Here is a 226,095-nt window from a genome sequence, read left to right on the forward strand (position 1 = left end):
TCGAGGCGGGCAGGCCGATGCGGCGGGCGACGGCCTCGACCCGGCGATGGACCCGGGCCTCGCGCTCGGGGTCCGCCAATGGACGCCCGGCGCGGACCTTGCAGCGCCCCGCGCGCACGGCCAGGCGCGCGCGCGCGCCGAGCAGCAGCACCAGCGCGTGGTCGATCCCGCCGATCGCCAGGCGCATGCGCGCCAGCGAACCGTCCGCCATCGTGTCCAAGCCGTCCCGAAGCTCCCTGGAGTCCGCCGCCAGCAGACCATCCGCGGCCCGGCGCGTCGCTGACCTGGATCAACTCGCCGTCAGCTTGACCGGCGTCAGGGCGCCGACCCGGCCCGGGGGTGAGGCTGTCGCCCTCGATCAGGATCCGGGGGATTCCGCGTGGCCTTCCATGACCTGCGCTCGTTCCTGTCGCGACTGGAGCGCGACGGCCAGCTGCGGCGCGTCGCCGCGCCCGTCGATCCGGTGCTGGAGTCGACCGCGCTCTGCCTGCGCGCCCTTCGCGAAGGAGGCCCGGCGCTGCTGATGGAGCAGCCGGTGGGCGCCGGGCACGCCCTGCTGGGCAACCTGTTCGGCCACCGCACGCGCATCGAGGCCGCGCTGGCCGGGCGACCGCTGGCCTCGCTGCGCGAACTGGGCGAGCTGCTGGCCGCGATCAAGGAGCCGCGCTGGCCGTCGAGCCTGAAGCAGGCACTGTCGACCTGGCCGGAGCTGGCGCAGCTGGCCCTGGTCGCGCCACAGACCGTGCGCGAAGCGGAGTTCGACGACGAGGTGCTCGAAGGCGAGGACATCGACCTCTCGCGCCTGCCGATCCAGCACTGCTGGCCGGGCGACGCCGCACGTCTCATCACCCTGGGCCTGGTGGTCACCCGCGGCACCCGCAAGCCGCGCCAGAACATCGGCATCTACCGCATGCAGGTGATCGGCCGCGACCGCGTGATCATGCGCTGGCTGCCGCATCGCGGCGGCGCGCTGGACTTCGCCGACTGGTGCGCCGACCGCCCGGGAGAACCCTTCCCGGTGGTGGTGGCGATCGGGGTCGATCCCGCGACCACGCTGGCGGCGGTGGCGCCGGTGCCGGACACGCTGTCGGAGTACGAGTTCGCGGGCCTGCTGCGCGGCCAGCGCACGCGCATCTGGCGCAGCGAGCGCACCGGCCTGGACGCCCCGGCCGGCAGCGAGATCCTGATCGAAGGCGTGATCCATCCCGGCGAGACCGCGCTCGAGGGCCCCTTCGGCGACCACACCGGCTACTACAACGCTGCAGCGCAGTTCCCGGTGCTCCGGATCGAACGCATGCGCCTGCGCCGCGACGCGATCTACCAGGGCAGCTACATGGGCCGCGCGCCCTTCGACGAACCCTCGGTGCTGGCGATGGCGCTCAACGACATCTTCGTGCCGATCCTGCGCAAGGTGTTCCCCGAGATCGTCGACTTCCACCTGCCGCCGGAGGCCTGCTCCTACCGCATCGCCGTGGTCTCGATCCGCAAGCAGTACCCCGGGCATGCGCGCCGGATCATGATGGCGGTCTGGTCCTACCTGCGGCAGTTCACCTACACCAAGTTCGTGATCGTCACCGACGACGACATCGACGTGCGCGACTGGTCGCAGGTGGTCTGGGCGGTGTCCACGCGCGTGGACCCGGCGCGCGACACCATGCTGGTGGAGAACACGCCCATCGACTACCTGGACTTCGCCAGCCCGGTGGCGGGCGTGGGCTCGAAGCTCGGCATCGACGCCACCAACAAGCTGCCCGGCGAGACCAGCCGCGAGTGGAGCCGTCCGATCGTGCCGGATCCGGACGTGGAGCGGCGCGTGGATGCGCTGTGGGCCGGCGTGCTGGACACGGCGCGCCGAGCCTGACGCCGGTCAGCCTGGACCGGGAGCCCTGGGCAGGCGCAGCACCACGCGCGCACCTCCCGGCGCCGAGCGCCCGACCGCGAGCGAACCGCCGTGCAGGGCGGCGATGGCGTGGACGATGGACAGGCCCAGCCCGCTGCCACTGCCGCCGCTGCGCAGGAAGCGTTCGCCCAGCCGGCCGCCATGCTCCTCCGGGAAGCCGGGGCCCTCGTCCTCGACGCTGAATTCGGCGCGGTCCCCGAGCTCGCGCACCGCGACCTCCACGCGCCCGGGGGAACGGCCGTGGCCGATGGCGTTGTCCACCAGGTTGTGCAGCGCGATGCCGAGCAGGCCGGCGCTGCCGCGCACGCGGACCTCGCCCTCGGCCAGGAACGACAGTTCCACGCCGCGCGGGATCGCGCGTTCGCTGGCATCCGCGACCACGGAGCGGGCCAGCTGCCCGAGCGACAGCACCTCGGCGTCGCGCACCGCGTCCAGCGACTCCACCCGCGCCAGCGTCAGCAACTGCTCGACCAGGCGCTCCATGCGCCGCAGGCCACCGCGCGCCCGGTCCAGATGCTGCATGCGCAGGGCGGCGTCCGTCGCGCCGGTGGCCAGGTCGAGTTCCAGCTGCAGCACGGACAGGGGATGCCGGAGTTCGTGCGCAGCATCGGCGGTGAAGCGGCGCTCGCGCGCGAGGGCGGCATCCAGCGTACCGACCAGCGCATCGACGGCACGGGTCAGCTGCAGCAGCTCCCCCGGCACGTCATCGCGCGTGAGGGTCGGTGTGCGCGCCGGCTGGGTCGCGATCGCGCGCGACACCGCGCGCAGCGGCGCCAGGCCGCCGCGCAGGCCGAACCATGTGGCAGCGGGCAGCAGGAGCAGCAGCGCCAGCAGCGGCAGCACCATCGCCCGCGCCAGGCCGCCGATCAACTCGTCGCGGTCGTGGAGCGGCGCCGCCACCTGGATCCAGTGCCGCTGCGCCGAATCCCAGCGCTGGTAGACGCGCCAGGTCTCGCCGTCGTGCTGCAGGGTGTGGAAATGCGCCTCGCGGTGATCGACCTCGAGCACCGGCAGGCTGGAAGCATCCAGCAGCACCCCGCCGCGCCGGTCGCGCACCACGATCTCCGGCCGTGCGCCCTCGTCGTCCGCGTCCTCGATGGCGTCGATGGTGTCCAGGACGTCGCGCTGCACCAGCGCCGCGTCGGGCATCGACGCGAGGACTGCCAGCACGCTCGCCGCCGTGCGCTCCAGTTCGCGGTCGAACATTTCCGCCGTCTCGTGGCGAGCCACCTGTGCCAGCCACAGCCCGGCGCCCAGCCACAGTGCGACCACCGGCAGGCCGACCGACCACAGCAGGCGGCGCTGCAGCGAGGGGCGCGTCATGCCGGCGGCCTTTCGCCATCCGCCGTCGCCCGCGCGGCGACGGGCGGGTACAGCGCGTAGCCCACGCCGCGCAGGGTGCGCACCCAGCCCTGCCCCAGCTTCCGGCGCAGGTGGTGGACGTGGACTTCGATCGCGTTGCTGGCCACTTCCTCGCCCCAGCCGTACACCGCCTCCTCCAGCTGCGCCCGCGACAGCGCACGCCCCGGATGCGCGGCCAGCGCTTCGAGCAGGGCGTACTCGCGCGGGGACAGCTCCAGCGGTGCGCCGTCCAGCCGGGCGCTGCGCGCGGACGGGTCCAGCTCCAGCGCACCCAGGCGCTGGACTGGCGCCGGATCGCCGCCGGAGCGTCGCAGCAGCGCGCGCACCCGGGCGGCCAGCTCATCCAGGTGCACGGGCTTGACCACGTAGTCGTCGGCGCCGCAGTCGAGCCCGGCGATGCGGTCGTCGATCGCATCGCGCGCGGTCAGCAGCAGCACCGGCGTACGGTCTCCGCGGCGGCGCAGGGCGGTGACGACGTCGACGCCGCTCATCCGCGGCAGGTTCCAGTCGAGCACCGCCGCGGCATAGGGCACCGAATCGAACGCATGCAGGGCGTGGCGGCCGTCGTCCACCCAGTCCACGGCATGGCCGAGGTGGCGCAGCCCGTCGGCGAGGGCGCGGCCCAGGGCCTGGTCGTCTTCGGCGAGCAGGATGCGCATGCGTGCACCCTACCCCTGCCGGCCGCATCCGTCGCGGGGGGCCGGCAGGGGCGTGCGCCCTTCCCTCAGGGACCCTCGTCCTCCAGCGCCCGCTTGCGGCCGTGGATCATCGCGGCGACCAGGTTCTCGCGGTAGTGCAGGCTTTCGGTGATGGCTGCCAGCACGTGGACGCCGACCAGGGCGAGCAGCCCGTAGGCAAGCGCCTCGTGCAGCTCCTCGAGCCATTCAAGATCGTGGTAGGCGTCCAGGGTCTGCATCCATCCGGTCAGGCCCACGGCCGCGACGCCGGCCATCAGGACCAGGATCATCACCGCCGCGGCGGGGTTGTGGCCGAGCTGGCGCCTGGATCGACCTGCCAGCCGTTCCCGCAGGTAGGTGCCGACGGCGCGCGGGCCGCGGACCCAGCTGCTGAAGCGCGCCTGCCGCGGACCGGCCAGCCCCCACAGCACGCGGAAGGCGATCAGACCGAGCGCGGTGTAGCCGAGCAGCCGGTGCGCCATGTCGCCCTCCTCGACGAGGAACGCGCCCAGGACGCAGGCCGCCAGCGACCAGTGGAACAGGCGCAGCAGCGGGTCCCAGACCTTGACCGTCGACGTCCGGGTGCCGGCATCGCGGCCGGCGGCAACGGCAGGCAGGGGAAACGGGGCGTTCATGGAATTCTCCTTCGAGCGGGCACCTGCCCGCGTCCGCATTGCACGCCTGCAGGCTTATGGCCGGCTTAAGCGCGTCCCGCAGTCGAGGCCGGTCCGGCGGTTGATCCAGGTCAAGGACGCCGGCGCCGCGCGGCGGCGAGGATGCCCGTTCATCCCCGCGTGGAGCCTTGCATGCAACTGGTCTGTCCCGCCGGCAATCTTCCGGCCCTGCAGGCGGCGGTCGACGCCGGCGCCGACGCGGTCTACGCCGGCCTGCGCGACCAGACCAACGCCCGCGCCTTCCCCGGGCTCAATTTCAGCGACGACGAGCTGCGCGCCGGCATCCGCTACGCGCATGCGAAGGGCGCGAAGGTCTACCTCGCGCTCAACACCTATCCGGACAGCGCGCGCGTGGCGCAGTGGCACGCTGCGGTCGATACCGCCGCCGGCCTGGGTTGCGACGCGATCATCGCCGCCGAGATGTCGGTTCTCGACTACGCGGCGCGCACGCATCCCGGCATGCCGCGGCACCTCTCGGTGCAGGGCTCGGCGACCACCGCGCCCGCGCTGCAGTACGCCTTCGAGCGCTTCGGCATCAGCCGCGCGGTGCTGCCGCGGGTGCTCTCGATCCAGCAGGTCGAGCGTCTGTGCGAGCGCGCGCCGGTGGCGATCGAGGTCTTCGCCTTCGGCAGCCTGTGCATCATGGTCGAGGGCCGCTGCCAGCTGTCGAGCTATGTCACCGGCGCCTCGCCCAACCGCCACGGCGTGTGCTCGCCGGCGAAGTTCGTGCGCTGGGACGAGTTCGACGACGGAAGCCGCACCGCGCGCCTGAACACCGTCCTGATCGACCGCTTCCAGCCGGCCGAACCCGCCGGCTATCCCACCGTGTGCAAGGGCCGCTTCGAAGTCGGCGGCGAGATCTTCCACGCGCTCGAGGAGCCGACCAGCCTCAACACGCTGGAGCTGCTGCCGCGGCTGGCGCAGGCCGGCGTGACCGCCCTGAAGATCGAGGGCCGGCAGCGCGGCGCGGCCTACGTGGCCTCGGTCACCCGCACCTGGCGCGCGGCGATCGACCGCCATCGCGCCGACCCGGGCGCCTGGACGCTGCAGCAGCGCTGGCAGTCCGAGCTGTCAGCGCATGCCGAAGGCCACCAGACCACGCTCGGCCCCTACCACCGCGCCTGGCATTGAGTCGCCGGGCATCGAAAGGAACCTTCGCATGAAGCTGAGCCTCGGCCCGCTGCAGTATTTCTGGCCGCGCCAACGCACCCTGGACTTCTACCGCGACGTGGCCGCCTGGCCGGTGGATGTCGTCTACCTGGGCGAGACCGTGTGCAGCAAGCGCCGTGAACTGCGCACCATCGACTGGCTGAACCTGGCGGAAGAGATGGCAGCCGCCGGCAAGGAGGTGGTGCTGTCGAGCCTGGCCCTGATCGAGGCCGAGTCCGAGCTCGGCGTGCTGCAGCGCCAGGTCGAGCACGGCGGCTTCTGGCTCGAAGCCAACGACCTGTCGGCGGTCCAGCTGTGCCGCCTCGCCGGCGTGCCTTTCGTCGCGGGTCCGACGCTGAACGTCTACAACCACCGCGCGCTGTCGATGCTGGTCGAGGACGGCCTGCGGCGCTGGGTGCCCGGCGTCGAGCAGGGTCGCCAGTTGATCGAGGAGCTGCGCGACGGAATGCACGCCGACGGCCACGCGATGCCGGAGCTGGAGGTGATCGCCTGGGGCCGGCTTCCGCTCTCGTTCTCGGCGCGCTGCTTCACCGCGCGCGCGCTCGACCTGCCCAAGGACCAGTGCGGCTTCCGCTGCATCGACTATCCCGACGGCATGCCCCTGGCCACCCGCGAGGGGCGCCCCTTCCTGCGCATCAACGGCATCCAGGTGCAGGGCGAGGAAACCACCGACCTCGGCCCGGAGCTGCCGGCACTGGCGGCGCTGGGCGTCGATCTGCTGCGGATCTATCCGCAGGCCGAGGGCACGCGCGAGATCGTCGAGCGCTTCGACGCCGCACGGGCTGCCGACGCGCCGCTGGCGCCGATGGGTGCGCGCAATGGCTACTGGCAGGGCGAGGCGGGGATGACGCTGACGGGGCACGGCGCCGGCGGCTGACGACCGCGCGCCAAGAAAAAGCGGAACGCACCGGGAGAGTCCGCGCCGCCCGCCGCGGACGCAGGGGGGATGCCCAGCCGGATTCTTCGCGTCCTGCTCCCAGATCCGGCCGCCGGCCATCCATGGCCGGCTCTGGGCATCCCCCTGCGTCCACGGCGAGCCCGAACCTTCGTGGCGGTCGGGAGCGAAGGCAAAAGCGCGACCGCTCATGCTCTTCGTCCCGAAGCCGGGAAACGCCCGGGCCAGTCCCGTGCACAGGGGGTGTGCGGACAGCCGGCCATGGATGGCCGGCGGCCGGCAGTGGTAGCAGGACGCGGAGACTGCCGGGGGAGCACACCCCCTGTGTACGGGACCGGCGGCGCGGACCACAGCGGAGCGGGCCGGAAGCTCCGGCCCGCGCGCGCATGCATCACATCAACCGGCAGCCGATCCCTCCGCCGGCGCCGGCCCGTCCAGCCGCTCGCCCAGCACCCGGCGCACGGTGACGAAGAACACCGGGATCAGCAGCAGGCCGAGGAAGGTCGCGAACAGCATGCCGCCGATCACGCCCGTGCCCAGCGCGTGACGTGCGTTGGCACCGGCGCCGGTGGACAGCGCCATCGGCGTGACACCCATGATGAAGGCGAACGAGGTCATCAGGATCGGACGGAAGCGCAGGCGCGCGGCCTCGACCACCGCCTCGCGCAGCGGCTTGCCCTGGGCGCGCTCCAGCACCGCGAACTCGATGATCAGGATCGCGTTCTTCGCCGCCAGGCCGATCACCGTGATCATGCCGATCTTGAAGAAGATGTCGTTCGACAGCCCCGGACGCAGGGTGGTGAACACCACCGCGCCGAGGATGCCCAGAGGCACGATCAGCAGCACCGCCACCGGGATCGACCAGCTCTCGTACAGCGCGGCCAGTGCGAGGAACACCACCACCACCGACAGCACCAGCAGCAGGGTCGCGGTGTTGCCGGCGATGATCTCCTGGTAGGACATGCCCGCCCAGTCGTAGCCGAAGCCGGCCGGAAGCTCCTCGTCGACGATCCGCTCCATCGCGCCCATGGCCTCGCCCGAGCTGTGCCCCGGCGCCTGCGAGCCGACGATGTTCACCGCCGAATAGCCGTTGTAGCGGGTCAGCGAGGGCGTATTCATCACCCACTGCGACGAGACCACGTTCGACAGCGGGATCATGCTGCGCTCGCCCTCGGCGTTCGCCGGGCCGGGCGTATGGAAGCGCGCCAGCGAACCGGGGTCGGTGCGGTAGGGCGCGTCGGCGCGCATGTTGACGCGCTTCACGCGGCCGTCGGCGAAGTAGTCGTTGACGTAGACCGGCGCCAGCATCAGCTGGATGGTGCTGTAGATGTCCGCGACCGACAGTCCCATGGCCTGGGCCTGCACGCGGTCGACGGTGAGCTTGAGCTGGGGCGCGTTCTCGAGCGTGTTCGGGCGGACCGCGGTCAGCGCCGGGTCCTGCGCCGCCGCGCCCAGCAGCTGGTTGCGCGCCCCGGTCAGCGCCTCGCGCCCCAGGCCGGCGCGGTCCTGCAGGTACATGTCGAAGCCGCCGAACTGGCCCAGACCCTGCACCGTCGGCAGGTTGACCACGAAGATCTGCGCGTCGCGGATGCCGTACAGCGCGCCGTTCGCCGCCTGGATGAAGTCCTGCACGGTGCCGTCCCGCTCGCTCCAGTCCTTGAGCTTGATGAAGGCCATGCCGACGTTCTCGCCCTGGCCGATGAAGCTGAAGCCGGCGACCTGCATCATGCCTTCGTAGCCGTCCACCTGTTCGAGCGTCCTGCGCACGTCCTCGAAGACGGCCTGGGTGCGCTGCAGGGTCGAACCCGGGGGCAGCTGCACGATGGCCATGGCATAGCCCTGGTCCTCCTCGGGCAGGAAGCTGCCGGGCAGCCGCGTGAACAGCAGCCCGGTGACCACCACCAGGGCCGCGAACACCAGCATCCAGCGCGGCGCATGGCTGATCGCGCTGCCGACGTGGCGCACGTAGGTGGCGGCGATCCGGTCGTAGTACCGGTTGAAGGTGCGGTAGACCATGTTCCGGCGCCGGCCGCCCCCGCCTTCGCCGTGGTGCGCGTCCTCCTTGCGCAGGAAGCTGGCGCACAGCGCGGGCGTGAAGCCCAGCGCCAGGAAGGCGGAGAAGGCCATCGCCACCGCGATCGTGATCGCGAACTGCTTGTAGATCTCGCCCGAGGCGCCGCCCTGCAGCGCGCTGGGGATGAACACCGCCGCCAGCACCACGGTGATCGCGACCACCGCGCCGGTGATCTGTTCCATGGCCTTGATCGTGGCCTCGCGCGGTGCCAGGCCTTCCTCGCTCATGATGCGCTCGACGTTCTCGATCACCACGATCGCGTCGTCGACCACGATGCCGATCGCCAGCACCATCGCGAACAGGGTCAGCTGGTTCACGGTGAAGCCGAGCATGCTCAGGCCGAGGAAGGTGCCGAGCAGCGCTACCGGGATCACCAGGGTCGGGATGATGGTCGCGCGCAGGTTCTGCAGGAAGACCAGCATCACCAGGAACACCAGCACCACCGCCTCGAGCAGGGTCTTGACCACTTCCTTGATCGAAATGGTCACGAAGGTGGTGCTGTCGAAGGGCGAGAACCACTCCACGCCCTGCGGGAAGCTGCCCTGGAGTTCGTCCATGCGCGAGGTCACCGCCTCGGCCACGGTCAGCGCGTTCGCGCCCGGCAGCAGCTGCACCGCGAAGGCGCCGGTGGGCTGGCCATTGAACTTGCTGTCGAAACCGTAGCCCTGGGCGCCGATCGTGATACGCGCCACGTCCTTCAGCCGCACCGTGCTGCCGTCGCCGTCCGCGCGCAGGATGATGTCGCCGAACTGCTCGGGCGTGCTGAAGCGGCCCTCGGCCGAGACCGTGGCGGTGAAACCCTGGCCCTCGGGCGCCGGATCGGAGCCGATCGAGCCGGCCGCGAACTGCACGTTCTGGCCGCGCACGGCCTGCAGCACCTGGCTGGCCGACAGGCCGTAGCCCTGCATCCGGTCCGGGTTGAGCCAGATGTTCATGGCGTACTCGGAGCCGAACTGCTGGGTGCTGCCGACGCCGGGCACGCGCGAGATCTGTTCCAGCACGCTGGCGCCGATGAGGTTGTTGAGCGCGTTGCGGTCGAAGGCCGGGTTCGACGAGCGCAGCGCCACCACCATCAGGAAGCCGGCGTTGGCCTTGGCCACCACGACGCCCTGCTGGGTGACCTCGGTCGGCAGGCGCGGCGTGGCCAGCGCGACCTTGTTCTGCACCTGCACCTGGGCGATGTCGGGATCGGTGCCGGTCTGGAAGGTCAGCGTGATGCTGGCGCGACCCGAGGAGCTGGAGCTCGAGCTGAAGTACAGCAGGTTGTCGATGCCGGTGAGCTGCTGCTCGATCACCTGGGTGACCGCGCGCTCGGTGGTGGCGGCGTCGGCGCCGGGGTAGGTGGCGCCCACGGTGACCTGCGGCGGAGCCACGTTCGGGTAGGACTCCACGCCCATGTTGAGCAGGGCGATCACGCCGGAGAGCGCGATCAGGATCGAGATGACCCAGGCGAAGACCGGATGATCGATGAAGAAACGGGGCATCGTCGTCAGTCCTGCGCGGACGCGTCGTCGCCGGCATCACCGCTCGTCGCGGGCTGCCAGGGGGTCGCCGTCGCCGGCTCGCCCACGCGCGCGCGCTGCAGGCCCGAGACCACGACGCGGTCGCCCGCGGCCAGGCCGGCGGTGACGATCCAGTCGCCGCCTTCGGAGCGGTCGATGGTCACGTCCTTGCGCGCGACGGTGTCGTCGGCGCCCACCACCAGTACGTAGGGGCCGGTGGCATCGCGCTGCACCGCGGCGTGCGGCACGGGGAACACGCCGTGCTGCACGCCCAGCGTCGCCACCAGGGTCACGTAGGTGCCCGGCAGCAGGCGGCGGTCGGGGTTGGGCAGGATCGCGCGCAGCGAGACCGCGCCGGTGTCCGGGTCCACGGTGTCGCCGGAGAAATCGAGCTGGCCGGCATGCGCGTAGGGGCTTCCATCGGGCAGTTGCACCTGCACCTGCACCGCGCCTTCGCGGTCGAGCTGCATCGCGCGCACCTGGTCGAGCTCGGCCGCACCCATGGTGAAGTTCACGTACAGCGGATCGATCTGGTCGACGGTGGTCAACAGGGTCGCCGAGCCCTCCCCCACCAGCGCGCCCTCGGTCACCTGCTGCTTGCCGGCGCGGCCGGAGATCGGTGCGCGCACGGTGGCGTAGCCGAGGTTGATGCCGGCGCTCTCCACCGCCGCCTGCGCGGCCTGGACCGCGGCACTGGCACTGCGTTCGGCGGCGAGCGCGTTGTCGAGATCGGACTGCGAGATGAACTTCTGCGGCGCGAGGCTGCGCGCGCGGTCGGCGGCAGCGCGGGCGTTGGCCTGGTTGGCACGGGCCTGGGCCAGCGCGGCCTGGGTCTCGCTCGCGGCCGCGCGCAGGGGCGCCGGGTCGATCTCGAACAGCACCTGACCTTCGCGGACGTCACTGCCTTCCTGGTAGGCGCGGCGCTGCAGCACGCCCGCGACGCGGGCACGCACGTCGGCACTGCGGTAGGCCGCGAGGCGGCCGACGAGGTCGCGCTTCAGCAGGGCGTCGCCCGGCTGCACCACGACCACGCCGAGCTCCGGCGGCGGCGGCGCCGCGGGCGGGACGTCGCCACCGCAGGCGGCCAGCGCCAGGAGCGGAAACAGGAGCGTGATGGCGGCACGGCGCATGGTCTTCCCCGGGGGCGGATTTTTGAACCCGCGGAGTATGGCAGCGTCACCGTGGAGCGATCGTGCCTGAAGTCAGGGTGGCCACGGCATCCGCGGCGGCCATGAGGCAGCCGGCCAGCATGCGGGGCTCGGGCGCCGCGGCATGCGGCAGCACCCCCAGACAGGGCGCCGGCAGCGCATCGCGCAGCAGGCCGAGGTAGTCGTCGCGACGCTCGAATCCGGGATCCACCGCGCTGCCGATCCAGCCCAGCAGGCGGCAGCCGTCGCCGGTGACCGCACGCGCGGTCAGCCGCGCGTGGCTCAGGCAGCCCAGGCGCAGGCCCACCACCAGGATCACCGGCAGGTCCAGCGCGTGCGCGAGATCGGCGTGCTCGATGCCGTCGGCCAGCGGCGACAGCCAGCCGCCGGCGCCCTCGACCACCACGACGTCGGCGGTGGCCGCGAGCCGCGCATGGGCCTCCAGCAGCGGCGGCATCGACACCGTGATCCCGGCGGAGCGCGCCGCCAGCTGCGGCGCCGTCGGCTCCGTCAGCGCCCACGGATTGACGTCGGCGTACGCCGGGGACGGCATGCTGGCGGCCTGCAGGGCGAGCGCATCCTCGTTGCGCAGGCCCCCGGGCGTCGGCTCGCAGCCGGCGGCGACCGGCTTCATGCCGACCGCGCGCAGCCCGCGCCCGCGCAGCGCATGCAGAAGCGCCACACTGGCCAGGCTCTTGCCGACGCCGGTGTCGGTTCCGGTCACCAGCACGCCAGGCGCTAGACTGGGGGGCATGTTCACATCGCAAAGTCTAAGCGGCGACAAGCCGCAGCAGTACGCCCAGCTGGCCGCCCAGGCGCGCGCCCTGCTCGCCGGCGAGCGCGACCGCATCGCCAACGCCGCCAACCTGTCGGCGCTGGTCTACCACGCTCTCCCGGATCTCAACTGGGTCGGCTTCTACTTCTTCGACGGCACCGAACTGGTGGTCGGCCCCTTCCAGGGCCAGCCCGCCTGCGTGCGCATCCCGCTCGACCGCGGCGTCTGCGGCGCGGCGGCCAGCAGCGGCCTCACCCAGCGCGTCGAGGACGTCGAGGCCTTTCCCGGGCACATCGCCTGCGACGCGGCCTCGCGCTCGGAGCTGGTGGTGCCGCTGTTCCACGACGGCGCCCTGGTGGGCGTGTTCGATCTCGACAGTCCGGTTCCCGGCCGGTTCGACGTTGTCGACCAGCAGGGGCTCGAGGAGATCGCAGGCGTGTATCTGGAATCACTGGGGGCATGAGCACCCCGCCGCTGAAAATGCGCAACATCGGACCGAAATCCGCCGCCTGGCTGCGCCAGGTGGGATTGAGGACGCCCGAGGCCCTCGCCGAGGCGGGACCGCTGGAAGCCTTCATGCGCATCAAGCGCGCCGGCTTCAAGCCGAGCCTCAACCTGCTCTACGCGCTGGAAGGCGCACTGTGCGACTGCCACTGGCAGGAGGTCCCTGATGCCCGGCGCGTGGAGCTGGTGGCGGCCGCCGAGGAGGCGATCGCCGAGCTGCCGCCGCCGCGCAACCGTCCGCCGGCGGGCCCGGTGACCACCACGATCATGCAGCAGGTCGACGAGGATGCGGAAGGTCTGGGCAGCCGGCCGCCAAGGCCTTAGACTGCGCACACTTTCTGGTGACCCGAGGGGATTCCCCCGAGGGTTGAAACGGGAAGCCGGTGACCTTCCGCCCGCGCCATGCGGAGGAAGCATTCCGGCGCTGCCCCCGCAACGGTAAGCGAGGTAACACCCCGGCAAACCGCCACTGTGCATCCGCACGGGAAGGCGCCGGGGCTGGACGTGATGGTCGGAAAGCCGGCCTGCATCCGCCCGCGAGCCCGGAGACCGGCCAGGAAGCCCACTGGTTGCGATGCGGAGGGCGTCGCGGCGGCAGTCGCCCCGCGTGCGTGCGTGGCCTTCCGTCGGATCTCCCTTTCTGTCGCGACCGACCCACACCGGTCGCGCGGGCGTGCGCGACGCATGGAGATCCCGATCGATGAAACCGCAACACCAGACCCTGTTCCTCGCCGTGGCGCTTGCCCTGTCCCCGGTCGCCATCGCCGGCGGCGCGATCCAGGCCACGGACCTCGACACCATCGTGGTCACCGCCACCCGCACCGCGATCAAGGCCGAGGACAGCAACGTCCCGGTGCAGGTGATCGACCGAGCGGTGATCGAACGCAGCCAGGCCGCCTCGCTGGTCGACCTGCTTCGCGGCCGCGCCGGCATCAACCTTGCCAACCAGGGCGGCCCGGGCAAGCTGACCTCGATGTTCCTGCGCGGCACCGAGTCCGACCACGTGCTGGTGCTGGTGGACGGCGTCCGCATCGGCTCGGCGACCGCGGGCATGGTGATGTTCCAGGACCTGCCGCTGGAGCAGATCGAGCGCATCGAGATCGTGCGCGGACCGCGTTCGAGTCTGTACGGCTCCGAAGCCATCGGCGGCGTGATCCAGATCTTCACGCGCCGTGCCGGCGACGGCGAAGGCCTGCGGTCGAACTTCAGCCTGGGCGTCGGCAGCAACGCGCTGCGCCAGGCCAGCGCGGGCATCGGCGGCGGCGGCGAGCGCGGCTGGTTCCAGGCCCAGGGGGCGTGGCAGCGCACCGACGGCATCGACTCGTGCCGGGGCACCGCCGCGGGCTGGGGCGCCGGCTGCTACGCCGACGAACCCGACCGCGACGGCTACCGCAACGCATCGGTGAGCCTGCGCGGCGGCGGCAAGCTCGGCGAAACCGTCGAGCTGGAGGGTCACGCCATGGTGGCCGACGCCTTCAACGAGTACGACGGCACGGTGTTCGGCGGCAACGAGGCGGACAACCGGCAGCAGGTCTTCGGCGGCCGGCTCGGCTGGCGGCCGCGCGAGGGTGCCGACGTCAACGTTCGCATCGGCCGCGCCGACGACAAGGCCGAGAGCCACTTCTTCGACCACGCCACCGGCACGCGCAGCTTCGCCAGCACCATCGACACCCGCCGCGACACCGCTTCGGCGCAGGGCGATTTCGCCGTCGGCGGCACGCAACTGCTCAGCGCCGGCATCGACTGGATGCGCGACCGGGTCACCGGCAGCACGGACTTCACGGTCGACCGCCGGGACAACACCGGCGTGTTCCTGGCGTACCAGGGCGGTTTCGGCGCGCACAGCCTGGAAGCCAGCCTGCGCCATGACGACAACGAGCAGTTCGGCGGCCACTCGACCGGCAGCCTCGGCTATGGCCTGAAGTTCGGCGACGGCTTCCGCTTCACCGCCAGCGCCGGCACCGGCTTCAAGGTGCCGACCTTCAACGACCTCTACTACCCGGGCGGCTGGGGCAACCCGGACCTGGAGCCCGAAGAGTCGCGGACGCTGAACCTCGGCATCGCGCAGTACGGTGATGGCTGGAACTGGAGCTTCAACGCGTTCCAGACCGACGTCGACGAGCTGATCGGCTATGACGCGGGTTTCGCGCTGGTGAACGTCGACGAAGCCCGCATCCGCGGCGCAGAGCTGACCGGCTTTTTCTCGCTGGCGGGCTGGGACCTCAACGCCGAACTCAGCCACATCGACCCCCGCAACCGCAGTGCCGGCCCGAACCTGGACAACTGGCTGCCGCGGCGCTCGCGCAATACCGCGCGCGTCGACGTGGACCGCGCGTTCGGTGCCTTCCGCGCGGGCGTCAGCGCCTTCGGCAGCGGCGAACGCTTCGACGACGCCGCCAACTCCGTGCGGCTGCCGGGCTACGGCACGCTGGACCTGCGCGTCGAGTACGCGATCAACGCCGACTGGACCCTGCAGGCCCGCGTCAGCAACGTGTTCGACCGCGAGTACGAAACCATCGCCTGGTACAACCAGCCCGGCCGCGAGTACGGGCTGACCCTGCGCTACAGCCCCGCCAATTGACCCATGACCCTGTGGGGGCGGCTGTGGGAGCGGCTACAGCCGCGATGGCCCGCGCTCCCGGCAAGGGTCTTCGCGGCCATGGCCGCTCCTACAGGGTGACGATCGGGGGTTTCGTGAGGGCGGGCAGCCCGGCCAGGTCGTCGAGCACCGCCACCGCGCCCGCGCGATCGAGGTCGAAGTCGCGTGGGTACCCGTGGCGCAGCAGCACCAGGTCCATGCCGGCCGCCCTCGCGGCGCCGGCATCGGCCTCGGAGTCCCCCACCATCAGCGTGTCGTGCACCGGCATGCGGTGCAGCGCCGCGAGATGCAGCAGCGGCATCGCGTTCGGCTTGCGCTCGGCCAGGGTGTCGCCGCCGACGATGTGCGCGAAGTATCCGTCGATGCCCATCGCATCGACCAGCACGCGCGCCATGCGCTCGGGCTTGTTGGTCGCCATCGAGATCGCCACGCCGGCACCGGCCAGCGCGGCGAGCGTTTCGACCGTATCGGGGTACAGCTTCGCGTTGAGCAGCAGGCAGGCTTCGTAGTGCGCCATGAACCGCGGCAGGGTCTCGTCCACGCCGGCGCGGCTGCCGGCATGGCGCAGCGCGCTGTCGAGCAGCACCCGCGCCCCCAGGCCGATCCAGGAGCGCACCATGGCCTCGTCCTCGCGGCCGTGGCCGAGTTCGTCGAGCGTGCGGTTGACCGCTTCGGCAATGTCGGCCGCCGAATCCACCAGCGTGCCGTCGAGGTCGAACAGCACCAGCTTCCAGGGAAACACCATCTCTTCTCCGCGCCGCGCAGGATGCCGGGCAACCCGGGAGCCTACCTCGCGCCGCGTGCCGGCGGGTTGCGGGCGACCCGCGCGCTGCCGAAATCCAGCCGTGCCCGGGTGCCGCACCCCGGCTGCGACTCGATCTCCAGCACCCATCCCAGGTGCCGGCACAGGCGCGTGATCAGGTCCAGGCCGATGCCGCCGCCGTCGCGCACGCCGCCGCGCGCGGCGCGTGCGTAGATCGCACTGATCTCCTCGGGGCTCATGCCCTGCCCCGGGTCCTCGATCTCGACCAGCGCGTCGTCGCGCAGGCGCACGTGGATCACGCCGCTGTCACTGTTCTCGATCGCGTTGCGCAGCAGGTTGGCGATCGCCGCCTGCACCACCGGCATCGGAGCGAGCAGTTCGCAGTATGGCAGCGGCGCCAGCGCGATCTCCAGGCCCTTCGCCGCGGCCATCGGAAGGTGATCGTCGACGATCTCCGGAAGCAGTTCGCCCAGGAGGATGCGGTCGTTGGCCTGTGCCAGCCGCGCCGGATCCTTGGCCAGCACCAGCAGCAGCGACAGCAGGCGCTCCATGTCGCGGGTGGTGCGGTGGATGCGGGCAAGCTTGGCGCGCGCCTCGGGCGGCATTGCCGTCATGGCCAGCGCCAGCTCGGCCGAACCGGCGATCACCGAGATCGGCGTGCGCAGCTCGTGGCTGGCACTGTCGATGAACGCGCGCTCGCGCTCGACGAACTCGGCGTTGCGATCGATGTAGCCGTTCACGGCCTGGGCGATGACCTCGAGCTCCACCCCCGCCGAGGCCGGGACCTCGACCCGGGTGGCGGATTCCCCGGGGACCAGGCGCGAGATCTGCCGCGCGAGGTCGGTCAGCGGCCGCACCAGGCGCTGCGCGCCCAGCATGGCGAACAGGCCCAGCAGGACCGCCACCAGCAGCGTCGATCCCAGCAGGGTGGCGGCGATCTCGCGCTCGCTGCGCTCGAAGTCGGCGATGTCGATCGCCAGCGCCAGCATGTCGCCGCCGACCTCGCGCGACATCAGCACGTACTCGCCGTCCCCGATCCGGACCTCGTCGTGCAGGCCCGGGCCGAGCGCGACGACTTCCGGCGGCAGCGGGCGCGCGTCGCCGAACAGCACGAGGGTGTCGGTGTCGTGCCACTGGTAGCCGGGCTCTTCGCTCCGGCGCTCCAGCAGGTGCTCGAACTCGGCCGTGAGCAGGGACTCCCAGACCAGGGCCTCGGCGCGTTCGTTGAGCGTGTAGCCATGCACCAGCACCACCAGCGACAGCAGCGCGACGTAGGCGGTCAGCGCCTGCATCAGGCGTCGACGGAGGCTCCTGCGCGTCCTCATCCGTCCGCACCCTCCTCCGTGGGCATCGCCATGCGGTAGCCGACGCGCGGCAGGGTGTGGATCAGCTTCACCGCGAACGGCCCGTCGACGCTGCGCCTGAGCTCGTAGACGTGCGAGCGGAGCATGTCGCCGTCCGGCGGTTCGTCGCCCCAGAGGGCATGCTCGAGACGCTCGCGGGTCACCGCCGCGGGGCTGGCGCGCATCAGCACCTCCAGCAGCTTGCGGCAGGCCGGGTAGAGGTGCAGCACGCGGCCGCCGCGGGTGGCTTCGAGGGTCGCGAGGTCGAGCCTCAGGTCGGCGACCTCCAGCACCCGCCGGCGGCCGTGGCCGGTGGCGCGGTGGACCAGCGCCTCGAGCCGCACCTCGAGTTCGGGCAGGGCGAAGGGCTTGGTCAGGTAGTCGTCGGCGCCGGCGCGGAAGCCTGCGATCTTGTCGGGCAGCTCGTCGCGCGCGGTCAGCATCAGCACCGGTACGTCGTTGCCCGCGTCGCGCAGCCGGCGCAGCACTTCCGGGCCGTCCAGCCGCGGCAGCATCCAGTCGAGAACGATCGCGTCGTAGGCCTGTGCGCCGGCCAGGTGCAGGCCGTTGGGCCCGTCCGGCGCGGCGTCGAGCAGGTGCCCGCGCGCCTCGAAGTATTCGAAGATGTTGGCGACCAGGTTGCGGTTGTCTTCGATGACCAGCAGGCGCATGTGGACTTCCCGTTTGGCGTGCAATGATCGCCGGTGGGCCGTCGGAACGGCGTCGGAGCACATCGTGGCACGCCGGTTCCGACGTCTCTTCCACCTTGCATCGGGATCATGCGCCAGACCTGCCACCCTGCGCCGCCGATGACGACCCCTCCTCCAGCCGCCGCCGGTCACCGATGGAACAGCGGCCTCGCACTGCTGCTTCTGCTGGCCGCACTGGTTTTCGGGGCCGCGCTCGGCCAGCGCGCGCCGGCGCCGGCGGACGAGCCGCGCTTCGTGCTGGCGGCGAAGCACATGGTCGAATCCGGCGACTGGCTGGTACCGATGCGCGGCAGCGAACGCTATGCCGAGAAGCCGCCGGTGTTCATGTGGCTGGTCGCCGCGTCCGCGGTGGCGGTGCGCGACTTGAACCTGGCCTTCCTGCTGCCGTCGCTGTTGGGCGCGCTGGCGACGCTGTGGCTCACCGGCGACCTGGCGCGGCGGCTGTGGCGCCCCGGGCTCGCGCCCTGGGCGGCGGGCGCGCTGTTCGCGAGCCTGCAGTTCGGCCTGCAGGCCGGCCGCGCGCAGATCGACATGGTGCTGGTGGCCTTGACCACGCTCTCGCTGTGGGGCTTGCTCCGGCACCTGCTGCGCGGGCCGGACTGGCGCGCGGCGTGGCTGGGCGCCTTCGCCGCCGGCGTCGGCACGGTGACCAAGGGCGTCGGCTTCCTGCCGCTGCTGGTGTTGCTGCCGTGGCTCGCTGCGCGCTGGCGGCTGCCGGCGATGGGCTGGCGCGCGGCCCCCGGCGACGGTTGGCGCTGGGCCGCGCTGCTGCCGGCCTTCCTCGCCGGAACCGCGGTCTGGCTGGGCCCGCTTGGCCTCGAACTCCTGCGTGATCCCTCGCCGGACCTGCGCGCCTATGCCGCGGAGCTGCTGCTGCGCCAGACCGGCGAGCGCTATGCGAACGCCTGGCACCACGTGCAACCGCCCTGGTACTACCTGCAGTCGATGGCCACGATGTGGCTGCCCGGCGTGCTGCTGGCTCCCTGGCTGCTGCCCGCGTGGCGGCGGCGCCTGCGCCGCGGCGATGCGCGCCTGTGGCTGCTGCTGGGCTGGGCGCTGCTGGTGCTGCTGTTCTTCAGCGCCAGTCCCGGCAAGCGCGAGGTCTACATCTTTCCGGTCCTGCCGGCGCTGTGCGTGGCGGCGGCGCCCCTGTTGCCCGCGCTGCTGCGGCGGCACGGCCCGGCGCGGGTGCTGCGCGCCTGGCTGTGGCTGCTGGCCGCACTGCTGGTGCTCGCCGGCGCGAGCGGCCTGGCCGCGACCGGTGCCCTCGACGGGACGGCGGGGACGGGCGTGATAGAGCGCCTCGCTGGCGCTGGGCGCTGGGCCCTGCGCCTGGCCGCGGAGCGCGCGCTCGCACCCGGCGAGGTCCGGCAGGCCCTGGCCACGCTGCTGGCGCTCGGCCTCGGCCTGCTGGCGGTGGCGGCGTGGAGCCGGCGCGGCCGCCTGCACCTCGCGCTGCCGACGGCGACCGCGCTGGTGTGGCTGGCGATGGGCCTCGGCATCGGTCCGGCGCTGGACCGGAGCAGTTCGGGCCGCGGGCTGATGGAGGACGCCGCCGCGCGAGTCGGCGCCGACGGCGAGCTGGCCCTGGTGGCGTGGCGCGAACAGTTCCTGCTGCAGGCGCTGGGACCGCTGGTCGAGTTCGGCTTCAAGCGGCCGGTCGAGGCACAGTGGCGCGATGCCGCGGAATGGCTGGCCGCCGCCCCGTCGACCCGATGGGTGCTGGTGCCGGCGCCGGCGCTCGACGGATGCGTGGACCGCGCGCAGGCCCTGCCCCTGGGCCGCGCCAGCCGGCTGGACTGGTGGCTGGTGCCGGCGAGCGCGATGCGCCCCGGCTGCGAACCCGGGACCGGCGCAGGCTGACAGGCAGCCCCGCAACGAAATTTCGACAAAGTTCCCACAGCCTTCTGACGAATGCGGCCGGAGACTGGACGCCAATTCACCTACGCGGCCCACGCCATGTCGCAGGCCCAACCTGCCCCCACAAACCCCGTTCCGATCCGGCGGGTGGCCACGGACGCCATGCCGCGGGCCACCCTGCCGGATGCTTCCCTGACTCTGGCAGCGCCTTCGGCCGACCCCTCGCCGCACCCGGCCCTTCCGCTGCCGCTGTCGGTCGTGATCCCCGCCTTCAACGAAGCGGGCAACCTTCCGGGCCTGCTGCGCGAGGTGGCGGCGGCGCTGCGCGGCCACATCGCGTTCGAGGTCATCTGCGTCGACGACGCCTCCGACGACGGCACCGCCGCCGCGCTGCGGGCGATGCGCGAGGAGCTGCCGGAGCTGCGCGTGCTGCGCCACGCCGCGCGCAGCGGGCAGAGCGCCGCGCTTCGCAACGGTGTACGCGCCGCGCGCGGAGCCTGGATCGCCACGCTCGACGGCGACGGCCAGAACGACCCGGCCGACATCCCGCGCCTGCTCGCCTGCCGCGACGAGTCCGATCCCGCGGTGCGGCTGTTCGCCGGATGGCGCGTCACCCGTCGCGACGGCGCCGGCAAGCGCTGGGCCTCGCGCATCGCCAACGCCATCCGCGCGCGCCTGCTGCGCGACGCCACGCCGGACACCGGCTGCGGCCTGAAGCTGTTCGAGCGCGCCACCTTCCTCGACCTGCCCTGGTTCGACCACATGCACCGCTACCTGCCGGCGCTGGTGCAGCGCGCGGGCTGGCGCACGCTCAGCGTGCCGGTCGGACACCGTCCGCGGACCTCGGGCGTTTCGAAGTACGACAACCTCGGCCGTGCCCTGGTGGGCATCGCCGACCTGCGCGGCGTGGCCTGGCTGATCCGGCGCGCGCCGGTCGCCGCCGTGACCGAAGACGAGGGCTGAACATGGACATGGACGCACCGATCGCATGGCTGGCATGGACCGGCATGCACATGACGGCGTGGAAGATCATCGGCCTCACCGGCACGCTGATGTTCGCCGCGCGCTGGGGCGTGCAGGTGGTGGCCTCGCACATGGCGGGGCGTCCGGTGATCCCGCGCGCGTTCTGGGTGATGAGCCTCGTGGGCAGCCTGATGGCGCTGTCGTACTTCGTGTTCTCGGCCAAGCAGGACGCGGTCGGCGTGGTGCAGAACCTGTTCCCGGCGCTCACCGCGGGCTACAGCCTGTGGCTGGACCTGCGCCAGGGGCGCCGGCTCAGGCGAACAGCGCCGGCTGCAGCAGCCCCTCATCGCGATCGCGGAAGCCCGACAGCCCCACTCCGGCCAACCGGTAGCGCGTCGACTCCGGCAGCCTGACCCGCTCGCGCAGCGCCAGCGCGATCGCGATCACCTCCTCCTCCGAGGCCGGCGGCGCGTCTGGGGTGAAGCTGCGGGTCAGGATCCGGAACTGCGCGGTCTTGAGCTTGAGCACCACGGTGCGGCCGACCCGGTCGGTCTTCCGGGTCGCCGCCCAGGCCTTGGCCGCCAGCGCCCTGATCGCCGGCTCCAGTTCGGCCAGGGGCAGGTCGGTGGCGAAGGTGTCCTCGGTCGAAATGGACTGGACCGGCTGGTCCGGTTCCACCGGGCGCTCATCGATGCCGCGCGCGCGCCGGTACAGACTGGCGCCGAAGCTGCCGAAGCGCGCCTGCAACTCATCCAGTGCGAAGCCGCGCAGGTCGCCGACGGTGGCGATGCCGAGGTCGGCGAGCTTCCTCTCCATCACCTTGCCGACGCCGGGGATCTTCGCCACCGGCAGCGGCGTCAGGAAGGCCTCGACCTGCGACGGCCTGACCACGTACTGGCCGTCGGGCTTGTTCCAGTCCGAGGCGATCTTGGCCAGGAACTTGTTCGGCGCGATGCCGGCCGAGGCGGTGAGCGCGGTCGTCTCGCGGATCTCGGCGCGGATCCGGCGCGCGGTGTCCGTGGCGCTGGGCGAGGCGATCTTCGGCGCGGTGACGTCCAGGTAGGCCTCGTCCAGCGACAGCGGCTGCACAAGGTCGGTGTGGGCGAGGAAGATCCCGCGCACCTGCCTGGACACCGCCTTGTAGCGGACGAAGTCCGGCGGCACGAACACCGCGTCGGGGCATAGGCGCTCGGCGCGCGCCGCGGGCATCGCCGAGCGCACGCCGTAGACCCGCGCCTCGTACGAGGCCGCGCAGACCACCGAGCGCGCACCGCGCCAGGCCACCACCACGGGCCGACCGCGCAGCGAGGGATCGTCGCGCTGCTCCACCGACGCATAGAAAGCGTCCATGTCGATGTGCAGGATCTTGCGCATGCCGCGGCCATTATCCCGCAGCCCTGACCTGTGGGAGCGGCGATAGCCGCGAAAGCCGCTCCGTTCCTCCGGCACTCCCCGATCGCGGCTGTAGCCGCTCCTACAGATGGCTTTCCGGGACCGGGAGGCTGACCAGCATCAGCGTGGAATCGTCGGGGTCCGGGACCACCCGGAATCCGAGCTGGCGGCACATCGACAGCATGGTGCTGTTCTCGCGCAGCACCTGGCCCTCGATCGTCGCCAGGCCCATCCAGCGCGCGACGCCGATCATCTCCTGCATCAGCCGCCAGCCCAGGCCCGCGCCCTTGAGGTCGGAGCGCACCATGATCCCGTACTCGCCGCGTTCGAAGTCGGGATCGGCGAGCAGGCGCACGGCGCCCAGCATCTCGCCGCTTTCGACGTCGATCGCCACCAGCGCCATCGAACGCGCGTAGTCGAGCTGCACCAGGCGTGCGATGAAGTCGTGGCTGAAGTCGCGCACCGCGCGGAAGAAGCGCATGCGCAGGTCCTCGGCGCTGACCTTCGCGAAAAAGCGCCGGAACATGGCGTCGTCTTCCGGCCGCACGGGGCGCACGAAGGCCTCCCGGCCGTTGGAAAGCACCAGCCTGCGCTCCAGCTCGGTCGGATACGGGAACACCGCGAATCGCGGATGGCCGCGGCCGCGATGCAGGCGCTTCGGCGGTGCCAGCGCCACCCGCGCATCGACCGCCACCGCGCCGCTGGCGTCGGCGAGCAGCGGGTTGATGTCGACCTCGCGCACCTCGGGGAAGTCCGCGGCCAGCTGCGCCAGCTTCACCAGCACCAGCGCCAGCGCGCGCTCGTCGGCGCCCGCCACGTCCCGGTAGCCGCGCAGGATGCGCGAGACCCGGGTGCGCCCGATCAGCTCGTGTGCCAGGCGCAGGTCCAGCGGCGGCAGCGCGAGCGACTTGTCGTCGATCACCTCGACCGCGGTGCCGCCGCGGCCGAACACCACCACCGGCCCGAACACCGGGTCGTCGGCGATGCCGGCGATGACCTCGCGCGCCTTCGGGCGCAGAACCATCGGGTGCACGCTGACGCCGTCGATGCGCGCATGCGGGCGCAGCCGGCGCGCACGGTCGAGTATCTCGCCGGCGGCCTCGCGCACGGCGTCGGCGCTGGCCAGGTGCAGGCGCACGCCGTCGACGTCGGACTTGTGCGCGATGTCGGGCGACAGCACCTTGACCGCCACCGAGCGGCCGGCCTCGAGCAGCGGCTGCGCGGCGCGTACGGCTGCGGCGGCGTCGGCGGCCGGCACCGGCGTGGCGATGTCGATGCCATAGGCGGCCAGCAGCGTGGTCGTGGCGACCGGGTCCAGCCATTCGCGGCCCTGGGCCATCGCCGCGCCGATGACCGCGCGCGCGGCCTCGCGGTCGACGGCGAAGTCCTCCGGCAGGCTCGGCGGCGTCTCCATCAGCGCCGTCTGCGCCTCGCGGTGGCGCACCAGGTACATGAAGCCGCGCACGGCCTCGGCCTCGCTGGCATAGGTCGGCGAGCCGGCCTCGCCCAGCAGCTTCGCGCCGCCGCGATCATCGCCCAGCCACAGCGCGAGCACCGGCTTGCGCGGTCCGCCGCCCCTGCGCGCGCCCAGCACGCCGGCCACGGCGCCGGCGGTCTCGAGCGGGTCGGACAGCACCGTGGGGACGTTGACCACGAGCACGGCGTCGTTGCCGGGATCGTCGAGCAGGGCTTCGAGGCCGGCGGCATACCGTGGCCCGTTGGCATCGCCGATCAGGTCGACCGGGTTGGTCCCCGACCAGCGGCGCTCGAGCGTTTCGTCCAGCCGCAGCACGGTGTCCTCCGACAGCACCGCAGGCGTGCCGCCCAGGTCCTGCAGGCGGTCGAGCGCGAGCATGCCGGTGCCGGCACCGTTGGTCAGCACCGCCAGCCTGCGACCGGGCACGCTGCCGAGGTGCGACAGCGTTTCCGCGGCTGCGAACAGCTCGTCCAGCGCGTGCACCCGCAGCAGGCCGGCGCGGCGGAACGCGGCTTCGTAGACGTCGTCCGGCGTCGCCAGCGCGGCAGCGTGGCTGGCCGGCGGCGACGCCGGGCGCGCATGCCGCCCGGGCCTCACCACCACCACCGGCTTGCCGCGCGCCGCGGCACGCGCGGCCGAAAGGAACTTGCGCGCATCGCCCACGTGCTCCAGGTAGAGCAGGATCGCGCGCGTGTGCCGATCGGTCGCGAACCAGTCGAGCATGTCGGCGAAGTCGACGTCCACGGCATTGCCCAGCGACACCACGCCGGAAAAACCGACGCCGCGTGGACGCGCCCACTCGATCATCGCCGCGGCCACCGAGCCCGACTGCGACACCAGCGCCAGGTCGCCGGGCGGCGGCCGGTGCGCCGCGAAGCTGGCATGCAGCTTCGCGTGCGGCGAGATCACGCCCAGGCAATTGGGCCCGAGCACGCGCAGCCCGCGCGCGCGCGCCGTCGCCTGCAGCGCTTCGCTGTGCGAGCCCGGCCCCGCGCCCAGGCCGCGGGTCAGCACGACCACCGCGCGCGCGCCGGCATCCGCGGCCGAAGCCGCCGCGCGCGCCACCGCCGCCGGCGGCGTGGAGATGATCACCAGTTCCGGCGCGAAGTCCAGTCCGGCCAGCCGCGGCGCGGTGGCCACGCCCTCGATCTGCGGATAGCGCCGGTTGACGACGCCGATCCGCCCCGGGAAACCGCCGTCGATGATCTGCCTCAGCACCAGCCGGCCGAGCGAGCGCTCGCGCGGACTGGATCCCACCAGCGCCACCGAGGCGGGCGCGAACACGGAGCCGAGTGCGTAGGTACCCATCGTCGAGAGCGGCGCGGCGGAAGACGGAGACCATAGCATCGCGCCCTGTCGCGGCAGCGCGCCGGCGGGGGCCATACACGCGGCCTGTACCGCGGATATCCAAGTATCGACAGCCTGACACCTGGAGGATCCGACCATGGTCGCAACCGTCCCGCGCCGGCTTGCAGCGTCACATCCCGTCCACGCCCTGCTGCTCGGGGGCACCCTGGCGCTCTTCCTCGGCGCGCTGCTGAGCGACATCGCCTATGCGCGCAGCTACGAGATCCAGTGGAACAACTTCGCCTCCTGGCTGATCGTCGGCGGCCTGGTCGTCGGCGCCGCCGCCCTGGCCAGCGCCCTGCCCGTCGTGCTTCCTGCCAGCCGGACCCGCGCCGCGGTGGTGCACACGCTGGCGCTGCTCGCGGCCTGGATCGCGGGCTTCTTCAACGCGCTCATGCATGCCCGCGACGCCTGGGCCGGCATGCCCGGCGGCCTGGTGCTGTCGGTGATCGCCTTCGCCCTCGCTCTCCTGGCGGCATGGTTCGCGACGGTCACGGGGCGCGCCGGAGGTGTGCCATGAACCGCCCCCTCCGGCTTGCCGCCGCCGTCGCCGCCACGCTGGTGCTGGCCGCCTGCAACCCCGACCCGGGACCGCTGCAGTACGGCGCCAATCCGGAGCTGCCCGAGCCCAAACGCGGCCTGCTGCCGCAGATGGTGATCGCCGAGCCGGCGCCATGGGGCGACCGCATGCCGGTCGTGCCCGAGGGCTTCGAGGTCCGCGCCATCGCCACCGGCCTGCTGATCCCGCGCCAGACCCTCGTGCTGCCCAACGGCGACATCCTGGTGGCCGAGGGCCGCGGCGGCCACGCGCCGAAGCTCAAGCCCAAGGACGTGATCGCCGGCCCGATCAAGGCCGCGGGCACGACCCGGGTGAAGAGCGGCAACCGGCTGACCCTGCTGCGCGACGCCGACGGCAACGGCGAGTACGAGCTGCAGACGGTGTTCGCCGAGGGGCTCGACGCGCCCTATGGCCTGGCGCTGGTCGGCAGCGACCTCTACGTCGCCAACCAGGGTGCGGTGGTGCGCTTCGACTACCAGCCGGGCATGACCCAGGCCCCGGCCGGCGAGCCCGAGGTGCTGACGCTCCTGCCCTCGGACATCAACCACCACTGGACCAAGGCGATGGCGGCCAGCCCCGACGGGCGCTTCCTGTACGTCGGCATCGGCTCGAACAGCAACATCACCGAGCGCGGCATGAACGCCGAGCAGGACCGCGCCGTGGTCTGGGAGATCGACGTCGCCACCGGCATGCACCGCCCCTACGCCACCGGCCTGCGCAACCCCACCGCGTTGGCGATCCAGCCCGGCAGCGGCCAGCTGTGGGCGGTGGTGAACGAACGCGACGAGATCGGGCCGGACCTGGTGCCCGACTACCTGACCTCGGTGCGCGAGGGCGGCTTCTACGGCTGGCCCTGGGCGTACTGGGGCAAGCACGTGGACACCCGCGTGAAGCCGGAGAACCCGGAGAAGGTCGCGGCCTCGATCACGCCCGACTACAGCCTGGGCGCGCACGTCGCGGCGCTGGGCGTGGACTTCTCCAGCGCGGCGATGGGCCCGGAGTTCGCCGACGGCGCCTTCGTCGGCATGCACGGCAGCTGGAACCGTCCCGACCCGGTCGGCTACAAGGTGGTGTTCGTGCCCTTCCGCAACGGCCGGCCCGCGGGCGATCCGATCGACTTCGCCACCGGCTTCCGCGACGAGGACGGCACCACGCGCGGACGGCCCGTTGGCGTGACCGTGGATCCGCGCGGTGCGCTGCTCGTGGCCGACGACCTGGCGAACATCGTCTGGCGGGTTGCGCGGACCGGTGCGCGCACTGGCCCGATGCCGCCGGCGCCGGGCGTCCCGCCCGAGGCCCAGGATGCCGGCGAGGCGGCGGAAGCGGCGCCGGAGGACGCGCCGCCGCAGCCCTGACCGCCGCGGGTGCCGGCGCGCGGAGCCGCGCCTACTCCACCGTCACGCTCTTCGCCAGGTTCCTCGGCTTGTCCACGTCCGTCCCCCGCGCCAGCGCGACGTGGTAGGCCAGCAGCTGCACCGGGATGGTGTGCACGATCGGGCTCAGCACGCCGACGTGGCGTTCGGTGCGGATCACGTGCACGCCCTCGCTCTCGCCGAAGTTGCTGTCGGCGTCGGTGAACACGAACAGTTCGCCGCCGCGCGCGCGCACTTCCTGCATGTTCGACTTCACCTTCTCCAGCAGGCTGTCGTTGGGCGCGATCACCACCACCGGCATCCGGTCGTCGACCAGCGCCAGCGGACCATGCTTGAGCTCGCCGGCGGGATAGGCCTCGGCGTGGATGTACGAGATCTCCTTGAGCTTGAGCGCGCCTTCGAGCGCGATCGGGTAGTGCACCCCGCGGCCGAGGAACAGGGCGTGCTGCCTGGGCGTGAACTGCTCCGCCCACATCGCGATCTGCGGCTCCAGGTTCAGCGCGTGCTGCACGCTTCCGGGCAGGTGGCGCAGGGCTTCGACGTAGGCCGCTTCCTTCTCTTCCGGCAGGCGGCCATTGAGCTTGGCCAGGGTCGCCGCCAGCGCGAACAGGGCGACCAGCTGGGTGGTGAAGGCCTTGGTGGAGGCGACGCCGATCTCGGCGCCGGCGCGGGTGTAGAACACCAGCCGGCTGGCGCGCGGGATCGCGCTTTCCGGCACGTTGCAGATGGACAGCGTGAAGTGCTGGCCGAGCGACCTGGCGTACTTCAGCGCCTCCATCGTGTCGAGCGTTTCTCCCGACTGCGAGATCGTCACCACCAGCTGCTTCGGGTTGGCCACCGCGGTGCGGTAGCGGTACTCGCTGGCGATCTCGACGCTGCACGGCAGGCCGCTGATCGCTTCGATCCAGTAGCGGGCGACGGAGCCCGCGTAGAAACTGGTGCCGCAGGCGAGGATCAGCACGCCCTCGACCTGGCCGAGGACGTCGGCGGCCTCCTTGCCGAACAGCTCGGGCCCGAAGCCGCCGGCATCGATGATGGCTTCCATCGTGTCGCCGAGCGCGCGCGGCTGTTCGTGGATCTCCTTCTGCATGAAGTGCCGGTACGGCCCGAGCTCGAGCGACGACAGCGAGACATCGGACAGGTGCTCCTCGCGCAGCGCCGGCCGGTCGTCGGCGCCGTACACCTGCACGCCTTCGCGCGTGATCTCGGCGGTGTCGCCTTCCTCCAGGAAGATCACGCGGCGGGTGGCCTGCAGGATCGCCGAGACGTCCGAGGCCACGAAGTTCTCGCCCTCGCCCAGACCGACCAGCAGCGGGCAGCCCATGCGCGCGACCACCATGCGCCCGGGCTCCCGGCGGCTGACCACGGCCAGCGCATAGGCACCGTGCAGCTCCTTGACCGCGCGCTGCAGCGCGGCCAGCAGGTCGTCGCCGGACTGCAGGTAATGGTGGATCAGGTGGGCGATGACCTCGGTGTCGGTCTGCGATTCGAACTCGTAGCCCAGACCGAGCAGGCGCTCGCGCTGCTGTTCGTGGTTCTCGATGATGCCGTTGTGCACCAGGGCCACGCCGTGGCTGACGTGCGGGTGCGCATTGGACTCGGTCACGCCGCCGTGCGTGGCCCAGCGGGTGTGGCCGATGCCGAGCGTGGCCGAGAAGCCCTCGTTGCCGGCCGCCGCCTCCATCTCCGACACGCGGCCGGTGCGGCGCACCCGCCGGACCTCGGTGCCGTCCACCACCGCGATGCCCGCGGAATCGTAGCCGCGGTATTCCAGGCGCTTGAGCCCTTCGATCAGGACCGGGACCACATCGCGATCAGCGATCGCACCGACGATGCCGCACATGGACTGCTCCTGGGTTGGCCGGACATTGTAGGGCACCGCCCGGTTCGCCCGGTTCGCACGCAGGCTGGCTCCCGGGCGCTGTCCAGGCCGAGCGCGGCGCGCCTAGAATCGGGGGATCGACGTCCCGGAGGGTCCCTCGTGAGTGAACGTCTCCAGGCACTGATCGCGGCCGCCGGCAGCGCCGCGAACGCACGCCGCTGGCAGGAAGCCGAACGCCTGTGGTCGCAGGTGCGCGCGCTCGATCCCGGCAACGTGCAGGCGCTTTTCAGCCTCGGGGTGCATGCCCACCAGCGCGGCGACGCCCGCGGCGCGCTGGAACTGCTGGAGGCCGCGCGCGCGATCGCCCCGGCCGATCCGATGCTGGCGCTGACCCTGGGGGTGGTCCACCGCGACCTCGGCGACGGCGCGGCCGAGTGGAATGCGATCCATGCGGCCCTGGGGCTCGACCCCTATTTCCTGCCCGCGCTGCTGGCCAAGGGGGAGTTCCTCGAGCATGCCGGTCGCGTGCCGGCCGCGGCAGCCGTGTTCCGCGACGCGCTGAAGGTCGCTCCGCCGCGCCCGCACTGGCCGCCGGCGCTGCAGCGGCGCCTGGAGCATGCGAGCGGGGTCGTGGCCCGCGACGGCGAGGCGCTGGCCGCATTCCTGGAGCAGGCACTGGCCGCGCCCAGGCAGGCCGTGGCGCCCGCGGTGGCGGGGCGCTGGGACGAGGCGGTGTCGATCCTTGCCGGCCGCTCCCGCCCCTACCACTCCGAGTGCAACCAGCTGCACGTGCCGCGGCTGCCGGCCCAGCCCTTCCATGATCCGACTCTGTTCCCCTGGATTCCCGGCCTGGAGGCGCGGACCCCCGAGATCCTCGCCGAACTCGAGGCCCTGGTCGCCGAGCGCTTCGACCGCTTCCAGCCCTACATCGCCTACCGCCCGGACCAGCCGGTCAACCAGTGGGAGGCGCTGAACCATTCCCGCGCCTGGAGCTCGTTCCACCTCTGGGCGCACGGGGACCCGGTGCCCGGCAACATCGCCCAGTGCCCGGCCACCGCGGACGCACTCGCAGCGGTGGACACGGTCGACATCGCCGGCCTGTGCCCGAACGCGATGTTCTCCGCACTGGCGCCGCACACCCACATCCCGCCGCACACCGGCGAGACCAATGCGCGCCTGGTCGCGCACCTTCCGCTGGTGGTGCCGCCGGACTGCAGCTTCCGCGTCGGCCATGACCGCCGCGGCTGGGAACCGGGCAAGGTGTTCGTGTTCGACGACACCATCGAGCACGAGGCGCGCAACGACAGCGACCGGCTGCGGGTGGTGCTGATCTTCGACGTGTGGAATCCGCTGCTGTCGCTGGAGGAGCGGGCGATGGTCCAGGCACTGGCCAGGGCGATGCGCGACTACAGGGCTGCGACCGGCGCCTGATCCGAGGCCGCGGGCAGGTCCACGCCCGCCGCCAGCAGCATCTGCTCGAGCGGCCGCAGCGCGCCCCCGTAGCGCCGCCAGCGGCCGGAGGCATCGCCGTACAGCGGCCTGCGCACCTGCCAGGCGCTGGCGGTCTTGACCGTGTTGCCGAGTTCGTGGAAGCGCAGGCATGCGGGATCCCACGACAGGCCGAGGGCATCGAGCAGACAGCGCAGCGGGGCTTCCGGCGCGGCGACGAAGGCGTCGTAGTCGAAGGCCATCACGTCGTCGGGATACAACGCCTGCCAGTGCGCCGCCAGCCTGCGCTGGAGCAGGAAGTGATGGCCGATGCCGTCGAGGGTCGCCGCCCAGGGGAAGACGCGCGGATTCAGGTGCTGCATCAGGATCGACAGCGCGACGTCGCGCGGGTCGCGCAGCGTGACCACCACCTTCGCCCGCGGGAACAGCCTCTTCGCCAGCCCCACGAGCAGCAGGTTGTCCGGGCGCTTGTCGGTGAAGAAGCGCACGCCCGCGGCGGGAGGCAGGCGCGCGACCGCCGCCCGGTGGTACGCCTGCGCGAGCGCCCTCAGCCGCGGCGCGTCCAGCGTGGCCATGGACGCAGGGAACGGAGCCAGGGCTCCGGCCACCATCCGCGGCAGCAGGTCGAGTTCGCCCCCGGCCGCCACCGCGGGGTGCGCGGCGAGCACCTGTTCGAGCAGGGTCGAGCCGGAGCGGAACATGCCGCAGATCCACAGCGGCGCGGGCTCCATCGCCGGCGCCGTGCCGGCAGCACCGGTGGGGGTGATGTCCGGCGCCGGCAGCGGGAACGCATCCAGCACCGCCTGCACGCGCGCTTCGGCGGCGGCGGGGTCGTAGGCGGCCTGGTCCGCATGGGCGATCGACTTGCCGCGGACGAGCGCGTCGAAGGCCTCCGCGGACGCACCCAGCGCGTCCAGAGCACGCCCTCGCGCCAGCCACAGGTTCGCGCGCGTGGCCGGCGCCAGCGACGGCGACCCGGCGACGCGCTGCAGGCGCTCGAGCAGCGGATCGTCCACGGCGGCTGGCGGCTGCAGCTGGGCCAGCCGGGCCAGTGCCTCCGCGGCGGCCGGATCACCGTCACCCCGCTGGAGCAGCGCCCGGTAGGCCTCGACGGCCTGCGGACGGCGACCCCGCTCCTCGTGCAGGTTGCCCAGGTTGAGCAGCGCGCCCGGATGCTCCGGCACCAGCGCCAGCGCGCGCCCCAGCTCCGCTTCGGCGGCCTCGTCGCGGCGCAGATGGTCGGCGAGGATCGCGGCGCGATTCAGGTGCGCGATCGCCGGATCGGCCACGCCGCGGCGCAGGGCCTCGGCATAGGCGTCCAGCGCCTCCTCGAAGGCCCCGGCATGCCGCAGCGCGTAGCCGAGGTTGAACCAGGCGTCGGCGTCCTGCGGCGCCTGCGCGAGGAGCGCGCGCAGGTCGGCGATCGCCGCCGCCCAGGCGCGCCGCGCCAGCTGTCCGCCGGCCCGGCGCCGCAGCCGCGCGATGTCGCTGCCAGCGTCCTGCATCTGCGCCCTCCCGCGCGTGGACGCATACTCTAGTCCAGCGCCCGCCCGCGGGCCGAACCCGGAGATCGCGATGCCCCGTCCGCACCTCCCGCTGCTGTGGCTGCTGCTCGTCTTCGCGATGCCGGCCGGCGTCCTCGCACAGCCGGCCGCAGCCCATCCCTGCGCGGCCACGCCCCAGCCCGCCGAGCGCCTGGCCTGCTACGACCGCGCCTTCCCGCCGCCGGACACGGTGCGCGAGGCCGCGGCCGCGCGCGCAGTGGAGGAATTCGGCCTCCCGCATCGCAGCCGGGCCCCGGTGCTGCGAAACCCCGGCCAACCCGGTCACGAGGTCGAACCCGACCGCATCGAGGCCCGCGTGGACCGCATCGACACCGCCGGCGGCCAGCGCTGGCTCACCCTCGACAACGGCCAGCGCTGGACCGTGCCCGCCGGCACCGCCGGCCCGCTCGCCCCGGGAGATCCGGTCCGCATCTCCAAGGGCGCGCTGGGCAGCCACATGCTGCGCACGCCGGGCGGCGTCTCCCTGCGCGCCCGGCGCGTCCACTAGGCGTGCCGGCCGCGCGCCCGCTCGATCCTGCGCAGGCGCAGCGCTTCCTCGCCGCGCAGGCCCGGCTGCAGGAAGGCGACGGCGCCGCCGCGCTGCGGCTTGCACGGGCGCTGGTGACCGAGGCGCCGCAGGCGGCCGACCGCGCAGCTGCTGCTGGCGATGTGCCTGGCCGATGCCGGTGACGCGGCCGGCGCGCACGTGGCCTTCGGTCGCGCGGCCGCGCTGGCCCCCGGGAACGAGGTGATCGCGCTCAACCATGCCACGTGGCTGGGCCGGAGCGGCCGGCCCGAGGAGGCGCTTCGGGTGCTTCGTGGCTGCTCCGCCACCGTCCGAACCGCACTCCACGCGGGCAGCCTGCACCTGCGTCTGGGCCGGCCTCGCGAGGCCCGCGTCGAGTTCGAACGCGCGCTCGCGCTGGGCCCTGCCACGGCCCAGGCCTGGCATGGCCTGGGCAGCGCCCTGCAGGCGCTGGACGAGCTCGAGGCCGCCGAAGAGGCGCTGCAGCGGGCGACCAGCCTCGCGCCGGACGAAGCGCCGGCCTGGGTCAACCGCGGCGCGGTGCTGCGGCGGCTGGGACGGCTGCAGGCCGCGCGCGACTGCCTGCTGCGTGCGCAGGCACTCGGCCGCGACACACCCGAGGTGCGCAACGCGCTGCTCGGCCTGCTCCAGGACCAGGGCCGGCCGGCGCAGGCGCTGGCCGCCGCGCGCGCGCTGGTGGCGCAGTATCCCGGCTTCGTCGGCGGACACGAGTCGCTGGCGCACCTGCTCTGGGAGCATGGCGATGCGCTGGCCCCGGGCGAGGATCCGCTGGCGCCGCTGTGCGCAGCGGCCGGTGTCCAGCGCGCCAACCTTCCGCTCCAGCTGGCTTGCGTGCGTGCGCTTCTGGAGGCCGGCCGCAGCGCCGAAGCGCTGGAGTGGCTCCAGCCGCTGCGCAAGGCCTCGCCGGGCCAGCCAGCGCTGGACTGGCTGGCCGCCGACGCGCTCGACCGCCTCGACCGCGACGGCGAAGCCGGCGTGCTGTACGCCCGCGTCGCCGCGCAGCTGGGCGATCTCCGCGTGGACTTCCTCAACGCCCATGCGCGCCACGCCTTCCGCGCCGGCAAGCCCGACCTCGCCCGCGCCTGCGCCGAGCGCGCCACGCGGCGCGACCCGGGCAACCAGGAGGCCTGGAGCCTGCTCGGCACCGCCTGGCGGCTGGCCGGCGACCCCCGCGAGGACTGGCTGTTCGGCTACGACCGGCTGGTGGGCGAGATCGCGGTCGAGCCCCCGCCCGGCCACGACGACCTGCCCGGCTTCCTGCAGGCGCTGGACGCGACCCTCGCCGGCCTGCACCTGGCGTCGCGCGAGCCGCGCGCACAGAGCGTGCGCGGCGGCACCCAGACGCCGGGCCGGCTGTTCGGCCGCGACGACCCGGTGGTCAGCGCCGCGGCCGGAGCGCTGCGGGCGGCGGTCGAAGCCTGGCTGGCCGGCCTGCCCGCGGATCCAGGACACCCCTTCCTCGCCCGCCGGCAGCGCGGAGTCCGCTTCGTCGGCTCATGGTCGGTGCGCCTGCGCAGCGCGGGCCACCACGCCGACCACATCCACGACGAAGGCTGGCTGAGCTCGGCGTTCTACGTGGCCCTGCCACGCTCGGTCCAGCGCTCCGCCGATGACGCCGCCGGCGGACCCGGCTGGCTGCGGCTCGGGCAGCCAATGGCATCGCTGGGCCTGGACCTCGGTCCCCGCCGCCTGGTGCAGCCGCGGCCAGGCACCCTGGTCGTGTTCCCGTCCTACCTCTGGCACGGCACCCTGCCCTTCGACGATCCCGAACCGCGGGTCACCGTGGCCTTCGACATGCAGCCCGCGCCCTGAAGGACGCTCAGTCCACGGCGATTCCGGCTTCGGCGAGCCTGCGCGCGACGGGTTCCAGCCGCGCCCGGTGCCGCCGCGCGCCCCCGACCGAGCGCGCATGCACCGGCTCGCGCACCTGGGCCGCGCTGGCGGTGGTGAAGGCGACCCTCGCGGGTGCCTCGCCATAGCGGGTCTCCGGGTCCCAGGGCAGCCCGCACCACTCGAGGATGCGCCGGGCCTGCCCGTCCGGATCCCGCACCAGGTCCTCGTAGCGCACGTCCAGGATCGCGCCCGGCATCACCTCGTGCCAGTGCGCCATGGTCTGGCGGTAGGCGACGTAGTAGCGGGCGAGTTCGTCAAGGTCGTACGAGAAGTGCCAGGCGCTGAAGAACAGTGTCTTGTATACCGCGTGGCAGCTGTCGAGCGGATCGCGCTGCAGATGGATGATGCGCGCATCCGGCAGCGCCTTCCGGATCAGCCCGCAGTACATGTAGTTGGCCGGCATCTTGTCGATGAAGCGTTCCGCACCCGCCGCCTCGGCCACGCCACGCACGTATTCGCGCCCCAGCGCCTCGAAGTCGATGTGCAGCGATGCTTCGGCCGCGGTCAGGCCCGGGTGCGCCTTCAGCGCCTCGCGCGCATGGGCCCCGATGAGGTTGCCCAGGTCCAGCGGTTCGCCCGCCGACTTCACGCTCCCCCCTTGCACCAGCATGCGTTCGACCAGGGTGGTGCCGGTGCGCGGCATGCCGACGATGAAGATCGGACCCTCGCCGACATGGCCCCGCGCGGGCGCGGCCATCGCCTCTCGGCCGTAGGCGGCGCGGATCTGCGCCTGGGCCTCGCACTCGGCCCGGATGTCGCAGTCCAGGGACTGCCTGCGCAGGCGGGCTCCGGCGTCGACAGCGTCGAAGGCCGCCGCGTGATCGCCCAGGTCCTCCAGCTCCTTGGCCAGCGCGTACCACGCCGCGGCGTCCCAGTCGGGGCGCCCGAGTCCGGCGGCGATCCGCTGCTTCAGCTCGTCGACGTGGTTGCGCGCGGGCGTCTGCCGGCGCAGCGTGCTGCGCAGATACAGCGCATGGCCGGCCTGCGGCGCGGTCGCCAGCATCCGGTCGAGATTGGATTCGGCCGCTTCGAATTCGCCGGTGAAGAACTGCGCGACGGCCAGGTCGTACAGCAGGCCTGGCTGCGGCCCCATCATCTCGAGCGCCTGCCGGTACAGCGGCACGGCCTCCCCGGCCGGTTGCAGTTGGTGACGATGCTGGCCGCCTGCCACAGCGCGCGGCCGTCGCCGCGGGTCCGCGCGGTCCCGGCCACGGCCAGGGCCAGCTCGAACGCCTCGCGCCGGCGGCGCAGGTGCAGCAGCAGGCTCGCCTGCTTGAGCCGCAGACCGTCGTTGCCACCGCTGGCGTCGATCGCGCGCTGCATGTAGCCGACCGCGGCATCGGGCGTGCCGCCGGCCACCGCGGCCTCGCCCGCCAGCACCAGCGCGTCGACGTCGTCCGGCCGCGCCTGCAGCAGGCCGAAGACGTGGTCCGTGGCCTGTTGCACCAGGCCTTCGCGCAACAGTGCGTATCCCTGCGCCACCCCGTCCGGGGCGTCTCCGCTCACTGCCATCCACTGCCTCCGCCCGGTTGCTGGTCCGAGTCTAGTCGCATGGAAAGGAAAAGAATGGCGGCGGGACATGCCCGCCGCCAAGTACCGCTGTCTGGAGATGAGAGTCGACTCGACCCCCGAAGGGTCAGAAGTCGAAGGTGAGGCTGGTGAACGCGTAGCGGCCGGCCTGGTCGTAGCCTCCCAGCGCGTTGGCGTTGGCCGGGCTCAGGTTGCCACCGATCATCGGCGGCTCCTTGTCCGCGATGTTGTTCACACCCACCGTCCAGGTGATGTTGTCCCCCAGCCGCACCGAACCGGACAGGTCGATGTAGTTGAAGGCCTTCTGCTTGCCCGGGCCGCTGAGGAACCGGTCGTTGGCCGGCGTCGACCCGTCGACGTTGCGGTAGTCCATCTCACCGATGTAGCGCCAGCGCAGGCCGACCGTATAGCGGTCGAAGGCGTAGCGGACGTTGGCGATATGGCGCCACTCGGGGGTCGAACACTGGCTGTTGATCAGGCCTTCGCAGCTGTAGTCCGCCGAGCTGTCGCCGGGAACCGGCTGGAAGGAACGCTCGAGGATGTAGCTGCCGACGAACGACGTCGTGAGCCGGCCGGGGCCGACCTGGAAGCCGTAGCCGCCGGTGAGGTCGATGCCGCGGAAACGGCGGGTGCCGAAGTTGCCGTTGGTGTTGACCACCAGGCCCGAGGTGTCGGGATCGCTGCCGCGGAAGAGATCGCCGGTGACCGCGTTGCGGCGGATCAGCGCGCACATGGCGTCCTGCCCGTTGGCGCAGAGGTTGATGATGGTGCGCGCACCGATGGTGCCGATCACGTTCTCGAGCTCGATGTCGTAGTAGTCGATGCTCAGCTCGAGGTTGTCGATCGGGCTGGCCGCGAAGCCCACGGTCCAGGTGTTGGCGATTTCCGGCTGGAGGTTCGGGTTGCCGCCGGTGAACTGGTTGTTCTGGCCAGCGGGATTGGCGGCGACGTTCCCGTACTGCGCCGCGCTGACGCCGGTGCGGGCGCACTGGGCGGCGGTGAACTCGGGCGTCGGCCCGGCGCAGGGATCGTCGCCGGCCCAGAGCGCGATCTGCTGGTCCGCGAACAGCTCGCCGATGTTGGCGCCGCGGATCGCCCGGTTGAAGCCGGCGCGGAAGCGGTAACGGTTGTCGGCGAAGCCGGCGCCCAGGCCCACCTTCCAGGTGTCGACCGTGCCGGACGTGCTGTAGTCGGTGTAACGGTATCCGAGCTGCAGGTCGACGCTGTCGAAGCCCGCGGCGTCGGCGACCAGCGGCACGTTGGCCTCCAGGAAGACTTCCTCGACGTCGTAGCCGCCGGACAGGTTCGTGGTCGGACCGCCGAGGCCGGTGAAGTTGCCGGTCTGCATGTTGGTGTCGGCGACGCGCTTGAAGCGTTCGTTGCGCTTCTCGAAGCCGGCCACGGCGCTGATCGGCCTGTCGGCGACGATGCCGAAGCCGAGGTCGCCGGTCGCGTAGGCGTTGAACACCTTCATGTCCGTGGCGTAGTTCACGATGCCGACGCCCTGCAGCGCCTGTGCCTGCTCCGGCGTGACGCTGTCCGACCACACCTCGTAGGGGATGCAGCCGTCGAACGAGCCCGTCGGACAACCCAGCAGCGCGTCGCGCACCCGGGTGGTCACGAAGTCGTTGTGGTTCTCCGACATCGCCGTCGTGCGCGCGTACTGGAGCGAGGCGTCCCAGGTCCAGCCGGAGTCGAACAGCGCGCCGGTGGCGCCCGCGACGATGCTGTAGTTGGTCGATTCGTCATTCGAGAGCCGCGGCCCGCCTTCCACGTTGCGCTTCGCGACATAGACGACGAACTCGTCGTCGGTGATGCCGATGTCCGAGCACATGGTGCCGATGACGGCGGTGCCGCAGTTCACCACGAGGTCGGTGAAGAACGCGCCCGACGGCGCGATCTGGGTGCCGCTGCGACGGTTCACGAACATGGTTTCCAGGTACGGCTGGAAATATTCGTTGACGTCGTAGGTGACGCTGGCGCCGGCGGTGAAGCGCGTGTCCGGGCGCTGGAAGTAGTTGATCGGCGCGTAGTTGTACACGTTCGGACCGTCCGGGATGACCCAGCCCGACGTCGAAGGCGCGACGTAGGTGTACAGGCCCGAGCCGGGCGCCACGATGTAGAAGTTGGCGGGGTCGGCGGTGGGAGAGCCGCCGCAGGCGGTACCTGCACCGTTCAGCGCGCACGACGAGTAGTCGCGCTGGCCCTGCAGCAGCGCGCGGCCCTTGCGCCAGGTCGCCCATGCCATGGCGTGGCCGCCCTCGCCGAACGCGCCGCCGATGGCCAGGTCGATGTTGCGCGTGGTCCCGTCCAGCCCCGAGTCTCCGGTCGGATAGTCGAAGCCGCGCTGGTCCATCAGCCCCTGGATGTAGCCGTTGTCATTGTCGTGCTGGTAGCCCGAATAGCCGAGGTTGACGCTGACGCCCTCGAACCTGTTGTCGAGGATGAAGTTGACCACGCCGGCAATCGCGTCCGAGCCGTAGACGGCCGAGGCGCCACCCGTGAGCACGTCGACGCGCTGCAGCAGCGCCGCGGGCACGATGCTGATGTCGGGCGTTTCGCCCAGCCCCTTGGGAATGCGGCGGCCGTTGACGAGCGCGAGGGTCCGGCTGGGACCCATGGCGCGCAGGTCCACGGTCGCATAGCCGGTGGAACCGTTGTTGAGGAAGTTGTCGAAATCCAGCGCCAGCTGCGGGTACTGGTTGACCAGGTCCTCCACCGTGGTGGCGCCTGAGTACTTGAACTCTTCCTGGGAAATCTCGGTGACCGGGCTGGACGCGGTCATCGTCTGGCTGCGGATGCGGGTGCCGGTGACCCGGATCGTGTCCAGGGTGGTGGCGCTCGCGAGTGTCTCCGTGGCGCCCTGGTCCTGTGCGAAAGCGGTGCTGGTTCCTGCGATGCCGACTGCGCTGACGGCGAGCGCGACCGCAATCGCCTCCCGCAGCTTGCTGCGTTTCGGGTTCATCTCTCTCTCCGGAATAGGAATCAAAGACCTGCCGCGACTGCCGTGAGGCTCCCCTTCTCGTCGCCACTGGACCCCACCTGAACGATGGAGCGACCCGATACTAATCTCACTTGAACCTGAAATACACATATGTTTAACAATCTGACCGGAAGGGCGCGCGGGGAGATGCCCCCTCCTGCGTCCGGTGGCGGACACCGGCGGACGTCCGGGACGCTCGCTCCGGACACTGCGGCCCCGGCCTGAAACCCTTCCGGATCAGAGACTTGGCGTTTGGCACGGAGCCTGCGTATCCCAGGGTGAACACCACCCCGGAACGCTCCATGTCCCCTCTCCGCCCCATCCGTGATACGTCCGGCCAGGACGCCCCCCGCGAGCCCCTCGCCACTGGACGACGCCTGCGGCGCTGGACCTGGCCCGCGCTGGCGGGTGTCCTCCTGCTGGCCGCGGCCGCGTGGACGGTGGCGTCCTGGGCCTCCGGCGGCCGCTCGCTCGATGCTTCGCGCCTGCGCATCGCCGAAGTGGTGCGCGGCGACCTGGTCCGCGACCTCTCGGCCGACGGGCGCGTGATTGCCGCCAACAGCCCCACGCTGTACGCGATCGCCGGCGGCACCGTGACGCTCCGGGTGGTGGCCGGCGATACCGTGGAGAAGGGCCAGGAGCTGGCGGTGATCGACAGTCCCGAACTGCGCAGCCGGCTGGTGCAGGAAGAGTCCACGCTCGCCAGCCTGCAGGGCGAAGCCAACCGCGCCATGCTCGACGCGCGGCTGACCCGCTCCGATGCGCAGAAGCTGCTCGACCAGGCGCTGATCGACCACGTCGCCGCCCAGCGCGACGTCGAACGCTACCAGCGCGCCTGGGAAGGCGGCGCGGTGTCGAAGAACGAGTACGACCGCGCGCTCGACGGCCTGAAGAAGGCCGAGATCGGCGTGGCCGCGGCCCGGCAGGACTTCGCGCTGCAGGGCCAGGGCGCCGGCATCGACGCCAGCAACAAGCGCCTGCTGGCCGAGCGCCAGGAAGCCGTGGTGGCGGAACTGCGCCGCCAGGTGGAGGCGCTCACGCTGCGCGCGCCGTTCGACGGCCAGGTCGGCCAGGTGCAGATCGCCCAGGGCACCAACGTGGCCGCCAACGCGCCGATCCTGGGCGTGGTGGACCTGTCGCAGTTCGAGGTCGAGATCAAGGTCCCGGAGAGCTTCGCCCGCGACCTCGGCATCGGCATGCCGGCCGAGGTCAGCAGCGTCGGCAGGCAGTGGCCGGCCGAGATCTCGGCGGTGTCGCCGGAAGTCGTCAACGGCGAGGTAAATGCGCGCCTGCGCTTCGCCGATGGCAAGCAGCCGCCCGGACTGCGGCAGAACCAGAGGCTGTCGGCGCGCATCGTAATGGATACACGCAACGACGTGCTGATGGTCGAACGCGGCCCCTTCCTCGAACAGCATGGCGGCAGCTTCGCCTACGTCGTGGAAGGCGGCAGCGCCACGCGGCGTCCGATCCAGGCCGGGGCTTCCAGCCTCTCCGCCGTCGAGATCGTTTCAGGGCTGCAGGCCGGCGAACGCATCGTCGTGTCGGGCAGCGATCAGTTCCAGCAAGCGGACCGCGTCCGCATTTCCGGAGAATGACCATGAACGCAAGCATCAATTCCCCCCCCGGCCGCACTGGAGTTCGGCCGAGCTGGCCGACGCCGTCCCCCGGCGCCTGAGCGGGCTGTCGCACTTCGATGTGCACCCCGACGCCCCGTTCGCTGAATCCGCGAACGGCGAACCCCACCGTGCGCTCCAGCTGTCACACCACTACGTGCCGGACTCGGTCCTCCCCGGCATGTTCCGCGCGCACTGATGCCCTCTTCCGCCACCTAACAAGGATCCACCGCCATGCTGGACATGCGCCAGGTCACCAAGGTCTACCGCACCGAGCTGGTCGAGACGCACGCGCTGCGCTCGCTCGACCTCAGCGTGAAGGAAGGCGAGTTCGTCGCCGTCACCGGCCCGTCCGGCTCGGGCAAGACCACCTTCCTCAACATCGCCGGTCTGCTCGAGACCTTCACCGGCGGCGAATACCACCTCGACGGCGTCGACGTGAGGGGGCTCGGCGACAACGCGCGCTCGCGCCTGCGCAACGAGAAGATCGGCTTCATCTTCCAGGGATTCAACCTGATCCCGGACCTGAACCTGTTCGACAACGTCGACGTGCCGCTGCGCTACCGCGGCATGCCCGCCAACGAGCGCAAGCTGCGCATCGAGGACGCGCTGGGCATGGTCGGCCTGGGTTCGCGCATGAAGCACTTCCCGGCGGAACTCTCCGGCGGCCAGCAGCAGCGCGCGGCGATCGCTCGCGCGCTCGCCGGCAGCCCGCGCCTGCTGCTGGCGGACGAACCCACCGGCAACCTGGACACGCAGATGGCGCGCAGCGTGCTCGAGCTGCTGGAGGACATCAACCAGCAGGGCACCACCATCGTCATGGTCACCCACGACCCGGAGCTGGCCGCGCGCGCGCACCGCAACGTGCACATCGTCGACGGCATGGCAACCGACCTCACGGTGGAGCCCGGCCTGACCCGTGCCGCCCGGGCGGGCCGCATCGAGGCCGAGGCCGTGGCCAACGCCAACGCCGCCGCCGACGCCGACGCCTGAGGACGCAGCCATGTTCGCCTATTACTTCAGGCTCGCCCTGCGCAGCTTCCGCCGCAACAAGGCGCTGACCGCGCTGATGGTGCTGGCGATCGCGCTGGGCATCGGCGCCAGCATGACCACGCTGACGGTGTTCAAGGTGCTCTCCGGAGACCCGATCCCCGGCAAGAGCGACCGTCTGTTCCTGGTGCAGCTGGATCCCGAACCCGTCGCCACCCAGGTTCCCGGCGAAGAGCCGATGGAACTGCTCACCCGCTACGACGCCGAGGAACTGCTGCGCCAGGCGCGCGGCGTGCGCCAGGCGATGATGGTCGGCGGCCGCACGATCATCGAGCCCGGCTCGTCGACGCTCAAGCCCTTCATCGACCAGGCGCGCTATGCCACCGCCGACTTCTTCCCGATGTTCGAGGCACCCTTCCTCCACGGCCAGGGCTGGAGCCGGAGCGACGACGACGCCCGCGCCCGCGTGGTGGTGATCTCGAAGACGCTGAACGACAAGCTGTTCGGCGGCGCCGACAGCACCGGCCGCGAACTGCGTCTCGACGGCAGCGCGCTGCGCATCGTCGGCGTGCTCGACGACTGGTCGCCCAGCCCCAAGTTCTACGACCTCAACACCGGTGCCTACGGCCGCGACGAGCAGGTCTTCATCCCCTTCTCCACCGCCATGGACCTGGATCTGACGACCACCGGCATGACCAACTGCTTCGGCAACAGCCCGGTCAGCGACAGCCGCGACATCGCCGCGGCCTGCGCCTGGATCCAGTACTGGGTCGAGCTCGAGAGCCCGGCGCAGGCGGGCGACTACAAGGCCTGGCTCGACAACTACTCCGCCCAGCAGAAGACCGCCGGCCGCTTCCAGCGCGAACCGAACGTGCGCCTGCGCGACGTCATGTCCTGGCTGGACTTCCGCCAGGTGGTGCCGGGCGACGTGCGCCTGCAGATGTGGCTGGCGCTGGGCTTCCTGCTGGTCTGCCTGCTCAACACCGTCGGCCTGCTGCTGGCCAAGTTCCTGCGCCGGGGCGGCGAGATCGGAGTGCGCCGGGCGCTGGGCGCGTCGCGGCGGGACATCTTCGCGCAGTGCCTGGTGGAGGCGGGCACGGTCGGCCTCGCTGGCGGCGTGCTCGGCCTCGGGCTGGCGCTGCTGGGCCTCTGGGCGGTGCGTCAGCGTCCGACCGGCTATGCCGCCCTCGCCCACCTCGACGGCTCGATGCTGCTCGCCACCTTCGGGCTCGCACTGGTCGCGAGCCTGCTCGCCGGCCTCCTGCCGGCGTGGCGCGCGATGCAGATCACGCCCGCGGTACAGCTGAAATCGCAGTAGGCCCGACCCGGCCCTTCCCGTTCGAGGAACCACACATGGACATCCGACCCATCCTTTCCACCCTGCTGCGGCACAGGACGGCCGCGGCGCTGATCGTGCTGGAGATCGCGCTGAGCTGTGCGATCGTCTGCAACGCGCTGTTCCTGATCGCCGAGCGCATCGACGCCGTCTCCCGGCCCAGCGGCATCGCCGACCGGGAACTGCTGCAGATCCGGCTCAGCGGCATCGGCCCCACCGAGAATGCAGACGCCCGCACCCGCGAGGACATGGCGGCGCTGCGCGCCGTGCCCGGCGTGGCCGGGGTCACCATGGTCAACCAGTTCCCGTTCTCCAGCAGCGCCTCCAACTCCGGCCTGACCCTGAGCCCGGAGCAGGAGCGTGCGTCGCTGGTCGCTGCGACATACCAGGGCGACGAGGCCATGGTCCGCACCCTGGGCATCCGGCTGGCCGCCGGCCGCGACTTCCGGCCGGACGAGTTCATGGACGCCACCGCCCTGGAACAGGTCACCGACTACAGCACCCTGTCCAGCCCCACCATCGTCAGTGCATCGGTCGCGGAGAAGCTGTTCCCGGGCGCGAACGCCCTGGGCAGGACCGTCTACCTGGGCCCGGTGCCGCTGACCATCATCGGCGTGGCGGAAACCCTCACCCGGCCCAACGAAGCCGGCAGCGGCAACATGACGGATTCCCTGATCCTGCCGGTCCGGAACAACTACACCAACGGCGGCTCCTACATGGTCCGCGTCACCGACCCCGCGCGCCGCGACGAGGTGCTGGCCGCGTCGGTCGCCGCGCTGGAGAAGGTCGACCCCAACCGCCTGGTGATCGACCAGCAGACCTACAGCGCGATCCGCGACCGCTTCTTCCGCGCCGACCGCGACATGATCGTGCTGCTCAGCGTGGTCTGCCTCGCCCTGCTGGTGGTCACCGCGCTGGGCATCGTCGGCCTGGCAAGCTTCTGGGTCCAGCAGCGCAGCAAGCAGATCGGCATCCGCCGGGCGCTGGGCGCCACCCGGGGCCAGATCCTGCGCTACTTCCAGACCGAGAACTTCATCCTCGCCACCATCGGCATCACCCTCGGCATGCTGCTGGCCTTCGGCATCAACCAGCTGCTGATGGGCCGCTACGAGCTGCCGCGGCTGCCGCTGGCCTACCTGCCGGTGGGCGCGGTCACGCTGTGGCTGCTCGGGCAGATCGCCGTCTACGGCCCGGCACGCCGCGCGGCCTCCGTGCCTCCGGCCGTGGCCACGCGCAGCGTATGATCCGGGTCCGATGCCGACCATCCTGATCATCGACGACAATCCCGCCGTCGCCACAGCGCTGGAGGTGCTGTTCTCGCTGCACGACATCGACAGCGTGTCCGCGCGGTCCCCCGACGAGGGGCTGGCGCGGCTGCGCGAGGGCGGCGTCGACCTGGTGGTGCAGGACATGAACTTCCATGCCGACACCACCTCGGGCGAGGAAGGCATCGCGCTGTTCCACGCGATCCGCGGCCGGGAACCCGACCTGCCGGTCATCCTGCTCACGGCCTGGACGCACCTCGAGTCGGCGGTCGACCTGGTCAAGGCCGGCGCCGCCGACTACCTGGCCAAGCCATGGGACGACCGCAGGCTGCTGGCGACGGTCAACAACCTGCTGGAGCTGTCCGAGGCGCGGCGTGAACTCGCCCGCCATCGCGGCGCCGAGCGCCGCCGTCGCGACGCGCTGGCGCAGGGCCACGACCTGTGCGGCGTGGTCTACGCCGACCCCGCCAGCGAACGGCTGCTGGCGCTGGCCTGCCAGGTGGCGCGCTCGGAGCTTCCGGTGCTGATCACCGGGCCCAACGGCGCCGGCAAGGAGAAGATCGCCGAGATCGTGCACGCGAACTCGATGGTCAAGGACGGCCCGTTCGTCGCGCTCAACTGCGGCGCGCTGCCGGGCGAGCTGATCGAGGCCGAACTGTTCGGCGCCGAGGCCGGGGCCTACACCGGGGCCGGCAAGGCGCGCGAGGGCAAGTTCGAGGCCGCCGACGGCGGCACCCTGTTCCTGGACGAGATCGGCAACCTGCCGCCCGCCGGCCAGATGAAGCTGCTGCGCGTGCTCGAGACCGGACGCTTCGCGCGCCTGGGCAGCAATCGCGAACGCCAGGTCAGGGTGCGCGTGGTCAGCGCCACCAACGCCGACCTGCCGGCGATGATCCGCGACGGCCGCTTCCGGGAGGATCTCTACTACCGGCTCAACGCCGTCGAGCTGCGGCTGCCGCCGCTGGCCGAGCGGCCCGACGACATCCTGCCGCTTGCACTGCACTTCCTGCCGCCGGGCAAGCGCCTGCGCGCCGACGCCGAGCGCGCCCTGCTGCGCCACGCCTGGCCGGGCAACGTCCGCGAACTGCGCAACGTAGTGCAGCGCGCGGCGCTGCTGTCGGCCGGCGAGGCGGTCGCCGGGGACGCGCTGGGACTGCCCGCGGCCAGCGGCTCCACGCACGGGGCGCACGTCGCCGAGGAACCCGATCGCGCCGCCATCGAATCCGCCCTGGCCCGCAGCCGCGGCGTGCTGGCGCAGGCGGCCAGCGAACTCGGGCTGTCGCGGCAGGCGCTGTACCGCCGCCTCGACCGCCTCGGCATCCGACGCGACTGATGCGCCGGCCCTGGCGCCCGCCGCTGGGCCTGGCCTTCGTCGCGCTCGCGCTCGTCTGCATGGCGTTTGCGGTGGGGCTGGCGCTGTGGCTCGAGACCTGGATCCGGCCGCGCTGGCTGGCGCTGCCGGTGGCGGTGCTGCTGCCGCTGCCGCTGCTGCTCTACCACGTGCGCCGCCTTCTGCGTCCGGCGCGTTCGCTGTTCCGCGCGCTCGCCGGCAGCGTGGCCAGCTACCGCGACGGCGACTACAGCTTCGGGGTGTCCTGGGACGGCCGCGGCGAGCTGGCCGAACTCGTGGACGCGCATCGTGCGCTGGGCGACACGCTCCGCGACCAGCGCCAGCGCCTGGTGCAGCGCGAGCTGCTGCTCGACACCATGGTCCAGAACACGCCGGTGGCGATGCTGCTGGTGGATCCGTCCGGCCACGTCGTGCTCGGCAACCTCGCGGCACGCAAGCTGCTGGGCGATGGGCACCGGCTCGAGGGTGTGGCCTTCGACGAACTGCTCGCGCGCGCGCCCGAAGCGCTGCGCGACGCCTTCGCCCGCGGCGGCGACGGCATGTTCACCGTCGGCAGCGAGGACGACGAGGACATCTACCACCTGAGCCGCCGCCTGTTCCGCCTCAACGGACGCCGCCATGAACTGGTGCTGCTGCGCCAGCTCACCGCCGAGCTGCGTCGTCAGGAGGTGCAGACCTGGAAGAAGGTGATCCGGGTGATCAGCCACGAGCTCAACAATTCGCTGGCACCGATCGCGTCGCTGGCCCACTCGGGCGCGGAGCTGCTGAAGCGCGGCCAGTACGAGCGCCTGCCGGCGGCGCTGGCCACGATCGAGGAGCGCGCGCGCCACCTCGAGGGTTTCCTGCGCGACTACGCGCGCTTCGCCAAGCTGCCCGCGCCGCGGCTGGAAGCGATCGAGTGGCAGGCCTTCCTGGAGCGACTGCGCAGCCAGGTGGAATTCGGCATCGAGGGCCACGTCGAGGGCAGCGTTCGCGCCGACGCCGCCCAGCTCGGGCAAGCGATGCTCAACCTGTTGAAGAACGCGCACGAATCCGGCTCGGAGCCCGGAGGCGTGCGCGTTTCGCTGCGCCGCCTGCCCGAAGGCTGGCGCATCGACGTGCTCGACCGCGGCAGCGGCATGAACGAAACGGTGCTGTCGAACGCGCTGCTGCCGTTCTATTCCACCAAGCGCCACGGCACCGGCCTGGGCCTGGCGCTGGCGCGTGAAATCGCCGAAGCCCACGGCGGCCGCCTCGCCCTGCTCAACCGCGAGGGCGGCGGCCTGTGCGTGAGCATGGTGCTGCCCGACTGAACCCCTACGGGGAGGAGGAGGCCGGGGGTTCCGGTTTCCGGGTCGGACGATGCCAGGCGTCGATGGTCTGCTGGCGACCGCGGGCGAGGGTCAGCTTGCCCTCGGGCGCGTTGCCGGTGATCACCGAACCGGCGCCGATCGTGGCCTGGCGGCCGATGGTCACCGGCGCCACCAGCGACGAATTCGAGCCGATGAACGCACCGTCCCCGATCGTGGTGGTGGACTTGTTCACGCCGTCGTAGTTGCAGGTGATGGTGCCGGCCCCGACGTTGACGCCGGCGCCGATGTCGGCGTCGCCCAGGTAGCTGAGGTGGCTGGCCTTGCTGCCCACGCCGAGCACCGCGTTCTTGGTCTCGACGAAGTTGCCGATGTGCACGCCGTCGGCAAGCACGGTGCCGGGGCGCAGGCGCGCGAACGGGCCGATGCGCACCGCGCCCTCGGTGCGCGCACCCTCGATGTCGCAGTGCGCGCGCACCTCGGTGCCCGGGCCGAGTTCGGCGTCGCGGATGCGGCAGAACGGCCCGATGCGCACGCCGTCGCCCAGCACCACGCGGCCCTCGAACACCACGTCGGCATCGATCTCGACGTCGCGCCCGGCCGTGACTTCTCCGCGGATGTCGACCCGCGCCGGATCGGCGAAACGCACGCCCTCGCCGCACAGCGCGCGCACCAGGCGCCGCTGCATGGCGCGCTCCAGCTGCGCCAGCTGCCAGGGATCATTCGCGCCCTCGGTCTCGACCGGATCGTCGACGAACACCATCTCCGCGGCGCTGTACTCCGCCGCCGCCATGGCGAAGACGTCGGTCAGGTAGTACTCGCCCTGGGCGTTGTCGCTCGACAGCCGGCCCAGCCAGTTCTTGAGCGCGGTCGCCTCGGCGGCCAGCACGCCGGTGTTGATGGTGCTGATGCGGCGCTGCGCGGCGTCGGCGTCCTTCTCCTCGACGATCGCCCCCACGTTGCCTTCGGGATCGCGGACGATGCGGCCGTAGCCGCGGGGATCGTCGACCTCGGCCACCAGCACGGCAAGGCGGTCGCCGGCGGCGAGCAGGCGTCGCAGCGTGGCGGTCGTGATCAGCGGCACGTCGCCGTAGAGCACCAGCACCTGGGCGCCGTCGGGCACGCCGGGCATCGCCTCGCGCACGGCATGGCCGGTGCCGAGCCGGCTCGCCTGCTCCACCCACTCCAGGTCGGCCTGGCCCGAGAAGGCTTCACGCACCTGGTCGCCGCCGTGGCCATGGACGACGTGGATGGCGGCGGGCCCAAGCGCGCGCGCGGCATCGATCACATGCGCGAGCATCGGCCGGCCGGCGATCTTCTGCAGCACCTTCGGCAGGTCCGACCGCATGCGCTTTCCCTCGCCGGCGGCGAGGATCACGACGTGGAGTTCGGTCATCGGACTGTGCTCGTCGGGCATGGTGCGTCCTGTCGCGGTTGCCGGCAGGCCATTCTAGCGAGGGGTGCTGCTAGCATGCGCGCAATGCCGCCGACCGCGCCGAATGTCATGCCCGGGTTCCGGATCCACGGGTCCGGGGAGCGCCCGCGATGAGCCTGGTCCGGCAGGGCCCGAGCTATCTGGCGATCGGCGGCATCCAGTGGCTGCTGGACTGGGCAGTGATGGTGCTGCTCAGCCACCTCGGCCTGCGGATCGGCCTGGCCAACATCGTCGGCCGGGTCTGCGGGGCGCTGCTGGGCTTCTGGCTCAACGGCAAGTTCACCTTCACCGGCGAGGGGCACGCCCTGGGTCGCAGGCAGCTGCTGCGCTTCGTGGCCATGTGGCTGGTGATGACCCTGCTCAGCACGGTCGCGATCGAGGCGATCGATGATCTGCTGGGGCGCCAGTGGGCGTGGCTGGCCAAACCGCTGGTCGAGGCGGGGCTGGGCGTCCTCGGATTCGTCGTGTCGCGGCACTGGATCTACCGCCTCTGAACCACGAAAAAGCCCCGCGCGTGGCGGGGCTCTTTCTTCGCGGACGGCTGCCGTCCTCAGTGCTTGAGGTTCCTGCGCAGCCGCTCCAGCGCCTGCAGCTGGGCCGCGACCTCGGCCATCTTCTTCTGGGCCTCGACCAGGTCCATGGCCTCGCCGCGGCCGGCCAGCACGCGTTCGGCCTCTTCCTTCGCCTTGCGCACCTTCTCCTCGTCGATCTCGTCGGCGCGGATGGCGGTGTCGGCGAGGATGGTCACCACCTGCGGCTGCACCTCGAGGATGCCGCCGCTGATGGCGAAGTCCAGCTTCTGGCCGTCGGCCTGGGTCACCACCACTTTGCCCGGCTTCAGGCGGGTGATCAGCGGCGCGTGGCGCGGCGCGATGCCGAGCTCGCCGACTTCACCGGTGACGACCACCAGGGTGGCCTCGCCGCGGAAGATCTCGGCCTCGGCGCTGACGATGTCGCAACGGATGGTGGTCATGGGTCCCTACCTGCCTCAGGCCTTCTCGGCCATCTTCGCGGCCTTCTCGACCGCCTCGTCGATGCTGCCGACCATGTAGAACGCCTGCTCCGGCAGGTGGTCGTACTCGCCGTCGACGATGCCCTTGAAGCCGCGGATGGTCTCCTTCAGCGGCACGTACTTGCCCGGCGAACCGGTGAACACTTCGGCCACGTGGAACGGCTGCGAGAAGAAGCGCTCGATCTTGCGCGCGCGCGACACGGCCTGCTTGTCCTCTTCCGACAGCTCGTCCATGCCCAGGATCGCGATGATGTCCTTGAGCTCCTTGTACTTCTGGAGCGTGGCCTGGACCTTGCGCGCGGTCTCGTAGTGCTCGGCGCCGATCACGTTCGGATCGAGCTGGCGGCTGGTCGAGTCCAGCGGGTCCACCGCCGGGTAGATGCCCAGCGACGCGATCTGGCGGCTCAGCACGACGGTGGCGTCGAGGTGGGCGAAGGTGGTCGCCGGCGACGGGTCGGTCAGGTCGTCCGCGGGCACGTACACGGCCTGGATCGAGGTGATCGAACCGGTCCTGGTGGAGGTGATGCGCTCCTGCAGCACGCCCATCTCCTCGGCCAGGGTCGGCTGGTAGCCCACCGCCGACGGCATGCGGCCCAGCAGCGCCGACACTTCGGTACCGGCCAGGGTGTAGCGGTAGATGTTGTCGACGAACAGCAGCACGTCCTTGCCCTTGCCCGACTCGTCCTTCTCGTCGCGGAAGTACTCGGCCATGGTCAGGCCGGTCAGCGCGACGCGCAGGCGGTTGCCCGGCGGCTCGTTCATCTGGCCGTAGACCATCGCCACCTTGTCGAGGACGTTGGAGTCCTTCATCTCGTGGTAGAAGTCGTTGCCCTCGCGGGTACGCTCGCCCACGCCGGCGAACACCGACAGGCCCGAGTGCGCCTTCGCGATGTTGTTGATGAGCTCCATCATGTTCACGGTCTTGCCGACGCCGGCGCCGCCGAACAGGCCGACCTTGCCGCCCTTGGCGAACGGACACATCAGGTCGATGACCTTGATGCCGGTTTCCAGAAGCTCGGTGGACGAGGACTGGTCCTCGTAGGACGGGGCGGCGCGGTGGATCTCCCAGTGCGCCGAGGCCTCGACCGGGCCGGCCTCGTCGATCGGGCGCCCGAGCACGTCCATGATGCGGCCCAGCGTGCCGGCGCCGACCGGGACCGAAATCGCGCTGCCGGTGTTGGTGGCCACGAGGTTGCGCTTCAGTCCGTCGGTGGAGCCGAGCGCGATCGTGCGCACGACGCCGTCGCCCAGCTGCTGCTGCACCTCAAGCGTGATCTCGGTGCCGTCGACCTTCAGCGCGTCGTACACCTTCGGCACGTCGCTGCGCGGGAACTCGACGTCGACGACGGCGCCGATGATCTGGACGATCTTGCCCTGGTTGCTCATCACTTAAGTCCTCTGGAACCTGCTGTTTTCTCGTTTGCGGGAGCGGCCATGGCCGCCGTTGCTCGGGACCGGGCCCTGCGGCCCCTCCCACATGCTGTTTGGATCAGACCGCCGCCGCGCCGCCCACGATCTCGGAGATTTCCTGGGTGATCGCCGCCTGCCGGGCCTTGTTGTAGACCAGGTTCAGCGTGTCGATCAGCTTGGTCGCGTTGTCGCTCGCGGCCTTCATCGCGACCATGCGCGCGGCGTGCTCGGAGGCGATGTTCTCCATCACCGCCTGGTACACCAGCGACTCGATGTAGCGGGTCAGCACGTGCTCGAGCACGGACTCGGCGTCGGGCTCGTACAGGTAGTCCCAGTCATGGGTCATCAGCTGCTCGTCCGAGGGCGGCAGCGGCAGCAGCTGGTCGAAGGCCGCACGCTGGGTCATGGTGTTGACGAAGTCGTTGTAGACCACGAACACGCGGTCGTGCCGGCCCTCGACGAAGCCGTCGATCATGACCTTGACGATGCCGATCAGCTGCTCGACCTCGGGGTTGTCGCCGAGGTGGCTGACGCTGGCCAGCATGCCGACCTTGAGGCGGCGGAAGAACACCGTCGCCTTCTGGCCGATGGTGACGACGTCGACCTCCACGCCCTTCTCGCGCCACTCGCGCATCTCGCCGAGCAGCTTGCGGAACAGGTTGTTGTTCAGCCCGCCGGCCAGGCCACGGTCGGACGACACGATGATGTAGCCGACGCGCTTCACTTCCGGCCGCTCCACCAGGAACGGGTGCCGGTAGTCGGTGTTGGCCTGCGCGAGGTGCCCGATCAGCTGCTTCATCGCGCGCGCATACGGGCGCGAGGCCTTCATCCGCTCCTGCGCCTTGCGGATCTTCGAGGCCGAGACCATTTCCAGCGCGCGCGTCACCTTGCGGGTGTTCTGCACGCTCTTGATCTTGGTTTTGATTTCTCTGCCGCCGGCCATGTGATCGCTCGCTAGATGTGGTCTGGAATTCCTGGTCCCGGGTCCGGGGCCGCCTCAGGCGCCGCGGCCGGAAGCCGCCGCGCCCGTGGGCCCCGCCCTGCTTACCAGGAGCCCGTCGCCTTGAAGTCCTCGATGCCCTTGCGGAACGCCGCTTCGATCTCGTCGTTCCAGGCGCCGCTGGCGTTGATCTTCGAGACCAGCTCGCCGGCGGTGTTGTCGAAGTGGGCGTGCAGGCCCGCTTCGAAGGCGCCGATCTTGTTGACCGCGACGTCGTCGAGGTAGCCCTCGTTGACGGCGTAGATCGACAGCGCCTGGTGGGCGATCGACATCGGCTGGTACTGCTTCTGCTTCATCAGCTCCGTGACGCGCTGGCCGCGCTCGAGCTGCCTGCGGGTGGCGTCGTCGAGGTCGGAGGCGAACTGAGCGAACGCCGCCAGCTCGCGGTACTGCGCCAGCGAGATGCGGATGCCGCCCGACAGCTTCTTGATGATCTTGGTCTGCGCCGCGCCACCCACGCGCGACACCGAGATGCCGGCGTTCACGGCCGGGCGGATGCCGGCGTTGAAGAGGTCGGTCTCGAGGAAGATCTGGCCGTCGGTGATCGAGATCACGTTGGTCGGTACGAACGCGGAGACGTCGCCGGCCTGGGTCTCGATGATCGGCAGCGCGGTCAGCGAGCCGGTCTGGCCCTTCACTTCACCCTTGGTGAACTGCTCCACGTATTCCTCGGACACGCGCGCGGCGCGCTCGAGCAGGCGGGAGTGCAGGTAGAACACGTCGCCCGGATAGGCTTCGCGGCCCGGCGGGCGGCGCAGCAGCAGCGAGATCTGGCGGTAGGCCACGGCCTGCTTGGACAGGTCGTCATAGACGATCAGCGCATCCTGGCCGCGGTCCATGAAGTACTCGCCCATGGTGCAGCCGGAGTAGGCGCTGATGTACTGCATCGCTGCCGATTCCGACGCGGTGGCGGCGACCACGATGGTGTGCTCGAGGGCGCCGTTCTCTTCCAGCTTGCGGACGATGTTCGCGACCGTCGAAGCCTTCTGGCCGATGGCGACGTACACGCACTTGATGCCGGTGCCCTTCTGGTTGATCACGGCGTCGATGGCCATTGCGGTCTTGCCGGTCTGGCGGTCGCCGATGATCAGCTCGCGCTGGCCGCGGCCGATCGGGATCATGGCGTCGACCGACTTGTAGCCGGTCTGCACCGGCTGGTCGACCGACTTGCGCCAGATCACGCCCGGGGCGACGCGCTCGACCGGCGCCGACATCTTCGCGGCGATCGGGCCCTTGCCGTCGATCGGCTCGCCCAGCGCGTTGACCACGCGGCCCAGCAGCTCCGGGCCCACCGGCACTTCGAGGATGCGGCCGGTGGTCTTGGCCACGTCGCCCTCGCGCAGGTGCTCGTAGTCGCCGAGCACGACGGCGCCGACCGAGTCGCGCTCGAGGTTCAGGGCGAGCGCGAACGTGTCGTTCGGCAGCTCGATCATTTCGCCCTGCATCACGTCGGCCAGGCCGTAGATGCGCACGATGCCGTCGGACACGGAGGTGACCGTGCCCTCGTTGCGCGCCTCGGCGGCCAGCTTGACCTTCTCGATGCGGCTCCTGATCAGTTCGCTGATTTCAGAGGGGTTGAGCTGGGTGCTTGCCATTTCCGGTTCCTCGGTGCGCGCCAGCGGCTGGTGCGCGGTAAGTGGATCTTGTGGTGGTCATCGGGTCCGGCGGGGCCGGGGGCGCGATGGCCTGGGTACTTGATCGAGCTGTCGCAATCGCAGCTGTAGCTGCTCCTACGCGCCCAGGGCCGACTGCAGGCGCGCGAGCTTGCCGCGCAGGGAGCCGTCGATGACGACGTCGCCGGCGCTGATCACCGCGCCCCCGATGAGGGCGGGATCGACCGCGCGCTCGACCTCGACCGCGCTGCCGAAGCGGCGCTCGAGCGCGGCGCGGATGGTGGCCAGCTCGCCCTCCGACAGCTCGGCCGCCGAGGTCACCGTGGCGCGCACGACGTTCTCCGCCGCGGCGCGCAGGTCCTCGTAGAGGCCGGCGATCTCGGGCAGCAGCGGCAGGCGGCCGTTCGCTGCCAGCAGCGCGAGGAAATCGCGCTGTCCGGCCGTCGCCGCGCCGGGCGCCAGCAGCTCCACGGCCTCGGCGTCGGCGAGCGACGGGTGGCCCAGCAGCGGCGCGACGCGCGGGTCGGCCGCGACGCGGGCGGAGAGCGCCAGCGCCTGCGACCAGCCCGCCAGTTCGCCGCGGTCGCGCGCGATCGCGAAGGCCGCGCGGGCGTAGGGACGGGCGAGGGTGATCTCCTGGCTCATCGGGCTCAGATCTCCGCGGCGAGTTCGTCGAGCAGCGCCTTGTGGGCGTTGGCGTCGATCTCACGCTTGAGCAGTTTCTCCGCGCCGGTCACGGCGAGCGCGGACACCTGGCGGCGCAGCTCTTCGCGGGCACGGTTGGCGGAAGCCTCGATCTCGGCGTCGGACAGCGCCTTCTGCCGGATCGATTCGGTCTGCGCCTCCACGCGCGCGGCCTCGACGATCTGGTTCGCGCGCTGGTGCGCCTGGTCGATGATCTCGTTGGCCTTGGTGCGCGCGGCCTTGAGCTCCTCGTTCGCCTTGTCCTGCGCCTGCGCGAGCGCGCGCTGGCTGTTGTCGGCGGCGGCGAGGCCCTCGGCGATCTTCTGCTGGCGCTCCTCGATGGCCTTGAGCAGCGGCGGCCAGACGAAGGTGGCGATCAGCCAGATCAGCCCGGCGAATGCGAGCGCCTGTGCGATCAGGGTGAGATTGATGTTCATGGCGGTGCCTGTCGTGGTGGTCGGGGCATGCGGTCAGGGTGCATGCCGGCCCTGCTGCGGGATGCGGGCGACGTTGGCCGCCCGCACCGTGCGCGCCGGGATCAGCCGGCCAGCTGCGCCAGCTGCGCGGTCCACGGACCGATGAACGGGCTGGCGAAGGCGAACAGCAGGCCGACGGCGACCGTGATGATGAACGCGGCGTCGATCAGGCCGGCGGTGATGAACATGCGGACCTGGAGCACCGGGATCAGCTCGGGCTGGCGCGCGGCCGACTCGAGGAACTTGCCCGACATGATGGCCAGGCCGATGCCGGCGCCGAGCGCGGCGAGGCCGACCATGATGCCGATACCGAGGGCGGTGAAGGCCTGGACCTGGGCAAGCGTGGTGAGGATGGTTTCCATGGTTATCTCCGGGCGTATTGCTTGAGTTGGTTGGACGAAAGGGTGGAGGGTGGAACTGGAGGAGCTGGAACGCTTAGTGGCTGTCTTCCGACAGGCTCAGGTAGACGATCGAAAGCATCATGAAGATGAAGGCCTGCAGCGGGATCACCAGGATATGGAAGATCATCCAGCCCAGGCCGAACACCGCGCCGCCGAGCATGCCGATGAGGCCGGCGCCGCCGAGCACCCAGATCAGCAGGAACACGATCTCGCCGCCGAACATGTTGCCGAACAGTCGCATCGCCAGCGAGATCGGCTTCGACAGCCACTCGACGATATTGAGGATGAGGTTGAACGGCATCATCCACTTGCCGAAGGGCGCGGTCAGGAATTCCTTCGTGAAGCCGCCGAGGCCCTTCGAACGCAGGGCGAAGAACAGCATCAGGAAGAAGACGCTGATGGACATGCCGAGGGTGGCGTTGACGTCCGCGGTCGGCACCGGCTTCCAGTACTCGACGCCCACCCACGACAGCGGAATGGCGAAGAAGTCGGCCGGGATGAACTTCAGCATGTTCATCATCAGGATCCAGAAGAACAGGGTGATCGCGATCGGCGTCACCAGCTTGCTGGAACCGTGGTAGGTGTCGCGCGCCTGGCGGTCGACGAACTCGAGCAGGATCTCGACGAAGGCCTGCCACTTGCCGGGCACGCCGGAAGTGGCGCGACGGGTGCCGGCCCAGAACAGGAAGGTGATGAACAAGCCCATCGCCACCGAGCTGACCAGGGTATCGACGTGGAGGGTCATGAAGCCCCCCCTCGCCGACCGACGCGGTCAGGTTCTGCAGGTGGTGCTGGATGTAGCTGGTGGGGGTGAGTTCCGCCGCAGCCGCCATTTCAAGGATTCCCGTTTCGATGTCCGCCGGCCATGGCCAGCACCTGTGCCACCAGGGCGACGACCACGCCCCCGATGACCGCGAGGGGTGGCAGCTTCGCCACTGCGATCGCGAAGAACAGCGCCGCGATCACCACGACCCACTTGCCCGTCAGTCCCAGCACCAGCCGCGACAGCGCGCCAGCCGCCGGTGTGATGCCCCCACCGAGCGCGAGCGCGCCATACAGCGCACCGCCCACGATGATGGCCACGCCCCCCGCCGCCGCCCCCAGGGCCCATGCGGACCCCTTCGCGAGCAGCGCAAGCGCCAGCGCGGCGACCGCGATCCCCTGCCGGGTGATCGTGCGCCGCACCAGCCGCGGACCTGCGGCGAGGGGATCAAACACGTGGTGTCCTGTGGCCGTGGTGCGGGGGCCGTGACAAACGGGCCCCGTCGAGCCCCGGAAGTATAGCAGTCACTCCGCGCGCGCGGCCAATGCCATCCGGGGGAAACAGCTGAACGCGCGCCTGTCCCGCGGAAGCCGGCGGATTGTCCGCGTGCGGGAACCCTTCGCCGCCGGCGCGGTCTCCAACAGGGCACGGCCTGCCCGGTCTCCTCGTCGATCCGGGCCCGGCCGCGCAGGAAGCCCCGGCACCCGCCGGGGCTTCGGTTTTCTCGACGATCCCGCTGGCCCGTCCTGAGGCGCGGGCGCCTGCCCGTACTCGCGGGCCCGTGCAGCACAGGCGCGTTCGCGCCCCGGCCGGAAGCGCGGCTCAGCCGCGCTTCTTCTTCGGCATGTAGAGGTCGGTGATGGTCCCCTCGTACGCTTCGGCGGCCATCGCGACCGACTCCGACAGCGTCGGGTGCGGATGGATGGTGTGGCCGATGTCGGCCGCCTCCGCGCCCATCTCGATCGCCAGCGCCACTTCCGAGATCAGGTCGCCGGCGTGCGGGCCGACGATGGCGCCGCCGATGATGCGGTTGCTGCCCTCGTCGAACAGCAGCTTCGTGAAGCCCTCGCCGCGGCCGATACCGACCGCGCGCGCGCTGGCGGCCCACGGGAACTTCGCCACGCCGGCCTGGATGCCGCTGGCCTTCGCCTCCGCCTCGGTCACGCCCACCCAGGCGATCTCGGGATCGGTATAGGCCACCGACGGGATCACGCGCGCGATCCATTCGCGCTTCTCGCCGGCGGCCACCTCGGCCGCGAGCTTGCCTTCATGCGACGCCTTGTGCGCCAGCATCGGCTGGCCGACGATGTCGCCGATCGCGAAGATGTGGCGGACGTTGGTGCGCATCTGCGCATCCACGGCGATGAAACCGCGCCCGTCCACGGCCACGCCGGCCTTTTCCGCGCCGATGCGCCTGCCGTTGGGCACCCGGCCCACGGCCACGAGCACGCGGTCGAACAGCTTGCCGTCGGGAATGCTCTCGCCCTCGAAGCCGCAGGCGATGCCGTTCTTCTGCGCCCTGGCCTCGACCACCTTCGTCTTCAGGTGGATGGCCACGCCCTGCTTCTTCAGGCGGTCGGCCAAGGGCTTGACCAGGTCCCTGTCGGCACCCGGCATGAGCTGGTCCGCCAGTTCGACCACGGTGATCTCGCTGCCCAGCGCGCGGTACACCGTCGCCATCTCGAGGCCGATGATGCCTCCACCGACGACCAGCAGCCTCCTCGGGACATCGGCCAGCTCCAGCGCACCGGTGGAATCCATGACGCGCGGATCGTCCCAGGGAAAGCCCGGCAGCTCCAGCGGCTGGGAACCGGCGGCGATGATGCACTGGCCGAAGCGAAGCAACTGCACCTGGCCGTCGGCGCCGGTGATCTCGAGCTCGTGGGCCGAGGCGAAGCTGCCGGTGCCCTGGACCACGCGCACCTTGCGCTGCTTCGCCATCCCGGTCAGGCCTTTGTTGAACTGGCCGACCACGCGCTCCTTGTGTCCGCGCAGGGCGGCGAGGTCGATCTCCGGCTTGCCGAACGTGACGCCGAAGTCCGCGGCATGCGCAGCCTCGTCGATCACCGCGGCCGCGTGCAGCAGCGCCTTGGACGGAATGCAGCCGACGTTGAGGCAGACGCCGCCGAGCGCCTCGTAGCGCTCGACCAGGACCACGTCCATGCCGAGGTCGGCGGCGCGGAAGGCTGCGGTGTAGCCGCCGGGACCCGCGCCCAGCACCACCAGGGCACATTCGATGTCGGCCTTGCGTCCGCTGGGCGCGACCGGCGCGGGCACCTCGGGTTCGGCGGGCGCGCGGTGCGAGCGCGCGACCGGCGGCTTGCCGGGACCGGCATCGGCGGACGGCGCCGGCGCGGCCGCGCGGGCCCTGTCGTCGGCCTTGCCACCGGCGCCCCCGGCCTCCAGCAACACCACCACGCTGCCCTCGGACACGGTGTCGCCGACCTTGACCTTCACCTCGCGCACCACGCCGGCGGCGGACGACGGCACTTCCATCGTCGCCTTGTCCGACTCCAGCGTCGCCAGCCCCTGATCGACGGCGACGGTGTCGCCCACCGCCACCAGCACTTCGATCACCGGCACGCCGTCGAGGCCGCCGATGTCGGGAACCTTCACTTCGATCGTGTTCGCCATGTCCGCGCCCTCAGAGCATGGCCCGGCGCATGTCGCCGAGCAGCTGTGCGAGGTAGGCGGTGAAGCGCGCCGCCGCGGCACCGTCGATCACGCGGTGGTCGTAGCTCAGCGACAGCGGCAGCATCAGCCGTGGCGCGAATGCCTCGCCATTCCAGACCGGCTGCATGGCCGCCTTCGAGACGCCGAGGATCGCCACTTCCGGCGCGTTGATGATCGGCGTGAACGCGGTTCCGCCGATGCCGCCCAGCGAGCTGATCGAGAAACAGCCGCCGGACATCTCCGCCGGCCCGAGCTTGCCCTCGCGCGCCTTCTTCGCCAGCGCCGCGGTCTCCTGCGCGATCTCGTTGATGCCCTTGCGGTCGCAGTCGCGGACCACCGGCACCACCAGGCCGTTGGGCGTGTCGGCGGCGAAGCCGATGTGGAAGTACTTCTTCAGCACCAGGGTCTCGCCGCTGGCGTCCAGCGAAGCGTTGAACTCCGGGAACTTCTGCAGGGCGGCGACGCTGGCCTTCATGATGAAGGCGAGCATCGTCAGCTTGACGCCCTCGCCCTTCGCGGCGGCGCGCTCGCCCTCCCTGTTGAGCGCGACGCGCAGGGATTCCAGGTCGGTGACGTCGGCGGCATCGTGCTGGGTGACGTGCGGGATCATCGCCCAGTTGCGGGCGAGGTTGGCGCCGCTGATCTTCCTGATGCGCGACAGCGGCTGCTCCTCCACCTCGCCGAACTTGCCGAAGTCCACCTTCGGCCAGGGCAGCAGCGAGAGCCCGGCGCCGGCTGCCGCCGCGCCGCCCGCCGTCGTGCCGCCCTGCAGCGCGCCCTTGACGAACTGCTGGACGTCTTCCCGGGTGATCCGCCCGCCGCGCGCACTGCCCTTCACCTGCGAGAGGTCGACGCCGAGCTCGCGGGCGAAGAGCCGCACCGCGGGGCTGGCATAGGGCACCTTGCCCGGCAGCACGGCGTCGGCGTCGAAGCGGCGCGGTGGCGCCGCATCCTCGGCCGTGGCGACGCCGGCCTGGTGATCGATCGATGCCCGGGCGATGTTGTCGGCGGCCTCGGGCACCACCACCGGCGGCACCTGGATGCCGGTCTCCGCGGCGGGCGTGGCCTTCGAGGGCGCGTCGGGCTGGGCGCGTTCCGCGCCGCCTGACGGTCCGGATGCGGCGGGCGCGGGGGCACCGTCGGCCTCGGCAGGCTCGATCAGCGCGACCAGGCCGCCCTCCGACAGGGTATCGCCCACCTTGACCTTGACCTCGCGCACCGTGCCGGTGAACGGCGCCGGCACCTCGATCGTGGCCTTGTCGGACTCGAGGGTGATCAGGCCCTGGTCCTTTTCGACCTTGTCGCCCGGCGCGACCAGCACCTCGATCACCGGCACATCGTCGAAACCACCGATATCCGGTACGCGTGCTTCCTGGGGGCTGGCCATCGGGATCTCCACATCTGTTCGCTCGGGCGGACCGCTATTGTGGCCCCGCCCCGCAGCACGCGCCAACCTTGACGCCGCAGCCGGCGCCGGACCGCATGTCCGCGCCACCTCCGATGCTGTCCGGCAGCGCCCTTTCTTGGTTCTTCTACAGACTCCGGGACGAGAGTGATGCACCCTGGCGAGCTGTTGCGCCTCGGAAGCTCTGCTGGCCATTCCTTCGCCTCCTCTCCGCGTGGACGCGCTGTGTGCACGATGAACCCGGCGTGTGGAAGTTCCCCTCGCCGCGCGGCCGCGACAAGAGCGATTCATGCGCGCCCCGATAGCTTGGCGGCGCCCCACTCCCGGGGCCGATACGTTCGTAACGAGGAGACTTGCCATGTCCCCCATGAAGATGCTGATTCCCGCCGCCCTGGCCATTGCCATCACCCCGATCGCCTTCGCCCAGGACAGCGCCGCGGACAAGCGCGTGTCCGTCGTCGCCGGCTATTCGATGGTCGAGCCAACCCGCAATCCCGGGATCGCCGGCACCCGCACGCAGTTCGACGGCGAAGGCACGCCGACGCTCGGCGTCACCTGGCACATCAGCGACAACTGGGGCATCGAAGCCTGGGCCGCGGACAGCTACGGCCAGCGGGTCAACGCCGACGGCGGCAAGGTCGGCAGCGTCGATGCGCAGCCCTACTCGCTGAGCGGCCAGTACCGCTTCGGTACGCCCGAGAGCATGCTGCGCCCGTTCGTCGGCCTCGGCTACCACGAGACCAACTACGACAAGGAGACGGCCACCGCCGCGGGCGAACGCGTCGGCGTCGAGACCGCCAAGGGCGCAGTGGCGACGGTGGGCCTCGACATGAACATCACGCCGACCTGGTTCGCCCGCGCCGATGCGCGCTGGTTCCAGGCCGATTCCGACCTGAGGATCGATGGCGTGAAGGCCGGCGATGCCCGGCTCGACCCGGTGATGCTGGGCGTGGGCGTCGGCGCGCGCTTCTGACCACTGCATTTCGCGTCAGTACCCCGAGCGGGCCCCGTCGCGGGCCCGCTTCCTTTCATGCGGAGCGTGTCGCCCGGCGTGGAGCACGTTCCCCGGCGCGATCGCCGCTCACCCTTCGTCCGCCACCGCCGGTCGCGCGCGCACCACGCGCTCGCGCCGCATCAGATAGAGCCCGCTCGCCACGATGATCGCGGCGCCCAGCCAGGTCATGCCGTCGGGCAGGACCTGCCACAGCACCAGGTCGAGGAGCACCACCCAGAGCAGCGCCGTGTACTCCAGCGGCGCGATCAGCGAGGCTTCGCCCAGGCGGAACGCGTGGGTCAGCGCGACCTGGCCCAGGGTCCCGGACACGGCGATGCCGGCCAGCAACCAGCCGTCCTCCATGCGCAGCGGCACCCACTGCGGCCACGCCAGCAGTCCCGCGCCGGCCGCGACCATGGCCAGGAACCAGAACACCAGCGACTGCGCGCTGTCGCGCTGCGCCAGCATGCGCACGATCACCACCGAAGCCGCGTAGCAGGCCGTGCCCGCCAGCACGAGGAGGCCGGCGCGCGTGAGCACGCCCTCGCCGCCCGGCCGCAGCACCACCAGCACGCCGACGATGCCGACCACGATCGCCGTCCAGCGCCGCGGCCCCACGTGCTCGCGCAGCAGCGGAACGGCCATCGCCGTGACCAGCAGCGGGCCCACGAAGCTGATCGCGTAGGCCGTGGACATGGGCAGGTCGCGCAGACCGGCGATGAAGCAGGACAGGAAAACCACGCCCAGTCCTCCGCGCAGCAGGTGCAGCGGCCAGTGCACGCGGAACAGCGGGCGCAGTCCGGTGGTGGCCCCGGCCCAGACCAGCACCAGCGGCAGCCCGACCAGGCCGCGCAGCGCCGCCACCTGCATGGGCGGGTAGGTGCCGGCCAGCTGTTTCATGCACGCGTCCATCAGGCACAGCACCGCGACCGCCAGCAGCATCGCGACGATGGCACGGCGGCGGTCGCGCGCGGCCACGTCCTCGCTGGCGACGGGGTCCATCGGGTGCATGGCGGGGTCCGGACGAGGGCGTGGAAAGGTGGACGCCCATGATGCCCGAGGCCGGCGGCGGCGGCGTTGCGGTACCCTGACGCCCTGTTCCATCGACCGGAAGTCGCCGCCATGCCGTCCTTCGACATCGTCTCCGAAGTCGACACCCACGAACTCACCAACGCCGTCGACCAGGCCAACCGCGAGCTGACCACGCGCTTCGACTTCAAGGGCGTCGACGCGGCCTTCGAGCGCGAGGAAGCGGTGATCACCCAGCGCGCGCCCAGCGAGTTCCAGCTGCAGCAGATGACCGACATCCTGCGCGCGCGGCTGGCCGCGCGGAAGATCGACACCCGTTGCCTGGAGTTCGGCGACGTCGACAGCAACGTCGCCGGCGCGCGCCAGAAGATCACGGTCAAGCAGGGCATCGAGCGCGAGCTGGCGAAGAAGATCCAGGGCGAGATCAAGGCCTCGAAGCTCAAGGTCGACACCCAGGTGAACGGCGACAAGCTGCGGGTGACCGGCAAGAAGCGCGACGACCTGCAGGCGGTGATGGCCCTGCTGCGCGGCAAGGAGTTCGAGCTGCCGCTGCAGTTCGACAACTTCCGCGACTGACGCAAGCCGCAAGGCTCCCCGAAGGAGGGACATGATGGATGCGATCGGGGACACGCGGCGCTGGATGGAGCGGGCGGTCATCGGCCTCAACCTCTGTCCTTTCGCGAAGGCCGTGGTCAACAAGGGCCAGGTGCGGATGGTGCTGAGCGAGGCGCGCGACGAAGTGGCGCTGCTGGCGCAGCTCGGCGAAGAGCTGCTGCATCTGCGCGACACGCCGGCGACGGACACCGACACCACCCTGATCGTGCATCCGCACGTGCTGCAGGACTTCCTCGATTACAACGACTTCCTCGACGTGACCGACGGGCTGGTCGAGGAACTCGGGCTCGAGGGCGTGCTGCAGGTCGCGAGCTTCCATCCGCAATACCGGTTCGCGGGCAGCGATCCGGACGACATCGCCAACTTCACCAACCGTTCGCCTTGGCCGACGCTGCACCTGCTGCGCGAGGACAGCGTCTCCCGCGCGGTCGAGGCGTTCCCCGATCCCGACGGGATCGTCGAGCGCAACATCGAGACCCTGCGGAAGCTGGGCCATTCCGGGTGGCAGGAGCTGTTCCAGGATCCCCAGGAGTCACAGGGCTGAGTTCTGGACTTCGGGCTCGGGCCGGACGATGGCGTGCAGTTGTTGGCGCGTTGCCGCTGCTTGAAGCCCAGCTTCGTTGTGGTCCGCGCGGCCCGTCCCGCGCACAGGGGGTGTGCTCCCCCGGCAGTCTCCGCGTCCTGCTACCACTGCCGGCCGCCGACCATCCATGGCCGGCTGTCCGCACACCCCCTGTACGCGGGACGGGCTCCGGCGTTCTTCGGCTTCGGGAAGGAATAAAAAGCGGACTGCCCGGACTTCACTTGAGCGTCCAGGGATAAGAACCAGTCAATCGGCCGTGCCATGAAGGTGGTGCGGGAGCCGGATGGCGGGGGGAGTGCGGAAAGTGGGCCATGGATGGCCCACGGCCCTGTTTCCAGCCATGGATGGCTGGACGCAGGGTGGAGCATTCCCCCGCCAGCCGGCTCCCGCGGCGCGCACCCCCACCACTTTTCCCTAAGCGGACGCAGTGAAGATCCGGTCGCGATCCGCGGCGTCGAGGATGCGCCACTGCCCCTCGGGAAGATCGCCCAGCGACAGTCCGCCCACCTGGCTGCGATGCAGGGCCAGCACGTGGTTGCCCACCGCCGCGAACATGCGCCGCACCTGGTGGTAGCGGCCCTCGTGCAGCGTCAGCCGCGCCAGGGTGGGCGACACGACATCGAGTTCCGCCGGCAGCAGCGGCGTGGTTTCCGAATCGAGCATCAGCGTGCCGCTGGCGAAGATCGCGGCCTCGTCGCCGCGCAGCGGTCCGGCCAGCGTCGCCTCGTACACCTTCGGCAGCTTCGACTTCGGCGAGATGATCCGGTGCAGCAGCTGTCCGTCGTCGGTCATCAGCAGCAGACCGCTGGTCTCGCGGTCCAGGCGGCCGACCGTCGACAGGACCGGCGAGCGGAGCGCGAAGCGCGGGGGCAACAGGTCGTACACAAGCCGCCCGCGGTCCTTCGTCGAACAGGTGTGTCCGACGGGCTTGTGCAGCATCAGCACCAGGCCCGGCGGCGGATCGAGCGGTTCGCCGTCGACGCGCACGTCCTCCCAGGCCGGCTGGTCGTCGGCGTACAGCACTTCGCCGGCGGCGTCGGTGACGCGGCCCTCGCGGAACATCAGCGCCACCTGCCTGCGGCTGCCGTGACCGAGGTTCGCCAGCGCCTTGATCAGCTTCATCGACGCGAAGCCCCACGCACTCCGGCACCGCCCGCCTTCACCGCCTCCACCACCTTGAAGCCCCCCTCCTGCGCCACCATCCGCGCCTCGCCGAAGCCGCCGCCCAGCGCCTGCTCGTAGGGAAGGTGCCGGTTGGCGACCAGCCACAGCCGGCCGCCGGGACGCAGCGCGGCCGCGGCGGCGGCGATGAAGGCACGGCCGATATCGGGGCGCTCGCGCCCGTCCGGTGCGTGGAAAGGCGGGTTGGTCACCACCACGTCATAGCTGCCTGGCAGGCCCGTGGCCACGTCGTGCCAGTGGAAGCCCAGCGCCACCCGCGGCGTGAAACCGGCGAGGTTGTGCCTTGCCATCGCCAGCGCGCGCGCATCGGCCTCGAAGGCGTCGAGAGCGGCGATGCCCGGGTTGCGCTCCAGCAGTTCGGCGGACAGGTAGCCATAGCCGGCGCCGAGGTCGGCGGCGCGGCCGCGAAGGTCGGTCGGCAGGTGGCGCGCGAGCAGGGCGGAGGCGGCGTCGATGCGGTCCCAGGCGAAGACCCCGGGCCGGCTCAGGAAGCGGCCGCCGGCGACCAGCCGCGGCGCGTCGAGGGCGCGCCACTGCGCGGCCAGCGCGGGATCACCCCCTGCCTGCCCCGCGCGCGCCCAGAACACGCGGCATTTGTGCTTGCTGCGGCTGGCCACCGGCCCGGCGATGCGCGCGAAGTCGGCCTCCGCGGACTTCGCGCCGGCGTCGTTGGCGACGCTGGCGACCACCGGCGCGCCCGGCGCGGCGCGCGCCAGGGCCTCGGCGAACAGCGCCCGGGCCTCGTCGCGCTGGCGCGGCGGCAACAGCAGGACCAGCGGCCAGCGGCCTTCGACGGCATCGCCCGCACCCGCCTCGCCGGCCCCTCCTCCACGGGCAGCAGCGGTTTCGTCGGCATCTCCGGCCTGCAGCTCGAACCCGGCCCGCCGCAGCGACTCCGCGTCGGGCCTGAACGGGTTCTCCCAGACCAGTCCGGGCCAGTCGCTCGGCGACAGCGCGGCACCGCCACGCGCCCGCAGGAACAGCGCACCCGGCGCGCGCGGCAGCGTCCCGTCGGCGAAGGGAAGCATCAGCGCGTCGAGCGCGGGATCGCCGTGGCTGGACATCGTGGCCTGCATCGGATGGCTTGGAGGCAGGCGATTGTAGTGCCGCGGGGCACGCGGATGCGCCGCCGGTGCCGGCTTCATCACCCGCGAATGCGCGCTTTGCCAGCATCGGTGCCCAGGCCCACCGCAAGCAGAGGATCCCCGCATGCGCGCCCTTTTCGTCGGCGGCCCCGTCGACAACAGCGAACTCGACATCGATGCCGCCGTCCCACCCACGCACTACCCGCCCGATACAGGCAGCGGCCAGTCGCGCTACCGCCTGCACCAGGTCGGGCGCCGCAATGGCGAAGTGGTCTACGCCGTCTACGGCGCGCCGGACAGCGCCGGGGACGACGTGGCCGCGATCGCGGTGGAGCGCGGCTACGCGCGGCGCTTCGACGCCGAACCCGGTCCCGTCGAGGGCTGAGCCCCGCCCCGTCCTCAGCCTTGCAGTTCGCGCAGCGTCACCGCGGGTGGCGCGTCGAGCACGCGTCGCGTGGCCCACAGGCCGGCGAGCAGGGCGGCGCCCATGCCGGCGAGCCCGCCGATCGCGGCCATCACGGGGTCCGGCGTCCACGGCAGGTCGAAGACACGAGTGGCGACCACCCCGGCCAGCACCGAGGCCGCGACGGCCGCCACCAGGCCCGACAGCAGGCCGATGGCCGCGAACTCCGACGCCTGCGCCAGCCGCAGCTGGCGTCGGCTGGCGCCGAGCACGCGCATCACCCCGCCCTCGAGCAGGCGCTCGTCCTGGCTGGCGCTGATCGCGGCCAGCAGCACCAGCAGGCCCGCCGCCAGCGCGAACCAGAACACCACCTCGACCACGGTCGAGACCTGGTCGGCGGTGCCACGCACCTGTGCCAGCACGGCGTCGACGTCGATCACCGAGACGTTGGGATAGCGCTGCACCAGCGCGCGGGTGAAGGCGGTGTCGCCCTGGGGCACGCTGACCGCCGTGATCCAGCTCGCCGGGTAGCGGTCGAGCGCGCCGGGCGAGAACAGCACGAAGAAGTTCGGCCGGAAGCTCTCCCAGTCGACTTCGCGCAGGCTGGTGATTCGACCCTCGATGCGGCGGCCGGCGATGTCGAAGGCGACGCGGTCGCCCAGCGCCCAGCCCAGCGACTCCGCGAAGCCGGACTCGACGGAAATCTCGACCCCGTCGGCACCTTCCGGGCCCCAGAACTCGCCCGCGGTGACCCGGTTGTCGTCACGCAGCGCGGCGGCGGTGGACAGGTTGAACTCGCGGTCGGCACGGCGGCGCGCGCGACGCGCTTCTCCGTCGCCGGAGTCCGCATCGTAATCGGCACCATTCACCGCGCGGCCGTTGTGCGTGGCCAGGCGCCCGCGGACCATGGGATAGAGCACCGGTTCGGCCAGCCCCCCCGCCGCCGCGACCTCGGCCACGCCGGCCACCTGGTCCTGCTGCACGTTGATGATGAAGCGGTTCGGCGCCTCTTCGGCCAAGGACAGCTGCCAGCGCGCGATCAGGTCGGTGCGCACGAAGGTCAGCAGCAGCAGCGCCATCAACCCCAGGCCCAGCGCCGACACCTGGGCGATGCTGGTGCCCGCGCGCCGGCTGACGTTGGCCAGGCCGTAGCGCGCGGCGCCGCGCAGGCGCGCGCGCAGCCGGCGCACGACCAGGATCATCAGCCAGGCCAGCAGGGCGAGCACGCCCAGGGTGGCCGAGATGCCCAGCAGCATCGCCAACCCCAGCGCCGCCGAGCCCGCCTGCCACCACAGCAGCGCGGCGATGCCGCCGATGCCCGCGGCCAGCACGATGAGCGCCGAAGGCTCGGCGGGATCGAGGTCGCGGCGCAGCACGCTCAGCGCCGGCACGCGGCGCAGCGCCAGCACTGGAGGCGCGGCGAACGCCAGCAGCACCACCAGGCCGACCGCACAGCCGCCCAGCGCCGGCGCCAGGCCCGCCGGCGGGATATCGATCCCGAGCATTCCGGCCAGCCAGTTGCCGATGAACCACTGCAGTCCCCAGGCGATGACCACGCCCGCGGTGCAGGCCACCAGGCCGAGCAGCAGCAGTTCGCCCACGTGGATCCCGGCCAGCGTCGCCTGGCTGGCGCCGAGGCAGCGCATCACCGCCGCACCCTGCAGATGGCGCGCGCTGTGCCGACGCGCAGCCATGGCCACGGCCACCGCTGCCAGCACCACCGACACCAGGGCGGCGAGGCCCAGAAAACGGCTCGCGCGGTCGAGCGCCGAGCGCACCTCCGGCCGCGCGTCGGCCGCGGTCTCCAGGCGCTGGCCGCGCGCGAGGCCGGCACGCGCCGCCGCGGTGAACCGCTCGACCGCGCCGGCGTCACCGGCCACCACCAGCCGGTAGCGGATGCGGCTGCCTTCCTGAACGAGGCCGGTGGCTGCGAGGTCGTCCGGATGGATGAAGACCTTGGGCGCGACATTGAAATAGTCCAGCGCGGCGTCGGGCTCCTGCACCACCAGCGCCGCCAGGCGCAGTTCGAGCGTGCCGACGCCGACGCGGTCGCCGATGCGCGCGCCGAGCGTGTCGGCGCCGCCGCGGCTCATCCACAGCGTGCCCGGCGCAGGCACGCCCTGCGCCGCGCGCTCGACCCCGTCGGCGCCGGCGACGCGGTATTCGCCGCGCAACGGGAAGCCTTCGCCGATCGCGCGCAGTTCGCCCAGCTTCAGCTGCGCCGCGACGCCTTCGCCCACACGCACCATGGTGTCGAGCTCGATGGTGTCGGCATGGCGCAGGCCGGCGGCCATGGCCGCCTCGCGCACAGGCCCGGTGATCGGTGCGTCGCTGCGCAGCACCGCGTCGCCGCCAAGCAGGCGGTTGGCCTCGATCGCCAGCGCGCGCCCCGCGCGGTCGGTGACGAAGCCCACCGCGGTCACCGCCACCACCGCCAGCACCAGCGCGGCCAGCAGGATGCGCACGTCGCCCGACGCGAGGTCGCGGCGCAGCTGTCGCCAGGCGAGTCCGGCGACCTTCATGTCGCCGGCCGGGTGTCGGCCACCAGCCGCCCGCCCTCGATGCGCAGCGTGCGTCGGCATCGGCCGGCCAGGTGCTCGTCGTGCGTCACCAGGACCAGGGTGGTGCCGGCGTCCTGGTTGAGCGCGAACAGCAGTTCGATGATCGCCTGCCCGGTGGCGGTGTCGAGGTTGCCGGTGGGCTCGTCGGCGAACAGCAGCGAGGGCCCGGTGACGAAGGCACGGGCCACGGCCACGCGCTGCTGCTCGCCGCCCGACAGCTGGCGCGGATAGTGGCCAAGGCGCTCGCCGAGACCCACGCGGGCGAGGATCGCTCGCGCCGGACCCTCGGCATCGGCGTCGCCGCGCAGCTCCAGCGGCAGCATCACGTTCTCCAGCGCGGTCAGCGAGGGCAGCAGCTGGAAGTTCTGGAACACGAAGCCGACCCGCGCCGCGCGCACGCGGGCGCGGCCATCCTCGTCGAGCGTCGACAGCGGCGCACCGTCGATGGTCACCGCGCCGGAGCTCGGAACGTCCAGGCCGGCAAGCAGCGACAGCAGGGTGCTCTTGCCCGAGCCCGACGGCCCGACCACGGCCACGCTCTCGCCGCGCTCCACGCTGAAATCCACGCCGTCCAGGATCACCAGCTCGCCGTCAGGCAGCTTCACCCGCTTGCCGAGCGAGCGCGCCGCGAGGGCGGTGGCGATGGCGATGGCGGGTGCAGCGGAATCGGTGGGGTGCTGCTCGGTCATGGACGTCCCTTCGGAGGCGGGAGCGGCAAGGATATCGGTCGGCAGCCCGGCGCAGGCGTGCCATCGGTTGGCACGGCCGCGACGCGCCGCCCGTGCACAGGCTCCGGCGCACCGGTGGGCGGCGGGCCGGGCGTCGCGCTCAGGCATCATGGCCACCATGAGCGCCTCTCCACCGCGATGCACCAACATGGAGCCCTGCATGCCGCGACCCCTCCGTCCTGCCCGGCGCATGCTGCTGCGCGCCTGCGGCCTGCTGCTGGCGGTCCTTGTCCTCGCGCCCGCGATGGCCGCGCCGCAAAGCGCGGACGGCGGAGGCGATACACGGCGCACGGTGCTGGTGATGGGCGACTCGCTGTCGGCCGGCTACGGACTGTCCGCGGACCAGGGCTGGGTGGCGCTGCTCGAACTGCGCATGGCGCGCGACTTCCCCGGATGCCGCGTGGTCAATGCCAGCATCAGCGGCGAAACCAGCGCCGGCGGCTCCGCGCGCGTGGTCGGCGAGGTGCTGCATCACCGCCCTGCGGTGGTGGTGATCGCGCTCGGCGCCAACGACGCCCTGCGCGGCCTGCCGCTGCCCGAGCTGCACCGCAACCTGGCGCGCATGATCGGGGCCTCGCAGCACGTCGGGGCCGAGGTCCTGCTGGTCGGCATGCGCATGCCACCGAACCTCGGCCCGGACTACACGCGCGGCTTCGAGCGGACCTTCCGCCAGCTGGCGGATTTCTTCGACGTCCCGCTGCTGCCGTTCCTGCTCGAACCCGTCGCCGCCGAGCGCGCCAAGTTCCAGGAGGACAACCTGCACCCGACCGCGGCCGCGCAGCCGGCGATCGCCGCGCACGTCTGGACCGCGCTGGCACCACTGCTGGACACGGCGTGTCCGCGCGGAGCAGGCTGAATGGCGGTGTACGTGGACGATGCCGTGACCTCCTGGCGCGGGCGACGCTGGGCGCATCTGATGGCCGACACACTCGACGAGCTGCACGCATTCGCCGCCGCCCTGGGGATGCCGCGGCACGCGTTCCAGGACCGTGCCAGCGGTGCGCACTACGATGTCCCCGCCGAGCTGCGCGAGCGCGCGATCGCGCTCGGCGCGACGCCGATCTCGCGGCACCGCGACCGCGCGCAGATGCGCGCGGTGATCGCCAACGCCCGCCGCCAGGGCCGCCGCGCGGCGACCCGGGGCGATAATGGGCGCGACTTCCCGCAGCAGGAGCCGCACATGGCCGCCTTCGACCTGTCCCCGCCCGACGACGCGCAGCGCCGCGCGCTGATCGAAGCGCTCGCCGATGACGCCCGCCGCGTACTGCTCGCGCACGGCACGGAGGCACCGTTCTGCGGCGCCTTCCTCGACAACAAACGGGACGGCGTCTACACCTGCGGCCTCTGCGGCCTGCCGCTGTTCCGCTCCAGTGCCAAGTTCGATTCGGGCACCGGCTGGCCGAGCTTCACCACCCCCTTCGACCCCGCACACATCCGCTACGTGCGCGACCTCGGCCACGGCATGGTCCGCGTGGAAGAGGTCTGCGCCCGCTGCGGCAGCCACCTCGGCCACGTGTTCCCCGACGGCCCGCCGCCCACCGGAGAACGCCATTGCCTGAATTCAGTGGCCCTGGGGTTCACCGCCGCGGGCGAGCCGCTGCCCGACCTGCTCGGCCGGGGTGCGCCGGAAGGCCGGCCCGCGGCCTAGCTGCAGCGCGCGCCGCCGCCACGTATCCTCCTGCGCCGCGCCTGTCCGGCGCGACGCCCACAGCAATGGAACCGAGATGAGCCAGACTCCCCCGACCGCCTCAGCAACGACCCGCGCAGCCCGCACTACGACGAGGCCGTCATGGCCCGCGGCGTGGGCATCCGCTTCCAACGGCGCGGAGCGCACCAACGTCGAGGAATACTGCGTGAGCGAAGGCTGGATCCGGGTCGCGGTCGGACGCGCGCTCGATCGCCGCGGCAATCCCATGACCATGAAGATGAACGGCAGGGTCGAACCCTACTTCCGCGACATCGCCTGAGTCGGACGTCCGCGTCGCGCGGAAGCGCGCCGCCCCCTGGACGCCGCGGGCGCGCTCCATGCGCCCGCCGGCGGCGACCCGCTCAGCGATCCTTGCCGACCACGCGCCCGGTATCGGGATCCAGGGTCAGCCCGACCTTGCGTCCACCGGGGTCCTCGGCTTCCGCGGTCCACATGCCGTCCTCGAACTCCACGTCGTGCACCTTGGTATAGCCCTCGGCGGCGAGCCTTGCGCGGACGTCGGCCTCGCTCAGCTCCGCGACCGCGTCTTCCGGCCAGGCCTTGCCGGTGGCGGGATCGACGCGCAGCTCCACGCGCTGGCCGTCGGCGCTGCGCGCATCGGCCTTCCAGACACCGTCCTCGAACTCGAGGTCGTTGATCTTCGTATAGCCCTGTGCTTCGAGCGCGGCACGGATCTGCGGTGAGGTCATGGCGTCGTAGGTACCGGGGGGAGCCTGCGCGACGGCGTTCCCCGCGACGCAGAGCGCGAACGACAGGCCGAGTGCGAGGGTGCCCGCATGTTGTCTCATGGGATGCTCCTTGGGTCCTGTGGGGGTTCGCGACAGTGTTCGCGGCGCCACGCGAAACGGCGATGAAGAGGCCGGACGTTCATCGTCCGTTGCACCCGATCACGCGACGTGGATACCGCCCTGCCGAGAATCGCAGCCTCCCCCGCAGAAGAGAGCGACTCCCAATGAACAACCGCTTCCAGCACACCGGCCTCGCCGCGGCCGCCCTGGCCCTGTTCATCACCGGCGGCAACGTCATGGCGAACGACCAGGATCCGCCGACCGAGCGCATGGACCAGCACGATTCCGAGCAGCCCGTCGGCGACACCTGGATCACCACCAAGGTCAAGAGCAGCCTGCTCGCGGACGAGGATGTCGCCGGCCTGAAGATCCACGTCGAGACCGTCAACGGCGTGGTGACCCTGAAGGGCGACGTCGCCAGCGAGGCGCAGATCGAGAAAGCCCGCCGCATCGCGAGCGACATCGAAGGGGTGGTCGACGTCGACACCCGGGGGCTGATGGTCAAGCCGACCAAGTGACGCACGCGACCGCAGCCGAGGGCTGTGACCACGGAAGGACAGCAAGACACCGGCCCCGCGCCGGTGTCTTTTTTGGTTCATCTCCCAACTCCGGGGAACGCTGCCCGGATCTTGAGTAGGCGTTGTCGCGCTTCTAGCGCACCGCCGCGCCTTGAAGTCGCCTCGTTGAGGTCCGCGCAGCCCGTCCCGCGCACAGGGGGTGTGCTCCCCCGGCCGTCTCCGCGTCCTGCTCCCATCGGCCGGCCGCCGGCCATCCATGGCCGGCTGTCCGCACACCCCCTGTGCACGGGACGGGCTCCGGCGTTCTGCGGCTTCGGGAGGGAAGGTCAGGAGCGGCGGAGCCGGGCTGCTCCCGGTCATGACGATCTCCGTTTCGACGTCGACGTCGCTCTTGGAAAATCTTCCAGACCGCGACCAAAGGTCGTGCCCGCCGCGGACTTCACCGGAGCGCCCCCTCGATCGGGAGAAGAACCTTTCTTTTTTCCTTCCATGCAGTTGTTAGCGCTGCCTGCGCGCACCGTGCACGTCCTCGCAACTTCGAGCAGGCAATAGTCGGCCTCCCCCGACAAGCCAGGAACACGCACATGAACAGCAGGGACACCACCCCGGACGCCAATCGCGATCCCATCAGCGGCGCCCCGGGCTCGCATCCGGTCGGCGTGGCCGCCGGAGGCACCGCGGGCGCACTCGCGGGTGCGGCGTTGGGCAGCCTGTTCGGACCGATCGGCACCCTGGTCGGCGGCGGCATGGGCGCGGTGGGCGGCGCGATCGGTGGCAAGGCGCTCGCGGAACGCGTCGACCCCACCGCCGAAGTCGAATACTGGCGCCAGGACGCCACCCGCCGCGACTACTACCAGCGCGACCGCGATTTCGACCGCGACTACGCTCCCGCCTACCGCATGGGCACCGAGTACCGGAACGAGGCCGGCAGCCGCGACTGGAACGAGATCGAACCGCAGCTCCGGCAGCGCTGGGAGAGCGGCCGCGGCGACTCCGGTCTCGACTGGGAGGCCGCCCGCCCCGCGGTGCAGGACGCGTACGCACGCACCGACCGGACCTACAACGCCTACGAGGACACCGATCGGCACTTCTCGCAGACCTACGACAAGGCTGACTACTACAGCGACGGCTACAGCTACGACGATTACCGGGCGGCCTATCGCTACGGCACCCGGGAGCGCAGCGCCCGCCCCGATGCGTCCTGGTCGCCGGCCACCGAATCCGAGCTCGAACGCGGCTGGGAGCGGGCCAAGGGTGAATCGCGCCTCGGCTGGCAGGATGCCAGGGCCGCAGTGCGGGACGCCTGGCATCGCGTCGAGGAACGCCTGCCGGGCGATGCGGACCGGGATGGCCGCTGAGTCCCGAGCACCCCCTTCTGCAACGATGCATCCTCCTTTCGCGCCGCGGTGGCGCGGGTCGGCCGATAAAATGGACGTCCGACCCGTCCAGGAGCATCCGTCGTGCAAGAGCGCATCCGTCATCCCCTGTTCCGGGACCGCGTGGTCTCGGCGGACGAGGCGGCGAAGGCGATCCGCCCGGGCATGACGGTGGCGATGAGCGGCTTCACCGGCGCCGGCTACCCCAAGGCCGTGCCGCAGGCGCTGGCCGCTCGCGTGGAACAGGCGAATGCCGCCGGCGAGCGCTTCCGCATCAAGGTCCTGACCGGCGCCTCCACGGCGCCCGAGCTCGACGGCGCACTGGCCAAGGTCGAGGGCATGGAGCTGCGCCTCCCCTACCAGTCCGATCCCGCCGTGCGCGAGCGGATCAACGCGGGCACGCTGGATTACATCGACATCCACCTCAGCCACGTCGCCCAGCACACCTGGTTCGGCTTCTTCGGCAAGATCGACATCGCGGTGGTCGAAGTGGCCGGGATCCGCGATGACGGCAGCCTCGTTCCCTCGTCCTCGGTGGGCAACAACAAGACCTGGCTGGAGCAGGCCGACAAGGTGATCCTCGAGGTCAACCGCTGGCAGCCCGAGGCGCTGGACGGCATGCACGACATCTACTACGGCACCGCGCTGCCGCCCAACCGCAGGCCGATCCCGCTGGTCCAGCCCGACGACCGCATCGGCGAGCCCTCGCTGCGCGTGGACCCGGACAAGGTCATCGCCGTGGTCGAGACCGACGCGCCGGACCGCAATTCGGCCTTCAGCCCGCCGGACGAGGCTTCGAAGCGGATCGCCGGCCATCTGCTCGATTTCCTGGCGCACGAGGTGAAGCGCGGACGCCTGACCGACACCCTGCTGCCCCTGCAGTCGGGCGTGGGCAACATCGCCAACGCCGTGCTCGCTGGCCTGGCCGACGGCGGCTACCGCGGCCTGACCGCGTACACCGAAGTGATCCAGGACGGGATGCTGAAGCTCATCCGGGATGGCGTGCTGCGCATGGCCTCGGCGACCTCGTTCTCGCTCAGCCCCGACGGCATCGCCGAGTTCAACGCCAACGTCGACTTCTACAGCAAGCGCATCCTGCTTCGACCGCAGGAGATCTCGAACCATCCCGAGGTCATCCGCCGCCTGGGCTGCATCGCCATGAACGGCATGATCGAGGCCGACATCTACGGCAACGTCAACTCGACGCACATCGCCGGCAGCCGGATCATGAACGGCATCGGCGGCTCCGGCGACTTCGCGCGCAACGGCTACCTGTCGGTGTTCATGTCGCCCAGCACGGCCAAGGGCGGCAAGGTCTCCTCCATCGTGCCCATGGTCAGCCACGTCGACCACACCGAACACGACACCATGGTGCTGGTGACCGACCAGGGCCTGGCCGACCTGCGCGGACTCTCGCCCACGCAGCGCGCGAAGCAGGTGGTCGCCCACTGCGCGCACCCCGACTTCCGGCCGCTGCTGCAGGACTACTTCGACCGCGCTTGCCGCGACGGCTACGGACGACACACGCCGCACCTGCTGGGCGAGGCGCTGTCGTGGCACCAGCGGATGATCGAGACCGGCGACATGCGCCCCGCGGGCGGAGGCTGAGCCCGCACCAGGGCTACGGCGCCTCGGGCTCCTCCGACCCTTCCAGCCCCTCCGGCTCCGCCATCCGCGCGTCGCTGCGTCCCGGGGCGCGGAGGTCGAAACAGTGGCGGCCCGCCGCGTGGCTCCATTCGTCGCTTTCCCAGCGCTGCGCCCGCCGCTGCGCGCTGTCGGTGGCGAACACCGCGCACAGGCGGTAGGCGCGCTCCGCGAGCGACTCGTATCCGTAGGGCGTGCCCGAGGCCGGATCGGATGGCAACTCCAGGCCCGGCCGCGCCAGCGCCGCAAGGTCGACCGGCAGCACGCCCGTGCGCTCGAAGTGGGCATCGACCAGCCGCTCGATGCGGCGCAGGTCCTCCAGCCGCCGCGCGTCGAGCCGCTCTTCGCGCTGCGCCGAGGGTGGGCCCATCACGGCGATCGAGGCCAGCAGGGTCGCCACCACCACGACCGCCGCTGCGACCAGCACCCGGCGCCCCGCGGACCCCCCGCTCACGCCGCTCACGCCTCGCGCTCCTCGCGCCGCAGGTCGTGCAGGTACCAGCCGAAGATGGTGCCGGCGATCACCGCCACCACCAGGACCTTCAGCAGGAAGCGGATCGAGAGCTCGCCGCCCAGCAGGCTGTGGACCAGGGCGATCATGTCGCCGATCAGCACCGTGGCCGCGATGAACAGCGTGAGGTACGTCAGCCAGCGGCGCACCGCGGACAGGCGCTTGGCCGGGCTGCGGGCGAGTTCCAGCGACAGGTGGCGGGAGAGGAACACGAACACCGGGAACGCGATCACCACTGACGCGACCGACCAGCGCATCGCCGGACCGAGCCGGGCGACCGCGTACGCGGAATCGGCCGGATCCGGGAAGGCGCGCTCGATCAGGTTGAACAGCAGGCTGCCGATGTGCCAGGCGCTGAGATAGAGCGTCGCGAACAACAGCAGGTAGAAGAAGGCCTCGCGCGCCGACAGGTATGGGCGCGGACGCGGCACCGGAAGCGGGAAGACGACATCCGCGTACGCGTCGAGCGCGCTCCGCACCTGCGCCTCTTCCCATCCGGCCGCCGCCAGCACGGCGGCGACCTCCGGCTTCGACGCGCCCTTCGCGAGCGCCTCCCGGACGAACAGTTCGAGCTCCTGCGTTGCCGCCGCCATTCCGTGCCCCCCGGGTGCTGGATTCCGATCGGAATCTAGCAGGCCCCGGGGCCCGGCAGCAGCCCCGCGGTCACGCCAGCAGCGGGTTCGGGCGGTCGGTGTCGATCCTGTAGAGCTTCAGCGCGCGCGCCGCGTCCTTCGCGGTCATGCCGCCGTCCTTCGCCAGCGCGTCGATCGCCGCGTGGGCGATGTGGAAGCGGTCGACCTCGAAGTGGCGGCGCAGGTTGGCGCGGGTGTCCGAGCGGCCGAAGCCGTCGGTGCCCAGCACCGTGTAGTGCATCGGCACGAAGGCACGGATCTGGTCGGGGAACGCGCGCACGTAGTCGGTCGCGGCGATCGCCGGGCCCTGGCGGCCTTCGAGCAGCTGCGTGACATAGGCCTTGCGCGGCGTCTTCGCCTCGGGGTTGTGCCGGTTCCAGCGCTCCACGTCGAAGCCGTCGCGGCGCAGCTCGGTGAAGCTGGGGCAGGACCAGATGTCGGCGGTCACGCCGAAGTCCTTGTCCAGCAGCTCCGCCGCCGCGATCACCTCGCGCAGGATCGTGCCCGAGCCCATCAGCTGCACGCGCAGCTCGCCCTTCTTCGGCTTGCCGGCATCCTTCAGCAGGTACATGCCGCGGATCACGCCCTCGGCCGCGCCCTCGGGCAGCGCCGGGTGGGCGTAGTTCTCGTTCATCAGCGTCAGGTACCAGTATTCGTCCTGCTGCTGGTCGAGCATGCGCTCCATGCCGTGCTGCACGATCACCGCCACCTCGGCGGCGAAGGTCGGGTCGTAGGCGCGGCAGTTGGGAATGGCGCCGGCCAGCAGGTGGCTGTGGCCGTCCTCGTGCTGCAGGCCCTCGCCGTTGAGCGTGGTGCGGCCGGCGGTGGCGCCGAGCAGGAAGCCGCGCGCGCGCATGTCGGCCGCCTGCCAGGCGGCATCGCCGATGCGCTGGAAGCCGAACATCGAGTAGTAGATGTAGAAGGGCAGCATCGGCAGGTCGTTGGTGCTGTAGCTGGTCGCCGACGCCAGCCACGAGGCGAACGCGCCAGCCTCGGAGATGCCTTCCTGCAGCACCTGGCCGGCCTCGTCCTCGCGGTAGTACATCAGCTGGTCGCGGTCGACCGGTTTGTATTTCTGGCCGTGGGGCGCGTAGATGCCGATCTGGCGGAACAGGCCTTCCATGCCGAAGGTGCGCGCCTCGTCGCAGACGATCGGCACCACGCGCGGGCCGACCTGCTTGTCGCGCAGGATGAGGCCCAGCGACTGCACGAAGGCCATGGTGGTGCTGATCTCGCGCTCGCCGGTGTCCTTCATCAGGCGCTCGAACACCTCGAGCTTCGGCGCGGCGAGCGTCTGCGTGCTCTTGCGGCGGCGCTGCGGCAGGAAGCCGCCGAGCGCGGCGCGGCGCTCCTTCATGTACTCCACTTCCTCGGACTTCTCGCCGGGGTGGTAGAACGGCACCGCGCCATCCTTGAGCTGCTCGTCGTCGAGCGGGATCCGGAAGCGGTCGCGGAACGCGCGCACGGCCTCGTCGTCGAGCTTCTTGGTCTGGTGGGTGGGGTTGAGCGCCTCGCCCGCCGAGCCCATGCCGTAGCCCTTGACCGTCTTGGCCAGGATCACGGTCGGCTGGCCCTTGGTCTCGACGGCGTTCATGTAGGCGGCGTAGACCTTGTGCGGGTCGTGGCCGCCGCGGTTGAGGCGCCAGATGTCCTCGTCGGAGAGGCTGGCCACCATCGCCGCGGTCTCCGGATACTTGCCGAAGAAGTTGTCGCGCGTGTACTTGCCGCCGAAGGCCTTGCAGTTCTGGTACTCGCCGTCGACGGTCTCCATCATCAGCTTGCGCAGCATGCCGTCGTGGTCGCGCGCCAGCAGCGGATCCCAGTAGCTGCCCCAGATGGTCTTGACCACGTTCCAGCCGGCGCCGCGGAAATTGCCTTCCAGCTCCTGGATGATCTTGCCGTTGCCGCGCACCGGGCCGTCCAGGCGCTGCAGGTTGCAGTTGATGACGAAGACCAGGTTGTCCAGGCCCTCGCGGCCGGCGATCGAGATCGCGCCCAGGCTCTCGGGCTCGTCGGTCTCGCCGTCGCCGAGGAAGCACCAGACCTTGCGGTCGGTCTTCGGCATCAGGCCGCGGGCCTCGAGGTACTTCCAGTTGCGCGCCTGGTAGATGGCGGCGATCGGGCCCAGGCCCATCGACACCGTGGCCGTCTGCCAGTAGTCGGGCATCAGCCAGGGATGCGGATAGGAGGAAATGCCGCGACCGTCGACCTCCATGCGCAGGTGGTCGATCTGCGACTCGGTCAGGCGGCCTTCGAGGAAGGAACGCGCGTAGATGCCCGGCGACGAATGACCCTGGACGTAGAGCAGGTCGCCGGGATGGTCTTCCGACGGCGCGCGCCAGAAATGGTTGAAGCCGACGTCATACAGCGTGGCGCCGGAGGCGAAGCTGGCGATGTGGCCGCCGAGGTCGCCGGGCTTGCGGTTGGCCCGCACCACCATCGCCATCGCGTTCCAGCGGATCATGGAGCGGATGCGCCACTCCATGGCCTGGTCGCCGGGAATCCGGGCCTCCATGTGCGGCGGAATGGTGTTGACGTACTCGGTGGTGGGCGCGAACGGCAGGTGGCCGCCCGCGCGGCGGGTCAGTTCGACCATGCCCTCCAGCAGCTGGTGCGCGCGCTCCGTGCCGTCGGCGTCGATGACCGCCTTCAGCGACTCCAGCCACTCCCTGGACTCGGTCGGATCCGGATCGTTGTCGAGGACGTCGTTCAGCCAGCTGTTCATGCTTTCTCCGCAACGGCGCAGCGGCCGTGTCAGTCGTGGTTCGGGGACTCCCGATTCTACCAGCGCCGGTCGGCCGGCGGCGGCGGCGGCGTTGCCCCGAGGCCGCGCTTCCCGCATGATCCTGCGGCCGGCTGCGGCCGGCTCGCCGCCTCAGGGGATCCCGCCAGGCCGATGTCTTCCGCCCCGCTCCAGTTCGACCCGCGCTGGCGGGTGCCGCTGCTGCTGGCGGCGCTGCTGGCGATCGTCGTCGGCCCGTTCCTGCTGACGCGCGCCGCGGAAGAGCGGATCCGCGAGGCGCAGGCCAGGGCCGCGCACATGCTGGAAATCGAGGCCACGGCGCAGGCGCTCAACGCCGCGGTGCGCAACATCGAAGCCGCCACGCTGGAGCGCGCGCTCGGCGCACGGGCGTCGGTCCTGGAGGAGCGCCTGGACCACAGCCTCACCATCGTGGTGCCGGCGCTGGACCGGCTCGAAGAGCTCACCCGCGACTCGCCGGAGCAGCAGGTGCGGGTCGGGGCCCTGCGCCAGAGCATCAGCCAGCGCCTGGACCAGATCGGGCGACTGCAGGCCAGCGACGGCAGCATCGACGGCGACGAACTGCAGCGCCTCGCCGAACAGTTCCCGGTGCAGGCGCCGACCGCGGAAATGACGGGGGCCGAGCGCGCGCACCTGGACGAGCGCGCCGCGGAAGCGGAACGTGCGCGGCGCCAGGCGGACTGGCTGTCGGCCGGCACCCTGATCGCGCAGATCCTGCTGCTGCTGGGAGTGGCGGCGGTGGCCACCCGCGCCGCCGACCACCGCACCCGCGCCGAGGTCGCCTCGCAGCGCGCCAACCGGCGCTCGACGGCGGTGCTGGACACGGTGCGCGAACCCATCGTGCTGATCGACGACAGGCTGCGCATCGTGATGCACAACGCCGCCTTCTCCGAACTGTTCGGCATCGAGGGCGATGCCCGCGGCCGCAGCCTGGCCGAAGTCGGCGACGGGGCCTGGGACGACGAGGAAACGCTGCGCCGACTGCGCGACGTCGGCGGTCGCGGGCGCGAACTGTGGGACTACGAACTGCAGCAGCGGACGGCCGACGGCCTCGAGCGCGTGATGCTGGTCAACGCGCGCCTGATGGACCTGCCCGACAGCGACGAGCATGCCGTGCTGGTGACCGCCAGCGACATCAGCCTGCAGAAGGCCAGCGAAGCGCACATCCGCGAGCTCAATCGCCAGCTCGAGGGCAAGGTCGACCAAGTGTCCGACGTCAACCGCGAACTCGAGGCGTTCAGTTATTCGGTCTCGCACGACCTGCGCGCGCCGCTGCGCCACATCGCCGGCTTCGCCGGGAAGCTGCGCCGCCACCTGGGCGACGGCCTCGACGAGAAGGGCATCCACTACCTGGACGTGATCGGCGATTCCGCCCGGCACATGTCGGCGCTGATCGACGACCTGCTGGTCTACTCGCGGCTGGGTCGCAGCGCCCTGCGGTTGCAGGCGGTGGACATGCAGTCGCTGGTCGAGGAAACGCGCGCCATGCTCGACGCCAACGTCGCCGGCGACGCCCCCGGCCACCATGTGGAGTGGCGCATCCGGCCGATGCCGGTCCTGGTGGGCGACGAGAACATGCTGCGCCAGCTCTGGAGCAACCTGCTCGGCAACGCGGTCAAGTACAGCATGAACAGGGAGCCCGCCGTGGTCACCGTGACCCATCGCCGGGACGACGAGGGCGCCCACGTGTTCACCGTCGCCGACAACGGGGCCGGCTTCGACATGACCTATGCGGACAAGCTGTTCGGCGTCTTCCAGCGGCTGCATTCGCCCAGCGAGTTCTCGGGCACCGGCATCGGCCTGGCCAGCGTCAAACGCGTGGTCACACGGCACAATGGGCGCGTCTGGGCCGAGTCCGAGCCTGGAAAGGGCGCCGCCTTCCACTTCACCCTTCCAGCCAACCTCGACCTGGGCCAACGGAGCCAGACCCCATGACCGCCATCCGCACCATCCTGCTCGCCGAGGACAGCCCGCACGATGCGGAGATGGCCATCGATGCGCTGCGCGACGCCCACCTCGCCAACCCCATCGTCCATGTCGAGGACGGCGTCGAGGCCCTGGACTACCTGTTCCGCCGCGGCCGCTTCGCCGACCGCCCCGAGGGCGAGCCGGCCGTGCTGCTGCTGGACATCAAGATGCCGCGCATGGATGGCCTGGAAGTGCTCACCCGGCTGCGCCAGCACGACGACTTCAAGCGCCTGCCCGTGGTGATCCTGTCCTCATCCCGCGAGGAGAACGACCTGGCGCGAAGCTGGGACCTGGGCGTGAACGCCTACGTCGTGAAGCCGGTGGACGTCGACCAGTTCTTCGAGGCGGTGCGCACGCTCGGCAAGTTCTGGGCGGTGCTCAACGAAGGCCCCGTCGAGGGTTGAGCCATGGCGATCAGGGTGCTGATCGTCGATGATTCACACGATGACGCGGAGCTCGCCGAGTTCGCGCTGCGCGACGCCGGGCTGCCGGTGGAGTGCCGCAGGCTGCGTCATGCGGACGACCTCGACGCGGCGCTCGCCGGTTGGGAGCCGCAGCTGGTCCTCTGCGACCTGAACCTGCCCGGCTGGTCCGGGGCCGAGGCCATGTCGGCGGTCCGTCAGCGTGCGCCCGCGGCGCGCTACGTGCTGCTCACCGGCGCACTGCGCGGCGACGAGGCCGACTGCGGCGCCGACGCCGTGGTGCTGAAGGACGAGATGGCGCGAGTGGTGGAACTGGCGCGTCCGCTGGTGCCGGACCCGGGCCGCAGCGGACGCGGGCACGGCTGAGCCGGCAAGGGGCGATGCAGCCCGCCGCGGAACCGCGCACGCGCACGCATCAGCGCGTCATTGCTGCCCGCCCTCGGCGGCTTCGCCATGGGCGGGTCCCCGCCGCGTCGCGCGAAGCTGCGCCTCCACCGCCGTGATCGCGGTCATGTTGACCACGCGACGGGGCGTGGCCCCGGCGGTCAGGACATGCGCGGGATGGTCCACGCCCATCAGGATCGGACCCAGGGCCACGCCGTCGGTCATCACCCGTACCAGGTTGTAGGCGATGTTGGCGGCGTCGATGTTGGGCAGCACGAACATGTTGGCGCGGCCGGTCAGCGTGGTGTTCGGACACATGCGCTCGCGCAGCACCGAGTCCCAGGCGGTGTCGCCCTGCATCTCGCCGTCCATGTCCAGGCGCGGCGCGCGCTTCACCAGGATCTCGCGCACCCTGCGCATCTTCGCCGCGCTGGGATTGTCGTGGCTGCCGAAATTGGAATGCGAGAGCAGCGCCACCCGCGGCTCGATGCCGAACAGCCGCAGCCGGTAGGCGCCCTGCAGGGTGGCCTCGGCGATCTGCTCGGCGGTGGGCTCGATCTGGACGTGGGTGTCGAGGAAGAACCACACGCCGCGGTCGTTGATCACGCCGGTCATGGCCGAAGTCCCGGCCACGCCCCGGTCGAGGCCGAACACCGTGCGCAGATAACCAAGCTTCTTGTGGTAGCGGCCCACCAGGCCGCAGATCATGCCGTCGGCCTCTCCGCGCTGGACCATCAGCGCAGCGATCAGGGTCGGCCGCGAGCGCATCAGGTTCTTGGCCGCGTCCGGGGTCACGCCACGGCGCTCGGTGAGCGCATGGTACTGCCGCCAGTAGTCGTTGAAACGCGGATCGTCGTGGATGTTGGTGAGGTCGAAGTCGCGGCCTTCCTGCAGCCGCAGGCCGAGGCGCTCGATACGGTGGGCGATGACTTCGGGACGCCCGATCAGGATCGGGCGCGCCAGCTGCTCGTCGGCCACCGACTGCACCGCGCGCAGCACGGTCTCCTCTTCGCCCTCGGCGTAGACGATGCGCTTCACGTCGGCGCGCGCGCGCTCGTAGACCGGCTTCATCACCAGGCCGGTGCGGTGGATGAACTGGGCGAGCCGCTCGCGGTAGGCGTCGACGTCGATCGGGCGCCGCGCCACGCCCGAGTCCATCGCGGCCTGCGCCACCGCCGGCGCGACGATCATCAGCAGGCGCGGGTCGAAGGGCCGGGGAATGAAGTAGTCGGGACCGAAGGAGAGCACGTCGCCGCCATAGGCCGCGCCGAGATCGGAGGATTCGCGCTTGGCCAGGTCGGCGATGGCATGCACGCAGGCGAGCTTCATCGACTCGTTGATCTCGGTCGCGCCGACGTCGAGCGCGCCGCGGAAGATGTACGGGAAGCAGACGACGTTGTTGACCTGGTTCGGGTAGTCCGAGCGGCCGGTGGCGATGAGGCTGTCCGGGCGCACGGCGCGCGCCTCGTCGGGCAGGATCTCGGGCGTCGGGTTGGCCAGCGCCAGGATCACCGGGCGTGCGGCCATGGTCTCCACCATCTCCGGTTTGAGTACGCCGCCGGCGGACAGGCCGAGGAAGACGTCGGCGCCCGCGACGATCTCGGCAAGCGTGCGCTTGCCGGTGTCGCGGGCGTAGCGCGCGCGGTCGGGGTCGAGCCCGGCGCGGCCCGTGTACAGCACGCCGTCGCGGTCGACCGAGAGGATGTTCTCCGGCTTCGCGCCCAGCGCCACCAGCATGTCGAGGCAGGCGATACCGGCGGCGCCGGCGCCCGAGTGCGCGATCTTCACGTCCGCGATGCGCTTGCCGGCCACTTCGAGCGCGTTGAGGACCGCCGCGCCCACGGTGATCGCGGTGCCGTGCTGGTCGTCGTGGAAGACCGGGATCTTCATCCGCTCGCGCAGCTTACGCTCGACGATGAAGCATTCCGGCGCCTTGATGTCCTCGAGATTGATGCCGCCGAAGGTCGGCTCCAGCGACGCGATGATCTCGACCAGCCTGTCGGGATCGCGCTCGTCGACCTCGATGTCGAAGACGTCGATGCCGGCGAACTTCTGGAACAGCACGCCCTTGCCCTCCATCACCGGCTTGCCCGCCAGCGGGCCGATATCGCCCAGGCCCAGCACGGCGGTGCCGTTGGAGATCACCGCCACCAGGTTGCCGCGCGCGGTCAGCGTGCTGGCCTCGTCGGGGTCGGCGACGATCGCCTCGCAGGCGTAGGCCACGCCGGGGGAGTAGGCCAGCGCCAGCTCGCGCTGGGTCACCAGGGCCTTGGTGGCCGAAACCTTGATCTTTCCGTGCGGCGCCGCGCGGTGGTAGTCGAGCGCCGCCTGCTTGAATTCTTCGGTGTTCGAGGGGCTGGCGGGCGGCTGTTCGGTCATGGCGTGGCTGCGGTCCGGGCGGGCCCTCCATTCTAGCCCCCCGGCAGACGCCGCCCCCGCTGCCATAACCCGGGGTTATGCGCGGGGGGCATCTTTTCAATGGCGGGGTGCGGGCCCAGGACAGAAGATGGAATCCCCCCAGCCCATCCGGGCCGCACAGGACGCCCCAGACCATGTCCACCGCTTCCCCCTCCTCCAGCGACCCTTCGCATTGGCCGCCACCCTTCCTGCTGTACCTGGGCAACGCGGCGGACGACCTCGCCGCCAAGACCGCGCGCGGGCTGGTGCAGTTCCGGCCCGAATGGTGCGTGGGCCAGTTCCGCGGGCCGGACTGCAGGACCAGCGTGCACATTCCCGACATGGGCTTCGCCGAGGCCCGCGCCGCCGGCGCCAACACCATGATCGTGGGTGTAGCCAACGCCGGCGGGCGCATGGGCCCGGACTCGATCGCGGACATCGTCGCCGCGCTGGACGCCGGCATGAACGTCGCTTCGGGCCTGCACGAGCGGCTGGTCTCGCATCCGGCGATCGTCGAGGCCGCGCAGCGCAACGGCCGACACCTGTTCGACGCCCGCACACCACCGCCCACCCCGGTCGGAAACGGCATCAAGCGCGCCGGACGCCGGCTGCTGACCGTCGGCACCGACTGCTCGACCGGAAAGATGTACACCACTCTCGCGATCGAGACCGAGATGCGCGCGCGAGGGCTGGCCGCGGACTTCCGCGCCACCGGCCAGACCGGCATCTTCGTGGCCGGGCGCGGGATCCCGATCGACGCGGTCGTCGCCGACTTCATTTCCGGTGGCATCGAATGGCTGTCGCCCGACCGCCATGACGGCGGCTGGGACCTGATCGAGGGCCAGGGATCGCTGTTCCATCCTTCGTACGCCGGCGTCTCTCTCGGCCTGCTGCATGGCGCCCAGCCCGACGCGCTGGTGCTCTGCCACGAACCCGGCCGCCCGCACATGCGCGGTCTCCGGCATTACCCGCTGCCGGATCTCGCCGCCACGCTCGAAGCCAACCTCGAGGCCGCGCGCCTGACCAGTCCCGGGGTGGTCGCGGTCGGCCTGGCGCTCAATACCTCGAAGCTGGACGCCGACGGCGCCGCGCGCGCCTGCCGCGAGGCCGAGGATCTGCTCGGCCTGCCGGCGCAGGATCCGATGCGCGACGGCGTGGCGCGCATCGTCGACCGGCTGCTGGACGCCGTGCCGTGCTGAGCCTGGCCCACGCCAGCCATCCGCTGGCCACGCCGTTCCGCATCTCCCGCGGCGTCCGCACCTCGGCCGAGGCGGTAGTGGCGACGATCAGCCGCGGTGGCCTCACCGGCCGCGGCGAAGCCATGCCCTACCCCCGCTACGGCGAGAGCGTGGGCTCGGTGATCAAGGAGGCTTCGCTGCTTTCGGCGGCGATCGCCGGCGGGCTGGACCGCCGCGGACTGGGCGAGCTGCTGTCCCCGGGCGCGGCGCGCAACGCGATCGACTGCGCGCTCTGGGACCTGGTGTCGCAGAACATCGGTCTTCCGGTATCCGCGCTGCTGGGCCATTCCGGCGCGCTGCCGGCGCTGGCCAGTGCGCAGACCGTCAGCCTCGACGCGCCCGAGCGGATGGCCGCGGCGGCGCGCTCGCTCGCCCACCTCGACCTGGTGAAGATCAAGGTCGACGCCGTGGACCCGGCGTCGCAGATCCGCGCCGTGCGCGACGTCCTGCCCGATGCGCGCCTCATCGTCGATCCCAACGAAAGCTGGACGCTGGACCTGCTGCAGTCGCTGCAGCCGGTACTCGCGGAAGCGCGCATCGACCTGGTCGAGCAGCCGCTGCCGGCCGGCGAGGACGACGCACTGCTCGGCTTCACTTCGGTGGCGCGCCTGTGCGCCGACGAGTCATGCCACACCGCCGCCGACCTGCCGCGACTGCGCGGACGCTACCAGGTGGTCAACATCAAGCTCGACAAGACCGGCGGCCTCACCGGGGCGCTGGAGCTGCTGGACGAGGCGCGCGCGCAGGGCTTCGGGATCATGGTCGGCTGCATGATCAGTTCCTCGCTGGCCATCGCACCCGCGTGGCACGTCGCGCGCCACGCCGAATTCGTCGACCTCGACGGCCCGCTGTGGCTGAAGGACGACCATGCCGGGGGCGCGGTCATGCGCGACGGCCTGTTGCAGCCGCCGGCTCCGGAACTGTGGGGCGGTGGCACGCGCGCGAAGGTCGCGCACAGCGCATGAGGCTCGGGGCACTGGCGGCCTGCCTGCCCGGCCTGCTGCTGCTCGCCGGCTGCGCCGGCCCCTTGCCGGAACAGGCGCCGACGGCCGAAGCCGACACGCTGATCCACGATGGGCTGCTGTTCGACGGTGGCGCGGGCGAGGGCCGGATCGCCGACATCGCGATCCGCGGCGACCGCATCCTCGAGGTCGGCCCCGGTCTTCGGAAGCGCTATCGCGCCGCGCGCGAGATCGACGCCGCCGGACTGGTGGTGTCGCCGGGCTTCATCGACCCGCACACGCACCCCGACACCTACCTGCGTTCGCCGGACCCGGCGATGCGGCGCCTCCTGCCCTGGCTGCACCAGGGCGTGAGCACGATCTTCATCGGCATCGACGGCGGCGGCACGCCCGACATCGCCGCCGAGCGCGCCACGCTCGAGGCCGCGGGCACCGGCACCAACGTCGCCGCCCACGTCGGCCTGGGCCCGGTGCGCCGGCGCGTGCTGGGCGATGACGCGCGCGCGCCCGACGCGGCCGAACTGGCGCGCATGCGCGGCCTGGTCGCGAACGCGATGTGCGAGGGCGCCTTCGGCCTGTCCACGGGCCTGTTCTATACACCGCAAAGTTTCGCTTCGACCGACGAAGTGGTCGCGCTCGCGCGCGAGGCGGCGATCCGCGGCGGCGTCTACGACACCCACCAGCGCGACGAGTCGAGCTATTCGCTGGGGCTGATGGGGTCGATCGAAGAGGTCCTGGAGATCGGCCGGCGCGCCGGGCTTCCGGTGCACATCGGCCACATCAAGGCCCTGGGGGCGGACGTCCACGGCAGTGCCGGCGCGGTGATCGCGCGCATCGAACGCGCACAGGCCGAAGGGCAGCGCGTGACCGCCGACCAGTACCCCTGGCTGGCGTCCTCCACCGGCCTCGGTGCCGCACTGCTGCCGGACTGGGCCATGGACGGTGGCCGCCCCGCGCTGTTCGAACGGCTCGACGATCCCGCGACCGCCGCGCGCATCCGCGACGGCATCCGCGACAACCTCCAGCGCCGCGGCGGTGCCGACGCGATCCTGATGACCGGCACCGGCTGGCCGTGGAGCGCACGCACGCTGCAGCGCTTCGCCGACGAGGCCGGCCTCGACCCGGTCGAGGCCGCGTTGCGCATCATCCGCGAGGGCGGCACGGGGCGCATCGGTTCGGCGCAGCGGATCGCGTCGTTCAACATGCACCGCGACGACGTCGAGCTGTTCATGCGCCAGCCCTGGGTGCTGACCGCGTCGGACGGCGGCGACGGCCACCCGCGCCAGCACGCCACCTTCCCCGAGAAGTACGCGCGCTTCGTGGCCGCCGAGGGCGTGATCGACATGGCCGCCTTCATCCACCGGTCCAGCGGCCTGACCGCGACCACCTTCGGCATCCGGGATCGCGGTTTCCTGCGTGCCGGACAGTTCGCCGACGTCCTGGTGTTCGATCCCGCGGCCTATGCGCCCAGGGCCGACTACGTGCGGCCCGCCGTGCTGTCGGAGGGCGTCGTGCACCTGTTCGTCAATGGCGTGCCGATGATCGACGGGGGTCTAGCGGCACATGCCCTTCCCGGCCGGGTGCTGCAGCATCGTCCGCCTCCGGGCACCTGCCCCTGAGCGCCACCCGCCGTGTGCGGGCGGCGTGACACCGAGAAGGAACGCCCATGCTGCAACTCGACGCCGTCCAGACCCTCGCCCTCGCGGGCATCGCCCTGTTCCTGGGGTACGCGCTGTGCCGCGCGATCCCCGTGCTCGAGCGCTACAACCTGCCGCCGCCTGTGATCGGCGGGCTGGTGTTCGCGATCGCGGCCTGGGTCGCGTACGACCGCGGCACCACGCTCTTCGTGCTCGACACGGGCCTGCAGAGCCCGCTGATGATCGCGTTCTTCACCACCATCGGCGTCAACGCCAGCCTGCGCCTGCTGAAGATCAGCGGCAAGCAGGTGCTGGTGTTCCTGGCCCTGGCCACGGCCTTCGCGGTCGCGCAGAACCTGCTCGGCATGGCGGTGGCGGTCGGCTTCGACCTGCATCCGCTGTTCGGCGTGCTGGCCGGGTCCACGACGCTCACCGGTGGACCGGCGACGGGGCTGGCGTTCGCGCCCCTGTTCGAGGCCGCCGGCGTGGAGGGCGCCGAGTCGATCGCGGTGGCCGCGGCGATGTCGGGCATCGTGCTCGGCGGGCTGATCGGCGGGCCGGTGATCACGGTCCTGATCCGCCGCTTCGGGCTGGTGTCCTCCCGGCCGCTGGACCACACGGCGCCCGACGGCATCGACACCACGCCCCTGCCCCAGACCGAGGCCCAGCGCGAGTACGGCGCGCTGAAGAGCATCGTGGTGATCCTGGTGGCCATGTGGCTGGGCAGTTGGGTCAGCGATCTGATCTCGGCCACCGGCATCACCCTGCCCGCCTACGTCGGCGCGATGCTGGTCGGCGCGGTGATCCGAAACATCGACGACGCCACCGGCTGGATCCGCATGTCGGTGCCGACCACCGACCTGATCGGCAACGTCTGCCTCGCGCTGTTCCTGTCGGTGGCGCTGATGAACCTCAAGCTGTGGGAACTGGCCGGCCTGGCGCTGCCGCTGCTGGTCAACCTCGGCCTGCAGGTGGCGATGGTGGCGGCGTTCTGCCTGGTGGTGTTCCGCGCCATGGGCCGCGACTACGACGCGGCGGTGATGGGCGGCGGCTTCATCGGCTTCATGCTCGGCACCACCGCGAACGCGATGGCGGTGATGCGCACCCTGGTCGAGCGCTATGGCGCGGCGCCCCGCGCGTTCCTGGTCGCGCCCCTGGTGGGCGCCTTCTTCATCGACTTCACCAACGCGCTGATCATCACCGGCTTCATCAACTTCTGGAGCTGAGCGCGGGCGAGCGCACCCCGGGGGGCGCGCACGCTCAGGGTCGCCGGAACTTCGGATTGAGGCTGCCCCAGACGGAGTACTGGTCGGCGAGGATCACTCCGGTGACCGCTTCGATCTCGGCCTGGGTGATCTCGTCCTCCCCCTGCCTGCCGAACAGCACGACCGCGTCGCCCGGCTCGACGCCGGGGATGGCGGTCACGTCCACCATCGTGGTGTTCATGGTGACGCGGCCCAGCACCGGCGCGCGCTGCCCGCGCACCAGCACCGATCCCCTGTTCGAGTAGGCGCGCCGATAGCCGTCCGAATAGCCCACGGGCAGGTTGGCGAGCAGCGAATCGCGCTCGAGGGTGAAGGTGCGGTCGTAGCTCACGGTGCTGCCCGCGGAGTAGGCCTGGACCGAGGCCACGCGCGTCCGGAACGAGGCCACGTGGACGAAGGGCGGCTTGGGCGTGCCGCCATAGCCGTACAGCGCGCCTCCGGGGCGAACCATGTCCAGATGCGATTCGGGGACGTGCTGGACGGCGAAGGAGTTTGCGGCGTGCAACAGCACGCGCTCGCGACGCAGCGCGGTGTTGGCGAACAGCCACGCGGCCTCCCGCTTGAATGTCTCCACGCCTTGGCGCAGGTCCGGGGGCTCCTCTCCCGGAAAGTGCGTCATCAGGCCGACGATCTGGAGGCCTTCGGTCGCCACCATCTCCAAGGCCTCGTGGCGTCCCTGCGCGCTGCCGAGCTCCAGCCCGTTGCGGCTCATGCCCGCCGAGTTCAGGGCCATGTGGACCCGCGCGGGCCGCCGGCCATGCCTGCGGGCGATCCCGGCGATGGTCCGCGCCGCATCCAGGCCTCCCACCAGTTCCTCGACGTCATGGGGCAGCGCCCCTTCGACCTCGGCGGACGTGGCCGCGCGCACCCGCATCAGCCGGCCACGGAATCCGCAGGACCGTGCCATCCGCGCTTCCTCGGTGCTGGCAATGCCGACGTACGGGATGCCGGCCCGGATGATGCTGGGCATCACCAGCTCGATGCCGGCGCCATACGCATCGGCCTTCATCACCGCGCACGTCCGCGCCCCGCCGGTCGACATGGCCTGGATCAAGCGCAGATTGTGCTCGAAGGCGGCCGGATCGACCTCGATCCAGGCGTTGGCCGCGAGCGCCCGCCGTCTGTCCTGCGCGCCCAGCAGCGGCGCGGCCCACGCCGGGAGGGGGCGGCAAGGGCCGCCCCCGCGGCCGCCGCGATGAAGCGGCGGCGACCGGCCTGGAGCGTCATTCGAACCTGTGCTCGACGATCAGGCCGTACGAACGGCCGCGCGGGTCGCCGATGCGGGCTTCCCACGCCGCCCCGGATGCGAAGTCGTTCTGGTGGGCCGTGAACGGCGGATCGGTGTTGAGCAGGTTGCGCACGACGAAAGTGATCTTCGTACTTTCCAGGCCGGTCCAGGTCACGCCGTAGTTGTAGGTGATGTAACGGTCCACGTCGGGGTTCCAGTCCGGCGGCGTCCAGGTGCCCCGCACCATGCTGACCGGCAATTCGTCCTTGTAGCCGTGGCGATAGACCTGGGTCAGCGTGTGCGCCCAGTGGCCCTTGACGTAGCCGAAGTTCAAGGTGTGCTTCCATTTCAGCGGCAGATTGAAGAAGCGCACGTACCTGCCCACCTCGTTGTCGCCGTAGGGCATCTCCAGCAGCACCCTCTGCTGGAAGTTGTCGATATAGCTCCCGTTGAGGTTGACCTGCCATGCACCTCCGCCCAGTTCACCGCGCAGGTTGGCGTCCAGCTCGACGCCGCTCGTCAGGGTGCCGCCCGTATTGGCGAAGGTGCGATCGAGATGATCGAGCGAGCCGTCGGGGTTGCGGATCCACCGGTCGGCGAACAGATGGTAGAAATCCCGGAGCATGTTGATGTCGGGCGCGCGGATGGTGTTCAGGCGCTCGATCTCCCACCAGTCGAGGCTGATGTTGAAGGTGTCGGTGGGCGCGTAGACCACCCCCAGGCTCCTCTGCTCGGACTCCTCGGGCTGCAGGTTGATGTTGCCGCCGAACACCTGTCCGGGCCGGTTGATGAACTCGCACCCGGGCACGCTGGAGTTGGGCACGCCGCCGGGGCAGAGGGCCGGGTCGGCGAGATCGAGGCCGGTGTATTCGCCTTCGAGCCTGCCGCCGTACAGTTTGGTGAACTCCGGCGCCTTGAAGCCGGTGCTGTAGGCTCCCCGGAACGCCAGCGCGTCGAACGGCTGCCACTTGAACGAATACTTCGGGTTGGTGGTGCCTCCGAAGGTGTCGTAGTCGTCGTGGCGCACGGCCAGGGTCAGCTCCAGGGTCTCGTGCACCGGCGCATAGGCCTCCACGTACAGCGCCTTGATGTCGCGGCCGACATCGGGCTGGTCGTTGTTGACGTCGAACGGCGCCTGGTAGATGGCCCGGGTGGCGGCTTCGCCTTCCAGCTTGCCGGCGAATCCGAATTCCTCGCGGCGGAGCTCGATGCCCGTCGCCAGTTGCACCTCGCCGCCCCACAGCGTCCAGCCCAGGCCGCCGGCGAAGGACGCGTCCAGCGTGGTGACGGTGGATTCACCTCCGTACAGCTTCACGCCGGCCGCCGACGCGGCCCGGAGCAGGTCCATGCCCTGCTCGCTCTGTTGCTCGCCCGGCATGATGAAAGGATTGATGTGGCCGCTGCCCAGCGCCCGCTGGAATTCGGTCGTGAAGTAGTAGCCGTTGCCCAGGGTGGATTCGCCCCGACTGGAGGCGCGCGACAGGCCGAGATCGTAGTTCCAGCTGCCGATGTCGCCTTCCATCCCGGCCAGCAGGCGCCAGGCGGTGGTGGTGGTGAGCACCTCGCGCGGGCCGCAGGCCTCGCAGCGCCAGCGGTAGGGAATGCGGTTGCCGTAGACCAGGTTGCCGACGCTGCTCAGCGCCGCGGAGCCCGGATAGAAGAACCCGCGGATGGCTTCGTACACCTCGTTGTAGGTGTCGCGGGTGATGTCGTTCAGCGGATACCACGTGCTCGGGTTGAGCGATCCGGTCGTGCCCGAGGTGATCTGCTGGGACTCGAACTGGCGGTTCGACTTGACCCGCGACTTCATGCCCTCGATATAGAACAGGTGGCCGTCGCCGATCCCGAAGGTGGCGCGGCCCATCGCCTGGACGCTCTCCAGCGGCTGCTGCATCACCCGTGCGGCCGGGTAGTCCCATGCACAGGCGTATTTGGCGCTGGCCACGCCCCACATCAGGTGTTCATAGGGGCCCATCAGGTCGCCACCGGCTTCGCAGCCAGGCCCCCCGGGCAGGTCGAGGGGATTGATGAAGGACTGGTTGCCGCCACCGGCGGGATCGGGCAGGGAGCCGGTGATGATGCCCCCCGCGGAGTTGGTGACCGTCGCGAACGGCGTGCCGCGCGTATCCGGCGACAGGCCACGGTTCGGCTGGAAGGTGGTGGCGAAATCCCGGTCGGAGCCCGTCAGGATCTCGTTCTTCTTCCAGTTCAGCGTGCCCCACACGTTCCAGCGATCGGTGCTGATGTCGCCGACGCCGCCGAGGATGTTGGCGTTGTAGATGTCGCCGCCGCCGTCATGGGTCACGTCGAAGCCCGCATTGACCGTGACGCCCCGATAGTCGCTGCGGGTGATGAAGTTGATCACGCCACCGATGGCGTCGGTGCCGTACACCGCCGAGGCACCGTCACGCAGCACTTCCACGCGGTCGATCGCGGCGAAGGGGATGGAGTTCAGGTCGACCGCCTGGCCGCGCAGGCCGTGGGTGGCCACGCGGCGGCCGTTGAGGAGCACGAGCGTCGCGTCGGCGCCCTGGCCGCGAAGGTTGGCACCCGACACGCCGTTGTTGCCACGCATTTCGTCGGATCCCACGCCCACCTGGGCGACGAGATTGTCCGAGCCGTTGCCGGAGATGTTCAGGAACTGCAGCAGCTGCTCGGCGGAGGTGATTCCCTGGGCCTCGATCTCCTGTTTCTGGATGATGGTGATCGGCAATGCCGTTTCCACATCGGTGCGCTTGATGCGCGAACCGGTGACGGTCACCGAGTCCAGTGTCCTGGCGGTGCGTGCGGGATCAGTGTCTTCCGACTGCGCGGCCGCGGTGCCCGGAACGGCAAGCGCAAGCATGATGGCGGCGGTCGGGGCGTGGCGCCTGGACGAACGACGTGCGATCGACATAGCTCTACTCTCTCCTCATTGGAAGAACGGCTCGACAGGCGGGGGTTATGGTTTTTCTTGCGTGGCTCCCCTAGTGCGGCGCAGCTCGTCCCGCAGGAACAGCCCGCCGATCTCCAGCGCGGTCCGGTAGGGCGTGGGATCGTTGCGGTTGCTCAGCAGGACCACGGTCAGGCCGTGCCGCGGCCAGCGCACATAGGCGTTGCGGAAGCCGATGCTTTCGCCGTTGTGCCACTGCCTGCCGCCGTCTCCGGTCACGCGCCAGCCGAACCCGTAGTACGTCGTTTCCTGCCCGTCGGGCACCGCGGCCTGCCTGCCGAACGCCATCGCGCGCGTCGCGTCGCTGAACAGGCGGTCGTCGTCCAGCGCAGCGTCCCAGCGGGCGAGGTCGTCGATGCTGGAGTAGATGCCTCCGTCCCCGAGCACTGCGCTGTACGGGTTCTGGTCGGTCGCGGCCCAGCCCCCGTCGGTCGCGCTGTAGCCCCAGGAACGGTACGGAATGTCCGGGCCGCCCTCGACCCGGGCGTGGGTGCCGTGCATTCCAAGCGGCACGAAGATGCGGCTGCGCAGGTAGTCGGCGAAGGACATCCCCGAGGCACGCTCGACGATCAGCGCCAGCAGCGCGTAGCCGCTGTTGCTGTAGCGGTAGGTGCTGCCGGGCTCGAAATGCAGTCGGTCCTGCGTTTCCAGCAGGGTCAGTACGCCGGCGTCGAGAATCTGGCCCGGCCAGGGCTTCGACATCAGGTCTTCGTAGTCGGGCAGGCCCGAGGTGTGATTCAGCAGGTGGCGCACGATGATGCCTTCGGCCGCCGCGGGCAACGAGGGCAGCCACGTGCGCACCGGATCGTCGAGGGAGAGCTTTCCGTCCTGGGCCAGCAGCAGGATCGCGGCCGCCGTGAACGGCTTGGTGACCGATGCGAGGCGGTAGCTGGTCGCTGCATCCGCCTGCGTGCCGCGCGCCAGGTTCGATCGCCCGTAGCCGCGGCTGACCACGGCCCGACCATCCTTCAGCACCAGGAGCGATGCGCCGGGAACGTCGCCGTCGTAAGGCTGCATCAGACGTTCGATCTCCGCCTGCCGGCCCATCGAGGCGGGAATGGTCACCGGCACGTCGTACAGCGCACCGGCTCCCGGACCCGACCGGTAGGTGTAATGCCACCACTCCATCGGATAGTTGCCGAAGCCCTCGGCGGCCATCGCTTCGACCAGCAGCTGGCGGTTGGCGCGCTGTGCGTCGCTGGCCTCGGGCGACGCCGTGTTGGCGCGAAGCCCGAAGAAGTCGAAGTCCGTTCCCATGTCCAGCGGCTCGCAGGCGGCGCCACGCGCGTCGCATCCGAGCAGGGTGAGGTCGACGGTCGTGCCACGGCTGTGGCCGGACACCGGTGCGATGTACCCGTCCAGCAGCTGCGACTTGTCCAGGTCCGGGTAATGCCGGGCCCTGGTGCGCTGGTCCGCCGTGTCGTTCACCCAGCGCATGAAGTGCGCCACCGCGCGCACGGGCCGGTAGCAGTCGAAGATGCGCAGCCGCATGCCGCGCTCACGCAGCGTGGCATCCACCCGCGCCAGCGCCTCGGCCGCATCGCGCTTCAGCCAGCAGCGTGGCGCCTCGTACCCGTCCACCGGTGCGCCGACGAAGTTGTCGCTGCCGGCGTAGGCGATCGCCTGGGACATGTCCGGCACCAGGCTGCGGATGTCGACCATTCCGGCCTGTTCCATCGTGGCCGCGTCCGACACGACGGGCGGATCCGCCGCGAACGCCAACGGAGCCCACGCGAAAAGGGCCAGTGCCATCCGCTTCATGCCTCCACTCCCCCGGTGTGTTGGATCCAGCATGGAACCGGCAAGCTCACTCCTCCGGCGGCAGGCTCCCTGCGCCGGTGATGAAGTGCTCATGAAGGGCCCCGTTGACCTCGTCCCGCACCCGCATGTCGCGGGTGCCGTTGGTGATCACCACGAAACCATACTTCTTCTCGACGTCGAAGAACATGGAGCTGTAGAGGCCGTAGGCGGATCCGGTGTGGCCGGTCAGCTCGACGCCGGGCAGCAGCGCACGCTCGGTGCGCAGGCCCAGGCCGTAGGCGGAGGTGGCGTCGATGGTGACGGTGGGGGACTGCATCGCGCGCGCGTGTTCCGCGCTGATGATCCGCACGCCGTTCCAGGTGCCGTGGTTCATGTGCACCAGCATCCACGTCGCCAGGTCGGCCGCGGAGATCTTCAGGCCGCCGGTGGGCGAGAAGACGGGCGCGTCCTTGCCGATCACGTGGGTGTCCAGGCGCGGCCCCAGGGGCAGGTAGGCCTGGTCGGAGCGCACGAAGCCCTGGTCCTCGCGCCAGCGGTAGAGGCGGGCGAACCTGCCTTCGTCGAGCGCGTCCACGAGATGGCCGCCGTACAGCCCGAGTGGCTCGAGCACATGGCGCCTGACGTAGGCGTCGAAGCGCTCGCCGGACGCCCGCTCCACGATCGCCCCGACCATGTTGTAGCCGAGGTTGGAATATTCGTAGCGCTCGCCGGGAGCGCGGTCGGCGTAGCTGTCCCGCCAGGCGCCGCCGGTGCGCGGGTCGATCACGTCCAGGCTGCCGTAGTGCGTCCCGTCGGTGATTGACGACGTGTGGTTCATGAGCATGCGCAGCGTGATCGGCCGGTCCGGGTATGCGGGGTTGCGCACCGGAAAGCCGATCAGGTCGCCTGCGTCGTCGTCCAGGGACAGGCGCCCCTGTTCGACCAGTTGCATCACCGCGGTGGCCGCGAACGACTTGGAGATGGAGGCGATCCGGAAGACGTCGTCCTCGTCGAGCGGAATCTCCCGCTCCAGATCCTTCCAGCCCAGGCTGCTGCGATGGACGACGGCGTTGTCCCTGACCACCACCACCGCAAGGCCGACCGTCCCGTGCTCGGCCATCAGGGCGCGCAGCCGGTCGTCGATGCCGGGGCTGGCGACGGAGGGCAGCCAGGCGCAGGCCAGCAGGAAGGTCGTGCACAAGGACAGCAGACGGCCCACGTTCTTCCGTTCCTTCATGCGTCCTCCGGCAGGTGGTTCGATCGTGTGCGCCGCGGCCGCCGTCGCCATTCCTGGCGACGGCGGCGCTGGCTCAGTCGAAGGACTTGGTCACCGTCAGGTACCAGCCCCGACCGAGCGCGTTGTGCAGCGAAGAGTTGAAGCCCAGCGCGCTCGGGGTCAGCGGCGGCTGGCGGTCGCCGACGTTGCGGACGGTCAACCGGACCCGCGTCCCGTCGAGGAAGCCGTCGCGTCCGTCGAAGCGGTGCTCGGCCCAGAGGTTCGTCGTGGTCCAGCTCGGCACCGGATAGTAGTTGCCGAGGTTGGACACCGCTCCGGTGGACTCGAAGCCATCGGTGTAGTTGACGAAGGCGCCCAGCCCCCATGCGCCCTTGCGCCAGGAGGTGCTGAAGGTCGCGCGCCACTCGGGCTTGCCGTTCACGCCCAGCAGGTTGCCGGCGTTGCGGAGGTCGAAGTTGTCGTCGATCAGCCCCGACTCCTGGGCCTCGAAGATGCGCGTCTCGTCGGCGGTGGGATCCTGTGTCATCTGGATCAGGCGCGTGGCGTTGAGGCTGGCGCTGAACGTGCCGGCGGCGTCGGTGCGCAGGCGCCAGTCGACGCCGAAGTCGATGCCGCGCGTGGTCCGCGGCAGGCGGTTGATATAGAGGTCGTCGACGTAGTCGACCATGCCCACCGGGTCCAGCCCGGTGCCCTCGAACAGGGCGATCCGCGCCTCGTCCGGGGCCAGGCGGACCACGGCCGGGTTGGACGAGCCCTGCATGCGAAGCAGGTAGTCCAGGGCCAGGTGGGTGGCCTCGCCCAGGATGCCGATCACGTCCTCCTGCTGGATCTCCCAGTAGTCGGTGGTGAAGGTCATGCGGGTGGATTCGGGCAGGAAGCGCGGCTGGAACACGAAGCCGGCCGACCAGGTCTCAGCGGTCTCGGGATCCAGGTCGCGGTTGCCGCTGCGGATCGCCATCGTGCTGTAGGTGCGGCCGCAGCGATGCACGCCGTCGATGGTGCCGTTGCGGATGTCGGCCTCGCACACGTAGTAGTCGGTGCGGCTGTTGCTGACGGTCGTGCCCTCGGCGTACATCTGCAGGATGTTCGGCGCCAGGAAACTCTGCGACCAGTTGGCGCGGAACATCATGCCGTCGACGATGTCCCAGGCCAGCGACACCTTCGGCTTGGCGACGCCGCCGAAGTCGGAATAGTGCTCGTAGCGGCCCGCGACCTGCAGGTCCAGCGCGCGCACCAGCGGCACGCCCATCTGCGGCGACACCAGCGGGATCGCGAACTCGGCGTACAGCGAACCGACCTCACGGTCGCCCGAGTTGTCCCCCGAGGGGCTGGCACCGAGCACGTCGCTGGTGATCGCGCCGGTCAGCGGGTTGGTATAGGTGTAGGTGCCGTCGAAGCGCGGATCGCGGTCGTCGTCCAGGGTCTCGCGGCGCCACTCGCCGCCGAAGGCGACGCCGACGTCGCCGGCCGGCACACGGAACAGGTCCTCGCGGATGAAGCGGGTATCGAGCTGGAACAGGGTCGCCCTGCTCTCGCGCACCACCGGCACGGAGAAGTGGTCGATCGCCGCCTGGTTCTGCCCGGGGTCCTTCGGCGCGCCCCAGTCACCGGGGTTGCCGCCCAGGAAGGGGTTGTAGGCGTCCGGCGTGTTCCAGGACAGCGCCTCGGAGAACAGCGTGTTGCTGATCGAGCCGTGCTGGGTGTCGGTGGTGGTCGCCGACGAGTACAGCACCGCGCCCTCCCAGTCGAAGCCGCCGACCATGCCGCGAACGCCGGCGAGGAAGCGGTACTGGTCGTCGTCCACCGTGTAAGGACGCGTGGTGTCGGTGGGACGGTAGCTGGTGAGGCGCACGTCCAGGCCTTCCACCGGCGCGTTGATGCCCGCCAGTCGATACGGGTTGAGCGAGCCGTCGGCCCGGTACATCGCGCCGAAGGGGTTGTAGTAGTTGTTCTTCGACACCAGGATCGGCGCCGCGCCCAGCGGTGCGGCCTGCTCGCGCATGCCTTCGTAGCGCGCCTTGTACCAGGCCAGCTCGCCGAAGGCGACGAAGTTGTCGTCGAGGTCGTGTTCGATCGTGCCGAACGCGTTCATGCGGTCGAGCTCGCCGAGGATCTGGCGCTGGTGGTTCGGGCTGAAGCGCAGCGGCCGGTCGATGGTGGTGTTCTGCGCGCCGGTGTTGATGCAGACGTTGCCGTCCAGCGCCGCGGTGCAGCCGTGGTGGCCGACCGGGTCGATGTGGAACTGCCCGCTGCCGTTGGTGATCAGCGCGTTGCCGGGGCCGCGCACGGCCACGTTGCCGACGGTCTGGAACACGCCCCAGGCGCTGCCGGTGATGCGGTCGTCGAAGGCGGCCACGCCCTCGAACTCGGTGCCGTCCATCAGCGCGCGGCGGTCCATGTTGGCGCTGTAGTCGCGTTCGGTCGCCGGCAGGTCGGTGCGGTGCGTCCAGCCGCCCACCAGCGTCGCGCGGGTGCGGCCGTCGTTGAACCACTTGCCGGCCTTGAAGTTGATGTTGCCCTGGCGCAGTTCGACGTCCTCGGAGCCGCCGTACTGGGTCTGGACCTGGAAGCCCTGGTAATGCGTGTCCAGCACCACGTTGACCACGCCGGCGACGGCGTCCGAGCCGTACAGCGCCGAGGCGCCGCCCAGCAGGGTCTCGATGCGGCGCGTGCCGAACAGCGGGATCGCGTTCATGTTCGCGGTCTGGCGCGGCACGAGCGATTCGGTCTGCGTGCCCGGGTGCGGCACCATGCGGCGCCCGTTCACCATCAGCAGCGTGTTGCCGGTGCCCAGGTTGCGCAGGTTGATCGAGCCGACGTCGCCGCGCGCCGCGTTGAGGTTGGCCGCGGTGTCGCTGTTGTTGAACATCATGTCGCCGACCTGCGGCATCGCCTGCAGCAGTTCGTCGCCGGAGATGGCGCCGGTGGCCTCGATCTTCTCCTCGTCCATCACCACCACCGGCGACGGACCCTCGGCGCGCGTGCTCGCGAGCCGGCTGCCCACCACAACGACGGTGTCGAGTTCCTTCGCCCTGGCCTCGGCCTCGGTCTGTGGCTGCGCCGGCTCGGCGCTTGGCTGCTGCGCGAATGCCATGCTCTGCAGCGTCGATGCGAGGATGACGCTGAGCAGCGTCGGTCTGGTCAGGCGATGGTGCATGTGGTCACTTCCTCCGAAGACACGGATCGGCGCGGTATCGCGCCCCCCTGCCCGGACTGTAGCGACCTTGCACCTTCGCGAAGCCTCGCTTTTTGAGCCCATCCCATAGCGGCAGGTTATGCCTGCGAACCCCCGCACCTACTGCGCGGCGGCGGATGCCCCCGGGCGCCGGGGATCCGCGGCGCCTTCCACGCGGCCCGGCTCCAGCAGCAGCGTCTGGGTGCTGCCGATGGTCTCGCCCTGCTCCGGCCGGTGCCCGCGCTCGCGCAGGATGCGCAGCGTGTCGGGGCTGAAACCGCGCTCGATGTCGAGCTCGCCCCGCTCGGTGACCTGCTGGTGGATGCGCGGGAACGCGGTGGCCTCGGCGATGTTCATGCCGAAGTCGACGACGTTGACGATCATCTGCACGATCGTGCCGGGGATGGTGTTGCCACCGGGACTGCCGGTCACGAGCCAGGGCCGGCCGTCGCGCAGCAGCATCGTCGGCGACATGCTCGACACCGGACGGCTGCCCGGCCGCAGCGCATTCGCCGGCGCGTCGCGGCCCTCGCGCACGGCCTCGAGCTGCGGCTGCAGCGAGAAATTGCCGATCAGGTTGCCGAGCAGGAAGCCGGTGCCCTCGATCATCACCCCGGAACCGAAGTCCGAGCCGATGGTGTAGGTGGTGCTGACCGCGTTGCCCTCGCCGTCCACCGCCGAGAAATGGGTGGTGTCGGCGCCTTCATGGGCCCAGATGTCGCCGGCGGCCACGTCGCTGGCGGGCATGGCGCGGTCCATCGTGATCCCGGCGGCCCGCGACGCGCCGTAGGCCTTCGACACGAAGCCTTCGAGCGGCACGCGCGCGGCGGCCGGATCGTTCGCATGCGCCCTGCGATCCCGCCAGGCGCGCTTGGTGGCTTCGGCCAGCAGGTGGACGGCGTCGGCGGAACCGGCGCCCATCGCGGCGAGATCGAACTGCTCCAGGATATTGAGCGTCATCGCGATGCCCGGACCGCCACCGCTGGACGGCGGCATCGTCAACAGCGTGTGGCCGCGATAGCTGCCGCGCAGGGGCTCGCGCTCGATGGCGCGGTAGGCGGCCAGGTCCGCCTTGCGCAGCAGTCCGCCGTGGGCGCGCATACCCGCATCCAGCCGCTCGGCGATGGCGCCGCGATAGAACGCGTCCGCGCCGTGCTCGGCGATCTGGCGTAGCGACCAGGCCAGGTCGGCCTGCACCAGGCGCTCGCCCGCGCGCAGCGCGGAGCCGTCCGGATGCAGGAAGACCTTCGCCCCCGCCGCGCTGCGCGCTAGGCGCTCCCGGCCCCAGTCCAGCGCGAAGGCCTCGTCGCGGCTGAGCACCATGCCGTCCTCGGCCAGCCGGATCGCGGGCTCCAGCAGCCGCTTCCACGGCAGCCGCCCGTACTTCCCGTGCGCCAGTGCCAGCCCCGCCACCGTGCCCGGTACGCCCGCGGCACGAATGCCGGCCTGATGGCCCTGCAGCGTGCCGTCGTCGCCGACGTAGGCATCGAGCGTGGCCAGCCCGGGCGCCATCGAGCGGAAATCGATCGCGACCGCACGGTCCCCGTCCGCGAGATGGATCAGCATGTAGCCGTCGCCGCCGATGTTGCCGGCGCGCGGCAGGGTCACCGCCATCGCGAAGGCCATGGCCACGCTGGCGTCGACCGCGTTGCCGCCTTCGCGCAGGACCTCGGCGCCGATCCGGCTCGCCTGGTCGCTCTGGCTGACCACCATGCCGGCGTCGGCGACGACGGGCTTGTGGATCTGCTCGTAGTTGAGCAACTGCCGTGTCTGCGCCGGCGCGGCCGCGGCGGCGGCAAGGCAGAGGGCGAGCAGCGCCGCTCGGGAGAAGGCGAAGGGACTGCGCATGGTTCCGGATCTCCAGTTTCCATCCCGACACTGCCCCAGACGGCCCCTGCTGTCGTGCAGCATTCCTGCAGGGAGGTATGCAGCGGGGCTATGGAGCATGGCGGCAAAGCGAGGGGCATGCGGCCCACGATCGCGATAGCCTCGCGGCCACCGCTACCGGCCGGCGGCCCACGTGGCGCCGGCCTTCCGCAGAGGAGCCCGCCCTTGGCCTCGTCATCGCTGCACGCATCCCCGGCGACGCCGTACCGCGCGTTCGCCCTCCTGCTCCTCCTCGGCCTGGCGGCCTGCGGCACCGGCCTGCGCGAGACGGCGGTTGCCGATGCCGCCGACCCTCCGCAGGCGGGCCTGGTCAGCAGCGCACACCCGCTCGCCACCGAAGCCGGCCTGGAGGTGCTGCGCCGTGGCGGCAGCGCGATCGACGCCGCGGTCGCGGTGCAGGCGATGCTGGGACTGGTCGAGCCGCAGAGTTCGGGCCTCCTGGGCGGCGCGATCATGCTGCATTACGACGCGGGATCGGGCCGCGTGGACAGCTGGATCGGCCGCGAACGCGCGCCCGCCGGCGCCGGTCCGGACCTGTTCAACGACGCCGAAGGCCGCGCGCTGCCGCGCGCCGGGGCGATGCTCAGCGGTCGCGCCACCGGCGTCCCCGGCGTACTCCACGCACTCGAGCTCGCGCACGCCGCGCACGGCGCGCTGGACTGGGCGACCCTGTTCGAATCCACCGCGCTGCGCGCCGAACAGGGCTTCACGGTGACGCCGCGGCTGCACCGCCACATTGTCGGCACCTTCCCGCAGGCGTCGGCGCCCGACGTGGTGGCACTGTTCGCCGGCCCGGACGGCACGCCGCTGCGCGTCGGCGACACCTTCCGCAACCCGGCCTATGCCGCCAGCCTGCGCACCATCGCCGCGCGCGGTGCCGATGCCCTGCGCACGGGCCCACTGGCCGACGCCCTGCTGGCGCGCGTCGCGGACCCGCCGCATGGCGCCCGCATGACGCCCGCGGACCTGCTGGTGGACGTCGCCGAGCGCAGCGATGCGATCTGCCGCCCCCTGCGCGCCCGGGTGATCTGCACGGCGCCGCCGCCGGCCAGCGGGGTCGGTCTGCTGCAGCTGATGCTCCTGCTCGACGGCACCGACATCGCCGGGCGCGGACCCGAGGATCCGCAGGCCTGGCTGCTGTTCGCCGAAGCCAGCCGCCTGATGTACGCCGACCGCGACCACTACGTCGGCGATCCCCTCTTCGTGGACGTGCCGGTGGACGGCCTGCTCGACCCCGGCTATATCGCCGCGCGGCGCGCATTGATCGGCACGCGCGCCGCGCCCGGCGCACCCGCGCCCGGCCGGCCGCACGGCGCCCCCGCGAACGACGCCGACGCCACCGCCGAGCCCGCGGGCACCAGCCACTTCGTGGTGGTCGACGCCGCCGGCAACGCGGTGTCGATGACCACCACCATCGAGTCCTATTTCGGCTCCGGGCGCGTGGTCGGCGGCATGCTGCTGAACAACCAGCTCACCGATTTCTCCTGGGGCCCCGGCGCGGCGGCCGCCAACGCGATCGCGCCGGGCAAGCGACCCCGCTCGTCGATGTCGCCGGTGATCGTGCTCGACCGCGACGGCCGCTTCGCCGGTGCCATCGGCTCGCCCGGCGGCAACGCCATCCCCGCCTACGTCGCCAAGGCCCTGGTCGGCTGGCTGTACTGGGACCTGCCGCTGCAGCAGGCGATCGCGCTGCCGAACCTGGTGGCCCGCGGCGAGCGCTTCAACGGCGAGGCCGGCGCCTTCCCGGCACCGCTGCGCGCCGCCCTGTCCGGGCTGGGCATGGAGGTCGTGCCCGGCGCCGGCGAGGATTCGGGCCTGCACGGGGTGGCGGTGAGCCGGGACGGCCTGCAGGGCGCCGCCGATCCGCGCCGCGAAGGACAGGCGGCACAACCTTAGTCATGCGACACCCGCGCCGCGGACGACGATGATGACCGTTGCCCCCAGGAGTGCCGGACCGACATGCGCTTCCGCCAGATCGAGGTCTTCCACGCCGTCTACACCACCGGCTCGATCAGTGCCGCCGCGCGTGCGCTGCATGTATCACAGCCCTCGGTCAGCAAGGTGCTGCACCACACCCAGCAGCGCCTGGGCCTGGAGCTGTTCCGCCTGGTGCGCGGCCGCCTGGTCGCCACCGACGAAGCGCACGAACTGTTCGTCGAGGTGTCCGAAGTCTTCAGCCGGCTGACCTCGCTGCAGAAGACGGTCGGCAACCTGCGCAGCCTGTCCGGCGGCCGCGTCCGGCTGGCGGTCGTGCCCTCGCTCGGGCTGCACATCGCACCGTTGGCCATCGCCCGCTTCCGCGCACGCCACCCGGACGTCACCTTCGACGTGCAGACGCTGCACCACGACGCGCTGTTCCAGGCCCTGTACGAGCGCAGCTGCGACATCGCCATCGCCTACGACCCGCCGACCCACCCGCGGATGAAGCGTCGCGACATCGACACCGGCGAGCTGATGCTGCTGTTCCGGACCATGACCCTCCCCGGCGTCGGCGAGCAGGTGCCGCTGCGCATCCTCGACGGGCAGAACCTGGTGGGCCTGACCACGGGCGGCCCGGTCGGCGACCTGCTCAACCGCGAACTGCAGCACCAGGACGTCACCGTCAACGAAGTGGTCTCGAACCAGACCTTCTACATCGCCGCCGAGCTGGCGCGGAACGGCGTCGGCATGGCGGTGGTGGACGAGTTCACCGCGCGCGCCGCGGCCGGCCCGGCCATGTCGCACCGCCCGTTCTCGCCGCCGCTGCGCTTCAAGGTGCAGTGCGTGCACCTGGAGGACCGGCCGCCGCCCGAAGCCGCGCGCCGCTTCCTGACGGTGTTCGCCAAGACCCTGCGCGACACGCGCGCGCGGGCGGCGACGGACTAGCCAGGCCCCCGGTCGTGCTTCCGCGGACGCGGGGCATGCACCTTCGCGCCCGGCCTGTCGGCCAGGCGCGAAGCGAGGCGCTCCGAGGCGGCGGCGACTTCGCCGCCGAGCTTCAGGTAGTTCAGGAAGCGGCCTTCGTCGAGCTCCCCGCGCGCGATCGCGGCGCGCACCGCGCAGCCCGGCTCCCTGTCGTGCGCACAGTCGCGGAACCTGCATTCCGCGGCGAGCGCCTCGATGTCGGCAAACCCCCCGTCGGCGAGCTCCTCCTCGCCCGTGGGCTTGAGCTCGCGCATGCCCGGCGTGTCGATCAGGCAGGCGCCGGACGGCAGCGGGATCAGCGCGCGATGGGTGGTGGTGTGGCGACCCCGGGCGTCGTGTTCGCGCACCGCGGCGGTCTTCATCCTGTCGACGCCGAGCAGGGTGTTGGTGAGCGTGGATTTGCCCGCACCGGAGCTGCCGACCAGCACGGCGGTGTCGCCGGGTCGCAGCCACGGCGACAGCGCTTCGACCGCAGCGGCGTCCTTCGCATTCACCGCCACCGCCGGCACCCCCAGCGCCTGGATGGCGGCAAGCGCGGCGTGGGCGGCGGCCGCGTCGGCTCCGGGGAGGTCGGCCTTGGTCAGCACCACCACCGGCTGCACGCCCGCGCCCTGTACCAGCAACAGGTAGCGCTCGATGCGGCGCGGGTTGAAGTCGCCGTCCAGGCCGCAGACCACGAAGGCCACGTCGACGTTGGCTGCGATGAGTTGCTGCCGGTAGTGCTCGCCTGCGGCGCCGCGCTTGATCGCGCTGCGGCGCGGCAGCAGGGCGACGATCCGCCTGCCGTCCTCGACGAGCACCCAGTCGCCGACCGCGGGCCGGTCGTCCGGCGCCACGGTGCCCCTGCGATATCCGGGCGGGCGCTGCCATTCGGGCAGCGACTCCACCGCGACGCCATCGCCGGGGCCCGTCGCCACGATGTAGCCGGAGCGATGCTGCTCCACCACGCGCGCGGGGGCGGCGCCGGGATGGGCCGCCATCGCGTCCTGCCAGCGCCGATCGACGGCGTCGCGCCAGCCGATCGCCTGCAGGTCGGCGGGCGCGGGGTTCACGTGCGGTGGCGGCGGCGGCTCATGGCCGCGATTCTACCGTCGGAGGGGCGCACCGGTTGGCAGGCGCAGGCTTGCCTGCGACCATCGCGCGGCACGTCCCACCTGGATCCGAAATGAACCATCGCACCGACGAACGCCCGCACCGCCGCGGACGCGCCGCCTTGAACGGCGCTCCCTGGCTGGCCACCGCCCTGGCGCTGCTGCTTTCCGGCTGCGCCTCTAGCCCGGTCGCGGAGGCGCCCGCGGGGGACAGCGTCGCGCCGACCGCGACCGCCGCTGCGGACGAGCCGCGGGTGGTGCCGCAAGTGCGGCGGTCCTGGCGCTTCGACGAGGACGGCATCGGCTTCGACAACCTGCTGCCGGCCGCGCGCCTGTCGGCGGTCGAGCGCCTGGGGGAAGGCCGCTACCGGATCGTGGTGGCGCCCGAAACCGACCCGATCAACCCCAGCGCCTGGTACGGCTTCCGCGTCCAGGCCGACGCGCCGCGCGCGCTGGAACTGCAGTTCGCCTATGCGCACGACCATCGCCACCGCTACGTGCCCAAGCTGAGCGCCGACGGCCAGGCGTGGCGCGAGGCCGGTGACGACGAGTTCGAACTCGACGTGGACGGAACCGCGCGCCTGCGCGTCCCGCTCGACGCGGGCGAACTGCGCGTGTTCGCGCAGCCTCCGTTCCTGCCCGGGGACTTCGAGCGCTGGTCGGCGCGCGTCGCCGCGCAGGCGGGCGTCGCGCCGCGGACCTTCGGCAGCTCGGTGCAGGGACGGTCGCTGCAGGCCTTCGAGTTCGGTGCCGGCACGGGCGCGCCCCTGCTGCTGGTGCTCGGCCGCCAGCACCCGCCGGAGAACACCGGCAGCCAGGCGTTGATCGCGTTCGTGGAGGCGCTGGCGGCCGACACGCCGCAGGCGCGTGCGTTCCGCGAGCGGGTGCATGTCCTGGTGGTTCCTCTGCTGAACCCCGACGGCGTGGTCGAAGGCCACTGGCGCGGCAACGCCAACGGCGTCGACATCAACCGCGACTGGGGTCCCTTCGCGCAGCCCGAGACGCGCGCGCTGCGCGACCTGCTGGATGCACGCGGCATCGGCCCCGGCGACGTGGCCTTCGCCATCGACTTCCACTCCACCTTCCGCGACGTGTTCTACACCGTCACCGAGGATCCCTCGCGCGCGCCGGGCGGCGTGCTGCATGCGTGGATGGCGGCGATGCAGGCCGGCTTCGACATCGAGGAGAAGCCCTCCGCCGCGCGCACCCCGGTGTTCAAGAACTGGGCGTTCTGCCGCCTCGGCGCGCCGGCCGTGACGTACGAAGTGGGCGACACCACGCCTGCGGCGGCGCTGGCCGAAGTGGCAAGCCACGCTGCGCACAGCCTCATGCCGCTGCTGATGGAGACGCAGGCGACGGCTGCGGCCCCCGACTGCCCGGCATTCCGGGAATTCCGCTAGTCTCGGCACCCGCCCATCGCGCCCCGCCCCGCAGGAGCAGCTGCAGCTGCGACCCCACGTCCCAGGATCGCCGGACCCATGCCCCTGTCCTATCTCGCTCTCGGCGACTCCTACACCATCGGCGAAGGCGTCCCGGACTCCGGCCGCTGGCCGCACCAGCTCGCCCGCGCCCTGCGCGCCGAAGGCGTCGACCTCGGCGACCCGCTGACCATCGCCGCCACCGGCTGGACCACCGACGAGCTCGACGCGGCCATCGACGCCGCGGATCCGCAGGGGCCGTTCGACTTCGCCAGCCTGCTGATCGGCGTCAACAACCAGTACCGCGGACGCAGCGTCGATGAGTACGTCCGCGGGTTCGCGGACCTGCTCGCGCGCGCCATCGGCTTCACCGGCGGCCGCGCCGACCGGGTGCTGGTGCTGTCTATCCCCGACTGGGGCGTGACTCCGTTCGGCGCCGCTTCCGGCCGCGACACGGACGCCATCGCACGCGAGCTCGATGCCTTCAACGCCGCGGCGCGCGCCGCCTGCGAGGCGCGCGGCGTCGCCTTCGTCGACATCGCGCCGGTGAGCCGCGCGCGCGGGGCCGAGCCCGCGATGTTGGCCGGAGACGGCCTGCACCCTTCCTCCACCCTGTATGCCGAATGGACGCGCCTGGCCCTGCCGGTCGCGCGCCGCCTGCTGCAGCCGCCACGGACGACGCCCACGCCATGACCGCCCGCTCCGCCGAAGCGCCCTTCCCGCCCGACGAGGCGCGCGCGATCGCCCGCGCCTTCCTGCCGCGACGCTTCTACGGCAACCGCTACGACTACTACTACACGCTGACCAAGCTGCGCACCGATCCGCTGTATCCCGGCGTGCTGGAGGCGCTGCGCGGGACCACGGCGCCGGTGCTCGACCTCGGCTGCGGACTGGGCCTGCTGCTGCACGCACTGCGCCTGGACGGGCAGTCGATGCCCTGGCACGGCGTGGACATCGACGCCGACAAGATCCGCCGCGGGCGTGGGATCGCCGCGCGCGCGGGACTCGCCGACGGCGCACGGTTCGACGTCATGGACCTGGCGCAGGGCTGGCCGCCGCACCGCGGCAGCGTGGCCATCCTAGACGTGCTGCAGTACCTGGACGCGCAGGCGCAGGGCATCCTGCTCGACGACACCGCGTCGATGCTGGTGCCCGGCGCGAAGCTGGTGATCCGCAGCGGCCTGGGCGACGACACGCGCCGTGGCCGCACCACCCGCATCACGGACCGGCTGGCGCACTTCGCCGGCTGGATGCAGGAGGTCCCCAAGCGCTATCCGACGCGCGACGAGCTCGAATCGCGCCTCGGTGCCGCAGGTCTCGCCGTGGAGTTCCGGCCGCTGTACGGCAACACACCCTTCAACAACTGGCTGATCGTCGCTGCACGCGACTGATCACGCTGGAGCCCTCACCCCTCCGGAAGCACCGCCCGGAAACCCGCGCGCCGCACGTCGGCCAGCGCCGCCGCGACGATCTCCACGCTGCGGCCGTGCGGCGCGCCTTCGTGGAGCAGGACGATGGCGCCCGGGGCGAGGTCGCGGGCGATGCGTGCGGTGACGCGCGCGGGATCGGATTCGACGGCGTCGTAGCCGCGCGCGCTCCAGCCCAGCCGCGCCAGTCCGGCCTCGCGCAGCGGCGCGTGCACGAAGGGATTGGCGTGGCCGACGACGGGGCGGAACCAGCGCGGCGGAGTGCCGGTGATGTCGGCCAACGTGCGCTGGCAGTCGAGGATCTCGCGGCGCATCGCGCCCGGCCCCAGCGCCCAGAAGCGCGCCTGGGGATGGGTCTGGCTGTGGTTGCCGATGCCGTGGCCACGCGCGGCGATCTCCCGCGTAAGCTCCGGCCGCGCCCGAGCGCGCGCGCCGACCAGGAAGAAGGTGGCCCTGGCGCCGTGGGCATCGAGCAGGTCGAGGATGGCCGCGGTGTCGTCGGACGGGCCGTCGTCGATCGTGAGCCAGACCTCCGGGTGCGCCGCCGGAAAACGCGTCGCCACCGGCCCGAACAGCCGCGAGTCCGGGCGCAGGGTGCCCCACACGAAGCCCAGGTGCACGGCCAGCAGCAGCGCCAGGCCCCAAGGCCAGCCCAGCCACCACCACGCCGCGGCGACGGCGGCATGCAGGGCCAGCGCGGCCCAGGCCCAGGCATGGGGATGGCGCGGGATGGCGTGGAGCGGGGATGACTGCGGCATGGCCCGCGAATGATGCCAGTCAAGGCCGTCGCAGGGCGCGGGGGAGTACCCTAGGCGGCCCCACACAACACCGCGGTGCCCGCCATGTCCCTCACGCCCGAACTCCGCCAGCGCATCGACGAACTGCTCCAGGCCAACCGCGTCGTGCTGTTCATGAAGGGCGACCCGCGGGCGCCGCAGTGCGGTTTCTCGGCCAAGGCGGTGGCCGCGCTGTCGTCGCTCGAGGTGCCCTATGCGCACGTCAACGTGCTCGCCGACGGCGAGATCCGCGAGGGCATCAAGGCCTACGGCAACTGGCCGACCATCCCGCAGCTGTACATCGGCGGCGAACTCGTGGGCGGCAGCGACATCATCGAGCAGATGGCCGGCTCCGGCGAGCTGCACGCGGCGCTCGGGCTGCCGCCGCCGGACCGCACGCCGCCGGCCATCACGGTCACGCCCGCGGCCGTGCCGGTGCTGCGCAAGGCGCTGGACGACGCCGGCGGCGACCTGGTGGTGAAGGTCGACATCGACCCGCGCTTCCGCACCCGCCTTGCGCTGGCCACGCGCGATCCGAGCGCGCTCACCGTCGACTGCGGCGGCATCGCGGTGCAGGTGGACGTGTCCGCGGCGCGGCGCGCCGACAACCTGGTGATCGACTGGGCGGACGATTCCCGCGGCAAGGGCCTTGTCGTGGAAAACCCGAACGCCCCGCCGGCGGTGCGCGCGCTGGCGCCGGTGGATGCGCAGGCCCGCTGTGCGAAGGGCGAGGTGCGCCTGGTCGACGTGCGTCCGGCCGAGGAGCGTGCGCAGGCCGAAGTGCCGGTGCCGCATTCGACGCTCGACGCCGGTCCGGGCGCCATCGAAGGCCTGCCGAAGGACACACCGCTGGCCTTCCTCTGCCATCACGGCGACCGCAGCGCGCAGGCGGCGGAACATTTCCGCCAGCTCGGCTTCCGCGCGGTCTACAACGTGGAAGGCGGCATCGACGCCTGGGCGGAACACGTGGACGGGAGCATTCCGCGGTACTGAGGCCGGCCCCCGCCGGAACTCTCCTGTAGGAGCAGCTACAGCTGCGACCGCTTCTCGGCAAGAACGGGTCGCAGCTGTAGCTGCTCCTACATCGGAGGGGACGCGTGCGGGGCTAGAACCCGCCGCCTGCGTCGAGCCAGGCCTGTTCATCGGCGGTGCTGACGCGGCCCAGGGCGCGGTTGCGATGGGGGAAACGGCCGAAGCGTTCGATGACTTCGTGGTGCTGGATCGCGTAGTCGAGGGCGTCGCCGCCGAGCTCGCGCATCAGGGCGACGGCCTGTTCCTGGTCCAGCAGGTCCTCGGAGTGCTCGAAGGGCAGGTAGCAGAACATGCGCAGCGCCGGCTCGACCTCCTGGTCGAGACCGGCCTCCAGCATGCGCCGGGCGTAGTGCAGGGCCAGCGGATCGGTCGCATAGGCGTGGGCGCTGTCGCGGAAGAGGTTGCGCGGGACCTGGTCGAGCAGGATCAGCAGGGCCAGGGCGCCTTCGGCCTCGTCCATCCAGGACTCCAGCCCGCGGCGGGCGGCGGCGAAGTGCGCGGCCTCCAGGAAGCCGCGGACCTCGTCGTCGAAGGCGGCGCCGCCGCCGAACCAGCGGGCGTAGCCGGCCGCGCGCCAGAAGCCGACCACCTCGCCCGCGGTGGGCAGGGGCAGCGCATCGGCGGCCTTCATTCGTCGAACCTCAGGTGGCGCACGGACTTGCCGTGGCGGCGGATCAGGCGCAGCGCCTCGATGCCCACCTGGATGTGGCCTTCGACGAAGCGCGTGCTCACCTGGGCGTCCGACGCTTCCGTCTTCACACCCTCGGGGATCATCGGCTGGTCGCTCACGAGCAGCAGCGCGCCGCTGGGGATGCGGTTGGCGAAGCCGGCGGCGAAGACGGTGGCGGTTTCCATGTCGATGGCCATGCAGCGCATGCTGCGCAGCCGCTCCTTGAACGCGGCGTCGTGCTCCCAGACCCGGCGGTTGGTGGTGTAGACCGTGCCCGTCCAGTAGTCGAGGCCGGCGTCGCGGATCGAGGTCGAGACCGCGCGCTGCAGGGCGAAGGCCGGCAGCGCCGGGACCTGCGGCGGCAGGTAGTCGTCGCTGGTGCCCTCGCCGCGGATGGCGGCGATGGGCAGGATCAGGTCGCCGAGCTGGTTCTTCTTCTTCAGCCCGCCGCACTTGCCCAGGAACAGCACCGCCTTCGGGCAGATCGCCGAGAGCAGGTCCATGAGCGTGGCCGCGTTGGGGCTGCCCATGCCGAAGTTGATCATGGTGATGCCGTCGGCGGTGGCGCTGGGCATGGGACGGTCGGCGCCAACGACCTGCGCGCCGGTGAGGCGCGCGAAATGGCCGAGGTATCCGCCGAAGTTGGTCAGCAGGATGTGCTCGCCGAACCCGTCGAGCGGGACGCCGGTGTAGCGCGGCAGCCAGTTCTCGACGATCTGTTCCTTTTCCTTCATCGGTCCTCCTCGTTTCCGGGATTCTGGCACGGGGGCCCCCAACCTTCCGCACATTGCCGCCGGCCCGCCGCCACGGATAGGGTGGACGATGGACCCCGGGGAGCAACTCATGAGACTGAAGACACCCGCCGCGCTCGCCGCGGCGCTCGCGATCGCGCTGGCCTCGGGCTGCGCGACCACCGGCACGGCGGGCGACCGCGCCGCCACGCCGTCCGCCGGCACTGCATCCGGCTCGCCAGGCGACGCCTATCCCGGCACCTACCAGCGCATCGCCAGTGCGCCGGTGCTGATCAGCGGCGCGACCGTGCTCGACGGCGCCGGCGCGCGCCTGGACGGCGCCGACGTGCTGATGCGCGAGGGTCGCATCGTGGCGGTGGGCCGCGGGCTCGAAGCGCCCGCCGACGCGATCCGCGTGGACGGCCGCGGCAAGTGGGTCACGCCGGGCATCGTCGACATCCACTCGCACCTGGGCGTCTACCCGAGCCCCGGCACCCGGTCGCACAGCGACGGCAACGAGATGACCTCGCCGGTCACCGCCGCGGTCTGGGCCGAGCATTCGGTGTGGCCGCAGGACCCCGGCTTCCATGCCGCGCTGGCCGGCGGCGTCACCACCCTGCAGATCCTGCCCGGCTCGGCCAACCTGGTCGGCGGCCGCGGCGTGACGCTGAAGAACGTCACCGCCACCAGCTACCAGGCGATGAAGTTCCCCGGCGCACCGCACGGCCTGAAGATGGCCTGCGGCGAGAACCCGAAGCGCGTCTACGGCCAGAAGGGCGGCCCGGCCACGCGCATGGGCAACGTGGCCGGCTACCGCAGCGCCTTCATCGACGCCGCCGACTACCGCGACAAGCGCGCCAAGGGCAATGGCGACAAGGCGGGCAAGCGCGACCTGAAGCTGGAGACGCTGGCCGCCGCGATGGACGGCGACATCCTCGTCCACATCCACTGCTATCGCGCCGACGAGATGATCACCATGCTCGACCTGGCCCAGGAGTTTGGCTTCAAGGTCGCGGCTTTCCACCACGGCGTGGAGGCCTACAAGATCGCCGACCGCCTCGGCCGCGATGGCGTCTGCGGCGCGCTCTGGGCCGACTGGTGGGGCTTCAAGATGGAAGCCTTCGACGGCATCCAGGAAAACGTGGCGATCGTCGACCGCGCCCCGGGTGGCTGCGCGATCGTGCACTCCGACTCCAGCGAGGGCATCCAGCGCCTGAACCAGGAGACGGCCAAGGTGATGGCCAACGCGCGCCGCGCCGGCATCGACATCGCGCCGGAGCGCGCCATGACCTGGCTCAGCCTCAACCCGGCGAAGGCCATGGGCATCGCCGACCAGACCGGTTCGCTCGAGGCCGGCAAGATGGCCGACGTGGTGCTCTGGAACGGCAATCCCTTCAGCTCGTACGCGCTGGCGGAGAAGGTGTGGATCGACGGCGCCGCCGTGTACGACCGCAACGATCCGGCCTTGCAGCCGCGTTCGGACTTCATGCTCGGCCGCGGCCCGGCCGCCGGAGGTGCCCGATGAACCGCCGTGGAATCGCGCTGGCCGCGCTGCTGCTGGCCGCCGCGGGCGCGCAGGCCCAGGACCTGCTGATCCGCAACGCCACCGTGCACACCGCCACCGAGCGCGGCACCCTGCAGGGCGCCGACGTGCTGGTGCGCAACGGCCGCATCGCGGCCGTCGACAGCGGCTTGGACGCCGGCGGCGCGACGGTGGTCGATGCCGAAGGCCGCCCGGTCACGCCGGCGCTGTTCGGCGGGATCACCGGCATCGGCATCGAAGAGGTCTCGGGCGAAAGCGCGACCACCGACGGCACCCTGGCGCTCGGCGCCAACGCGCACGAGATGACCGTGCGCCCGGAGTTCGACGTCACCCTGGCCTGGAACCCCGACTCGCTGCTGCTGCCGGTGGCGCGGGTGGAGGGCATCGGCTTCACCCTGCTGTCGGCCGGCACCGGCGCCGGCGGCTCGATCGTCGGCGGCCAGGGCGCGGTGATGCGTCTGGACGGCGGCGACCAGCCGGCCGGGCCGAAGCTGCTGTTCGTCGACCTTGGCAGCCGCGCCGCCAATCTGAGCGGCGGCTCGCGGGCGGCGCAGTGGATGCTGCTCGACCAGCTGGTGGACGAGGCCCGCGGGCGCATCGCCGCCGACGCGCGCGTGGCCCTGCTGACGCCGGCCGGCCGCGCCACCCTGCAGCGCCATCTCGGCGGCGATCGCCCGCTGGTGGTGGCCGTGGAGCGCGCCGCCGACATCCGCCAGCTCCTGCGCTGGTCGAAGAAGCAGGGCGTGCGTGTGGCGGTGCGCGGCGGCAGCGAAGCCTGGCGCGTCGCCGGCGAGCTCGCCGCGGCCAAGGTACCGGTGTTCGTGGACCCGCTCGACAACCTGCCCGGCGACTTCGACCGCATCCACGCCAGCCTGCGCAACGCCGCATTGCTGCGCGCGGCAGGCGTGGAGGTCGGCTTCACCCAGGCCGGCGACTCCTCGCACAATGCGCGCAAGCTGCGCCAGCTGGCCGGCAACGCCGTGGCCCACGGCCTGTCCTGGGAGGACGCGCTGGCGGGCCTGACCCGGGTGCCGGCACGCGTGTTCGGCGTCGACGGCGAGATCGGCGCCATCGCGCCGGGGCTGCGCGCCGACCTGGTGCTGTGGGACGGCGACCCGCTCGACGTCGCCAGCCTGGCCCACCGGGTGTGGTTCGACGGCCGCGCGGTGGACATGCGTTCGCGCCAGACCGAACTGCGCGACCGCTACCTGCGCGCCGAGCCCGACGCCGCCCGCGGCGAGCTGCCGCGCGCCTGGCCGGCCGCCGGCGGCCGCTGACGGCGGCTCCTTCCGCCGCCGCGGCACGGTCCGCGGCGGCGATTGACCGGGGTCAATACCCCGGCTCCGGTTCCGGCCAATGATCCTCCCCGGTCCCCTGGGGAGAACTGCAATGCATCCTGTCCTGGTCGAACTCCTTGCCCGTCCCGTGGGCTGGCTGCTGATCGCCGGCACACTGATCATGGTCGGCATCGGCATCGGCGTGCCCCTGTTCATCCGCAGCCGCGAACGGGCGGAGGCCGCCGAGGCCGCGCGCAGGGACGCGGCCGCACGACAATCCTGACGGCCGTTCGCGCCGGATCCTGATCGCCCTTCCGGACCGGAACCGGCGCTCCTCCACTCCCGGAATGTGACCGATACCGCATCTCCGTGCGAGGATCGGGGCCTGCCGGCCCGCCCTGCCAAGGAGATTCCATGCGCATCGGTCTCGTCGTCGATTCCGCCTGTGACCTGCCGGCCGGGTTCTTCGAGCGCGAACAGGTCGACATCCTGCCGATCACCGTCCGCGTCGGCGACGCGGTCCAGGTCGACCACCGGGACGAGGCGCAGACGCTCGCCTTCCTCGAGTCCCACATCGCCGAGCGCGGCGCCAGCGCCGAGACCATCCCGTTCACGCCCGAGCAGATCCGCGACCTGTTCCTCGAACGTCTGGTGGTCGACTACGACTACGTCTTCTGCATGACCATCACCGGATCGCGCAGCCCGATCTTCGCCAACGCGGAGAAGGCGAGCTACATGATCCTCAACGACTACAAGCAGCCGCGCGCGGCCGCCGGCAACAGCACGCCGTTCGCGCTGCGCGTGATCGACACCCGGAACCTGTTCTGCGCCCAGGGCATCCTGCCGGTCGAGGCCGCGCGGATGCGGGCCGCCGGCGAGCAGCCGCTGAACATCCGCACGCGCCTGGAGGAGCTCGCCCGGCACACCTACGGCTACCTGGTGCCGCGCGACCTGTACTACATCCGCAACCGCGCGCGCGCCAAGGGCGACCGCAGCATCAGCCTGCTGAGCGCCGCGCTGGGCACGGCGCTGGACATCAAGCCGGTGCTGCGCGGCTTCCGCGGCGAGACCGGCCCGGTGGCCAGGATCAAGGGCTTCGAGCCCGCGGTCGAGACGATGTTCGACTTCGCGACGCGGCGCGTGCAGGCCGGCCTGCTGACCCCGACCGTCACCCTCTGCTATGGCGGCCACCTCGACGAAATGCGCGCCCTGCCCGGCCATGAGCGCCTGCGCGACGCCTGCGCCGACCGCAACATCGAGGTGTTCGAGAGCGTGATGAGCACCACCGGCATGGTCAACGTCGGCCGGGGCGCGGTGGTGGTGGGTTTCGCCGCGGAGGAACACGCGTTCGAATGATCCCGTGCAACGAGCGGTTAACGCGCTGGTATTAAGCTTCCGCCAACGCCACGCAACGGACGCCTCCATGGCCACACGCTACTTCCTCGCCATCCCCGACCCGGCCTCTGCCCGCGCCGCCGGCGAGTACGCTTTCACCGCGCAGGGCGCCGAAGCGCTGGCGCTGGAACTGCAGGAGGCCCTGCGCACCGGACGGCTGTTCGAGCGCTGGCGCGGCGCGCAGGACGAGCCCGACGAGGTCGACCCGAAGCTGGCCGCCACCGACCCCTCGGCCCGCGTCGAAGGCGTGCAGCGCGAGCGGCGGGTGGAACTGGTGGCCACCACCACCCTGCCCGGCGACGTGTTCAAGCACCGCATGCGCCTGCTCGCCGGCAGCGCGTGGGAGCTGCGCGACGTCCGTGCCGGCTGACGGAGGCGGCGGCACGCGGCCGCGCGCGCTGCTGGCGTGGAGCGGCGGCAAGGATGCGGCCTGGGCGCTGCACGTCCTGCGCCGGCACGGCGAGGTCGACGTGGTCGGCCTGCTGACCACGATCACCGAAGGCCGGGAGCGGGTGTCGATGCAGGGCATCCGCGTCGACGTGGTGCGCGCGCAGGCCGCCGCGGCGGGGCTGCCGCTGATCGGATCGCGGATCCCGGAGGGCTGCGACAACGCCCGCTACGAGGCCGCCTTCGCGGCCGCGCTGGACGAGGCCCGTGCGCGCTGGCCGGGGATCGATGCCATCGCCTTCGGGGACCTGCTGCTGGCCGACATCCGCGCCTGGCGCGAAGCGCTGTGCGCGCGCCTTGGATGGCGCGCGCTGTTCCCGCTGTTCGGCGCCGACACCGCCGCGATCGCGCGCGACATGGTCGCCGGCGGGCTCGAGGCCGCCGTGTGCTGCGTGGACACGCAGCAGCTCGACGCCGGATTCGCCGGCCGCACGTTCGACGCCGCCTTCCTCGCCGACCTGCCCGCGGACGTGGACCCCTGCGGCGAGAACGGCGAGTTCCACACCTGCGTTTCCGCCGGGCCGATGTTCACATGGCCGCTGATGCTTCGCCGGCACGGGACGGTGATGCGGGATGAACGCTTCGTCTACACGGACTTCCGCCTGGCCGAGCGTTGATCCGTGGCAGTCGCTCAGCCCTTCAGCGCCGCCGCGTGGTGCGCGATGTGCTCGCCGATGAAGCTGGCGATGAAGTAGTAGCTGTGGTCGTAGCCGGGCTGCATACGCAGCTCCAGCGGATGGCCGGCGGCCTCGCAGGCGGCCTGCAGCAGGTGCGGGCGGAGCTGGCTCTCGAGGAATTCGTCGGCCTCGCCCTGGTCCACGAGGAGCGGCAGCCGCTCCTTCGCGGACTTCACCAGTTCGACCGCGTCATGCTGCTTCCAGGCCTCGCGGTCGTCGCCGAGGTAGGCCGACAGCGCCTTCTCGCCCCAGGGCACCTGCGAGGGCGCCACGATCGGCGAGAACGCCGACACGCTGCGGTAGCGCCCGGGATTGCGCAGGGCGATGGTCAGCGCGCCGTGGCCGCCCATCGAATGCCCGCTGATCGCGCGGCGGTCGCTGGCGGCGGGGTCGGCCTCGACCCAGGCCGGAAGCTCGTCGACGATGTAGTCGTACATGCGGTAGTGCGCCGCCCACGGCTCCTGCGTCGCGTTGACGTAGAAGCCGGCGCCCTTGCCGAGGTCGTAGCCCTCGGCGTCGGCGACGTCGTTGCCGCGCGGGCTGGTGTCCGGCGCGACGATGATGATCCCGTGCTCGGCCGCGTAGCGCTGGGCGCCGGCCTTGGTGATGAAGTTCTGCTCGGTGCAGGTCAGGCCGCTGAGCCAGTACAGCACCGGGCAGGGACCGTCGGCCGCCTGCGGCGGAAGGTACACGCCCACGGTCATGTCGCAGCCGAGCACCTCCGAGCGGTGGCGGTACACGTCCTGCCAGCCACCGAACGACGCGCGATGTTCAATCCGTTCCACAAACCACCTCCAGGATAAAAAGCTGTAGGAGCGGCTATAGCCGCGAACCGTTCTGGCGGCGAGCCGCCATCGCGGCTGTAGCCGCTCCTACAGGTGCCGGCCAGATCGGGCCGGGGCGTAGCTTGGTCAGTAACGGATCACCGTGCGGATCGACTTGCCCTCGTGCATCAGGTCGAAGGCTTCGTTGATCCGCTCCAGCGGCAGGGTGTGGGTCACGAAGGGCTCGAGCCGGATCCGGCCGGCCATCGCGTCCTCGACCATGCCCGGCAGCTCGGTGCGGCCCTTCACGCCACCGAACGCGGTGCCCATCCACTTGCGGCCGGTCACCAGCTGGAACGGACGGGTGCTGATCTCCTGGCCGGCGCCGGCCACGCCGATGATCACGCTCTGTCCCCAGCCGCGGTGCGCGCATTCCAGCGCGGCGCGCATCACTTCGACGTTGCCGATGCACTCGAAGCTGTGGTCCACGCCCCAGCCGGTCATCTCCACGATCACCTGCTGGATCGGCGTGTCGTGGTCCTTCGGGTCCACGCAGTCGGTCGCGCCCATCTCGCGCGCAAGCTCGAACTTCGACGGGTTGGTGTCGATGGCGATGATGCGGCCCGCCTTCGCCTGCTTCGCGCCCTGGATCACCGCCAGGCCGATCGCGCCGAGGCCGAACACCGCCACCGAGTCGCCTTCCTGCACCTTCGCCGTGTTGTGCACCGCACCGATGCCGGTGGTGACGCCGCAGCCGAGCAGGCAGGTGTGCTCCGGATTGGCCTCCGGGTTCACCTTCGCCAGCGAGACCTCGGCCACGACGGTGTATTCGCTGAAGGTGGAGCAACCCATGTAGTGGTACACCGGCTGCCCGTTGTAGCTGAAGCGGGTGGTGCCGTCGGGCATCACGCCCTTGCCCTGGGTGGCGCGCACGGCCACGCACAGGTTGGTCTTGCCCGATTTGCAGAACAGGCACTCGCCGCACTCGGCGGTGTAGAGCGGAATCACGTGGTCGCCGGGCTTGACGCTGGTCACGCCCTCGCCCACTTCCACCACGATGCCGGCGCCCTCATGGCCCAGCACCGCGGGAAACACGCCCTCCGGGTCCTCGCCCGACAGGGTGAAGGCGTCGGTGTGGCAGAGCGCGGTGTGGGTGATCTTCACCAGCACCTCGCCCTTCTTCGGGCCCTCGAGGTCGAGCTCGACGATCTGCAGCGGCTTGCCGGCTTCGAAGGCGACGGCGGCGCGGGTCTTCATGGTGTGGCTCCTGCGAACGGTTACTTCAGATAGGAACGGATCAGGCCGGTCATTTCGGCGACGCGCGCGGCGCGATCGTCATCGCAGTGCGCGGCCTGCCCGAACTGCTCGCGCAGGTGCGACTCCAGCACCTCGCTCATCAGCCCGTTGACCGCGCCGCGGATGGCCGCGATCTGCTGCAGCACCGGCGCACAGTCCGCGCCGGCGTCCAGCGCGCGCTCCAGCCCCTCGCACTGGCCGCGGATGCGGCGGATGCGGGCGAGGACCTTCTTCTTTTCCTCGGGGGAATGGGGCACGGAGGCGGTCCGGCTGATAGTGGGGGGTAGTATAGCCGCACGCGCCGCGATCAGCCACCGCGCCCTGCGCCCCCCTGGGCGGGACTCAGCGCTCCAGCACGTGGATCGGCTGCCCGCAGCGCTTGGCTTCGCGCTTGGCGCGAGCGGCACGGGAGGCGATCTCCTCGGCGCTGCCACGCTCGCCCGGCTCGACCCGGACCACGCCGATGGTCAGCGTGGTCAGCGGGAAGGTCGCGTAGCGGCCGCTGCGGTCCTCACCCTCGAGCACGCCGCGCTCGCGGTCCCCGGCGTCGAACAGGCCCAGCGCCGCCGCGTTGAACTCGGCCACCGCCCGCTCGCAGCGCACGCGCCAGTCATCGCTCTGCATCAGCATCACGAAGTCGTCGCCGCCGACGTGGCCGACGAAGTCCCAGCGCGGGTCCACGTGGCGCAGCAGGGTGCTTGCGACCAGCTGGATCATGCGGTCGCCGAGGAAGTAGCCGTACTGGTCGTTGTAGGGCTTGAAGTGGTTGAGATCGCCATAGCAGGCGATGAAGCCCTGGCCGGTCTCCAGCAGCCGGCCGATGTGCTCGGTGATCGGGATGTTGCCCGGAAGCTGGGTCAGCGGATTGGCGTAGCGCGCGGCGTCGATGCGCAGCTCGGTCACGCGGCGCACCAGGGCCTCGCCCGTGCCGACGCCGCGATAGCGCCCGTCCTCGGTGATGATGAAGCCGTCGTGCAGGTAGCGCTGGTCCTCGCCGAGAAGGATCTGCGACATCTCGTCCAGGCTCTGCTGCACGTCGCTCACCACCGGCGAGCTGTTCATGTGCACCGTGCAGGGCTTCCGGCCCAGCAGTTCGCGCGCGAAGGGCTGCGCCATCTGCTCGTTGAAGACGCGGCGGTTGATCAGCCCCACCGGCACCTGATGGCGGTCCACCACCGGGATCGCGCTCAGCTCCGGGTTCTGCCGGAACAGCAGTTCGGCGTCCTGGTTGGTGGCGGTGTCGCGGATGCTCGGCGCCTCGATCAGCATGTGTCCCGCCAGCACGCGGCGGAACGCCGATGGCCGGTGCGCGCGCGGCCACACCTGGATCCTCTGTCCGGCTTCGGCGCGCACCGACTCCGGGACCTCGCGCGAGATATCGGCCGAGGGCCGGCCCAGCAGATAGCCCTGCACGTAGGGGATGCCAAGGTCGCGCAGCACGCGCAGGTCCTCGATCCGCTCGAGCCCTTCGGCGATCAGCTCGGTGCCGAAGCCCTCGGCCACCTGCACCAGCGCCTTGAGGATGGTGAGCCGGCCGGGGCTGTCGGCCAGGCCCTGGACCAGGAAGCGGTCGATCTTGACGAATTCCGGCGACAGTTCGTGCCAGAGCTCGAAGTTGGAGTGGCCGTTGCCGAAGTCGTCCAGCGCCACGCGCACGCCCGCGGCGCGGAGGTAGCCGATCGCATCCGCCAGCCGGCCGCAATCATCGACGATGTCGCGCTCGGTGATCTCGATGACATAGCTGCGCAGGTCGCGCTCGCCGACCTTCAGCGCGTCCAGCACCTCGCGGGGATGCGCGCAGCCGTCCGTGATCGCGCGTGCACTGATGTTCACCAGCAGCAGCCCGCCGGCCGCGAAATCGTAGCCGGCCGCGGCGCGGCGCATGGCCTCGAGCTCCAGCACGGCCAGGCGGCCCTCGCCGCGCACATGCTCGAGCAACACCAGCGGCGAGCTGCCGTCCTCGGGGCGCATCAGCGCCTCGTGCGCGATCACGCGATGGTCGTACAGGCGCACGATCGGCTGGTAGGCCATGCCGAAGCCGGGGAACGCCGCCGCGGGCCTCGCGACGGGGGATGCGTGCGCGGTCATGCCTGCACCTGCGGACACGGGAGATCCGTGGCCGGCCATTACAGCGACCGGCTGTGACACATGCGTGTCGGGCGGGCTCAGCCCTGCGCGGGCATCAGCGCCTCGTCCTTCGCCTTCGCGCGCAGGTAGGCCTCGCGTCCGCGCAGGCGCTCGGCCCAGGCGGTGAACGCCGGCCTCTCCGGGATCGACTTGAAGGCCAGCCCGAAGTCGACCTGGCTGCCGACGTAGACGTCCGCCGCGCTGAAGCGCTCGCCCAGCAGCCAGGGCGAGGCCGACGCGGCCGCCTGCTCCAGCGTGGCCATCGTCTGGTCATAGCTCCCGTAGCCGACGAAACCCGCCTTCTCCGGCGGCGGCAACTGGCCCAGCGCGTTCGCCGTGACCGCCGCCTCGACCGGGCCCGCGGCGAAGAACATCCAGCGCAGATACGGGCCGCGCAACGGATCGTCGACCGCCGGCGCCAGGCCCGCCTGCGGGAAGGCGTCGGCCAGATAGACGCAGATCGCCGCCGCCTCGGTCACGACCACTCCGCGATGCTCCAGCGCCGGCACCTTGCCCATCGGATTGATGGCCAGGTATTCCGGGGACTTCATGCTCTTGCCGTACTCCTGCACCACGGTGCGGTACTCGACGCCGAGTTCCTCGAGCATCCAGCGCACGATCCGGCCGCGCGACATGGGGTTGGTGTGGAAGACGAGTCCGGTGTCTGTCATGGGCGTGCTCGCGGAGTCGGGGACTGACGCGCACCTTACTCCGGCCGCGGCCGCCGCGGGTGCCCGGTGGGCCCGGGACCGGTGCGGATCACCCGGTGTTCTGGATTCCCGCGGCGATCCCGTTGACCGTCGCGAACAGCGCCCGCAGCAGCCCGTCGTCCTCGCGCCCGCCCTCGCGCCAGCGTCGCAGCAGTTCGACCTGCAGCAGGCTGATCGGGTCGACGTAGGGATTGCGCAGGCGGATCGACAGGCGCAGGCGGTAGTCGCCGGCGAGCAGCTCGTCCTCGCCCTTGATCGCGAGGATGGCGTCGCGGGTGCGCGCGAACTCGGCGGCGATGCCGGGGAAGAACACGCCGTGCGCGTCGCCGGCCAGGCGCGAGTAGCATTCGAAGATGTCGAGGTCCGACTTGGCGAGCAGCATCTCGACGTCGTCGAGCATGGCGGCGAAGAAGGGCCAGTCGCGCGCCATTTCCGACATGGCCTCCAGGCCGTGCCCGTCGATCCCGCGCTGCAGCGCGTGGCCGACGCCGTACCAGCCGGTCAGGCCGGAACGGTTCTGCGACCACGAGAACACCCAGGGAATCGCGCGCAGGTTGGCGATGCCGCCCTCGCGCCGCCGCGACGGACGCGAGCCGATCTGCAGGCGTTCGATCACGTCGACCGGCGTGGCCGCGCGGAAGTAGCCGTCGAATCCCGGGTCTTCGTGCACCAGCGCCCGGTAGCAGGCACGCGAATCCGCGGCGAGCGCGTCGGCCACCGCGCGCCAGGCGCGTGCACGCGGCTCCGGCGGGCGCGGCCGCAGGCTGGCGCGCAGCACGGCACCGCTCATCTGCTCGAGGTTGCGCAGGGCCAGGGCGCGGATGCCGTACTTGCGGTGGATCACCTCGCCCTGCTCGGTCACGCGCAGGCGGCCGTCGACCGAGCCGCGCGGCGCGGCGATGATCGCGCGCTCGGTCTTGCCGCCGCCGCGGCTGACCGAACCGCCGCGGCCGTGGAAGAACACCAGGCGCACGCCGGCCCCGCGCGCCAGCCGCATCAGGTCCACCTGGGCGCGCTGCAGCGCCCAGCGCGAGGCCAGCAGGCCGCTGTCCTTGGCGCTGTCGGAGTAGCCGAGCATCACCACCTGGCGGTCGCCGCGGGCGCGCACGTGGCGGCGGTAGACGGGATCGTCGAACAGCGCGCGCATGACGCCGGCGGCGGCCTCGAGGTCGTCGACGGTCTCGAACAGGGGGGCGACGTCGAGCGGGACTTCGCCCTCTCCGTCGCCGTCTCCGCCGCCCTCGACGCAGCCCGCGATCCGCGCCAGCGCGAGCACCGCCAGCGCATCGGCGGCGCTGCGGCTCATGCTGACGATGTAGGGGCCGAAGGCATCGGCGCCGTAGCGGGCGCGCGCGGACTTCACGGTGCGGAAGACGTCGAGCGTCGGCGCGGCGGCCGTCGCATCGGGCGCGGCCGGCAGCGGTGACGCGATCAGCGCGTGCAGCCGCGCCAGCCGCTCCTCCAGCGGCCGCTCGACCCAGTCGGCGACGCCTTCGAGCTCGCCCAGCGCCGCATCGTGTGCCGCCGAGTCCTGGCGCAGGTCCAGGGCGGCCATGTGGAAGCCGAAGCTCGTGACCCGCCGCCGCAGCCGGCCCAGCGCGAAGCGGCCCGCGTGCTCCCCACGGTTGTTGGCGAGGCTGGCATCGATCAGGTCGAGGTCCGCCAGGAACTCCCGCACGTCGGCATAGGCGCCGCCGGCACGGACGCAGCCGTCGGCATCGGCGCCCTCGTCCTGCGCGGCCGTCGCCTCCAGCCGCGCCGACATCAGCTCCATCAGCTGCCGGTACGGCATGTCGGCCTGGCGCGCACGCAGCCTGGCCGCCGCCTCCGGCATCGCGTCCCGGTACTCGGCCAGGCGCGCCTCCACGACGGCATCGATGCCGGCGCGGTCGCGGGTCTGCGTCAGCACCTGCCCCAGCGCGCGCAGCTCGTCGCGGTAGAGCCCCAGCACCTGCGCCCGCTGCGCGGCCAGCGCCGCCTCGACGGTCGCGGCGCCGACGTTGGGATTGCCGTCCATGTCGCCGCCCACCCAGGTGCCGAAGCGCAGCACATCGGGCAGGGCGATGCGCTCGCCCCAGGCCGCCTCGACCGCGTCGGCGAAGACCTCGTAGAACGCCGGCAGGACCCGGAACAGCACGCCCAGGTAGTGGCCGACGTGGTCGACTTCGTCGATCACCGTCGGCTTCAGCGGCGACGCCTCGGAGGTCTGCCAGGTCGTGGCCAGCGCCTGGCGGATGCGCGCCTCGTCGCTCAGGCGCTCGTCGGGCGTGCGCGTGCGGTCGATGTCGGCCACCAGCCGTTCGACGATCACCCGCTCCTTGGCCAGCAGCGCGCGGCGCACCGCTTCAGTGGGGTGCGCCGTGAACACCGGTTCCACCCGCATCCGCGGCAGCAGCGCCCGCAATTCATCCAGCGTGACGCCCTCGGCGTGCAGCGCGCCCAGCACCGCTTCCAGGCCGCCCGGCTGCGGACCCTCCTCGCCGCGCTGGTGGTCGCGGCGGCGGCGGATGCGGTGCACGCGCTCGGCCAGGTTGATCGCACCGAACCAGGCCGAGAAGGCGCGCACCAGCGCGTCCGCGTTCTCCGGCGACACCCGCGCCAGTTCCGCGGCCAGTCCATCGACCGGCTCTCCGTGCTCGCGCCGCGCGATCGCCGCCCGGCGCACGGCTTCCACCCGCTCCAGCAGCGCCGGCGAGACCTGCTCGGCGAGCATGTCGCCCACCATCGCGCCCAGACGGCGCACGTCGTCGCGCAACAGGGCGTCGGTTTCCGCGAAGTCGAGCGGTTCGCGCAATGACGGGGCGGATGCCGTGCCGGGGATATCGTTCATGTCCGCAGCCTACAACGGGTATTCACCAAAATGACCGCGCGCAGCGCCGCAAAATCCTGCCGGAAAATTCACGCGCGTTGAATCGCGAAAGGCGCCTCCTGTCGGTGCCGGATAACGGCTCGACTTTGCATTGGAGATATCGAAATGCCGACCCAGAAGACCCCTGGCACCCAGGACCAGCAAGGCAAGCACGCGCCCAGCCAGCAGGAAGGCAAACAGCACCAGCAAGGACAGCAGGGACAGCAGGGACAGCGCCAGGACCAGCAGAAACGCGACGAACGCCGCTAGGCGTCACTCCACGGCAACACAGCGCCCCCTTCGCGGGGGCGTTTCGCTGTCCGCCATCGCCGTGCGCCGCGCGTCAGTATGCGAACTCGCGGAACACCCGGTCGATGTCGCCGCCCCACTCGCCGTGGTACAGCGCCAGCTTGCGCTCGGCCGGGGTCTCGTTGGCCTCGGCGAACTCGATCAGCGGGTCGAGGAAGTGGCACTCGTCCTGGCCCTGGTCGTTGCGGCGGTCGCGGCGCGCGAGGCCGGCCGCGGAGATCTCCAGCGCGCGCAGGGCGAGGTCGCGCACGGTGCCGCCGCGGAACGGCAGCTTGAGCGCGTGCTTCGGCACCCCGTCGCGCAGGGCGTGGCGCTCGGCCAGCGTGAAGTCCTTCACCAGGTCCCAGGCGGCGTCCAGCGAGGCGTCGTCGTACAGCAGGCCGACCCAAAAGGCGGGCAGCGCGCAGATCCTGTTCCACGGCCCGCCGTCGGCGCCGCGCATCTCCAGGAACTTCTTCAGCCGCACCTCGGGGAAGGCGGTGGTCATGTGGTCGGTCCAGTCGGTGAGCGTGGGCAGCTCGCCGGGCAGCGCGGGCAGCCTGCCTTCCATGAAGTCGCGGAACGACTGGCCGCTGGCATCGTGGTAGGTGCCGCCGCGGTGCACGAAGTACATCGGCACGTCGAGCATGTAGTCGACGTAGCGCTCGAAGCCGAAGCCGTCCTCGAACACGAAGTCGAGCATGCCGGTGCGGTCGGGATCGGTGTCGGTCCAGATGTGCGAGCGGTAGCTGAGGAAGCCGTTGGGCCGGCCTTCGGTGAACGGCGAGTCGGCGAACAGCGCGGTCGCGATCGGCTGCAGCGCCAGCGACGCGCGGAACTTCTTCACCATGTCGGCTTCGCTGCCGAAGTCCAGGTTGACCTGCACCGTGCAGGTGCGCGTCATCATGTCCAGGCCCAGGCCGCCGACCTTCGGCATGTAGGCGCGCATGATCCGGTAGCGGTCCTTCGGCATCCACGGCATGTCCGCGCGCGCCCACTTGGGCTGGAAGCCCATGCCGAGGAAGCCCAGTCGCAGGTCGTCGGCGATGGTCTTGAGCTCGAACAGGTGGCTGCCGACCTCGCGGCAGGTGTCGTGGATCGTTTCCAGCGGCGCGCCCGAAAGTTCCAGCTGGCCCGCGGGCTCGAGCGTGACCGAGGCGGCGTCCTTGGACAGCGCGATCACCTGCCCGTGCTCCTCCACGCGCTCCCAGCCGTAGCGGGTCAGGCCCTCGAGCAGCGCCCCGATGCCGCGCTCGCCCTCCCAGGCGGGTGGCCGCAGGTCGTCCAGGCGGAAGCCGAACTTCTCGTGCTCCGTGCCGATGCGCCAGGCGTCCGGCGGCTTCGGGCCGGTGGCGAGATAGGCGACGAGTTCGTCGCGCGAGCGGAGTGGAGCCTCGGGCGGGGTCGGTTCTGGGCTGGTCACGTGGTGCACTCGTCGACGCTTGTGGGGCAAGGCGACCGGTGACAGCCCGGCGCTGGAATGCGTCACTATATCGCGTGCCCCGCGACCTTCCGCCGACAGCGGCGGATCGCAGCATCGCCGCCAGCGGCGCAATCGACCTGTGAGGTAACCCGCAATGCCGCCTCCCGAACACCACCGCAGCGGACGCGCCGGCTGGCTGCGCGCCGCGGTCCTGGGCGCCAACGACGGCGTGGTCTCGATCGCAGGCCTGGTGGTGGGCGTGGCCGCCGCCGGCGCGGAACCGACGGTGGTGCTGGCCAGCGGCGTGGCCGGGACCGTGGCCGGTGCCTTCTCGATGGCCGCCGGCGAGTACGTCTCGGTGCACTCGCAGGCCGACACCGAACGCGCCGACCTGGCGCTGGAGCGCGAGGGCCTGCGCGACCATCCCACGCGCGAGCTCGAGGAGCTGACGGACATCTATCGCGAGCGCGGACTCGATCCGGAGCTCGCCCGCCGGGTGGCCGAAGAGCTGACCGCGCACGACGCCCTGGGAGCCCACGCCCGCGACGAGCTCGGCTACCACGAACTCAGGCAGCCGCGGCCGCTGCAGGCCGCCTTCGCCTCGTCGGCGGCCTTCATCGCGGGCGCGGCCCTGCCCATCGTGACCGCGGTGCTGGCGCCCCACGCACACGTGGCCGGGATCACCACCGCATCGACCCTGGTCGGGCTGTCCCTGACCGGCGCCACCGCAGCCTGGCTGGGCGGCGCGCCGCTGCTGCGCGGCGCGATGCGGGTGGTGTTCTGGGGCGCGGCGGCGATGCTCGCCTCGGGCCTGATCGGCAACCTGTTCGACGTCGCCGCCTGACGGACGAGCGCGGCCGCTCAGTCGGGCGCGATCTCCAGCCAGCCGCAGATCACCTCGCGCGCCTGGTCGACGCCCAGCTTCGATTCGCCGGAGAAGGCCTGCACGCCGACGGTGTCGCCATAGCTCTTGCCCAGGTCGCGCTTCACCGCCTGCACCGCACTGGCGACGGCCCCGCGGGAGAGCTTGTCGGCCTTGGTCAGCAGCGCGTGAGCCGGCAGCCCGCGCTCCACGGCATAGCCCAGCATGTGCCGGTCGTAGTCCTTGAGGGGATGGCGGATGTCCATCACCACCACCAGGCCGCGCAGCGCCAGCCGGGTGCGGAAGTAGGTGTCGAGGAAGGCCTGCCAGTGCGCGCGCAGGTCCTGCGGCACCTTGGCGTACCCATAGCCGGGCAGGTCGACGAGGTAGCGGCCCTCGTGCTGCGGCAGCTCGAAGTACACCAGCTGCTGGGTGCGCCCCGGGGTCTTCGAGACCCGGGCCAGCGCGTTCTGCTGGCAGAGCGCGTTGAGCGCGCTGGACTTGCCGGCGTTGGAGCGGCCGGCGAAGGCGACCTCGAAGCCGCCGTCGGGCGGCAGCTGGCGGGGAACGTGCGCCGACAGCAGGTACTGGGCGCGTGCGAGTGGATTGGCCATGCGCACAGGATCGCACGGGCCGGCGCGAAACGGCCCGGGTTTGACCGCTCGAAGCCGGCAACTGGATAATGACGGGCCTTGCGACCGTGCCCTCCCGGGCCGGTGCCCAGATTCCCGGAGCCCAGCCCGATGCGCCACGCCCGCAGCTACCTCGTCGCCGGATTCGCCGCCCTGGCGGTCGGTGCCGTCGCCTTCGCCCAGACCACGGTCGCCCCGCTGGAAGAAGCCGCGCCGGTGGAGACCCTGCCGCTGGAATCGGTGGACGCGCTGGCCCAGCTGGCCGACACGGTGCCCGGCAACGCCCAGAACGGCGCCACCCTGGCCGGCGTCTGCGCCGCCTGCCACGGCACCGACGGCAAGAGCACGCTTCCCGAGCTCTACCCGAACATCGGCGGCCAGAGCGAGAAGTACCTGGCCCGCCAGCTGGCGCTGTTCAAGAGCGGCGAGCGCGCCAACGCGATCATGCAGCCCTTCGCCTCGATGCTGTCGGCGCAGGACATGCGCGACGTCGCCGCGCACTTCGCGACCCAGCCCGCCTCGGCCGGCATCGCCGACGACACCGTGGTCGCCGCCGGCCCGTACGAAGGCATGAAGTTCTACGAGATCGGCGAGCAGCTGTTCCGCCGCGGTGACTTCGAGCGCGCGATCCCGGCCTGCATGGCCTGCCACGGCCCCACCGGCGCCGGCAACCCGGGCCCGGCCTACCCGCACGTCGGCGGCCAGCAGGCCTGGTACACGGCGCGCCGCCTCGAGGAATACCGCGCCGGCACCACCACCGAGCGCGACACCGGCATGTTCGACATCATGGCCGCCGTGGCCGGCCGGCTGACCGACGAGGAGATCGGCGCGCTGGCGAGCTACATGCAGGGCCTGCACAAGCGTCCCGACGCGGCCACCCTGGCGGCGATCGCGAAGATGCCCGCGCCGGCTCCCGCCGCCGAGGCCGCACCCGCACCCGCGGACGGCGAAGCCGCACCGGCCGAAGGCGAGGCGCCGCCGGCGGACGCGGACGCGGTGCCGGCGGACGCACCGGCCACGGACCTCCAGCAGCCGTGATCCCCGCCCGGCCCCGCGGGCCGGCGGCCACCATGGTGCGTACACCGAAGCGCCGGCCAGGATCCTGTGCCGGCGCTTCCTGTTTCAGGAATCGCAGTCGATGATCCAGCGCCTGATCCCACTTCTTCTTGCCCTGGCCCTGGCCACCAGCGCGGCGGTCGCGATGGCCGCGCCGGCACGGGCCGCGGACGGCCTGGTCGAGGGCCGCGACTACGTCGCGATCCCGGATGGGCGCCCGCTGGACGCGAAGCCGGGCAAGGTCGAAGTGGTCGAGGTCTTCGCCTACTGGTGCCACGTCTGCAACGATTTCCAGCCCCTGATCGCGGCCTGGCAGCGTGCGCTGCCCGGCGACGTCGCCTTCCGCTACCTGCCGGCGGCCTTCACCCGCGACGACGCCTACGCCCGCGCATACTTCGCGGCGGAGTCGCTCGGCGCGCTGGCGCGGACCCACGAAGCCACCTTCCGCGCCATCCACGCCGAGTACGCCCTGCCACAGCGCGGCGCGTCGGTGGACGAGGTCGCGACCTTCCTGGCCGGCTTCGGCCTCGGACGCACCGCGGTCGCGGACGCCATGCGCTCCGCGGAGACCGACGCCCGCATGGACGCGGCGCGCGCGTTCGTCGTGGCCGCGCACGTTCAGGGTACGCCGACGATCATCGTGAACGGCCGCTACCGCGTACTCGGCCGCAGCTTCGGCGACATGCTCCGCATCACCGACCTGCTGGTCGCGCGCGAGCGCACCGCGGCCGGCTCCGCTTCCACGTCCTCCGCATCACACGAGTCCAAGCCATGAACAAGCGCCTGACGTTCGCCTCCCTGCTCCTGAGCGTGCTGCTCGTCGCCTGCGGCGGCGGCGAAACGCCCGCCACCGCCGACGCGCCCGCAGCCACCCCGGCCCCGACGGCCGGTGCCGCCGCTCCCGAGAGCGACGCGGTGTCCGACGAACCCTCCGCCGGCGACGCCACGGCCGGCGACGCCTCGGAAGCCGCCCCCTCGGGAGACGCCGCCGAAGCGCCCGCCACCGCCGCGACGGACGCTCCCGCCGCCACCGAAGCGACGCCTGCGCCGCCCGCCGACCAGGGCCCGCCGCTGGTTGCCGGCGTGGACTACGTCGAGATCCCGGGCGGCCAGCCGTTCGCGCCGCTCGAGGGCAAGGTCGAAGTGGTCGAGGTGTTCGCCTATTCCTGCGGCGCCTGCGCCGCCTTCGACCCGCTGGTCGGCGCCTGGCAGAAGCGCCTGCCGGGCGATGTGCGCTTCACCTACCTGCCGGCGGTGTTCCACGACCAGGACAACTACCCGAAGGCCTACTTCGCCGCCGAGGCCATCGGCGTGGCGGACCGCGTGCACTCGCCGCTGTTCAACGCCATGCACATCGAGCGCAGCCTGCGCCCGAACTCCAGCGCCGAGGACATCGTCGCCTGGATGGCGAAGCAGGGCGTCGACGCCGGCCAGCTGCGCGGCACCATCGACAGCTTCGCGGTCAAGGCCAAGGTCGCGCGCACCAAGCAGTTCATCGTGCGCAGCGGGATCGACGCCACGCCGACCCTCGTGGTCAACGGCAAGTACCGTGTGCGCGGCCGCACCCTCGAGAACGTGCTGGAAATCACCGACCGGCTGATCGCGCGCGAGCGCGCCGCCGCCGCACAGGCCGGTGGCTCGCGCTGACGGCCAGCAACCGGCGCCTGCCGCGGCCTTCGCGGCGGGGGCCGACGATCCTGCCGCGGCCCCCGGGGCGGGCGGCACCGGCGTGATGGCCGTGCCGCAGCGGCTGAAGCTTCTAAGCGCCAACATCCAGGCCGGCTCCAGCACCCGCCGCTACAGCGACTACGCCACCCGCAGCTGGTCGCACCTGCTCCCGGTCGGCAACAAGCGCGGCATGCTCGACACCATCGCCAGGCTGGCCGGCCGCCATGACATCGTCGGCCTGCAGGAAGCCGACCCCGGCAGCTGGCGCTCGGGCTTCACCAACCAGACCCACTACCTGGCCGAGCGCGGCGGCTTCGACTACTGGACCCACCAGCCCAACCGCCGCGTTGGCCAGTTCGCCTCCAGCGCCAACGGACTGCTGAGCAAGTTCGAGCCGCTGGACATCGAGGTCCACCCCCTGCCCGGCCGCATCAACGGCCGCGGCGTGCTGATCGCCCGCTTCGGCGAAGGCGAGGACGGCCTGACCATCGCCGTGGCCCATCTTTCGCTGGGCGCGCAGTCGCGCGCGGCGCAGCTGTCCTTCATCGCCGAACTGCTGGCCGACAGCCCGCACGCGGTGCTGATGGGCGACTTCAACTGCACCGTCGACCGCCCCGAGATGGCCACGCTGTTCCGCCAGACGCGGCTGCAGCCGCCGGCGTCCCTGGTGCACACCTTCCCGAGTTGGAAGCCGCAGAAGGCGATCGACCACATCCTGGTGAGCGATGCGCTGGGCTGCCGCGACATGCAGGCGTTCCCCGCGGCCTTCTCGGACCACCTGGCGCTTTCGGTGGAGCTGGATGTGCCCGCCGCGGCCCTGAAGCGCTGAGCCCCTCCCTCCGCGCCTGGAATGGCGCTCACCGACACGACCACCACACCATGCCCAAGTCCACCGTAGTGAAGGCCGAGCTGCAGATCAGCGACATGGACCGGAACTACTACGCCACCCACAACCTGGTGCTGGCGCAACACCCTTCCGAAACCGACGAACGCCTGATGGTGCGGCTGCTGGCCTTCGCCATGCACGCCGACGAGCGCCTGGAGTTCGGCCGCGGCCTGAGCGACGAGGATGAACCCGCGCTGTGGCGGCGCGACTACGCCGGCGACATCGAACTGTGGATCGAGCTCGGCAACCCGGACGAGTCGCGGATCCGCAAGGCCTGCGCGCGTGCGCGCCAGGTCGTGGTGCTGAACTACGGCGGCCGCGCCTCCGACCTGTGGTGGGAGAAATCGGCCGGCGCGCTGTCGCGGCTGAAGAACCTCACCGTGCTCGCCCTGCCGGCCGACGTGCCGGAGCAGCTGGCGGCGCTCGGCGAGCGCGGCATGCGCCTGGACGTGCTGGTGCAGGACGGCGAACTTCAGCTGATGGGCGAGCGCGGCAGCGTGGCCGTGCGCCCGGAAGTCCGCATCGCCGCCTAGCGACGCGCGTCGCCGCGGCCCTCGGGCGCGGCCGCTGGGCTACCCTCGGGGCATCCTCGTCCCGAGCCGCCGCACATGTCCAACCGCCCCCTCCGCGCCGTCGCGACGCTGCTGTCCTCCCTGCTGCTGCTTGCCGCCTGCGGCAAGGCCCCACCGCCCTACACCGGCGGCGACGTCGGCGAACTGCAGCGAATCGACCTGCGCGAGGGCGACGGCGACGTCGCCCGCGCCGGCGACGAGGTCAGCGTGCACTACACCGGCTGGCTGTACGACCAGGACGCCGCCGACAGGCGCGGCGAGAAGTTCGACAGCTCCGTCGACCGCGGCCAGCCCTTCATCTTCATGCTCGGCGCGGGCCGCGTGATCCGCGGCTGGGACGACGGCGTGGCCGGCATGCGCGTTGGCGGCAAGCGCGAACTGCTGATCCCGGCGGACCTGGGCTATGGAGCGAAGGGCGCGGGCGGATTGATCCCGCCGGGGGCTTCGCTGGTGTTCGAGGTGGAGTTGCTGGATATTCGGAGGTGAGGGGGAGAGGATCTGCTGATGGGGATGCATGGGGTGCGCGCGGAAGTCGAGTTCGGTGCATACCGGCAGATTCAGGGCGGTATGACTGGGCTGCTGCCGGCTCCGTGGACACCGTTCCAAGCTAACTGGGCTTGGAGCGCGTCACCGGCGCGCCGGCGATGATGTGGGGCCCGAGCATCGTGGGCTTCGACCGCTATCACTACCATTACGAAAGCGGGCGCGAGGGCGAGTGGGCGGCGACGGGCTTCTCGCCGCGCAGGAACGAGACCAGCGTGTACCTGAGCGCAGCCGGCCTCGCGCAGGCCGCGCTGCTCGTCCGGCTCGGCCGCCACAGGATGGGCAAGTCCTGACTGCACATCCGCAGGCTGTCGGATGTCGTACCACCCGGGTCCGGGCACGAGATGCAGTCGCCGGTTGAATTGCCGCGCATCCAATTCGCATGTTGTGGCTTTGGATCAAGTCCTATCTGCCTCGGAACATGCGTTTGCTATCCAGTGGCCAGACCGCTCCGCAGGCACTGCCGTGCTGTTCAACCTTTTTCATGGCACCAAGCTGGTCTTGAAAGGCTTCCTGGCCGTGAAGGGACTGTTCGGGCAGGCGCGGGATCCGGCGCGAGGCCCATGCTGAATTACGGTCGTGCACACCAGGACAACATTACTTGGGGAGCGTTTTCCATGAAAACCAAGCGACGCAAGAACAGCCGGATCCGTGCATTATATGTTCGGTACTTGCGCCCCTATATCCGCCAAGATATTGATAGACAACGGATCAAGCTCCCATATTTTGTTCTGGGTTACTGGCCTTTGATTCTTCTGAAGAACCTCTCGCCACTCGACAAGTTAAGATTATTCTGGCGATTCCTTGTAATCGATTGGTTCATTGTGCATGCTCACAGGCCTTCTGAAATATCTGTTGTCTGCCGGGCACTGTCCGAACGGCGCGCGCAGGCGGGGGAAGCATTACTGGAAGCAGGCTGTTTCAATGGAGGGAGTTCCGCAAAGTTCAGTGTTCTCTGCTCGATGCTTGGCTACCGTCTTTCCATCTACGATTCATTCGAAGGGGTCGAGGAATTGTCCCCGGAAGAGAAATCTGAAAGTTACGATTTCTCAGGCGAGTACGCTGCATCCGAGGAGCTGGTTCGCGAAAATATCATGAGATATGGCGAAATAAGCGTCTGCTCCTTCCACAAAGGTTGGTTCGCAGACACGCTGGCCCGCACTCGTGTCCCCTACCCCGTGCGGGTTGCATATATCGATTGCGATGTTGCAAAAGGCACGCGAGAAGCACTGCACGGTATCGTGCCCGCCCTGGTTCATGATGGATGGATATTCTCGCAAGATTTCCATATAACGCCAGTTGTGAATTTATTGCTTGATGAAGGTACGTGGATGCCGTTGGGGAAGGGCATGCCGATTATCAGCAAACTGGGTGAACAGATCGCCGGTATACGGTTTGGCGGGCCTCTTATAGCTGAAGAAGCTGCTTGAGCCTGCACTTGGCAGACAGCACACTACAGCGAGGCCGTGGTGAATGACCCCGTCCACCGCCGCGCACGGGTTCCGGCAGCACCGTTTCCCGCACCGTCCGTCTGAACCTGCCGTGCCGCTGGCCGGTGATCGGAGGCAACTTCGTACCAGCCAGTAATCGGCGGCGGGGCCGACACGTGGAGGAGGGAAAACCATGAACACCGTTTCCCGGCTGGCATCCGTGGTGTGCGTCGGCCTCGGGCTGGTTGGCGCGAGCACTGAGGTCGCGGCCGAACGCATCCTGATCGTCCACGATGAAGACACCGGCGTGTCGCGGACCTATACGCCGCCGATCGGCGTCTTCACGCTCAGTGAGGTGGGGGAAATACTCCGGGTCACGGTCGGGGAGCAATTCGGAGAAGTGAGCGCGAGCGTGCTGCCGGGTTTCTGGTTCATGAGCTTCGTCGCGCCACCCGGCGAACGGCTCAGCCCGGGCGTATATCGTAATGCCGGCTGCCTCAGCCCCTACCGGACCGGCCGCGCACCGTCCATGGAAATCGCCGACAACCCGGTCTGCCTGGATGGCGACACGGTCTGGGGCGAGTTCGCCATCCGCCAGCTCGACTACGACGCCGCCGGTGCAGTGCGCGGGGTTGAGTTGACCTTCACCCAGCGGGTCGGGTCCGCGAGCGCCCCGGCCCTGACCGGCGAGCTGCGCATCGACACCAACCCCCTGTCGCTGACCGTGGACAGCCCGGCCGCCTTCGCCTGGGGCCGGATCGCGCAGGAGAACCACGGCGACACCAGCCTGTTCACGCTCACCGGCACAACCGCCGGCATCGACTACACCGCCTCGGTGATCAAGGACCTGTGGTCGATCGCCATCACGCCGCCGCCCGGCATGCTGCTGGAAGCCGGTCGGACCTACACCACCCGCAACTTCGCCGACGGTCGTAGCGCGGGCCTGCTGATACTGCGCGGCGCGGACGTCAGCCAGAGCTGCGCAGACGCCTCCGGTCTGCTGAAGGTGCGCGCGATCGAGACCGCCACCAGCGGCGAGGTGACCGGCCTGCATGCAGACTTCCATTACAAGTGCACGCTCAACGGGCCACCCCTGCGCGGCACGATCCGGTACCACCTGTAGCGATGGTTGCGCGCCGCCCGGGTCAACGACGAACTCGCCGCGGCAGGCTCTTTACCAACCGCGAGAACTTTGACGCTTATGAGTTCCCAAGCTGCGGAAAGGTCGAGTTCTTCCTGGCGGAGCAGGGCCTGACAATCGCTGCATGCTGACGCATCTCACTCCAAGAGCCCGGCCATGTCCCGCCCCACCCTCCTCCTGATTTCCCTTCTCCCCATCCTCGCGTTCGCCCAGCCAGTGGCCGAACCAGCCCCGGTGGCCAGGACGTTCCAGGACCCCGCCCTGGACTGGGGTCCCTGCCCGGCGTTCATGCCTGAAGGCTGCGCCATCGCGGTCCTCCAGGGCGACCCGTCCCGGAACAACGCCGACGTCTTTTTCAAGGTCCCGGGCAAGACCGACATTCCGCGGCATTGGCATACGTCCGCGGAGCACATGGTGCTCGTGTCGGGGAAGCTCCACGTGACCTATGACGGCCATGCAGCGACCGTGCTGGATGTCGGGACGTTTGCGCATGGCCCCGCCGAACTGCCGCACAAGGCATCCTGCGTCTCGGACGAGCCCTGCGTGCTGGCGATCGCATTCGAATTGCCGGTGGACGCGTTCGCCAGCGACAGCGACACTCCCGACGACAGCGACCATGACCCCGACCGCGACGAGTAGAACGCCTCGGCAGCCTGACGGCCCTTCCCGACCGGAGAACCCCATGAAAAGCGGCTCCTGCATGTGTGGCGCGATTTCATTCCGGGTGTCCTGCGATCTCAGGCAGCCGGATGCGTGTCATTGCCTGCAGTGCCGCAAATTCTCGGGGCACTACTTCGTTTCGACGGATGTTCCCCGCAGCGCCCTGCAGATCCACGGTGCCGAACACATCACCTGGTTCCAGTCCTCCGAGCGCGTCCGGCGCGGGTTCTGCTCGATCTGCGGCTGTTCGATGTTCTTCGATCCGCCCGCGAAGGACTGGATCGGCATCGCCATGGGCGCTATCGACGGTGCCAGCGGGACCTCCACGGAGCTGCACGTTTTCGTGGTCGAGAAGGGCGACTACTACGGGATCACCGACGGGCTTCCCCAGTACGACCGGCTGCCCCTGCCGCCGACGATGCCGGCTCCGGCTCCGGCCTGACGCTCCATTCACGCCGCGCTGCCGCGCGCCTTGCCATAACGGGCGCCAGCACGCCGGGGCGTATCATCGGCCGCGGCGTGCGCCTCCCCTCCCATGTGGCGCAGCCTCGTCTCTCTGCACATGCCCCCATTCCTTTCCGGAGTCAACGCATGAACATCAAACTTCCCCTCCTGACCGCCGCCTGCGCGCTGGCCCTGTCGGCCTGCGGTGACCGGCCCGCGACTCCCGCCGCTCCCGCCGCCCCGGCTGCCGCGCCGCCTGCGGCGGCTCCTGCCGAAACCCCTCCCGCCCAGACGCCTCCGGCCACGCCGGCCGAAGCAAGCACCCCGGCCGACGCCTCCAAAGCGCCTGCGCAGGGCAGCAAGGAGGCCGTGGTCAGCAACTGCGCGACCGAGATCGAAGGCAACGATGCGATGCAGTACAACGTGAACTCCATCACCGTCCCCGCCTCGTGCACCGAGTTCACGATCACGCTCAAGCACGTCGGCAAGATGCCGGTCGCGGCCATGGGTCACAACGTGGTGATCACCACGGCGGACGACATGAGCAAGGTGGTCGCCGACGGCATGGCGGCGGGCCTGGATGCAGGCTATGTCAAGGCCGACGATGATGACGTCATCGCCCATACCGACATGATCGGTGGGGGGAGACGACCTCGGTCACCTTCCCCGTGAGCAAGATCCAGGGCGACGGCCCCTACAAGTTCTTCTGCAGCTTCCCCGGGCATTCGGCCCTCATGAACGGCGTGATCAGCGTCCAGTAGGCATCCGCGGACATGACGTCGAGGCGGGGATCGCGATCCCCGCCTTTTTTCATGCGCCGTCGCGCCCTGCCGGCGCGCGCCCCGCAGTCATGCCTGGCCCGCCGGTTCACCGCTGGGGCCGGTCACGCGGCCCGCCGCATCGACGAACCACGCGCGCACCGACGGATGATCCGCGAGCAGCCGCGCGCGGCGCTCCGGCGACAGGATCGACAGCGTCGTGGAAAGACCATCGGCGAGAGTGGCCCGCGGCGCCGCCACCGACACCGATGCATGGTGGTTCGCGCTGCGGCCGGTCCGCGGGTCCAGCAGATGATGGATCCGCGGATCGGGACCGAATCGCGTGCCGTAGCCGCCGGAGGTCGCCAGCGCGGAACGCTGGCTTCCGCTGCCCAACGGCAGTTCGAACAGCGTGCGACCCGGTGCGGCGGGATCAGCGACGGCGGCGCGCCAGGGACCGCCTTCCGGACGCTGGCCGAGCGCGCGCCCTTCCCCCAGGTCGATCAGCACATCGTCGAATCCCTCGGCCTGCAGGAGCTCGGCGACACGGTCTGTAATGAAACCCTGCGCCACGCCGTTCAGGGTGATCGCCGCGCCGGGGCGTCCCAGGCGTATCCGGCCCGGCTCCACTTCGACGTCGGCGAAGCCCACACGCTGGCGCGCCCGGCCGATCGCCAGGGCCGACGGGCCGAACGGCGATGCATCCGGCCTGGAGAAATGGTCGATATACAGCCGCAGGAGCGGCTGGACGGTGGGGTCGAATGCGCCGCCGCTGGCCTGCGCCAGCGAAAGCCCGAACGACAGGAGTTCGACCAGTTCGGCCGGCGGATCGTCCAGCCGACCCGTGGCGTTGAGGCGGGACAGGGCCGAGTCCGTCCGGTACAGGCTGAACACCGATTCCAGCCGATCGATCTCCGCCAGGCAGCGGTCGATCATCGCCTGCGCATGCGGGCGGTCCGGGTGGACCAGCGTCATCGAGGCCAGGGCACCCAGCGCCACGCCCTTCCAGATGGTCGGGACCGGCGCCGCCGCCGGCCCGGTGAGTGCACGCCCGAACGGCATCGACCCCAGTACCGCGCCGGTGGCGGCGATCGAGAGAAAGCGTCGGCGATCCAGCATGACCCGTTCCTCAGTGTTCGTGCTCGCGCTCCGGCATGGAGGATGGCAGATCCACCGGGCCGAGCACGTAGGCATCGGGAATGTCGTCGAGTCGGACGATACGCCCGCCGTGCGTGGCGCGGAACGCCTCGGCCGCCGACTCCGTGGCGAAGGGCACCGCCTCGGGCGCCCCCATGCCGCCGCGCATGGAACTGTCGACCACGTACCAGGCGGCGCGCGCGTCCACCCAGGCACCCGCCTCCGGCTGGTCCCAGTTGCTCGCCCGGCCCATGTCGTTGACGTAGACCGCTGCCACGTCCCGGGGCTCTTCGGGAAGGCGCAGGAAGGCGATGGTGTCGCGGACGGACGAGAACCAGATCGGACCATCCCGGCTCTTCAGGTGGATCTGCCCCTTCGGGCCTTCATGGTCGGCGAGCAGCATTCCGCAGTAGTGGCCGGTCGCCTCGTCGGAGACTTCGGCGGGCGCGGGCGGAGGGCTCTCCGGCGCGGCCCTCTCGCAGGCGGTGGAGAGCAGGATCGCGAGGCCGACCGCGGCCCAGGTCATCCCGACAGTCTTCATATCGGCCTCCTCCTGAATGCGAGCACCGCGAACGCCAGCGGGATGACCACCCAGGCGGCGAGCACCGCGAGCAGGACGGCCGGCGGCTGCGACGCCGCATTGCCGGGACCGGCCAGGCCGCTGTAGACGGCCACGCTGTCGCTCGCGGTCATGTTGAAGATCCGGTAGACGTCCGCCGGATTGAGCAGCAGCAGGACGTCCAGCACACCCTGGGTCACGCGCTGCCCCTGGTCCGCCACCAGGATGCCCAGCAGGGCCGTATCGTAGAGCAGTACGAAGAACAGCCAGATGCCGACCGCCAGACCGGCCGCGGTCGCTCGCTCGCGCACGATGGCGCTCGCCAGCACGCCCATCGACACGAAGGCCGCACCCAGCATGATCGACGTGGCCACCATCGTCGCGAAGGCGCCCCAGGCGGGCGCGCCGGTTTCACTGCCCGCCGCCAGCGCGCCTGCCGCGACGCCGTAACCGAGCAGCGTGGCGACGCCCAGGATGCCGACCTGGCCCAGGGCCTTGCCGACGATGACCTGCCAGCGCGCCACCGGGTACGACAGGAGCAGCATCAGCGTGCCGCGTTCCTGCTCGCCCACGATCGCGTCGAAGGACAGCAGCAGGGCGATCAGGGGCACCAGGAAGATCGTGAGACTGGCCAGGCTGACGACGACGACCGCGAGCGGATCGGCCTTGACGGCCCCGGTGGGGGCACTCCCCAGCAGCACCAGCGACAGCGACAGCGCGGCCAGCAGCAGCGTGGTCGCCACCACCCAGCGGTTGCGCAGCCCGGCCCGGACCTCCTGCATCGCGAGTTTCAGCACGTTCATGCCGCGGCCGCCTCCTGCTGGACCAGGTGCCGGTAAAGATCCTCGAGTCCGGGCGTCGCGATGTCGATGTCCTCGACTTCCTCCATCGCCGCCAGCGCCCGCAGTGCCGCCATCTTTTCCGTCGCCGGCACGCTGAGCACGAGCGCGCCATCGCTGCGCGCGGTGCACTCGCTCCCTGCGGGCAGCCTTTCGAGCACCCGCGCCGCCTCCCCTTCGCGTACGCGCAGCCTCATCCCGGCGTCCGGCACCATCCCCTCGCGCAACTCTTCGAGGGTGCCTGCCGCCAGCAGGCTGCCCCGATGCATGACCGCGACCCGATCCACCCGGTTCTCGACCTCGGCCAGGGCATGGGTACAGACCAGCACCGTGGCACCGCTGCCGCGCAGCATGTCGATGGTGTTGAACACGTCGATCCTGGAGGCGGGATCCAGGCCGCTGGTCGGCTCGTCGAACAGCAGCAGCCGCGGCTCGCCGATCAGGGCCTGGGCGATCCCCAGCCGCTGGCGCATGCCCTTGGAATACGTCGAAACCCGGCGGTCCGCCGCGTCCGCGATGCCCACCATGGACAGCAGCTCGCGGTTCCGGCGCGGCGAGTGGCGCTTCCAGTCCGGCATAGAACGACATCAGTTCATTGCCGGTCATCGCGCCGTGGAAGGCGACGTTCTCGGGCAGGAAGCCGAGGGTGCGCCGCGCTTCGGCACCTCGCGCGCCGGCTGGATCGACGCCCGCCACGCGCACCAGGCCCTCGTCGGGCCGGACGAGCCCGAGCAGGAGCTTGATCAGGGTTGTCTTGCCGGCGCCGTTGTGGCCGACAAGGGCGGTGGCCTCGCCGGCATGCAGGGCCAGGGTGACGTCGCGGACGGCGCTCACGTCGCCATATCGCCGCGTCACATCGCTCCACTGCGCAATGACGCTCATCGCGAAACATCCCCGGGCATCCGCGGCGGACGCATGAGGGGCGCACTGTCCACGACGCCGCCCGGATACAGGGCCGGGAAACGCGCCTGCGCCCAGCGCACCATCTGCACCGCGGGGCTGCTGGTCAGCACCTTGGCCTGCGGCAGGGTCCACAGGATCTCGTCCATCACGTCGTTGGGGCGATACGGCCGGTCGGCGATGCCGTCGCCATCCAGGTCATAGGCCGGATTGTCGCTCCAGTAGTTGCCCCGGCCTTCCGAAGCCCAGTCCAGGTAGCGCGTCCCCACGTACTTGACCTGCATCCGGTTGGCCACGAACGCATTGCCGGCCATCGTGTTGCCCTCCGAGCCGGCGGTGAAGTGGATGCCGATCGGGCAGCCCTCGAACCAGTTCTCGACGATCCTGTTCGCATTGGCGTTGTAGACGAAGACACATTTCTCCCCGCCCCCCAGGACGGTGTTACCGATCACCTGCGAGCCGTTGGTGGCGTTCAACATCAGGCCGTGGTCCCTGTCGTTGACGGAGACGTTTCCACGGATCTCCAGTCGCTCCGAAAACATGATGGCCCAGCCGACGTGGTTGCCCCGGGACCTGTTGCCGACGATCCGGCTGTCGTGGGTATACATGTAGTGGATCGCGAAGCGCAGGTCCGAGAACGTGTTGTCCTCGAACGTGTTCTGCCTGCTGACCCTGACGTAGATGCCGTCGCGGCCATGGCTGACGGTGTTGCCGATCACTTCGGCGCCGGGGGCGTTCCAGATCGAGACCCCGTTGCCGGCCTCGGCCATGCGCAGGTCCCTGCGCCCGGTGATGACGTTGCCCTGCACGATCGAGCCGCCGGCACCGTGCAGGTAAACGCCGAACAGGTTGTCGACCAGATGGTTCTTTCGCACATCCGCCCGCGGCGCCGATTCCTGCACGAGGATCGCCGAATCCATCGCCGCCAGGTCGACGCCGGACCCGGTGACCTCCAGCTCGTGTACGCGGACATCCGGGGCCGTGATGGTGATCACGCTGCCTGCGCCGGGCCCGGCCAGCACGGCGCCGGGCTCGCCGATGAGCGAAAGCGTCCTGTCGATGACGACCGGGCCGGCATGCCGCCCCGGCGCCAGGCGGATGATGTCGCCTGGCGCCGCAGCCTCGACGACCGGCTGCAGCGGTGTGCCCGGCGTCACCCGGTGCTCGGCGGCAAGCACCTGCGCGGACGCCATCGTGCAGACCGTGATGACGAGGCGCGCGAGGTGGTACCTGCGTGGCATCCGCCTAGGCCTCGACCAGCATCCGCCCCTTCATCTCCATATGCATCGCATGGCAGAACCACTGGCAGTAGTACCAGTAGACGCCGGGGCGGTCGGCAACGAAGGTCACCGAGGCCGTCGCCTGCGGAGCGACTTCCATCGCGATGCCGTAGTTGACGATGGTGAACCCGTGCGTCAGGTCCTCCACCGTGTCGTTGTTGGTCACGTAGACCGTCACTTCATCGCCGCGCTTGACCTTGAACTCGGTCAGGCTGAACGTCGGCGCGACCGAGGTCATGTAGACGCGGACCTTGTTGCCGTCGCGTATCACCTGGGCGGCGGCGGCGAGGTTGACGCCATCCGCCTCGGCCTGCCTCCGCGCGTCCTCGAAGATGGGGTCGTTGCGGTCCCAGACATGGACCGGGTTGACCTTCGATCGGTGGATGATCTCGATGTCGTGCGGCTCGGCGAACGAAGGGCCGTCGTGGACCAGGACCATCTCGTCGCCGGAGATGTCGATCAGCTGGTCGTTCTCGGGCTTCAGCGGACCCACGTTGAGGAACCGGTCCTTGGAGAACTTGTTCAGCGACATCAGCCACTTCCCGTCGGCCTCGTTGCTCTCGCCCATCGAGGTGTGGTTGTGGCCCGGCTGGTAATGCACGTCGAGCTTCTGGATGATCGGGTCGACGTCTTCGCCGTTGAACGCCCGCACCGCCTTCTCGATGTTCCACTTGACGATCTGGCTGTCGATGAACAGGGTCGTGTAGGCATTGCCGCGGCCGTCGAACGCGGTATGCAGCGGACCCAGGCCGAGTTCCGGTTCCGCCACGACCGTGTCGCGCGGCTCGATCCTGCCGGCGAAGAGATCCGGGAACTTGCGTACGTCGAACACGGTGCAGGTCGGCGACAGCTTGCCGTTCGCGACCGCGTAGATGCCGTCGGGTGCCGTGTTCATGCCGTGCGGGCTGTTGGACACCGGCACATAACGGGTATACGGCGAACCCATGTCCTTGCGACCGTCGAGAACCGGAACGCCCCCGATCATCTGCGCCTTGCCATCCCTGACCGCGGCCTCGATCGCCTTGATGTCGAAGATCGTAACCCAGTCCTGCTCGGCCGACGTCATTTCCGCGAGCGTCACGCCTTCCTCGGAGTTGTAGCAGGTGGAGAAGGCATACAGCCCCTGGTAATCGCAGTCGACGTTGTCCAGGTTGCCGCTGACGATGATCTGCCAGGCGACCTGCATCGTCTCGCCATCGACCGCGGTGAACATGCTCCGGTATTCCTTCGTGTTCTCCAGGTCCGAGCCGTCGTTGGGGATCGGAACGCTGTCCTCGCCGTTGCAGAACAGGTAGCCGGTCTTCGGGAATTTCTGCAGGCGCATGCCGTGGACCGTGTGCTGGTTCGGCAGCTCGAGGATCTTGTCGCACTTCATGACGTCGCAGCGGATGCGCGCCACCCGCGTGTTGGCCTTGTCGTTCACGTACACGTAGCGGCCGTCGTGGGCGCCACCGGTGAACGACATGTGCGGATGGTGCAGATCGCCGTTGACGTACGTGCCGCCGTGGCGCTCGAGGTACTTCCTCGTCTCCGGGGTCAGTCCTTCGGTAAGGACCTTGAGGCTTTCGTTGGTCTGACCCCAACCGGTGGCGCTGCAGCGGTTGAACACCGGGATCCGCATCAGCACGCGCATCGAAGGCATGCCCAGGATGCGCAGTTCTCCGCTCTGGCCGCCCGACAGGAAGCCGTAGTACTCGTCGAGTTCTCCCGGTGCGATATGCGCCTTGGCCAGGGCGGCCGACGCGCCCGTCCTGCCGCCGGCAGGTGCGGAGCCGGCTGGCTGGGCGGTCCCGTTGCCCGGCGCGCTCCTGTCCCCGCAGCCCGTCAGCAGGCCGGTTGCCACGGCACCCGCGGCCAGCGTCACGCCGCCCGTCAGCACCGCCCTTCTGCCTGAATCCGTTACCGCAGGCTCGTCGGCCGCCTGGTGGATCGATCTGTTCTTGTCGTCAGCCATCTTCACTTCTCCACTCTGGAAATCGTTCCATGCGCAGCAGGCTCAGGTTGCTGCGGACTGTTCCCCGCCTGCGGGCATCACTGCAAGCGGGATCGATCTTCCGGTTGCTTCGCGCCGCTCGCGCTTGAGCCGACGCTGGATCTTGACCGGACACTTCGTGTCGCTGTGGTACAGCACCTGGCAGTGCAGGCACGAGATGCACTCGTTCGGATTGATGTGGCCCTCCGGATGGATCGCCTCCACCGGGCACTCCTTGAAACAGCGCATGCAGGGATTGCCGCATTCGCGGTAGCGCTTCAACCAGTCGAACATCCGCAGGCGCCCCGGAATCGCGAGCGCCGCGCCGAGCGGGCACAAGTAGCGACAGAAGAAGCGCTCGACGAAGAGCCCGGCGACGATCAGCGCCACGGCGAACAGCACGAACCACCACTCGCGCATGAAGCGGAGAACGATCGCCGTCTTGAAGGGCTCGACCTCCGCCAGCTGCTCGGCGAAGGCGAGGGATCCCAGCGAGACGCCGAACAGGCCGAGGAAAATGATGTACTTGATCGGCCACAGGCGCTGGTGGACGCCCCACGGAATCTTCAGCTGCGGAACCTTCAGCGCCCTGGCCACCCGGTTGGTCAGTTCCTGCAGTGCACCGAACGGGCACAGCCAGCCGCAGAACGCTCCGCGCCCCCAGAACAGCAGCGCCACCGCCACTGAACACCACAGGATGAAGATCAGGGGATCGATCAGGAACGAAGACCAGTTGAATCCCGAGCGCAGCGAGGTCGTGAACGTCAGGACGTTGACCACGGAAAGCTGCGCTTGGGCGACCCAGCCCAGCCAGAACAGGGTCGTCACGAGGTACGCCAGGCGGATCCGGTCGAACAGCTTCTCGCGCCTGACCAGTGCGTCCTGGAAAAAGAAGACCAGGGTCAACGCGACGAGCATCACGCCAAGCATGGCGATGGCGGCGACCTTGCTCCGCCACATCCGCTTCCACAGCGGATCCGTGTCCTCTTCAAGGAATGCGCCCGCATCGGTGGCGGCCAGGCCGGACCCGGATGGTGCTTCGGCCGCGTCCCGCGCGGCAGGCGCGGTTGCGGCGCCCGCTTCCGGCGGTGGGGCGGCAGCCCGGGTGTATCGGGCCGGAATCGAATACGGGAGATCGAACGACACGAAGGCCTTGCTCAACGCGCCGGTCGCCCGTTGAACGAGCAGCTGGAGGCGCCAGGGCTGGGCCGGATCGAACTCGCTGCCTTCCGGAACGATGAAGATCCCGATTTCCTGCAGCGATGGCGCGTCCGCGGCGGCAATCGATCCGACGCGCCGATGCAGCTGGTCCCGGAAGCGTATCGTCTCGGCGCCCTGGATCAGTTCGATGCGGTCGAAGATGCCGCCGCGCACGTATCCGGAACCCTTGAAGGAATAGATGCCGTCGCCCGCGACCAGGATGGCCTGCTGGCCGGGGGCGAGCATCCCCAGCATGCTTGCGTACTCGCTCTCGCCGAGCAGACTGCGCCCGATCGCCGGCTGCGACACCAGGGCCACGTAAAGGTCGATGAACGGATCGTCCGGCGCGCCTGCCTGCGGGCGCCGCACGGCTGCCGGGTCGCCCGCTTCGGCGAACCTGCGGTTGACATCGCCTACGGTCAGGGACAGGTGCTTGACCGCGCCCTCCTCGAGCAGCTGCCGCCAACCTGCGACGGTGCCGGCCTCCGGGTCGAGGACGCGCGCCGCTGCCGCGGCAGGGGCGGTGCCGCCGCCGTCCAGGCCAAGCAGCCGCGCCACCCTCACGGCCGAACGGGTGACGCTCTCTCCCATCACCAGCACGGTCACCGTGGCTCCACTGACCAGGTCCACGCGCGGTGGACCCGTCCCTTCGGCCGCCGCCTTCAACGGGTTGTAACCGACGAAGACGGCCAGGTAATCGACGACACGCTTCTCGGGGATGCCGATCAGCACGATCGGTTCGCTGTGCGCGACCAGCTTGACGCCGACGATGGTGCCGGCCGTGTCCAGCCCGACGAGGACGTGGATGGGTTTGCTGGAATAGCCGTCCGCGTTGACGTACTGCGAATTCAGGTAGGCGTAGCCGACCAGCTGGTCGCCCCGGAAGACCTGCGCGACAGGCGGCGACTGTCGGGTGGGCCCGAAGCGATCGGCTCCGGGCACGAGCTCACCTGGCGCGACCTGGTCCACGAAGGTGTCGAAAGTCGCCCGGGACTGCGCGGCCGCCGGCTGCCATGAAAGCGCGCCGAACAGGAAGATGGCGAGGACCGCACGCCACGCAACGCTAGCCGGATCGCTCACATCTACCCCCGCGACACATGTGGGATGATTGGCGCTGGTCCACCGCGACCGCCAGGCGCGGATGGCTTCGGGCCAGTATAGGCGAGGTGCCTGCAATGGGTGGAACCCCTTCCGACCGCGGCCTGCACGAACCGTTTTCCCTCGGCACCGACAGGCGCGACGCGGATCGGCCTTGGCGCCAGCACTCCACGCGGCGGCGATCACTTCTTCGGGACGATCCCGACATCGACGTCGTCAACATGGCCACGCTGGTGCGTATCGCCAAGGCCATCGAGGACGAAGCGGTCCGTCGCTACGCCCTGCTCGCCGGATTGATGGACCGTCGCGGCGAACCCGCAACCGCCCTCGCCTTCCGCGTGATGCTGGACGAGGAGCGTCGCCATGTGGTGGCCGTGGATCGCTGGGCGGCCTCGGTGGGAGAGCCAGGTCCCGCGTCAGGCGACTTCGAGTGGCGGCTGCCGGCCGACCTGTCCAGCTCCTGGGAAGACATCGCCGGGAGCGCCTTGCTCACGCCATACAGGGCCTTCGCGGTGGCGGTCGAGAACGAGGAGCGCGCGTTCTCGTTCTATGCCTACCTGGCCGCCCGCGCCGAAAACGAGCAGACCAGGGCGGAAGCCGAGAAGCTCGGCGCGGAAGAGCTTCGGCACGCGGCGCTGCTGCGCCGATGGCGACGTCGGGCCTACCACCGGGAGCGTCGTCCCACGCGGCCCGGGCCGCCGCAGCTCGACTCGGTCGAGACGTTGCGCGATTTCCTGGCACGGCAGGAAGCGGCCATCGCGGCAGCACACTCCGCCCTGGCGGCGCGGCTGAAGCGTGCGGGCGACGTTGCGAGCGCGCAGCTTCTGGAGCGTCCCGTCCCCGGGTCGCCGCAGCCGCGGGTCGCCGGCGCCGTTCCAGGGTTGGAGACAGCCTGGCCGGGCACGGCTGGCGAGTCCGACGAGGATCCGCGCCACTTGCTCGTCGATGCGCAGAAGCCGCTGGAGGCCCTGGCGGATGTCCTCGAGGGCGTCATGGCCACGGCCGATGGCGATCTGTTCGACGAGGCGGCCGCCGCGATGGGCGGCGTCGTCGAGCGGATCGCCCGGATTTCGCTGCGGACCGACTGAGCCCGGCCGGCGCGGAGTCCGCGCCGGCCAGCCTTCCGTCGCGATCTAGAACCGCAGCCCCACCCGCGCGTAGAAGAACCGCCCCGGCAGGTCGTAGGTGGACGCGTCGTAGCCGTTGAGCGAGCAGCTCAGGCAGATCGGCGGGTCCTCGCCGGTGAGGTTGTTCACGCCCAGCACGAAGCGCAGGCCGCGCAGCCAGGCATCGCTGTTCCAGGACGCCTGCAGGTCGTGGTAGGTGGTGGCCTCCATGCGGTTGCGGTCGGCGACGCTGTCGTCGCAGATCGGGAAACCGTTGGCGCCGCCGCAGGACTCGCGCAGTTCGCCGATGTAGCGCATGTTCCAGGCCAGGGCCCACGGGCCCATGCTCCACTGCGTCGACAGCGTGGACGTCCATTCGGGGATCGCGCTGTCGTTGACCTCCACGCCCGGCCCGCGCGGCTCGGCCTGGCCGGACTCGTTCACGAGCTCGAATTCGCTCACGAACGTGGCCTTCGCGTCGAAGCGCAGCTGGCCCCAGGACTGCTCGGGCAGCAGCCAGCCGAGGCTGAAGTCCCAGCCGTCGGTGCGGATGGTGCCGAGGTTGTCGAGGATGTCGTCGAAACGCACGATCTGGCCGCGGTCGCTGCGGTCGTACGAGGCGCAGGAGAACGGATCGGCCTGGAACACGCAGCGCTCGAGGATCGCCTGGGCGTCGGGTGCCTGGATGGCGTCGTCGATGGTGTGCTTGTAGAAGGTCAGGCCCAGGTCCATGCGCTCGGACCAGGCGGTGCCGGTCGCGAACGCGGGGCTCCACACCGCACCCAGGTTCAGGCTGCGGCTGGTCTCGGGCTGCAGGTTGGCGTTGCCCGAAGTCACCACCGAGATCTGCGAGTTGGTCTGCACGTAGTCCGCGGGCACGCCCTGTGCCACGCACTCCGGAAGGACCGCGTTGGCGGCACCGGAGCAGGGATCGACCAGGGTGGCGTCGAAGCGCGACAGCGTGCCGTACAGCTCGCCGATGGACGGTGCGCGGAAGCCCTGCGCGAACGAGCCGCGCAGCACCAGTTCGTCCGCCAGCTGCCAGCGCAGGCCGAGCTTGCCCGTGCTCTCGCCGCCGAAGGTGGAGTAGTCGGAGTAGCGGCCGGCGATGCTCATGTCCAGCGCGTTGCCGCGCTCCGGGTTGGCGAACAGCGGCACCGCGAGCTCGACGTAGATCTCGTTGACGTCGTAGTCGCCCGAGGTGGGGCCCGAGGGCACGCCGTTGTATTCGCCGGCCACGGTGATCGGGTCGGGCTGGTAGCTGCCTTCGTACTTGCGGTACTCGTAGCCGGCGGCGAAGCCCAGCGGACCGGCCGGCATCTGCGCCAGCGCGCCGGTGACGTTGGCCGATGCCAGCGTCAGCGTGTTCTCGCTCTCGTCGCGCACCACCGGCTGGATGAAGGCCAGCATCTCCGGGGTGATGGTACCGGCGCCGCCGAACAGGTCCAGCGGCACGCATCCGGCGATCGCCGCGCAGGCGGCGGGATCGCCCAGGGCCTCGTTGATGCGGCGCAGGTTGTAGCTGCCGAGGTTGGTCTGCTCGGCCTTGCTCTCGCTGCGCACCACGTTCACGTCCCAGCTCCAGGGACGGGCGTTGACGTCGAAGCTGCCGTCCAGCCCCGCGGCCACGTACCAGGTCTCGACGTCCTGCCGGTAGCGGCGGGGGCCGCCTTCGACCGGGCGGCGTCCGAGCAGGAACAGGTTCGCATCGGGGCCGACGGTGGTCAGGTCGAAGCCGAAGGGGTTGTACGGGTTCAGCGCCGAGATCACCAGCGAGCTTTCGCCCCAGTGGTTGTAGATGCCGGCATCGGTGCCGAGGAAGAACGGTTCCGGCGCCGCCTGGTTGGCCGACTCGCGCTCGTTGTACAGGACGCGCGCGTGGGCCCCGATGTTGTCGTTGAACGCGAAGCGCACCTGGCCGAACACCGTCTTGCGCTCGGACGGCGTGAGCAGCAGGTTGTAGGGCGCGAAGTTGAAGCGGTCGGCGGTGGTGAAGCAGTGGAAGTCGTCGGTGCGGGCGCAGCCCTGCCCGGGGACGAAGGTCGGCGCGGTGGCGCCCGTGTTCGTGGTCAGGTTGTGCACCAGCCCGGTGTTGGGATCGAGGAAGACGAAGCGGCCCTGCGGCGTCGCGGAGCTGCCGTTGGCCAGCCCGGTGCCGGGCACCGGCACGCTGGACGGACCGTATTCCAGCGAGGACACCTCTTCCTGCTTGAAGTACGAGCCGCCGACGAACCACTGCAGGCGGTCGGTGCCGCCGCCATAGCCCATGTCGACGCCCCAGGTGTCGCCACCGAGGTCCTCGTAGGTGCCGTAGTGCAGCTCGACGTCGCCGCCCTGCACGTTCTTGCGGGTGATGATGTTGACCACGCCGGCGATGGCGTCGGAACCATAGATCGACGAGGCGCCGTCCTCCAGCACCTCGATGCGGTCGACCAGCGCCAGCGGGATGGTGTTGAGGTCCACCGCCGAGCCCACGCCGGAGCCCGAGGATTCGTTGATCCAGCGGATGCCGTCCACCAGCACCAGCACGCGCTTGGGGCCGAGGTGGCGCAGGTCGACCGTGGCCGCACCCGCGCCCACGCCGCCACCGTCGGGCGGGAAGCCGAAGTTGCCGCTGGAATTGAACTTGGTGTTGAGGCCGGCACCGCTGGCGGTCAGGTTCTGCACCACGTCGGCGACCGATTTGAAGCCGCTGCGGTCGATGGCCTCGCGGGTGAGGACCTGCACGGGAACATGGGTCTCGAGTTCGGACTGACGGATGCGCGAGCCGGTGACGGTGACCCTGTCCAGGGTGGTGGGATCGGGCTGGTCCTGTGCGAAAGCGACGGGAACGACAAACGGGAGCGCGACGCAGATGGCGGCTGCGAGCGCGCAACGCGGTGGCATGGTCATGACGCTCTCCTGGTTGTTGGAAAGCCGGGCCGTTGTCCCCCTCCGGACCGCCGGCTGCCCTGTTGTAAACAAACTGTAAAGCCCGGACAAGCCCCCTGAATATGTGACGAGTGGCACGATTTGTGCTTCTTTTTGGGGCATGTGCGCCGCCCTTTGCTGCATCCGGCAGCGAAGTGGCGGAATCCAGGGGCTACCTCGCGGCGTTTTCTGACGCTCAAGGTCAGTCCTTGGCCTGCACCTGCCCACAAGGAAGCACGACCGGTGAACAAGGAAACCCGCCCCGCCTGGCCATTGGAGCCGGCGACCGAGCCGCCACAATCCGCGTCCAGGCGTGGTTTCTATCTGCCCGTTCCGCTGAAATTCGGTCTCGCGCTCACGATCGCGATCGCCTGGACGCTGCTGAGCATCCGGCTGTCACTGCCCTGGCTGTCCGACCTGTCGCGCCTGGTCGGCCGGCCGCTGGCCATCGGCATGATCACGTTCATCGCCTATGTCCCGGGCTTCATGAACGGCTTCCTGATTTCCACCATCCTCCTCGACCGCCGTCCCCCGCGGCGGCGGCCCGACCAGTATCCGGCCGTGACGGTGCTGGTGGCCTGCTACAACGAAGGCGCGAACATCGAGCATACGGTCACCAGCCTCGCGCGGCAGGACTACCCGGGCCCGATGACGGTGCTGGTACTCGACGACGGCTCCACCGACGACTCCGTCGAGCGCGCGGAGGCGGCCATCGCCGCGGCGGAGCCGAGGCCGGGCCACTCCTTCCGCGTGGTCCGCGGCGAGCGCAACGTCGGCAAGGCGGGCGTGCTCAACCGCGGCCTGGCGATGACGACCGATGCACTGGTGGTCACCGTCGACGGCGATTCCTGGGTGTACCGCGACGCCATGGCCCAGCTCGTGGAGCGCTATCTGTCCGACCCTCCCGGCACCCGGGCGGTGGCCGGCGCGGTGCTGGCGAGGAACTCGCGCCAGAACTGGCTCACGCGGGTGCAGGAGTGGGACTACTTCCACGGCATCGCCGCGGTCAAGCGCATGCAGAGCATGTACCACGGCACGCTGGTGGCCCAGGGCGCGTTCTCGATCTACGAGCGGACCGCGCTCGAAGAGGTCGGCGGCTGGCCGCAGAGCGTCGGCGAGGACATCGTGGTGTCCTGGGCGCTGCTGGAGCGTGGCTATCGCATCGGCTACTGCGAGGACGCGGTGGTGTTCACCAACGTGCCCGACACGTTCGCGCAGTTCGCACGGCAGCGCAAGCGCTGGTCGCGAGGGCTGATCGAGGCGTTCCGGGCCAGTCCGAGGCTGCTGCTGAAGCCGCGGCTGAGCCTGCTCTTCATCTGGTGGAACCTGTTCTTCCTGCCGCTGGACGTGGTCTACACCCTGGTGTTCATCCCCGGCGTCATCGCGGCGCTGTTCGGGTACTACCACATCGTCGGCATCATGACCCTGCTGGTCCTGCCGCTGGCGATCCTCTGGAACGCGCTGATCTTCCGCACCCAGCACTGGATGTTCAAACGCCAGGACCTGAAGGTGCGCAGGAACCTGCGCGGCTTCTTCATCTACGTGCTCGGGTATTCGATGGTCCTGCAACCGGTCTGCGTCTGGGGCTACATCTCCGAACTCGCCGGCCTGCGCAAGAGCTGGGGAACGAAATGAGCGCGCGCACGGGCTTCGCAGCGCACGCGGCGCTGTGGCTGGCGTTGCTGGCTCCGATGGCCGCATCCGCGGTCCAGGCCGCGCCGCCGGCGGCCGGCGGAATCGAGGTCTTCGCGTCCGACGACGCCGAGGACACCACGATCGCGAAGACCGCGGTCTCCGCATATGCGCGCTACGACGATGCGGGAAACCACCTCGGGCTGGTGCTGGAACATGCGCGCTTCAGGCCGGTCGGGGAGAGCGGCTGGACCGATCACCGCGCCTACATCGCCTTCGCCGGCGGCCGAGACCATCTGGCCTGGGACGGCAGGATCGGCACCGACGGCCAGACGCTGCTGGGTCGCGCATCGCTGGTGCGTGACCAGGGGTGGCGACAGGAGTACTTCGTCGAGCGCGACGTGCTCGAGACCCGCGCAGGGCGCGACGGGCGCTACGTGACTTTCGCCGGCGCCGCGCTCGACGTCCCGCTGGGCGGACGAGGACAGCAGGTCACGCTGCTCGCCGGCCTCCAGGACTTCCCGGGCGACAACCTGCGCAGCCACCTGCGGGCGACGTACTCGCTGCCGCTGCTGCCCGACCAGGGTCTCGGGCTGCAGGTGCGCGCGCGCAGCTTCCACAACAGCCATCCGCGCGAGCTGGACTACTACTCGCCGCGGCGCTTCGACGAGATCCTGCCGATGTTGCGGCTGCGCCGCTTCCGGGGTGGATGGCTGTACTCGGCCGCCGCGGGCGTCGGGCGCCAGCGCGAATCCGGCGCCGACTGGCGCGCCGCACGCCTGGCCGAGGTGCTGGTGGAAAGCCCGCGCAGTTCGAGCGACTGGTACCTGCGCATGCATCTGCTCTACAGCAACACGCCGGTCGGCGACGGCACGAACTACGGCTACCGGCAGCTGCACCTCCAGGCGGTCAAGGGCTTCTGACGACGCCCGTGGCGCCAGCTCAGCCCTGCAGCACCAGGCTCAGGCCGACGCCCACCAGGAACACTGCGAACACCCGCCGCAGCGCCGGCCCGCTGATCGCGTGCGCCAGGCGGGTGCCCCAGGGCGCGGCCAGCACCGAGGTGATGGCCACGCCGATGGCCGCGGGCAGGTAGACGTAGCCCACGGCGCCCTGGGGCAGCCCTCCGGGCGGCGCATTCAGTGCATAGCCCACGACGCTGCCCACGGCGATCGCCACTCCGCAGGCCGAGGAGGTGCCGACCGCGCGCACCGGCCGCACGCCGCGCCACACCAGGAGCGGCACGGTCATGCTGCCGCCGCCGATGCCGACCACCGCCGACAGCGCGCCGATGCCGGTGCCGGCCGCCGTCATCGGCAGGCCCGTGGGCACGATGTCGCGGCCGCCGTCGGCGCGCGTGCCGCCGAAGGCCATCTGCGCGCCGGCCAGCAGGCAGTACAGCGCCACGATCCAGCGCAGCACGATGCCTTCCAGGCCGACGGCGAACCGGCTGCCCAGCCAGCCGCCGACCAGCAGTCCGGGCAGCATCCAGCGCACCGTCGGCCAGAGCACGCTGCCGCGCCGGTGGTGCGACCGGGCCGATGACAGCGCCGTGAAGACGATGCTCGCCATCGAGGTGGCCAGGGCCGCGTGCATCGCCAGGTCGACCGGCACGCCCTGCAGCGGCAGCAGCCAGGCCAGCGCCGCCACCAGCACCAGGCCGCCGCCGATGCCGAGCAGGCCGGCGAGCACGCCGGCCAGCATGCCCAGCAGCGGGAACATCCAGAACCCTTCGATCACATCGACTCCTTCAGCATCGGCCGGGGACCCGTTCGATATAGTCGCCGCATGCATTGCATGAAACTCGCCATCCTACTGTCCGCGACGCTGTGCCTGTCGACCTTCCACGTTCCCGCGCAGGCACAGACGCGCCCGGAGGACGAGCTCGCGCGGCGCGCGCTGGCCGCCGCCGAAGCCGGGCAGGTACCGCCGCCGCTGCGCGCCGACCATCCGCTGCAGGGCTGGATCGCGTATGCGCGCCTGCATCGCGACCTGTCCGTCCTCGACCATGCCGCGCCCCTGGAATTCCTCGACCGCCATCGCGGCCAGCCGGTCGCCGAGGCCTTCCGTTCGGTCTGGCTGGGCGAGCTGGCGCGACGCAAGGAGTGGACCGCCTTCCGCGCAGCCTGGGTGCCCGGCACCCGCTCCGCGGCGCTGGCCTGCCATGAGCTCGAGGCACGGCTGCGCACCGGCGCCGCGGACGCGGCCTGGACCGCCGAAGTGCAGCGACTGTGGCGGCAGGCGGCCCGCTCGCAGCCGGACGCCTGCGACCCCGTGTTCGCTGCGCTGGCCGAGCGCGGTGGGCTCGATGACACCCTGCGCTGGGCACGGATCGACGCCGCCATCGCCGAGCACCAGCCCGGGGTGGTGCGCGCGGCGGCGCGCGGCCTGCCGGAAGCGGCACGCCGCCAGGCCGAGGCCTACGCCGCCTACCTGGGCCGCGCCGACGCCAGCGCGACCACGTGGCCGAAGGACGCGCGCAGCCGCCTGGCGGCCTCGCACGGCCTGGCCGCCCTCGCCCGCACCGACCCCGACGCCGCCGAAGCGCTGCTGCCGCGCGTGGCGGAGGCGCTGCGCTTCACCGACGCCGAGCGCAACCGCGTGCTCTACCGGATCGCGCTCTGGACGGTGGCGTCCTATGGCGAGGGCGGCGCGCGGCGACTGGCCGCGGTGCCCGAGGACGCCTACGACGCCCGCCTGCACGAGTGGCGCGTGCGCGAGGCGCTGTCGCGCTCGGACTGGCCGGCGGCGCTGGCGGCGATCGACCGCATGCCCCCGGCGCAGCGCGGCGACTCGCGCTGGAGCTACTTCGCCGCCCGCCTGCGCGAGCTGACCGGCGACCGCGCCGGCGCGCGACCGCTGTACGCCACGGCGGCGCGGGGTGCCGATTTCCATGGCTTCCTCGCGGCCGACCGCATCGACCAGCCGTATGCCCTGTGCCCGCTGGAGCACGGCGGCAGCGCCGCGGAGAAGGCGGCCGTGGCCGCGGATCCGGCCCTGCAGCGCGCGATGGCGCTGTACCGCATCGAGCGCGCGGCCTGGGCGGCGCGCGAATGGCAGGACGCGCTCACCCGCTTCGACGCCCACCAGCGCCGGCTCGCGGTGGAGATCGCGCAGGACAACGGCTGGTTCGATCGCGGCGTGTTCGGGCTGGTCAATGCAGGCGGCCAGCGCAGGCCCGAGGAACTGCGGCTGTACACGCTGCGCTTCCCGCTCCACCACGACCCCCTGATCCGCGCCGAGAGCGCGCGCCATGGCCTCGACCCGGCCTGGGTGGCCGCCGAGATCCGCGCCGAGAGCACCTTCGATCCGCGCGCGCGCTCGCCGGCCAATGCGATGGGCCTGATGCAGGTTCTGCCGTCCACGGGCGCCGCGGTGGCGCGGCGGCTGGGCCTGCCCTGGGCGGGCGCGGCCTCGCTGTACGACCCGGCCACCAACATCCGCATCGGCACCGCCTACCTGCGCGAGATGAAGGACAAGTACACCCTGCCCTACGTCGCCATCGCCGCCTACAACGCCGGGCCAACGCCGACCGCGCGCTGGCAGACGCAGCGCCCGGACATGGACGCCGACTTCTGGATCGAGACCATCAGCTACCAGGAGACCCGCGACTACGTGGCGCGCGTGCTGGCCTTCAGCGTGATCTACGACTGGCGCCTCGACGGCGAGGCGGTGCCGGTGAGCGACCGCATGCACGGCCGCACGGCGGCGGTGCGCAAGCCCTTCGCCTGCCCCGCCTGAGATGGAGACGTATCTCGTTGGCGGGGCGGTGCGCGACCGGCTGCTGGGCCTGCCTCCAGGCGACCGGGACTTCGTGGTGGTCGGCGCGACGCCCGAGGCCATGCTCGCGGCCGGCTTCAGGCCGGTCGGCCGCGACTTCCCCGTGTTCCTGCACCCCGACACCGGCGAAGAGCACGCGCTGGCGCGCACCGAGCGCAAGTCGGCGCGCGGGCACCGCGGCTTCGTGGTCGATGCGCACCCCTCCGTGAGCCTGGAAGAGGACCTCGGCCGCCGCGACTTCACCATCAACGCGATCGCCGAAGGCGAGGACGGCCGCCTGGTCGATCCGCACGGTGGCGCCCGTGACATCCGGGCGCGTGCACTGCGCCACGTCGGCCCGGCCTTCGCCGAGGATCCTCTGCGCGTGCTGCGCGCGGCGCGCTTCATGGCTCGCTTCGCGCCGCTGGGCTTCACCGTCGCCGACGAGACGCGGGCGCTGATGCGCGACATGGTCGCCGGCGGCGAACTCGCCGAGCTGGCGCCCGAGCGTGTCTGGCAGGAGTTGGTGCGCGCGCTGCGGGCGAGACAGCCCTCGGCCTTCCTGCGCACGCTCCGCGACTGCGGCGCGCTGGCCGCGGTGCTGCCCGAAGTGGACGCCCTCTACGGCGTGCCGCAGCGGCCCGAGTACCACCCGGAGGTCGACACCGGCGTCCACATCGAGCTTGTCTGCGACATGGCCGCGAGCCTGGCCCCGGGCGACGACGAAGTCGGCTTCGCGGCGCTGGTGCACGACCTGGGCAAGGCGCTGACCCCTGCCGACGAGCTCCCGAAGCACATCCGCCACGAGCAGCGCGGCGTGGCGCCGGTGCGCGCGCTGTGCGAGCGCCTGCGGGTGCCGGCGGCGCACCGCGAACTGGGCGTGCTGGCCTGCCGCGAACATCTCCTCGTACACCGCCTGGCCGGACTGCGCGACCAGACCGTGCACGACCTGCTGGCGCGCTGCGACGGCTTCCGCAGGCCCGAGCGCCTGCGCCGGTTGGCCACCGTCTGCGAGGCGGACAAGCGCGGCCGCGCCGGCCTGGACGAGGCGCCCTATCCGCAGGCCGCCGAACTGCTGCGGCTGCGCGATGCCGCTGCCGCGATCACCGGCGCCGACATCGCCGACCTCGGGCTGGAAGGCCCGGCCTTCGGCGCGGAGCTGCGCAGCGCGCGCATCCGCGCCATCGGCGCCGCGCGCACCTTGCGCGGCGAGGATGGCCTCAGCCCGGAGGCCGCGGAAGCCACCGCGCCTCCAGGCTGAGCAACAGGTTGCGCAGCGGCGTCAGCCGCGTCGCCAGGCCCGCGGCCACGCCGAAGGCATTCGCCACCGCGTCCATCCGGTCGGCCGTGCGGGTCTCGGTCAGCGCTCCCTGCGCCCACTCCACGCCCACGCCGAGCAGTACCAGCGCCAGCCCTGCGCCGATCAGCGCCCGCCAGCTCCCGAACAGCTGCACCGCGGCCGCGGCCAGGACGAAATAGGCGATGAAGTGCTGCAGCTTGTCGCTGATGCGCGCGTGCGGCTGGTCGACCATGGGCAGCAGCGAGATCCCCACGACCGCGACCACCGCCATGCACCACAGCAGGAACCAGACCCCGGGCTGGCGCAAGGGCTTGAGCGGGCGCCCGAAGCGTGACCGCATCACAGCCGGAAGCTCAGGTCGCCGGCCAGGAACGCGGCCTCGAACGGCACCCCGCGCGCAAAACCCATGGCCTGGAAGCGCTCGCCCATGGCCGTGGGCAGGGTGAGCTGCTGCACTTGGCGCCGCAGAGCGTAGCGTTGGGTCTCGCTGGCGGCCGCGGCCTCCTGCGCGGCGAGGCGCTGCTCGAGGCCGTTGCCGATCAGGAACGCGGCCTGGCTGCAGTAGCCCGCGAAATCGAAGCCGGCGCTGGTGCCGGCCTCGGCCAGCGCGGTGAAGTCCACCGAAGCGGTGATGTCCTGCAGGCCGACGCGCGCGAACACGTCGTCGACCACGTGGTGGCGGTGGAAGGCCCGCAGGGTGCCGCGGTCGCGCGTCTCCGCGTAGTACTCGCGGCGGGGGTATCCGTAGTCGACGAACAGCATCGCACCCGCCTGCATGCGGCCCATCACCGCCTGCACCCAGTACGGAAGATGCGGCAGCAGTTCGGACCGGTAACCGTCGCGGAACGGGCCCTCGTCGCGCTCGCGCTCCACGTGGCGCACCGCGGCGGTCATCAGCGCATCCGCCGGCACGTCGACCGTGGCGAAGCCGCCGTCGGCCTTCACGCAGACGCCCTCCTCCATGACCTCGCCGCCGCGGATCACGAAGCGCGGCGTCGGCAGCGCGTCGATCACCTCGTTGGCGAACAGCACGCCGCTCCAGTCCTCATCGCCCAGCGGCCGGTCCAGCCACTCGACGCGCGCGGCCAGCGCCTCGGGCAGGCGTTGCCGCAGGCGATCGTGCTGGCGCTCGCGCAGGTCGGCGCTGGGCTCGAGGATGGCGTAGCGCGCGGGCATGGCGTCGAGCGCGTCGAGGTGCCGGATGGCCGCTTCGGCGAAGGCGCCGCTGCCGCCGCCGATCTCGAGGAACACGCTGTCCGCGCCGAGCTGGCGCAGCGACGGCGCCAGCGACTCCACCACGCATTCGGCGAACAGGCTGCCGAGCTCGGGCGCGGTGACGAAGTCGCCGGCGCGGCCGAACTTGGTGCTGCCGGCGCTGTAGTAGCCCAGGCCCGGCGCGTACAGCGCGAGCTCCATGAAACGGGAGAACGGGATGGCTCCGCCGGCCTCGGCGATGACGGCCTGGATGAGACCGCGCAGGCGCTCACTGTGCGCCTGGGCCTCAGGATCGATCGGGGGAAGGGGCATGGGGGATTCCGGTGCGCAACGCGCGACAGGATACGGAATCGCGCGGCGCGGGACGTTATGGTGTCCAGCCCGGACTACGGAGTCGCCCATGCAGGGAGGTCATCCCGTCGCGCTGGTCACCGGTGCCGCGCGCCGCCTCGGCGCCGCGATCGCGCGCCGCCTGCACGCCGAAGGCTACGACCTGTCGCTGCACCATCGCGGGTCGGCCGGCGAGGCCGCGGCGCTGGCGACGGAGCTGGAGGCCGCGCGCGCGGGCAGCGTGCTGTCGCTGCAGGCCGAGCTGGGGGAATTCGACCGGCTGCCTGAACTGGTGGCGCGGACCGTGGGCCGCTTCGGCCGCCTCGACGCCCTGGTCAACAACGCCTCGGCCTTCGCCCCGGCGACCTTCGGCGACATCCATCCCGGGCACTGGGACACGATGATGGCGGTGAACGCGAAGGCGCCCTTCTTCCTGGCCCAGGCCGCGGCGCCGCACCTGCGCGCCGCGCGCGGCGCGATCGTCAACCTGTCCGACGTGTACGCGCGAGCGCCGCGCTCCGACCTGGCCGCCTATGCCACCAGCAAGGGCGCGCTGGAGGCCGCGACCCGCGCCCTGGCCGTCGCCCTCGCGCCGGAGGTGCGGGTGAATGCGGTGGCGCCGGGCGCGATCCTGTGGCCGGAGGAAGGCATCGACCCGGCGCTGCGGGAGCGCCTGTTGGCGATGACCCCGCTGGGCCGCACCGGCACGCCGGAGGAGATCGCCGGCGCCGTGCTCTGGCTGCTGCGCGATGCGCGGTACACCACCGGCAGCGTGCTGGCGGTGGACGGCGGGCGCCACCTCGGCTGAGGCGGCGCGCGGCGTTCAGCGCCTGGCCGCGAACACGTGCGCGATGTCGGTGCCCTGGAACGCCGGCGGCACCTCGTGCGACATCGCGTAGCGGTACAGGACCGCCGAGTAGATGCCGGTCAACGCCGCCTGGTACACACCGAGCAGCAGCACGCCCAGCAGGCAGGCCACGCCCACCACGATCGCCAGCGCCGCCGAGGCCTGCGCCGCCAGCACCACCAGCAGCACCGACAGCATCACCGCGCCGACGCTCAGCAGGCCGAAGGCGGCGCCGATGCCCACCTGGCCCACCGCGTTCTCGCCCCAGGTGCGCTTGAGCAGGGCGATGCTCTGCCTGAGCGCGTCCACCGGCCCGATGTCGCGGCTGACCAGCACCGGCACCACCAGGAAGGTCGCCAGGGTCCAGGCCATGCCCGCGCCGCTGCCGATCAGGCGCACGATGAAATTGTTGTCCTTGCCCTTCAGCGCCTGCAGCAGCACGCCCACGGTGGCGGCGATCGCGGCGTAGCCGAAGATCGGACCCAGGCGCGCGCGCGCGGCGGCGAAGCCGTCGGCCAGCGTCGGGTCGCCGCCTTCCAGCCGGATCATGGCCGCGCCCACCAGCGCGCAGTTGAAGAAGATCATCACGCTGTAGGTGCAGAAGTAGAAGGCGAAAGCCAGCATCGCCCCGGCCACGCCGAAACCGTCGGAGAACAGGCCCAGTGCGAACGTCGGCAGCGCGAAGCTGGCCAGCACCAGCAGCGTGGCCAGCCCCGACAGCACCGGGAACAACATCAGCTCGCGGTCGGAGCGGAGCACCGCGGCGCTCGCCTTCACCATGTCCCAGCTGCGCGAGAACTTCTCGAACATTCTTTCTTCTCCCCTGGTATGTGTCGCGCCACGGCCCCGCGGCCGTGGTCTACGGTGCCGCCCCCTGGATGCCGGCGCCTGCCGGAGTGTGACCGCTCCCCGGGCCCGCGTCACCGCCGACGTCCGGCAGCGTGACGCGGTGCATGGCCACTCCGCGCTCGTCCGACGCCGCCCACAGCTCCGCGAGCGTGCTTCCGCTGACCGGCTCCAGCACGCCCGGGGCGATCTCGGCCAGCGGCCGCAGCACGAAGGCGTGGCGCAGTTCGCCGCGCGGCAGGCGCAGGTTGCCGGGGCCGCTGCGGACCTGGTCGTCGTAGAGCACGATGTCGATGTCGAGCGTGCGGTCGCCGAAGCGCGGGCCGCCGCGGTCGCGGCCGTGCGCGTCCTCGAGGGCGTGCAGCCAGTCGTTGAGCGCCAGGACGTCGAGGTCGCTGTCGACCACCGCCGCGGCGTTGACGAAGTCGGCGCCGTCGAAGCCGACCGCCGGCGTGCGGTAGGCGTCGGAGGCGAGGATGTCGCCAAAACGCGCCCGTAGCGCCGCGAACGCGAGCGCGATGTGCCGCTCGGGATCGACGTTGCTGCCGAGGCTGAGGCAGGCGCGGCCCATCAGCCGGGTCCCGCTCCGGGCGCTTCCGCCCCCGCACCGGCCGCGCTCCCCGCCGTGGTGCGCTCGTCGCGCAGGCGCACCTCGACGGGCGCATCGCTGTGCGCCTGGAAGACGCGCAGGCCGAACTCCGGCAGGATCGCCAGCAGGTGGTCGAAGATGTCCGACTGCACGCCCTCGTACGCGGCCCAGGCCACGTCGGAGGTGAAGCAGTAGACCTCCAGCGGCAGGCCGGCCGCGGTCGGCTGCAGCTGCCGCACCAGCAGGGTCATGCCCTGGTGCACGCCGGGGTGGCTGCGCAGGTACTGCTCGACGTAGGCGCGGAAGGTGCCGAGGTTGGTGACGCGGCGGCGGTTGACCGGCTCGGCGCCGTGTTCGGCCAGCTTCGCGTTCCAGTCCTGGAGTTCGGTGGACTTGCCGTCGAGGTAGGCGTCGAGCAGGCGGAAGCGGCGGAAGCGCGCCACCTCGCCGGGCTCCAGGAAGCGCGTGGAGTGCTGGTCGAGGTAGATCGCGCGCTTGATGCGGCGGCCGCCCGACTCCTGCATGCCACGCCAGTTCTTGAACGAGTCGCTGATCAGCTTGCGCGTGGGCACCGTGGTGACGGTCTTGTCCCAGTTCTGCACGGTCACCGTGTGCAGGGCGATGTCGATGACGTCGCCGTCGGCGTTCTGGCTGGGCATCTCGATCCAGTCGCCGATGCGAACGCGGCCGTCGCCGCTGATCTGCAGGCTGGCCGCGAACGAGAGGATGGTGTCCTGGAAGATCAGCATCAGCACCGCGCTGGCCGCGCCCAGGCCGGTGAGCACGTGCACCAGGTCGACGCCGGCCAGCAGCGCCACCGAACCCAGCGCCGCCAGCACCATGGCGATGATCCTGGCGACCTGCAGGTAGCCCTTGATCGGCTTGTTGCGGGCGTCCGGGCGGCGCTCGTAGATCTCGTTGGCGACGTCGAGCGCGTGGCCGAAGGCCAGCGCGACGGTGAAGATCACGAACACCTTGCACAGCCCGCTGATGATGGCCACCAGCTGCGGCGGCAGGTCGGGCACCAGCGCGATGCCGGCGCCGATCACCAGCGCCGGAACGACGTTGGCCAGGCGCGAGACCACGCGCATGCGGCTGAAGGAGCCGTCGCCCGCCTGCCCGGTCAGTTCCGCAAGCCGGCCCAGCACGTGGCGCAGGCCGCGCAGCAGGATCCGCCTGGTGACGAAGTTCGCGAGCCACGCCAGCAGCAGCAGCGCGGACAGCACCAGCAGGGGCCAGGCCCCTGGCCAGGGCATCAGGGTCTCGCGCAGCGCCTCGAGTCGGACTTGCATGGGATCTCCGTAGGTGCGGGGATCAGCCGCCCCGCGAACGCTCGATCACCACGCCGACCGCGCGCGCGCCGCGCACGGCGCCGGGCTTGCTGAGCTTCAATCGTAGCGAATCGACGTCGAATTCCCGCAGCACGATCTCGGCGCAGCGCTCGGCCAGGGTTTCGACCAGGCCGAAGTCCGACTGCGAGACGTATTCGACCAGGCGCTTGCTGACGGCCTTGTAGTTGAGCGTGTCGGCGATGTCGTCCGTCGCCGCCGGAACCCGGTTGTCGAAGCGCATCTCGAGATCGAAGACCAGCGGCTGGCGGATGCGCCGCTCCCAGTCGTAGATGCCGATCAGCGCCTCGATCTCGAGGCCTTCGATGAAGACGTGGTCCATGGCGGGCCGGTCCGGGCGGCGGGCCAGCTTAGCGCGGCCCGGGCGCGGGGCCGGCGCCGGTGGCGGGCGCCGCTGCCGCCGCGCGGACTTCGGGCAGCGTGGCCATGTCCCAGCGCGGCGTGACGTGCACGGCGTCGGGCGCGCGCTGGCCGGCTTCCAGCCGCAGCGCGCCGGCGAAGGCGATCATCGCGCCGTTGTCGGTGCACAGCGCCGGCCGGGGGAAGCAGGCACGCCCGCCGCGCCTGGCGGCCATCTCCTGCAGCCGCGCGCGCAGGCGGCGGTTGGCGCCGACGCCGCCTGCGACCACGAGGGTGTCGCAGCCGGCTTCGTCCAGCGCGCGTTCGCACTTGATGGCCAGGGTATCGACCACCGCGTCCTCGAAGCCGCGGGCGATGTCGGCACGGGTGGCGTCGGACTGGTCGCTGTCGCGCCAGGCCAGCATCACCTGGGTCTTGAGGCCGCTGAAGCTGAAATCCAGGCCGGGGCGGTTGGTCATCGGTCGCGGAAAGCGGAACCGGCCGGGCGTGCCGGCCTCCGCCAGCGCGGCCAGCTGCGGACCGCCGGGATAGGGCAGGCCCATGAGCTTGGCGGTCTTGTCGAAGGCCTCTCCGGCGGCGTCGTCCAGGGTCTCGCCGAGCAGCCGGTAGCGGCCGATCGCCTCCACCGCCACCAGCTGGGTATGGCCGCCGGAAACCAGCAGGGCCACGAAGGGCGGCTCCGGCGGGTCGTCCTCCATCAGCGGCGCCAGCAGGTGGCCTTCCATGTGGTGGACGCCCACGGCGGGGACGTCCAGCGCCCAGGCCAGGGACCGGGCCACCCCGGCGCCGACCAGGAGGGCGCCGACCAGGCCGGGACCGGCGGTATAGGCCACGCCGTCCAGGTCCCCGACGGACAGCCCGGCCTCGGCCAGCGTCTGGCGGACCAGGGGCAGCAGCTTGCGGACGTGGTCGCGGCTGGCCAGCTCCGGCACCACCCCGCCGTACTCGGCGTGGAGCGCGATCTGGCTGTAGACGGCGTGCGCCAGCAGCCCGTCCGCGCCGGAGCGGCCGGTGTCGTAGACGGCGACGCCGGTTTCGTCGCAGCTGGTTTCGATGCCGAGGACTTTCATGGGCTGGGGCGGGGGCGAAAACGCGGCAGCAGCCGCTCCTGACAGTAATGGGCGCGGGAGTGTCGGCGGCCGTGGCAGCGGCCGGAGCCGCGATCCGACCCGGCCGGTTTGCACCAGGCCCGCGTCAGGGCTATCATACGCGGCTCGCCGGCTGGAAACCGGCTGCACCCCGACACCAGAGATTCCCAATGCCCAGCGTCAAAGTCCGCGAAAACGAGCCCTTCGAGTTTGCCCTCCGCCGCTTCAAGCGCACCTGCGAGAAGGCCGGCGTGCTGGCCGAGACCCGCAAGCGCGAGTTCTACGAGAAGCCGACCCAGGAGCGCAAGCGCAAGGCCGCCGCCGCGGTGAAGCGCCAGGCCCGCCGCACCTCGCGCGACGTCACCAAGCGCCAGCGCATGTACTGATCCGGCCTGCCGGCGCCCCGCGCCGCGGTCGAGGTCGTCCCCCTGAAGCCGGCACGCGCGAGCGTCGCCGGCTTCTTGTGTTGTTGCAACCGGAGAATTCCACGATGAGCCTCAAGCAGCGCCTCACCGACGACATGAAGGCCGCCATGAAGGGCGGCGACAAGGCCAGCCTGGGCGTGATCCGCCTGGTCAATGCCGCGATCAAGCAGCGCGAGGTGGACGAGCGCATCGAGCTCGACGATGCCCAGGTGCTTGCGGTGCTGGAGAAGATGGTCAAGCAGCGCAGGGACTCGGTGAGCCAGTACGAGGCCGCCTCGCGCGAGGACCTGGCCGCGATCGAGCGCGCCGAGATCGAGGTGATCCAGCGTTACCTGCCCGAGAAGCTGGGCGAGGCCGAAGTCCAGGCGGCGATCGACGCCGCCATCGCCGAGACCGGCGCCACGGGCCCGGCCGACATGGGCAAGGTCATGGGCGTGCTCAAGCCGCGGCTGGCCGGCCAGGCCGACATGGGCCAGGTCTCGGCGCTGCTGAAGAAGGCGCTGGCCGGCTGATCCACGTCGCGTGCACGGGCGCCGCCGCATCCTCGGCGGCATGGCCGGATTCATCACCGGGCGCCTGGAGTCGGCCTTCGAAGGCCTGAGGCGGTCCCTGCCCTGGGCCCTCGTCCGGCGTTTCATCGAAGTCGACATCCTCACCCATGCGGCGTCGCTGACCTTCTTCGCCCTCCTGTCGCTGGCCCCGCTGCTGGTGCTGCTGCTGTGGTTGACCGCTTCGCTGTATCCGTCCGCGCAGGAGGCGCTGCTGGATCAGCTCCGGGCGATCGGCGGCGACGGCGCGGCGATCGTCGCCGGCACCGTCCTCGAGAACGCGCGTACCGAGCCCGACGTAGGTTCGCTGGCGGGCTGGTGGAGCACCGGCCTGCTGTTCTTCGGCGCCACCGCGGTGTTCGCGCGCCTGCAGGGAACGCTCAACCTGCTCTTCCACGCCTCCGGCGGGAGGGTGCGCGGCGGCCTGCACGCCTGGCTGCGCAAGCGCGTGTTCTCGTTCGGCGTGGTGCTCGCCCTGGGCTTCCTGCTGCTGGTGTCGGCGGCGCTGACCACGGCGCTGGAGATCGCGTTCGCCGGCTCGCCCACCCTGCCGGTGCTGGGCAACCTGGCCTCGATGGCGCTGTACGTGCTGGCCTTCGCCCTGATGTACCACTATCTGCCCGACCGCCGGGTGCGCTGGCGGCAGGCGTTCCTCGGCGGAGTGCTGACCGCGCTGCTGTTCGTGGTCGGGCGCTGGGGCATCGGGCTGTACATCGCCCGGGCCACCCCGGGAAGCGCCTATGGCTCCATGGGCACCCTGGTGGTGCTGCTGGTGTGGCTGTACTACGCGGCGGTCGTGTTCTTCGTCGGCGCGATGATCACGGCCGTGATCGACGAGCGCTGGAGGTTCAGCGACGTGTACCGGAGGCTGGAGAGCCGCGCGGCGCGACGGGCGGCGACGATCCGGGCGACGTCCGTGTCGGGGAGGGACAGGCCGCCGGCCTGACGGCGTCCCGCAGCGCCGGGGCGCCTTCGGCACGGCCGGCCGCGGCCACGCATGCGATCATGCGGGCTGCCATGGCACGCCTTTCCGACGCCTTCATCGACGACCTGCTCGCCCGGACGGACATCGTCGAGGTGATCGCGGCGCGCGTGCCGCTCAAGCGCCAGGGCCGGGAGTATTCGGCGCGCTGCCCGTTCCACGACGAGCGCTCGCCCTCGTTCACGGTCTCGCCGACCAAGCAGTTCTACCACTGCTTCGGCTGCGGCGCGCACGGCACGGCGATCTCCTTCCTGATGAACTTCGACCGGCTCGAGTTCCTGGATGCGATCGACGAACTGGCGAAACGCGCCGGCATCGAGGTGCCGCGCGAAACGCGGCAGCACAACGAGAATCCCGACACGCGCGACATGTTCGGGGTGCTCGACGAGGCGGCGCGCTTCTACCGCACCGCGCTCCTGCCCGGCACCGAGGCCGACGACTACCTGTCGCGCCGCGGCCTGGACGGCTCGATCCGCGAGCAGTTCGGCATCGGCTACGCGCCCGGCGGCTTCTCGGCGCTGAAGGACGCACTGGGCACCAGTCCACGCCGGCTCACGCTGCTCGAGCGCACCGGCATGCTGTCGAAGAACGACCGCGGCCACACCTACGACAAGTTCCGCGACCGGGTGATGTTCCCGATCCACGACCGTCGCGGCCGCGCCATCGCCTTCGGCGGCCGGGTGCTGAAGGCCGAGGATTCGCCCAAGTACCTCAACTCGCCCGAGACCCCGCTGTTCCACAAGGGCCGCGAGCTCTACGGCCTGTGGCAGGTGCGCCAGGCCAACCAGAAGATCGCGCGCCTGATCGTGGTCGAGGGCTACATGGACGTGGTGGCGCTGTTCCAGCACGGCATCAGCCAGGCGGTGGCCACGCTCGGCACCGCGACCACCCCCGACCACGCCGAGCTGCTGTTCCGCAATGCGCCCGACGTGTACTTCTGCTTCGACGGCGACTCCGCCGGCCGCCGCGCCGCCGCGCGCGCGATGGAGTCGGTGCTGCCGCGGATGAAGGACGGCCGCCAGGCCTTCTTCCTGTTCCTGCCCGAGGGCGAGGATCCCGACAGCATCGTCCGCAACGAGGGCGCGCCCGGCTTCGAAACGCGGCTCGCGCAGGCGGTGCCGCTCTCGCAGTTCCTGTTCGACCACCTGGCCGAGGACGGCATCAACCTGGCCACGCTCGACGGCAAGGCGCGCTTGGCCGAACGTGCGAAGCCGCTGCTTGCGCAGCTGCCCGACGGCGCCTTCGCCGACCTGATGCGGCAGCGCCTGACCGAGCTCACCGGCGTCGGCGCACGCAGCGCTCCGCCCGACGTCCACGTCCCCGTCGCGCGCGCCCGCCGAGGCCCGGCCGGCAATGCCCCGCGCCGCAGCCTGGTGCGCAGCGCGATCACCCTGTTGCTGCAGAAGCCGCAGCTGGCGCTGGAACTGCGGCCGCCCTACCGCTTCGTGGCGCTGCGCCAGCCGGGCGTGGAGCTGCTGACCGAGCTGGTGGCGATCGTCAGTGGGCGGCCGGACATCGGGACCGGCGCCATGCTCGCGCACTTCGAAGGCCGTCCCGAGGCCGACGCCCTGCACAGGCTGGCCGCCATCGACCTTCCCGGCGACGAGCCCGGCTGGACGCGCGAGTTCCTCGACGCCATCGCCCAGCTCGACCGCCAGACCCTGCAGCAGCGCGTGGACGAGCTGCTGGCGAAGCAGCGCGAGGAAGGCCTGGACGCCGTCGACAAGGCCGAACTGCGCGAGCTCCTGCAGGCCAGGGGCGCAGCGCCGGGCCAGTAGCGCCCTATCCGATGCGCCGCAGCTCGAACACCGGCCCGGGCTGCAGGAACGGCAGCAGCCAGTGGTCCACCAGCAGGAAGGCGAACAGCGCCATCAGGTAGACCACCGAGTAGTTGAACACCCGCATGGCGTAGAACTCGTCCGGCGGATCCATCAGCTTCCAGGCGTGCCACAGGAACACCAGCCCCAGCACCAGCGCGCCGCCGAGGTAGAACAGCCCGCTCATGCCCGCCACCCAGGGCAGGATCGTCACCGCGATCAACAGCACGGTGTACAGCAGGATCTGCCAGCGCGTGTACTGCACGCCATGGGTCACCGGGAGCATCGGAACCAGGGCGCGGGCGTAGTCCTCGCGACGGAAGATGGCCAGCGCCCAGAAGTGCGGCGGCGTCCACACGAAGATGATCAGCACCAGCAGGAGCGCATGCGCCCAGTCCCACTCGTTCCTCATGCCGGTGACCGCGGCCCAGCCCAGCAGCGGCGGCGCCGCGCCTGCGATGCCGCCGATGACGATGTTCTGCGGGGTGGCGCGCTTGAGGAAGCCCGTATAGACGACGGCATAGCCGATCAGCGATGCGAAGGTCAGCAGCGCCGTGAGCGGGTTCACCAGCGCGACCAGGATCGCCATCGAGGCGGCACCGAGGAACACCGCGAACGCCAGCACCTGCGCCGGCCGCAGCGCACCGGTCGGCAGCGGCCGGGCGGCGGTGCGCACCATCACCCGGTCGATGCGCTGGTCGATGAGGTGGTTGACCGCCGCCGCCGAAGCCGCCGCCAGCCAGATGCCCAGGAAGCCCAACACGGTCTCCCGCAGTGGCGGCAGCCCGGGCACCGCCAGGAACATGCCCACCAGCGCGGTGAACACGATCAGCGCCACCACCCGCGGCTTGGTCAGCGCCCAGTACTGGCGCCAGATCGCGATCGTGGCCACGTCAGTCCACCCCGCGCAAGCGCGCAAGCAGTGACACCAGCACGAACACCAGCAGTGCCGCACCGCCGTTGTGCATCACCGCGACCTCCAGCGGCAGCGACAGCTTGACGTTGAGGATGCCGAGCGTGACCTGCGCGACCGTGAGCGCCGCCAGCGTCATGCCCCAGCCGCGCAGGCCCGGCGTGCGCAGCATGCGCACCGCCGCCCACAGCAGGACGATGGTGGCGGCAACCGCGCCGATGCGATGCGCCATCTGGATGGCGATGCGCGACGCCCCGTCCAGCACTCCGCCTTCGTAGTCCACGCCGATGCCGCGCCAGAGCACGAAACCTTCGCGGAAGTCGGTCGGCGGCCACCAGAGGCCGGCGCACTGCGGGAAGTTCTCCATCGCCCAGCTGCCTGCGCCGCAGGACAGCGCGGCATAGTTGGCGCTGACCCAGCCGCCGAGCGCGATCTGCAGGCCGAGTACCGTCAGGGCAAGCCACAGCAGGCGGCGCAGGCGTCCGGCATGGGCGAGCACGATCGGCCGCTGGGTGGCGCGCCACGCCATCCAGATGAGCAGCGAAAAGGTCAGCAGGCCGCCCATCAGATGGCCCATGACCACCACCGGCTTCAGCAGCCAGGTCACCGTCCACATGCCCAGCAGGGCCTGGAAGATGATCACCGCCAGGGTCAGCGACGCCTCGCGCGCGAGGTCGCCGCCGCGCCAACGCAGCGCGGCGGCGAGCAGGACGGCCTCGCCGGCGATCGCGAGCAGTGAGGCGGCGAGGTGCGCGCCGGCCATGTAGGTCGGGATCGCGACCGCCACCAGCCCGGCGGCGCCCAGGACCTGGGCGATTCCGTACCGGCGGCGGCGCGCGGCCAGCAGGGCCATCGCCAGCACCAGCACGCCCAGCAGCGCCGCCACATGGCGGTGCACCTGCTCACGCCAGGCCTTGTGGTCCTCGAACGGACGGATGGCGCTGGCGACGTGGTCGACCACGTGCTCGGCCAGCTTCGGCCAGGTCGCACGGCCGTAGCAGGTCGGCCAGTCGGGGCAGCTCAGGCCGGCGTGCGAAAGGCGCACGAAGGCGCCGAACACGATCACGCCCAGCGCCAGCGCCACCGCCAGCCAGGCGATGCGGTGGAAGTGGCGATGGATATGGAGGGCGCCGTGCTGCGGGAGGGTTTCGCTGGCCATCATTTCAACTTGAGCAGGCGCGCCATGTCCGTGCGCAGGTGGCCGGGATCGAAGCCCGGCGCATAGCGCAGGATGACGAAGCCATTGGGGTCGACAACATACACCGGAGCGCCGGCGGCGCCGCCTTCGTCGACGCCCGGAAGCTCCGCGGACAGCGCCGGCGCGGGCTCTATGACGTTCCAGACGCGATTGCGCAGCGCCCCTTGCGGCGGCGTGCCGACCCAGAGGATGTGCACGTGGTCGGCGTTGTGGCCGAACAGGCGCCAGACCTTGTCCAGGTCGTGCGACAGCGTCACGCAGGCCTCGGCACACTCCGGGGGCGGCGCGACCACGATCCGCCAGGTGCGCTCGGCCGGATTCCAGTGGTACTCGCCACCCTCCACCAGCCGCGGAACGACCTGGCGCAGATCGCCCGGGGGCTGCAGCAGCTCGCCGTGGTTCTTCATGCCGGCCGGCCGCCAGCCGGAGAAACGCAAGGCCCCGGCAACGATGGCGCTGCCGAAGAAGACCGCCACGATCAGGATCAGGAGCGCGCGATTGCGGTTGCGCTCACGCGTGGACACGGAGGGTGGGGGCGTGGGGTCGTTCATGGGCGGGGCCTGCGGAAGGTGAGGACCAGGGCGGTGGCGAAGACCGCGAGGGCGAGCGCGAACCACTGCACGGCATAGCCGAGATGGCGTTCGGGCGGCAGGGTGTTGGGCAGCACGTCGAGGTCGCGCGCATAGCCCATGTCGAGCGTGGGGTCGAGCTTCAGCACGCGCTGCGCCAGCTGCGGCTGGCGCAGCGGCGCAGCGAGCGCGGTCGGATCGAGGCCGATCGCGAGCAAGGTGCCGTCGGCCTGCGTCGCGTGGCCGCCCGGGCCGATGCCGTGCGAGGGAGGGGGGCCAGCAGGCCGGCGATCTCGCGGCGACCGGCCGGGCGCGCGACCTGGGGCAGCGTGCGGTCGCCCGGCAGCGGCAGCCAGCCAAGCTCCACCAGCAGCGGCACGCCGCCGTCTTCGGGCACGAACACGCGGTACGCGCGCACGCCGGCGCGTCCGCCACGCTGCTGGTTGTCGAGCAGCACCGCGGGCACTTCGGCGAAATGGCCGGCACCGCCCACCCGGTCGTACGACCGGGCGCGCGCGGGGTCGGCCGCCGCGGACAGCGGCCCGGCCTCGCGCGAGGCGAGCGTCGCCGCGACTTCATCCAGCATCGCCTGTTTTTCGTGCTGCCGCCCCAGCTGCCACTGGCCCAGCGCGACGAAGCCCGCGATGGCCAGCAGCGCCAGGGTCCAGCCGACCAGCAGGGTGCGGCCGCGGCTCATCCGTGGCGCCACCGCAGGTGCGATACTCGCCGGATCACACCGGCCCCCCGGAGGCCAGCCCGCATGAGTGATTCGCTCAAAACCCTGCTCGTCATCGGATTCCTGATCCTGATCGTATGGAATCTTGGCGCCGGCCTGTACTACATGCTGGTCGACAAGGGCACCACCAAGCGCACGGTGAACGCGCTCACCCGACGCATCGCACTGTCGGTGCTGCTGATCCTGATCGTGCTCCTGTCGATCTGGATGGGGTGGATCACGCCGCACGGCATCCAGGGCTGAGCCGCACCCGGCGCGCGCCCGCGGCGCGGCGCGCAGACGCGAAGGCCGGCGATCGCCGGCCTTCGTCGTTCCGGGAGGGACCTCCCGGTCAGAGCACGTAGACGAAGAGGAACAGCGCCAGCCACACCACGTCGACGAAGTGCCAGTACCAGGCCACCGCCTCGAAGGCGAAATGGTTGTCCCTGGTGAAGTGCCCCTTCGCGCAGCGCAGCCAGATGATGGCCAGCATGATCGTGCCCAGCGTCACGTGCGCGCCGTGGAAGCCGGTGAGCATGAAGAAGGTCGAGCCGTAGATGCCCGAGCCCAGCGTCAGGTTCAGGTCGCGGTAGGCGTGGATGTACTCCTCGACCTGGAAGAACAGGAAGAGGCAGCCCAGCAGAACCGTCAGGCCCAGGAACACCAGCAGTTGACGGCGGTTGTCGGCCTTCAGCGCGTGGTGGGCGATGGTCAGGGTCACGCCCGAGGTCAGCAGGATCAGCGTGTTGAGCAGCGGCAGGCCCCAGGCCGGGATGGTCTGGAACGCGCCACCGACCTCCCCCGGACCGGCCGACGGCCAGGCGGTGCTGAAACCCTCCCACAGCAGGGCGTTGGTCATCACGCCGTCGCCGGCGCCGCCCAGCCACGGCAGCGACAGCTGGCGTGCGTAGAACAGCGCGCCGAAAAACGCGCCGAAGAACATCACCTCGGAGAAGATGAACCACACCATGCCCAGCCGGAACGAGCCGTCGACCTGGCGGTTGTGGTAGCCCGAGACCGACTCGAGGATCACGTCGGCGAACCACTTGAACAGGATCAGGAGCAGGCCGGCCACGCCCGTGAAGAACACCGTGCGGCCCCAGGACACCTCGTTGAACCAGCTCGCCAGTCCGAAGAAGAGGACGAACAGCGCCACCGACGCGAACAGCGGCCACTTGCTGTCCTTGGGGACGAAGTAGACGTTCGGGTCGTGGGCGGCTTGCGTGTGTGCCATGTCGGTATCCGTCGTTGCCGGGTCAGGGTGCCGCGTGCGGCAGGATGGGCGACGCCGTGGCCTTCGCCGCGGACTGCGCGCGCTCGGTCAGGACGTCGTTCTTGTAGAAGGTGTAGGACAGCGTGATGGTCCTGACGTCGGCCGGCAGCGACGGATCGATGATGAAGCGCACCGGCATGTCGCGGGTCTCGCCCGCCGCGAGCGTCTGGGCGGTGAAGCAGAAGCACTCTGTCTTGGCGAAATAGCCCGAGGCCCGCGCCGGTGCCACGGACGGCGTGGCCGTCCCGACGATCGCGCGGTCGCCGTCGTTGTGGGCGTAGTAGGTGGTCTCGTACTGCTGGCCCACCTGCACCCGCATGCGCGCCTGGTTGGGGCGGAACGACCAGGGCAGCGCCGAGTTCACGCCGCCGTCGAACTCCACCGTGACCATGCGCGCCTCGGCCGCGGCGCCTGCGCCGGCCGGCGCCTCCGCCGCGGTGTTGTCCAGGCGGATGCCGAAGACCTTCTCGCAGGCGATGCGGTACAGCGGCACCAGCGAAAAGGTGAAGGCGAACGCCGCCGCGGAGGCGAGCAGCATCTTGCCGATGCCGGCGGTGCTGGAACGCTTTCCGCTCATGGCGCGAACACCCCCGAGAGGATGAAGGCCACGTAGATCGCCGCCGCCACCATTCCGAGCCACAGCGCCATGCGCACGGCGCGGCGCCGCTGCGCCGCGACCTCGTCGGGATCGCGCCTGTCAGGCCCGGCCGGCATCGCTGACAGGCTCGAGCTCATGGCCTTCCGGGTCCAGGTCGCCGTGGGCGAGGTCGCCCGGGCGGATCACCGGCGGCGTGGTGAAGGTGTGGTGCGGCGCCGGCGACGGCACGGTCCACTCCAGGCCGCGCGCGCCTTCCCACGGACGCTGCGGCGCCGGGGCGCCCTTCTTCAGCGAGTGGAACAGGATGCCGAACATCAGGAAGGGCGTGACGAACATGCCGAAGGCCCCGATCGAGCTGACCAGGTTCCAGTCCGCGAACACCACGTTGTAGTCGGGGATGCGGCGCGGCATGCCTGCCAGGCCGAGGAAGTGCTGCGGGAAGAACAGCAGGTTGACGAAAACCATCGTCCACCAGAAGTGGAACCTGCCCCAGGCCTCGTTGTACATCCGCCCGGTCCACTTCGGCCACCAGTAGTAGACGGCCGCGATCAGCGCCAGCACCGAGCCGGTCACGAGCACGTAGTGGAAGTGGGCGACCACGAAGTAGGTGTCGTGGTACTGGAAGTCGGCCGGGACGATCGCGAGCATCAGGCCGGAGAAACCGCCGATGGTGAACAGGATCACGAAGGCGATCGAGAACAGCATCGGCGTCTCGAAGGTCAACGCCCCGCGCCACATGGTGGTCACCCAGTTGAAGACCTTCACGCCCGTCGGCACGGAGATCAGCATGGTCGCGTACATGAAGTAGATCTCGCCGCCCAGCGGCATGCCGGCGGTGAACATGTGGTGCGCCCACACGATGAAGCTGAGGAACGCGATCGCGGCGGTCGCGTACACCATGGCCTGGTAGCCGAACAGCGGCTTGCGGCTGAAGGTCGGGATGACCTCCGAGACCACGCCGAATGCCGGCAGGATCATGATGTAGACCTCGGGGTGCCCGAAGAACCAGAAGATGTGCTGGTACATCACCGGGTCGCCGCCGCCGGCCGCGTGGAAGAACGAGGTCGAGAAGAACTTGTCGGTCAGCAGCATCGTGACCGCGCCCGCCAGCACCGGCATCACCGCGATCAGCAGGAAGGCGGTGATCAGCCAGGTCCACGGGAAGATCGGCATCTTCAGCAGGTCGACGCCCGGCGCGCGCATGTTGAGCACGGTGGCGATGACGTTGATCGCGCCCATGATCGAGCTGATGCCCATCATGTGGATGGCGAAGATCGCGAAGGCCATGCTGGAACCGCCCTGGAGCGACAGCGGCGGGTACATGGTCCAGCCGCCCGCCGGCGCGCCGCCCGGCAGGAACAGGGTCAGCAGCAGCATCGCGAACGCGAACGGCAGGATCCAGAACGACCAGTTGTTCATGCGCGGCAGCGCCATGTCCGGCGCGCCGATCTGCAGCGGGATCATCCAGTTGGCCAGGCCGACGAAGGCCGGCATCACGCCGCCGAAGATCATCACCAGCGCGTGCATCGACGTCATCTGGTTGAAGAAGTGCGGATTGACGTACTGCAGGCCCGGGACCGCCAGTTCGAGGCGGATGACCACGCTCATCGCCGCGCCGATGATGAACATCGTGAAGCTGAAGAGCAGGTACAGCGTGCCGATGTCCTTGTGGTTCGTGGAGAAGAACCAGCGTTCGACGAAGCCCTGCCGGTGGGCGTGGTGGTCGTCGTGGGCGGCGTGGGTATCGGTGGCGGTGGACATGGACTGCCTGCCTCGTGAAGTCGTTCTGTCAGCCGGCCGCGGGCGCGGCGGGGGCGGGAGCGGCCTGCGCGGCCACGGGGGCGGACCTGGCCTTCTCGGCCGCCAGCCACTGTTCGTACTCGGCCACCGGGACCGCGCGCACCACGATCGGCATGAAGCCGTGGTCCTTGCCGCACAGCTCGGCGCACTGGCCGCGGTAGACGCCGGGCTCGCTGATCTCGGTCCAGTGCTCGTTGACGATGCCCGGCACCGCGTCCTGCTTCCAGCCCAGCGCCGGCACCCACCAGGAGTGGATGACGTCGTCGGCGGTGATCACGAAGCGGATCTTGGTGTCCACCGGCACCACCAGCTCGTTGTCGACGTCGAGCAGGTAGTACGGGTTGGCGGCGGCGTCGGGGCGCGCCCCGCTCTGGCGGATGCGGTCGCTCTCGCGGTCGAGGCGGCTGGTGATGGAGACGTCCTCGCCGAGGTAGTCGTACTTCCACATCCACTGGTAGCCGGTGACCTTGATGGTCATGGCCGAGTCGCGGGTGTCGTACATCGCGATCAGCTTCGTGGTGGCCGGCCAGGCCATGACCACCAGCAGGATCACCGGGATCACCGTCCACAGGACCTCGAGCCCGGTGTGGTGGCTCCACTTCGCCGCCACCGCGCCCCTGGACTTGCGGAAGGCGAAAATCGCGTAGCCCATGGCCAGGAACACCACCAGACCGATCGCGGCGCAGATCCAGAACACCAGCATGTGCGCGTCGTACGCGTTCTGCGAGGTCGCGGTGACGCCGCGCCCCATGTTCAGCTGCCATGGCTTCGGATCACCGGCCTGCGCCAGCGCCGCCACCGGCACCATGGCCGCGGCCGCCATCACCCACCGCAAGAAACGACCCTGCATCATGCGTGCAACCCCAATGTCGTCGCGGCCAGCGGCCGCTTGCTGGAACGGTTGTCTGGAAGTCCCCAAGCCGGCTCGACGCCCGGCGAGTGGACCCGTCGCGCCCCCCTCAGGCGCGTTGCGTCGCGCCGAGAATAGCCGCCGGCTTGCTTGACCGGCAAGCGGCGGTGCGCAACGGGAACCGCGCGTCCGCGCTTTTCCCGGGAGCGACCGCTAGAATCCGGCTTTCCCCACGCCGTGCATGATGACCGTGAACGACCTCCCCCTCGGCGAACTCCCGCCGCCCCCCGAGCCATTGCGCGCAGCCATCACCCGGCACTGGCTCGCGGACGAGGCGACACGGGTCCGCGCGCTGCTTGAAGAGGCGCGCCAGCCCGCGGACGATGCCGCGGCCATCGCCGCCACCGCCGCCGACCTCGTGCGACGCGTGCGCGTGCGCGCGCCGGAGCAGGGCGTGGTCGAATCCTTCATGCGCCAGTACGACCTCGGCAGCGAGGAGGGCGTGCTGCTGATGTGCGTGGCCGAGGCGCTGCTGCGCATCCCCGACCAGGACACCGCCGACGCCCTGATCCGCGACAAGCTGGGCGAAGCCGACTGGAAGAAGCACATGGGCCAGTCGGAGTCGGTGCTGGTCAACGCTTCGACCTGGGGCCTGATGCTGACCGGCCACCTGGTGGACCTGGCCGACGGGACCAAGCGCGACGTGCATGGTGCGTTCAAGCGCCTGGTCGGCCGCGTGGGCGAACCGGTGATCCGCCTGGCGGTGCGCCAGGCGATGAAGATCATGGGCCATCAGTTCGTGATGGGCCGCACGATCGGCGAGGCCCTGGCGCGGGCGCGCAAGGGCCGCAACGCCCAGTACCGCTATTCGTTCGACATGCTCGGCGAGGCCGCGCTGACGCAGCGCGATGCCGACCGCTACCTGGAGGCCTACCGCAGCGCGATCGACGCCATCGGCCGCGACACGCGCGGCGATGCCGATGCCATCGTCGCGCCCTCGATCTCGGTCAAGCTTTCCGCCCTGCACCCGCGCTATGAACACGCCAAGCGCCGGCGCGTGCTGGCCGAACTCGCGCCGCGCCTGCTGGACCTGGCACAGCGCGCGAAGGGCCACGGCATCGGCCTGACCGTCGACGCCGAGGAGGCCGACAGGCTGGAACTGTCGCTGGACGTGATCGAGGCCGCATGGCGCGATGCGTCCCTGGCCGGCTGGGACGGCTTCGGCATCGTGGTCCAGGCCTACCAGAAGCGGGCGCCGTTCGTCATCGACTGGATCGTCGGGCTGGCCCGCCGCGGTGGCCGGAAGATCCCGGTGCGCCTGGTCAAGGGCGCGTACTGGGACGCCGAGGTCAAGCGCGCCCAGGTCGACGGCCTGTCCGGCTACCCCGTGTTCACGCGCAAGCCCAACACCGACGTCAGCTACCTCGCCTGCGCCCGCCGCCTGCTCGACGCCGGCCATGCGGTGTACCCGATGTTCGCCACCCACAACGCGCAGACCATCGCCGCCGTGCACCGCATGGCCACCGGCCGCCCGTTCGAGTTCCAGAAGCTGCACGGCATGGGCGACGACCTCTACGACGAGGTGATCCCCGGCGACCGCCTCGACGTGCCCTGCCGCGTCTACGCGCCGGTGGGCAGCCACGAGGACCTGCTGCCCTACCTGGTGCGGCGCCTGCTCGAGAATGGCGCCAACTCAAGCTTCGTGAACCGCATCACCGACGAGGACGTGCCGGTCGAGGACCTGGTGCGCGACCCGGTCGAGGTCGTGGCGTCCTTCGAATCCATCCCGCATCCGCGCATCCCGCTGCCCGCCGGACTCTATCGCCAGCAGGGCCATGAAAGGACCAACTCCATGGGCATCAACCTCGCCAACGACGACGAACTGCGCGGCCTGGCCGCGGCCATCGCGGCCGGGGATACCGACTGGACGGCCGCGCCGCTGGTGCCCGGCGCCAGCAGCACCGCGTCCTGGATCGACGTCACCGACCCCGCCGACCGCCGCCGCACCGTCGGCCGCTGGCAGCCCGCGGACGAGGCCACGGTGCAGCGCGCCGTGACCAATGCGGTGGCCGCGCAGCCGGCCTGGAACGCGACGCCCGCGGCCTCCCGCGCCGCGATCCTTGAGCACGCCGCCGACCTGATGGAGCAGCGCATGCCGCGCTTCATCGCCATGTGCACGCGCGAGGCCGGGAAGACCGTGGTCGACGGTGTCGCCGAGGTGCGCGAGGCGGTCGACTTCCTGCGCTACTACGCCGGCGAGGCGCGCCGCCAGTTCGCCCTGGACACCCTGCCCGGGCCGACCGGCGAATCCAACACCCTGCAGCTCGAGGGTCGCGGCGTCTTCGTGTGCATCAGTCCCTGGAACTTCCCGCTGGCGATCTTCGCCGGCCAGGTGGCCGCGGCCCTGGCCGCGGGCAACAGCGTGCTGGCCAAGCCGGCCGAGCAGACCAACCTGGTCGCGCATGCGGCGGTGAAGCTGCTGCACGAGGCCGGCGTCCCGGAGGCCGTGCTGCAGCTGGTCCCCGGCGACGGTGCCAGCGTCGGCGCCGCGCTGACCTCGGACCCGCGCGTGGCCGGCGTCGCTTTCACCGGCTCGACCGCGACCGCGCGCGCGATCAACCGCGCGCTCGCCGGCCGCGACGCCGCGATCGGCGTGCTGATCGCCGAGACCGGCGGCCAGAACGCGCTGATCGCCGACTCGTCGTCGCTGCCCGAGCAGGTGGTGAAGGACGCGATCGGTTCGGCCTTCACCTCGGCCGGGCAGCGCTGCTCGGCGGCGCGGGTGCTGTTCGTGCAGGAGGACATCGCCGACAAGGTCATCGACATGCTGGCCGGCGCGATGGCCGAACTGGTGGTCGGCGACCCGGGCGAGCTGGCGACCGACGTGGGTCCGGTGATCGACTCGGACGCGCTGTGCCTGCTCGAGGAGCACGCGCGGGAGATGGCTGGCGCGCGCCTGATCGCCGAGGCCCCGCTGCCCGCGGCCGCAGCGCACGGCACGTTCTTCGCGCCGCGCGCCTGGGAGATCGATTCGATCGGACGCCTCGAGCGTGAGAACTTCGGGCCGGCGCTGCACGTGGTGCGCTGGAAGGCCGACCAGCTCGACGCTGTCGTCGACGCGATCAACGCCACCGGCTTCGGACTGACGCTGGGCATCCATTCGCGAATCGACGAGACCGTCGAGCGCATCGTGGGGCGGGCGAAGGTCGGCAACATCTACGTCAACCGCAACCAGATCGGCGCGGTGGTCGGCGTGCAGCCCTTCGGCGGACAGGGCCTGTCGGGCACCGGCCCCAAGGCCGGCGGCCCGCACTACCTGCCGCGCTTCGCCACCGAGAAGACGGTGACCATCAACACCACCGCCGCCGGCGGCAACGCGTCGCTCCTGACGCTGGACGACTGAGGCCAAAACTCCCCGGAGTACACGCCGCCCGCCGCGGCTGCAGGGGGAACCAGAAAAAGGTTTTTCTCCAGACTCCGGGGGTGACGGCGTGCAGTTGGCGCGCTGTCGCGCTTCTGGCGCACCGTTGCGCCTTGAAGTCGCCTCGTTGGGGTCCGCGCAGCCCGTCCCGCGCACAGGGGTGTGCTCCCCCGGCCGTCTCCGCGTCCTGCTCCCATCGGCCGGCCGCCGGCCATCCATGGCCGGCTGTCCGCACACCCCCTGTGCACGGGACGGGCTCCGACGTTCTGCGGCTTCGGGACGGAAGATCAAGAGCGGTCGCGAGCAGGGCAGCTCCTGGTCATGACGCCCTCCGTTTCAACGTCGACGTCGACGTGGCCCTCGTCCCGACCGCGACCAAAGGTCGTGCCCGCCGCGGACTTCACCGGAGCGCCCCTGGCGGCCGAGCCGGACTCGAACGGAGCGTCCCCTCGATCCGGAGAAGAACCAGAAAAAAGCCCCGCGGATGCGGGGCTTTTTTCGTGAGTGCGCGATGCGCCGCTCAGAAGCGGTACTGCGCCGCGATGCCGAACAGGTTGGCGTCGCCGTCGTACGGCCCGGCGATGGTGCTGCCGCCGCTGGACACGCGGACCTTCGGATCCTTCGGCTTCAGGTGCATGAAGGCGAAGTCCACGTCGAACGCTTCGCTGACCTTCCAGGTGGCGCCGATCGAGTACCAGTTGCGATCGTCGTCCGGCAGGCGCGGCGTGCGGTGGGCCAGGCTGGTCGGGGTCTCGTCGAGCGCCACGCCGCCGCGGAGCGTCCAGGCTTCGTTGAGCGCGTACTCGGCACCCAGCGACACGAAGTCGGTGTCGGACCACTCGAAGGGCTCGACCGAATCCGGATCCGGGTTGTCGAACTGGACCCGCACTTCCCGCAGCGACGACCAGCCGGTCCTGGTCCAGTTGGCCATCATCGCGAAACGGTCGGTGAAGTCGTAGCGCGCCACGAGGGCGGTGGTCGACGGGGTGGTGAGCTTCGCGCTGGCGCCGCCGTTCTGGAACAACTGCGCGGTCATCGGGCTGCTGTTGAACACCGTGCGCACGTCGCCCGGCACCTCCCAGGTGGCGGTGCCGCGCAGCTCGTAGTCGATCTCGGACTGGTAGCTGACGCCCAGCGAGAAGCGGTCGGTCGGGCGGAGGGCGATGCCCGCGATCCAGCCGAAGCCGGTGTCGTCGCCCTCGATCTCGGCATGGCCGTCACGGGCCTGCGGGACCGCGAAGGGCAGCGGGCGGGTCGCCGGGTTGGCGAACAGCAGGGTGCCGAAGTCCACGGACTTGGACAGGGTCACGTCGGCCTTGGAGTACACGGCGCCGAGGCCGACCGAGACGTGGTCGCCGAGGTCGAGGGCCGCGGACAGCGTCAGGTTCACGATCTTGACGTCGGAGGTGTCGGCGAAATAGCGGCCCTGCCAGTCGCGGTCGTACTCGGTCTTCAGGCCGAAGGGCGCGCTGACCATGGCGCCCAGCGCCACGCCGTTGTCGAGCTTGTGGATGACCGAGAACGCGGGGATCGGGGTGACGTCGCCGGCGTCGCCGCCATTGCCACCGGTGAGCGGGCGGCCGAGCACGTCGGTGCCGCTGCCTTCGAACTCGTAGCTCAGGTCGATGACCGAGAGGTCGGCCTGGACGGTGGTTCCTTCGAAGCGGGCCATCGAGGCCGGGTTGTTGACCACGACCGCGGCGTCGCCTTCGTTGACGCCGGAACCGGCGAACGCGGCGCCGAGGCCCTTGACGCTGTTTTCCTTGAGCTGGAAGCCCGACGCATGGGCCGGGGCGAGGGCCAGGGCGCCGGCGATGCCGAGCGCGAGGGCCGAAGCCTGGACATGGGGGGAGATACGCATTCTGGACACTCCTGACAGGTGACTTGCTGGGGCGCGCCCGCGGCAACCGGGCGATGTGTCCCGCCCTGGGTACCTGCCGGAAGACCCCTCCCGACCGTGGCGCCGGCGCACTATACCGTGGCGGATGGGAGGGCGGAGGCATCCCCGGCCCAGGCGGGCCGGTTATCTTGGCGCGACCCCTGGCCGGCGACCCGCGATCCATGTTCGTCTCCATCCCCACGCGTTCGATTCCCACCCTCCGCTGGGCCACGCCGCTGCTGTGTGCGGTCCTGTGGGTGGTCCATCTCTGGGCCAGCACCCGGCCCGAGGCCGTGGAGCAGGCGCTGATGGCGCGCTGGGGCGCGCTGACCGGCGGGCTGCTGGGGCCGCAGGGCCCGATGGCCTCCTGGGCCGACGGTGAGCGCGGCCTGCGCCTGCTCACGGCGCTGTTCGTGCATGCCGACTGGGCGCATCTGCTCGGCAACCTGGTGTTCCTGCTGATCTTCGGGTTGCCGGCCGAGCGGGTGATGGGGCCCTGGCGCCTGCTGGTGCTGTTCCTGGTCGGAGGCACGGTCGCCAATCTGGCCACGGTGATGGTGATCGATACTCCGGATCGCCTGGTGATCGGTGCCAGCGGCGCGGTCTCGGCGGTGATCGGCACCTATCTCGCCCTGTTTCCGCGCGCGCATCTGGGCGTGGTCCTGCCCCTGGGCCTGTTCCTGGAGTTCGTGCGTGCGCCGGCGTCGCTGCTGATCGGGATCTGGGCCGCGCTGCAGATCGTGTTCGCCTACATCGGCCCGGCCTTCGGCGCAGTGGCCTGGTCGGCGCACATCTCCGGCTTCGCCTTCGGCGTCGCGTTCGCCCTGGTCTCGCGACGCGGCATCGCGCGCCGCCTGCGGCGCAGGAAGGGTTACTGACCCGCGGGCCGATCTCCGGCGGCCGGGGCTTCCGGAGCCTCGGGCGGCGGCGCACAGGCACCGCCGGAAACGAGCCGGCGCAGCGCGGCCAGCGCCTGCGCGACCGGCTTCTCGCCGCCGAGTACCTGTCCGGGCTGGCCGTCCTCATGCCCGTCCGCGGCGAGATGGCCCGGAAGCGCGGCCTCGGCGAATCCGCCGTTCGCCGCTCCGCCCTCGAGCACCAGGTCGGGCTCGATGCCGCGGGCCTGGATGGAGGTGCCGTCGGGCGTGTAGTACCGCGCGGTGGTGAGCTTGACGGCGTCGCCGTTGTCCAGTGGCAGCACCGTCTGCACCGAGCCCTTGCCGAAGGTGCGGCTGCCGACCACGCAGGCGCGGCGGTTGTCGCGCAGTGCGCCGGCCAGGACTTCGGAGGCACTGGCCGACCCCGCGTCCACGAGCACCACGACCGGCCGCCCGCGCATGCGGTCGCCGGGAGTGGCGCTGAACGACGTGTCGCCGATCCGGATGCGGCCACGGGTACTGACGATGCCCCCGCTGTCCAGCAGGTCGTCGGCGATCTGCACGGCCGAAGTCAGCAGCCCGCCGGGATTGCTGCGCAGGTCGATCATCAGCCCGCGCAGCCCGTCGCCGCCGGCCTCGCGATGGAGGCGGTCGACGGTGGCGGCGAAATCGCTGGCGGTGTCGGCCTGGAAGCCGGCGATCCGCACCTGGCCCAGGCCCGGCTCCCGGATGCTGCCGCGCACGCTGGGGGTACGGATCACCGCGCGCGCGACGCGCAGTTCCAGCGGCGCGGCCTCCCCCTCGCGCACGACGGTGACGGCGACCTCGGTGCCCGGCGGTCCGCGCAGCGGCCCACGGCCCTCATGGCTGGCCGGGGTCAGCGTCTCGCCGTCGACGGCCACGATCACGTCGCCCGCGCGGATCCCGGCGCGCTGCGCCGGGCTGTCGTCCATCGGCGCGATCACGCGCATGCTCCCGTCCGGCAACGGCATCACCTCGACGCCGATGCCCTCGTAGGCGCCCGCGGTGCCCTCTTCGAAGGCCTCCGCGTCGCTGCGCTGGAGATAGGCGCTGTGCGGGTCGAGGTCGAGCAACAGGCCGCGGATCGCCCGCTGCATCAGGTCGTGGTCGCCGACCTCGTCCACATAGCCGGCGCGCACGGCATTGAACACCAGCACGAAACGGCTGATCTCCTCCAGCGGCACGGCGCTGGAGGCATCTGTTTCCGCGTCCTGCCCCTCCGGCGGCGCGGGCTGCGTCGAGGCCGGAGGCTCCTGCGCCGTAGCCGGAGGCTCCTGCGCCGCGGCAGGCAGGGCCAGCAGGCTGGCGAGGGCGAGCGTCAACAGGGGGGCGCGCATGCGGTGGCTCCGGGAAGTCGGCGAGTGGCGGCGCTTTCGCGCGCGGGGCTCCGTGATTATGCCGGCCGCGACGTCGGGCGCCGGTCAGCGCTTCTGCAGCCAGGCATCCGGATCGATCGGCTTGCCGTCGCGCCGCAGCTCGAAGTACAGCGCCGCCTGCCCCTGGCCGCCCGAGGTGCCGACGGTGGACACCGCGTCGCCGCGGCGGACGCGGTCGCCCGGCCCTTTGAGCAGGCTGTCGTTGTGGGCGTACAGGCTCATGTAGCCGTTGCCGTGGTCGATGATCAGGATCAGCCCGTAGCCGGTCATCCACTCCGCGAACACGACCGTGCCTTCGGCCACCGCGCTCACGGGCGTGCCGGCCGCGGCGGCGACCAGCACCCCGGAGCTGCGGCGGCCGTCGGGCATGCGCGCGCCGTAGCCGGCCAGCAGATTGCCGGCCAGCGGCCAGGACAGTCCGCCCACTTGCGCCGGCGCGGTGCGCGCCACGGCGACCTTCGGGGCGTCCGGCACCGGGCTGCCGGCACGCGCGGCGGCGCCGTCGGCCGGCGGGCCGGCGGCGGACCTTGCCGCGGCGGCGCGGCGCGCGGTCTCGGCCTTGCGCTCGGCTTCGGCCCGGCGCGCAGCCTCGCGCAGGCGCGCGAGCAGGCTCTCGAGCGATTTCGCGTCGGCGCCCAGCGCCTTTTCGCGGGCGCTGCGATCCTCGTAGCGCGCAGCGAGCGCGGCCACCGCCTTCGCCCGTTCGCGGCGTTCGCGGTCGAGCGATGCCGCCAGCGCGCGCTGGCGCTCGCCGGCCGCGGCGAGGGCCTCGCGCTCGGCGGCGATACCGCGCTCCAGCTCTTCCAGCCCGGCCAGTTCCGCCGTCAGCTCGGCGATGCGCGCGCTGTGCCCCCGCTGCAGGTAGCCGTGGTAGGCGAGGCTGCGGTTGGCGCTGGCGACGTCGTCCTGCGCCAGCAGCAGCTTCAGCGGCGCGGCGCCGCCGACGCTGTAGGCCGCGCGCAGCAGCGTCGCCAGCTCGGCACGCTGCACGGCCAGGCGCCCGGCCAACGCGTCGCGGCGCGCCTCCAGCGCCGTCAGGTCCTCCTGCTTGCGGACAAGCGCTGCTTCGGTGTCCGCCAGCTCCCGCGCATTGCGGGCGACCCGCTCATCGGCCTCGCGCAGCGCGCGGCTGGCGCCGCCACGCTGGCCCTCGATGCGGCGCCGCTCGCGGCCGACCTCGGTGAGTTCGCGCTTGACCTTCTCCAGCCTGCGCTGTGCGTCGCGGCTCTCCTGGGCGGAAAGGGGCGCGGCCGGGGCCGCGAGCAGCAGCGCGAACAGCAGCGCCGGCAGCGCGGCCGCCCGCCTCACGCCAGCAGGCTGCGGCCGGTCATCTCCGCCGGCTTCGGCACGCCCAGCAGGTCCAGCATCGTCGGCGCGAGGTCGCGCAACGCCCCGCCTTCCCGCAGCCGGGCCTCGTGGCGTCCGCCGACGTAGACCAGGTCGACGGGTCCGACCGTATGCGAGGTGTGCGGCTCGCCGGTCTCCGGGTCGCGCATCATCTCCACGTTGCCGTGGTCGGCGGTGACCAGCAGCTCCCCGCCCTGTGCGAGGACCGCGGCGACGACCTCGCCCAGCGCCCTGTCCACGGCCTCGACCGCTTTGATCGCGGCCTGCAGGTCGCCGGAGTGGCCGACCATGTCGGGATTGGCGTAGTTGCACACGACGACGTCGAAGCGGCCGGACCCGATCGCGGCCACCAGTTTCTCCGTCACCTCGGGGCAGCTCATTTCCGGCTGCAGGTCGTAGGTGGCGACCTGCGGACTGGGCACGAGGATGCGCTCCTCTCCCGGGAACGGGGTTTCGCGGCCGCCGTTGAAGAAGAAGGTGACGTGGGCGTACTTCTCGGTCTCGGCGATGCGCAGCTGGGACAGGCCGTTCGCGCCCAGCACTTCGCCGAACGTGTTGCGCAGGTCGTCGGGCGGGAAGGCAAGCGGCGCCGGGAGCATGGCGTCGTATTCGGTCAGGCAGGTGAAGCGCGACAGCGCCGGGCGGCGCGCCTCGAAGCCGTCGAAGCCGGGCGCCACGAAGGCCGCGCTGAGCTGGCGGGCACGGTCGGCGCGGAAATTCATGAACACCACCGCGTCGCCGTCGCGCATGGGCGTGGTGCCCTCGATGATGGTGGGCGCGACGAACTCGTCGTTCTCGTTGCGCGCGTAGGCGGCCTCGAGCGCGGCGATGGCGCTTGGCGCCCGGTGCGGTGACTGCGCCTCGACGATCGCGTCCCAGGCGCGCCGCACGCGCTCCCAGCGCCGGTCGCGGTCCATGGCGTAGTAGCGGCCGCTGACGCTGGCGACACGGGCGTTGCCGGCCGCGGCGCAGGCTGCTTCCAGCGCGCGCAGGCTGGGCGCGGCCGAACGCGGCGGCATGTCGCGGCCGTCGGTGAAGGCATGCACGGCCACCCGCGCGACGCCCTCGCGCCTGGCCAGCTCCAGCATCGCGAACAGGTGCGCCTCGTGGCTGTGCACGCCGCCGGGCGACAGCAGGCCCATCAGGTGCAGGGTGCCGCCGGAGGCGTTCGCGGCGGCGCAGGCCGCGCGAAGCGCGTCGTTGGCGAAGAAACCGCCGTCGGCGATCGCGGCGTCGATGCGGGTCAGGTCCTGGTAGACCACGCGCCCGGCGCCGATGTTCATGTGCCCGACCTCGGAGTTGCCCATCTGTCCTTCGGGCAGGCCGACGTGGACACCCTCGGTGTGCACCAGCACGCTCGGGTGCTCGGCGACCAGGCGGCGCCAGTTGGGGATCGCGGCGAGCGCGAGCGCGTTGTCGCGCGGATCGTCGCGGTGTCCCCAGCCGTCGAGGATCAGCAGCACCACCGGCTTCGGGCGGCGGACGGAGGCGGGTTCAGGCACGACGTTCGACCCAGTGACCTTGGACAGGTGCATTGTAGCCCCGGCGCGCGCAGACTCGTTCCATGGACAGCTCCCTCGCGACCCGCCTCGCTCTCCTGCTCGCCGCCACGCTCGCCACCGGTACCGCACTTGCCGCGGGAGACACCGCCGGGGACATCGAGCGCGTCAACGGCGCGATCACCGCCTCCGCCGGCACCGCGTACGGCCGCCTGGAAACCGTCAATGGCAGCATCACCCTCGAGGACGGTGCCCGCACCGGTCCGGCCGAGACCGTGAACGGCGGCATCCGCGCCGGCAACGATATCGCGAGCGGCGGCCTGTCCACGGTCAACGGCAGCATCCGCGTCGGTGAGCGGGCCCGGGTCGGCGGCGGCATCGAGACCGTGAACGGAAGCGTGCTGGTCCGGCGCGGCGGCGAGGTCGATGGCGACGTCAGCACCGTCAACGGCGCCATCGGGCTGATCGCCACGGTCGTGGCCGGCGACGTCGAAACCAGCAGCGGCGACGTCACCATCGGCGTCGACTCGCACGTGCGCGGCGCGCTGCGCGTGCACAAGCCGAACGCGAACTGGATGCCGATCCGGGTCAGCACCCGCCGGCAGCGGATCGTCATCGGCCCCGGCGCTGCGGTCGACGGACCGCTGGAGTTCGAGCGCGAGGTCGTCCTGTATGTGCACGACACCGCGCGCACCGGCCCGGTCACGGGCGCCGAGACCCTGCGCTATTCCACGCCCACCGCTCCGCCCCGCGGCGACAGCGACTGAGCGCCGCGCCCCGGCGGGGCGCCGAAGGCATAGAATCGGGCGTTCCATCCACGCAGGACCCGAACGAATGCGACCGATCCACCTCGTGCTCAGCCTCGCCGTGGCCACGGCGCTGGCCGCATGCGGCGGCGAGCCCACCACCGGCGCCGACGCCGGCCAGGCCCCCGCATCCACGCACAACTTCAGCCCCGAACTGAGCAAGGACGACTTCGCCGAAATGGTGAAGACCCTGTCCTCCGATGATTTCGAGGGGCGCGCACCCGGCGCACCCGGCGGCGAGAAGACCGTCGAATACATCAAGGCCCAGTACGAACGCATCGGCCTCGAGCCCGGCGGCGACGATGGCACGTTCTTCCAGACCGTGCCGATGATCGAGACCACCGCCGACGAGTCCACCGTGCTGCGCGTGGACGTGGCCGGCAGCCCGCGCGAACTCGCCTTCGGCACCGACATGGTGATTGGCACCCGCACCGGCGAGAACGAGATCAGGGTGGCCGACAGCGGACTGGTCTTCGTCGGCTACGGCGTCGACGCACCCGAGCTGGGCTGGAACGACTACGAGGGCCTCGACGTCGAGGGCAAGACCGTGGTCATCCTGGTCAACGACCCCGGCTTCCATGCCAAGGACGAGTCGCTGTTCGAAGGCAACCGGATGACCTACTACGGTCGCTGGACCTACAAGTTCGAGGAAGCCGCGCGCAAGGGCGCCGCCGCCGCGCTGATCATCCACGACACCGCCGGCGCCGCCTACGGCTGGGACGTGGTCAAGAACTCCTGGTCGGGCCCGCAGTTCGACCTGCGCGCTTCGGACGATCCGGAACCGCGCCTGCCCGCGCAGGGCTGGCTGAGCGCCGAGGCCGCGAAGCAACTGTTCGCCGACGCCGGCCAGGACCTGGACGCGCTGTACGCCGCCGCCGGCAAGCGCGGCTTCAAGGCCGTCCCGCTGGACGCGACCGTGTCCTTCGATCTCGCCAGCACCACCCGCGAAGCCTCTTCGCGCAACGTGGTCGGCGTGCTGCGCGGCAGCGAGGCGCCGGACGAGGCCATCGTCTACATGGCCCACTGGGACCACCTCGGGAAGCACGAGGGCGAGGGCGACACGATCTACAACGGCGCCGTCGACAACGCCACCGGCGTGGCCGGCATCATCGAGATCGCGGAAAAGTTCAAGGCCGACGGCCAGCCGAAGCGTTCGGTGGCCTTCGTCGCGGTGACGCTGGAGGAGTCGGGCCTGCTCGGTTCGAAGTACCAGGTGGCCCACCCGGCGTTCCCGCTGGAGAAGACGGTGGCCGTGGTCAACCTCGACGCCATGAGCGTGGCCGGCCCGTCGCGCGACATGGTCGTGGTCGGCCTGGGCAACTCCGAGCTCGAGGACGTGCTGAAGACGTACGCCGACGCGCAGCAGCGCACCCTGGTGCAGGAAGGCAACCCGGCGGGTGGCTTCTATTTCCGCTCCGACCACTTCAACTACGCCAAGGCCGGCGTGCCCGCGCTCTATGCCAAGGGCGGCGACGACCTGGTGCAGGGCGGGAAGGAAGCCGGCGCCGAATACGCGCGCCGCTACAACGAGGTCGCGTACCACAAGCCGGCCGACGAGTTCGACCCGTCCTGGAACCTGGATGGCGCGATCCAGGACCTGGAAGCGCTGTATGGCGTGGGCCGCACCCTGGCCGACGACGGCAGCTGGCCGACCTGGTACGAAGGCAATGCCTTCAAGGCCGCGCGCGACGCAATGCGCGCCGGCAGCGGCGGCTGAGACCGGCGGGACGCGGAGCCGGCAGGCCGGCTCCCGCGTCATGGCGGATACGAAGACGGCGCCCCGGGGCGCCGTCTTTGCTGATGCCGGTCGCATCCATGGCCGCGCGACCCGGCGCGGCCACCGCGAGGACCGTGCGACTCAGCCGCGCGCGTCGGCCACCAGACGCACCCGCGCGAAGTTCCGTTTCCCGACCTGCAGCATGCCCTCGAATCCCGGTGCGAAGACGGTCGTCGAGTCCTCCACCACGGCGCCATCCACCTTCACCGCGCGCTCCTTGAGCTTGCGGTTGGCCTCGGAATTCGACGGCGTGATGCCGGCCGCGGTCAGCAGCGCCGCGATGCGCAGCCCCTCGGCCGGAACCGCCACCTCCTGCAGCGGCAGCAGCGACGTGTCGCCCTGCCCGGTCACCGCCGCGTGCCAGCCCGCGATCGCGGCCTCGGCCGCCGGGGCGTCGTGGAAGCGCGTGGCCAGCTCGCGCGCCAGCCGCAGCTTCACCTCGCGCGGATTGAGCGTGCCGGCGGCCACCTCGGCCCCGAGCTTCGCGGCTTCGTCGATGCCGATGTCGAAGCTCAGCAGCTCGATCCAGTCCCACATCAGCCCGTCGCCGATCTTCATGGTCTTGTTGACGATGTCGATCGCCGGCTCGGTGACGCCGATGTAGTTGCCCAGCGACTTGGACATCTTGTTGACGCCGTCCAGCCCGACCAGCAACGGCATGGTCAACACGATCTGGGGTTTCTGCCCGTGGTGCTCCTGCAGGCCGCGGCCCATCAGCAGGTTGAACTTCTGGTCGGTACCGCCGCACTCGACGTCGGCCTCCAGCGCGACCGAGTCGTAGCCCTGCACCAGCGGGTAGAGGAACTCGTGGATCGCGATCGGCTGCTGCGCCGCATAGCGCCTGGCGAAGTCGTCGCGCTCGAGCATGCGCGCCACCGTGTGCTGGCCGGCCAGACGGATCATGTCCGCGGCCGACATCCTGCCGAACCATTCGCTGTTGAAGCGCACCTCGGTGCGGCCCTCGTCGAGCACCTTGAACACCTGGTCGCGGTAGGTCTGCGCATTGGCCAGCACCTCCTCGCGCGACAGCGGCTTGCGGGTGGCGCTCTTGCCGGACGGGTCGCCGATCATCCCGGTGAAGTCGCCGATCAGGAAGATGACGGTGTGCCCCAGCTCCTGGAACTGTCGCAGCTTGTTGAGCAGCACCGTGTGCCCCAGGTGCAGATCCGGCGCGGTCGGGTCGAAGCCCGCCTTGACCCGCAGCGGGCGGCCCGCGGCCAGGCGGGCCTCGAGCTCCTCGCGCTTGAGGAGTTCGTCGGTACCGCGGGCGATGAGTTCGAGGGCCTGATCGGAGTTCTGGGACACGGTTCTGGATCCTGCTGTGGGTGTCGGCCACGTGAAAACGTGACGTGGTTGGAATGCGCTGTTAATTTCAAGTTAAATTCTGGCCGGAGAGAAAATCCAGCCGCGTCAAACGTTTGACGCCTGATCTTCGCGTGATTATGGTGGCCCCGTGACATGCCCGTCACGCGCGGGCTCAGGGGTCCGATCTCTCCATGACCATGCACGAATCGACCCCGTCGCAGGATGCGCAGCGCCGTGAGCGCGTCCGCCAGGACAACCTGCGCGAACTCGCGCGCCAGACCCTCATCTCCAGCCAGCAGACCGGCGCCGAAGCCGCGACTCCCGGTGGTCGCCGCTGGACGCGGCGCCAGTGGGCCCATGCCAGCCTCGCGGCCACCGCCGGCGCACTGCTGCTCGCCATCGTGCCGGGTTTCAACACCGCCGTCGACGCTCCGCACAGCCCCCGCCTGACCACCCTGTCGCTGACGCTGCCGGCGCTGCCCGCCCGGCCCCCGCTCGAACAGACACCGGCCACCGACTGGATGCTGGTGACGGTCGAGAAGGGCCAGACCCTGGGTGCGATCTTCAACGAGCTCGGGATTCCGGCTGCGTCCATGCACGCGCTGCTCGAGCAGCCCGGCGCGCGCCAGGCCCTGACCCGCCTGCGCCCCGGCGCCCAGCTCGGCTTCGCCTTCGAGGCGCCCACGGCCGAGGGCGGCCGGGGCGCGTTCTACGCGCTGCGCTACGACCGTGGCGAGACCGAGCGCGTCGTGCTGGCACTGGTCGACGAGGGGGTGGTCGAGACCGTCGTCGAGCGCCCGCTCGAGGTCCGCACCACCGTGGTCAGCGGAAAGGTCGGCCGCTCGCTGTTCCATTCCGCGCGCAAGCTCGGACTGTCGGGTTCGGCCATCAACAAGCTGACCGACGAGATTTTCTCCTACGACATCGACTTCAACACCGACGTCACCCAGAACGACCGTTTCAGCGTGGTCGTCGAGCAGGTCTACCGCGAGGGCGAGCTGCTGCGCACCGGCAACGTGCTGGCGGCCGTCTTCACCGCCAAGGGCAAGCCGTTCACCGCCTTCCGCTTCGAGCATGACGGCAAGGTGGAGTACTACAACGAGGAAGGCCGGCCGCTGAAGAAGAGCTTCATCCGCATGCCGATCCAGTATGCGCGCCTGAGTTCACGCTTCGGCTCGCGCCGGCATCCGGTGAGCGGCAACGTGCGCCAGCACAAGGGCGTGGATTACGCCGCGCGCACCGGCACGCCGATCATGGCCGCCGGCGACGCCCGCGTGCAGTTCAAGGGCTGGCGCGGCGGCTACGGCAACACCGTGATCCTCGACCACGGCCGCGGCTACACCACGCTCTACGCGCACATGTCCGGCTTCGGCAACATCCGCCAGGGCCAGCGCATCAGCCAGGGCACGGTGATCGGCCGCGTCGGCAGCACCGGCCTGTCGACGGGCCCGCACCTCCATTACGAATTCCGCATCAACGGCGTGCATCGCAACCCGCTGCAGCACACGATGCCCGAGCCGGATCCGCTGAAGGGCACCGCCCTGGCCGCGTTCAAGGCCCAGACCGGCCCGGCGCTGGCGCGCATCCGCACGGTCGAGGACATCATCTACGCCCAGGTGCCGACCGCCGGGGCCGGCGACGACACGCGCGTCGCCGGCAACCGCCGCGATGCCGGAACGGGCCGCGGCCGGGGCTGAGCCCGCGTCGCGGGCCGCGCGGGAACCGGCGCCGGTGTCGCGCCCTCGCCGCTACCTCGGGCTGATGTCGGGCACCAGCGCGGACGGCATCGACGCCGCGCTGGTCGACTTCGAAGGCGATCATCCGCAGGCGCGGCCTGCCCTGCGCTTCGCCCGCACCTACCCCTGGGATCCCGCACTGCGCGCGCGCCTGGTGGCGCTGGGCCAGCAGCACGCCACGCTGACGCTGGACGAGGTCGGGGCCCTGGACGTGGCCATCGGCCGCGCGTTCGCCGCCGCCGCGCTGCGCGCGCTCGAGGACTCGGGCACCGCCGCCGACGAGGTCGTCGCCATCGGTTCCCACGGTCAGACGCTGCGCCACGACCCCCACGGACCGCTTCCCTTCACGCTGCAGCTGGGCTGCGCGGCCACCATCGTCGAGCGCACCGGGATCACCACGGTCGCCGGGTTCCGCGCCCGCGACGTCGCCGCCGGCGGCCAGGGCGCGCCGCTGGTGCCGGCGCTGCACTCGGCCCTGCTGCACGACCCGGGCGAGGCGCGTGCGGTGCTCAATCTTGGCGGCATCGCCAACTTCACCCTGCTTCCGGCCTCCGGTCCGGTGCGCGGCTTCGACACCGGCCCCGCCAACGCCCTGATGGACGCCTGGTGCCTGCGCCACCTCGGCGAGGCCCATGACCGCGGCGGTGCCTTCGCCGCCGCGGGCCGCGTGGACGCCGCGCTGCTGGCGCGGCTGCTCGACGAGCCCTGGTTCTCGGTTGCACCGCCGAAGTCCACCGGACGCGACCGCTTCCACCTCGGCTGGGTGGAGGCGCGCCTGGCCGGCGACGAGGCTCCCGCCGACGTCCAGGCCACCCTGCTCGCCCTGACCGCACGCACCGTGGCCGACGCCCTGCGCGCGACCCAGCCCCGGACCGCGCGCCTGATCGCCTGCGGCGGCGGCGTGCACAATCCGCTGCTGATGGCGGCGCTGGCCGCAGAGCTTCCGGACCTGGTGGTCGAGTCGAGCGCCGCGCACGGGCTGGACCCGGATGCGATCGAGGCCATGGCCTTCGCCTGGCTGGCGCGGGAAACGCTGGCGGGCCGGCCGGGGAACATCGCCAGCGTCACCGGCGCCGCCGGGCCGCGGATCCTGGGCGCCATCCATCCGGCGTGAAGTCGCGCCGCCCTGGGCCGGCGGGCACGTGTGGGGTGGGGTCAGCGGCCGGTGCCGGGCGGGATCTGCCCGATCATCGAAAACACGCCGTCCGGCACGTCCTCCAGCGCGGCGATCGCGGCCTGCAGCACGTCGGCCTCGGAATTGTCGAAGTTCAACCCGCCGTCGCCCTCGACCGCGTACAGCCCCCGCTCCAGCAGGTGCAGCAGCGCATGCGACAGCTCCCAGCCACGACGCTCGGCCACCCGCCGGATGCGGTCGAGCAGCACCTCGTCGATGTCCTTGAGCACGATCTCGGTCATGGCCCGTTCCCTCAGGACCCGGCAGGCAGTGGAGGCGCTCCGGGCTCCTTGATACGCCGCCACAGCCATGCAAGCAAGAGCAGCGTCGGGACCACGGTGAGCGCGCTGAGTACGAAGAATACCGAGTACGACGTCGCTTCGACCAGGAACCCGGACACACCGCCGGCGAACTTGCCCGGCAGGTTCGCGAGCGAGACCAGCAGCGCGAACTGGGTGGCGGTGAAGTTGCGATCGGTCAACGAGGACATGAATGCGATCAGCACCACCCCCGCGAAGCCCTGGAACAGGTTGTCGGCGGTGATGGCCGCGTAGAACGCCCAGATCTGCGACGGATACTCGGCCATCAGCAGGAAGGCGAGGTTGGACAGCGCCACCCCGATCGCCGCCACCAGCAGCATGCGGCGGATGCCGAAGGCCGCCACGGCCATGCCGCCCGCGAACGCGCCAGCGATGCCCGCCCAGATCCCGTAGAGCTTGGCGACCGTGGCGATGTCGGCCTTGGTATAGCCCGAATCGAGGTAGAACGGCCCCGCCATCACCCCGATCACCTGGTCGGGGAACTTGAAGCAGCCGACGAATACCAGCAGCACGAGGCCCAGGGCCACGCCGTTGTTGGCGAAATAGCTCGCGAACGGCTGCCAGAACGCGCCCACGAAATCGATCCTGCGCACCACGCTCGACTCCGGCGCCACCGGCTCCCGGCACAGCAGGGTGGCCGCGACCGGCAGCAGCATCAGCGCCGACATCGCCAGGTAGGCCCGGGGCCAGCCCTGGAACTCCGCCAGGTACAGCGCGCCGGCGCCGCCCAGGATCAGGCCGAAGCGATAGCCGAGCGTATAGGTCGCAGCCAGCGCCGCCTGCGCCTCTGCCGGGGCCACTTCGATACGGTAGGCATCGACCACCGAATCCTGGGTCGCGCCGGCGAACGAGCCGACCAGCACCCACGTCACCAGTCCGGCCACGCCCAGCTCCGGGCGCATCAGGGCCAGCGCGCCCAGGCTGACTGCCACCAGCAGCTGCGAGAACAGCAACCAGGAGCGGCGGCGGCCGAGGAAGGCCAGCAGCGGGAACGCATGGCGGTCGAGCAGGGGCGCCCACAGGAACTTCAGCAGGTAGAAGAAGCTGGCCAGGCTGATCAGGCCGATGCTGCCCAGGTCGAGGCCGACGTCGCGCAGGCGCGTGGACAGCGTCATCGACGCCAGCAGCAGGAAGGGCAGTCCCGAGCCGAAGCCCAGCACCAGCATGGTCAAGGCCGATGGCGTGCCGAACGCGCGACGGATGCCGCGCCAGCCCTTGTAGGACACCGGGGGGGCCGCCGCCCGCCGCGGCCGTGTTCATTCGCGGTAGTCCACGACCAGCGGCGCATGGTCGGAGAAGCGCGGCTCCGGGTGCACGGCGCAGGCTTCCACCCGTTGCGCCAGGCCCGGTGTCACGAACTGGTAGTCGATCCGCCAGCCCACGTTCTTCGCGCGCGCGGCGCCGCGGTTGCTCCACCAGGTGTATTCGTCGGCCGCGTCGGGCCGCAGCACGCGCAGCGCGTCGTGCCAGCCGTGCGTGGGTGCCTCGCACAGGCCGTCGCCGCAGGCGTCGGCGATCATCGTGTTGAGCCAGGCGCGCTCAGGCGGCAGGCAGCCGGAGTTCTTCTGGTTGCCGGTCCAGTTCCGGATGTCGTTGCGCGAGCGCACGATGTTCCAGTCGCCGCAGAGCACATAGTCGCGGCCGCTGGCCAGCCACTCGTCGAGGATCGGCTTCAGCCAGTCCATGACCTCGAACTTGAAGCCCTGGCGCAGCTCGCCCGACGAACCCGAGGGGATGTAGAACGAGACCACGCTGAGGTTGCCGAAGCGCGCCTCGATGTAGCGACCCTCGTCGTCGAACGGCGCCCAGCCCAGCGCGGTGCGCACCTCGTCGGGCTCGCGGCGGCTGTAGATCGCCACGCCACTGTAGCCCTTCTTCGTGATCGCGTCCTTGAACCAGGCCCGGTAGCCATCGGGCAGGAAGCCGGGATGCACGCCATCGCCGTCGGCCGCGGCGAGCTGGTGCTCCTGGGCCTTGGTCTCCTGCATGCAGAGGATGTCCGCGTCCTGGACGCGGAACCAGTCGAAGAATCCCTTGCTGGCGGCCGAACGGATGCCGTTGGCGTTGAAGCTGATGATGCGCATGGACTGCCGGTGCTGTGACGGGCGCGGCGGGCATCCGGCCCGCCGCCCGGCAAGGTTAGCGCACCGCCGCCACGACTGTGGGCGGCGGCATCGGCACCGGCAGCAGCAACCGCACCGGTCACCGTCAGCGGCAGCGTTCCCGGTGGCGGCTCCGGCACCTCCACCCGCGGCCCGGGTAAAATGCGCCTTCCGCCGTTGCCGCCCCCGCGCCCATGCCCGACCACCGCACCCGGTTCCTCCGCCTCGCACTGGAGGCCGAGGCCCTGCGCTTCGGCGAGTTCACGCTCAAGTCCGGGCGCGTGAGTCCCTACTTCTTCAACGCCGGCCGCTTCGATTCCGGCCCGGCGCTGGCAACGCTTGCGGCCTGCTACGCCGATGCCATCGACGCCGCCGGGCTGGAGTTCGACCTGCTGTTCGGTCCCGCCTACAAGGGCATCCCGCTGGCGACCGCGCTCGCCTGCGAGTACGCCCGCCGCGGTCGCGACCTGCCGCTGGCCTACAACCGCAAGGAAGCCAAGGATCACGGCGAGGGCGGCACCCTGGTCGGCGCGCCGCTGGCCGGCCGTCGCGTGCTGGTGGTCGATGATGTGCTCACCGCCGGTACCGCCGTGCGCGAGGCGCTGGCGCTGATCCGCATCGGCGGCGGCGAACCGGTGGGCGTGGCGATCGCGCTCGACCGCCAGGAGATCCTGGACGAGGCGTCCGGCGATCGCCGCTCGGCGGCGGCGCTGGTGACCGCCCACGAGGGCGTGCCGGTGGTGGCCATCGCCGGCCTCGCCGACCTGCTTGCGTTCACCGGCGAAAGCGGGACACTGACGACGGAGCGCGAGCGGCTGCTCGCCTATCGTGCGCGCTACGGCAGCGCGACCCGCTGATTCGGCCGACCGGGGGGACGGACGCGAATGAAGACCATCCATTGCATCGCCGGCGCGCTGGTCGCCGCGCTTCCGCTCGCGGCCGCGGCCCAGAAACCGTCCGCCGAAAAGAGGCTCTACTGCTGGAACGAGAACGGCGTCCAGGTCTGCGGCGACACCGTGCCGGCCAGCGCCATCGACCGTGCCCGCACGGAAATCAGCGCCACCAGCGGAAATCGCACCGGCGAAGTGCCGCGCGCGCTCACCGACGACGAGCGCGTCGTGGCCGCGGTCGCGGCGCGCGCCGCGGCGGAAGCCGAGAAGGCAGAGGCCGACCGCAAGCGTCGCGACCTGGCCATGGTCGAGTCGTATGCGACCGAGAACGACCTGCGCCGCGCCTACGGCGAGCGCATCCTGCTGGTGGAGGAATCGCTCAGGACTTCGGAGCTCAGCATCACCAACCTGCGGCAGAGCCTGCTGTCGCTGCTGCGCCAGGCGGCCGAGCGCGAACTGCTCGGCCAGCCGGTGGGCAAGGCGCTGGCCGACGGCGTGCAGTCGCAGCACGGCGACCTGGTCCGGCAGCAGGCGATCATGGAGCGCCAGCTGGCCGACCGGGCCTCGCTGGGCAGCGACCTGGAGGCCGCGCTGCAGCGCTACCGGAACATGAAGGGGAGCTAGCAGGCCCCCCGCCGGTCAGAACGGCAGCGGCAGCTCCGGATCCACCGCCAGCAGCTGCTCGCGGAAGTCGCCGCGGATGCGATCCAGGGCCTCCTCGCTGTCGGCGTCGAAGCGCAGCACCAGGACCGGCGTGGTGTTGGATGCGCGGACCAGGCCCCAGCCGTCCGGGAAGTCGACGCGCAGGCCGTCGATGGTCGACGGCCGCGCGTTGCCGCCGAACCTCGCCCGGGCGACGAAGCGCTCGACGAAGGCGTGCGGATTGCCGCCCGGGGCGTCGACCTTGATCTCCGGCGTGGCGATGCCGGCCGGCAGCGCGGCCAGCACCTCGCCCGGTTTCTCGGGCCGCGCGGCCAGGATCTCGAGCAGGCGGGCGGCGGCGTAGATGCCGTCGTCGAAGCCGTACCAGCGCTCGCCGAAGAAGAAGTGGCCGCTCATCTCGCCGGCCAGTTCCGCCTCGGTCTCCCGCATCTTGGCCTTGATCAGCGAATGCCCGGTCTTCCACATCAGGGGGCTGCCGCCATGGCGCAGGATGTGCCCCTGCAGGCGACCGGTGCACTTCACGTCGTACACGATCACCGCGCCCGGATTGCGCTCGAGCACGTCCGCGGCGAACAGCATCAGCAGGCGGTCGGCGAAGATGTTCTCGCCGTCCCTGGTGACCACGCCGAGGCGGTCGCCGTCGCCGTCGAAGGCGATGCCCAGGTCGGCGTCGAAGCGCTGGACCATCTTCACCAGGTCCTCGAGGTTGTGCGGGTCGCTCGGGTCAGGGTGGTGGTTGGGGAAGGTGCCGTCGATCTCGCAGAACAGTGGCTCGACGCTGGCGCCGATGGCCTCGAGCACGCGCGGACCGATCTCGCCGGCCGCGCCGTTGCCGGCGTCCACCACCACCTTCAGCGGGCGGTCGATCTGGACGTCGGAGGCGATGCGCTCGACGTAGTCCCCGCCGATGTCGCGTTCGGTCATCGCACCCGGCGCGGGCGCGGTGTACAGGCGGTTGTCGGCGAGGCGGGCGTAGAGGTCGGTGATGTCCTTGCCGGCCAGGGTCTCGCCACCGACCACGATCTTGAAGCCGTTGTAGTCCGGCGGGTTGTGGCTGCCCGTGACCGAGACGCAGCACCCGGTGCGCAGGTGGTAGGCACCGAAGTACACCACCGGCGTGGGCACCATGCCGATGTCGATGACGTCGCGCCCCGCCCGGCGCAGGCCGGCGGTGAGCCCGGCCACCATGTCGGGACCGGAGAGGCGGCCGTCGCGGCCGACCACGATGTCCTTCAGGCCCTTCTCGTGCATCAGCGAGCCGATGGCATGGCCGATCAGCTCGGCCACGCCCGCGTCCAGCGACTGCCCGACGATGCCGCGGATGTCATAGGCGCGGAAGATGCCGGGGTCGATCGCGACCGGAGGCACCTCCGCCTCGCGCACGGTCCGCGGCGCCGGCTCCGGGCCATCGGCCGCGCCCTCGTCCTCCGGCTCCCCTTCGGGCGCCCGCTCCAACGCCTGCTCGAGCGTGGGAGCGTCGGCTTCCGCCGCGGCTTCGGACCTGCCGGCCAGGGACGGCAGACGGGCCAGCAGCCAGGCCAGCAGCACCAGCATCGCCGCGACCACAAATGATGGCAGCGCCGCCAGCCCGAACAGCGCCGGCGCGCGCGCGGGCAGGCCGGCGGCGACGCGCAGCCCGGTGCCGGCCACCGGCACCGCCATGCGTTCCGCCGATTCGGCATGGGCCGCGTCGCCGCGCTCGGCCAGGTTGTAACCGCCCTGGCGCAGCGCGAGGTAGCTCGAGCCCGGCAGATCCACGGCATCGAGGCTGCCGGTGGCGCGCGCCAGCGGAAGCCGCACGTAGGCGACGCCGACCACCCTGTCTCCCGTGCGCGCGGGCGCCGCCAGAGCGACCTTCGGCGCGCCGCCGTCGCGGATCACCCACAGCACCGCCTTGTCCTCGATCACCGCGGCTTCCGCCACGGCGATGCGACCGTAACCGGCTTCCGGGGCCGTGCGGTAGGCGTCCACCAGGGCGGGATCGAGGACCGCGGCATGTTCGAGGTCCGGCCAGTCGCGACCCAGCGCCGCACCCGCGGCGGCCAGGTCGCCGGCAGCCAGGGCGTCGCGCACCGGGGCCGAGGCCAGGCGCTCCTCGAGGCGCTCGAGTTCGGTGTTCAACGCGCTCGCGGTCGCTTGCGCCACGGTATCGCGGTTGACCGTCAGTGCGTCCCGCCGGGTGCCGTCCTGCAGCTGCCGCCAGCCGGTCCACGCCAGCCCCGCCGCCAGCAGCAGCACGATCGCGGCCAGCACCTGCAGCCACGGCGCGGCGCCGGTCGCCTGCCCGCTCCTGCCAGAAACCTTCGGTTCCATGCCGTACTCCCCTTCAGCGCGTGCCCGTATGACCGAAGCCGCCGGTCCCGCGCGCGCTCCGCTCGAAAGTATCCACCACCCGCAGCTCCGCGCGCACGACCGGCAGCAGCACCAGTTGGGCGATGCGATCGCCCGGTTGCACCACGTAGCTGTCGCGCGAGCGGTTCCAGAGGCTGACCATCAGCGGACCCTGGTAGTCGGCGTCGATCAGGCCCGTGCCGTTGCCCAGCACCAGTCCGTGGCGGTGGCCAAGCCCCGAACGGGGCAGCACCATCGCGCACAGGCCGGGATCGGCGATGTGGATGGCGATGCCGGTGGGCACCAGCGCCGTGTCGCCGCCCGCGAGCGTGAGCGGCCCGTCGATGGCGGCGCGCAGGTCCATGCCGGCGCTGCCCCCGGTGGCGTGGGTCGGCAGCGGCCAGTCGCCGCCGATGCGCGGGTCGAGGATCTTCAGGTCCAGCGCGTGCTGCATGTGGAGGGCGTCCTCTGTTGCGTGGTGGTCGTGTGTCGTGGCGGGTGGCGGCGTCGCACGCGCGGGGATCAGGACAGGCGCGCGGCGACGAGGTCCAGCAGGTCATCGGCGAGCCGGGTCTTCGGCGCCGGGCCGAGCACCCGCACACCGGCGGCATCGTAGACGTGCAGTGTGTTGTCGTCGGACTCGAAGCCGCCGCCGGCAACGCCGACGCGGTTGGCGGCGATCATGTCCAGGCGCTTGCGGCGCAGCTTGTCCAGGGCGTTGGCCTCGAGGTCGCCGGTCTCCGCGGCGAAGCCGACCACCAGGCGCGGCCGCAGCGGATGCGACGCCACCTCGGCCAGGATGTCGGCGGTGGGCACCAGGTCCAGTACCAGGCCGCCGCCGCCCGGCCGCTTCTTGATCTTGCCCCCGGCCACGGTGGCCGGGGTGAAGTCGGCCACCGCGGCGGCACCGATATAGACGTCGGCTGGCAGCGCGGCCAGCACCGCGGCGTGCATCTGCGCGGCCGAGCGCACGTCGCGGCGGTCGACCCCGGCCGGCGAGGCCAGGGTCACCGGCCCCGCGACCAGCACGGTGTCCGCGCCCCGCTTCGCCGCCGCGGCAGCGATGGCGAAGCCCATCTTGCCGCTGCTGCGGTTGCCGATGAAGCGCACCGGGTCGATGTCCTCGTAGGTGGGCCCCGCGCTGACCACCACGCGCAGGCCGGCCAGCGCGCCTTCGCTCATGCCTTCGCGGCCGCCAGGGCGGCCACGATGTCCAGCGGCTCGGCCATGCGCCCCGGGCCGGACTCGCCCTCGGCCAACGGACCGTCCATCGGGCCCACCACCAGCGCCCCACGCGTGCGCAGCAGGGCCATGTTGGCCTGCGTGGCCGGATGCAGCCACATGCGATGGTTCATCGCCGGCGCCAGCGCCAGCGGCGCGGTGGTCGCCAGGCAGAGGGTGGTGACGAGGTTGTCGGCGAAGCCGTGGGCGAGCTTGGCCAGCGTATTGGCGGTGGCCGGAGCCACCACGACCCGCGTCGCCCAGCGCGCGAGTTCGATATGGCCCATCGCGGCCTCGGCCGCCGGGTCCCAGAGCGAGGTGCGGACGGTTTCCCCGGAAAGCGCCTGGAAGGTGGTGGCGTCGACGAAGCGGGTCGCGCTTTCGGTCATCGCCACGCGCACCCGGGCGCCGGCCTCGCTCAGGCGGCGCACGAGGTCCGCGGACTTGTAGGCGGCGATCCCGCCGCAGACGCACAGCAGGATCCGCTCGCCATCGAGTTTGCTGTCGGCCTTTGCCATGCCTGGGGGTGCCCTGACCCGGGAACGGTCCGACAGCTTACCCGAACGCCCATGGCCGCCCGGGGGCGCGGCGGCGGCGGATCGACTGCAATGGCACCACGTCGGCGGCCGGTGCGGACGCCCCCGTCGCGGCGCCCATCCGCCGCAACGCGCCGGCCGCCGACGACCATCTTCCGGGACACGCCCATGCACATCCACGAATGGCCCAGCAGCGAACGTCCGCGCGAAAAACTCCTTGCGCGCGGGGCACAGGCGCTTTCGGACGCGGAACTGCTGGCGCTGTTCCTGGGTTCGGGAGTCCGGGGGCTCGATGCCGTGGCCACCGCACGCCGGCTGCTGGCCGACCACGGCCCGCTGCGGCGTCTGCTGGACCAGCCCGCGCCCGAGCTGGTGAAGCTCCCGGGGCTCGGCCCTGCCACCGCCTGCCTGCTCGCCGCCGCGCTCGAACTCGCCGGCCGGCACATGGCGGCGGCCCTGGAGCGGGGAGAGGCGCTCACCGACCCGACCGCGGCCGGCCGCTACTTCGCCCAGCGCCTGCGTGGGCATCCCAGCGAAGTGTTCGCGGCGCTTTTCCTCGATACCCGACACCGCGCCCTGGCGTTCGAGGAACTGTTCCGCGGTACCGTCGACGGCGCCGAGGTGCATCCGCGCGAGGTCGTGCGCCGGGCGCTGGGGCACAACGCCGCGGCGGTGATCGTCGGCCACAACCATCCCAGCGGCAGCAGCGAACCCAGCGCCGCCGATCGCGCGGTCACCCTCCAGCTGAAGCAGGCGCTGGGCCTGATCGACGTGCGCCTGCTCGACCACTTCGTGGTCGGTGATGGCGCACCGGTGTCGCTGGCGGCGCGCGGCTGGGTCTAGCCGGGGCGGTTCAGGCTCCCGGCCGGCCGCGCGCGGGGCCTCGCGTACAATGTGCGGCCGTACGCTCCCGCCGCGAACCCCAGTGAAATCCACGCTCAAGGCCCTGGTCGGACAGGGCATCGCCGCCCTCCGTGAACAGGGCACCCTGCCCGCCGACCTGGCCACGCCCGACTTCGTGATCGAGCGCCCCAAGGACCGCACGCACGGCGACTTCTCCAGCAATGCCGCCATGCTGCTGGCGAAGCCGGCGCGCAGCAATCCCCGCGCGATCGCGCAGGCGCTGGCGGAAGCCATCCCTGCCGGCGGCGACGTCGCCGCGGTCGAGATCGCCGGGCCCGGGTTCCTCAACTTCCGCCTGTCGCCCGAAGCCTGGCAACGCCAGCTGCGCGAGGTGCATGCGCAGGGTGCCGCCTACGGCCGCAATGCCAGCGGCGCTGGCCGCGTGGCCGGCGTGGAATACGTCTCGGCCAATCCCACGGGCCCGCTGCACGTCGGCCACGGCCGCGCGGCGGTGATCGGGGACTGCATCGCGCGGGTGCTCGACGCCAATGGCTGGGACGTGAAGCGCGAGTTCTATTACAACGACGCCGGCGTGCAGATCGAGAACCTGGCGCTGTCCGTCCAGGCGCGGGCACGCGGCATCAGCCCGGGCGACGCCGGCTGGCCCGAGGACGGCTATCGCGGCGACTACATCGCCGACGTCGCCCGCGCCTTCCTCGCACGCGACAGCGTCGAGGTCGAAGGCCAGGTCGTGCAGGGCGCCGGCGACGCCGACGACATCGATGCGATCCGCCGCTTCGCCGTGGCCTGGCTGCGCAACGAGCAGAACGGCGACCTCGCCGCCTTCGGCGTGTCCTTCGACGTGTATTTCCTGGAATCCTCGCTGTATGCGGAAGGAAAGGTCGAGGACACCGTGCGCCAGCTGGTCGAGCGCGGCCACGCCTACGAGGAGGGCGGCGCGCTGTGGCTGCGTACCACGGCCTTCGGCGACGACAAGGACCGCGTGATGCGCAAGTCCGACGGCAGCTACACCTACTTCGTGCCCGACGTCGCCTACCACCTGTCGAAGTGGGAGCGCGGCTACGAGCGCGCGATCACCGAGCTCGGCGCCGACCACCACGGCTCGCTGGCGCGGGTGAAGGCCGGGCTGCAGGCGCTCGACCGCGGCATCCCGCAGGGCTACCCCGAGTACGTGCTGCACCAGATGGTCACGGTGATGCGCGGTGGCGAGGAGGTGAAGCTCTCGAAGCGCGCCGGCAGCTACCTGACCCTGCGCGACCTGATCGACGAGGCCGGCCGCGACGCCACCCGCTGGTTCCTGGTGGCGCGCAAGCCCGATTCGCAGCTGGTCTTCGACATCGACCTCGCGCGCAGCCAGTCGCTCGACAACCCCGTGTACTACGTGCAGCTCTCGCACGCACGCATCTGCGGCCTGCTGCGCCAGCTCGACGAGCGCGGCCTGGCCTTCGACCTGGAGAACGGCCTCGCGCAGCCACTGGACCTGGACAGCGCCGCAGCGCTCGAGCTGATGACCGCGATCAGCCGCTGGCCTGAACTGCTGGCCACGGCCGGCCAGCTGCTGGAACCCCATCTGGTGGCGCAGTACCTGCTGGAGCTGGCGCAGGCCTTCCAGTCGTATTACAACGATCACCAGTTCCTGGTGGACGCGAAGGACGTCCGCGACGCCCGCCTGGCGCTCGCGCTGGCGACGCGCCAGGTGCTGGCGAACGGACTCGACGTACTGGGCGTGCAGGCCCCGGAGGCGATGTAAGTGGCAGTGAAGCGCGGCAGGTCCCAGGCCCGGCGCAACAGCGGCAGCAGCGCGCCGCTGCCGGGCTGGGCGTGGATGATCATCGGCATCCTGCTGACGATCGTGGTGGTGGTGGCGGCGCCCAGGCTCCTCAGGTCCGAGGGTGAGCAGGGCTTCTTCCGGCCCACGCCCAATCCCGATGCGCGCCCGGCCGTCGCCCGCCCGGAGGCCGGAGACAGCGTGGCCGACGATGCGCCGGCTCCGGCGCGTCCGCCCGCCGCTGCGGCCCCCGCGGCGCCGGACACGCAGTACGACTTCTACACCCTGCTCCCCGGGCAGGAGGTCGCCATGTCCGACGCCGAGCTGGCCGCCAGCGCCCGCGCCGAGCAGGAGCGGCAGCGCGGACTGCTGGAGCGCGAGCGCGAGGCTCAGGCGCGCGAGAACGCCGCCGACGCCGCCGACCTGGCCGGCGCCGCTCCGCTCGCCGGAGAGGCCGGCCCCGCCGCGACGCCGCCCGCGCCGCCCGCGCCGCCCGTCCAAAGCCCGGCGCCGGCGGCGGTGCCCGCGGCCGCCGACGGCACGCGCTACATCCTCCAGGCCGGCTCCTTCGCCAGCAGCGCCGACGCCGAATCGCTCAAGGCCCGCATCGCCCTCCTGGGCCTGGTGGCGCGCGTGGAGACCGCCGAGCTCGACGGCCGCACCGTGCACCGCGTGCGCATGGGCCCCTACGCCACCGCCTCGGAGCTCGCGGAGGCCAAGCAGAAGCTCGGCAACGGCGGGCTCGAGGCCCTCGCGATCCGCGCCCGCTGACATGAAGACCCTGCTCGTCACCGGCGCCACCGCCGGCTTCGGCGCCGCGATCGTCGAGCGCTTCGTCGCCAACGGCTGGCGCGCCATCGCCACCGGGCGCCGCGGCGAGCGCCTGGACGCCCTGGCCGAACGCCTCGGCCGCGACCGCGTCCACACCGCCTGCTTCGACATCCGCGACGCCGACGCGATGGCCGCCGCGCTCGACGCCATCCCGGAGCCGTTCCGCGGCATCGACCTGCTGGTCAACAACGCTGGTCTCGCGCTGGGCACCGCGCCGGCGCAGGCCTGCGACCTGGCGCAGTGGCGGCAGATGATCGACACCAACGTCACCGCGCTGGTGACCATCACCCACCGCCTGCTGCCGGTGCTGATCGAGCGCCGCGGCGCGATCGTCAACATCGGCTCCATCGCCGGCGTGTATCCCTATGCCGGCGGCAACGTCTACGGCGCGACCAAGGCCTTCGTCGACCAGTTCTCGCTCAACCTGCGCTCGGACCTGCACGGAACCGGCGTGCGCGTGAGCGTGATCGAGCCAGGGCTGGCGGAAACCGAGTTCACCCTGGTGCGCACCGGCGGCGACCGGGCGGCCTCCGACACGCTCTACGCGGGTGCCAGGCCGATCACCGCCGCGGACATCGCCGAATCCACCTGGTGGATCGCGAACCTGCCCCCGCACCTCAACATCAACCGGCTGGAAGTGATGCCGGTGAGCCAGTCGCTGGCGGGCCTGCAGATCCACCGGGCGCCGCAGGCGTGGAATGCATGGCTGGCCATGCTCGCGATCGTGGCCATCGGCGCCATGCTGCCGCTGCAGGGGCTGGTCAACGCGCGCCTGGCCACCGCATTGCACGGGCCGGTGATGGCGGCCTTCGTGTCGTTCCTGGTCGGCAGCGTGGTGCTGGGCACCTGGCTGCTGGCGACCCGCACGCCCTGGAGCGCCGTGCCCGATGCGCGCTTCCCTCCCTGGATCTGGATCGGTGGAGTGCTGGGCGCGGTCTACGTGGCGGTGTTCACCCTGCTGATCCCGCGCGTGGGCGCGGCGGCGGCGATTTGCCTGGCGGTGCTGGGCCAGGTCGTGGCTTCGCTGCTTCTCGATCACTTCGGCGTGCTGCAGGCGCAGCGGCCGGTCGACTGGATGCGCGCGACCGGCGTGGTGCTGGTGCTGCTCGGGGTGCTGCTGGTGGCGGCGCCGTGGCGGGCGCCGCCGGCCTGATCGCGCCGGCCGCGGAACGGCCGGCCCGGTCGGCTTACTCGGTCGGCCTGCCGTCGTAGTGATCGGCCTCGTGCCGCTCCTGGGCCACCTCCGAGGTGGCGTGCACCGTGCCGTCGCGATGCTCCGGCGGGGCGTACAGCGTGTAGAGCTTGAGCGGACCGTCGCCGGCGTTGATGACATTGTGCTCGGCGCCTGCGGGCACGATGGCGATGTCGTCGTCCTCCAGCACGTGTTCCGCGCCGTCGATCAGCAGCGTCGCACGCCCCTGTTCGACGCGGAAGAACTGGTCCACGTCCGGATGCACTTCCTTGCCGATCTCCTCGCCCGGCTGCAGCGACATCAGCACCAGCTGCAGGTGCGCGCCGGTATACAGGACGCGGCGGAAATCGGTGTTCTCGAGGGTGCGGTCCTCGATGTCGGTGACGTAACCCTTTTTCATGCCATGGCCTCCTTCTGGGGGAACGGATCGCGATCGGGCCTGCTCAGTCCAGCGGCGCGTCGTCTAGGTAGGTGTAGCCGGTGAGCCCGGCTTCCAGCGCCACGCGCAGGCGCGCCGACTCGTCGGCCGGCAGCCGTGCGGCGGCGACCTTGGCATCGTACTCCGCGCGCAGGTCGTCGAGGCTGTAGCCCACGTAGTCGAGCATCACATCGGTGGTGTCGCCCCGGCGCTGCTGGTCGATGGCATAGCCCGCGCCGTCGAGCTTCACTTCGATCGCGTCGGTGTCGCCGAACAGGTTGTGGATGTCGCCCAGGATCTCCTGGTAGGCGCCGACCAGGAAGAAGCCCAGCCGGTAGCTCTCGCCGGAACGCAGCGGGTGCAGCGGCAGCGAGCTGTCCAGGTCCTCGTTCTCGACGTAGGTGTCGATCTTGCCGTCCGAATCGCAGGTCAGGTCGGCGATGGTGCCGCGGCGCGTCGGGACCTCGTCCAGGCGCTCGATCGGCACGATCGGGAACACCTGGTCGATCGCCCACACGTCGGGCATCGATTCGAACACGCTGAAGTTGACGAAGTACTTGTCCACCAGGCGCTCGTTGAGCTCGTCCAGAAGCGGCCGGTGGCTCTTCTCGTCGTAGGTCAGGCGCGACCTGACGGCGTGGGCGATGGCGTAGAACAGGTCGTCGATGCGCGCGCGATGCACCAGGTCGAGCTGGCCCAGCGCGAACAGGCTCAGCCCCTCGGCATGGTGGTGCGCGGCTTCGTGGAACAGCTCGACCGCCGGCCGCTGGTCCAGCTCATCGTGGATCTCGCGCAGATGGCGGATGACCGCAGGCTCGTCGTCGTGCGCGTCGGGCACGCGGCCCTCGGGTGCGGCTTCGACCTCGGACACGTTGGCCACCAGCACCGCGTGATGCGCGGTCATGGCACGGCCGCATTCGGTGACGATGCGGGGCTGGCGCAGGCCGTTCTGCTCGCAGGCATCCGCCAGCGGCTGCACGATGCTCGACGCGTACTGCGCGATGCCGTAGTTGACCGAGTTGAAGCTGCGCGAGCGCGTGCCCTCGTAGTCGATGCCCAGGCCGCCGCCGACGTCGACGTAGTAGATCTCCGCGCCCAGCTGCGACAGCTCGACGAAGTAGCGCGTGGCCTCGCGCATGCCGCGCGCGATGTCGCGCACGTTCGAGATCTGCGAGCCCATGTGGAAATGCAGCAGCTTCAGCGCGCCACCCATGCCTGCGTCGCGCAGCGACTTCCACAGGTCCAGCAGCTGCCGCGGGCTGAGGCCGAACTTGGCCTTGTCGCCGCCGGAGTTCTGCCACTTGCCGGCGCCCAGGGAGGACAGGCGCATGCGTACGCCGAGCACGGGCTCCACCCCCAGCGTTGCCGACTCCTCGATCAGCAGCCGCAGCTCGGAGGGCTTCTCGACCACGATGAAGACGTTCATGCCCAGCTTGCGGCCGATCAGCGCCAGGCGGATGTACTCGCGGTCCTTGTAACCGTTGCAGATCACCAGCCCGCCAGGACGCGACAGCGCCAGCACCGCCATCAGCTCCGGCTTGCTGCCGGCTTCCAGGCCGAAGCCTTCGCCGGCGTGCGATGCCAGGGTGCCGGCGACGCCGCGGTGCTGGTTGACCTTGATCGGGTAGACCGCGGTGTAGCCGCCACGATAGTCCCAGTCGGCCTGGGCCTGCGCGAACGCGGCCTGCAGCGCGCCCAGGCGATCACCGAGGATGTCCGGGAAGCGCACCAGCAGCGGCATGTTCGCGCCCTGCTCCAGGGCGCGATCCACGACCTCCGGCAGGGCGATTGCCGGCCCGCCGGCGCCGCGCGGGCGCACCGCGACCCGCCCGGCGGCGTCGACATCGAAGTAGCCCGAGGCCCAGTGGGGGATCGAGTAGGTCTTGCGGGCCTGGTCGATGGACCATGCGGTCATGGGCGGGAGTGTCCGGGGCGCGGAAGGGACACGCATTCTAGCCGCCGCAGCCGGCCCTTCCCCGTCAACGGCCGACCGGCCTTCAGCGCCGCATGCCCACGGCCCGCGGCGACCGCGTCCGCTACAATCCGCGGCCTTCGATCCCGCCCACCGGACGCGCAATGACTTCCCCGACCTGGCTCTACGAGAACTTCGAACCCTCCGGCTCCGCCATCGGCTTCCGGATCACCCGCAAGCTCGACGAGGTGCAGTCGCCGTTCCAGAAGATCGAGGTCTTCGAGTCGACCGACTGGGGCAACGTCATGCTGATCGACGGCGCGATGATGGTGACCACGCGCGACAACTTCCTCTACCACGAGATGATGTCGCATCCGGCGCTGTTCACCCACCCGGATCCGAAGCAGGTCGTGATCATCGGCGGCGGCGACTGCGGCACCCTGCGCGAGGTGCTGCGCCACCCGGGCGTGGAGAGGGCCGTGCAGTGCGACATCGACGAGCAGGTCACGCGCATGTCGGAGAAGCACTTCCCCGAGCTGTGCGAGTCCAACGGCGACCCGCGCGCCGAAGTGCTGTTCGACGACGGCATCGCGTACATGGCCAACTGCGCGCCGGGAAGCCTGGACGTGGTGATCGTGGACGCCACCGACCCGGTCGGCCCGGCCGTTGGGCTGTTCAACAAGGCCTTCTTCGAGAGCTGCTTCCGGGCCCTGAAGGACGACGGCATCCTGGTGCAGCAGTCGGAGTCGCCCCTGGTGCTGCTCGACCTCATCCGGGACATGCGCGCGGAGATGGGCAAAGCCGGCTTCGACAGCTTCCAGACCCTGCCCTTCCCGCAGCCCTGCTATCCGTCCGGCTGGTGGAGCTGCACGCTGGCGCGCAAGGGTGGCCGCGGATTCGATTTCCGCGAGGCGGACGCGGCGGCGAAGGTCTTCGAGACGAAGTACTACAGCGCGGGCATCCACGCGGCGGCGCAGGTCATGCCGCCGTTCATGGCCGAAGCCCTGGGCTGAGGTCAGGCTCGCGGGAGTTCCTTCAGAGCGCGTCCGCGTCCAGTTCGCCGGTGCGGATGCGCACCGCGCGCTCGAGGTCGTAGACGAAGACCTTGCCGTCGCCGATCTTGCCGGTGGAGGCGGCCTTGAGGATGGCCTCGGTGACGAGCTCGGCCTGGTCATCGGTCACCGCGACCTCGAGCTTGATCTTGGGCAGGAAGTCGATCACGTACTCGGCGCCGCGGTAGAGCTCGGTATGGCCCTTCTGGCGGCCGAAGCCCTTCACCTCGGTCACGGTGATGCCGGCCACGCCGGCCTCCGACAGCGCCTCGCGCACGTCGTCGAGCTTGAACGGCTTGATGATCGCCATGATCATCTTCATCACGCGGCCTCCGCTTGCAGTGCGCGCAGGATACCGCGGCCCGGGCGGCGGACGGGCTTTTCCCATATACCGGCGCGCGTCCGGCCGATGGCGCGGGAGACGCGCCGCGGCCAAGCTGCCGCCAACACCGGAGGACACCCCATGATCGACCTCGGCCACATCGACGACCTCGCCCGCCGCCTCAGCAGCCTGGTGCCCCCCGGCCTGCGCGAAGGCCGCGAGGAACTGCAGGAGAACTTCAAGTCCGTGCTCCAGGCGGGGCTGGCGCGGCTGGATCTGGTGACCCGCGAGGAGTTCGACGTGCAGCAGGCGGTGCTGCTGCGCACACGCGAGAAGCTGGAGGCGCTGCAGGCGCAGGTGTCACAGCTCGAGGCCCAGCTGGCGGCCGGCGCCCCGACCGCGCCCATGCCGCCGCAATCACCCCAGCAGCCGCACTGAGGCCACCGCCGTGGCGGGACTTGCGATCGTGCACGGCCGTGCACGCGCTGGCGTGCGCGCGCCGGAAGTCACGGTCGAGGTCTACATGAGCGGAGGGCTGCCGCGGATGTCGATAGTCGGCCTTCCGCAGGCCGCGGTGCGCGAATCGAAGGACCGCGTGCGTGCCGCCATCCGCTGCGCGCAGTTCGAGTTCCCGCCGCGGGTCACCACGGTCAACCTGGCGCCGGCCGACCTGCCGAAAGGCGGCGGGCGCTTCGACCTGCCGATCGCGCTGGGCATCCTCGCGGCCAGCGGACAGCTGGAACGCACGGCGCTGGCCGGGCACGAATTCCTGGGCGAGCTGGGGCTGACTGGTGAACTCCGCGCGGTCGACGGCGTGCTGCCGGCAGCCCTGGCCTGCGGTGCGGCCCGCCGGGTGCTGGTGGTGCCCGCCGACAACGGGCCCGAGGCGGCGCTCGCCCGCGGCGTGGACGTGCGCGTGGCCCGCACCCTGTCCGAGGTCTGCGCCCACCTGGCCGGGCGCAGGCCGCTGCCGAAGGCGCAGGCCGGCGCAGCGGTCGGCGGCCCCGGCGCCGGCGCGCCGGACCTGGCCGATGTGCGCGGCCAGCTGCGCGCCCGGCGGGCGCTCGAAATCGCCGCCGCCGGCAGCCACCACCTCCTGCTGGCCGGCAGCCCGGGCTGCGGCAAGACCCTGCTCGCCTCGCGCCTGCCCGGCATCCTGCCCGAAGCCAGCGAGGCCGAGGCGCTGGAGACCGCGGCCATCGCATCGGTCAGCGGTCGCGGGATCGACCCGGCGCGGTGGCGGCAGCGGCCGTTCCGCGCTCCGCACCACACCGCCAGCGCCATCGCCCTGGCGGGCGGCGGCAGCGAACCGCGCCCCGGCGAGATCTCGCTCGCGCACAACGGCGTCCTGTTCCTGGACGAACTGCCCGAATGGAACCGACATGTGCTGGAGGTGCTGCGCGAGCCGCTGGAATCAGGGACGGTCACCGTCTCCCGTGCCGCGCGGCAGAGCGAGTTCCCCGCGCGCTTCCAGCTCGTGGCGGCCATGAACCCCTGCCCCTGCGGCTGGGCCGGGGATGCCTCCGGCCGATGCCAGTGCAGCATCGACCTGGTGCAACGCTATCGCTCCCGGGTGTCCGGACCGCTGCTCGATCGCATCGATCTGCACGTCGACGTGTCGCGCGTTCCGCCCACCGAGCTTCGGCCCGACGCGCCCGCCGGCGAACCCAGCGCGACGGTGCGCGTCCGGGTCGAGGCTGCCCGCGCAGTGCAGCTCGAACGCGCCGGCGTGCTCAACGCCCATCTCGACCAGGCCGGCACCGTCGCACACTGCCGCCTGCAGGCGGACGACCAGGCGCTCCTGGAGCACGCGATCGAGAACCTGCAGCTGTCGGCGCGCGCCATGCACCGGATCCTGCGCGTGGCGCGCACGATCGCCGATCTCTCCGGCGGAGGACCGATCGCGCGTCCGCACCTGGCCGAGGCGTTGGGCTATCGCGGCTTCGATCCGCGGGCGCAGGCGGCCGCTTCCTGACGGACCCGCCGGCCTCGTTGCAGGGAGTCCCGATTGGGACTACCATTCCGCTGACTGTCCACTTGGGGACACTCCCAATGACCCGGTTCCATGTTGCCGAGGCGCCTTTCCGTCGTGATCTGGCGGCCCCGGCGCTGCGCGCCTTCTTCCGTATCACCGCACTCTGGGGACTCGGCAACGAGCAGGAGCGCGTGCTGCTCGGCAGCCCCGGCCGCTCCACGTTCTACCGCTGGAAGCGCGATCTGTCCGGCCAGCTGCCCCACGACGTGCTTGAGCGGATCAGCTACGTGCTCGGCATCTACAAGGCGCTGCATCTCATCTTCGGCAATGAGCGCCAGGCCGATGAATGGATCGGCCGCCCCAACGATGCGCCCCTGTTCGGCGGCAGACCGGCCCTGGAACGCATGCTCGGCGGGCACGTGGCCGACCTGTTCGTGGTGCGCCAGTACCTGGATGCCCAACGGGGCTGGGGCTGATGCAGGTGACGGCCACCGCCCGCGTGCGGTTCCGGCCGGGATACCGCGTGGTGTCGAGCCGCTTCCCGCCGGTGGGGGTCTTCGATGCCATCGCCGATCCGGCTGACATCCCGGCCCTCCACGACCTGGAGGCGATGACCAACCCGCGCATGCGCGAGGCCCTCGGCACGATCGCGCTGGTGCCCCCCGAGCGGCGCATCTCCGGACCGGGGACCACGCCGATCATGGCCGCGTTCACCCATCTCAATCCCGGGGGATCGCGCTTCACCCCCGGCTGGTTCGGCGTGTACTACTGCGCGCGCGAACAGCGGACGGCCGTGGCCGAGACGGTGTTCCACAAGTCGCGCTTCCTGCGCGCCACGCGCGAACCCGCCTGCGTGCTGGACATGCGCTGCTACCTCGGCGACGTCGACGGGCGCTTCCACGACATCCGTGGCGGACATCCCCGACTGCACGATCCGGACAGCTATGCGGCCAGCCAGCGCTTCGCGGTGGAACTGCGCGAAGCTGGCGGAAACGGCGTCGTCTACGACAGCGTGCGGGCACCCGGCGGCACCTGCCTGGCGGCGTTCTATCCGGACCTCCTGAAGCCGGTGCGGCAGGGACCGCACCTGCAGTACCACTGGGATGGCGGGCGGATCACGCACGTGACGGAGGCCCGGGTGGTGGAGTTCCGAAGCGCGGAATGATCCGCAATCGGCGTGGCCGGCGGCTCCCGCATGAGCGCGCGCCGCCGGCGGATCGTCAGGCCGCGGCCGTGCGGAACTGTTCCTCTTCCGTGGAGCCGGCCAGTGCGGTGGTCGAGGACTGGCCCTGCTGGATCGCCTGGGTGACGGCGTCGAAGTAACCGGTGCCGACCTCGCGCTGGTGCTTCACCGCGGTGAAACCCCGGTCGGCGGCGGCGAATTCCGCCTCCTGCAGTTCCACGAAGGCGCTCATCTGCCGGCGTGCGTAGCCGTGGGCGAGGTTGAACATCGAATAGTTCAGCGCGTGGAAGCCGGCCAGGGTGATGAACTGGAACCTGTAGCCATACGCCGCGATCTCGTCCTGGAACGTGGCGATCGTCGCGTCGTCGAGGTTCTTCTTCCAGTTGAAGCTGGGCGAACAGTTGTAGGCCAGCATCTTGCCGGGGTACTTCTCGTGGATCGCCTCGGCGAACGCCCGCGCGAAGCCGAGATCCGGCTTGCCGGTCTCGCACCAGACGAGGTCCGCGTAGGGCGCATACGCCAGACCGCGGCTGATGGCCTGGTCCAGTCCGTTGCGGGTCTTGTAGAAGCCCTCGATCGTGCGCTCGCCGGTGGTGAACGGGCGATCGTTTCCGTCGATGTCGCTGGTCAGGAGGTCCGCCGCCTCGGCGTCTGTGCGCGCGACGATCAGCGTCGGCACGCCGCAGACATCGGCGGCAAGGCGCGCGGCATTGAGCTTCTCCACCGCCTCGCGGGTCGGCACCAACACCTTGCCGCCCATGTGGCCGCACTTCTTGACCGAGGCCAGCTGGTCCTCGAAGTGCACGCCGGCGGCACCGGCCTCGATCATCGCCTTCATCAGTTCGAAGGCGTTGAGCACGCCGCCGAAGCCGGCTTCGGCGTCGGCCACGATCGGCTGCAGGAAGTCGATCGAGTCGTCGCCCTCGGCGTGGTGCAGCTGGTCGGCCCGCAGCAGCGCGTTGTTGATGCGCTTGACCACCGCCGGCACCGAGTCGGCCGGGTACAGCGACTGGTCGGGATACATCTGCCCCGCGAGGTTGGCGTCGGCCGCCACCTGCCAGCCGCTGAGGTAGATCGCCTTCAGCCCGGCCTTGACCTGCTGCATGGCCTGGTTGCCGGTAAGCGCGCCGAGGGCGTTGACGTAGGGACGTTCGTGCAGCGAGTTCCAGAGCTTCTCCGCACCCAGGCGGGCCAGCGAATGCTCGACGTGCACGGTGCCGCGCAAGCGCACCACGTCTTCGGCGTCGTAGTTGCGGACGATGCCCGCCCAGCGCGGGCTGGTGGTCCAGTCGCGGCGGATCTCGCTGGCGGTCGGAAGCTTCGTGCTCATCGTGGATCTCCAGTGGGGATGGGTTCGGCATGCAGGAGCGGCTATAGCCGCGGACGGGATTCGGGTCGCGGCTATAGCCGCTCCTGCAGGGGGCGGTGTCGCGGCCTCAGGCAAGCCGCTCGTACGCGGACAACGTCAGGAACTCCTCGAGCGTGTCGCTGCGGGTGAGCTCTCCCAGCATTCCGATGGCTTCGGCAACGCGGCCGGCGCCGGGAATCGGCCCCTGCGCGGCCAGGCGCGAAGGGAGGTCCAGCAGCGCCTGCCCGAACAGGCGGTCGTCGATCAGGGTGCCGTCGTCGAGGCACGCCGGGTCACCGCCGAGATCGCGCGCGTGCAGCCACTGCCACAGCTGCGCGCGCGCGATCTCGGCGGTGGCGGCGTCCTCCATCAGCCAGTGGATCGGCACGCAGCCGTTGCCGTCGAGCCAGGCGGCGAGGTAGCGCACGCAGACCTCGACGTTGCCCTCGAAGCCGGCGCGGGTGATGGTCCCCGGCGGGGGCCCGATCAGCGCGTCGCGGTCGGCGACGGCGTCATCGCGCACCACATCGTGCTGGTTCGGCCCGTGCATCACCGCGTCGAAGATCTCCTTCGCGAGGGGCACCAGCGCCGGATGCGCCACCCAGGTGCCGTCATGCCCGGCACGCGCCTCGCGCTCCTTGTCGGCGCGCACCCGCGCCAGCGCGGCCTCGTTCGCTTCCGGGTCGCCGGAAACCGGGATCTGCGCCGCCATGCCGCCCATCGCGTGCGCGCCGCGGCGGTGGCAGGTGCGCACCAGCAGCTCCGAGTACGCCTTCAGGAACGGCTGGGTCATGCCCACCTGGCCGCGCTCGGGCAGGGCCCGGTCGCGGTGGGCGCGGAAGGTCTTGATGTACGAAAAGATGTAGTCCCAGCGCCCGCAGTTGAGCCCGGCGACGCGGTCGCGCAGGGCATGCAGGATCTCGTCCATCTCGAACACCGCCGGCAGGGTCTCGATCAGCACCGTGACCTTGATGCACTCCGCCGGCAGGCCCAGCGCCTGCTCGATGTGCGTCAGCACGTCGTTCCAGAGCGCGGCTTCCTCCATCGACTGCAGCTTCGGGAGGTACAGGTAGGGGCCGCGGTCCTTCGCCGCCAGCGCGGCGCCGTTGTGCAGGCAGAAGAGGCCGGCGTCGAACAGGCTGGCCGAGATCCGGACGCCCTCCACCAGCAGATGCTTCTCGTCCAGGTGCCAGCCGCGCGGGCGCACGATCAGCACGGCCCGGTCGGCTTCGGGCTTCAGGCGATAGGACTTGCCGTTGTCGGCATCGAAGGCGAGCGTGCCGCCCACCGCCTCGCGCAGCGCGCGCTGGCCGGCGAGGAGCGCGTCCCAGGTCGGCGCGGTCGAGTCCTCGAAATCGGCCATGTAGCAGTTGGCGCCGGAATTGAGCGCGTTGATGACCATCTTCGGATCCACCGGCCCGGTGATCTCGACCCGGCGGTCGAGCAGGGCCCGGGGCAGGGGCGCCACGCGCCAGTCGCCGTCACGGATGGCGCGGGTGTCGGCGCGGAAGTCCGGCAGTCCGCCGGCGTCGAACACGGCCTGGCGCTCGCGGCGCGCGGCCAGCAGGCGCCGGCGCCGGGACTCGAAGCGCTGGTGCAGGCCGGCCAGCAGGACCAGGGCGTCACGGTCCAGCAGGTCGGGCGCGGGAGCCGCACCGGGCGCAGGCCGGGCTTCGGGGACGGCGGAACGGGGGGCTGCGGACATGGTCGGTTCCGGTGTGGCTCGCGACCACCATCCCCCCACGCCTGACTATTTGACAAAACACATATTGCAATGCGATTGATAAGTAACGCTTATATACAAGCAGGAATGCGGCCGTGGACCCTTCCCGCGCTCCCCGGTTCGCCTACAAGGGCGACCGTCTCAAGCCGCTCCGGGCCTTCTGCCAGGTGGCGCGCCTCGGCTCGGTCTCACGCGCGGCCGAGGCCCTGTACGTCAGCCAGCCCGCCGTCAGCCAGCAGCTGCAGGCGCTCGAACGCGAGATGGGCGCGCCGCTGTTCGAGCGCAGCGGGCGGCGAATGCTGCCCACGCGCGAGGGCGAGGCCCTGTACGAACTCGCCCGGCCGCTGGTCGAGGGCATCGACGCCCTGCCCGCCGCGTTCCGCCGCCAGCTGGCGGGCATGGACGCCGGCGAGCTCGAGATCGCCGCCAACAGCTCGACCATTCTCTATCTGCTGCCGCGCATCGTCGGCGCCTTCCGCGAGCAGCATCCCGACGTGCGCCTGCGCCTGCACAACACCATCAGCGCCGACGGCACCGACCTGCTGCGCGCGGACACGGTGGAGCTGGTGATCGGTTCGATGCTCGACGTGCCCGCCGACCTCAGCTACGTGCCGGTGTACTCGTTCACTCCGATGCTGATCGCGCCGCGCGACCACCCGCTGGCGGCCATGCCGCGGCTGACGCTGGAGGCGATCTCGCGGCACGGGCTGATCCTGCCGCCGCAGCGCCAGGTCACCTGGCGCCTGGTGGACCTGGTGTTCCAGCAGGCGCGGATGCCGTACTCGGTCTCGCTCGAGGTCGGCGGCTGGGAGGTGATCAAGCAGTACGTGGCCATGGGCCTGGGGATCTCGATCGTCAGCTCGATCTGCCTGGACGACGCCGACGCGGAACACCTCTCGATCCGCCCGCTGGATGCCTGGTTCCCGGCGCGCAGCTACGGCGTACTCGTGCGCAAGGGCAAGGTGCTGTCGCAGCAGGCGCGCGCCTTCATCGACCTCATCCGGCCCGATCTGTTCGTGCGCCGGAGCCGCGAGGACAGCGGGCACTCGGAGCGCTAGGCGACCCGGGCTTCAGTCCGCGGGCAGCGGCAGCGCCTCGTCCGCGAACACGGCCACGTGGGGCACGCCGTCGGCGCCGATCCAGCCGCGGTACATGCCCTCGGTGTTGAACGGGAAGGCGACGTTGCCGGTTGCATCCAGCGCGATCGCGCCGCCATTGCCCCCGGCGTCCACCACTTCGCCGTTGATCACCCCTTCTGACGCGGCGGCGATGCCCTCGCCGCGGTGGCGCACCCGGGCGCAGACCTCATGCGCCGCGGCGGTGCGGATGTAGAACTCGCCCCAGCCGGTGCCGGACACGGCGCAGCGGTCGTCGGCCCAGGTCCCGGCGCCGATGATCGGCGCATCGCCGATGCGTCCCCAGCGCTTGTTGGTCATGCCGCCCGTGGACGTGCCCGCGGCCAGATGGCCGTCCGCGTCCAGGGCCACCGCGCCCACGGTGCCAAAATACTTTCTGCCGTCGCGCCTTCCATCGACGGCGGCGCCGGCCTCCGCGCCCTCCGTGGCCTCCTCGCGCAAGGCACGCTGCAGCTGCTCCCAGCGCCGCTCGGTACGGAAGTACGAGGGATCGACCAGCTCGATGCCCTGTGCCTCGGCGAAGGTCTCCGCGCCGCTGCCCGCCATCATCACGTGCGGCGAATGTTCCATCACCGCGCGCGCCAGCAGGATCGGGTTGCGTACGCGGGTGACGCCGGCGATCGCACCGGCGCCGCGGTCGCGTCCGTCCATGATCGAGGCGTCGAGCTCGTTGCGGCCGTCGTGGGTGAACACCGCGCCGCGCGCGGCGTTGAAGGCCGGGTCGTCCTCGAGCACGGTGATGGCGGCGACCACCGCATCGAGCGCAGGGGCGCCCGCCTGCAGCTTCGCGTGGCCGGCGCGCAGCGCGCGTTCCAGGCCCGCGCGCGCCGCGGCTTCGTCCGCGGGGGACAGACCGGCGCGGACGACGCCGGCACCGCCGTGGATGGCGAGCACGGGCTCCGCGGCCGCCGCCAGCGGCGCCCATGCCAGCGTGGCGAGCATCATCGCCACAAGACCCGATCGTTTCATTCCTGCTCCTCCAGTTGTCCGACCGCCAGTGCGGCCTGCGAAGATACCGCTTCAGACCGAGCCGCGGTTGCGCCCCTGCCACGGCCGGTACCACTCGCGGACCCGCGCCATCTCCGCGGCATCGTCGTCGCCGACGCGGAACGGCGCACCCACTCCGATCACCCGGTCCGGATAGTGGAAGTACACCGGCACCACCGGCACGTCCGCCGCGCGCGCCACCTTGAGGAAGCCGCTCTTCCAGTGCTCCACGCGCCGGCGCGTGCCTTCCGGCGCCAGTCCGAACCAGAAGCGCTCGCTGCCGCGGATCATCTCCGCCACCTGCTCGACCACCCCGGCCGAGCGGCTGCGGTCCACCGCGATCACGCCCAGCGCGCGCAGCAGCGGCGCCAGCGGCCACCAGAACAGCTCGCGCTTGCCGAGGATCTTGATGTCCAGGCCCATCCCGAGCTTGGCGGCGAAGCCCCAGATGCCGTCCCAGTTCGACGAATGCGGCGCGGCGATCAGCACCACGCGCGGCTCGTCGGGGAACTCCCCGACCATGCGCCAGCCGCCGAGGCGGAGGATGCTGCGGCCCAGCCATCGCGTGAACCGGTTCGGCTTCACCCGCGGCACGTTCGCCGGCAGCACGGGCAGGATGTCGTCGTTCGCTCGGCCCATGCGCCCCTGTCCGCATCAGTCCCAGTCGCGGCCCGTGCGGCCGCGCTTGATCGTACTACGCTCGCGCTTGGCATCCAGCCGCCGCGCCTTCGCCGCGCGACTGGGCTTCGTGGCCACTCGCGGTTTCGGCGCATGCCGTCCGGATTCGATGAAGGCCGCCAGCCGCTCGCGCGCATCCTGGCGGTTGCGCTCCTGGGTACGGAAGCGCTGGGCATTGAGCACCAGCACGCCCTCCTCGGTGACGCGGCGGTCGCGCTTGGCCAGCAGCCGGGCGCGCACCGCGTCGGGCAGCGTGGGCGAGCTGGCGATGTCGAAGCGCAGCTCCACCGCGGTCGCGACCTTGTTGACGTTCTGGCCGCCGGGGCCGGACGCGCGCACGAAGCGTTCGACGATTTCGTCCTCCGGGATCCGGATGGCGGCGGGCGTGCTCATCGCTCGAAGAATGCCAGGGCGCGCGCGAACTCCGCGTCGGGCGGCGCGACCACCTCGACACGCCGCGTCGGGTCGCGCGGATGCGGAAACGCCAGCCGCTCGGCGTGCAGCAGCATGCGGTGGATGCCGAGCAGGCGGAAGCTGCGGTTGTGCCGGCCGTCGCCGTGGCTGGTGTCGCCGATCAGATGGTGCGAAAGATGCTTCAGGTGGCGGCGGATCTGCCGGAAGCGTCCGGTCTGCGGCCAGGCGCGCAGCAGCGTGTAGCGCGAGGTCTCGAAGCCGGCCGAGGGAATCGGCAGCTCCGTCATGGCCAGGCGCTCGAAACGCGTCACCGCCGGCTTCTTCTGCGGCTTGCCCGGGCCGCCGTCGAGCGGATGATCCACGATGAACTCCGCCTCCGCCGGCCAGCCGCGGCAGACCGCGAGATAGGCCTTGTCCACTTCGCCGGCCATCAGCGACCTGCCGAGGGCCGAGGCGGTGTCGCGGTCGAAGGCCAGCAGCAGGCAGCCGCTGGTGGCACGGTCGAGACGGTGCACAAGGTGCACCGGACGCCCGAACTGCGCGCGCAGGCGGTCGGCGGCGAAATCGGTCTCGCCGCGCGCCAGCCTGCTGTCGTGGACCATCAGTCCGGCGGGCTTGTCGACCACCGCGAAGCTGTCTTCCAGATGCAGGACCTGCAGCGTCCCGCCAGCTTCCGCAGGAGCCGCTGCAGGAGCAGCTGCAGCTGCGATCTCTTCCGCAACCGCGTCCTGCGACGGGTCGCAGCTGTAGCTGCGCCTACGGGGGGCGGGCACGGGACTGTCGGCGATCACGACCGCGGGCGCGCGGCCAGGATCGCCCACAGGCCCCCGAGCCCCGCCACCCACGCCGCCAGCGGCACCGACCACAGCCGCGGGCCGCCGGCCTCCAGCCCGTACAGCACCGACGCCGCGACCAGCAGGCCGACGCCCAGGATCGCGGCCACGATGCGCCGCTGCGACGCCCGCACCACCTGGGCCAGCTCGGCGATCTGCTCCGAGTGCATCCCCAGCCGGTGCCGCCCCTCGACCTGCTGCGTCAGCCAGGCGTGCAGCAGTCCCGGCATCTCCGGCGCGCGCGTGGCCAGCTCCGGCAGCCGGCGGCGGAACTCCGCGGCCAGGCGCTGGGGGCTGTAGCGTTCGGCCAGGATGCGCTCCAGCACCGGACGCGCCACCGCCCAGATATCGATCTCCGGGTCGAGGTGCCGGCTCACGCCTTCGACGTTGAGCAGGGTCTTCTGCAGCAGGATCAGCTGCGGCTGCAGGGTCAGCTGGAAGCGCTGCGCGGTGCGGAACAGCTTCAGCAGCACCTCGCCCAGGGAGAACTCCGACAGCGGCCGGGTGAAGTACGGCTCGCAGACGCCGCGCACCGCGGCCTCCAGTTCGTCCAGGCGCAGCGTCGACGGCATCCAGCCCGCCTGCACGTGCAGCTCGGCGATGCGCCGGTAGTCCTTGTTGAAGATCGCCATGAAATTCTCGGCGAGGTAGTACTGGTCCTCGCCCGAGAGCTGGCCGACGATGCCGAAGTCGAGCGCGATGAAACGCGGGTTGTGCCGCCGCGACGGATCCGGGTCGACCCAGATGTTGCCGGCGTGCGCGTCGGCGTGGAAGAAATTGTCGCGGAACACCTGGGTGTAGAACACGCGCACGGCCTTGGCCGCGAGCAGCTTGCGGTCCAGGCCGGCCGCTTCGATCGCAGCGATGTCGTCGCTGGGAATGCCGTGCACGCGCTCCAGGGTCAGGATGCGCTCGGTGCTGTGCGACCACACCGGGGCCGGCACGTAAAGGTCCGGCGAGCCGTCCCAGTGGCGGCGCAGGACGGAGGCGTTGGCGCCTTCGCGCTGCAGGTCGAGCTCGGCGGCGAGGGTGGCGGCGACCTCCTCCACCACCTCGTGCGGACGGATCTTCTCCGCGCGCGGATGGGTGCGCGCGACCAGGTCGGCGATGCGCCTGAGCAGGCGGATGTCGTCGGCGATGCGCGCGTCGATGCCCGGACGCAGCACCTTCACCACCACCTCGCGCGGCGCAGCGCCGTCGACGCCCGGGAGCAGCGCCGCGTGCACCTGCGCGACCGAGGCCGAGGCCAGCGGCACGATGTCGAAGCGCGCGAACGCCTCGGCCACCGTGCGACCGAGCTCCTGCTCCACGATCGTCCGCGCCTGCACGCCGTCGAACGGCGCGACCTGGTCCTGGAGCAGCGCCAGCTCGTCGGCGATGTCCGCCGGCACCAGATCCCGCCGCGTCGACAGCACCTGGCCGAACTTGACGAAGATCGGCCCCAGTTCCTGCAGTGCCAGGCGCACGCGCGCGCCGCGCGGCAGGCCGGTGACCGCGCTGCTCGCACGGGGGACGAACGGCCGCAGCAGCCACAGCCAGCGCCCGGCGGACGTGCCCTCGAACAGCGTATGCAGGCGATAGCGGAGCAGGACGCGCCCGATCCCCAGCGCGTGGAGGCCCGATCTCACCGTGCGCCCCCGACGGCCGCGGCGGCCGCGGCCAGGTGTGCGATGCGCGCGGCAAGGCGCTCGACGTCGTCCCGCAGCACGTCGACGTCATCGTGGAACGCATCGAGCTCGTGGCGGCCGACGACGTCCCGCGATTCTTCCACCACGTACTCGGCCGCCGCGGCGGCGAAGCCGGCGCCGGCCCGGCGCGCGCCCGTCAGCGCAGCGGCGACACCGTTGGCCACCTGCATGCCGGCCACCTCGCCGAACGCGACCACGAACGGCCGCTGCCAGTCCGGATCGAAGCGTTGAGCCATCCGCTGCAGCGCGCGCGCCAGCTCCGCATCGCCTTCGATGCGCAACCGCCCACTCGGCGTGGCATGGTCGTCGCCCTTGCCGAGCAGGCCCTGCAGCTGCCCGACCAGTCCCCCCCAGCGTGGTACGCACCGCAAGGTCGGGCTCGACGCCGGCGTCCACGGGACCCACGCGCAGGGCCTCGCCATCGACGCGGATCGACATCGCCAGCGGCGGTGAGGCGAGGTGCAGGGCGATGTGCCGCCCGTCCAGCCGCGAAAGCGCCTGGCGGGTGTCGTCGTCCAGGGACAGCGCGCGGTTGAGCGCGGATTCCAGTGCGCGGCCGGCCAGCGGTTTCAAGCCGGACAGCGGGGAAGGGGATCGGGCCATGGCCGGCATTGTAGCGGCCGGCCCGCCCGCGTCAGGCCCCGGAGCGGAGCCGGCGCATGCCCCGTCGGCGCGCCGCGTGGAACGGCGCCCGCAGCGCGGCTCAGACCCTGCGGCCGCGGAAGAACGAGATCGCGGCCAGCACCAGGAACACGACGAACAGGATCCACGCGATGTTGGTGGCGGCGCCGGCGACGCCGCTGAATCCAAGCACGGCGGCGACCAGCGCGATGATCAGGAAGATGATGGCGTAGCTCAGCATGGCGGCTCTCCAGTCCGTCGGGACACGGACGGCTGGAGCCATGGTTGCCGGGGGCCGGTCGTCAGAAGGTGACGGCACCGGAGCCATGGGAGGCGGCCAGCCGCGCCAGCCCCTCGGCGATCGACACCCGCGGCACGTATCCGAGGTCGCGGGTGGCCGGCGCCATGTCGTACCAGTGCGTGGTGCTGAGCTGCTCGGCCAGGAAGCGGGTCATGGGCGGCTCGCCTTTCAGCCGCAGCAGCGGCCACAGTGCTTCGCAGGCGGCCCCGGCCACATAGGCCACGCGGAAGGGAATGCTGGCCTCGACCTCGGGCGCGCCGCTGGCACGCAGCAGGGCATTGAGGATCGTGCGCACCGCCATCGGTTCGCCGTTGCTGATGAAGTAGGCGCGGCCGGCGCAGGCGGCGCCGACGTCGAGGCGTTCCAGCGCGTCGAAGTGGGCCTGGGCGGCATTGTCGATATAGGTGGTGTCGATGCGGTTCATGCCGTCGCCGACGAAGCGCAGGCGACCGGCGCGGGCGCGTTCGGCCAGGCGTGGCACGAGCTGGTTGTCGCCCGGGCCCCAGATCAGGCGCGGCCGCAGGGCGACGGTGGCCAACGTGTCGTCGTTGGCGGCCAGCACCACCTTCTCCGCGATCAGCTTGGTGGCCGCGTACGGCGACTTGAGGTGCTCGCCGTAGGGGACGGTGTCCGCGGTGCCCCCTTCCACCGGATGCGTGGCGCGGTGGGTGACGCTGGGCGTGGAGGTGTAGACCAGCTTCGGCACGTAGTGCTCACGGCAGCCGGCCAGCACGTTGCCGGTGCCCATGACGTTGGCGCGGTGGTAGCTGTCGTAGCTGCCCCAGGCCCCCGCCTTGGCGGCGTTGTGCAGCACCGCGTCCATGCCGGCGCAGGCGTCGATCACCGACTCGCGGTCGGCGAGATCCCCTTGCAGCTGGCGCACTCCTATCGCGTCGAGCTGCGGGTACCGCCCGCGGTTGAAGCTGGTGACCTCGTGCCCCCGTTCCACCAGTCCGCGGCACAGGGCCTGGCCCAGGAACCCGCCCCCGCCCGTCACCAGTACCCGCACCTTGCTACGCCTCCTGCCCGACCGGTTCGAATGCCCTGCCGCGGCGCAGCTCGCGCGCGGCCCACGCGGCCAGCTTCTCCCGGCCGATTTTCGCATTGTGGCGGATGTCGACCGGGAACGCAGGGTGGAAGGCGAAGGTGTCGACCGCGGCGGTATGCACGAAGCCTTCGCCCAGATGGCGCAGCTCGCCGGCGATGCGCGCGTGCTCGGACTTCCCGATGCCGGACCGGAGTTCGACGCAGAGCAATGGCCGCTGGTGTCCCCGCTCGCCGATGCCGACCAGCGCCGTGCGGCGGACTTCGGGATGGGTGTCGAAGACCGGTTCGACCTGCTCGGTGCACAGGGTGCCGGCCGCGGTGACCACGCGCTGCGACTTCCGGCCGCAGAACCAGAGGCGGCTTTCGGCGTCGAACCAGCCCAAGTCGCCCATGCGGTGGACGATCCGGTCGGCCGCGGCGGCCGCGCCATCGCCATCGCCCCTCTCCAGGATCTTGGCCAGCCGCGTCTGCGCTTCGCGGTTGAAGTAGCTGTCGGTGGCGGAGGGGCCGGCGACGGTGATCTCGCCGACCTGGCCCGGCTCCACGAGCAGCGCGTCCGACCATTCGGCGATGGCCTCGTCGCTGATGCGGATGATGCGCACCTCGTTCGGCGGCACCGGACGGCCGACGCAGGTCCCCGCGCCCGCCGCGGTGCGCTCGCGCAGGGTGACCAGTTCGCGGCCCTCGATCACGGCCACCGGCAGGCACTCGGTCGCGCCGTACGGCGTCCAGAACTGCGCGTCGTCGGGCAACAGCCCGCGCATCTTCGCCACGACGTCGGCGGGTACGGGTGCACCGGCCGAGGTCACGCGGGTGATCGTGGGCAGTGGTTCACCGTACCCGGCCAGCACCCGCATCAGCGCCGGCGAGCCGAACAGCTGGGTCACGCCGAAGCGGGCGATCGCCGCGTGCAGCTTCCGCGGATCGGCCTTCGCGGGACGGGTGGGATCCATGTCCGGGATGACCGAGGTCAGGCCCAGCGCCGGGTCGAACAGCGCGAACGGCGGGAAGGTGGGGAAATCCACGCCGCCCGCGTCGATGCCGAAGGCGCCGCGGAGCATGTCGACCTGGGCGACGAAGTGCCGGTGCCTGTACACGACGCCTTTGGGCACCCCGGTGGAGCCGCTGGTGAACAGGATGCCGGCGACGTCGTCGGGCGCGGTGGCGGTCAGCTGCGGACCCGCGCCGGCGCCTTCGCGCTCCACCTCGGCCAGCGTGGCGTCGGCCAGGCGGGCACGACGTCCGGTGGTGATGCGCAGCCTCGCCGCCTTCGCCCAGCCCAGCAACGCGCGCGCGAACATCGCGAGCGGAACGCCGATGAACGCGTCCGGTTCGGCTTCGTCCAGGCATTGTTTCAGCGCGCGCTTGTCGATCCCGGGATCCACCAGCACCGGCACCGCGCCGACCTTGAACAGCGCGTACATCAGCAGGAAGAACTCCGGCGTGGGCCGCACCATGACCACCGTGCGGCTGCCGCGCGAGATCCCGCGCCGGGCCAGGCCGGCGGCGATGGCATCGCTGCGCCGGTCGAGTTCACCGTAGCTGAGCGCCACGCCGTAGCGGCCGTGCCGGCCGGGACAGCGCATGGCGATGCGGTCCGGCGCCTCGGCGGCCAGCCGCGGCAGCGCCGCGGCGATGTTGCAGGCTTCGGTCATCGGCAGATTATCGCCGCTCCGTGCACCGCGGGTTCATGGCGATGGGCCGGCCCTGTCCTCCATCGCTCCCAGGGCGAACAGCATGTCGACGTAGGACTTCTCGATCTCCGCGAGCCCCGCGGCCTCCACGCCGGGGGCCGGGTGGATCAGCATGTATTCGTCGGGCGCGTGCGCGCCGGATCCGTGGCCGAGCCCGCCGAACACGAAGGGCAGTCCCAGGGTACGGGTGAACTGGTAAAAGGGCGCGCTGCCCGCCAGCCAGGGCGCGACGCGCAGCCGGGTGCCGTACTTGTTGAAGACCCCGATCGAGGCCCGCACCAGCGGTTCGTCGACGGAGGTCGTGGCCGCCGGATAGCCCGACATCGGCCGCACCGTGATCCGGTCGAAGCCGTTCGCGTCCAGGTGCGCGCGCAGCATGCGGTAGGCGGTGTCGGGCTCGAGCCCGGGAGGCAGGCGCGAATCCATCTTGGCCGTCGCCACGTGCGGCAGGATGGTCTTCACCCCCTCGCCGGTATAGCCGCTCCAGATCCCGTCGATGTTGAGCGTCGGGTCGTAGAGGTTGCGCACGATGGCGTCGCGGCCCTCGTCGCCGTCGATCCACCGCGCCACTCCCAGGGCCTCCTGCATCCGGCGATCGTCGGCATCCCGCGCCAGCGCATTGACCAGGCGCTGTTCGGCCAGGTCCGGCGCCTTCACCGCGTCGTAGTAGCCCGGGATCAGGATGGTGTTGCCGTCGGGCGTGGTCATCGAGGCGATGGCCTGCACCAGGCGCAGCGCCGGCGAATCCACCAGCGCCTTGAGCGAGCCGTGCACTTCGGCCTTCGCCGGCCCGCCCCACTCGCCGCCCCTGGACTCCAGCTCGAAGTAGATGATGCCCTTGACGCCCAGGTTGAGCGTCGCGTCCCCGGCCGGATCCTGGATGTTCATCGGAAAGAACGCCCCGTCCGCCTTCCGCAGCCGGTCCAGCCAGGGCGCCACCACCGCGCCGAAGTTGGGCGAACCCAGCTCTTCCTCGCCCTCGGCGACCACGTACAGGTTCACCGGCAGAGTGCCCCGGGTCCGGAGGATGGCGTCCACCGCATTGAGGAAGGCCCGCTGCGGCCCTTTCTGGTTGGTGGCGCCGCGCGCCATCAGCACCGTGCCCAGCTCGTGCTCGACCAGCTCGCCGGCGAAGGGATCGTCGATGCGCCAGTTGTCCTCGACCGGTTGCACGTCATACATCATGTAGACCACCAGGCTGCGGTCGGCGCCGGCGTCGTAATGGCCCAGGACGCCCGGGTGCCCCGGCGTCTCCACCAGCTCCACCTCCTGGAAGCCCAGTGCGCGCAGGTCGTCCGCGAGCAGCTGCGCCATGTCGCGGATGCCGTCGTCCTGGGCGCTGATGGAGCGCTGGCGCACCCAGCGCTGCAGCCCCGCCACGTGCGCGTCCAGGTCGGCGTCGATGCGCGCATGGACGTCGGCGTGGTCGCCGGCATAGGCCGGGATCCCGGAGGGGTCGAAGGCTTCCCCGGTGGTGAAAACGCGCTCGGGACGCGGGTCCTGCGCCTCCGCCTCCGCCGGCGTCGCCAACAGGAACGTCCCCGACAGAAGGATGCGGAGCGCAATCGAACCGGCACGCGTCATGGCCAATCTCCAGGCAGTTCCGAGGGACTGTATAACGTGCGGCAACTCCGGTGCAGCGCCCCCTTGCGCGACGCCGGCGCGATGGAAAAAATTCTTCCAGCCCTCCAACGGCCCCGCCGATGCCCCATCCCTGCCTGAGCTGCGGTGCCTGTTGCGCCCACTACCGGGTCAGCTTCCACTGGTCGGAGGCCGAGCCCGCGCTGGGCGGCCGGGTCCCGCCCGAGCTGACCGTGCCCCTGCGCAGCCACGAACGCGCCATGCGCGGCACCGCAGGTGGCGACCGTCCGCGCTGCATCGCGCTGGACGCCGACATCGGCCGCCGCTCCCGCTGCAGCATCCATCCGGTCCGCCCGCAGGCCTGCCGCGACGTGGCGGCCTCGTGGGAGTCAGGCGCACCCAGCCGGCAGTGCGACCACGCCCGCCTGGCCCACGGCCTGCCCGTGCTGACCCCGGCCGACTGGATCTGGCGCGAGGCCGCGGCCAACGACCGCGACGCCAACCCGGACGGCAGCGACACTCCCGACGACCGCGGCACGCCTCCGCCCGCGCCGCCGCCCACCATCGCGGCCTGATCCACCCCTGTAGGAGCGGCTACAGCCGC

194 protein-coding genes, 12 pseudogenes and 1 riboswitch are annotated in these 226,095 nt (G+C 71.1%); of the genes and pseudogenes, 97 read left to right on the top strand and 109 right to left on the bottom strand.

The genetic code is table 11. The annotated features are described in order from the left end of the window. Positions 1-10 precede the first annotated feature (10 nt). Positions 11-211: pseudogene (locus tag FPZ22_RS14410) on the bottom strand (chorismate mutase); the annotation flags it as partial. 168 nt (positions 212-379) lie between these two features. Here FPZ22_RS14410 and FPZ22_RS05730 point away from each other — a divergent pair. Continuing rightward, a complete protein-coding gene (locus FPZ22_RS05730) occupies positions 380-1,861 on the top strand; it encodes a UbiD family decarboxylase (RefSeq protein ID WP_144891220.1) in 1,482 nt (493 codons plus the stop codon). A 6-nt stretch (positions 1,862-1,867) separates the two neighbouring features. Here the strand turns inward: FPZ22_RS05730 and FPZ22_RS05735 are convergent, their stop codons facing one another. The 3 genes from FPZ22_RS05735 to FPZ22_RS05745 form a co-directional block, all read right to left on the bottom strand. Beyond that, positions 1,868-3,223, bottom strand: a complete 1,356-nt coding sequence (locus FPZ22_RS05735; protein ID WP_144891222.1) for a sensor histidine kinase — start codon at positions 3,221-3,223, stop codon at positions 1,868-1,870. Then, positions 3,220-3,921 carry a response regulator transcription factor gene (locus tag FPZ22_RS05740; RefSeq protein WP_144891224.1) on the bottom strand — a complete coding sequence of 234 codons (702 nt, stop codon included), beginning with the start codon at positions 3,919-3,921 and terminating at the stop codon, positions 3,220-3,222. Before FPZ22_RS05740 ends, FPZ22_RS05735 begins: the two co-directional genes overlap by 4 nt. A gap of 65 nt (positions 3,922-3,986) precedes the next feature. Beyond that, positions 3,987-4,574, bottom strand: coding sequence for a cytochrome b/b6 domain-containing protein (locus FPZ22_RS05745; RefSeq protein WP_144891225.1), 588 nt, complete (start codon positions 4,572-4,574; stop codon positions 3,987-3,989). 171 nt (positions 4,575-4,745) lie between these two features. Between FPZ22_RS05745 and ubiU the strand changes: the two genes are divergently transcribed. After that, positions 4,746-5,744: a ubiquinone anaerobic biosynthesis protein UbiU gene (gene ubiU, locus FPZ22_RS05750; RefSeq protein WP_144891227.1), complete on the top strand. Its 999-nt coding sequence runs from the start codon at positions 4,746-4,748 to the stop codon at positions 5,742-5,744. A 28-nt stretch (positions 5,745-5,772) separates the two neighbouring features. Then, entirely contained in the window at positions 5,773-6,660 is an 888-nt protein-coding gene (locus tag FPZ22_RS05755; protein WP_144891229.1) for a U32 family peptidase, read from the top strand. A 414-nt stretch (positions 6,661-7,074) separates the two neighbouring features. On the opposite strand, the gene FPZ22_RS05760 is transcribed toward FPZ22_RS05755, so the two are convergent. Genes FPZ22_RS05760 through bioD form a run of 3 tightly spaced genes read right to left on the bottom strand, consistent with a single transcriptional unit; the run spans position 7,075 to position 12,162 of the window. After that, positions 7,075-10,236 (bottom strand): multidrug efflux RND transporter permease subunit, encoded by a 3,162-nt coding sequence (locus tag FPZ22_RS05760; protein WP_144891231.1) that lies wholly within the window; start codon positions 10,234-10,236, stop codon positions 7,075-7,077. Between the two features lie 5 nt (positions 10,237-10,241). Then, entirely contained in the window at positions 10,242-11,384 is a 1,143-nt protein-coding gene (locus tag FPZ22_RS05765; protein WP_144891233.1) for an efflux RND transporter periplasmic adaptor subunit, read from the bottom strand. A gap of 46 nt (positions 11,385-11,430) precedes the next feature. Then, positions 11,431-12,162: a dethiobiotin synthase gene (bioD, locus tag FPZ22_RS05770; RefSeq protein ID WP_210412712.1), complete on the bottom strand. Its 732-nt coding sequence runs from the start codon at positions 12,160-12,162 to the stop codon at positions 11,431-11,433. On the opposite strand from bioD, the gene FPZ22_RS05775 reads away from it, so the two are divergent. The 3 genes from FPZ22_RS05775 to btuB all read left to right on the top strand — a co-directional run bounded on the left by FPZ22_RS05775 (position 12,155) and on the right by btuB (position 15,262). Continuing rightward, positions 12,155-12,640, top strand: coding sequence for a GAF domain-containing protein (locus FPZ22_RS05775; RefSeq protein WP_144891237.1), 486 nt, complete (start codon positions 12,155-12,157; stop codon positions 12,638-12,640). The two genes, bioD and FPZ22_RS05775, sit on opposite strands and share 8 nt — an antisense overlap. Next, positions 12,637-13,005 (top strand): TfoX/Sxy family protein, encoded by a 369-nt coding sequence (locus tag FPZ22_RS05780; protein ID WP_144891239.1) that lies wholly within the window; start codon positions 12,637-12,639, stop codon positions 13,003-13,005. Before FPZ22_RS05775 ends, FPZ22_RS05780 begins: the two co-directional genes overlap by 4 nt. Next, positions 13,004-13,253: riboswitch (cobalamin riboswitch) on the top strand. It overlaps the preceding gene by 2 nt. Before the next feature lie 128 nt (positions 13,254-13,381). Further along, positions 13,382-15,262: a TonB-dependent vitamin B12 receptor gene (btuB, locus tag FPZ22_RS05785; RefSeq protein WP_144891241.1), complete on the top strand. Its 1,881-nt coding sequence runs from the start codon at positions 13,382-13,384 to the stop codon at positions 15,260-15,262. 88 nt (positions 15,263-15,350) lie between these two features. Here btuB and FPZ22_RS05790 read toward each other — a convergent pair whose 3' ends face one another. From FPZ22_RS05790 to FPZ22_RS05800, 3 genes are read right to left on the bottom strand one after another with little or no spacing between them, the layout of a single operon-like run. After that, a complete protein-coding gene (locus FPZ22_RS05790) occupies positions 15,351-16,022 on the bottom strand; it encodes an HAD-IA family hydrolase (protein ID WP_144893961.1) in 672 nt (223 codons plus the stop codon). Positions 16,023-16,066: 44 nt separating this feature from the next. Continuing rightward, positions 16,067-17,368, bottom strand: coding sequence for a sensor histidine kinase (locus tag FPZ22_RS05795; protein ID WP_144891243.1), 1,302 nt, complete (start codon positions 17,366-17,368; stop codon positions 16,067-16,069). Further along, complete coding sequence (locus FPZ22_RS05800) at positions 17,365-18,057, bottom strand: response regulator transcription factor (protein ID WP_144891245.1); 693 nt, start codon at positions 18,055-18,057, stop codon at positions 17,365-17,367. Before FPZ22_RS05800 ends, FPZ22_RS05795 begins: the two co-directional genes overlap by 4 nt. 138 nt (positions 18,058-18,195) lie before the next feature. On the opposite strand from FPZ22_RS05800, the gene FPZ22_RS05805 reads away from it, so the two are divergent. The 3 genes and pseudogenes from FPZ22_RS05805 to FPZ22_RS05815 all read left to right on the top strand — a co-directional run. Then, on the top strand, positions 18,196-19,959 hold the full coding sequence (locus FPZ22_RS05805; RefSeq protein ID WP_144891247.1) for a phospholipid carrier-dependent glycosyltransferase: 1,764 nt from the start codon (positions 18,196-18,198) through the stop codon (positions 19,957-19,959). Positions 19,960-20,118: 159 nt separating this feature from the next. After that, positions 20,119-20,919 carry a glycosyltransferase family 2 protein gene (locus tag FPZ22_RS05810; protein ID WP_144893963.1) on the top strand — a complete coding sequence of 267 codons (801 nt, stop codon included), beginning with the start codon at positions 20,119-20,121 and terminating at the stop codon, positions 20,917-20,919. Between the two features lie 2 nt (positions 20,920-20,921). Further along, a pseudogene (locus tag FPZ22_RS05815) lies at positions 20,922-21,218 on the top strand (lipid-A-disaccharide synthase N-terminal domain-containing protein); the annotation flags it as partial. Between the two features lie 13 nt (positions 21,219-21,231). On the opposite strand, the gene dinB reads toward FPZ22_RS05815, so the two are convergent. Together dinB and FPZ22_RS05825 are read right to left on the bottom strand one after the other, a co-directional pair. Further along, positions 21,232-22,293 (bottom strand): DNA polymerase IV, encoded by a 1,062-nt coding sequence (gene dinB, locus FPZ22_RS05820; RefSeq protein WP_144891251.1) that lies wholly within the window; start codon positions 22,291-22,293, stop codon positions 21,232-21,234. A gap of 100 nt (positions 22,294-22,393) precedes the next feature. Further along, positions 22,394-25,096 (bottom strand): bifunctional acetate--CoA ligase family protein/GNAT family N-acetyltransferase, encoded by a 2,703-nt coding sequence (locus FPZ22_RS05825; protein ID WP_144891253.1) that lies wholly within the window; start codon positions 25,094-25,096, stop codon positions 22,394-22,396. A gap of 136 nt (positions 25,097-25,232) precedes the next feature. Here FPZ22_RS05825 and FPZ22_RS05830 point away from each other — a divergent pair, with 136 nt between their 5' ends. Together FPZ22_RS05830 and FPZ22_RS05835 are read left to right on the top strand one after the other, a co-directional pair. Next, positions 25,233-25,655, top strand: coding sequence for a DUF2231 domain-containing protein (locus FPZ22_RS05830; RefSeq protein WP_144891255.1), 423 nt, complete (start codon positions 25,233-25,235; stop codon positions 25,653-25,655). Beyond that, positions 25,652-27,049, top strand: coding sequence for a PQQ-dependent sugar dehydrogenase (locus tag FPZ22_RS05835; protein WP_144891257.1), 1,398 nt, complete (start codon positions 25,652-25,654; stop codon positions 27,047-27,049). The genes FPZ22_RS05830 and FPZ22_RS05835 overlap by 4 nt, the downstream gene beginning before the upstream one ends. 31 nt (positions 27,050-27,080) lie before the next feature. Here the strand turns inward: FPZ22_RS05835 and glmS are convergent, their stop codons facing one another. Then, positions 27,081-28,910 (bottom strand): glutamine--fructose-6-phosphate transaminase (isomerizing), encoded by a 1,830-nt coding sequence (gene glmS, locus FPZ22_RS05840; RefSeq protein ID WP_144891259.1) that lies wholly within the window; start codon positions 28,908-28,910, stop codon positions 27,081-27,083. Between the two features lie 138 nt (positions 28,911-29,048). On the opposite strand from glmS, the gene FPZ22_RS05845 reads away from it, so the two are divergent. Continuing rightward, positions 29,049-30,320, top strand: a complete 1,272-nt coding sequence (locus FPZ22_RS05845; protein WP_246120948.1) for an aspartyl/asparaginyl beta-hydroxylase domain-containing protein — start codon at positions 29,049-29,051, stop codon at positions 30,318-30,320. On the opposite strand, the gene FPZ22_RS05850 is transcribed toward FPZ22_RS05845, so the two are convergent. Continuing rightward, positions 30,296-31,843, bottom strand: coding sequence for a sulfotransferase (locus tag FPZ22_RS05850; RefSeq protein WP_144891261.1), 1,548 nt, complete (start codon positions 31,841-31,843; stop codon positions 30,296-30,298). The two genes, FPZ22_RS05845 and FPZ22_RS05850, sit on opposite strands and share 25 nt — an antisense overlap. 70 nt (positions 31,844-31,913) lie before the next feature. On the opposite strand from FPZ22_RS05850, the gene FPZ22_RS05855 reads away from it, so the two are divergent. The 3 genes from FPZ22_RS05855 to FPZ22_RS05865 are packed head-to-tail and all read left to right on the top strand — an operon-like array spanning position 31,914 to position 34,241. Beyond that, positions 31,914-32,390: a hypothetical protein gene (locus FPZ22_RS05855; RefSeq protein ID WP_144891264.1), complete on the top strand. Its 477-nt coding sequence runs from the start codon at positions 31,914-31,916 to the stop codon at positions 32,388-32,390. 2 nt (positions 32,391-32,392) lie between these two features. Next, a complete protein-coding gene (locus tag FPZ22_RS05860) occupies positions 32,393-32,572 on the top strand; it encodes a hypothetical protein (RefSeq protein ID WP_144891266.1) in 180 nt (59 codons plus the stop codon). Continuing rightward, positions 32,550-34,241, top strand: coding sequence for a tetratricopeptide repeat protein (locus FPZ22_RS05865; RefSeq protein WP_144891268.1), 1,692 nt, complete (start codon positions 32,550-32,552; stop codon positions 34,239-34,241). The genes FPZ22_RS05860 and FPZ22_RS05865 overlap by 23 nt, the downstream gene beginning before the upstream one ends. Before the next feature lie 7 nt (positions 34,242-34,248). On the opposite strand, the gene FPZ22_RS05870 is transcribed toward FPZ22_RS05865, so the two are convergent. The 3 genes from FPZ22_RS05870 to FPZ22_RS05880 form a co-directional block, all read right to left on the bottom strand. After that, the gene (locus FPZ22_RS05870; RefSeq protein ID WP_144891270.1) at positions 34,249-35,445 is read right to left on the bottom strand and encodes a sulfotransferase family protein; all 1,197 of its coding nucleotides are present in this window, start codon (positions 35,443-35,445) and stop codon (positions 34,249-34,251) included. Then, entirely contained in the window at positions 35,415-35,834 is a 420-nt protein-coding gene (locus tag FPZ22_RS05875; protein WP_144891272.1) for a tetratricopeptide repeat protein, read from the bottom strand. Before FPZ22_RS05875 ends, FPZ22_RS05870 begins: the two co-directional genes overlap by 31 nt. A gap of 124 nt (positions 35,835-35,958) precedes the next feature. After that, positions 35,959-38,817 carry a TonB-dependent receptor domain-containing protein gene (locus tag FPZ22_RS05880; RefSeq protein ID WP_144891274.1) on the bottom strand — a complete coding sequence of 953 codons (2,859 nt, stop codon included), beginning with the start codon at positions 38,815-38,817 and terminating at the stop codon, positions 35,959-35,961. A gap of 320 nt (positions 38,818-39,137) precedes the next feature. Here FPZ22_RS05880 and FPZ22_RS05885 point away from each other — a divergent pair, with 320 nt between their 5' ends. From FPZ22_RS05885 to FPZ22_RS05910, 6 genes are all read left to right on the top strand, one after another. Next, positions 39,138-40,430, top strand: coding sequence for an efflux RND transporter periplasmic adaptor subunit (locus FPZ22_RS05885; protein WP_144891276.1), 1,293 nt, complete (start codon positions 39,138-39,140; stop codon positions 40,428-40,430). A 252-nt stretch (positions 40,431-40,682) separates the two neighbouring features. Continuing rightward, the gene (locus FPZ22_RS05890) at positions 40,683-41,441 is read left to right on the top strand and encodes an ABC transporter ATP-binding protein (RefSeq protein WP_144891278.1); all 759 of its coding nucleotides are present in this window, start codon (positions 40,683-40,685) and stop codon (positions 41,439-41,441) included. Between the two features lie 10 nt (positions 41,442-41,451). Further along, positions 41,452-42,756, top strand: coding sequence for an ABC transporter permease (locus FPZ22_RS05895; protein WP_144891280.1), 1,305 nt, complete (start codon positions 41,452-41,454; stop codon positions 42,754-42,756). A 35-nt stretch (positions 42,757-42,791) separates the two neighbouring features. After that, complete coding sequence (locus FPZ22_RS05900) at positions 42,792-44,018, top strand: ABC transporter permease (RefSeq protein ID WP_144891282.1); 1,227 nt, start codon at positions 42,792-42,794, stop codon at positions 44,016-44,018. A gap of 10 nt (positions 44,019-44,028) precedes the next feature. Further along, positions 44,029-45,372, top strand: coding sequence for a sigma-54-dependent transcriptional regulator (locus FPZ22_RS05905; RefSeq protein WP_144891284.1), 1,344 nt, complete (start codon positions 44,029-44,031; stop codon positions 45,370-45,372). Continuing rightward, positions 45,372-46,682, top strand: coding sequence for a sensor histidine kinase (locus FPZ22_RS05910; RefSeq protein WP_246120949.1), 1,311 nt, complete (start codon positions 45,372-45,374; stop codon positions 46,680-46,682). The genes FPZ22_RS05905 and FPZ22_RS05910 overlap by 1 nt, the downstream gene beginning before the upstream one ends. Positions 46,683-46,686: 4 nt before the next feature. Here the strand turns inward: FPZ22_RS05910 and glmU are convergent, their stop codons facing one another. Next, on the bottom strand, positions 46,687-48,096 hold the full coding sequence (gene glmU / locus FPZ22_RS05915; RefSeq protein WP_425463020.1) for a bifunctional UDP-N-acetylglucosamine diphosphorylase/glucosamine-1-phosphate N-acetyltransferase GlmU: 1,410 nt from the start codon (positions 48,094-48,096) through the stop codon (positions 46,687-46,689). Positions 48,097-48,224: 128 nt separating this feature from the next. Between glmU and FPZ22_RS05920 the strand changes: the two genes are divergently transcribed. After that, positions 48,225-48,608 (top strand): GtrA family protein, encoded by a 384-nt coding sequence (locus tag FPZ22_RS05920; protein ID WP_144891286.1) that lies wholly within the window; start codon positions 48,225-48,227, stop codon positions 48,606-48,608. A gap of 56 nt (positions 48,609-48,664) precedes the next feature. On the opposite strand, the gene FPZ22_RS05925 is transcribed toward FPZ22_RS05920, so the two are convergent. From FPZ22_RS05925 to FPZ22_RS05975, 11 genes and pseudogenes are all read right to left on the bottom strand, one after another. Continuing rightward, the gene (locus FPZ22_RS05925) at positions 48,665-49,087 is read right to left on the bottom strand and encodes a F0F1 ATP synthase subunit epsilon (RefSeq protein WP_144891288.1); all 423 of its coding nucleotides are present in this window, start codon (positions 49,085-49,087) and stop codon (positions 48,665-48,667) included. A 15-nt stretch (positions 49,088-49,102) separates the two neighbouring features. Beyond that, positions 49,103-50,512 carry a F0F1 ATP synthase subunit beta gene (atpD, locus tag FPZ22_RS05930; protein ID WP_144891290.1) on the bottom strand — a complete coding sequence of 470 codons (1,410 nt, stop codon included), beginning with the start codon at positions 50,510-50,512 and terminating at the stop codon, positions 49,103-49,105. 103 nt (positions 50,513-50,615) lie between these two features. Then, entirely contained in the window at positions 50,616-51,479 is an 864-nt protein-coding gene (atpG, locus tag FPZ22_RS05935) for a F0F1 ATP synthase subunit gamma (protein WP_144891292.1), read from the bottom strand. Positions 51,480-51,580: 101 nt separating this feature from the next. Beyond that, positions 51,581-53,131: a F0F1 ATP synthase subunit alpha gene (atpA, locus tag FPZ22_RS05940; RefSeq protein WP_144891294.1), complete on the bottom strand. Its 1,551-nt coding sequence runs from the start codon at positions 53,129-53,131 to the stop codon at positions 51,581-51,583. Between the two features lie 135 nt (positions 53,132-53,266). Then, a complete protein-coding gene (locus FPZ22_RS05945; RefSeq protein ID WP_144891296.1) occupies positions 53,267-53,794 on the bottom strand; it encodes a F0F1 ATP synthase subunit delta in 528 nt (175 codons plus the stop codon). Positions 53,795-53,799: 5 nt separating this feature from the next. Continuing rightward, a complete protein-coding gene (locus FPZ22_RS05950; RefSeq protein ID WP_144891298.1) occupies positions 53,800-54,270 on the bottom strand; it encodes a F0F1 ATP synthase subunit B in 471 nt (156 codons plus the stop codon). A 101-nt stretch (positions 54,271-54,371) separates the two neighbouring features. Then, positions 54,372-54,671 carry a F0F1 ATP synthase subunit C gene (gene atpE, locus FPZ22_RS05955; RefSeq protein ID WP_144891300.1) on the bottom strand — a complete coding sequence of 100 codons (300 nt, stop codon included), beginning with the start codon at positions 54,669-54,671 and terminating at the stop codon, positions 54,372-54,374. Between the two features lie 73 nt (positions 54,672-54,744). Beyond that, positions 54,745-55,543, bottom strand: a pseudogene (atpB, locus tag FPZ22_RS05960) (F0F1 ATP synthase subunit A). A 1-nt stretch (position 55,544) separates the two neighbouring features. Next, a complete protein-coding gene (locus tag FPZ22_RS05965; RefSeq protein ID WP_246120950.1) occupies positions 55,545-55,928 on the bottom strand; it encodes a hypothetical protein in 384 nt (127 codons plus the stop codon). A 367-nt stretch (positions 55,929-56,295) separates the two neighbouring features. After that, positions 56,296-58,107, bottom strand: a complete 1,812-nt coding sequence (lpdA, locus tag FPZ22_RS05970; protein ID WP_144891302.1) for a dihydrolipoyl dehydrogenase — start codon at positions 58,105-58,107, stop codon at positions 56,296-56,298. Between the two features lie 10 nt (positions 58,108-58,117). Next, entirely contained in the window at positions 58,118-59,746 is a 1,629-nt protein-coding gene (locus FPZ22_RS05975) for a dihydrolipoyllysine-residue acetyltransferase (RefSeq protein WP_425463021.1), read from the bottom strand. Between the two features lie 163 nt (positions 59,747-59,909). On the opposite strand from FPZ22_RS05975, the gene FPZ22_RS05980 reads away from it, so the two are divergent. Next, positions 59,910-60,524 carry an OmpW/AlkL family protein gene (locus FPZ22_RS05980; RefSeq protein WP_144891306.1) on the top strand — a complete coding sequence of 205 codons (615 nt, stop codon included), beginning with the start codon at positions 59,910-59,912 and terminating at the stop codon, positions 60,522-60,524. A 108-nt stretch (positions 60,525-60,632) separates the two neighbouring features. Here FPZ22_RS05980 and FPZ22_RS05985 read toward each other — a convergent pair whose 3' ends face one another. Beyond that, positions 60,633-61,547, bottom strand: coding sequence for a DMT family transporter (locus FPZ22_RS05985; RefSeq protein ID WP_246121007.1), 915 nt, complete (start codon positions 61,545-61,547; stop codon positions 60,633-60,635). 120 nt (positions 61,548-61,667) lie between these two features. On the opposite strand from FPZ22_RS05985, the gene FPZ22_RS05990 reads away from it, so the two are divergent. Both FPZ22_RS05990 and FPZ22_RS05995 read left to right on the top strand, forming a co-directional pair. Beyond that, on the top strand, positions 61,668-62,150 hold the full coding sequence (locus FPZ22_RS05990) for a YajQ family cyclic di-GMP-binding protein (RefSeq protein WP_144893975.1): 483 nt from the start codon (positions 61,668-61,670) through the stop codon (positions 62,148-62,150). A 31-nt stretch (positions 62,151-62,181) separates the two neighbouring features. Then, complete coding sequence (locus FPZ22_RS05995; protein WP_144891308.1) at positions 62,182-62,733, top strand: DUF1415 domain-containing protein; 552 nt, start codon at positions 62,182-62,184, stop codon at positions 62,731-62,733. 453 nt (positions 62,734-63,186) lie between these two features. Here the strand turns inward: FPZ22_RS05995 and FPZ22_RS06000 are convergent, their stop codons facing one another. Next, complete coding sequence (locus FPZ22_RS06000) at positions 63,187-63,894, bottom strand: pseudouridine synthase (protein WP_144891310.1); 708 nt, start codon at positions 63,892-63,894, stop codon at positions 63,187-63,189. Then, the gene (locus tag FPZ22_RS06005) at positions 63,891-65,018 is read right to left on the bottom strand and encodes a class I SAM-dependent methyltransferase (protein WP_144891312.1); all 1,128 of its coding nucleotides are present in this window, start codon (positions 65,016-65,018) and stop codon (positions 63,891-63,893) included. The genes FPZ22_RS06000 and FPZ22_RS06005 overlap by 4 nt, the downstream gene beginning before the upstream one ends. Before the next feature lie 145 nt (positions 65,019-65,163). Here FPZ22_RS06005 and FPZ22_RS06010 point away from each other — a divergent pair, with 145 nt between their 5' ends. Further along, positions 65,164-65,424, top strand: coding sequence for a hypothetical protein (locus tag FPZ22_RS06010; protein ID WP_144891314.1), 261 nt, complete (start codon positions 65,164-65,166; stop codon positions 65,422-65,424). A 14-nt stretch (positions 65,425-65,438) separates the two neighbouring features. Here the strand turns inward: FPZ22_RS06010 and FPZ22_RS06015 are convergent, their stop codons facing one another. Both FPZ22_RS06015 and FPZ22_RS06020 read right to left on the bottom strand, forming a co-directional pair. Further along, positions 65,439-67,964 carry an ABC transporter permease gene (locus FPZ22_RS06015; protein ID WP_144891316.1) on the bottom strand — a complete coding sequence of 842 codons (2,526 nt, stop codon included), beginning with the start codon at positions 67,962-67,964 and terminating at the stop codon, positions 65,439-65,441. Next, complete coding sequence (locus FPZ22_RS06020; protein WP_144891318.1) at positions 67,961-68,692, bottom strand: ABC transporter ATP-binding protein; 732 nt, start codon at positions 68,690-68,692, stop codon at positions 67,961-67,963. The genes FPZ22_RS06015 and FPZ22_RS06020 overlap by 4 nt, the downstream gene beginning before the upstream one ends. A gap of 199 nt (positions 68,693-68,891) precedes the next feature. On the opposite strand from FPZ22_RS06020, the gene FPZ22_RS06025 reads away from it, so the two are divergent. The 4 genes and pseudogenes from FPZ22_RS06025 (at position 68,892) to FPZ22_RS14010 (ending at position 70,698) form a co-directional block, all read left to right on the top strand. After that, complete coding sequence (locus FPZ22_RS06025) at positions 68,892-69,587, top strand: arylesterase (protein WP_144891320.1); 696 nt, start codon at positions 68,892-68,894, stop codon at positions 69,585-69,587. Then, positions 69,588-69,857 (top strand): annotated as a pseudogene (locus FPZ22_RS13595) (DUF4031 domain-containing protein); the annotation flags it as partial. Between the two features lie 54 nt (positions 69,858-69,911). Further along, positions 69,912-70,379, top strand: a complete 468-nt coding sequence (msrB, locus tag FPZ22_RS13600; RefSeq protein WP_168199021.1) for a peptide-methionine (R)-S-oxide reductase MsrB — start codon at positions 69,912-69,914, stop codon at positions 70,377-70,379. A gap of 30 nt (positions 70,380-70,409) precedes the next feature. Beyond that, a pseudogene (locus FPZ22_RS14010) lies at positions 70,410-70,698 on the top strand (DUF3297 family protein). A gap of 82 nt (positions 70,699-70,780) precedes the next feature. On the opposite strand, the gene FPZ22_RS06040 reads toward FPZ22_RS14010, so the two are convergent. Next, complete coding sequence (locus FPZ22_RS06040) at positions 70,781-71,227, bottom strand: PepSY domain-containing protein (RefSeq protein WP_144891324.1); 447 nt, start codon at positions 71,225-71,227, stop codon at positions 70,781-70,783. A 164-nt stretch (positions 71,228-71,391) separates the two neighbouring features. On the opposite strand from FPZ22_RS06040, the gene FPZ22_RS06045 reads away from it, so the two are divergent. From FPZ22_RS06045 to scpC, 3 genes are all read left to right on the top strand, one after another. Next, positions 71,392-71,745, top strand: a complete 354-nt coding sequence (locus FPZ22_RS06045; protein ID WP_144891325.1) for a BON domain-containing protein — start codon at positions 71,392-71,394, stop codon at positions 71,743-71,745. 584 nt (positions 71,746-72,329) lie between these two features. Further along, complete coding sequence (locus FPZ22_RS06050; protein WP_144891327.1) at positions 72,330-73,103, top strand: hypothetical protein; 774 nt, start codon at positions 72,330-72,332, stop codon at positions 73,101-73,103. A gap of 102 nt (positions 73,104-73,205) precedes the next feature. Next, a complete protein-coding gene (gene scpC / locus FPZ22_RS06055; protein WP_144891328.1) occupies positions 73,206-74,729 on the top strand; it encodes a succinyl-CoA:acetate CoA-transferase ScpC in 1,524 nt (507 codons plus the stop codon). Between the two features lie 13 nt (positions 74,730-74,742). On the opposite strand, the gene FPZ22_RS06060 is transcribed toward scpC, so the two are convergent. The 3 genes from FPZ22_RS06060 to aceE all read right to left on the bottom strand — a co-directional run bounded on the left by FPZ22_RS06060 (position 74,743) and on the right by aceE (position 78,633). Then, a complete protein-coding gene (locus FPZ22_RS06060; RefSeq protein ID WP_210412713.1) occupies positions 74,743-75,228 on the bottom strand; it encodes a hypothetical protein in 486 nt (161 codons plus the stop codon). Further along, entirely contained in the window at positions 75,225-75,869 is a 645-nt protein-coding gene (locus FPZ22_RS06065) for a DUF5671 domain-containing protein (RefSeq protein WP_144891332.1), read from the bottom strand. The genes FPZ22_RS06060 and FPZ22_RS06065 overlap by 4 nt, the downstream gene beginning before the upstream one ends. A gap of 70 nt (positions 75,870-75,939) precedes the next feature. Next, positions 75,940-78,633 carry a pyruvate dehydrogenase (acetyl-transferring), homodimeric type gene (aceE, locus tag FPZ22_RS06070; protein WP_144891334.1) on the bottom strand — a complete coding sequence of 898 codons (2,694 nt, stop codon included), beginning with the start codon at positions 78,631-78,633 and terminating at the stop codon, positions 75,940-75,942. 171 nt (positions 78,634-78,804) lie between these two features. Here aceE and FPZ22_RS06075 point away from each other — a divergent pair, with 171 nt between their 5' ends. Genes FPZ22_RS06075 through FPZ22_RS06085 form a run of 3 tightly spaced genes read left to right on the top strand, consistent with a single transcriptional unit; the run spans position 78,805 to position 81,425 of the window. Beyond that, on the top strand, positions 78,805-80,604 hold the full coding sequence (locus tag FPZ22_RS06075; RefSeq protein ID WP_144891336.1) for an ATP-binding protein: 1,800 nt from the start codon (positions 78,805-78,807) through the stop codon (positions 80,602-80,604). Beyond that, a complete protein-coding gene (locus FPZ22_RS06080) occupies positions 80,601-81,041 on the top strand; it encodes a response regulator (RefSeq protein WP_144891338.1) in 441 nt (146 codons plus the stop codon). The genes FPZ22_RS06075 and FPZ22_RS06080 overlap by 4 nt, the downstream gene beginning before the upstream one ends. 3 nt (positions 81,042-81,044) lie before the next feature. Continuing rightward, on the top strand, positions 81,045-81,425 hold the full coding sequence (locus tag FPZ22_RS06085; RefSeq protein WP_144891340.1) for a response regulator: 381 nt from the start codon (positions 81,045-81,047) through the stop codon (positions 81,423-81,425). 57 nt (positions 81,426-81,482) lie between these two features. Here the strand turns inward: FPZ22_RS06085 and FPZ22_RS06090 are convergent, their stop codons facing one another. Next, positions 81,483-83,822, bottom strand: a complete 2,340-nt coding sequence (locus FPZ22_RS06090) for an NADP-dependent malic enzyme (RefSeq protein WP_144891341.1) — start codon at positions 83,820-83,822, stop codon at positions 81,483-81,485. Between the two features lie 173 nt (positions 83,823-83,995). Between FPZ22_RS06090 and dgcN the strand changes: the two genes are divergently transcribed. From dgcN to gltS, 4 genes are read left to right on the top strand one after another with little or no spacing between them, the layout of a single operon-like run. After that, positions 83,996-85,039 carry an N-acetyltransferase DgcN gene (gene dgcN / locus FPZ22_RS06095; RefSeq protein ID WP_144891342.1) on the top strand — a complete coding sequence of 348 codons (1,044 nt, stop codon included), beginning with the start codon at positions 83,996-83,998 and terminating at the stop codon, positions 85,037-85,039. Next, positions 85,033-86,043 carry an N-acetyl-D-Glu racemase DgcA gene (gene dgcA, locus FPZ22_RS06100; RefSeq protein WP_210412714.1) on the top strand — a complete coding sequence of 337 codons (1,011 nt, stop codon included), beginning with the start codon at positions 85,033-85,035 and terminating at the stop codon, positions 86,041-86,043. Before dgcN ends, dgcA begins: the two co-directional genes overlap by 7 nt. Then, complete coding sequence (locus tag FPZ22_RS06105) at positions 86,040-87,659, top strand: N-acyl-D-amino-acid deacylase family protein (RefSeq protein ID WP_144891346.1); 1,620 nt, start codon at positions 86,040-86,042, stop codon at positions 87,657-87,659. The genes dgcA and FPZ22_RS06105 overlap by 4 nt, the downstream gene beginning before the upstream one ends. A gap of 47 nt (positions 87,660-87,706) precedes the next feature. After that, positions 87,707-88,903 carry a sodium/glutamate symporter gene (gene gltS / locus FPZ22_RS06110; protein WP_144891348.1) on the top strand — a complete coding sequence of 399 codons (1,197 nt, stop codon included), beginning with the start codon at positions 87,707-87,709 and terminating at the stop codon, positions 88,901-88,903. A gap of 34 nt (positions 88,904-88,937) precedes the next feature. Here gltS and alr read toward each other — a convergent pair whose 3' ends face one another. From alr to ggt, 6 genes are all read right to left on the bottom strand, one after another. Then, a complete protein-coding gene (gene alr, locus FPZ22_RS06115; protein ID WP_144891350.1) occupies positions 88,938-90,083 on the bottom strand; it encodes an alanine racemase in 1,146 nt (381 codons plus the stop codon). 82 nt (positions 90,084-90,165) lie between these two features. Continuing rightward, entirely contained in the window at positions 90,166-93,066 is a 2,901-nt protein-coding gene (locus FPZ22_RS06120; RefSeq protein ID WP_210412715.1) for a TonB-dependent receptor plug domain-containing protein, read from the bottom strand. A 45-nt stretch (positions 93,067-93,111) separates the two neighbouring features. Continuing rightward, positions 93,112-94,854, bottom strand: coding sequence for a serine hydrolase (locus FPZ22_RS14235; protein WP_342779200.1), 1,743 nt, complete (start codon positions 94,852-94,854; stop codon positions 93,112-93,114). Positions 94,855-94,909: 55 nt separating this feature from the next. Next, positions 94,910-96,079 carry a serine hydrolase domain-containing protein gene (locus FPZ22_RS06135; protein WP_168198950.1) on the bottom strand — a complete coding sequence of 390 codons (1,170 nt, stop codon included), beginning with the start codon at positions 96,077-96,079 and terminating at the stop codon, positions 94,910-94,912. 73 nt (positions 96,080-96,152) lie between these two features. Beyond that, complete coding sequence (locus tag FPZ22_RS06140) at positions 96,153-99,236, bottom strand: TonB-dependent receptor plug domain-containing protein (RefSeq protein ID WP_168198951.1); 3,084 nt, start codon at positions 99,234-99,236, stop codon at positions 96,153-96,155. Positions 99,237-99,374: 138 nt separating this feature from the next. Then, positions 99,375-101,102 carry a gamma-glutamyltransferase gene (ggt, locus tag FPZ22_RS06145; RefSeq protein ID WP_144891355.1) on the bottom strand — a complete coding sequence of 576 codons (1,728 nt, stop codon included), beginning with the start codon at positions 101,100-101,102 and terminating at the stop codon, positions 99,375-99,377. A 204-nt stretch (positions 101,103-101,306) separates the two neighbouring features. On the opposite strand from ggt, the gene FPZ22_RS06150 reads away from it, so the two are divergent. Both FPZ22_RS06150 and FPZ22_RS06155 read left to right on the top strand, forming a co-directional pair. After that, complete coding sequence (locus FPZ22_RS06150; RefSeq protein ID WP_210412716.1) at positions 101,307-103,037, top strand: gamma-glutamyltransferase family protein; 1,731 nt, start codon at positions 101,307-101,309, stop codon at positions 103,035-103,037. A 63-nt stretch (positions 103,038-103,100) separates the two neighbouring features. After that, positions 103,101-104,006, top strand: coding sequence for a LysR family transcriptional regulator (locus FPZ22_RS06155; protein ID WP_144891359.1), 906 nt, complete (start codon positions 103,101-103,103; stop codon positions 104,004-104,006). Here FPZ22_RS06155 and rsgA read toward each other — a convergent pair. After that, complete coding sequence (rsgA, locus tag FPZ22_RS06160) at positions 104,003-105,097, bottom strand: ribosome small subunit-dependent GTPase A (RefSeq protein WP_425463022.1); 1,095 nt, start codon at positions 105,095-105,097, stop codon at positions 104,003-104,005. The two genes, FPZ22_RS06155 and rsgA, sit on opposite strands and share 4 nt — an antisense overlap. A gap of 113 nt (positions 105,098-105,210) precedes the next feature. Between rsgA and FPZ22_RS06165 the strand changes: the two genes are divergently transcribed. The 3 genes from FPZ22_RS06165 to FPZ22_RS06175 all read left to right on the top strand — a co-directional run bounded on the left by FPZ22_RS06165 (position 105,211) and on the right by FPZ22_RS06175 (position 107,945). Continuing rightward, positions 105,211-106,536 (top strand): M14 family metallopeptidase, encoded by a 1,326-nt coding sequence (locus FPZ22_RS06165; RefSeq protein WP_144891361.1) that lies wholly within the window; start codon positions 105,211-105,213, stop codon positions 106,534-106,536. 78 nt (positions 106,537-106,614) lie between these two features. Then, on the top strand, positions 106,615-107,247 hold the full coding sequence (locus FPZ22_RS06170) for an SGNH/GDSL hydrolase family protein (RefSeq protein ID WP_144891363.1): 633 nt from the start codon (positions 106,615-106,617) through the stop codon (positions 107,245-107,247). Continuing rightward, positions 107,244-107,945, top strand: coding sequence for a methyltransferase domain-containing protein (locus tag FPZ22_RS06175; RefSeq protein ID WP_144891365.1), 702 nt, complete (start codon positions 107,244-107,246; stop codon positions 107,943-107,945). The genes FPZ22_RS06170 and FPZ22_RS06175 overlap by 4 nt, the downstream gene beginning before the upstream one ends. A 14-nt stretch (positions 107,946-107,959) precedes the next feature. Here the strand turns inward: FPZ22_RS06175 and FPZ22_RS06180 are convergent, their stop codons facing one another. Further along, a complete protein-coding gene (locus FPZ22_RS06180; protein ID WP_144891367.1) occupies positions 107,960-108,739 on the bottom strand; it encodes a polysaccharide deacetylase family protein in 780 nt (259 codons plus the stop codon). An 84-nt stretch (positions 108,740-108,823) separates the two neighbouring features. Here FPZ22_RS06180 and grxD point away from each other — a divergent pair, with 84 nt between their 5' ends. Beyond that, positions 108,824-109,750: a Grx4 family monothiol glutaredoxin gene (gene grxD, locus FPZ22_RS06185; RefSeq protein ID WP_144891369.1), complete on the top strand. Its 927-nt coding sequence runs from the start codon at positions 108,824-108,826 to the stop codon at positions 109,748-109,750. Positions 109,751-109,862: 112 nt separating this feature from the next. On the opposite strand, the gene FPZ22_RS06190 is transcribed toward grxD, so the two are convergent. Together FPZ22_RS06190 and FPZ22_RS06195 are read right to left on the bottom strand one after the other, a co-directional pair. Beyond that, positions 109,863-110,420 (bottom strand): DUF924 family protein, encoded by a 558-nt coding sequence (locus FPZ22_RS06190; protein ID WP_144891371.1) that lies wholly within the window; start codon positions 110,418-110,420, stop codon positions 109,863-109,865. Then, complete coding sequence (locus FPZ22_RS06195) at positions 110,417-111,193, bottom strand: AMP nucleosidase (protein WP_144891373.1); 777 nt, start codon at positions 111,191-111,193, stop codon at positions 110,417-110,419. The genes FPZ22_RS06190 and FPZ22_RS06195 overlap by 4 nt, the downstream gene beginning before the upstream one ends. A 109-nt stretch (positions 111,194-111,302) precedes the next feature. Between FPZ22_RS06195 and FPZ22_RS06200 the strand changes: the two genes are divergently transcribed. From FPZ22_RS06200 to FPZ22_RS06220, 6 genes are all read left to right on the top strand, one after another. Beyond that, positions 111,303-112,715, top strand: a complete 1,413-nt coding sequence (locus tag FPZ22_RS06200) for an amidohydrolase (protein WP_168198952.1) — start codon at positions 111,303-111,305, stop codon at positions 112,713-112,715. Next, complete coding sequence (locus tag FPZ22_RS06205) at positions 112,712-114,010, top strand: amidohydrolase family protein (RefSeq protein ID WP_144891377.1); 1,299 nt, start codon at positions 112,712-112,714, stop codon at positions 114,008-114,010. Before FPZ22_RS06200 ends, FPZ22_RS06205 begins: the two co-directional genes overlap by 4 nt. Before the next feature lie 112 nt (positions 114,011-114,122). Further along, entirely contained in the window at positions 114,123-114,293 is a 171-nt protein-coding gene (locus tag FPZ22_RS13605; RefSeq protein WP_168198953.1) for a hypothetical protein, read from the top strand. Between the two features lie 131 nt (positions 114,294-114,424). Then, a complete protein-coding gene (locus FPZ22_RS06210; RefSeq protein ID WP_144891379.1) occupies positions 114,425-115,366 on the top strand; it encodes a DegV family protein in 942 nt (313 codons plus the stop codon). 67 nt (positions 115,367-115,433) lie between these two features. Beyond that, positions 115,434-115,775 carry a hypothetical protein gene (locus tag FPZ22_RS06215; protein ID WP_144891381.1) on the top strand — a complete coding sequence of 114 codons (342 nt, stop codon included), beginning with the start codon at positions 115,434-115,436 and terminating at the stop codon, positions 115,773-115,775. Next, positions 115,765-116,469: an adenine nucleotide alpha hydrolase gene (locus FPZ22_RS06220; RefSeq protein WP_144891383.1), complete on the top strand. Its 705-nt coding sequence runs from the start codon at positions 115,765-115,767 to the stop codon at positions 116,467-116,469. The genes FPZ22_RS06215 and FPZ22_RS06220 overlap by 11 nt, the downstream gene beginning before the upstream one ends. Before the next feature lie 14 nt (positions 116,470-116,483). Here FPZ22_RS06220 and fghA read toward each other — a convergent pair whose 3' ends face one another. From fghA to ppc, 6 genes are all read right to left on the bottom strand, one after another. After that, on the bottom strand, positions 116,484-117,314 hold the full coding sequence (gene fghA, locus FPZ22_RS06225; protein ID WP_144891386.1) for an S-formylglutathione hydrolase: 831 nt from the start codon (positions 117,312-117,314) through the stop codon (positions 116,484-116,486). Between the two features lie 126 nt (positions 117,315-117,440). Then, positions 117,441-118,550, bottom strand: a complete 1,110-nt coding sequence (locus tag FPZ22_RS06230; protein WP_144891388.1) for an S-(hydroxymethyl)glutathione dehydrogenase/class III alcohol dehydrogenase — start codon at positions 118,548-118,550, stop codon at positions 117,441-117,443. Between the two features lie 20 nt (positions 118,551-118,570). Further along, positions 118,571-118,846 carry a formaldehyde-responsive transcriptional repressor FrmR gene (frmR, locus tag FPZ22_RS06235; RefSeq protein WP_144891390.1) on the bottom strand — a complete coding sequence of 92 codons (276 nt, stop codon included), beginning with the start codon at positions 118,844-118,846 and terminating at the stop codon, positions 118,571-118,573. A gap of 85 nt (positions 118,847-118,931) precedes the next feature. Continuing rightward, positions 118,932-120,677 carry a GGDEF domain-containing protein gene (locus FPZ22_RS06240; RefSeq protein ID WP_144891392.1) on the bottom strand — a complete coding sequence of 582 codons (1,746 nt, stop codon included), beginning with the start codon at positions 120,675-120,677 and terminating at the stop codon, positions 118,932-118,934. Positions 120,678-120,754: 77 nt separating this feature from the next. Beyond that, on the bottom strand, positions 120,755-121,387 hold the full coding sequence (locus FPZ22_RS06245; RefSeq protein WP_144891394.1) for a glutathione S-transferase family protein: 633 nt from the start codon (positions 121,385-121,387) through the stop codon (positions 120,755-120,757). 88 nt (positions 121,388-121,475) lie between these two features. Continuing rightward, a complete protein-coding gene (gene ppc / locus FPZ22_RS06250; RefSeq protein ID WP_144891396.1) occupies positions 121,476-124,256 on the bottom strand; it encodes a phosphoenolpyruvate carboxylase in 2,781 nt (926 codons plus the stop codon). Between the two features lie 144 nt (positions 124,257-124,400). On the opposite strand from ppc, the gene FPZ22_RS13610 reads away from it, so the two are divergent. Then, a complete protein-coding gene (locus FPZ22_RS13610) occupies positions 124,401-124,544 on the top strand; it encodes a hypothetical protein (protein ID WP_168198954.1) in 144 nt (47 codons plus the stop codon). A 73-nt stretch (positions 124,545-124,617) separates the two neighbouring features. Here FPZ22_RS13610 and FPZ22_RS06255 read toward each other — a convergent pair whose 3' ends face one another. Further along, a complete protein-coding gene (locus tag FPZ22_RS06255) occupies positions 124,618-125,985 on the bottom strand; it encodes a glutamate--cysteine ligase (protein WP_144891398.1) in 1,368 nt (455 codons plus the stop codon). A 154-nt stretch (positions 125,986-126,139) separates the two neighbouring features. Here FPZ22_RS06255 and FPZ22_RS06260 point away from each other — a divergent pair, with 154 nt between their 5' ends. Beyond that, positions 126,140-126,829 carry a VIT1/CCC1 transporter family protein gene (locus tag FPZ22_RS06260; protein ID WP_144891400.1) on the top strand — a complete coding sequence of 230 codons (690 nt, stop codon included), beginning with the start codon at positions 126,140-126,142 and terminating at the stop codon, positions 126,827-126,829. Between the two features lie 17 nt (positions 126,830-126,846). Here FPZ22_RS06260 and yihA read toward each other — a convergent pair whose 3' ends face one another. After that, entirely contained in the window at positions 126,847-127,461 is a 615-nt protein-coding gene (gene yihA / locus FPZ22_RS06265) for a ribosome biogenesis GTP-binding protein YihA/YsxC (RefSeq protein WP_144891402.1), read from the bottom strand. Between the two features lie 129 nt (positions 127,462-127,590). Between yihA and FPZ22_RS06270 the strand changes: the two are divergent. From FPZ22_RS06270 to azu, 12 genes and pseudogenes are all read left to right on the top strand, one after another. Then, positions 127,591-128,397, top strand: a pseudogene (locus FPZ22_RS06270) (c-type cytochrome); the annotation flags it as partial. A 220-nt stretch (positions 128,398-128,617) separates the two neighbouring features. Next, complete coding sequence (locus FPZ22_RS06275; RefSeq protein WP_144891405.1) at positions 128,618-129,310, top strand: thiol:disulfide interchange protein DsbA/DsbL; 693 nt, start codon at positions 128,618-128,620, stop codon at positions 129,308-129,310. After that, complete coding sequence (locus FPZ22_RS06280; protein WP_144891408.1) at positions 129,307-130,182, top strand: thiol:disulfide interchange protein DsbA/DsbL; 876 nt, start codon at positions 129,307-129,309, stop codon at positions 130,180-130,182. Before FPZ22_RS06275 ends, FPZ22_RS06280 begins: the two co-directional genes overlap by 4 nt. 85 nt (positions 130,183-130,267) lie before the next feature. Then, a complete protein-coding gene (locus tag FPZ22_RS06285) occupies positions 130,268-131,032 on the top strand; it encodes an endonuclease/exonuclease/phosphatase family protein (protein WP_144893983.1) in 765 nt (254 codons plus the stop codon). Between the two features lie 50 nt (positions 131,033-131,082). After that, positions 131,083-131,622 (top strand): YaeQ family protein, encoded by a 540-nt coding sequence (locus FPZ22_RS06290; RefSeq protein WP_144891410.1) that lies wholly within the window; start codon positions 131,083-131,085, stop codon positions 131,620-131,622. A 75-nt stretch (positions 131,623-131,697) separates the two neighbouring features. Beyond that, positions 131,698-132,147, top strand: coding sequence for an FKBP-type peptidyl-prolyl cis-trans isomerase (locus tag FPZ22_RS06295; RefSeq protein ID WP_144891412.1), 450 nt, complete (start codon positions 131,698-131,700; stop codon positions 132,145-132,147). Positions 132,148-132,305: 158 nt separating this feature from the next. After that, positions 132,306-132,497, top strand: a complete 192-nt coding sequence (locus FPZ22_RS06300; RefSeq protein ID WP_144891414.1) for a hypothetical protein — start codon at positions 132,306-132,308, stop codon at positions 132,495-132,497. A gap of 324 nt (positions 132,498-132,821) precedes the next feature. Further along, positions 132,822-133,634, top strand: a complete 813-nt coding sequence (locus tag FPZ22_RS06305) for a TylF/MycF/NovP-related O-methyltransferase (RefSeq protein WP_168198955.1) — start codon at positions 132,822-132,824, stop codon at positions 133,632-133,634. Between the two features lie 193 nt (positions 133,635-133,827). Further along, entirely contained in the window at positions 133,828-134,757 is a 930-nt protein-coding gene (locus tag FPZ22_RS06310) for a hypothetical protein (protein ID WP_144891418.1), read from the top strand. A 174-nt stretch (positions 134,758-134,931) separates the two neighbouring features. Then, positions 134,932-135,414 (top strand): cupin domain-containing protein, encoded by a 483-nt coding sequence (locus tag FPZ22_RS06315; RefSeq protein ID WP_144891420.1) that lies wholly within the window; start codon positions 134,932-134,934, stop codon positions 135,412-135,414. Next, positions 135,392-135,877: a GFA family protein gene (locus tag FPZ22_RS06320; RefSeq protein WP_210412717.1), complete on the top strand. Its 486-nt coding sequence runs from the start codon at positions 135,392-135,394 to the stop codon at positions 135,875-135,877. Before FPZ22_RS06315 ends, FPZ22_RS06320 begins: the two co-directional genes overlap by 23 nt. A gap of 413 nt (positions 135,878-136,290) precedes the next feature. Next, a pseudogene (gene azu / locus FPZ22_RS13780) lies at positions 136,291-136,640 on the top strand (azurin). 87 nt (positions 136,641-136,727) lie between these two features. Here azu and FPZ22_RS06330 read toward each other — a convergent pair. From FPZ22_RS06330 to FPZ22_RS06365, 8 genes and pseudogenes are all read right to left on the bottom strand, one after another. Further along, positions 136,728-137,756: an FAD:protein FMN transferase gene (locus FPZ22_RS06330; protein WP_168198956.1), complete on the bottom strand. Its 1,029-nt coding sequence runs from the start codon at positions 137,754-137,756 to the stop codon at positions 136,728-136,730. A gap of 10 nt (positions 137,757-137,766) precedes the next feature. After that, positions 137,767-138,315 carry a nitrous oxide reductase accessory protein NosL gene (locus tag FPZ22_RS06335; protein ID WP_210412718.1) on the bottom strand — a complete coding sequence of 183 codons (549 nt, stop codon included), beginning with the start codon at positions 138,313-138,315 and terminating at the stop codon, positions 137,767-137,769. After that, entirely contained in the window at positions 138,312-139,136 is an 825-nt protein-coding gene (locus tag FPZ22_RS06340) for an ABC transporter permease subunit (protein ID WP_144893989.1), read from the bottom strand. Before FPZ22_RS06340 ends, FPZ22_RS06335 begins: the two co-directional genes overlap by 4 nt. After that, entirely contained in the window at positions 139,133-139,750 is a 618-nt protein-coding gene (locus FPZ22_RS06345) for an ATP-binding cassette domain-containing protein (protein ID WP_144893991.1), read from the bottom strand. The genes FPZ22_RS06340 and FPZ22_RS06345 overlap by 4 nt, the downstream gene beginning before the upstream one ends. A 73-nt stretch (positions 139,751-139,823) precedes the next feature. Next, positions 139,824-140,054, bottom strand: a pseudogene (locus FPZ22_RS14415) (ATP-binding cassette domain-containing protein); the annotation flags it as partial. Next, positions 140,051-141,313: a nitrous oxide reductase family maturation protein NosD gene (locus tag FPZ22_RS06355; RefSeq protein ID WP_144891424.1), complete on the bottom strand. Its 1,263-nt coding sequence runs from the start codon at positions 141,311-141,313 to the stop codon at positions 140,051-140,053. The gene FPZ22_RS06355 and the pseudogene FPZ22_RS14415, both read right to left, overlap by 4 nt. A gap of 4 nt (positions 141,314-141,317) precedes the next feature. Then, positions 141,318-143,306, bottom strand: coding sequence for a TAT-dependent nitrous-oxide reductase (gene nosZ / locus FPZ22_RS06360; RefSeq protein WP_144891426.1), 1,989 nt, complete (start codon positions 143,304-143,306; stop codon positions 141,318-141,320). A gap of 42 nt (positions 143,307-143,348) precedes the next feature. Further along, the gene (locus FPZ22_RS06365; protein WP_144891427.1) at positions 143,349-145,493 is read right to left on the bottom strand and encodes a NosR/NirI family protein; all 2,145 of its coding nucleotides are present in this window, start codon (positions 145,491-145,493) and stop codon (positions 143,349-143,351) included. A 350-nt stretch (positions 145,494-145,843) separates the two neighbouring features. On the opposite strand from FPZ22_RS06365, the gene FPZ22_RS06370 reads away from it, so the two are divergent. Continuing rightward, on the top strand, positions 145,844-146,710 hold the full coding sequence (locus FPZ22_RS06370) for a ferritin-like domain-containing protein (RefSeq protein WP_144891429.1): 867 nt from the start codon (positions 145,844-145,846) through the stop codon (positions 146,708-146,710). A gap of 45 nt (positions 146,711-146,755) precedes the next feature. On the opposite strand, the gene FPZ22_RS06375 is transcribed toward FPZ22_RS06370, so the two are convergent. After that, a complete protein-coding gene (locus FPZ22_RS06375; protein WP_144891431.1) occupies positions 146,756-149,620 on the bottom strand; it encodes a TonB-dependent receptor plug domain-containing protein in 2,865 nt (954 codons plus the stop codon). 261 nt (positions 149,621-149,881) lie between these two features. Between FPZ22_RS06375 and FPZ22_RS06380 the strand changes: the two genes are divergently transcribed. Both FPZ22_RS06380 and FPZ22_RS06385 read left to right on the top strand, forming a co-directional pair. Then, positions 149,882-151,273, top strand: coding sequence for a glycosyltransferase family 2 protein (locus FPZ22_RS06380; RefSeq protein WP_246120951.1), 1,392 nt, complete (start codon positions 149,882-149,884; stop codon positions 151,271-151,273). Further along, entirely contained in the window at positions 151,270-152,193 is a 924-nt protein-coding gene (locus tag FPZ22_RS06385; RefSeq protein WP_144891433.1) for a hypothetical protein, read from the top strand. Before FPZ22_RS06380 ends, FPZ22_RS06385 begins: the two co-directional genes overlap by 4 nt. A gap of 19 nt (positions 152,194-152,212) precedes the next feature. Here the strand turns inward: FPZ22_RS06385 and FPZ22_RS06390 are convergent, their stop codons facing one another. Continuing rightward, positions 152,213-153,010 carry a sulfite exporter TauE/SafE family protein gene (locus FPZ22_RS06390; protein ID WP_246120952.1) on the bottom strand — a complete coding sequence of 266 codons (798 nt, stop codon included), beginning with the start codon at positions 153,008-153,010 and terminating at the stop codon, positions 152,213-152,215. A gap of 57 nt (positions 153,011-153,067) precedes the next feature. On the opposite strand from FPZ22_RS06390, the gene FPZ22_RS06395 reads away from it, so the two are divergent. Continuing rightward, on the top strand, positions 153,068-155,011 hold the full coding sequence (locus FPZ22_RS06395) for a lytic transglycosylase domain-containing protein (protein ID WP_144891435.1): 1,944 nt from the start codon (positions 153,068-153,070) through the stop codon (positions 155,009-155,011). 1 nt (position 155,012) lies between these two features. Further along, the gene (locus FPZ22_RS06400) at positions 155,013-156,290 is read left to right on the top strand and encodes a multifunctional CCA addition/repair protein (RefSeq protein ID WP_144891438.1); all 1,278 of its coding nucleotides are present in this window, start codon (positions 155,013-155,015) and stop codon (positions 156,288-156,290) included. Here FPZ22_RS06400 and FPZ22_RS06405 read toward each other — a convergent pair. Beyond that, on the bottom strand, positions 156,250-156,669 hold the full coding sequence (locus FPZ22_RS06405) for a VanZ family protein (protein ID WP_144891440.1): 420 nt from the start codon (positions 156,667-156,669) through the stop codon (positions 156,250-156,252). The two genes, FPZ22_RS06400 and FPZ22_RS06405, sit on opposite strands and share 41 nt — an antisense overlap. Next, positions 156,669-157,856 (bottom strand): class I SAM-dependent methyltransferase, encoded by a 1,188-nt coding sequence (locus FPZ22_RS06410; protein ID WP_144891442.1) that lies wholly within the window; start codon positions 157,854-157,856, stop codon positions 156,669-156,671. The genes FPZ22_RS06405 and FPZ22_RS06410 overlap by 1 nt, the downstream gene beginning before the upstream one ends. Before the next feature lie 88 nt (positions 157,857-157,944). Between FPZ22_RS06410 and FPZ22_RS06415 the strand changes: the two genes are divergently transcribed. Beyond that, positions 157,945-158,682: a pteridine reductase gene (locus FPZ22_RS06415; protein ID WP_144891444.1), complete on the top strand. Its 738-nt coding sequence runs from the start codon at positions 157,945-157,947 to the stop codon at positions 158,680-158,682. A 15-nt stretch (positions 158,683-158,697) separates the two neighbouring features. Here FPZ22_RS06415 and FPZ22_RS06420 read toward each other — a convergent pair whose 3' ends face one another. The 5 genes from FPZ22_RS06420 to tsaD are packed head-to-tail and all read right to left on the bottom strand — an operon-like array spanning position 158,698 to position 162,935. Next, on the bottom strand, positions 158,698-159,531 hold the full coding sequence (locus tag FPZ22_RS06420; protein ID WP_144891446.1) for a DUF6159 family protein: 834 nt from the start codon (positions 159,529-159,531) through the stop codon (positions 158,698-158,700). A gap of 49 nt (positions 159,532-159,580) precedes the next feature. Beyond that, a complete protein-coding gene (gene folK / locus FPZ22_RS06425) occupies positions 159,581-160,138 on the bottom strand; it encodes a 2-amino-4-hydroxy-6-hydroxymethyldihydropteridine diphosphokinase (RefSeq protein ID WP_144891447.1) in 558 nt (185 codons plus the stop codon). Further along, on the bottom strand, positions 160,138-161,448 hold the full coding sequence (locus FPZ22_RS06430; RefSeq protein WP_144891449.1) for a mechanosensitive ion channel family protein: 1,311 nt from the start codon (positions 161,446-161,448) through the stop codon (positions 160,138-160,140). Before FPZ22_RS06430 ends, folK begins: the two co-directional genes overlap by 1 nt. Positions 161,449-161,470: 22 nt before the next feature. Then, positions 161,471-161,827: a dihydroneopterin aldolase gene (gene folB, locus FPZ22_RS06435; RefSeq protein ID WP_144891451.1), complete on the bottom strand. Its 357-nt coding sequence runs from the start codon at positions 161,825-161,827 to the stop codon at positions 161,471-161,473. Positions 161,828-161,855: 28 nt separating this feature from the next. Beyond that, positions 161,856-162,935, bottom strand: a complete 1,080-nt coding sequence (gene tsaD / locus FPZ22_RS06440; protein WP_144891453.1) for a tRNA (adenosine(37)-N6)-threonylcarbamoyltransferase complex transferase subunit TsaD — start codon at positions 162,933-162,935, stop codon at positions 161,856-161,858. Between the two features lie 188 nt (positions 162,936-163,123). On the opposite strand from tsaD, the gene rpsU reads away from it, so the two are divergent. The 4 genes from rpsU (at position 163,124) to dnaG (ending at position 166,686) form a co-directional block, all read left to right on the top strand. Next, positions 163,124-163,339, top strand: coding sequence for a 30S ribosomal protein S21 (gene rpsU, locus FPZ22_RS06445; RefSeq protein ID WP_132328402.1), 216 nt, complete (start codon positions 163,124-163,126; stop codon positions 163,337-163,339). A gap of 104 nt (positions 163,340-163,443) precedes the next feature. Next, a complete protein-coding gene (locus FPZ22_RS06450; protein ID WP_144891455.1) occupies positions 163,444-163,890 on the top strand; it encodes a GatB/YqeY domain-containing protein in 447 nt (148 codons plus the stop codon). Between the two features lie 40 nt (positions 163,891-163,930). Further along, positions 163,931-164,872, top strand: coding sequence for a YihY/virulence factor BrkB family protein (locus FPZ22_RS06455; RefSeq protein WP_144891457.1), 942 nt, complete (start codon positions 163,931-163,933; stop codon positions 164,870-164,872). Positions 164,873-164,943: 71 nt separating this feature from the next. Beyond that, the gene (gene dnaG, locus FPZ22_RS06460) at positions 164,944-166,686 is read left to right on the top strand and encodes a DNA primase (RefSeq protein ID WP_144891459.1); all 1,743 of its coding nucleotides are present in this window, start codon (positions 164,944-164,946) and stop codon (positions 166,684-166,686) included. Between the two features lie 4 nt (positions 166,687-166,690). Here the strand turns inward: dnaG and cyoE are convergent, their stop codons facing one another. The 4 genes and pseudogenes from cyoE to FPZ22_RS06480 all read right to left on the bottom strand — a co-directional run bounded on the left by cyoE (position 166,691) and on the right by FPZ22_RS06480 (position 170,102). Beyond that, on the bottom strand, positions 166,691-167,608 hold the full coding sequence (gene cyoE, locus FPZ22_RS06465; RefSeq protein ID WP_210412737.1) for a heme o synthase: 918 nt from the start codon (positions 167,606-167,608) through the stop codon (positions 166,691-166,693). Positions 167,609-167,618: 10 nt separating this feature from the next. Further along, positions 167,619-168,797, bottom strand: a complete 1,179-nt coding sequence (locus FPZ22_RS06470) for a COX15/CtaA family protein (protein ID WP_144893997.1) — start codon at positions 168,795-168,797, stop codon at positions 167,619-167,621. Next, positions 168,797-169,387: a hypothetical protein gene (locus FPZ22_RS06475; RefSeq protein ID WP_144891463.1), complete on the bottom strand. Its 591-nt coding sequence runs from the start codon at positions 169,385-169,387 to the stop codon at positions 168,797-168,799. Before FPZ22_RS06475 ends, FPZ22_RS06470 begins: the two co-directional genes overlap by 1 nt. Beyond that, positions 169,384-170,102, bottom strand: a pseudogene (locus tag FPZ22_RS06480) (SURF1 family protein). The gene FPZ22_RS06475 and the pseudogene FPZ22_RS06480 overlap by 4 nt, the downstream one beginning before the upstream one ends. A 63-nt stretch (positions 170,103-170,165) precedes the next feature. Between FPZ22_RS06480 and FPZ22_RS06485 the strand changes: the two are divergent. Further along, on the top strand, positions 170,166-170,384 hold the full coding sequence (locus FPZ22_RS06485; RefSeq protein ID WP_144891465.1) for a twin transmembrane helix small protein: 219 nt from the start codon (positions 170,166-170,168) through the stop codon (positions 170,382-170,384). A gap of 88 nt (positions 170,385-170,472) precedes the next feature. Here the strand turns inward: FPZ22_RS06485 and FPZ22_RS06490 are convergent, their stop codons facing one another. Genes FPZ22_RS06490 through coxB form a run of 5 tightly spaced genes read right to left on the bottom strand, consistent with a single transcriptional unit; the run spans position 170,473 to position 174,644 of the window. Then, positions 170,473-171,354 (bottom strand): cytochrome c oxidase subunit 3, encoded by an 882-nt coding sequence (locus FPZ22_RS06490; RefSeq protein WP_144891467.1) that lies wholly within the window; start codon positions 171,352-171,354, stop codon positions 170,473-170,475. 22 nt (positions 171,355-171,376) lie between these two features. Then, on the bottom strand, positions 171,377-171,970 hold the full coding sequence (locus FPZ22_RS06495) for a cytochrome c oxidase assembly protein (protein WP_144891469.1): 594 nt from the start codon (positions 171,968-171,970) through the stop codon (positions 171,377-171,379). After that, positions 171,967-172,107, bottom strand: coding sequence for a hypothetical protein (locus FPZ22_RS13615; protein ID WP_168198957.1), 141 nt, complete (start codon positions 172,105-172,107; stop codon positions 171,967-171,969). The genes FPZ22_RS06495 and FPZ22_RS13615 overlap by 4 nt, the downstream gene beginning before the upstream one ends. Continuing rightward, positions 172,091-173,752 carry a cytochrome c oxidase subunit I gene (gene ctaD, locus FPZ22_RS06500; RefSeq protein WP_144891471.1) on the bottom strand — a complete coding sequence of 554 codons (1,662 nt, stop codon included), beginning with the start codon at positions 173,750-173,752 and terminating at the stop codon, positions 172,091-172,093. Before ctaD ends, FPZ22_RS13615 begins: the two co-directional genes overlap by 17 nt. A 28-nt stretch (positions 173,753-173,780) precedes the next feature. Beyond that, positions 173,781-174,644 carry a cytochrome c oxidase subunit II gene (gene coxB / locus FPZ22_RS06505; RefSeq protein WP_144891473.1) on the bottom strand — a complete coding sequence of 288 codons (864 nt, stop codon included), beginning with the start codon at positions 174,642-174,644 and terminating at the stop codon, positions 173,781-173,783. A gap of 247 nt (positions 174,645-174,891) precedes the next feature. On the opposite strand from coxB, the gene putA reads away from it, so the two are divergent. Then, positions 174,892-178,044, top strand: coding sequence for a bifunctional proline dehydrogenase/L-glutamate gamma-semialdehyde dehydrogenase PutA (putA, locus tag FPZ22_RS06510; protein ID WP_246120953.1), 3,153 nt, complete (start codon positions 174,892-174,894; stop codon positions 178,042-178,044). A 538-nt stretch (positions 178,045-178,582) separates the two neighbouring features. Here the strand turns inward: putA and FPZ22_RS06515 are convergent. After that, positions 178,583-179,923 carry an OmpP1/FadL family transporter gene (locus FPZ22_RS06515; RefSeq protein ID WP_144891477.1) on the bottom strand — a complete coding sequence of 447 codons (1,341 nt, stop codon included), beginning with the start codon at positions 179,921-179,923 and terminating at the stop codon, positions 178,583-178,585. A 200-nt stretch (positions 179,924-180,123) separates the two neighbouring features. Between FPZ22_RS06515 and FPZ22_RS06520 the strand changes: the two genes are divergently transcribed. Beyond that, complete coding sequence (locus tag FPZ22_RS06520) at positions 180,124-180,819, top strand: rhomboid family intramembrane serine protease (RefSeq protein ID WP_144891479.1); 696 nt, start codon at positions 180,124-180,126, stop codon at positions 180,817-180,819. On the opposite strand, the gene FPZ22_RS06525 is transcribed toward FPZ22_RS06520, so the two are convergent. From FPZ22_RS06525 to gpmI, 3 genes are all read right to left on the bottom strand, one after another. Beyond that, complete coding sequence (locus FPZ22_RS06525; protein ID WP_144891481.1) at positions 180,813-182,177, bottom strand: S41 family peptidase; 1,365 nt, start codon at positions 182,175-182,177, stop codon at positions 180,813-180,815. The two genes, FPZ22_RS06520 and FPZ22_RS06525, sit on opposite strands and share 7 nt — an antisense overlap. A gap of 84 nt (positions 182,178-182,261) precedes the next feature. Further along, positions 182,262-183,524, bottom strand: a complete 1,263-nt coding sequence (locus FPZ22_RS06530; protein ID WP_246120954.1) for a murein hydrolase activator EnvC family protein — start codon at positions 183,522-183,524, stop codon at positions 182,262-182,264. Continuing rightward, positions 183,521-185,098: a 2,3-bisphosphoglycerate-independent phosphoglycerate mutase gene (gene gpmI / locus FPZ22_RS06535; RefSeq protein ID WP_144891483.1), complete on the bottom strand. Its 1,578-nt coding sequence runs from the start codon at positions 185,096-185,098 to the stop codon at positions 183,521-183,523. Before gpmI ends, FPZ22_RS06530 begins: the two co-directional genes overlap by 4 nt. A gap of 29 nt (positions 185,099-185,127) precedes the next feature. Between gpmI and FPZ22_RS06540 the strand changes: the two genes are divergently transcribed. Continuing rightward, positions 185,128-185,829, top strand: a complete 702-nt coding sequence (locus tag FPZ22_RS06540) for a DUF4097 family beta strand repeat-containing protein (protein ID WP_144891484.1) — start codon at positions 185,128-185,130, stop codon at positions 185,827-185,829. A 67-nt stretch (positions 185,830-185,896) separates the two neighbouring features. Next, positions 185,897-187,585 (top strand): M28 family metallopeptidase, encoded by a 1,689-nt coding sequence (locus FPZ22_RS06545; protein ID WP_144891487.1) that lies wholly within the window; start codon positions 185,897-185,899, stop codon positions 187,583-187,585. A 141-nt stretch (positions 187,586-187,726) separates the two neighbouring features. On the opposite strand, the gene tyrS is transcribed toward FPZ22_RS06545, so the two are convergent. After that, complete coding sequence (gene tyrS, locus FPZ22_RS06550) at positions 187,727-188,950, bottom strand: tyrosine--tRNA ligase (RefSeq protein ID WP_144891489.1); 1,224 nt, start codon at positions 188,948-188,950, stop codon at positions 187,727-187,729. A 191-nt stretch (positions 188,951-189,141) separates the two neighbouring features. On the opposite strand from tyrS, the gene FPZ22_RS06555 reads away from it, so the two are divergent. After that, positions 189,142-190,647, top strand: coding sequence for a M23 family metallopeptidase (locus tag FPZ22_RS06555; protein WP_246120955.1), 1,506 nt, complete (start codon positions 189,142-189,144; stop codon positions 190,645-190,647). 64 nt (positions 190,648-190,711) lie between these two features. Next, positions 190,712-191,800: an anhydro-N-acetylmuramic acid kinase gene (locus FPZ22_RS06560; protein WP_246121011.1), complete on the top strand. Its 1,089-nt coding sequence runs from the start codon at positions 190,712-190,714 to the stop codon at positions 191,798-191,800. A gap of 41 nt (positions 191,801-191,841) precedes the next feature. Here the strand turns inward: FPZ22_RS06560 and FPZ22_RS06565 are convergent, their stop codons facing one another. Genes FPZ22_RS06565 through FPZ22_RS06575 form a run of 3 tightly spaced genes read right to left on the bottom strand, consistent with a single transcriptional unit; the run spans position 191,842 to position 194,264 of the window. Next, the gene (locus tag FPZ22_RS06565) at positions 191,842-192,102 is read right to left on the bottom strand and encodes a hypothetical protein (RefSeq protein ID WP_144891493.1); all 261 of its coding nucleotides are present in this window, start codon (positions 192,100-192,102) and stop codon (positions 191,842-191,844) included. 11 nt (positions 192,103-192,113) lie between these two features. Next, positions 192,114-193,406 carry an AmpG family muropeptide MFS transporter gene (locus FPZ22_RS06570; RefSeq protein WP_144891495.1) on the bottom strand — a complete coding sequence of 431 codons (1,293 nt, stop codon included), beginning with the start codon at positions 193,404-193,406 and terminating at the stop codon, positions 192,114-192,116. Between the two features lie 30 nt (positions 193,407-193,436). Next, on the bottom strand, positions 193,437-194,264 hold the full coding sequence (locus tag FPZ22_RS06575; protein ID WP_144891497.1) for an exodeoxyribonuclease III: 828 nt from the start codon (positions 194,262-194,264) through the stop codon (positions 193,437-193,439). 212 nt (positions 194,265-194,476) lie between these two features. Here FPZ22_RS06575 and pyrE point away from each other — a divergent pair, with 212 nt between their 5' ends. Then, positions 194,477-195,139, top strand: coding sequence for an orotate phosphoribosyltransferase (pyrE, locus tag FPZ22_RS06580; protein ID WP_144891499.1), 663 nt, complete (start codon positions 194,477-194,479; stop codon positions 195,137-195,139). A gap of 27 nt (positions 195,140-195,166) precedes the next feature. After that, on the top strand, positions 195,167-195,796 hold the full coding sequence (locus FPZ22_RS06585; protein ID WP_144891501.1) for a hypothetical protein: 630 nt from the start codon (positions 195,167-195,169) through the stop codon (positions 195,794-195,796). 15 nt (positions 195,797-195,811) lie between these two features. Here the strand turns inward: FPZ22_RS06585 and FPZ22_RS06590 are convergent, their stop codons facing one another. The 3 genes and pseudogenes from FPZ22_RS06590 to coaBC form a co-directional block, all read right to left on the bottom strand. After that, positions 195,812-198,148, bottom strand: coding sequence for a phosphomannomutase/phosphoglucomutase (locus FPZ22_RS06590; RefSeq protein ID WP_144891503.1), 2,337 nt, complete (start codon positions 198,146-198,148; stop codon positions 195,812-195,814). Positions 198,149-198,161: 13 nt separating this feature from the next. Then, positions 198,162-198,620, bottom strand: a complete 459-nt coding sequence (gene dut, locus FPZ22_RS06595; RefSeq protein WP_144891505.1) for a dUTP diphosphatase — start codon at positions 198,618-198,620, stop codon at positions 198,162-198,164. A gap of 68 nt (positions 198,621-198,688) precedes the next feature. Beyond that, positions 198,689-199,905 (bottom strand): annotated as a pseudogene (gene coaBC / locus FPZ22_RS06600) (bifunctional phosphopantothenoylcysteine decarboxylase/phosphopantothenate--cysteine ligase CoaBC). Positions 199,906-200,091: 186 nt separating this feature from the next. Between coaBC and radC the strand changes: the two are divergent. The 5 genes and pseudogenes from radC (at position 200,092) to FPZ22_RS14020 (ending at position 204,539) form a co-directional block, all read left to right on the top strand. Then, complete coding sequence (radC, locus tag FPZ22_RS06605; RefSeq protein WP_144891507.1) at positions 200,092-200,766, top strand: RadC family protein; 675 nt, start codon at positions 200,092-200,094, stop codon at positions 200,764-200,766. Positions 200,767-200,848: 82 nt separating this feature from the next. Continuing rightward, the gene (argS, locus tag FPZ22_RS06610; protein ID WP_144891509.1) at positions 200,849-202,537 is read left to right on the top strand and encodes an arginine--tRNA ligase; all 1,689 of its coding nucleotides are present in this window, start codon (positions 200,849-200,851) and stop codon (positions 202,535-202,537) included. Further along, positions 202,538-203,326, top strand: coding sequence for an SPOR domain-containing protein (locus FPZ22_RS06615; RefSeq protein WP_144891511.1), 789 nt, complete (start codon positions 202,538-202,540; stop codon positions 203,324-203,326). Between the two features lies 1 nt (position 203,327). Beyond that, positions 203,328-204,077, top strand: a pseudogene (locus tag FPZ22_RS14015) (SDR family NAD(P)-dependent oxidoreductase); the annotation flags it as partial. A 48-nt stretch (positions 204,078-204,125) separates the two neighbouring features. Continuing rightward, entirely contained in the window at positions 204,126-204,539 is a 414-nt protein-coding gene (locus FPZ22_RS14020; protein WP_246121013.1) for a DMT family transporter, read from the top strand. A gap of 34 nt (positions 204,540-204,573) precedes the next feature. Here the strand turns inward: FPZ22_RS14020 and FPZ22_RS06625 are convergent, their stop codons facing one another. Beyond that, on the bottom strand, positions 204,574-204,978 hold the full coding sequence (locus FPZ22_RS06625; protein ID WP_144891513.1) for a cupin domain-containing protein: 405 nt from the start codon (positions 204,976-204,978) through the stop codon (positions 204,574-204,576). A gap of 43 nt (positions 204,979-205,021) precedes the next feature. Then, the gene (gene speA / locus FPZ22_RS06630) at positions 205,022-206,911 is read right to left on the bottom strand and encodes an arginine decarboxylase (protein WP_144891515.1); all 1,890 of its coding nucleotides are present in this window, start codon (positions 206,909-206,911) and stop codon (positions 205,022-205,024) included. Between the two features lie 161 nt (positions 206,912-207,072). On the opposite strand from speA, the gene speE reads away from it, so the two are divergent. Then, positions 207,073-207,921, top strand: coding sequence for a polyamine aminopropyltransferase (speE, locus tag FPZ22_RS06635; protein WP_144891517.1), 849 nt, complete (start codon positions 207,073-207,075; stop codon positions 207,919-207,921). Positions 207,922-207,943: 22 nt separating this feature from the next. Here speE and FPZ22_RS06640 read toward each other — a convergent pair whose 3' ends face one another. Then, positions 207,944-208,282 (bottom strand): P-II family nitrogen regulator, encoded by a 339-nt coding sequence (locus tag FPZ22_RS06640; RefSeq protein ID WP_132998728.1) that lies wholly within the window; start codon positions 208,280-208,282, stop codon positions 207,944-207,946. Between the two features lie 141 nt (positions 208,283-208,423). Between FPZ22_RS06640 and ubiK the strand changes: the two genes are divergently transcribed. The 4 genes from ubiK (at position 208,424) to FPZ22_RS06660 (ending at position 211,422) form a co-directional block, all read left to right on the top strand. Next, entirely contained in the window at positions 208,424-208,720 is a 297-nt protein-coding gene (gene ubiK, locus FPZ22_RS06645) for a ubiquinone biosynthesis accessory factor UbiK (RefSeq protein ID WP_144891519.1), read from the top strand. A 10-nt stretch (positions 208,721-208,730) separates the two neighbouring features. Continuing rightward, positions 208,731-210,257 (top strand): YifB family Mg chelatase-like AAA ATPase, encoded by a 1,527-nt coding sequence (locus tag FPZ22_RS06650; protein ID WP_144891521.1) that lies wholly within the window; start codon positions 208,731-208,733, stop codon positions 210,255-210,257. Positions 210,258-210,334: 77 nt separating this feature from the next. Further along, positions 210,335-210,733, top strand: a complete 399-nt coding sequence (locus FPZ22_RS06655) for an MbcA/ParS/Xre antitoxin family protein (protein ID WP_144891523.1) — start codon at positions 210,335-210,337, stop codon at positions 210,731-210,733. Next, positions 210,733-211,422, top strand: a complete 690-nt coding sequence (locus FPZ22_RS06660; protein ID WP_144891525.1) for an RES family NAD+ phosphorylase — start codon at positions 210,733-210,735, stop codon at positions 211,420-211,422. The genes FPZ22_RS06655 and FPZ22_RS06660 overlap by 1 nt, the downstream gene beginning before the upstream one ends. Before the next feature lie 55 nt (positions 211,423-211,477). On the opposite strand, the gene aceA is transcribed toward FPZ22_RS06660, so the two are convergent. Both aceA and aceB read right to left on the bottom strand, forming a co-directional pair. After that, on the bottom strand, positions 211,478-212,770 hold the full coding sequence (aceA, locus tag FPZ22_RS06665; RefSeq protein ID WP_144891527.1) for an isocitrate lyase: 1,293 nt from the start codon (positions 212,768-212,770) through the stop codon (positions 211,478-211,480). Between the two features lie 106 nt (positions 212,771-212,876). After that, a complete protein-coding gene (gene aceB / locus FPZ22_RS06670) occupies positions 212,877-214,493 on the bottom strand; it encodes a malate synthase A (RefSeq protein ID WP_144891529.1) in 1,617 nt (538 codons plus the stop codon). A 113-nt stretch (positions 214,494-214,606) separates the two neighbouring features. Here aceB and FPZ22_RS06675 point away from each other — a divergent pair, with 113 nt between their 5' ends. Further along, on the top strand, positions 214,607-215,569 hold the full coding sequence (locus FPZ22_RS06675; RefSeq protein ID WP_144891531.1) for a LysR family transcriptional regulator: 963 nt from the start codon (positions 214,607-214,609) through the stop codon (positions 215,567-215,569). A 12-nt stretch (positions 215,570-215,581) separates the two neighbouring features. On the opposite strand, the gene FPZ22_RS06680 is transcribed toward FPZ22_RS06675, so the two are convergent. The 10 genes and pseudogenes from FPZ22_RS06680 to FPZ22_RS06725 all read right to left on the bottom strand — a co-directional run bounded on the left by FPZ22_RS06680 (position 215,582) and on the right by FPZ22_RS06725 (position 225,494). Then, complete coding sequence (locus tag FPZ22_RS06680; RefSeq protein WP_144891533.1) at positions 215,582-216,616, bottom strand: isoaspartyl peptidase/L-asparaginase family protein; 1,035 nt, start codon at positions 216,614-216,616, stop codon at positions 215,582-215,584. Positions 216,617-216,667: 51 nt separating this feature from the next. Then, the gene (locus tag FPZ22_RS06685; RefSeq protein ID WP_144891535.1) at positions 216,668-217,273 is read right to left on the bottom strand and encodes a 1-acyl-sn-glycerol-3-phosphate acyltransferase; all 606 of its coding nucleotides are present in this window, start codon (positions 217,271-217,273) and stop codon (positions 216,668-216,670) included. Positions 217,274-217,288: 15 nt separating this feature from the next. Beyond that, positions 217,289-217,705 (bottom strand): alternative ribosome rescue aminoacyl-tRNA hydrolase ArfB, encoded by a 417-nt coding sequence (gene arfB / locus FPZ22_RS06690; RefSeq protein WP_144891537.1) that lies wholly within the window; start codon positions 217,703-217,705, stop codon positions 217,289-217,291. Next, the gene (locus tag FPZ22_RS06695) at positions 217,702-218,385 is read right to left on the bottom strand and encodes a pseudouridine synthase (protein WP_425463038.1); all 684 of its coding nucleotides are present in this window, start codon (positions 218,383-218,385) and stop codon (positions 217,702-217,704) included. Before FPZ22_RS06695 ends, arfB begins: the two co-directional genes overlap by 4 nt. 128 nt (positions 218,386-218,513) lie before the next feature. Beyond that, positions 218,514-220,187 (bottom strand): ubiquinone biosynthesis regulatory protein kinase UbiB, encoded by a 1,674-nt coding sequence (ubiB, locus tag FPZ22_RS06700; RefSeq protein ID WP_144891539.1) that lies wholly within the window; start codon positions 220,185-220,187, stop codon positions 218,514-218,516. Beyond that, positions 220,184-220,850 (bottom strand): annotated as a pseudogene (locus tag FPZ22_RS06705) (ubiquinone biosynthesis accessory factor UbiJ). Before FPZ22_RS06705 ends, ubiB begins: the two are co-directional and overlap by 4 nt. A 100-nt stretch (positions 220,851-220,950) precedes the next feature. Next, a complete protein-coding gene (locus tag FPZ22_RS06710) occupies positions 220,951-221,109 on the bottom strand; it encodes a DUF1328 domain-containing protein (RefSeq protein WP_144891540.1) in 159 nt (52 codons plus the stop codon). 61 nt (positions 221,110-221,170) lie between these two features. After that, positions 221,171-222,178 (bottom strand): 2-alkyl-3-oxoalkanoate reductase, encoded by a 1,008-nt coding sequence (gene oleD, locus FPZ22_RS06715; RefSeq protein ID WP_144891542.1) that lies wholly within the window; start codon positions 222,176-222,178, stop codon positions 221,171-221,173. Between the two features lie 4 nt (positions 222,179-222,182). Further along, the gene (gene oleC, locus FPZ22_RS06720; RefSeq protein WP_144891544.1) at positions 222,183-223,871 is read right to left on the bottom strand and encodes an olefin beta-lactone synthetase; all 1,689 of its coding nucleotides are present in this window, start codon (positions 223,869-223,871) and stop codon (positions 222,183-222,185) included. Between the two features lie 33 nt (positions 223,872-223,904). Further along, entirely contained in the window at positions 223,905-225,494 is a 1,590-nt protein-coding gene (locus FPZ22_RS06725) for a M20/M25/M40 family metallo-hydrolase (RefSeq protein WP_144891547.1), read from the bottom strand. Positions 225,495-225,613: 119 nt separating this feature from the next. Between FPZ22_RS06725 and FPZ22_RS06730 the strand changes: the two genes are divergently transcribed. Continuing rightward, a complete protein-coding gene (locus FPZ22_RS06730; protein ID WP_144891549.1) occupies positions 225,614-226,066 on the top strand; it encodes a YkgJ family cysteine cluster protein in 453 nt (150 codons plus the stop codon). The last annotated feature ends 29 nt before the right edge of the window (positions 226,067-226,095 follow it).

The sequence above is a fragment of the Luteimonas granuli genome, from assembly GCF_007795095.1.
GTDB lineage: Bacteria > Pseudomonadota > Gammaproteobacteria > Xanthomonadales > Xanthomonadaceae > Luteimonas > Luteimonas granuli.

Coding starts and splice junctions, on each gene's coding strand:
- FPZ22_RS05735 (WP_144891222.1), bottom strand. CDS start 3,223: ATGACGCGCCCCTCGCTGCAGCGCCGCCTGCTGTGGTCGGTCGGCCTG.
- FPZ22_RS05740 (WP_144891224.1), bottom strand. CDS start 3,921: ATGCGCATCCTGCTCGCCGAAGACGACCAGGCCCTGGGCCGCGCCCTC.
- FPZ22_RS05745 (WP_144891225.1), bottom strand. CDS start 4,574: ATGAACGCCCCGTTTCCCCTGCCTGCCGTTGCCGCCGGCCGCGATGCC.
- ubiU (WP_144891227.1), top strand. CDS start 4,746: ATGCAACTGGTCTGTCCCGCCGGCAATCTTCCGGCCCTGCAGGCGGCG.
- FPZ22_RS05755 (WP_144891229.1), top strand. CDS start 5,773: ATGAAGCTGAGCCTCGGCCCGCTGCAGTATTTCTGGCCGCGCCAACGC.
- FPZ22_RS05760 (WP_144891231.1), bottom strand. CDS start 10,236: ATGCCCCGTTTCTTCATCGATCATCCGGTCTTCGCCTGGGTCATCTCG.
- FPZ22_RS05765 (WP_144891233.1), bottom strand. CDS start 11,384: ATGCGCCGTGCCGCCATCACGCTCCTGTTTCCGCTCCTGGCGCTGGCC.
- FPZ22_RS05775 (WP_144891237.1), top strand. CDS start 12,155: ATGTTCACATCGCAAAGTCTAAGCGGCGACAAGCCGCAGCAGTACGCC.
- FPZ22_RS05780 (WP_144891239.1), top strand. CDS start 12,637: ATGAGCACCCCGCCGCTGAAAATGCGCAACATCGGACCGAAATCCGCC.
- btuB (WP_144891241.1), top strand. CDS start 13,382: ATGAAACCGCAACACCAGACCCTGTTCCTCGCCGTGGCGCTTGCCCTG.
- FPZ22_RS05795 (WP_144891243.1), bottom strand. CDS start 17,368: ATGAGGACGCGCAGGAGCCTCCGTCGACGCCTGATGCAGGCGCTGACC.
- FPZ22_RS05800 (WP_144891245.1), bottom strand. CDS start 18,057: ATGCGCCTGCTGGTCATCGAAGACAACCGCAACCTGGTCGCCAACATC.
- FPZ22_RS05805 (WP_144891247.1), top strand. CDS start 18,196: ATGACGACCCCTCCTCCAGCCGCCGCCGGTCACCGATGGAACAGCGGC.
- FPZ22_RS05810 (WP_144893963.1), top strand. CDS start 20,119: ATGCCGCGGGCCACCCTGCCGGATGCTTCCCTGACTCTGGCAGCGCCT.
- dinB (WP_144891251.1), bottom strand. CDS start 22,293: ATGCGCAAGATCCTGCACATCGACATGGACGCTTTCTATGCGTCGGTG.
- FPZ22_RS05825 (WP_144891253.1), bottom strand. CDS start 25,096: ATGGGTACCTACGCACTCGGCTCCGTGTTCGCGCCCGCCTCGGTGGCG.
- FPZ22_RS05830 (WP_144891255.1), top strand. CDS start 25,233: ATGGTCGCAACCGTCCCGCGCCGGCTTGCAGCGTCACATCCCGTCCAC.
- FPZ22_RS05835 (WP_144891257.1), top strand. CDS start 25,652: ATGAACCGCCCCCTCCGGCTTGCCGCCGCCGTCGCCGCCACGCTGGTG.
- glmS (WP_144891259.1), bottom strand. CDS start 28,910: ATGTGCGGCATCGTCGGTGCGATCGCTGATCGCGATGTGGTCCCGGTC.
- FPZ22_RS05850 (WP_144891261.1), bottom strand. CDS start 31,843: ATGCAGGACGCTGGCAGCGACATCGCGCGGCTGCGGCGCCGGGCCGGC.
- FPZ22_RS05855 (WP_144891264.1), top strand. CDS start 31,914: ATGCCCCGTCCGCACCTCCCGCTGCTGTGGCTGCTGCTCGTCTTCGCG.
- FPZ22_RS05865 (WP_144891268.1), top strand. CDS start 32,550: ATGTGCCTGGCCGATGCCGGTGACGCGGCCGGCGCGCACGTGGCCTTC.
- FPZ22_RS05875 (WP_144891272.1), bottom strand. CDS start 35,834: ATGGCAGTGAGCGGAGACGCCCCGGACGGGGTGGCGCAGGGATACGCA.
- FPZ22_RS05880 (WP_144891274.1), bottom strand. CDS start 38,817: ATGAACCCGAAACGCAGCAAGCTGCGGGAGGCGATTGCGGTCGCGCTC.
- FPZ22_RS05885 (WP_144891276.1), top strand. CDS start 39,138: ATGTCCCCTCTCCGCCCCATCCGTGATACGTCCGGCCAGGACGCCCCC.
- FPZ22_RS05890 (WP_144891278.1), top strand. CDS start 40,683: ATGCTGGACATGCGCCAGGTCACCAAGGTCTACCGCACCGAGCTGGTC.
- FPZ22_RS05895 (WP_144891280.1), top strand. CDS start 41,452: ATGTTCGCCTATTACTTCAGGCTCGCCCTGCGCAGCTTCCGCCGCAAC.
- FPZ22_RS05900 (WP_144891282.1), top strand. CDS start 42,792: ATGGACATCCGACCCATCCTTTCCACCCTGCTGCGGCACAGGACGGCC.
- FPZ22_RS05905 (WP_144891284.1), top strand. CDS start 44,029: ATGCCGACCATCCTGATCATCGACGACAATCCCGCCGTCGCCACAGCG.
- FPZ22_RS05910 (WP_246120949.1), top strand. CDS start 45,372: ATGCGCCGGCCCTGGCGCCCGCCGCTGGGCCTGGCCTTCGTCGCGCTC.
- glmU (WP_425463020.1), bottom strand. CDS start 48,096: ATGCCCGACGAGCACAGTCCGATGACCGAACTCCACGTCGTGATCCTC.
- FPZ22_RS05920 (WP_144891286.1), top strand. CDS start 48,225: ATGAGCCTGGTCCGGCAGGGCCCGAGCTATCTGGCGATCGGCGGCATC.
- FPZ22_RS05925 (WP_144891288.1), bottom strand. CDS start 49,087: ATGACCACCATCCGTTGCGACATCGTCAGCGCCGAGGCCGAGATCTTC.
- atpD (WP_144891290.1), bottom strand. CDS start 50,512: ATGAGCAACCAGGGCAAGATCGTCCAGATCATCGGCGCCGTCGTCGAC.
- atpG (WP_144891292.1), bottom strand. CDS start 51,479: ATGGCCGGCGGCAGAGAAATCAAAACCAAGATCAAGAGCGTGCAGAAC.
- atpA (WP_144891294.1), bottom strand. CDS start 53,131: ATGGCAAGCACCCAGCTCAACCCCTCTGAAATCAGCGAACTGATCAGG.
- FPZ22_RS05945 (WP_144891296.1), bottom strand. CDS start 53,794: ATGAGCCAGGAGATCACCCTCGCCCGTCCCTACGCCCGCGCGGCCTTC.
- FPZ22_RS05950 (WP_144891298.1), bottom strand. CDS start 54,270: ATGAACATCAATCTCACCCTGATCGCACAGGCGCTCGCATTCGCCGGG.
- atpE (WP_144891300.1), bottom strand. CDS start 54,671: ATGGAAACCATCCTCACCACGCTTGCCCAGGTCCAGGCCTTCACCGCC.
- lpdA (WP_144891302.1), bottom strand. CDS start 58,107: ATGGCGAACACGATCGAAGTGAAGGTTCCCGACATCGGCGGCCTCGAC.
- FPZ22_RS05975 (WP_425463021.1), bottom strand. CDS start 59,746: ATGGCCAGCAGAGCTTCCGAGGCGCAACAGCTCGCCAGGGTGCATCAC.
- FPZ22_RS05980 (WP_144891306.1), top strand. CDS start 59,910: ATGTCCCCCATGAAGATGCTGATTCCCGCCGCCCTGGCCATTGCCATC.
- FPZ22_RS05985 (WP_246121007.1), bottom strand. CDS start 61,547: ATGGACCCCGTCGCCAGCGAGGACGTGGCCGCGCGCGACCGCCGCCGT.
- FPZ22_RS05990 (WP_144893975.1), top strand. CDS start 61,668: ATGCCGTCCTTCGACATCGTCTCCGAAGTCGACACCCACGAACTCACC.
- FPZ22_RS05995 (WP_144891308.1), top strand. CDS start 62,182: ATGATGGATGCGATCGGGGACACGCGGCGCTGGATGGAGCGGGCGGTC.
- FPZ22_RS06000 (WP_144891310.1), bottom strand. CDS start 63,894: ATGAAGCTGATCAAGGCGCTGGCGAACCTCGGTCACGGCAGCCGCAGG.
- FPZ22_RS06005 (WP_144891312.1), bottom strand. CDS start 65,018: ATGTCCAGCCACGGCGATCCCGCGCTCGACGCGCTGATGCTTCCCTTC.
- FPZ22_RS06010 (WP_144891314.1), top strand. CDS start 65,164: ATGCGCGCCCTTTTCGTCGGCGGCCCCGTCGACAACAGCGAACTCGAC.
- FPZ22_RS06015 (WP_144891316.1), bottom strand. CDS start 67,964: ATGAAGGTCGCCGGACTCGCCTGGCGACAGCTGCGCCGCGACCTCGCG.
- FPZ22_RS06020 (WP_144891318.1), bottom strand. CDS start 68,692: ATGACCGAGCAGCACCCCACCGATTCCGCTGCACCCGCCATCGCCATC.
- FPZ22_RS06025 (WP_144891320.1), top strand. CDS start 68,892: ATGCCGCGACCCCTCCGTCCTGCCCGGCGCATGCTGCTGCGCGCCTGC.
- msrB (WP_168199021.1), top strand. CDS start 69,912: ATGGCCGCCTTCGACCTGTCCCCGCCCGACGACGCGCAGCGCCGCGCG.
- FPZ22_RS06040 (WP_144891324.1), bottom strand. CDS start 71,227: ATGAGACAACATGCGGGCACCCTCGCACTCGGCCTGTCGTTCGCGCTC.
- FPZ22_RS06045 (WP_144891325.1), top strand. CDS start 71,392: ATGAACAACCGCTTCCAGCACACCGGCCTCGCCGCGGCCGCCCTGGCC.
- FPZ22_RS06050 (WP_144891327.1), top strand. CDS start 72,330: ATGAACAGCAGGGACACCACCCCGGACGCCAATCGCGATCCCATCAGC.
- FPZ22_RS06065 (WP_144891332.1), bottom strand. CDS start 75,869: ATGGCGGCGGCAACGCAGGAGCTCGAACTGTTCGTCCGGGAGGCGCTC.
- aceE (WP_144891334.1), bottom strand. CDS start 78,633: ATGAACAGCTGGCTGAACGACGTCCTCGACAACGATCCGGATCCGACC.
- FPZ22_RS06075 (WP_144891336.1), top strand. CDS start 78,805: ATGTCTTCCGCCCCGCTCCAGTTCGACCCGCGCTGGCGGGTGCCGCTG.
- FPZ22_RS06080 (WP_144891338.1), top strand. CDS start 80,601: ATGACCGCCATCCGCACCATCCTGCTCGCCGAGGACAGCCCGCACGAT.
- FPZ22_RS06085 (WP_144891340.1), top strand. CDS start 81,045: ATGGCGATCAGGGTGCTGATCGTCGATGATTCACACGATGACGCGGAG.
- FPZ22_RS06090 (WP_144891341.1), bottom strand. CDS start 83,822: ATGACCGAACAGCCGCCCGCCAGCCCCTCGAACACCGAAGAATTCAAG.
- dgcN (WP_144891342.1), top strand. CDS start 83,996: ATGTCCACCGCTTCCCCCTCCTCCAGCGACCCTTCGCATTGGCCGCCA.
- FPZ22_RS06105 (WP_144891346.1), top strand. CDS start 86,040: ATGAGGCTCGGGGCACTGGCGGCCTGCCTGCCCGGCCTGCTGCTGCTC.
- gltS (WP_144891348.1), top strand. CDS start 87,707: ATGCTGCAACTCGACGCCGTCCAGACCCTCGCCCTCGCGGGCATCGCC.
- FPZ22_RS06120 (WP_210412715.1), bottom strand. CDS start 93,066: ATGTCGATCGCACGTCGTTCGTCCAGGCGCCACGCCCCGACCGCCGCC.
- FPZ22_RS14235 (WP_342779200.1), bottom strand. CDS start 94,854: ATGGCACTGGCCCTTTTCGCGTGGGCTCCGTTGGCGTTCGCGGCGGAT.
- FPZ22_RS06135 (WP_168198950.1), bottom strand. CDS start 96,079: ATGAAGGAACGGAAGAACGTGGGCCGTCTGCTGTCCTTGTGCACGACC.
- FPZ22_RS06140 (WP_168198951.1), bottom strand. CDS start 99,236: ATGCACCATCGCCTGACCAGACCGACGCTGCTCAGCGTCATCCTCGCA.
- ggt (WP_144891355.1), bottom strand. CDS start 101,102: ATGCGCAGTCCCTTCGCCTTCTCCCGAGCGGCGCTGCTCGCCCTCTGC.
- FPZ22_RS06155 (WP_144891359.1), top strand. CDS start 103,101: ATGCGCTTCCGCCAGATCGAGGTCTTCCACGCCGTCTACACCACCGGC.
- FPZ22_RS06165 (WP_144891361.1), top strand. CDS start 105,211: ATGAACCATCGCACCGACGAACGCCCGCACCGCCGCGGACGCGCCGCC.
- FPZ22_RS06170 (WP_144891363.1), top strand. CDS start 106,615: ATGCCCCTGTCCTATCTCGCTCTCGGCGACTCCTACACCATCGGCGAA.
- FPZ22_RS06175 (WP_144891365.1), top strand. CDS start 107,244: ATGACCGCCCGCTCCGCCGAAGCGCCCTTCCCGCCCGACGAGGCGCGC.
- FPZ22_RS06180 (WP_144891367.1), bottom strand. CDS start 108,739: ATGCCGCAGTCATCCCCGCTCCACGCCATCCCGCGCCATCCCCATGCC.
- grxD (WP_144891369.1), top strand. CDS start 108,824: ATGTCCCTCACGCCCGAACTCCGCCAGCGCATCGACGAACTGCTCCAG.
- FPZ22_RS06190 (WP_144891371.1), bottom strand. CDS start 110,420: ATGAAGGCCGCCGATGCGCTGCCCCTGCCCACCGCGGGCGAGGTGGTC.
- FPZ22_RS06195 (WP_144891373.1), bottom strand. CDS start 111,193: ATGAAGGAAAAGGAACAGATCGTCGAGAACTGGCTGCCGCGCTACACC.
- FPZ22_RS06200 (WP_168198952.1), top strand. CDS start 111,303: ATGAGACTGAAGACACCCGCCGCGCTCGCCGCGGCGCTCGCGATCGCG.
- FPZ22_RS06205 (WP_144891377.1), top strand. CDS start 112,712: ATGAACCGCCGTGGAATCGCGCTGGCCGCGCTGCTGCTGGCCGCCGCG.
- FPZ22_RS13605 (WP_168198953.1), top strand. CDS start 114,123: ATGCATCCTGTCCTGGTCGAACTCCTTGCCCGTCCCGTGGGCTGGCTG.
- FPZ22_RS06210 (WP_144891379.1), top strand. CDS start 114,425: ATGCGCATCGGTCTCGTCGTCGATTCCGCCTGTGACCTGCCGGCCGGG.
- FPZ22_RS06215 (WP_144891381.1), top strand. CDS start 115,434: ATGGCCACACGCTACTTCCTCGCCATCCCCGACCCGGCCTCTGCCCGC.
- FPZ22_RS06230 (WP_144891388.1), bottom strand. CDS start 118,550: ATGAAGACCCGCGCCGCCGTCGCCTTCGAAGCCGGCAAGCCGCTGCAG.
- FPZ22_RS06240 (WP_144891392.1), bottom strand. CDS start 120,677: ATGACCGCGCACGCATCCCCCGTCGCGAGGCCCGCGGCGGCGTTCCCC.
- FPZ22_RS06245 (WP_144891394.1), bottom strand. CDS start 121,387: ATGACAGACACCGGACTCGTCTTCCACACCAACCCCATGTCGCGCGGC.
- ppc (WP_144891396.1), bottom strand. CDS start 124,256: ATGAACGATATCCCCGGCACGGCATCCGCCCCGTCATTGCGCGAACCG.
- FPZ22_RS13610 (WP_168198954.1), top strand. CDS start 124,401: ATGCCGACCCAGAAGACCCCTGGCACCCAGGACCAGCAAGGCAAGCAC.
- FPZ22_RS06260 (WP_144891400.1), top strand. CDS start 126,140: ATGCCGCCTCCCGAACACCACCGCAGCGGACGCGCCGGCTGGCTGCGC.
- yihA (WP_144891402.1), bottom strand. CDS start 127,461: ATGGCCAATCCACTCGCACGCGCCCAGTACCTGCTGTCGGCGCACGTT.
- FPZ22_RS06275 (WP_144891405.1), top strand. CDS start 128,618: ATGATCCAGCGCCTGATCCCACTTCTTCTTGCCCTGGCCCTGGCCACC.
- FPZ22_RS06280 (WP_144891408.1), top strand. CDS start 129,307: ATGAACAAGCGCCTGACGTTCGCCTCCCTGCTCCTGAGCGTGCTGCTC.
- FPZ22_RS06285 (WP_144893983.1), top strand. CDS start 130,268: ATGGCCGTGCCGCAGCGGCTGAAGCTTCTAAGCGCCAACATCCAGGCC.
- FPZ22_RS06290 (WP_144891410.1), top strand. CDS start 131,083: ATGCCCAAGTCCACCGTAGTGAAGGCCGAGCTGCAGATCAGCGACATG.
- FPZ22_RS06295 (WP_144891412.1), top strand. CDS start 131,698: ATGTCCAACCGCCCCCTCCGCGCCGTCGCGACGCTGCTGTCCTCCCTG.
- FPZ22_RS06300 (WP_144891414.1), top strand. CDS start 132,306: ATGATGTGGGGCCCGAGCATCGTGGGCTTCGACCGCTATCACTACCAT.
- FPZ22_RS06305 (WP_168198955.1), top strand. CDS start 132,822: ATGAAAACCAAGCGACGCAAGAACAGCCGGATCCGTGCATTATATGTT.
- FPZ22_RS06310 (WP_144891418.1), top strand. CDS start 133,828: ATGAACACCGTTTCCCGGCTGGCATCCGTGGTGTGCGTCGGCCTCGGG.
- FPZ22_RS06315 (WP_144891420.1), top strand. CDS start 134,932: ATGTCCCGCCCCACCCTCCTCCTGATTTCCCTTCTCCCCATCCTCGCG.
- FPZ22_RS06320 (WP_210412717.1), top strand. CDS start 135,392: ATGACCCCGACCGCGACGAGTAGAACGCCTCGGCAGCCTGACGGCCCT.
- FPZ22_RS06330 (WP_168198956.1), bottom strand. CDS start 137,756: ATGCTGGATCGCCGACGCTTTCTCTCGATCGCCGCCACCGGCGCGGTA.
- FPZ22_RS06335 (WP_210412718.1), bottom strand. CDS start 138,315: ATGAAGACTGTCGGGATGACCTGGGCCGCGGTCGGCCTCGCGATCCTG.
- FPZ22_RS06340 (WP_144893989.1), bottom strand. CDS start 139,136: ATGAACGTGCTGAAACTCGCGATGCAGGAGGTCCGGGCCGGGCTGCGC.
- FPZ22_RS06345 (WP_144893991.1), bottom strand. CDS start 139,750: ATGCCGGACTGGAAGCGCCACTCGCCGCGCCGGAACCGCGAGCTGCTG.
- FPZ22_RS06355 (WP_144891424.1), bottom strand. CDS start 141,313: ATGCCACGCAGGTACCACCTCGCGCGCCTCGTCATCACGGTCTGCACG.
- nosZ (WP_144891426.1), bottom strand. CDS start 143,306: ATGGCTGACGACAAGAACAGATCGATCCACCAGGCGGCCGACGAGCCT.
- FPZ22_RS06370 (WP_144891429.1), top strand. CDS start 145,844: ATGGCCACGCTGGTGCGTATCGCCAAGGCCATCGAGGACGAAGCGGTC.
- FPZ22_RS06375 (WP_144891431.1), bottom strand. CDS start 149,620: ATGACCATGCCACCGCGTTGCGCGCTCGCAGCCGCCATCTGCGTCGCG.
- FPZ22_RS06385 (WP_144891433.1), top strand. CDS start 151,270: ATGAGCGCGCGCACGGGCTTCGCAGCGCACGCGGCGCTGTGGCTGGCG.
- FPZ22_RS06395 (WP_144891435.1), top strand. CDS start 153,068: ATGAAACTCGCCATCCTACTGTCCGCGACGCTGTGCCTGTCGACCTTC.
- FPZ22_RS06400 (WP_144891438.1), top strand. CDS start 155,013: ATGGAGACGTATCTCGTTGGCGGGGCGGTGCGCGACCGGCTGCTGGGC.
- FPZ22_RS06405 (WP_144891440.1), bottom strand. CDS start 156,669: ATGCGGTCACGCTTCGGGCGCCCGCTCAAGCCCTTGCGCCAGCCCGGG.
- FPZ22_RS06410 (WP_144891442.1), bottom strand. CDS start 157,856: ATGCCCCTTCCCCCGATCGATCCTGAGGCCCAGGCGCACAGTGAGCGC.
- FPZ22_RS06415 (WP_144891444.1), top strand. CDS start 157,945: ATGCAGGGAGGTCATCCCGTCGCGCTGGTCACCGGTGCCGCGCGCCGC.
- FPZ22_RS06420 (WP_144891446.1), bottom strand. CDS start 159,531: ATGTTCGAGAAGTTCTCGCGCAGCTGGGACATGGTGAAGGCGAGCGCC.
- folK (WP_144891447.1), bottom strand. CDS start 160,138: ATGGGCCGCGCCTGCCTCAGCCTCGGCAGCAACGTCGATCCCGAGCGG.
- FPZ22_RS06430 (WP_144891449.1), bottom strand. CDS start 161,448: ATGCAAGTCCGACTCGAGGCGCTGCGCGAGACCCTGATGCCCTGGCCA.
- folB (WP_144891451.1), bottom strand. CDS start 161,827: ATGGACCACGTCTTCATCGAAGGCCTCGAGATCGAGGCGCTGATCGGC.
- tsaD (WP_144891453.1), bottom strand. CDS start 162,935: ATGAAAGTCCTCGGCATCGAAACCAGCTGCGACGAAACCGGCGTCGCC.
- rpsU (WP_132328402.1), top strand. CDS start 163,124: ATGCCCAGCGTCAAAGTCCGCGAAAACGAGCCCTTCGAGTTTGCCCTC.
- FPZ22_RS06450 (WP_144891455.1), top strand. CDS start 163,444: ATGAGCCTCAAGCAGCGCCTCACCGACGACATGAAGGCCGCCATGAAG.
- FPZ22_RS06455 (WP_144891457.1), top strand. CDS start 163,931: ATGGCCGGATTCATCACCGGGCGCCTGGAGTCGGCCTTCGAAGGCCTG.
- dnaG (WP_144891459.1), top strand. CDS start 164,944: ATGGCACGCCTTTCCGACGCCTTCATCGACGACCTGCTCGCCCGGACG.
- FPZ22_RS06470 (WP_144893997.1), bottom strand. CDS start 168,797: ATGGCCAGCGAAACCCTCCCGCAGCACGGCGCCCTCCATATCCATCGC.
- FPZ22_RS06475 (WP_144891463.1), bottom strand. CDS start 169,387: ATGAACGACCCCACGCCCCCACCCTCCGTGTCCACGCGTGAGCGCAAC.
- FPZ22_RS06485 (WP_144891465.1), top strand. CDS start 170,166: ATGAGTGATTCGCTCAAAACCCTGCTCGTCATCGGATTCCTGATCCTG.
- FPZ22_RS06490 (WP_144891467.1), bottom strand. CDS start 171,354: ATGGCACACACGCAAGCCGCCCACGACCCGAACGTCTACTTCGTCCCC.
- FPZ22_RS06495 (WP_144891469.1), bottom strand. CDS start 171,970: ATGAGCGGAAAGCGTTCCAGCACCGCCGGCATCGGCAAGATGCTGCTC.
- FPZ22_RS13615 (WP_168198957.1), bottom strand. CDS start 172,107: ATGCCGGCCGGGCCTGACAGGCGCGATCCCGACGAGGTCGCGGCGCAG.
- ctaD (WP_144891471.1), bottom strand. CDS start 173,752: ATGTCCACCGCCACCGATACCCACGCCGCCCACGACGACCACCACGCC.
- coxB (WP_144891473.1), bottom strand. CDS start 174,644: ATGATGCAGGGTCGTTTCTTGCGGTGGGTGATGGCGGCCGCGGCCATG.
- FPZ22_RS06515 (WP_144891477.1), bottom strand. CDS start 179,923: ATGCGTATCTCCCCCCATGTCCAGGCTTCGGCCCTCGCGCTCGGCATC.
- FPZ22_RS06520 (WP_144891479.1), top strand. CDS start 180,124: ATGTTCGTCTCCATCCCCACGCGTTCGATTCCCACCCTCCGCTGGGCC.
- FPZ22_RS06525 (WP_144891481.1), bottom strand. CDS start 182,177: ATGCGCGCCCCCCTGTTGACGCTCGCCCTCGCCAGCCTGCTGGCCCTG.
- gpmI (WP_144891483.1), bottom strand. CDS start 185,098: ATGCACCTGTCCAAGGTCACTGGGTCGAACGTCGTGCCTGAACCCGCC.
- FPZ22_RS06540 (WP_144891484.1), top strand. CDS start 185,128: ATGGACAGCTCCCTCGCGACCCGCCTCGCTCTCCTGCTCGCCGCCACG.
- FPZ22_RS06545 (WP_144891487.1), top strand. CDS start 185,897: ATGCGACCGATCCACCTCGTGCTCAGCCTCGCCGTGGCCACGGCGCTG.
- FPZ22_RS06555 (WP_246120955.1), top strand. CDS start 189,142: ATGACCATGCACGAATCGACCCCGTCGCAGGATGCGCAGCGCCGTGAG.
- FPZ22_RS06560 (WP_246121011.1), top strand. CDS start 190,712: ATGTCGGGCACCAGCGCGGACGGCATCGACGCCGCGCTGGTCGACTTC.
- FPZ22_RS06565 (WP_144891493.1), bottom strand. CDS start 192,102: ATGACCGAGATCGTGCTCAAGGACATCGACGAGGTGCTGCTCGACCGC.
- FPZ22_RS06575 (WP_144891497.1), bottom strand. CDS start 194,264: ATGCGCATCATCAGCTTCAACGCCAACGGCATCCGTTCGGCCGCCAGC.
- pyrE (WP_144891499.1), top strand. CDS start 194,477: ATGCCCGACCACCGCACCCGGTTCCTCCGCCTCGCACTGGAGGCCGAG.
- FPZ22_RS06585 (WP_144891501.1), top strand. CDS start 195,167: ATGAAGACCATCCATTGCATCGCCGGCGCGCTGGTCGCCGCGCTTCCG.
- FPZ22_RS06590 (WP_144891503.1), bottom strand. CDS start 198,148: ATGGAACCGAAGGTTTCTGGCAGGAGCGGGCAGGCGACCGGCGCCGCG.
- dut (WP_144891505.1), bottom strand. CDS start 198,620: ATGCAGCACGCGCTGGACCTGAAGATCCTCGACCCGCGCATCGGCGGC.
- radC (WP_144891507.1), top strand. CDS start 200,092: ATGCACATCCACGAATGGCCCAGCAGCGAACGTCCGCGCGAAAAACTC.
- FPZ22_RS14020 (WP_246121013.1), top strand. CDS start 204,126: ATGCTGCCGCTGCAGGGGCTGGTCAACGCGCGCCTGGCCACCGCATTG.
- FPZ22_RS06625 (WP_144891513.1), bottom strand. CDS start 204,978: ATGAAAAAGGGTTACGTCACCGACATCGAGGACCGCACCCTCGAGAAC.
- speA (WP_144891515.1), bottom strand. CDS start 206,911: ATGACCGCATGGTCCATCGACCAGGCCCGCAAGACCTACTCGATCCCC.
- speE (WP_144891517.1), top strand. CDS start 207,073: ATGACTTCCCCGACCTGGCTCTACGAGAACTTCGAACCCTCCGGCTCC.
- FPZ22_RS06640 (WP_132998728.1), bottom strand. CDS start 208,282: ATGAAGATGATCATGGCGATCATCAAGCCGTTCAAGCTCGACGACGTG.
- ubiK (WP_144891519.1), top strand. CDS start 208,424: ATGATCGACCTCGGCCACATCGACGACCTCGCCCGCCGCCTCAGCAGC.
- FPZ22_RS06655 (WP_144891523.1), top strand. CDS start 210,335: ATGACCCGGTTCCATGTTGCCGAGGCGCCTTTCCGTCGTGATCTGGCG.
- FPZ22_RS06660 (WP_144891525.1), top strand. CDS start 210,733: ATGCAGGTGACGGCCACCGCCCGCGTGCGGTTCCGGCCGGGATACCGC.
- aceA (WP_144891527.1), bottom strand. CDS start 212,770: ATGAGCACGAAGCTTCCGACCGCCAGCGAGATCCGCCGCGACTGGACC.
- aceB (WP_144891529.1), bottom strand. CDS start 214,493: ATGTCCGCAGCCCCCCGTTCCGCCGTCCCCGAAGCCCGGCCTGCGCCC.
- FPZ22_RS06680 (WP_144891533.1), bottom strand. CDS start 216,616: ATGAAACGATCGGGTCTTGTGGCGATGATGCTCGCCACGCTGGCATGG.
- FPZ22_RS06685 (WP_144891535.1), bottom strand. CDS start 217,273: ATGGGCCGAGCGAACGACGACATCCTGCCCGTGCTGCCGGCGAACGTG.
- arfB (WP_144891537.1), bottom strand. CDS start 217,705: ATGAGCACGCCCGCCGCCATCCGGATCCCGGAGGACGAAATCGTCGAA.
- FPZ22_RS06710 (WP_144891540.1), bottom strand. CDS start 221,109: ATGCTGAGCTACGCCATCATCTTCCTGATCATCGCGCTGGTCGCCGCC.
- oleC (WP_144891544.1), bottom strand. CDS start 223,871: ATGACCGAAGCCTGCAACATCGCCGCGGCGCTGCCGCGGCTGGCCGCC.
- FPZ22_RS06725 (WP_144891547.1), bottom strand. CDS start 225,494: ATGACGCGTGCCGGTTCGATTGCGCTCCGCATCCTTCTGTCGGGGACG.
- FPZ22_RS06730 (WP_144891549.1), top strand. CDS start 225,614: ATGCCCCATCCCTGCCTGAGCTGCGGTGCCTGTTGCGCCCACTACCGG.